Genomic DNA, 228,988 nt, shown 5'->3' with positions numbered 1-228,988 from the left:
ACCTCTTACCGCAGAAAAGGGTGCTGGCGAGGGGGTCCGAAATCCATCCTGATGACAAGAGTACCTTTTGCGGTGAACCCAGTCGAGCCTTATCAATCATCGCCTCCGTCACGGGCTCGGCGAGTTCGGCAACGGCCACGACCACGACACTGTGCCCCATATTAGAGAGCAATTCCCGCGTCGCCGCAGCGGACTCGGGGTCCGTGGCGCCGCCCAGGTGCCCCACTACGCGACCCAAACGGGTCGCGGGGAGTTCGGGCACGCGAACCTGCCCTGTCTCCTCGTCCAGAACCACCGAGACGGGCACGTGCCCTACCTTCGAACCAAAGGCGGACCCGACTTCGGACGCGGTCACTCTCACCGTCAGGCCACTGTCGGTTCTCTCGACGTCGGTACCCGGACCGAAAATATAATCGGGATAGGCGACGGACAAGGCTGCGAGGACGAAGTCCGCGAAGGCCCGATCGTCCTCATAGCGCGGCGCCTTCGACGACGTGCACCCGGTGAGCAGCAGTACCATCGCGGCCGAGAACACCGTTCTGCAGGTCCGTCGTAACCATCTCATTTCCGCTCGCCTTCGCCTTTCTGACCCAAGCGCACCGTTACTTTTGACAAGTATGGTGTCGATTCCCGTCCATGGGCTGTCGAACTGATTGATTCGACCGGCGTGCGTAGCGGGGAGCGGATTATTCGCCGGAACGCGAAGTCGTCAGGTGAGGCCGAGGATCGCGAGTATGGTGCGGGCGGTTCGGCCGCCTTCCTGTTCGGCGATGTCGAGGGCGGTGACGACGTCGAGGTCGTCGAGGAGGGCGCGGGTGGCGGCGGTCTCGGCGGATGGGGAGGAGGAGGGGCGGCCGGTGGCGGTGTGGAGGCGGTCGAGGCGGGTGGCGGCGGCGTCGAGGTCGGTGGGGGAGTAGTCCCAGTCCTGTGACCAGGGGCGGCCGATGAGGAGGAGGCGGAGGGCCGCGGCGGGGTGGTCGCGCAGGAGGTCGGCGGTGAAGACGAGGTTGCCGGTGGACTTGGACATCTTGGTGCCGTTCACGCGGACGATGCCGATGTGCAGCCAGGTGCGGGCGAAGGGGCGGACGCCGGTGACGGCCTCGGCCATCGCGGACTCGTAGGCGTGGTGCGGGAAGCGCAGGTCGGCGCCGCCGGTGTGCAGGTCGAGGGAGGGGCCGAAGGTGGTCATGGCCATCGCGGCGCATTCGACGTGCCAGCCGGGGCGGCCCGAGCTCCACGGGCTGGGCCAGGCGGGCTCGCCGGCGTTCGACGGGGACCAGAGCACGACGTCCCAGGGGGTGCGCTTGGCCGGGTCGTCGGGGTCGTCGCCGTATTCGGCGAGCAGGGCGCGGGCGGCGTCCGGGGCGAGGCCGGCCTGGGCGGGGATCCGCTCGCCGTCGAAGTAGACGGCGCCGTCGTGCTCGTAGGCGCGGTCGGCGTCGAGCAGCGCCTGGGTGAGGGCGATCACCTCGTCGATGTGGTTGTGGGCCCGCGGCTCGTGGTCGACGCGCTGGACGCCGAGGGCGGCCATGTCGTGGTCGAAGTAGAACTGCTGCACGGCGGCGAAGCTGTCGTACGGGCTGCCCGCCCGCCGGGCCGCGCTGGTCAGCACGTCGTCCACGTCGGTGACGTTGCGGCACACCTCGACCGTCACCCCGGCGTGGCGCAGCACCCGCGCCGCCACGTCCGCCCACACGAACGTGCTCGCGTGGCCCAGATGGGTGGTGTCGTACGGCGTGATGCCGCATACGTACATCCGGGCACGGCCGACCAGGGGCAGCCGCCGGCCGCCCAGGATCACGGGCGGGCTGATCGGGTTGGCCGCGTGGTACACGGTGATCTCCTCCGATGCTGTGCGGGGGGCCGGGTACGGTCAGGCGCAAGCGTACGTGCTGCCCTGGGCGGCCCGGTCGGGGGGCGGGCCGAACCGGCGTCAGGGGGTGGCGCACTCCGGTCGGCTCGGGCCGTATCGCTCGGCGAGTTCCGCGCCGAAGTCCATGTGGATGCGTTGCAGGCAGATGCTGCGCCGCAGGCACTCGTGGATGGCCGTCGCGAACAGCGTGTCCTGCGCCCACAGGCAGTCCCAGTCGTCGCCGGGCGCGAGCGCCCACAGCGCGGACGTGGCGTCGATCGCCAGGGCCAGGTGCCGCACCTCGTCGCCGCAGGGCGCGTCGTGGGCGTCACCGGTGTGCGGCAGCAGGCGGCCGTGCGTCAGCTCGAACGGGGCGTCGCCGGCGTACAGGACCTCGAAACGCACGCCCCGGTCCGCCGCCTCGCGGACGGCGTCGGCGAGCAGCGCCAGATCCTCGGTGTGGCCGGACAGGTAGACGTGCCGCTGGGCCTCGCCGAGCAGGGCGATGGCGCGGGCGAGGACGCCGAGCCGGTTGCGCACCGCGTTGACCGGGCGCACCTGCTCGTCGCCCTCGGGGACGAGGCGGGCCAGGCCGTCGCGGGCGTCCGACAGCTTCCGCTTGAAGTCGGCGTCGAGGTGCTGGAGCAGCTGCTCGGGGGAGACGGCGGTGAAGCGGGCCGGGCTCTCGCCGGTCTGGATGACGGCGCCGCGTGCGGTCAGGCGGCGCAGCGTCTCGTACACCTTCGGCTGGGGGATGCCGGTGGCGTTGGACAGGGCGTACCCGGTCAGCGGGGGAGCGCCCAGCAGGCCGACGTAGGCGCGGGCCTCGTACTGCGAGAAACCGAGCTGGACAAGGCGATCGGCGGTGGCTTCCGCGCTGGTCATGCCCTCTCCTCCACCTGTCACGGCACTGTGCCCCGGTGGCGGCCGCACCGCACGGACGCCGCCAAATGCACCGACACGATACCTATGGAATGGGACGAGATGGCGGCGTAACGGACGAACCGGGCGCGGATGCGACGAATTCTGTTGTCATTGCCCGTTGACACGACTGTTTCGCTCGCCCAGCATCCATTTCATGATTGAACATGCGCGTCTGTCCGCTTTGCTCCAACGGGAGCGCGCCGCCTACGAAGCCCGCCTGCCGCGCAGCCGCGCCGCTTACCAGGCGTCCGGCTCGCTGCTCGGCCGGGTGCCCATGACCTGGATGAACAAGGTGGCCGGGCCGTTCCCCGCCTACCTCGACCGGGCCTTCGGGGCGCGGGTGCGCGACATCGACGGGCACGAGTACGTCGACTTCTGCCTCGGCGACACCGGCGCGATGGCCGGGCACGCGCCCGAGCCGGTGGCGCGAGCCGTACGCGAACGGGCCGGATACACCGCCATGCTGCCCACGGCCGACGCCGAGTGGGTGGGCGCGGAGCTGGCCCGGCGCTTCAAGGTGGACCTGTGGAGCTTCAGCCTCACGGCCACCGACGCCAACCGCTGGGCGATCAGGCTGGCCCGCCAGGTCACCGGACGGCCCCGGATCCTCGTGTTCAACTACTGCTACCACGGCAGCGTCGACGAGACCCTCATCACGCTCGGCCCCGACGGACCCCGGCCGCGCTCCGGCAACGTCGGCCCGCCCGTCGATCCGGCGGTCACCACGCGGGTGGTGGAGTTCAACGACGCCGACGCGCTGCGCGCCGAGCTCGCGCACGGGGACGTGGCGTGCGTGCTGATGGAGCCCGCGCTCACCAACATCGGCATCGTCCTGCCCGCGCCGGGCTTCCTCGACGAGGTGCGCAGGCTGACCCGCGAGCACGGCACGCTGCTGATCAACGACGAGACGCACACGTTCTCCGCCGGGCCGGGCGGCTGCACCCGCGCCTGGAACCTCGACCCCGACATCGTCACCATCGGCAAGGCCATCGCCGGCGGGGTCCCCATCGGCGCGTACGGCGTTACGCACGAGGTGGCCGAGCGGATCCTCGCGCAGAAGGACGCCGACCTCGTCGACGTCGGCGGCGTGGGCGGCACCCTCGCCGGCAACGCCCTGTCGATCGCGGCGGCACGGGCGACCCTGGAGGAGGTGCTCACCGACGAGGCCTTCAAACGCATGATCGAGCTGTCCGAACGGTTCACCAGTGGCGTGCGATCGGCCATCGAGCACCTGCCCTGGACGGTCACCCAGCTCGGGGCCCGCACCGAGTACCGCTTCGGCGCCCCGGCCAACGGCGGCGAGTCCGCCGCCGCCTCCGACGACGATCTCGACGACTACTTCCACCTCTACCTGCACAACCGCGGGGTGCTGATGACGCCCTTCCACAACATGGCGCTCATGTGCCCGGCCACCACCGCACAGGACGTGGACCTGCACACCGAGCTGTTCACCGCCGCCGTCCGGGAGCTCACGGGCTGACGCCGGGGACACGCCCCGGGCCGGCCGGGCAAGAGGCCAAAGTCCCTGACAGGGTGGCCCGAAAAACCCCTGGTCAGGGCCGTTCCGCCCTTTCGGGTCGCGGGGTCCGTGCCCACAGTGAGGGTATGCAGGCGCAGAAGGGGACACCGGGGGTCGTCGTCGGCTACGACGGCTCCGAATTCGCCGTCCGCGCCCTTGACTGGGCGTCGGACGAGGCGCACCTGCGCCACCGGCCGCTGACCCTCTGCCACGCCTGGGAGCGGTCGTACGGCACGGCCGCCCCGGCGGCCCACCGGGCCGCGGACGGCGGAACCGGGCCCGTGGACGAGGAGACGCCGCGGCGCGTCGCCGAGCAGGTGGTGGAGCACGGCGTGAACCGTGCCCGCGCGCACCTGCCCGAAGGGGCGGTGCTCGTCGATCTGTACGAAGGCCCGGCGGCCGACCGCCTGCTCGAGCTCTCGGCCGCCGCCGAACTCGTCGTGGTCGGCGCGTGCGGGCTGGGCGAGGCGGAACGCGCGGCCGCCGCCGCGCCCGGGTCACCCGCGCGGACGACGCCCGGACCCCTCGGCCGCGGACCGTCCGCGGCCACCGGCGCGGTCGCCTACGCGGACACGGTCACCCGCGCGGGCGGGCCGGTCGGCTCGGTCCGCCGGGCCGTCGCCGCCCGCGCCCGCTGCCCGGTGATCATCGTGCCCCGCGAGGGCACGCCGCCCCCGCACGGCCCCATCGCGGTCGGCGTGGACGGCGGCTGCGAACGCGTCCTGGAGTTCGCCTGCCGGGAGGCGGCGATGCGGCACGTCCCGCTGGTGGCCGTGCACTGCTGGCGGCACGACCCAGAGATCGTCGCGGCGTCCGGGGTGTACGAGCCGACGGTCGTGCGCGCCGCCGCCGAGGAACGGGTGGCCCGCGTCATCGAGCCGTGGCGGCTGCGCTACCCGGACGTGACGATCAGGGTCTCGGCGGCCGAGGGACCCTCCCGGCAGGAACTGCTGGAGGCGGCCCTCGACGCGGCGCTGCTGGTCGTCGGCGCGCCGCACTCCCGGTGCGGGTCGATGACGGCCTTCCTGCTCAACCACGCACCCTGCCCTGTGGCGATCGTCAGAACTCAGGAGGTGGACCCCTAGCATGCGTACCGCGGAGGAGATCAGGAGGGTGGTCCGTACGGCGGTGGAGGCCGCCGTGTGGGCGCCCTCGGTGCACAACACCCAGCCGTGGTCGTTCTCCATAACCGGCGACGAGGTCGGCATCCACGCCGACGTCGACCGAAGGCTGCAGTTCCAGGACCCCGCAGGCCGCGAGATGCTGATCAGCGTCGGCGCGGCCGTCTTCAACCTGACTCTGGCCCTCGCGACGCTCGGCTACGACCCGCTGGTGCACCTCCTGCCCGACCCCGACCGCCCCGCGCTGCTCGCCACCGTACGGCTGGGCGGCCCCGTCACCCCCGATGAGCACACCAAGATGCTGCACGGCCAGATCGAGCGCCGCCGTACCCACCGGGGAGCCTTCGTCGACGTGATGATCCCGCGCAACTTCGCCGACGCGCTGAGCGCCGAGGCACAGGCGGAAGGGGTACGGCTGACGCCCGTGCGCTCGGAGTCGGGCAAGCGGGTGCTCGCGGCGCTCACCCGGGCCGCGCAGGAGGTGCAGGCGTACGACCGCGCCTTCAGCCTGGAGGTGCTGCGCTGGGCCCGGCCGCCGGGCACCACGCGCGGCGACGGCGTCCCGGCGGACGCCTACCCGCTGCGCCCCGACCACACCGAGCCGGACTTCGCCCAGCGCGACTACTCCCGCGACCACCTGTGGGGATACGACCGGCTGCCGTCTGCCACGCGGCCGTCCGCGCCGGGCCTGGTGGCGGTGATGAGCACCGTCGGCGACACCCGCGAGGAATGGCTGCGCGCGGGCGAGGCGCTGCAGCGGGTGCTGCTGTTCGCCTCCGCGCACGGCGTGCGCGCCGCGTTCCACACCCAGGCGCTTGAGCTGTACCACCTGCGGGAGTTCATCCGCCAGGAAATGCTTGAGGGCGAATACCCACAGATGATCATGAGGCTCGGCGTCACCGCGGAGGACGCCGGCACCCTCCGCCGCCCATTGTCCGAGGTCATCGAAGAAGACGCCTGAACGGCCCGGAAGGCAAGGGGACGAAGGTCCTTTACGGAGCGGGACCTCGGTACGGCGAAGCGCGAGCCGTACGGCACTGCTGGCAAAGCGGCCGAAACGATGGAATAAAGCCGGAGCAAGAAATGAATTCGCTCCCCGCGAAGTCCGGTGAGAAAGGGGCCCGAAATGGCCATCGCAGAAGGTCGCAACAGGCCGGTTCAGGGCCGGCGCATCCCCGTTCGCCCCGTCCCCGAGGCGCCCGCTGGTGAGGCGGCGACCCCCAAGGGCCTGGCGTACGTCTGGGCCGCGGCTCGCATCGCGCTCGGCTGGACGTTCCTGTGGGCGTTCATCGACAAGCTGTTCGGCCTGGGGTTCTCCACCCCGGCGGCCAAGGCCTGGATCAACGGCGGCAGCCCGACCACCGGCTTTTTGAAGGGCGCCCAGGAGAACGCGCTGGGCGGGTTCTTCGGCGGTCTGGCCGGTCAGGCGTGGGTGGACTGGCTGTTCATGATCGGTCTGGCCGGGATCGGGATCGCGCTGGTGCTGGGCGCGGGGATGCGCATCGCGGCGGTGGCCGGCGGTCTGCTGCTGGTGCTGATGTGGGCGGCGGAGCTGCCGCTGGACACCAACCCGTTCATGGACGACCACATCGTGTACGCGATCGTGCTGGCCGGCCTGGCGCTGGCCAAGGCCGGCGACACCCTCGGCATCGGCCGCTGGTGGGGCGGCACCGAGCTGGTCCAGCGCTTCCCCTTCCTCCGGTAGCCCCGGAGTGGGAGACCATCTCGCAAGACGTTCGACCACCCGAAACGACCCCGATGCCCGCCTTCGAGGAAGGCGGGCATCGGGGTCTCCGGCTTTCTCGACCGTCGGCGTTCGCTTATTCGGGACGCTTATTTTCAAATGGCCGTGACGCGCCAAAGTCAAATGCCCTGGATTCTGCGTCCGGTGACCTGGTATGGGGTGATGCGGAGGTAGAGGTCGCGGGGGCCGCCGGCCCAGGGCTGCACGTCGGCCTCGGTTACCTTCGCGATTTCCTCCGGGTCGGTCACCAGGTGGGCCGGGCCCTGGACCAGTACGCTCCAGCCCTCGTGGTTGGTTTCGTCGATGCGGTCCACCTCGAAGCCCACCTTGATTTCCACGCCCTCGATGCCGGTGCGCAGGTCCTGGTCCATCAGGCCGCCCTCCTGGGTGCGGAAGACGATCGCGCCGTCGTGCAGTCGGTAGTTGACCGGGAGGACCACCGGGCCGGAGAGGCCGTACCAGGCGATGCGGCCGATGCCGCCGGGGGCGATGAGTCGCAGGCACTCGTCGCGGTCGATGTCGGTGAGCGTTCGCCTGCCGACCGGGGCGGACGCGCCCGGCGGCTCTTGCGTACGGCCGCCGAGCAACTCGTCGACGGTCGTCTCCAGGGCCGACGCGAGCCGGAGCAGGTCTCCGGTCGTGATCGACGTCGTGCTCTCCTCGACGTACTGGATGTATCCGGGCGCCATTCCGGCGCGCTCGCCCAACTCCTCGCGGGTGAGGCCGAGGTCGTGGCGTCGGTGCGCGATGCGGCGACCGGTGTCGCCGCCGGTGTGTTGGGACATAGCAGCGTTCCTGTCTGACGGGATCGTGGCGGCTCAGCGATGAGCGCCGATCATGCGGCCGGAGATGTGCTCGATGGGCATCACGATGAAGTGGTCCCTGCCGCCCGGTACCCAGAGGGTCAGCGGGAGCCGGGCCAGGCGCTCGACCTCGGTGGGTTCGGTGGCGGCGCGGGCGTGGCCGATCGCCGTCACCGACCAGCCGGTCCGCCCGGCCGCGTCGAAGTCGTCGGCCTCGAACGCCACCACCGTGTTGCGCGCGGCGGCGGCCAGTCTGCTCCCCAGGCCGGTACGGATCACTATGTTCTGCCCGTCGAGCACGAAATTAACCGGCTGGACCGCGGGCAGCGCCCGGTCGGTGAAGACGATGCGCCCGATCGGCGTGGAGGCCAGCAGATCGACGCACTCGGCGCGGGACAGCACCTGCAGGCCAACCGAGTCCATAGTCATGTGACAAGGGTGGCGGCAACCGATCGAGCGACGTCAGGGACAAAGGTCCTTGTTACTGGCGGCGTTCGGACTTGAGGCGGGCGGCGAGGGCCGCGGCCTGGGTGCGGCGCTGCATGTCCAGCTTGGTCAGCAGGTTGGAGACGTAGTTCTTTACGGTCTTTTCCGCCAGGAACAGCCGTTCGCCGATCTGCCGGTTGGTGAGGCCCTCCCCGATGAGCTCCAGGATGTGCTTCTCCTGCTCCGACAGGGCGGCCAGCGGGTCCTTCTTCGCCGCCTGGTCGCGCAGCCGGTGCAGCATGGCCGCGGTGGTCTGCGGGTCGAGCAGCGACTGCCCGGAGGCGACGGTGCGCACCGCGCCCACCAGGTCGGAGCCGTGGATCTGCTTGAGCACGTAGCCCGCCGCCCCGGCCATCACCGCGTCGAACAGCGCGTCGTCGTCGGCGTAGGAGGTGAGCATCAGGCAGGCGACCTCCGGCAGCTTGGAGCGCACCTCCCGGCACACGGTGACCCCGCTGCCGTCGGGCAGCCGTACGTCCAGGACGGCGACGTCCGGCTTGACGGCGGGGATGCGGGCGATCGCCTGCTCGGCCGTGCCCGCCTCGCCGATCACCTCGATGTCGTCCTCGGCGTCGAGCAGCGCCGCCACGCCCCGGCGGACCACCTCGTGGTCGTCGACAAGAAACACGCGAATCATGCTCTTCACGCTAGTACCCCCCGGGGCAAAGCGTTAGTGACCTAGGCCCCTGGTTAGGGGGCCTTCTGTGGAGGAAGCTCCCAGGCATGGACGTATTCGAGAGGATCAACGCATTCTGGCGCGCGGCCAACTACCTGTCGGTCGGGCAGATCTACCTTCTCGACAATCCGTTGCTGAAGGAGCCGCTGGAACCACGGCACATCAAGCCGCGGCTGCTCGGCCACTGGGGCACCACCCCCGGCCTGAACTTCTGTTTCGCCCACCTCAACCGGATCATCCTCGAACGCGACCAGGACATGATCTACATCGCCGGCCCCGGTCACGGCGGCCCCGCCGCGGTGGCGTTCTCCTGGCTGGAAGGCTCCTACAGCGAGCGCTACCCGGACGTCTCGCAGGACGCCCGGGGCATGGCCCGCCTGTTCCGCCAGTTCTCCTTCCCCGGCGGCGTGCCCAGCCACGTGGCACCCGAGACCCCCGGCTCCATCCACGAGGGCGGCGAGCTCGGCTACGCCCTCGCCCACGCGTACGGTGCGGCCTTCGACAACCCGAACCTGGTCGTCGCCTGCGTCATCGGCGACGGCGAGGCGGAGACCGGCCCCCTCGCGGCGAGCTGGCACTCCAACAAGTTTCTCAACCCGGCCCGCGACGGCATCGTCCTGCCGATCCTGCACCTCAACGGCTACAAGATCGCCAACCCGACGGTGCTCGCCCGCATCCCCGAGGACGAGCTGCTGATGCTGCTGCGCGGGTACGGCTACCGCCCGCACGTCGTCGCCGGCGACGACCCCGAGACGATGCACCAGCTCATGGCCCAGGCCCTGGACACGGTCTTCGACGAGATCGCCGAGATCAAGAACGGCTCCGGCGAGCCCCTCCCCATGATCGTGCTGCGTTCCCCGAAAGGCTGGACCGGCCCCAAGGAGCTCAACGGCCTCCCGGTCGAGGGCACCTGGCGCTCCCACCAGGTGCCGTTCGGCGACGTACGCGACCACCCCGAGCGCATCGCCATGCTGGAGGAGTGGCTGCGCTCCTACCGCCCCGAGGAGCTGTTCGACGCCGACGGCCGCCCGTCCGAGGAGATCCTCGCCATGGTGCCCCCGGGCACCCGGCGGATGAGCCGCAACCCGCACACCAACGGCGGCGAGATCCTGCGCCCGCTCCGCCTGCCCGACTTCCGCGACTACGCGGTGGAGGTGCCGAAGCCGGCGGCGGCGCACAGCGAGCCCACCCGCGTCCTCGGCACGTTCCTGCGCGACGTCATCGCCGCCAACCCGGACAACTTCCGCCTCATGGGGCCGGACGAGACCGCCTCCAACCGGCTGTCGGCGGTCTTCGAGACGACCGAGCGCGTCTGGGCGGCCGGCCTGCTGCCCACCGACGAGCACCTCGGCCCGGACGGCCGGGTGATGGAGGTGCTCAGCGAGCACCTGTGCCAGGGCTGGTTGGAGGGCTACCTGCTCACCGGCCGCCACGGCCTGTTCAACTGCTATGAGGCGTTCATCCACATCGTTGACGCGATGTTCAACCAGCACGCCAAGTGGCTCGACGCCTGCCAGGAGATCCCCTGGCGGCGGCCGGTCGCCTCGCTCAACTACCTGCTCAGCTCGCACGTGTGGCGGCAGGACCACAACGGCTTCAGCCACCAGGACCCCGGCTTCCTCGACGTGGTGGTGAACAAGAAGGCCTCGGTGGTGCGCGTCTACCTGCCGCCGGACGCCAACACGCTGCTGTCGGTCGCCGACCACTGCCTGCGCTCCCGCAGCTACGTCAACGTGGTGGTCGCCGGCAAGCAGCCGGTGCTCACCCTGATGTCGATGGACGACGCGGTCATCCACTGCACCCGCGGCCTCGGCATCCTGCCGTGGGCGTCCACCGACGGCGACGCCAAGCCCGACGTGGTGCTCGCCTGCGCCGGCGACGTACCGACCCAGGAGACCCTCGCCGCCGCCGCGCTGCTGCGCGAGCACCTGCCGGAGCTGAAGGTCCGCGTGATCAACGTGGTGGACCTGATGCGGCTGCAGCCGGAGTCCGAGCACCCGCACGGCATGAGCGACGCCGAGTTCGACTCCCTGTTCACCGTGGACCGGCCCGTCATCTTCAACTTCCACGGCTACCCGTGGCTCATCCACCGGCTCACCTACCGCCGGCACGGCCACCACAACCTGCACGTACGCGGCTACAAGGAGGAGGGCACCACCACCACGCCCTTCGACATGGCCATGCTCAACGACATCGACCGCTTCCACCTGGTCATGGACGTCATCGACCGGGTGCCGGGGCTCGGCGAGCGGGCCGCGCACCTGCGCCAGGAGATGTCCGACCGCCGCCTGCGCGCCCGCGCGTACACCCGCGAGCACGGCGACGACCCGGCCGAGATCAAGAACTGGACCTGGCCGTACTGACGCGGACCGACGACCGGCGGGGCGCGCCCGACCATCCGCCGCAAGGGGCCGAAGGTCCCTGTCCGTGCGGGTCTCGTGCCCCTGTGAGCGCCTCCGCGCACGTCCGACGCTGGTCATAGGGACATCGGCCGCCGGACGCGAGGAGGGGATCATGACCAGGACAGATGACGGCGCGCCGGTCGTGGTCGGTTACGACGGCTCCAAGCCGAGCGAGCGGGCGTTGCGCTGGGCCGTGCAGGAGGCGCGGCACCGCTGGACCTCGCTGATCGTCTGCCACGCCTGGCACTGGCCCTATCCGGTACGGCCGAGCGACCCCTCGGCCCTCGACACGATCAGGATGGTCGCCCAGGGCATCCTCGACCAGGGCGTCTACCAGGCCGCCAGGCTCGCCCCCAGCCTTCCGGTGCACGCACGGCTGATCGCCGGACCGGCCGCCGCCGCGCTGGTGAGCGAATCCCACGGCGCGGGGCTTCTCGTCCTGGGCACGCGCGGCTTCGGCGGCTTCACCGACCTGCGCGTCGGCTCCGCGGCCGTGCAGGTGCCCGCGCACGCCGCCTGCCCGGTGATCGTCGTCGGGCGGCCCGACCCGTCCCGCCGCCCCACCCCCGGCCTGGTCGTCGTGGGAGTGGACGGATCCCCCGCGGCGGAGGCGGCCGTCGGATTCGCGGCCGAGGAGGCCGTGCTCCGCGACGGCAGCCTGCACGCGGTGTGCAGTTGGTGGGACACGGGCGGATACGACGCCGCGCCGCCGCCGAACACGCCGCCGGGCACGCCGTTCCCCGACGCCGAGCGGCTCAAGCGCCGGGCCGCCGCGCACTTCCAGGAGACCGTCGCGCTGTGGAGCGAGAAGTTCCCCGACCTGCGCATCGAGGCCTCGTTCATGGAACGGTCCCCGCGCCAGGCGCTGCGTGAGGCGGCGGCGCACGCCGAGTTGCTCGTCGTGGGCGACCGCGGCATCGGCGCGTCGAACGGCCCGCCGCTCGGCCCGGTCACCCAGGCGATGCTTCACCACAGCCCGTGCCCCGTGGCGGTCGTCCACGGCGGACGCGCCCACTGAGACCCATCGAGTAAGGGAGGACGCCATGTCCCACACCGTGATCGTCGCCTACGACGGCAGCGCGGGCGCGAGCAGGGCTCTGGAGTGGGCGGCCGACGACGCCGCCCGCCAGGGCGTTGCGCTGCGCATCGTGCACGTGCTGGCGCCGTGGCCGTACGACATCTCCAAGTACGCCGTCCCCGGCGGCCCCGAGGCGTACGCGGAAGGCGCGGGCCGCATGCTGGCCGAGGCCGAGCAGACCGCCCGCGAGCTGCGGCCCGGCCTTGAGGTGAGCTCGGCCCTGCTCGACGGGCAGCCCGCCAAGGTGCTGCGCGAGCAGAGCGGCCCCGACACCACGCTCGTGCTCGGCAGCCGCGGCCTCGGCGGGTTCACCGGCGCGCTGGTCGGCTCGGTGAGCACGCACGTCGCCACGCACGCGCACGGCCCGGTCGTCGTCGTACGCCCGCACGAGGGCGTCACCCGCAACGAGATCGTCGTCGGCGTGGACGGATCCCCCGAATGCGAGCCGGCCCTCGGCTTCGCCCTGGAGCAGGCGCGGCTGCGCGGCGCCACGGTCCGGGCCATCCACGCCTGGCAGCTTCCGGTGCACGCCTACGCCCCCGAGGTCACCTTCGACATGGACGAGCTCGTGCGGTCGCGGCAGCGGCTCGTCGCCGAGAAGCTCGCGGCCTGGCGGGAGAAGTACCCCGAGGTGACGCTGATCGAGCAGACCCCCTGCGTGCACCCGGCGAACGCCCTGATCGACGCGTCCTCGACGGCCGAGCTGGTCGTGGTGGGCTCGCGCGGCATGGGCGCGCTGGGCTCGCTGGTCCTCGGCTCGGTGAGCCGCGCGGTCCTGCACCACGCGCACTGCCCGGTGGCGGTGGTGCGGTCATGACCACCCGCGTGGACGAACTGACCGCCGCCGACGTGATGAGCCGCGTGCTCGTCACCGTCGAGGCGGACGAGACGCCGCTGATGGCCTGGGAGCTGATGCGCCGCTCGCAGGTCCACCACCTGCCCGTCGTCGATCGGCGGGGCCACGTGGAGGGCATCCTCACCCGCGAGGCGATCGCCGCCCGCTGGGGCGGCGGGCCCGAGACGATGGAACGGCAGTCGGTGGGCGAGCTGCTCGGCTGCGAGCGCAGGCCGCGGGTCTGCCCGGACACGCCGCTGCCGCAGGTCGCCGCGACCATGCTGGACGCGGGGTGCGACGCCGTGCCGGTGGTGTCCGAGTCCGGCGCCCTGCTCGGCCTCATCACCAGCGTGGACCTGCTCGCCGTGCTCGCCGGGCGTCCGATCAGGGAGCGGGTGCGGCCCGACACCACCCCGGCGCTGTTCCGGATGGAGCCGGTGCTGCCCCCGCCCCAGGCGAGGCGATGACGATGCGGGTACGGGAGGTCATGGCGCCCGTGGTGGTCGCGGTCACGGCCGACTCCTCGTTCTCCGACATCGTGGCCACGCTGGAGCGCTTCCGGGTCGGCGCCGTCCCGGTGATCGACGCCGACCGCCGGGTGCTCGGCGTGGTGTCCGAGGACGACCTGCTGATGCGGGAGACCGGCGGCGGGCGGCGGCGTCCGTGGCCGCTGCCGGGTCTCCGCGGGCGGGCCGAACGCCGCAAGGCGGCCGGAACCACCGCCGGGGAGATCATGACCTCCCCGGCGATCACGGTGACGCCCGGTACGCCGGTGCGGGAGGCGGCGAGCCTCATGCACGACCACCGGGTCAAGCAGCTTCCGGTCGTCGATGCGCTCACCGGGCGGGTGCTCGGCATGGTGCGGCAGTCCGACCTGCTCAAGGTGTTCGAGCGCCCGGCGTCCGAGCTGCGCGCGGCGGTCCGGAACGTGATCGCCGAGCGGGTGGCGATCGACCCCGGCGCGCTGGCGATCCACGTCGCCGACGGCGTGGTCACGATCACGGGCACGGCCGGCAGCCGCACCCGGGCGGCCGAGCTCGCCGAGGCCGTGTGCTCGGTGGACGGGGTCGTGGCGCTCGAACTCGACGTGGAGTTCGCCGACGACGACACCGGTCCGGGGCCCGGCCGGGTGCCGCCCCTGCTGTAGGCGCCCTGTTGTAGCGACGGAACAAGGGGCCGGACCGCTCGCCCAGGGGTGCGGCCCATCGGTGTGATTCATCGCGAAGGGGCGGTGGAAGATGGCGCTGGACGCGATGGCCGCGGCGCGTGCGACCGGGCCGAACGGCACCGGCGACGAGCCGGACCTGCTGGGACGCTACCTGATGGAGATCGGCCGGACGCCGCTGCTCACCGGGGAGGAGGAGAGCGACCTGGCCCGGCGCATCGAGGCCGGCGTCTACGCCCAGCACCTGCTTGAGGAGGACGACGGGCTCACGCCGGAGCGGGCCGAGGACCTGCGCGCGGTGGCGCGCGACGGCGCGCTCGCCAAGGACCACATGATCCGCGCCAACCTGCGGCTGGTGGTGTCGGTGGCGCGCAGGTACCACCAGCGCGACATGGCGCTGCTCGACCTCATCCAGGAGGGCAACCTCGGGCTGATCCGCGCGGTGCAGAAGTTCGACTACACCAAGGGCTACAAGTTCTCCACGTACGCGATGTGGTGGATCCGCCAGGCGATCGAGCGCGGCGTGGCGCAGAAGGGGCGGCCCGTGCGCCTGCCCATGCACGTGGTGGAGGAACTGGCCCGCTTCAACCGGGTCGAGCGCGAGCTGACGCTGCGGCTGGGCCGGGAGCCGTCCCTCGCCGAGCTGGCCAGGGAGTCGGGCCGGTCGCCGGAGCGAGCGGCCGAGCTCAAGCGCCTGACGCTGCGCTCGGTCAGCCTCGACACCCCCGTCGGCGAGGGCGGCGACTCCTGCCTCGGCGACCTGCTCTGGGACGGCGAGGAGGCGCCCGCCGAAGGCGCGGTCGAGTTCGGCATGCAGGTCAGGCAGTTGCGTGCCCTGCTCGCCACGCTGCCCCCGCGCGAGGCGCAGATCCTTCGCTGGCGATTCGGGCTGGACTCCGGCTACCCCTGCACGCTGCAGCAGGTCGGCGACCGCCTCGGGCTCACCCGCGAGCGGGTGCGGCAGCTTGAATGCAAGGCGCTGAGCCGACTGCGCGCCCCCGAGCGGCTGGCCGCCCTGAGCCCCTGAGCCCCTGTCTTCGGCTGAACCCCTGGGCCCCTGTCTTCGGCCGGAACCCGCCCCTCCCCGTGAGGGTCTGAGTCCCTGAGTCCCTGAGCCCTTGGGCCTCGGTGTGCCGGGTCAGGTCTGCTCGGGCACCATCATGATCGCGCCTGCCGGGCACTCGGCCACGCACAGGCCGCACCCCTTGCAGTAGTCGTAGTCGATCACGAACCGTCGGCCCGGCCCGAGCTTGATGATCGCGTTGTCCGGGCAGACGCCGTAGCAGTTGTCGCACTCGAAGCAGTCGCCGCAGGACATGCAGCGGCGGGCCTCGAACAGCGCCGTGCCCTCGTCCAGGCCGCCCTCCACCTCGTCGAAGGTGGTCACGCGGCGGGCCGCGTCGAGGCGGGGCCGTACGCTCGCCGGGGCGTCGCTGTAGTACCAGGTGTTGAGCAGGTCGAACGTGGCGGGCGGGTTGGGCGGCGCGGGACGGTACTCGGTGCCTCGCAGCCAGGCGTCGATGTGCCGGGCGGCCGTCTTGCCGTGGCCGACCGCCACGGTCACGGTGCGCTCCGAGGGCACCATGTCGCCGCCCGCGAACACGCCGGGGCAGCCGGTCATCATGTTCGCGCCGACCTTGACCACGCCGTTCTCCAGCTCGACGCCGGGCAGGCCGTCCAGCAGCGACAAATCGGGCTCCTGGCCGAGGGCGAGCACCACCGAGTCGGCGGCGAGCTCCTCGAACTCGCCGGTCGGCTGCGGGAAGCCGGTCTCGTCCAGCTCCATCCGCTCGATGACGATCTTCTCGCCGTCCGCCCGCGCGATCGTGGACAGCCACTTCATCCGTACGCCCTCCTCGATGGCCTCCTCGACCTCGAAGTCGTGGGCGGGCATGCGCTCCCGGGTACGGCGGTAGACGACGACGGCGTCGGTCGCGCCGAGGCGGCGGGCGGTCCTGGCCGCGTCCATCGCCGTGTTGCCGCCGCCGTACACGACCACCCGGCGACCCAGTCGCGGTGGCTCATAGGGGGGCTCATAGGGGGGCTCATAGGGGGGCTCATGTGAGGGCTCATTGGGAGGCGCGACCTCGGTGTCGCGCAGCACCTTGATCGCGTCGAGGATGCGGGCGGAGTCGCCGGCCGGGATGTACGCGCGCCTGCCGACGTGCGCGCCGACGGCGAGGAAGACGGCGTCGTAGTCGCGCATCGCCTCGCGCGGATCCGTGATCGTACGGCCGAGCTCGAACGTCACGCCCATCTCGGCGACGCGCCGGATCTCGGCGTCGAGGATGTCGCGGGGCAGCCGGTAGCGGGGGATGCCGTAGCGCATCATGCCGCCGGGGGCCTCGGAGGAGTCCGCGACCGTCACCGCGTGGCCCAGGCGGGTCAGGTGGTAGGCCGCCGACAGCCCGGCCGGGCCCGCGCCGACGACGAGCACCCGTTTGCCGGACGGCTCGGCCTCGACGGGGACGGTCCAGCCGCGCCGGATCGCCTCGTCGCCGAGGAAGCGCTCGACGGCGTTGATGCCGACCGACTCGTCCAGTTGTCCCCGGTTGCAGGCGGTCTGGCAGGGGTGGTAGCAGACCCGGCCCATGATCGCGGGGAACGGGTTGTCCTCCATGAGGACGCGCCAGGCGGTCTCGTAGTCGCCGCTCTCGGCGTGGTAGAGCCAGCCGCGCACGTCCTCCCCGGCGGGGCAGTTCCGGCCGCACGGCGCCGTGCGCTCGACGTAGACGGGCCGCTCGGTGCGCCACGCGCCGGTCTTGTTCGCGAGGCTGGACCCGACCTCCAGGGTGATCGCGAACGGCTTGTCTTCTTCGGGTAGCGGAGCGGTCACGTCAATCCACCTCGGTCCAGAGCCGGAAGCGACGGATGTTGCGGTCGGCCATCGCCTGGATCGCGGCGATGACGTCGGTGCGGGGCGGGTCGCCGAACAGGTGGGCGTACCGTCCCTGCAGCCGGAGGTACTCCTCCACCGGAACCCGGCGGCGGATCGGCGACACGGCGGTGACCTCGCCGGACTCGGCCTCGAAGACCGGGAACAGGCCCGACCGCGTCGCCAGCCGCGCCACCTTGATCGTGTCGCAGGAGGCGGTGGCCCAGCCGAGCGGGCACGGCACCAGGACGTGCAGGTAGCGGGCGCCCCGGAACTCCATCGCGCGGCGCACCTTGTACTCCAGGTCGCGCAGGTCGGCGACGGTCGCCGTGGCCACGTACGGGATCTCGTGCGCCATCGCGATCAGCGGGACGTTCTTGCCCTGGCCGAACGGGTTGCCCGGCTCGTCGCCGACCGCCTGGGTGGTCATCGTGCGGGCCGCCGGCGGGGTGGCGCCGGAGCGCTGCACGCCGGTGTTCATGTACGCCTCGTTGTCGTAGCAGATGTAGAGCACGTCGTCGTTCCGCTCGAACATGCCCGACAGGCAGGCGAAGCCGATGTCGACCGTGCCGCCGTCGCCGCCCTGGCCGACCACGCGGACGTCCGCGCGGCCCTTGACCTTCATCGCGGCGGCGACGCCGGCCGCCACCGCCGGGGCGTTGCCGAACAGCGAGTGGATCCACGGCACCTGCCAGGACGTCTCCGGGTACGGCGTGGAGAACACCTCCAGGCAGCCGGTGGCGTTCACCACGACCATCCGCCCCTCGGTGGCGCGGATCGCGGCGTCCACGGCGTACCGGGCGCCGAGGGCCTCGCCGCAGCCCTGGCAGGCGCGGTGTCCGGAGGTGAGCGCGTTGGGGCGGTCCTGGGCGGCCTGCACCGTGCGCCGCTCGGGGTCGAGCAGCCGGTTGCCGACCACGAGGCTGCCGGTCTGGTAGAACTTGATCTGCTGTGCGGGCATGGCTACACCCCTCCGGCGGCGAGATCGCGGAGCAGGTTCTCGGCGCTCGCCCCCGAGCGCCTGGCGGCGCGTTCGCGGCGCAGTTCCCGCTCGATCAGGTCGTGCTTGAGGTCGAGGAAGGTCAGCGGCTCCAGCCGGTCGGCGGCGGCGCGGGCGAGCAGGTCGTGCAGCGACGCCTTGGTGATCGGCCGCCCGCCGAGGCCCGCGATCACGGTGGCCAGGTACGGCCTGGGGCCGTCCGGGGCGATCGCGTCCACGGCGGCGCGCACGTGGTCGGAGACGACGCCGCCGACGCCGACGGCGAGGGTGCGCTCCAGCACGACGACGCGCCGTGGCGCGCGCAGGGCCCGCCGTACCGCCGCGAACGGGAAGGGGCGGAACGTCTTGATCGCGAGCACGCCGACGCGTTCGCCGTGCTCGCGGCGCTCGTCCACGACGTCCTTGAGGGTGCCGAGGACCGAGCCCATCGCGACGACGACGGTCTCGGCGTCGTCGAGGCGGTGGGCGCCGACCAGCCCGCCGCAGTCGCGGCCGAACGCGGCGGCGAACTCGGCCGCCACCTCCGGGATCAGGTCGAGCGCCCGCAGGTGCCGCAGGTGGGCGAGGTAGCGCACCTCGGTGAACGCCTCCGGGCCGACCATCGCGCCGATCGACGCCGGTTCGGCGGGGTCGAGCACCTGACGCGGGACGTACGGCGGCAGGAAGGCGTCCACCTGGTCCTGGCCGGGCAGGTCCACCCGCTCGTACGCGTGGGTGAGCACGAAGCCGTCCATGCACACCATCACCGGCAGCGACAGCTCCTCGGCGACGCGGAACGCCTGGATGTGCAGGTCGAGCGCCTCCTGGTTGTCCTCGGCGTAGAGCTGCAGCCAGCCGGAGTCGCGCTGCGACATCGCGTCGCTGTGGTCGTTCCAGATGTTGATGGGCGCGCCGATCGCCCGGTTCGCCACCGTCATCACGATCGGCAGGCCGAGGCCGCCGGCGTTGTACAGCGCCTCGGCCATGTAGAGCAGCCCCTGGCTGGAGGTGGCGGTGTAGGTGCGCGCCCCCGCGGCGGAGGCGCCGATCGCGGCCGACAGCGCGGCGAACTCCGACTCCACGTTGAGGTACTCGCAGGGCGCGAGCCTGCCGGACTTCACCAGCCGGCTCAGCCCCTCGACGATGTGGGTCTGCGGGGAGATCGGATAGGCGCTGATCACCTCCGGGCGGCACATCGCCACGGACTCGGCGACCGCCTGCGACCCCTCCATCTGCCTAAGCATCGGCGGCCTCCCTCGTCATGAACGTTTCAGCGGCGAGCCCGTCCCGCACGTACGCGTACGCCTCGTCGGCGGCGGCGATGTTGCCCTCGGCCACCCGGCCGGAGAACTTCTCTCTGATCGCGGCCCGCACCGACGCGGGCGAGATCACCCCGCTGAGCGCGGCGAAGCCGCCGAGCAGCACGGCGTTCGGAAGCGGCCGGCCCAGATGCTTGCGGGCCAGCTCGGTCGCGGGCACCGCGCGCACCCGCTCCGGGCGCGGTCGGGCCAGGATCCCGGCGTGGTCGCCGCCGAGTTCCCCGCCGAGTTGATGCAGGTCACGGGTGGTGTTGATGAGCACGTACGCGTCCGGGCCGACGCCGTCGAACACGTTGATCTGGCGCAGCAGCGTGGCGTCCTGAATGATCAGGGCGTCGGGATGGGCGATCGGCTCGCGTACCCGGATCGGTTTGTCGTCGATGCGGCAGAACGCCACGACGGGGGCTCCGGTGCGCTCGGAGCCGAACGTGGGGAACGCCTGGGCGTGCCGGTTCTCAAGGAACGCGGCGATGGACAGCAGCTCGGCCGCGGTGACGACGCCTTGGCCGCCTCGACCGTGAATTCGCACCTGGAACACGGTTTTCTCCCTGAACGTCGTCCTGGCTTTGGTCTATACCGGTGGGGGGCCGGGGATCAGGGTCGAACGTCCCGGTTCAGCAGGGCTTCAAGGCCCGATATATGGACCTTCGGCCCTCCGCAAGGTACTGATCGAAGGCGAATGCTGAGATATGGGCCTTTGTGTCCAAATACCGCACAGAGCAGTCAAACGAGAGGGGCACCATGGTCGCGATCAGGGTCGGGGTCGGCAGAGAGACGGCACCGGGCGAGCAGCGCGTCGCGCTCGTTCCCGACGCCGTCGGCCGCCTGCGAGAGCTGGGCCTTGAGATAGTCGTCGAGTCGGGCGCGGGCACCGCCGCCTGGCATCCCGACAGCGCGTACGGCGAGGCCGGCGCGGAGGTCGTCTCCAAGGCCGAACTGTACGAACGAGCGGACGTCATCGTCACCGTGCGGCGGCCGGACACCGCCGCCCTGCGGGCCGGCCAGGCCGTCATCGGCATGCTGCGCCCTTTCGCCGACCCCGGCTACGTGCGTGAGCTCGCCGTCGCCGGGGTCACCGCCATCGCCTTCGAGGGCCTGCCGCGTACCCTCAGCGCCGCGCAGACCATGGACGCGATGAGCTCCCAGGACAACATCGCCGGCTACAAGGCGGCCGTGCTCGCCGCCGACACCTACGGCCGGTTCTTCCCCCTGCTCGTCACCGCGGCCGGAACCGCCCGTCCCGCGCAGGTGCTCGTGCTCGGCGCCGGCGTCGCCGGCCTGCAGGCCATCGGCACCGCGCGCCGCCTCGGCGCGGTCGTCACCGGCTACGACATCCGCCCCGAGGCCGAGGGCGAGATCACCTCCCTCGGCGCCCAGTTCCTGCGGCTGAGCGCCGGACCCGAGGGCTCCGGCCAGGGCGGATACGCCCGCGCGCTCACCGAGGAGGAGCAGCGGGCCCAGCAGGAGGAGCTGGTGCGGCACATCTCCCGGCAGGACGTCGTCATCACCACCGCGCGGGTCCCCGGCCGCCGCCCGCCGGTGCTCGTCACCGAGGCCGCCGTCAAGGGCATGCGGGCCGGATCGGTCGTCGTCGACATGGCCGCCAGCGACCTGGGCGGCAACGTCGAGGGCTCCCGACCCGGCGAGACGATCGTCACCGACGGCGGCGTCACCGTCGTCGGCGCGTCCGAGCTGGCCGCCGCGATGCCGGCCGCCGCCTCGACCGCGTACTCCAGCAACGTCCGGGCGCTCCTCGGCCACCTGGTGCGCGACGGCGCCCTCGTCATCGACACCGACGACCCCATCCAGGCCGGGGTCGTCCTCACCCACGCGGGCGAGATCGTCCACCCGGCGTTCGGAGGTGCGTCGTGAGCGCGGAGTTCCTCACCGACCTGACCGTTTTCACGCTGAGCCTCCTGGTCGGCTTCGAGGTGATCAGCAAGGTGCCGACCACCCTGCACACCCCGCTGATGTCGGCGGCCAACTCCATCCACGGCATCGTCCTGGCCGGCACCATCCTCATCGCGGCCAGCGCCAACGACCTCGCCGGCTACGTGATCGCCTTCGTCGCCTGCGCGTTCGCCGCGATGAACGTCGTCGGCGGCTACGTGGTCACCGACCGCATGCTGGAGATGTTCAAGCCCCCGGCCGCCCGCGCCGCCGTCACCTCCTCCTCGTCCTCCTCTAAGGAGGTGGCCCGGTGAGCACCTTCGACACCGTCATCCGGCTCGTCTACCTGGCCGCCGCGACCCTCTTCGTCATCGGCCTGCACCTGATGAACTCCCCGGTCACCGCCCGGCGCGGCAACCTGCTCTCCGGCGCGGGCATGACCGGCGCGATCCTCGCCACGGTCGCCGTGCTGATCGAGGCGGGCTCGGTCGGCGTGACCGCCTGGCTCGTGGTCGTCGCCGGCACCGCCGTCGGCAGCGTCGCCGGGCTCGTCGCCGCCCGCCGCGTCCGCATGACCGCGATGCCGCAGCTCGTCAGCCTCTTCAACGCGGCCGGAGGCGGCGCCGCCGCCCTCGTCGCCGTGCACGACTTCACGCACGCCGCCGGATCCCACGGCGTGCAGGTGTCGATCCCGCTCGCCCTCGACGTGCTGATCGGCGCGGTCACGTTCTCCGGCTCGCTGATCGCCTCCGGCAAGCTGCACGGCTGGGTGCCCGGCCAGCCCATCCTGTTCCCCGGCTCCCGCGCCGTCACCATCGTCGCCGCCGCCGTGATGGCGGTCGCCACGGTCATGGTCGCGGCCGACTCCGGCGGGCTCGCCGCCCTGGTCGTGCTCGGCGTCGCCGCGCTCGTCTTCGGCGTCACCATGGTCCTGCCGATCGGCGGGGCCGACATGCCGGTCGTGATCTCCCTGCTCAACGCCTTCACCGGCACCGCCGTCGCGATGGCCGGCTTCGTCATCGGCAACACCGTCCTCATCACCGCCGGCGCCCTGGTCGGCGCCTCCGGCGCGATCCTCACCAAGCTCATGGCCGACGCCATGAACCGGTCGATCGGCAACATCATGATCGGCGGCTTCGGCACCGGCGACGCCACCGCCGCGATCGCCGCCGACGGCGGCGGCCAGGTCCGCACGCTGTCCGCCGACGACGCCGCCATCCAGCTCGCGTACGCCTCCAAGGTCGTCATCGTCCCCGGGTACGGCCTCGCCGCCGCCCAGGCCCAGCACCAGGCGCAGGAGCTCGCCGCCCTGCTGGAGTCCCGCGGCGTCGACGTCTCCTACGCCATCCACCCGGTGGCGGGCCGCATGCCCGGCCACATGAACGTCCTGCTCGCCGAGGCGAACGTGCCCTACTCCCAGCTCAAGGAGATGGAGGAGATCAACCCCGAGTTCCCCCAGGTGGACGTGGCCCTCGTCATCGGCGCCAACGACGTCACCAACCCCGCCGCCCGCCGCCCCGGCTCGGCGATCTCCGGCATGCCCATCCTCGACGTCGATAAGGCCAAGAGCGTCATCGTCGTCAAGCGCTCCATGGGGCACGGGTACGCGGGCATCGACAACGAGCTGTACACCGACCCGAAGACCGGCATGTACTTCGCCGACGCGAAGAAGGCCCTGTCGGAGATGACCGCGGCCGTCAAGGTCCTTGTCGGTTAAGGAGTCGGTTGACCAAAAGGTGTCACGACGATCTCGCGGCGCCCGGCCGCGCCTCCCGCCACAGCCTTCCGGCGGGATCCGCGGCCGGGCGCCGGTGCACCGGCGCCTTGTAGCGGCGGGTCCCCCTCGGCGGTCGGCGGCGATCAGCGGAGCCGTCTGCGGTACGGCGACGGCGGCGCGGGCAGCGGCGCGAGGCGAAGGCGCACATCCACCGCGACCGCGCCGCGCGGGGTGACCATCACGGGGTTGAGATCGAGCTCGGCGGCCTCGGGGACCTCGTCGAGGAACCGGGCCACGCGGACGATCTGCTCCTCCAGCGCGGCCACGTTCACCTCCGGACGCCCCCGATACCCGCACAACAGCGGATAACAGCGCAGCTCACGAAGCATCTCCGCGGCGTCCCCACGAGTGACCGGGGGGACGCGGAACGCGCGGTCGGTGAGGAGCTCGGCGGTGAGGCCGCCCATGCCGACCATGATCAGAGGGCCGAACGAGGGATGCTCGACGCCGCCGATGATGATCTCGACGCCGTCCTCGGCCATGCGCTGGACGATCGCGCCGGTCATGGCGGGGCCGACGCGCTCGGCCATCTCCCGGTACGCGCGGGCGACATCGGACTGCGTCGCGAGGCCGAGGGCGACGCCGCCGACATCGCTCCTGTGCACCAGCTCCGGGCCGGTCGCCTTCACCGCGGCGGGCAGCCCGGTCAGGCCGGCGGCCTCGGCGGCGCTCTCCGGCCCGTCCACGCCGATCGACTCGGCCACGTGCACGCCGTAGCAGGCCAGCAGCCGCGACGCGGTGTGATGGTCCAGCCAGCGTCCGCCCGGGTGCTCGGCCAGCTCCTGCCGTACGATCGCGGACGCCCCCTGGTCCCGCCGCCACGAGCCGGCCTCGGCGACCCCGGCGACCCCGGCGGCGGCGGCCGGGCGCTCGCGGCGCCGCACGTAATCCACGACCCGGCTCAGCGCCAGCACCGCCTCCTCGGGAAAGGCGTAGGTCGGCGTGCCCCCGATCGGCGGCCCGTCGTGCCCGAGCACGCAGACGAGCACCGGCTTGGCCGCGCCCCGCGCCGCCTCGGCGATCGCCCGGCAGGTCGGCTCCCTGCCGGACCCGAACGGCGGCGTGTAGACGACCACGACGGCGTCCACCCCGGGATCGGCGAGCACGGTCTCCACCGCGGCGGCGATCCGCTCGGCGGGCGCGTCCCCGGTCAGATCCACCGGGTTCGCCACCGCCGCGGCCGGGCCCGCGTCCCGGCGCAGCCGCGCCCGGGTCGGCTCCGACAGCTCGGGCACGACGAGGCCGCCGCGCTCGCAGGCGTCGGCGGTGAGCGCCTCCGGGCCGCCGGAGTTGCCGACGATCGCGACCCGCGGCCCGGCGGGCAGCGGGGCGCCGGTGAGCAGCAGCGCCGTGTCCAGCAGCTCCCGCGCGGTCTCGACCCGGATCACCCCGGCGGCGGTCAGCAGCGCGTCCACGGCGGTGTCGGGCGTCGCGGCGGCGGCGGTGTGCGAGCGCACGGTCCGGTCGCCGGAGCCGCCGCGCCCGCTCTTCAACACGATCACCGGTTTGCGCGCCGCCAGCCGCCGCGCGATCCGGCCGAACCTGCGCGGGTTGCCGAAGGACTCCAGGTAGAGCGCGACCACGCCGGTCTCCGGGTCGTCCTCCCAGTATTCGAGCAGGTCGTTGCCGCTCACGTCGGCCTTGTTGCCGGTGGAGACGAACGAGGAGACGCCCATCCCCAGCTCGGCGGCCCGCCCGATCAGCGCCACCGCGAGCGTGCCCGACTGCGACATCAGCCCGAGCCGCCCGCGCGGCGGCACGCCGGGCAGCACGCCCGCGTTGAGCCGCGCCGCGGCGTTGGCCACGCCCAGGGAGTCGGGGCCGACCAGGCGCATGCCCGCGTCCCGGCAGATCCGCAGCAGCGCGGCCTCCCGCTCTGGCTCGCCCGCCTCGGCGAAGCCCCCGCTCATCACCACCAGGCCCTTGACGCCCGCCGCCGCGCACTCCCGCGCCACGCCGAGCACGGCCCGCGCGGGCGTCGCCACCACGGCCAGGTCGACCGGCCCGGGAACATCCCCGATCTTGGCATGGGCCTTCAGGCCGCACAGGACGTCCGCCCGCGGGTTGACCGGGTAGATCGGTCCGGGGAAGCCGCCGTCCACGAGATTGCGCAGCACCCGGTGGCCGATGCCGCCCGGGTCCCGCCCGGCCCCGACGACCGCGACCGAGGCGGGGGACAGCAGCGGGGTCAGCGACGCGACCGCGGCCTCGTGCTCGCGCGCCTCAAGGGCCGCGAGCAGCGTCGGCGTGGGTTCGAGGATGACGCGGATGCGCATCTGCCCGTCCGCGTACCGCTGCTCGACGCTCAGCCCGAGATCCCGCAGCACGCGGATCATCGTCCGGTTCTCGGCCAGCACGTCCGCGACCAGCTCGCGCACCCCGGACGCGGCGGCGCTCACCGCCAGATGCTCCAGCAGCAGCGTGCCAAGCCCGTGCCCGTGCACCGAGTCGTCGAGCAGGATCCCCACGTCGGCGTCGCCCCCGGAGGGGCCGGGAATGTACTCGGCGACCGCCACCAGCCGCCCCCGCATGAGCGCCACCAGCGCGCGTCCGGCGTAGCCGGGGCCGGTGATGCGGTCCACGTACGCGTGCGCGGTGGCCCGGCCCCCGCTGAAGAACCGCAGGAACGCGGACCGCTCGGAGGTCGATTCGACCAGCCGGTGCAGCGCCTCGCGGTCGTCGGCGCGCAGCGGCCGCAAGTGCGCGATGCCGCCGTCGCGCAACAGCACGTCGCACTCGTCGGGCACCGTTCGTCTCATGGTGCCACTGTGATCGATCCGCCCGCCGCGCCCAAGGGTCCTTGTGCCCGCCGCGCCGGGACCGTCGGCTCTACCTCCCCCGTACGGCCGCCGGAACGATGAGATCGTCGGACACTACCTTGGAGGATCAATGACAGTCCGCGTTGGGATCAACGGTTTCGGACGGATCGGCCGAGCGGTGCTCCGCCGCGCCCTGAACGCCGATGTCGAGATCGTCGCGATCAACGACATCACCGACGCCGCGACGCTGGCGCATCTGCTCAAGCACGACTCGACGTACGGCGTCCTCGGCGCGGAGGTCGCCGCCGGGCCCACGTACCTTGAGGTGAACGGGCGGCGCATCCCCGTCACGGCGCACCGCGACCCGGCGGAGATCGACTGGGCGGCGTACGGCGCCGACGTCGTCGTCGAGTCCACCGGCAGGTTCCGCACCCGCGACGCCGCCGCGCTGCACCTCAAGGGCGGCGCGAAGAAGGTCGTCATCTCCGCCCCCGGCAAGGGCGTGGACGTCACGATCGTCCCCGGCGTGAACGACGCCGCCTACGACACCACCCGGCACGAGGTCATCTCCCTGGCCTCCTGCACGACCAACTGCGTCGCCCCCATGATCAAGGTGCTGCACGAGAACTTCGGCATCGTCAAGGGCTACATGACCACCGTGCACGCCTACACCGGCGACCAGCGGCTGCTCGACGCCCCGCACAAGGACCCCCGCCGCGCCCGCTCCGCCGCCGTGAACATCGTGCCCACCACCACCGGCGCCGCCCGCGCCGTCGGCCTCGTGCTCCCCGAGCTGGCCGGAAAACTGGACGGCGTCGCGCTGCGCGTCCCCGTCGAGGACGGCTCCCTCACCGACCTGACCGTCGTCGTCACCCGCGAGACCACCGCCCAGGAGGTCAACCAGGCCTTCGCCGACGCCGCCGCCGGCCCGCTGAAGGGCGTGCTCAAGTACAGCGACGGCCCGCTGGTCTCCCGCGACATCGTCGGCGACGCCTCCTCCTGCGTGTTCGACTCCCCGCTCACCCAGGCGGACGGGACGCTGGTGAAGGTCTTCGGCTGGTACGACAACGAGTGGGGCTACGCCTGCCGGCTCACCGAGATGGCCGTGCGCGTCGGGCGCGAACTGTAGTCCCGCACCGGGCAGGACGAACGCCGGGAGGAGGCGAATCAGATGCGAGGCATGTGGTCACAGGTGATGCTGCGCGTGCGGCTATACCGGCCGGACCGCAACCCCCTGCGACGCCGCTCGGACCGGATCGAGGCGCTGTCCCTCGCCCTCTCCGTGCTGCTGTTCACCGTCGGCCTGGTGCTCGCCCCCGTGTTCGGCCACATGGTGTACGACGAGGGGGTCCGGGCGGAGCGCTCCGGGCACTGGGTGGCGGCGCGCCTGGAGCAGGACGCGCCGGCGTTCACCCTGGTCGCGTACGAGGGCACCGGAGGGCTGCCGCGCGTCAAGGCCACCTGGACCGGGGCCGACGGACGCCCGGTGACCCGCCAGGTGCCGGTGGCGTGGGGCGCGAAGGCCGGAACCGTCACCCGGGTGTGGATGAACGAGTCCGGCCAGGTGGCCGACCCTCCGCGCCGCGACGAGACCGTGGCCCGCGCGGTCGCGGTCGGCCTTGTCGCGGCCCTGCTGACCGGCGGCGTCGCGGCCGCCGCCCACGCGACCGTCCGCGGCCTGCTCAACCGCCACCGGTACGCCGACTGGGCCTCCGCCTGGCTCACCGCGGACCAGCGGTGGCGCCGCCGCCGCCAGACGTGAGCGCCGGACGTGAGCGCCGGACGTGAGCGCCGGATGTGAGGCCGGACGTGATCCGATGGGCGGATAGTCGACCGAATGCCCCGGATGGCAGACTTTCGAGTATGGCCGATGGCAAGGGGCACTCTTTCATGCCGCACATGCGCCTGGACGAGCTGCTCGCCGAGCTCCAGGTGCGGCTCGAGGCCGTCCTCGCCACCCGGGACCGGGTGCACGCACTGCTCGACGCCGTCGTATCGGTCGGCAGCGACCTGGACCTGGAAACGGTGCTGCGCCGCATCGTGGAGACGGCCACCACGCTCGTGGACGCCGGCTACGGCGCGCTCGGCGTCATCGGACAGGAGCGCACGCTCGTCCAGTTCATCCCGGTCGGTCTGACCGAGGAGGAGATCGCCCGCATCGAGCACTGGCCACACGGGCTCGGCCTGCTCGGCCTGCTGATCAAGGAGCCCGCGCCGCTGCGGCTCAACGACATCTCCGAGCACCCCGAGTCGTACGGCTTCCCGCCCGGCCACCCGACGATGCGGTCGTTCCTCGGCGTACCGCTGCGGGTGCGCGACGAGGTGTTCGGCAACCTGTACCTCACCGAGAAGCGCGGCGGCGGCGGCTTCGACGAGGACGACGAGGCGATCGTCGTCGCGCTCGCGACCGCCGCGGGCGTGGCCATCGAGAACGCCCGCCTGTACGAGGAGACCCGCCGCAGGGAGACCTGGCTGCGCGCCTCGACCGAGATCGTCACCAGCCTGCTGTCGGGCACCGAGTCCGAGGAGGTGCTCACGTTCATCGCGCGGCGGGCGCGGGAGATGGCCGACGCGGACGTGGTGGCCGTGCTCATGCCCGACGAGGAGGGCGAGCACCTGTGCGTGGCCGACGCCGAGGGGCCCGCCGCCGACCGCGTCGAGCGCGACAAGGTGCCGATCGTCGGCTCGCTCAGCGGCACCGCCTGGACCAGGGACGAGCCGGTGATGGTGACGAGCCTCGCCGACGGCGGAATCATCTCGGTGTTCGGCGCGCACATCGGCCCGGCCGCCTCGGTGCCGCTCGGCGCGGGCGGCTCGGCCGCGCGAGGCGTACTCGCGCTGGGCAAACGCTCCGGCCGCCTCCCGTTCAGCCAGGCCGAACTGACCATGCTGCACGCCTTCGCCGGCCAGGCGGCGATCGCCCTTGAACTCGCCGAGCGACGCAGGGACGCCGAGCGCCTCGGCCTGCTCGAGGACCGCGACCGCATCGCCAAGGACCTGCACGACGTGGTGATCCAGCGCCTGTTCGCGGTCGCGATGACGCTGATGAGCACGGTCCGCCTGGTGGAGCGGCCGGAGGCCTCGCAGCGGCTGCAGAGCGCAATCGACGAACTGGACGAGACGATCCGGCAGATCCGCTCCACCATCTTCGCCCTGCAGACGCCCCGCGACGCCGCCGCGCCGAGCCTGCGCTCCCAGGTCGTCGAACTGGTCGAGGACGCCCGCGGACACCTGGGCTTCATGCCCGGCCTCAAACTGGAGGGCCCGCTCGACAACCAGGTGCCACCGGAGATCGCCGAGCATCTGCTCGCCGTACTGCGAGAGGCCCTGTCCAACGCGGTACGCCACGCCAAGGCCTCGCACATCGACGTCTCGGTGCGCGCCGATGGCGGCACGCTGACGTTGCGGGTGGACGACAACGGGGTCGGCCCGTCCGGGGACGGCCGCCGCAGCGGCCTGCGCAACATGCAGGAACGCGCCGAAAACCTCGGCGGCAGCTTCGCGTTCGGCCCCGGCCGAGACCGCGGCGCGTCACTGCGGTGGAGCGTGCCACTGCGCTAGCGCCCGGCGAACCGGGCGGTCGGCCCAGGCGGTGGTCTCGCCGTCCGTTCATCCTCGTCGATCCAAAAGGCCACTGGAGAGGGGCCGAAGTGCCCTGGGTTCGCGTCCGGCCCGGGACGACCCTGTGGGGAGAAGGCCTCGGGGGCAGGGGACGCCCTGTGCGGGGGACCTGGGGCCGGCCGATCCAGCCGTGCCGTCGATCCGAGGTGACATGTGATCACTACGACGCGTGAGGAGGCCGACGCCGGTCAGGCACTGCGCACGCTGCGGCCTCACGAGGTCTTCGGCGCGCTCGGCTCGTCGCCCCGCGGGCTGACGGAGGCGGAGGCGGCGCGGCGGCTCGCCGTACAGGGGCGCAACGAGCTGCCGGTGTCGCGGCGGGCCTCGCTCGTGGTGCGGTTTCTCGCCCAGTTCACCGATCTGTTCGCCGTGGTGCTGCTGGTGGCGGCGTGCGTCACCGCGCTGGCGTACTCGCTGGGGGAACCGCCCGAGGTGGGATATCTGCAGCTCACCGTGGCGATTCTCGCCGTGGTGCTGCTGAACGCGGTGATCGGCGTCATTCAGGAGCACATGGCCGAGCGCACCGCCGAGGCGTTGGAGGCGATGGTGCCGCACCGGGCGCGGGTGCTGCGCGAGGGGCGGTGGACCGAGGTGCCGGCCGCCGAGCTCGTCACCGGGGACGTGGTGATCCTGGAGGCGGGGGATGCGGTGTCGGCCGACTGCCGGGTCGTCGAGGCGCACGAGCTGACGGTCAACAACATGGCGCTGACCGGGGAGAGCGAGCCGGTCGTGCGTACGGCCGAGCCGGTGCCGGCGGACTCGGCGCCGCTGGAGTCCCGCAACCTGGTGTGGATGGGGACCACGGTCGCCGGGGGCACGGGCAAGGCGGTCGTGACGGCCACCGGGGCGGCGACCGAGTTCGGGCGGATCTTTCGGCTGACGGCGGAGGGCGAGCCGGGGCGCAGCCCGCTGCAGCGCCAGGTGGCGGTGATGGCGCGGCGGATCGCCCTCATGGCGTTCGCGTTCGGCGCGCTCATGTTCGCCGTACGGCTCCCGCAGGGCGAGTCGCTGGTGGAGACGTTCATCTTCGCCCTCGGGGTGATGGTGGCGCTCGTGCCCGAGGGGCTGCCCGCCACGTTGTCGGTGGCGCTCGCGATCGGGGTGCGGCGGATGGCCCGCCGCGACGCGCTGGTCAAGAAGCTGGTCGCGGTGGAGTCGCTCGGGTCCACCACGGTCATCTGCACCGACAAGACCGGGACACTCACCAAGGCCGAGATGACCGTGCAGACGGTGTGGGCCGCCGGGCGTACGCATCGGGTGACCGGCGTCGGGTACGCGCCGACGGGGGAGGTGGCGGACCCCGGGCCGATCCGGGGGCTGCTGCTGGCCGCGGCGTTGTGCTGCGACGCCCGGCTGCTGCCGCCCGAAGGGCGGGAGGGGTGGCGGGTGCTCGGCGACACCACCGAGGGGGCGCTGCTGGTCGCCGCGGCGAAGGCCGGCCTCGACGTCGCCGCCGAGCAGGCCCGGCTGCCCCGGGTGGGCGAGTTCCCGTTCGACTCCTCGCGCAAGCTCATGAGCACGCTGCATCGGAGGGACGGCGGCATCCGGGTCTGCGTGAAGGGCGCGCCCCAGGAGCTGCTGGCCCGATGCACGCACATCCTCGGGCCGGACGGGGGCGTCGGCGAGCTGGACGACGCCGCGCGCCGTCGGGTGCTTGAGGCCAACGACGCGATGGCCCGCTCCGCGCTGCGCGTGCTCGGCGTCGCCGTACGGGATCTGGACGACCGGGACCGGTCGCCGGAGCGGGAGGAGGCGGAGCGCGGGCTCACGCTGCTCGGCCTGGTCGGCATGCTCGACCCGCCGCGGCCCGAGGTGATCGCGGCGGTGGCCGAGTGCCGCCGGGCCGGGATCCGGATCGTCATGGTCACCGGCGACCACGCGCTCACCGCCGAGGCGATCGCCCGCCGGGTCGGCATCGTGACCGGCGGGGCGCCCCGCACCGTGACCGGCGGCGAGCTGGACGGCATGAGCGACGCCGAGCTGCGCGACCTGCTGGCGCGGCCGGGCGAGGTGCTGTTCGCCAGGGTCGCGCCCGAGCACAAGATGCGCGTGGTGGCCGCGTTCAAGGACCTCGGCGAGGTGGTGGCGGTCACCGGGGACGGGGCCAACGACGCGCCCGCGCTGAAACGCGCCGACATCGGCGTCGCGATGGGGCGGTCCGGGACGGAGGTGGCCCGCCAGGCCGCGGTCATGGTGCTGCTCGACGACTCGTTCGCGTCGATCGCGGCGGCCGTGGAGCTGGGCCGGTCCGTCTACCAGAACATCCGCAAGTTCCTCATCTACGTGTTCTCCTCCAACATCGGGGAGCTGGCGCCGATCGTGGTCGCCACGCTCGCCGGATTCCCGCTGGTGCCGCTCAGCGCCGTACAGATCCTCGCCGTCGACCTGGGGTCGGACGTGATGCCCGCGCTGGCGCTGGGCGCGGAACCGCCCGAGCGCGGGGTCATGGACGCCCCGCCGCGCAGCCGCCGCAAGACGCTGTTCTCGCTCGCCACGCTGCGCCGGATCCTGTTCCTCGGCGGCATCCAGGCCGCCGGGGTGATCGCGCTGTTCTTCTGGAAGATCGGCGGCGCGGGGCTGCCGTTCGACGCGTTCACCCCGGACGATCCGGTGTACCGGGAGGCGATCACCCTGGTGCACGCCGGCATCGTGGTGAGCCAGTTCTTCAACTCGCTGACCATACGCAGCGAACGCGACAGCGTCTTCGCCGTCGGCCTGCTGACCAACCGGAACCTGCTCGCGGCGGGCGCGCTCGGGATCTCGTTCATGTGCGCCGTCAGCTACTGGCCGCCGCTGCAGACCCTGTTCAACACCGCGCCGCTGTCGCTCCAGGACTGGGCGCTGCTCCTGGCGACCGGCGCGCTCGTACTCGTGGGCGACGAGATCCGCAAGGCCGTGATCCGCCGTCGGAAGGGAGGGACGACATGAAAGCGATCATCATGGGATGCGGGCGCGTCGGCTCGAGCCTCGCCCGGCAGCTCGCCGTCGACGGACACGACGTCCGCGTGCTCGACCGCGACCCGGAGAGCCGGGAGCTGCTGCCCACCGGGTTGGCCGGGCGGCTGCTCATCGGCAACGGCTACAACCGGGCGCTTCTGGAGGAGGCGGGCATCGCTCGGGCCGACGCCTTCGTCGCGGTGACCTCGGGGGACAACACCAACATCGTCGGCGCCCGCATCGCCAAGGAGGACTACCGGGTGCCGCACGTCGTCGCCCGCATCTACGATCCCCGGCGCGCCGACATCTACAGCGACCTCGGCGTCGTCACCGTCGCGAGCGTACGCTGGACGGTCACCCGGATGCGGGAGATCCTGCTCCACCGCGACCTCGCGCCGCAGGCCGTCTTCGGTAACGGCGAGACCGTCCTGGTACGGGAGACCCTGCCCGCGTGGCTCGCCGACCGGCCGCTGGGCGAGCTGGAGGTCGACGGCGAGATCCGGGTGGTCGCGGTGACCCGGGTCGGGCACTCCTTCCTGCCCGGCCCCCACACCCTCGCGCGGGCCGGCGACGAGGTGAGCTTCGCCGTCGCGGCCGGCTCACTGGGACGGCTGAGCGCGTTTCTCGGCAAGGAGCTGGGCATATGAGGATTCTCATCGCGGGCGCCGGACGCCTCGGCGAGCAGGCCGCGTACCTGCTGTCCGGCGTCGGGCACCAGATCACCGTGATCGAGCGCACCCGGGGGCGGCTGGCTGAGCTCGGCGGGCACGACCTGTACCGGCTGGTGCACGGGGACGCCTGCGAGCCGCGGGTGCTGGAGGAGGCGGGCGCGCTCACCGCCGACCTCGTGCTCGCCGCCACCGGGGAGGACGAGGACAACCTCGTCATCGCGCTGCTCGCCAAGCGCACCTTCGCCGTGCCGCGGGTGCTGGCCCGGGTCAACGATCCGGACAACGCCTGGCTGTTCGACGACCGCTGGGGCGTGGACGTGGCCCTGCCCGCCGCCGCGCCGATGGTCTCGCTGGTCGAGGAGGCCGCCGGGGCGTCCGACACGATCGGGGTCGTACGGCTCGCCGCCGCCGGGGTCAACCTGATCGAGACGTGCATCGCCGACACCTCGGCCGCCGTCGGGCGGGCGCTCGCGGACCTGCCGCTGCCGCCGGACGCGCTGGTCGCGGCGGTGATCCACGAGGGGCGTCCCGCCGTACCCGACGCCGCGTACCGGCTCCGGCCCGGCGACACCGTCCTCGTGCTCACCACGACGACCGCGGAGAGCGTGATCCACGACGTGTTCCAGTCGGCCTCCCCGTCCCGATGATCCTGGTCCGGTCGCGGCACGCTCGCCGGGCGAGATCGCGTGGCAGGGTGACCACATGGACTCCGGTTACGAGATTTATGTGCCGCCGGGTTTCGACGACTCGGAGGCGGACGCCCAGGTGCATGCGATCGCCCGGCTGTTCTTCCCCGGAAAGACCCAGGCGGAGGCGTTCGGGAAGGCCGAGGAGTGGCTGAGCGCGAACCGCGTGCTGGTGACGGCGGTGTCGGGGGACTACCTGCTCGGCGAGGACGAGCCCTTCCACCTGGCCATCTACTTCCGGTTCCTGGAGGAGGACGAGCCCGATCCGCGGTAGCGGGCCGGGCTTCGCTCGCCAGGGCGGCGGCCTTGCGGGGGCCTGTTCGACGATGCGCTCGGCGTCCCGCTCCGCCTCGGCGCGGATGGCGTCGCACTCGTGGCGCGTCTCGGCGAGAGCGGCGAACACCGGCTCATGCTCGGCCGTTCCGGTGGCGGCGTAGTCGGCGGGAACCTCAGCCGGAGTGGCCACCCTGGGGACACCGGGGCGGCAGGAAGCGTTCGGGGAAGTCGCTCGACCGTGGCACGGTTCACCTCCGGGATGTCAGGTCATCCCAAGGCCCACGCCCATCAGGCGGGCGTTCGAAGGTCGTGAGGGCGAGTCGTGAGGTGCCGGGGCCACGGCATCCGCCGGGTGGGCGCATGGGCCGCGTCGGGTGGGTAGGGGAGAGGTGTCGCCGCCCCGAGCGGCGGTGAAAAGGCGGGAATCGAATCGAAACCAGTGATGTTTCACTGAATACCGGATACGCGGATAAGCCGAAGGTTTCACCCGGGGCGAAAATCCACGCGCCGGCGAGGACAACCGGGCCTTGGCGCGATTCCCCATCGTTCTCATGCTCCCGTCGGCCGTTTCTGGCCAAGGTCCCGGAAAATACGGCGGAACGCCTCTGCCGTACGGGAGCGGAAGGTCCGAGTGTGATGTTATGAAACAAAGTCTACGCCTCGGACGCGTGGCCGGTGTCCCCGTCGGGGTGCACTGGTCGGTGCTGGTGATCGGCGTGCTCATCGGGATGAGCCTGGGCGGCGTGATCATGCCGGAGGCGTTCCCGGGACAGCCCACGGCGCTCTACGTCCTGATGGCGACGCTGACGGTGGTGCTCTTCCTCGGCTCGCTGCTCGCGCACGAACTCGCGCATGCCGTGGTGGCGCAGCGGCGCGGCCTGCCGGTGAGGTCGATCACGCTGTGGCTGTTCGGCGGCATGGCCGAGCTGGAGGGCGAGGCCAGGACGCCGCGCCACGAGCTGGAGACGGCCGCCGCCGGTCCGCTCACCAGCCTCGCCTTCGCGGTCGCGTCCTTCCTGGTCGCGGTCGCGCTGCCTGGGCCCGAACTGCTCGTGGTCGGGCTGACGTGGCTGGCGTACATGAACGTGCTGCTCGCCGTCTTCAACATGCTGCCCGGCGCGCCGCTGGACGGCGGACGGGTGCTGCACGCGGTGGTGTGGTGGAAGACGAAGAGCCGGGCGCGGGCCGACCAGATCGCCTCGACCTCCGGGCAGGTGCTGGGCGTGGCCCTCATCGTCGCGGGCGTCGGGCAGATCTTCTTCTTCGGCTCGTCCGGCGGGTTCTGGACGATGATCATCGGCTGGTTCCTCGCCGGCGCCGCGCGGAGCGAGCGGGTGGCCTCGGCGGCCCGTGAGGGTCTCGGCGGCGTCCTGGTCCGGCACGTGATGACGAGTCCGCCCGAGGTGGCCCCCTCCTGGGCGACGGTCGAGGACTTCGTCGCGACGACGGCCCTGCACTCGCGCCAGGCCGTGTTCGTGGTCGTCGACTTCGAGGGCCGGCCCGTCGGCTACGTGTCCCTCGACTGGATGGCCGCGCTCCCGTACGGCGCCCGCGCCACCACCCGGGTGTCGACGCTCGCCCGCCCCGTCCCCCCGGAGAACGTGGTCGCCCCCGACGAGGAGGCCTCGGTCCTGTTCACCAAGCGGGCGCTGCCCGGCCAGGTCATCGCGCTCGTCTCCGACGAGGGCCGCGCCGTGGGCATCGTCACCACCGCCGACCTCACCCGCGCCATGCGGCAGGCGATGCTCCGCCAGCCCGTCTGATCGCCGCTCCGCGAGCCGATCGGCTCGGACCACCTGATCGTGGTCCGAGCCTTTTTCGTCTCGGCCGTCTCCTTCCGCGGAGCCGATCGGAGACGGCGCATCGGCTCGGCCGTAGCCGATGCTCCGCCTGAATTTTCCAGTCCGGGTGTTGTTGCTTCTCCGGTTTCGTCCCCGTACACGTCATTTGGCATGACTGAAGAAGGCCGCCCGAGTTGAATGCCCAGATTTGTGATGTTGATCCCGCCCAGGACGGCGCGTGACCCGGCATGCTGGGAAGCACGTGATCAACGACCGGTGGCGCCACGGGTGGCGTCGGAAGGGAATAGCGGGATGGCCATCACCAAGGAAGAGATACGGGTACGCGGAGCCGAACTCGGCGATCTGATCAGACGCGTCATCCACGAGGGCAACGTTCGCCGCGTCATCATCAGGGACGCCCGCGGCCGTACGGTCCTGGAGATCCCCGTCACCCTCGGCGTGGTCGCCTTCGTCACCGCCCCCATGCTCACCGCCGTCGGCACCCTGGCCGCCCTCGCCATCGAATGGACGATCGTCATCGAGCGCGACGAGCAGCGGGACGCCACCGGGGCGGCGCGCAAGGCATGAGCGACCGCCCCGGCCCCGTGTACGTCCACGGCCATGCCGTGATCAGGGCCTTGATCAGGGCCTTGATCAGGGCCTTGATCAGGGCCTTGATCAGGCGGCCTTCCTGCTCATCTCGGCAGGCACGTCGCGGGTGCGCTCGCGGTACTTGAGCCAGACATAGACGGGGATGCCGCCGATCAGCAGCAGGGTGCCCTTGTAGACGACCTCGTACCCCGAGCCTGCGATGGTCCACAGGGCGTAAACGAAGGCGACGAGGGCGATCGTGGCGTCCAGTGCGAGCCGCCGGCCGGAGAACCGCTCGCGGTCGGTGACCAGGAGCATGAGCTGGGCGGCGGCCGAGTAGGCGTAGGGGATGAGGGTGGTGAGGGTGGCGAGCAGGATCACGAAGTTGAACTGCTCGACGAGACCCGCGTTGTAGTTGAGCAGCAGCAGCCCGGTGACCAGCACGCTGGAGACCACGAGCCCGACGGCCGGGGTGCCCCGGCGGGTCAGCTTGGCGAACATCGCGGGGAACAGGCCGTCGCGGGCGGCGGCCAGCGGCACCTGGCCCTGCAACAGGATCCAGCCGTTGAGCGCCCCGAAGGCGCTGACGATGGCGCCGACCGCGACGGCCGTCCCGGCCCAATCGCCGAACATCGCGGCGGCGGCGTCGGCGAACGGAGCGGTGGAGTCGGCGAGGACATCCCTGGGGATCGCGGCGAACACCGCGACCGTGCCGAGGATGTAGATCACCGCGGTCGCCGCGGTGCCGATGATCGTGGCCCTCGGGATGGTGCGCTCGGGCTCCTCGACGTCCTCGGCGGGTACGGTGGCCGACTCGATGCCGATGAACGCCCACAGTGTCAGCGTCGCGGCGGCGGTCACCGCGCCGAAGGCGCTCTGCTCGGTCGGGTTGAAGGGGGTGAAGTCGGCGACGTCGGCGAAGAACGGCGCGGCCACGGCCAGCCCGACGAGCGGCACGAGCTTGGCGACCGTGGTCACCGCCTGCACCCACCCGCCGTGCCGTACACCCCGCACGTTGATCGCGGTCAGCAGCCAGATCGCGGCCAGGGCGGTCCCGGCCGCCAGCGGCGCGGTGCCGCCGAGGTCCGGCCAGAAGTACGCCAGGTATCCGACGAACGCCACCGCGATGGCGGCGTTGCCGACCCACACCGCGATCCAGTACCCCCAGGCGGTCTGGAAGCCCAGGAAGTCCCCGAAGGCCCTGCGGACATAGGCGTACGGCCCGCCGGTCCTCGGATACGCCCGCGCGAGCCGGGCGAACACCAGGGCGAGCAGCAGGGCCCCGGCCGAGGTCACCGCCCACGCCACCAGGCTGGTGCCGCCGAAGGCGGCCAGCGAGGCGGGCAGCAGGAACACCCCGGAGCCGATCATGTTGCCGACGACGAGCGCGGTCGCCATCCACGGACCCAGCTTCCGGGCGCGCGGCGGGCGATCGGGGCGCGGCAGACGCGTGACGGACATCGTCGTCCTCCTTTCCACGGCCACCACCCCCAGGCAACCCGGTGTCCGGCCGCTTGCCTGCTGGGAGAAGGACATCGCTTTTGCGGGCCTTTGTCCTTCATTGACGGGCGAAGGTTACGTTTCGAAGGGACGACGCGAACGACGCAATGCCGCCCGGCCGCCTGGCCAGCACCCGAATCGGGCCGACGGGATCGAAGCGGCGGGTGTGTCAGGCGTCCTCACGGACCCGTACGACGGCGACCGGGCAGGTGGCGTGCTGGAGGACGGCCTGGCTGACCGAGCCGAGCAGCATACCGGTGAGCCCGCCGTGCCCCCTGGAGCCGACGACCAGGAGGTCGGAGCCTTCGGCGGCGTGCCTGAGAACGTCGGCCGGGTGACCCCTGACGGTCTCCTCGATGACCTTGACGTCGGGGTAGCGCTCGCTCCAGCCGGTGATGGCCTCGCCGAGCAGACGCCTCTCCCCCTGCTCGCCCGCCAGGTCGTCGGAGGCCGGCGCGAACCCGCCCCCGACCTCGAAGGGACGCCAGGCGTGGATCGCGCGCAGACGGACGCCGCGCAGCGACGCCTCGGCGAAGGCGAACCTCAGCACCTGTTCGTTGGCGGCGGAGCCGTCGATGCCGACGACGACCTCCCCACGCGGCGGCACGGAGCTCCCACGGACCACCACGACATCGCAGGGGGCATGAGCGGCGACGCCGTGAGCCGTCGAACCGATCAGCAGCCCGACGAAGCCGCCCAAACCATGGTTCCCGACGACGAGAAGGTCGGCGTCGGCCGCGGCCTTGATCAACGCGGGACGGGGATCGCCGGGAAGCGGTGCGGATTCCACCTCCAGTCCGGGCGCCTCACGCAGAGCACGGTCCACGCCGCCGGTGAGCACCGTCTCGGCACTCTCCCGCATCCAGCGGGCCACCCCGGCGTACGGGCCTTCATCACCCGTCTCCAGCGCCCACCGCGGCATCGCATGCACCACCCGCAGCGGAACATGCCGCAGCGCCGCCTCCCTGGCCGCCCAGCCGGCGGCCTCCAGTCCAGCGCGAGAGCCGTCGACGCCAACCAGGATCATCACTGCCTCCTCGGTCCTCTCCCCCTATCGCATCCCTCACCCGCATCCTTTCCCACCCGCCGAAAGTCACCGCGCCGAAGGACCTCCGGCCTCGTGACCACCGAAGAGGACAAAAGGAATCGGGCGAATCGCCCGCAATCAGGCAGGAGTGGCCAGAAGAGCGGCGAGGTGCTCGCCCCACCGCCGTGCCCGGTCAAGTTCCCCATCGGCGAGCGGACCAAGGGTGCCGGTCACGAAGAAGCTCTCCGCCGGAGCGCTGACCCGCACCCCATGGCGACGCAGCCGACGCCGGGCGGCCCGCGCGGCCGAACCCGGGGCACGGCGGACACGGGTGTCGAACGCGGCCGCCGCAAGATGCGACGAGGCGAATCGGGCGTTGTCCAGCCATTCCCGCAGGCCGACACCACGAGACACCAGCGGCTCCCGGGCCTGCTGAGCGGCCGACTCCCGAGTGGACGGGCGCGTCATCGAGAAGGCGTGAGTGGGACCGCCGACCACGAGCAGATCGACGTCCTCCGGCACGGTGGAGGGGGCGGCCCCGATCTCCATCGTCTCCACGCGCATGACCGCCGCGAGCCCGTCCGCGATCGACCTGGCGACCTGCTGGGTGTTGCCGAACATGGATTCGTAGAGCACGAGTGCGTACATCCGCATCTCACTCCATTCGGATCGGGGGACGCCCGAATATCCGCCACGAGACTGCGTGTCGCCTCGATCGTGCGCCGTGCAAGAAGGCGGGGTAAGAGGGCGAAGGTCGGCTCCTGGCAGGGCCGAGGTCACTTGCCGACGACCGGGTACAGAGACCGCGAGTCATAGCATCGCCGGCAGGACGGGGCCGTCGGTCTGCTCAGTGACAAGGTCCGAGATGGGATGCTGTCGCGATCACGGCAGAACCCTGATCTTGGCATGTGGCGGACAGGCCGGACTTTGTCCGCCTGTGGCGGAGAACGGTCGCTATGGTCAGAGGGCGTGCCAGATACGTGTTCGGTCTTCTGTCATGAGAGAGCTCAGGCGGTTGTTCAGTTCGGCGTGGGCGGCGGGATTGTGTTGGGCGCCTCGGACGAAGGCGCTCAAGCTGCGGATTTCGCGGATCTGAGCCAGCAGTTGAAGGTGGTTTTCGTCAGCCGGGTCGATTCCATACGCGATGGCGAAACTGCGCCATGTGGTCTCGGGATACCCGAAACGGCGGGGACGTAGATAGGTGGGCATGAAGTCGTAGTGGGGCGGGCCGGTGCCTACTGAGTCCCAGTCGATTAGTGCCCAGCCTAGGGTGGGGTGGGGGATCACGTTGTTGGTGTGGCCGTCGCCGTGCACGATGACCGAAGGCAGGTTGGCGGTGAGGCGTGCAAAGGCTTCTTCCAGTTCCGAACATCGGTCGATCAACCAGTTTCGCTCGTGTTCCGACAGCACCGTCGAGATACGGGCCTCGTCGGCCGTGTATCCGAGTGGGCGGATGGGGGAAAGCGGGAAGGGAGGTAGGGGGTGCTGGTGGAGATCTCGCAGTAATTGGGCGAGGTCTTTGGTTTCGGGGCGTCTTCCGTCGCCGGGGGGTAGGTACTCCCAGAAGGTCGCGATGTTGGGTCCGACGACTATGGGTTGTGTCATTTTGAGCGGGCGGACTGCGGGATAGCCCTGGTCGGCCAGCCAGGCGGCGGTCTTGACGGCGATTCGCATGCGGTCGAGGGCTGCGGCGTTGCGGATACGGACTACGGCGTTCTCTGCGGGTAGGTGATAGATCGCATTGGCGTGGACGCGTAGCAGGCGGGCGCCGTCAGCCGTTAGTCCTGCCTGTCGGCAGGCCGGGACGAGTGAGGGTCTGTATGCGGCATCGGGTTGTGGGCTGCCGGTCATCAGGCATGTGCCTTCGGGGTGTCCGCTTACTGGCAGGTTGTCGCTTTCCGGGACGGTCAGGCGACTTCGGCGAATACATCATGCACGTGCTCATTGCAGGTGACAACGCGCGGCTCTTTGGAGGGGGAGTGATCGAGCCGTTCGCGGCCCTCGACGCACCCACTCGCAAACAACATTCGGCTCCGCGCCGTTCTGCTCGATTGGTCCGGGCTTGGCCGCGCCTAGTTGCAGAGCCGCTGCCCTTAGGGGGACGCGGGTGGGGCGGTCGGATCGTCGGGGTTTTGCGGTGTGGGTGGCGTGGGGGTCGGGTTGTGGTCGCGCCATTTTCGGTAGGCCGCGACGGAGGTGGGGAGGGTGGGGAAGATGCGGTCGGGGCCGACGGAGTCGGCGAGGCCGAAGGCGCGTAGGTCGTCGAGGAGGTCTTGTTTGACGCGGGCGAGGGCGAAGACGATGCCGCGGTTGGTCAGGTCGCGGCGGACGGACTCGACGGCTTCCAGGGCGGTGATGTCGACCTCGACGTTGGATTCGGCGTTGAGGACGAACCAGGAGACGGGCTCGGGTTGTTCGTCGACGGCGGCGAGGGCGCGGCGGCGGAAGTCCTCGGCGTTGGCGAAGAACAAGGGGGAGTCGTAGCGGTAGACGACCAGGCCGGGGATCGTTTTGGCCTGGGGGTAGTCGTCGATGTCGTGCATGCCGGCCAGGCCGGGGACGATGCCGAGGATCGCGTCGTGGGGGCGGGCCACGCGGGCCAGCATTTCGGCCACCGAGAGGCCCACGGCCAGGAGTACGCCGTACAGGATGCCGAAGGCCAGTACGCCGGCGAGGGAGGCGAAGGCCAACAGCAGCTCGCTGCGTCGGAAGGATGCGAGGCGGCGGAAGCCTGGGAGGTCGATGAGTTTGATCGCGGCGTAGACGACGATGGCGCCGAGGGCCGCGTCCGGGAAGCCGGAGAGCAGCGGTGCGGCGAACAGCAGGACCGCCAGTACGGCGGCCATCGCGACCAGGGAGTAGAGCTGGGTGCGTGCGCCTGCGGCGTCGCCCAGGACCGTGCGGCTTCCGCTGCTGCTGACGGGGAAGCCGTGCAGCGTCCCCGCGCCGATGTTCGCCACGCCGAGCGCGAGCAGTTCCTGGTTGGCGTCCACCGGGTAATTTCGGCGGGCGGCGAAGGAGCGGGCGGTGAGTACGTTGTCGGTGTAGCCGACCAGCAGTACGCCGACTCCCGGCAGCAGCAGTTGCCCGATGTCGCCGAGCGCGGGGAGCGACAGCGACGGCAGGCCGGAGGGGATCTCGCCGATCACGCCGATGCCGTGTTCCCGCAGGTCGAACACGCCCACGGCGAGGGTGGCGAGCAGCACCGCCAGCAACGGGCCGGGCGCGAGTGGCAGCCACCGCCCCACGGCGAACAGGAACGCCAGTACGGCGGCGGCGAGCAGCGTCGTGCCGAGACGAGCCTGGTCGAGGCCGGTCAGCAGGGACAGCAGCCGGGGGAAGACGCCGTCGCCGTGAACCGGGACGCCGGTGAGGTTGTCGAGCTGGCCGACGATCATGATGAGGGCGATGCCGGCCATGTAGCCGACGAGGATCGGCTTGGACAGCAGGTCCGCGACGAAACCCAGCCGGATCACCCAGCAGGCCAGCGCGAGCAGCCCCACCACGATCGCCAGCGCGGCGGCGAGGCGGGCGTACCGCTCCGGGTCCCCGGCGGCGAGCGGCCCCACCGTGGCGGCGGTCATCAGCGCGGCGGTGGACTCGGGGCCGACCGAGAGCTGCCGCGAGGAGCCGAAGATCGCGTAGATCGCCAGGGCGGGCAGGATCGCCCACAGGCCCGCCACCGGCGGCAGCCTGGCCACGGTCGCGTACGCCATCACCTGCGGCACCAGGTAGGCGGCGACGGTGAGCCCGCCCGCCAGGTCGCCACGCAGCCACTCGCAGCGGTAGCGGACGAGGAGGGCGGGTCCCGGGAACAACGTCCGCAGCAGCCCGGGGCTCACCAGGGGTTTCGCCATGATGGTGGTTGTATCACCCGCGATGCGTCGGCGGGGGATCACGCGATCGCCCCCTGGCGGACGGACCAAAGTCCCGAATCGGAAGGGCGCTCGGCCCTGCCGGGCCGCAGGAGGTCAAAGGAGTGTGGGGGTGAGACTCCTTTGACGCGAGGAGGTGCGTGATGTCCTCTCCCCTGGGCACCGACACCGGAGTCCGGCGGTTGCTCGTCGCGGCGGGGCAGGCCCCTTCGATCTTGAACACCCAGCCGTGGCGCTTCCGGGTGGTGCGCGGAGAGTTCGCGGAGTTGATCGCCGACTATGACCGCAGGCTGCGGGTCATCGACCCGCGCGGCCGGTCCCTGCACGTGAGCTGCGGTGCGGCGCTGTTCAATCTGCGGCTGGCCGCGCGGGTGGCGGGGTACCGTCCGGTGGTCTGGCTGCTGCCCGCCCCCGACGAGCAGCCCGCGGTGCTGGCGGCGGTGCGAGTCGCGGAGGCGGCCACCTCCTCGTCGCGGGTGCGGGCCATGTACGCCGACATCCCCGTGCGGCGCACCAACCGCGAGCCGTACAGCGGGAAGAAGGTGCCCCCGGCGGTGCTCGCCGAGCTGCGGTCCGCCGCCTCCCGGGAGGGCGCGAGCCTGATCCCGCTAGGGCACAAGAGCTCGGCCGAGCTTCTGGAGTACGTGGCGATGGCCGACGAGGAGCTCGCCAAGGACCACGACTACCTCGCCGAGGTCAACGCCTGGACGATGGGCGGCGGCCACTACGACGGCATGCCGAGCGCGGTGCTCGGGCCCAAACCGGAGAACGACCCCGCGCCCGTCCGCGACTTCGGCATCACCCGGCCCGGCCAGCCGCGCCCGACCGCCGAGTACGAGCAGTGGCCGCAACTGGCGGTGCTCACCACCCTCGGCGACGGGCCGCTCGACTGGCTGCGCGCCGGGCAGGCGCTGGAGCGGGTGCTGCTCACCGCGAGCGTGTACGGCGTCTCGGTGTCGTTCCTCAACCAGCCGCTGGACCTGCGCGACATGCGCGGCCGTACCGACCCGCACCACCGCCGCGGCCACGCGCAGATGATCCTCAGGCTCGGGTATGGCCCGGCGGTGCCGCGTGCCCCGCGCCGCCCTCCCACGGAATTGCTACGTGAGCCGGAGGACCGCCAGCCGGAGGACATGGCCGCCGCCATGTGACATCCGCCGGTCGCCTGCGGCGGGATCGTGCCTCAGGGTCGCTGCGGGCTCGGGGTACGGCCCGGCGGTGCCGCACCCCGAGCCGTCCTTCGCGGCGCTGCTGCGTGAGCCGGAGGACATGGCCGCCGCCATGTGACCGCTGCCGCCGGGCGCTCGCGGCGTATCCCTGTCTCTGGGCCGCCAGCGGACGATGCCGGGCGGGTCGTCCGGGCCTTCGCGTCGGGGCTGGGCGGGCCTGCGGCTCCCGCCGTCCCGGTGTGGTCGTTGCATGGTGCGTGGATGCAGGATGGGACGGTTGTGTGGGCGGGGAGGAGGCGTACGCGTGGGTGGGCACGATGGCGGAGAGCGTGACGGTGTGAGCGGCGACGGTGTGAAGAAGGGCGAGCGGAAGAAGAAGGGCGAGAAGGCCGGTTGGGATGGGCCGGAGCGGCTGCCGCGCAAGGTTTACGAGGCGGAGTTGTTTCGCCTGCAGGCCGAGTTGGTGAAGTTGCAGGAGTGGGTGCGGGCCGAGGGTGCGCGGGTGGTCGTGTTGTTCGAGGGGCGGGACGCGGCCGGCAAGGGGAGCACGATCAAGCGGGTCACCGAGTACCTCAATCCGCGCGTGGCCCGGATCGTCGCCCTGCCTCGGCCCACCGAGCGCGAGCGCACCCAGTGGTACTTCCAGCGCTACATCGAGCACCTGCCCGCCGCCGGCGAGATCGTGCTGTTCGACCGGAGCTGGTACAACCGGGCCGGTGTGGAGCGGGTCATGGGGTTCTGCACTCACCAGGAGTACGTCCGCTTCCTCCACCAGTGCCCGATCTTCGAGCGGCTACTGGTCGAGGACGGCATCCTGCTGCGCAAGTACTGGTTCTCGGTCAGCGACGCCGAGCAGGAGCGTCGCTTCAAGGCCCGGCTGAACGACCCGATGCGTCAGTGGAAGCTGTCCCCGATGGACCTGGAGTCGATCACCCGCTGGGAGGAGTACTCCCGGGCCAAGGACGAGATGCTCGTCCACACCGACATCCCCGAGGCCCCCTGGTACGAGGTCGAGAGCGAGGACAAGCGCCGCGCCCGCATCAACATGATCGCCCACCTGCTCTCCAGCATCCCCTACCACGAGGTCCAGCGCCCGCCGCTGCGCCTCCCTCCGCGCCCGCCCTCCAAGGGCTACGAGCGCCCGCCCCGCGACCACCGGTCCACCGTCCCCGACCACGCCGCCGCCCTCCTCGAACGCGAGTCCTGACCGGCGGCCGGAGACGGATCGTCCGCCTCCGGCCGCCGTGGAATGGACGGCGAGGGCGTCACGCGATGGTGACGGCGTCGTCGAGATAGACGTCCTGGACCGCGTGGATGAGCTCGACGCCCTGGTCCATCGGCCGCTGGAAGGCCTTGCGGCCGACGATCAGGCCCATGCCGCCCGCCCGCTTGTTGATGACGGCGGTCCGTACGGCCTGCGCCAGGTCGCCCTGCCCGGACGAGGAGCCGCCGGAGTTGATCAGGCCGACGCGGCCCATGTAGCAGTTGGCGACCTGCCAGCGGGTGAGGTCGATGGGGTGGTCGGTGGTCAGCTCGTCGTAGACGCGCGGGTGGGTCTTGCCGAACTTCAGCGCCTGGTAGCCGCCGTTGCCCTCCGGCTGCTTCTGCTTGACGATGTCGGCCTCGACGGTGGCGGCCAGGTGGTTGGCCTGGCCGGTCAGGTCGGCGCTGAGGTGGTGATCGACGCCGTCCACCTTGAAGGCCGGGTTGCGCAGGTACGCCCACAGGACCGTGAACATGCCCAGCTCGTGCGCGACCTGGAAGGCCTCGCGCACCTCCTGGAGTTGCCGCGTGCTCTCCGGCGACCCGAAGTAGACCGTGGCCCCGACGGCGACCGCGCCCAGGTCGAACGCCTGCTTCGTCGAGGCGAACATCACCTGGTCGTACCGGTTGGGGTAGGTCAGCAGCTCGTTGTGGTTGAGCTTGACGATGAAGGGGATGCGGTGCGCGTACCGGCGGGACACGGCCCCGAGCACACCCAGCGTGGAGGCGATGGCGTTGCAGCCGCCCTCGACCGCCAGCTCACACAGGTGCGCGGGGTCGAAGTAGGCCGGGTTCGGCGCGAACGAGGCCGCGGCGGAGTGCTCGACGCCCTGGTCGACGGGGAGGATCGACAGGTAGCCGGTGCCGCCGAGGCGTCCGTGGTCGAAGACCTGCTGGAGGTTGCGCAGCACCGCGGGCGTGCGATCGGTCGCGGCCACGACCCGGTCGACGAAGTCCGGGCCGGGCAGGATCAGCCGGTCGCGCGGGATCGTCGTGCACTCGTGGGCGAGCAGCGACGATGCCTCGCCGCCCAGCAGCTCTTTCAGTTCCATGATTTCTCCTGTCGGTGTTCGTTTGGCCAGGTGAGCGGATGCGCCTGGGCCGTTATGACGGTCTTCCCAGGTCACCTGTCCTGTTTCGGGGTTGTGAAGATCGGGGGCTCGGCCGTCTCGGCGTGCCCGACGGTCTCGGCGTCGTCGGAGGTGGCGCCAGGTGTGCCGTCGGCGGGCCTGGTGTCGGTAGGCGGGGTGTCGGTAGGCCCGGTGTCGGTGGGCGTGGTGTCACGCCCGGTGGGAGCGGCGGTGGCGGGCGACGGCTCGGTGGGGCCGGGGTCGAGGCGGAAGGGCGGGTAGTCGTCGGTCATCAGGGCCGCGTAGGCGGCGACGCGCAGGGCCCAGCGGTTCATGCCGAGCACGAAGTCGAAGATGTCGCGCGGGTAGCGGCCGGTGAACAGCAGCGCGAATCCGGCGATCAGGACCAGCACGCCGATGAGGCCGCCCCAGTCCAAGGTGTAGACGCCGCCGCTGGTGAACAGGGCCACGATCACGTAGTGCGGGATGGCCAGCAGCCACCACTTCACCAGGACCAGGCCGCGCGAGAGCCGTACCGGGTAGTCCACCTCAAGGGTGGCGGGGTAGTCGGGCGCGGGGCCGAGCGTGAACGGCGGGTAGCGGTCGGTGCCGAGCGCGCCGTAGCTGTAGTACGCCACCCGCCACGTCCAGCGCAGCACTCCGACGTTGAAGTCGAAGATGCCGCGTGGGTAGCGGCCGGTGAACAGGATCGCGAAGAACGCGATCACGGTGAGGACGAGGAAGGCGATCCACAGCAGGCACAACACGAGGTAGTGCGGGATCGCCAGGAGCCATTTCACCAGCCACAGGCCGGGGTTGAGCGGCTCGTCGAGCCGCGCCTCCAGGCGTAGGGGATAAGGCCGGGACGCGCTCATGATTACCTCCCAGCGGTAGAGCGATACAGGTCACGGCACCACCCGGAGCGGTGTCCGGGTAGGCGGCGAAAGTCCCGTAATCAGGGCCGATGGGCACCTCTCTTCTCCGCGCCTTCTCCGGGAGGGCCGGTACGGCGGTGCCCGAATGGCCACGTCAGCGGGGACCTAGGTCCCTGACGCGCGGATCCGGTCGCTGCGAAGGTGAAGCGTGAGGTTCTCGTAGACGTCCGACCGAGGGGAGGCCGAAGTGAACGCATCACGCGTTGACACGGCGGCGCCTGTTGGTCTCGGCACCCGGCTGCCGTTCGCCCGGCACGCGCTGGCCGTGATCTCGCATCCGGGGGACGAGTCCTGCTATCTGGGCGCGGTGCTGTCGCGGCTGCGGAAGGACGGGGCGCGGATCAGCGTGCTGTCGCTGACGCGCGGTGAGGCCGCGCCCTGCAACGCCTCGCTTGAGCGGGCCGGCGTGGTGCGGCCGTTCGAGCTGCAGATGGCCGGGTTCATGCTGGCGATGACGCACGTGACCATCGCCGATCTTCCCGACGGGATGCTCGGCGACCTGCCGATGCGCCGGGTCACCGAGCTGATCAGACGGGAGGCCGCCCAGATCGGGGCCGACCTGCTGCTCACCGTCGACCGGGGCACCGAGGGACCCGACAACGGGATCACCGTCGAGGCCACCCGGCTCGCCGCGCGCGCCCTCGGCGTGAACGCGCTCGCCTGGACGGAGGGGCCCGGGGACGTGGAGGTCCCCGCCGAGCGCGACCTGCAGCGCTGCGCCATCCGCGCCCACCACAGCCAGCGCGAACGCTACGACGCCCGGCTCGCCCGCCTCGCCGAGCAGGGCGACCGCGACTCGCTGCGCTGGTTGCACCGCGCCGCCTCCTGAGCCGCCTCCTGAGCGCCTCGTGAGCAGCCGCCTTCCGGGGCCGAGAAGTCGCCTCCGGAGAGCGGGCGCTCAGGAGCCCGCGTGCGCGCCGGGTTCCGTGTGTGCGTCGCCGGAGGTCATTTCCGGGGCGGCCGGAGAGCCGTCGGCGACGAGTTCGAAGCCGGTGATGATCTCGGGGCTGACGCGGATGACCTGGTCCATGTCGCCGCTGACCCAGGGGTGGATCAGCTCCATGAAGCGGGCGACGTCGGCGGGGTCTTCGACCTTGTACGCCCGGCCGGTGACGATGACGCTCCAGCCGACCTGCTCGATGGGGTCGATCATGTCCGCCTCGTAGGCGACGACGACGCCGCTACGGGTGGCCACCGCGGTGATCGCCGCGGCGCGGTGGCTGCGGATGACGATGTCGCCGGAGTCCACGATGTGGTTGACGGGGCGGATGGCCGGGAGCGCCTGGTGGGTGAAGACGATCCGGCCCATGGGCACGCTGCCGAGCAGACGCAGGCACTCCTGCCTGGACAGTTCCCTCAGCCTGCGGGCCATCATCGTGTCAGTCATCCTGCCGCGCCGTCTGTCCGTAGTGAAGCATCCCTCAAACCTTGGTGCCGTCCCGTTTGTAACACAAGGGACCAAAGTCCCCGATGGGTGGGGGCAAGAGGGCCCTACCGGGGGTCGTTACGCCCTGCCGTACGGCTCGCGCACGTGCCGACAGTGGGGGCATGAACAGTGCGAACGCGGGTGCCAAGAGCCATGACAGGGGCGTCGTCGTCGGCTACGACGGCTCCGACTTCGCGATGCAGGCCCTCGACTGGGCGATGGACGAGGCCGAACTCCGGGGACAGCCGCTGACGGTCTGCCACGCCTGGGAGTGGCCCTACGGCGAGGGCGACCAGGAGGCGCGGAACTCCCTCTACCACGCGGCCGAGCATGTGGTGTGGCACGGCGCCGAGTGCGCGCGGGCGTGCATGTCCGGCCCGCACGTCGGCACCGACCTGTGGGAGGGCCCGGCGGCCGAGCGGCTGGTCCGGTTGTCGGCCGGGGCCGATGTGGTGGTCGTCGGGTCGCGCGGGCTGGGCGGCGTGGCGAGGCTCATGCTCGGCTCGGTCGCCGGGGAGACCGCGGCGCGGGCCCACTGCCCGGTGATCGTGGTACGCGGCGCCGGGGCGCTGCCCCGCCGGGTCCATCCGGGGCCCGTCGTCGTGGGGCTGGCCGGATCCGGCGACCTGGACGAGTTGCTCGACTTCGCCTTCCGGGAGGCGGCCATGCGCATGCTGCCGCTGCTGGCCGTGCACGCCTGGATCCGGCCACAGCTCGCCTGGCGGGCCGAGACCACGCCGCTGGACGAGCTGAACGTGGTCCGCCGGGCCGCCGAGGAGTGGCTCGACGCGGCGGTGGCGGCGTGGCGGGACAAGTACCCCGATGTCGCCGCGGAGGCCCGCGTCGTCGAGGCGCCGACCAAGCAGGCGCTGCTGGACGCCGCCGGCGGGGCGACCCTGCTGGTCGTCGGGCAGGCGCGCGGGCAGTTCGGCTCCACCGTGCCCTACCTGCTGCATCACGCGCCGTGCCCGGTGGCGGTCGTGCGCGCGGACGGCGTGGACGCCGCGGACTGCGTGGACGGCATGGACGACATGGACGCTGCGGACAGGCCAGGTCGGGACAGTGCCGGATGACCGCTAAGGGCCGAAGGTCCCATAGAAGCAGGGACATCGGATCACGCGGCGCGAGCCGTACGGCACTGCAGGCAAAACGCCCCAAACGATGGAATAAAGCCGGAGCAAGAAATGAATTCGCTCCCGCGAAGTTCAGTGAGAAAGGGGCCCGAAATGGCCATCGCAGAAGGGCGTAGCACGTCGGCCAACGGCCGGCACACCCCCGTCCCGCCCGCTGGTGAGGCGGTGACCCCCGAGGGCCTGGCGTACGTCTGGGCCGCGGCTCGCATCGCGCTCGGCTGGACGTTCCTGTGGGCGTTCATCGACAAGCTGTTCGGCCTGGGGTTCGCCACCCCGGCGGCCAAGGCCTGGATCAACGGCGGCAGCCCGACCACCGGCTTTTTGAAGGGCACCCAGGAGAACGCGCTGGGCGGGTTCTTCGGCGGTCTGGCCGGTCAGGCGTGGGTGGACTGGCTGTTCATGATCGGTCTGGCCGGGATCGGGATCGCGCTGGTGCTGGGCGCGGGGATGCGCATCGCGGCGGTGAGCGGCGGTCTGCTGCTGGTGCTGATGTGGGCGGCGGAGCTGCCGCTGGACACCAACCCGTTCATGGACGACCACATCGTGTACGCGATCGTGCTGGCCGGGCTGGCGCTGGCCAAGGCCGGCGACACCCTCGGCATCGGCCGCTGGTGGGGCGGCACCGAGCTGGTCCAGCGCTTCCCCTTCCTCCGGTAGTCGATCGGGGCGCCACCCCAGCGGAGTCCGGGAAACGAACGTGACAGACGAAGACTCGAACAGGACCACTACCGCTCACCTCCATCCCCGAGGAGGTGGGCGGTAGTCATGTTCGGGGCCGATGCATCCCCCGCCGCCGGGCGGGGTCTCCCCGGAGGTTTCCGATGAGGCAGCACCTGCTCCTGTGGCGCGCCGACGGCGTGCGCGTGGGCCTGCACTGCTCGGCCATGGTGGTCGTTCCCCTGATCGCGGTGACGCTGAGCGATGTGGTCCTGCCCCACGCCGTCCCCGGCCGGAACCCGGCGCTGTACTGGACGGCGGGCGTCGCGATGACCGCCGCGTTCTGCGCCTCGCTGCTGGCGCACGGCGCCGCCCAGGCCGTGGCCGCCCGGCGCGGTGGCCTGCGGGTCCGGTCGATCACGCTGTGGTTCCTCGGCGCGATCGTCGAGTGCGAGGACGACCCGCCGAACCCCCGGGCCGAGCTGGCGATCGGCGTCGCGGGGCCGCTGGCGGGGCTGGCCGTAACCTCGGTGTTCCTCACGGCCACGTGGCTCGTCGCGACGTTCCTTCCGCCGCCGGGGCTCCGTGCCGCGGCCCTGGCCTGGGCGGCGGCGGTGAACGCGGTGCTGGTCGCGGCCAATCTGCTGCCGGGCGCGCCCTTGGACGGGGGACGGATCCTGCGCGCCGTGGTGTGGTGGCGCCGGCACGATCGTGCGCGGGCCGAGCGAGCGGCGATCAAGGCGGGCCGGGCGCTTGGCCTGGCGCTCATCGTGGCCGGTCTGGCCGGATTGCTCGCCTGGGCGCCGGCGGCCGGGCTGTGGCTGGTCGTGACCGGCTGGGTGCTGGCGAGCGCCGCGTACACGGAGGAGGTGGCGCGCACCCACCGCGAGGCACTCGGCGCGACAACGGTCCGGGACGTGATGACGCGCGTGTCCGCGCCGCACCACGTCGCGCCCGCCCACCTGAGCGTGCGCGACTTCGCCGCGATCCTGGCGGCGGGGTCGGACCGGACGGCGTTCCCGGTGGTCGACGCGACCTCGGCGATGCCGGTCGGCTATGTCACCCTCGGCATGCTCGCCTCGGTGCCATGCGCCCGCCGTACGCAGACCCTGATCGGAGAGGTACGGCGCGACCTGCCCGCCGAACGCGTCGTCCACCCGTCGGAGCCGGCGGCCCGCCTGCTGAGCCTGCGCGCCCTGCCCGGGGTGGGCAGGGCGGGGGACGAACTCGTCGCCGTCGTCGTCGAGGGCAGGGAGGTCGTGGGCATGGTCACCACGGCCGACGTCGATCGGGCACTGGGCCGAGGACCGGAACAGGGTGGGCCGGATCGGGGCGTACCGGAACGAAATGGGCCGGAACGAAGTGGGCCGGAACGAAGTGGGCCGGAACGAAATGGGCCGGAACGAAGTGGGCCGGAACGAAATGGGCCGGAACGAAGTGGGCCGGAACGAAGTGAGCCGGAGCGGGGTGGTTCGGCACAGGGCGCGGAGCGGGCGCTGGGCAGGACGCGGACGGGTGAAGCGTGGACGGGTGGCGCGCGGATGGGTGGGGGTCGGCGGGCAGGTTCGCGCACGGCGTGATCGCCCGGTGCGGGACGGCGGCTCGGCGCGTGCCGCTGCGACGCCGCAGGGACGCAGGTTACGGGTGGGTGCTGATGCGGCGGCCGGAGAGTTCCTGGATGGGCACCACGATGAACTGGCTCCCGAATCGGTCCTCGCCGTCCTGCGCCCAGGGGGCGCCCGGCAGGCGGGCCAGGCGTTCGGTTTCGGCCGGGTCGGTGACGGCGCGGGCGTAGCCGATCGCCGTGACGGACCAGCCGGTTCGCGCGGCAGGGTCGAACTCGTCGGTCTCGAAGGCCACTACGGCGTTGCGGGCGGCCACGGCCAGCTTGGAGCCAAGGGTGGTGCGGATCACCACGTTCCGCCCGTCGAGTACGAAGTTGACCGGCTGTACGGCCGGCAGGGCGTGATCGGTGAAGACCACGCGGCCGATCGGTGTGGAGGCCAGCAGGTCGGCGCACTCGGCCGGGGACAGTACCTGCAGACCTGCCGAGTCGAGTTTCATACCCCCAGATTCACCCGTGTCCGGCGATGCGGGCAGGGACCAAGGTCCTGCTGAGCAGGGCGTTCGGCCTTGAGAGTGGGATTAGATGCTAATGTTACGATTTGAAGAATTCTTCAATTTGCATCATCATGGACGCTGTTGTCATCGCGCTGGGAGAGAACTGAGCCGTGCCCGTTCCCCTTTACCAGGCCAAGGCGGAGTTCTTCCGCACGCTGGGGCACCCGGTCCGCATCCGGGTTCTGGAACTGCTCCAGGACGGCCCGCTTCCCGTGCGCGACCTGCTCGCCGAGATCGAGATCGAGGCGTCCAACCTGTCGCAGCAGCTCGCCGTGCTGCGCCGGGCCGGCATCGTCACCGCGACACGCGAGGGATCGACGGTGGTGTACGCGCTCAGCAGCGGAGACGTGGCCGAGCTGCTGCGCACCGCGCGGCGCATCCTGAGCGACATGATCGTCGGCCAGGAGGAGCTGCTGGCCGAGCTGCGCGCGGCCGGCATCGGCCAGGCGGCGGACGCCGGGCAGCCCGTCGAGGGCGGCCGGGCTCAGGGCCGGGACATCGGCCGGGAGCCGGGGCCGGACGCCGGGGAGCGGCCTGACAACGGGAAACCGAAACAGGGGTAATCCTGATGATCCATATTGGCTCGGGGGATGCGACACCGTGGTAAGCTTGTGGCAGAAGATCATAAAGACCGGCAGGGTGGCCGAACCGCCACCTCCACGTAACAAGGATTCAGGCGATCGGCCCCCGGCGGCCGCCGAACTCGGCGGATCGGTGCAGATCCGGCACGTGGACGCCGGCTCGTGCAACGGCTGTGAGCTGGAGATCGCCTCGGCGTTCGGCCCGGTGTACGACGGCGAGCGGTACGGCGCGCGCCTGGTCGCCTCACCTCGGCACGCCGACGCCCTGATGGTGACCGGCCCGGTGACCCGCAACATGGAGACGGCGCTGCGCCGCACCTACGAGGCCGTGCCGCGCCCTCGCCTGGTGATCGCGCTGGGCGACTGCGCACGGAACTGCGGCGTCTTCGCGGGCGCTTACGGCGTGACCGGGGCGGTGGGGGATGTCGTCCCGGTGGACGTCGAGGTGCCCGGCTGCCCGCCTCCGCCGGAGGCGATCGTGTCCGCTTTGCGTGGACTGACCGGGCGATGACCGGCACGATCACAGGGGCGATCGACGCGGTGGTGCGAATCGACGCCCCCGACCTCGCGTTGCCGGGTTCCGGCGCGGCGCGGCTCGGCCTGACCGGTTCCGCCGCACCGGCCCTCGCCACAACCGGCGTGACCGGCGCGGCCTTCGTGCTCGCGCTCGCCCTCTGCCTGGCCGCCGCACTCGCCGCCCTCGGCCTGCCCCGCCGCGCCCGCCCGGCCGCCGCCGGGGTCCTCACCGCCGTCGCGGGCGCGGCCGCCATCGTCTCGGGCGTGTCGGCGGTCACGGGTGAGCGCTGGTCGGCGTGGCTGCCCGACCTGCTCCCGCTGTTCGGCGTGCGCCTCGCCCTCGACCCGCTCGGCGGGGTGTTCCTCGCGGTCACCGGCGCGGTCGCGGTCTGCGCGGCGATCTACGGCATCGGCTACACCCGGCACGGCCTGTCCGGCCGGGGCGTGCAGGCCGCGCTGCCGCTGTTCGTCGCGGCGATGCTGCTCGTCCCGGCCGCCGCGAGCGTGAGCACGTTCCTGGTCGCCTGGGAGCTGATGGCGATCACCTCGCTGCTGCTCGTCGTCGCCGAGCACCACCGCCGCGCGGCCGTCGGCGAGGCCGGGGTCTGGTACGCGGTCATGACCCACCTCGGCTTCGCGGTGATCCTCGCCGGGCTCGCCGCCCTCGCCGCGATGGCCGGCGGCGACGCCTTCGACCACATCCGGGACGCGACGCCGCCCCCCGCCGCGACGCTGGTCTTCCTGGCGACGTTCGCCGGATTCGCCGCCAAGGCGGGCATCGTGCCGCTGCACGTGTGGCTGCCGCGGGCCCACCCGGAGGCCCCGAGCCAGGTGTCGGCGCTGATGAGCGCCGCCATGGTCAACATGGGCGTGTACGGCATCGTCCGGGTCGGCCTCGACCTGCTGGGCGGCGGCCCCGCCTGGTGGTGGCTGCTCGTGCTCGGCGCGGGCGCGCTGTCGGCCCTGTACGGCATCCTGCAGGCCGCGGTCGCCTCCGACGTCAAGCGGCTGCTCGGCCACTCCACCACCGAGAACATGGGCCTGGTGCTGATCGGCGTCGGCGCGGCCGGGTTCTTCGCCGCGTCCGGCTCGCGCGCCCTGGCCGCGCTCGCGCTCGTCGCCGCGCTGCTGCACGTGATCAACCACGCGGCGTTCAAGACCCTGCTGTTCCTCGCCGCCGGATCGGTGCTGCACGCCACCGGCACCCGCGACCTCGACGCCCTCGGCGGGCTGCGCGAGCGCATGCCGTACACGACGGGGCTGTTCGCGCTCGGCGCGCTCGCCGCCTCGGCGCTGCCGCCCGGCAACGGCTTCGTCAGCGAGTGGCTGTTGCTGCAGAGCCTGGTGAACTCGCTGCCCGAGGGCGGGGTGACCCGCGCGGTCACGATGCCGCTCGCCGTCGGCGTGATCGCGTTGTCGGCGGGGCTCGCGATCGCCACGTTCGTCAAGGCGTTCGGCGTCGGCTTCCTGGCCCGGCCGCGCGGCGACGGGGCCGCGAAGGCGCACGAGAGCCCGCCGACGATGCTCGGCGGCATGCTGCTCGCGGGCGCGGCGTGCGTGGCCCTGGCGCTCGGGCCGACCCTGCTGCTGCCGGGCCTGTCGCAGGCCGCCGGGGGCGTCTTCGGCGCGCCCGCGACGGTTGGCGGGGAGGTGACGGCCGCCGAGGAGGTGACGCTGCGCCTGAACGGCATCGCGAGCACGATCTCGCCGCTGCTGATCACGGCCTGGCTGGTGGCCGGAGTCGTCCTCGTCCTGGCCCTGCTGCGCGCGTTCGCGGCCCGCCGCGCCCGCCGGGCCGCCCGGCTGTGGGACTGCGGCGCCGGGCCGATGACGGCGCGCATGGAGTACACGGCGACCTCGTTCGCCGAACCGCTCGGCCGCGTCTTCGACGACGTGCTCGAACCCGAAAGCGACATCGACGTGACCCCGTTGAAGGAGTCGGCCTACCTGGTGGAGCGGGTGCGGTTCCACGCCCGCGTCCCCGACCGGGTGGAGCGGCGGCTGTACGAGCCCGTGCTCGCCGCCGTCGCCGCCGTGGGCCGGGCCGCGCCGCGGCTCGCGAACGGCAGCGTGCACCGCTACCTCGCCTACGGCTTCTACGCCCTCACCGGAACGCTCATCCTGCTGGCGGTGCTCACATGATCGGGGCGATCCTCCAGGTGGTCCTCGTCGTCGCCGGCGCGCCGCTGCTGGTCGGCGTGATGCGGCAGGTCCGCGCCCGGCTGGAGGGCCGGGCCGGGGCGGGCGTCCTGCAGCCCTGGCGCGACCTGCGCAAGCTGCTGCGCAAGGAGCCGATCGCGCCGCACGGCACCGGCTGGGTGTTCCGGCTCGCGCCGCTGCTGCTCGCCGGGACCGCGCTCGTCGTGACGGCCGTCGTCCCGCTGATCACCACGGCCTCGCCGCTCGACGGGGTGGCCGACCTGTTCGCGGTGACCGCGCTGCTCGCGCTCGGCTCGGTCGCCCTCGCGCTGGCCGGGCTCGACACCGGCACCGCGTTCGGCGGCATGGGGGCCAGCCGCGAGGTGACCGTGCTCGCGCTGGTCGAGCCGACGATCCTGCTGTCGGTGTTCGCGCTGTCGGTGCGGGTCGGGTCCACCAACCTGGGGGCGATCGTCACCTCCACGGTGGACGACCCGCTCGCGGTGATCTCGCCGGTGAGCGTGCTCGCCGCCGTCGCCCTCGCGGTGGTCACCATCGCCGAGACCGGCCGCGTCCCGGTGGACAACCCGTCCACGCACCTGGAACTCACCATGATCCACGAGGCGATGGTGCTGGAGTACGCCGGGCCCGACCTGGCGCTGATCGAGTGGGCGTCGGCGATCCGGCTGACCGTGCTGCTCGGCCTGCTCAGCAGCCTGTTCGCGCCCTGGGGCATCGCCGGGGCCGAGGCGGGGGCGCTCGCGCTGCTCGTCGCCGTGGTCGCGCTCGCGGTCAAGGTCGGCCTGCTCGGCGCGCTGCTCGCGGCCGGCGAGGTGTTCATGGCCAAGCTGCGCCTGTTCCGCATCCCGGAGTTGCTCGCCGGGTCCTTCCTGATGGCGCTGCTCGCCGTCGCGGCCTCCTTCTTCCTGGCATGAGGTGCCTTTCATGATCGTTTGCAAGCCGAGCGTGAGGCCGGCATGAGCGAACCGACCTATGTGCAGTTTCTCGACCTGGCCTGCGGGGCGTTCCTGCTCGCCGGGGTGCTGGTGTTGTGGCGGCGCGACCTGACCGCGATCGTGCGGCTGTTCGCGGCGCAGGGGCTGGCGCTCACCGCCATCGTCGTCGTGCTCGGGGTACGGCAGGGCTCCACCGAGCTGATCGTCGTCGGCGTGGCCCTGGCCGGGCTGCGGGCGGGGCTGCTGCCGTACCTGATCCTGCGGGCGCTGCCCGGGAAGAACGGGTCCGAGCCCGACGCGTGGGGCGTGCCCGGCGGCGGGGAGGCGCGGGAGACGCGGCCCGTGGTGAACGTGGCGACCTCGCTGGTGGCGGCGGCCGTTTTCGCGCTGATCGCCTACGCGGTGTCGCAGCCGCTGATCCGGCTCGCGCCCTCGCCCGCCGCGCAGGCCGTGCCGGTGGCGCTGACCGTGCTGCTGGCCGGCTTCTTCGTGCTGGTGACGCGGCGGCGGGCGCTGTCGCAGGTGGTCGGCTTCCTGCTGATCGACAACGCGATCACGGCGACGGCGTTCCTCACCACGAACGGGGTGCCGCTCGTGGTCGAGCTGGGCGTGTCGCTCGACGTCCTGCTCGCCGTGCTGGTGCTGCGGGTGCTCGCCACGCGCATGCGCGTCGCCTTCGGCGGAACCGACCTCGACGAGTTGCGGGAGCTGCACGACTGATGGACCACCAGATGCTGGTGCTGGCGCCCGTGGGGCTGCCGGCGGTCGCGGCGGTCGGGTACGCCGTGTTCGGATGGCGGCGGGTGATCGCCTGGCTGGGGGCGGTCGCGGCGGCCGGGCTGCTCGCGGCCGCGGTCGCGCTCGCCGTGACGACCACCCGCGAGGGGCGGGCGCTGACGGCGCTCGGCGGGCTGCTGCGGGCGGACGCGCTGAGCGCGTTCATGCTCATCGTGATCGGGGCGGTGGCGCTGGCGGCGATGCTCGCCAGCCCGTCGTACCTCGCCGCCGAGCTGGCGGCGCGGCACACCGGCCCGCGGGCCACCCGCAGGTACGGGGTGTTCACCCAGGGGTTCGTGGCCGCGATGGCGCTGGCGGTGCTCGCGGCGAACCTCGGCGTGCTGTGGGTGGCGGTGGAGGCCACGACGATCCTGACCGCGTTCCTCGTGGGGCATCGCCGTACGCGCAAGGCGACCGAGGCCGCCTGGAAGTACGTGGTGATCTGCTCGGTGGGGATCGCGCTCGCGCTGCTCGGGCTGGTGCTCGCGCACTACGCGGCGCTGCACGCGCGCGTGCCCGAGGCGGGGGCGCTGGACTGGGCGATCCTGTCCGCGCACGCCGCCGAGCTGGATCCGGGCGTGATGCGGATCGCGGTCGCGCTGCTCGTGCTCGGCTTCGGCACCAAGGCGGGGCTCGCGCCGATGCACGCCTGGCTGCCAGACGCGCACAGCCAGGCGCCCGCGCCGGTGTCGGCGCTCATGTCGGGGGTGCTGCTGTCGGTGGCGTTCTACGCCATCCTGCGCGTCAAGGTGATCGCGGACGTGGCGCTCGGCGTGGGCTTCACCCGGACGCTGCTGGTCGTGGTCGCGCTCGCCTCGCTCGCGGTGTCGGCGGCGCTGCTGCTGGCCCAGCGGGACTACAAGCGGTTGCTCGCCTACTCCAGCATCGAGCACATGGGGCTGGTCGCGCTCGGCGCGGCGATCGGCACCCGGCTCGCGATGGCCGCCGTCCTGCTGCACGTGCTCGGGCACGGCCTCGGCAAGTCGGCCTTGTTCCTCTCCTCCGGCTACATCCAGCAGGGCGTGGGAAGCAGCCGGATCGCGGCCGTGCGCGGGCTGGCACGCCGCGCGCCGCTGGTGGCCGGGGCGTTCGCGCTCGGGCTGCTCGCGCTGCTCGGGATGCCGCCGTTCAGCCTGTTCGCCAGCGAGGTCGGGATCGTCCGGGCCGGGTTCGACGCCGGGCTCGGCTGGGCGGTGGCGGCGGCGCTCGTGCTCATGCTGGTGATCGTGGCCGCGGTGCTCGGCCGGGCCCGGGGGATGCTGCTCGGGCCGCCCGCCGCCGACACGGGTGGCGGTTCCGGCGGCGGCGGGGACCGCGCTGCGGCGGCCGTGCGGTTCCCGGTCACCGCGGCCGCGCCGATCGTGGTCGGGCTGGCCGCCTGCGCGGCCATCGGCGTCGCGGCCGGGCCGCTGGTGACGCTGCTGGAGACCGCCGCCGAGCTGACGGGAGCCGTGCGATGACGACGTACCACACCCCTGCGGGCGATTCCGTGGGCGCCGATCGCCCCGAGGTCGGCGGCGGCCCCGCGCCCGCCTCGGCCCGCCCCGACCGCCCCGTACGGCAGGTGCGGGACGTCTCGCCCGGCGCGCTCGCCGGGGAGGTGGGCGCGCTGCTGGAGTCGGGACACCGGCTGGCGCTGGTCGCCGCCCACGAGGACCCCGGCGCGATGCGCGTGGTGTACCTGTTCACGGCGGGCGGGCCGGACCGGCGCACCGAGCTGCACGTGCGACTCGACCCGAACGAACCGGCGCTCCCCAGCCTGGCGGCGCTGTCGTTCCCGGCCGGGCGTTTCGAGCGCGAGATGCGTGACCTGTACGGTATCGTCCCCGAGAATCACCCGCTGCCCCGGCGGCTCGTGCGCCACCACCACTGGCCGCGCGGCTGGTACCCCATGCGCGCCGACGCGGGGCCGCCGCCGGAGTTCGGCGACCCGGAGGGGCCGTTCCCGTTCGTCACCGTGGAGGGGCCGGGCGTCTACGAGATCCCGGTCGGGCCGGTGCACGCCGGGCTGATCGAGCCGGGGCACTTCCGCTTCTCCGTGGTCGGGGAGACCATCCTGAAGCTGAAGGCGCGGCTGTGGTTCGTGCACAAGGGCATCGAGCGGCTGTTCGGCGGCCGCACCGTGCCGGAGGGGCTGGCGCTCGCCGAGCGGATCAGCGGCGACACCACGGTCGGGCACGCGATCGCGTACTGCCAGGCCGTCGAGGAGGCCCTCGGCTGCGAGGTGCCGGAGCGGGCGCTGCGCGAGCGGGCCGTGCTGCTGGAGCTGGAGCGGCTTTACAACCACGTCACCGACCTCGGGGCGCTGTGCAACGATGTCGCGCACGGCATCCTGCACGCGCACGCCGGGCGGGTGCGGGAGCGGCTCATGCGGATCAACGCCGAGGTGGCCGGGCACCGGCTGCTGCGCGGCGGGGTCGTGCCGGGCGGGTCCGAGCTGCGCGACCTGCCCGACCGGCGGGCACTGGAGGAGATCGCCGCCGACGTCGCCGAGATCGCCGAGCTGGCGCTCGGGCACACCGTCGTCGCCGACCGCTTCACCGGCACCGCGATCCTGAGCCCCGAGGCCGCCCGGGACCTGGGCGCGCTGGGGTACGTGGCGCGGGCGAGCGGCCTCGCCGCCGACGCGCGGGCCGACCACCCCTTCGTCAACCTGCGGGGGTTCACGCCGGTCACCGCCGAGGGCGGGGATGTGCTGGGCCGGTTCCAGGTGCGCGCCGGGGAGTTCGCCGCCTCCGTGCGTCTGATCGTCGCGCTGGTGGACGAGCTCGCCGCCGGGTCGTGGCGGCCGGGGCCGGTCACCAGGCCCCTGACCGCGGGGGCGCGGGACGCGGACGGCGCTCCCCGGTCGGGCGTCGGGCTCGTCGAGGGCTGGCGGGGGACGATCGCCCACCGCGCGGAGCTCGCCGCCGACGGCACGCTGTCGCGGGTCAAGGTCGTCGATCCGTCGTTCTTCAACTGGCCCGCGTTGCCGGTGGCCCTGGCCGGGGCGATCGTCCCGGACTTCCCCCTGGTCAACAAGAGCTTCAACCTCTCCTACGCCGGCAACGACCTGTGAGTCCGTACGGCGGGTCGGTCTCGGGAGCTGGAAGCGTGATTTATAGGCCTTTATCCCACTATGGGACTATAGTCCCATTGATTGATGACCTTCGCACCGCCGACCCGGCGTCCCCGCCCGTTACGGTGCCTAGCGGCGAGGGACGTGCGGGAACCGGCTCCGTCGCCTGCCGAAGGGGTGATCTCCTGATGGTCTTCGCCGCGCAATCGCCTGCCCGTGGAGCGCGGCCGTGACCTGGTGGGCGGTCGTCCGGTTCCTGCACGTCGTCTCGGCGGCCCTGTGGGTCGGCGGACAGCTCACCGTGTCGCTGGTGCTGATGCCGCTGGCCCGGCGACTGCTGGACACCGACCCCAGGGCCGCGCTGATGAAGGCGGTGGGAAAGCGCTTCGGCGTGTTCACCGCCGCGTTCTTCCTGCCCGTGCAGATCGCCACCGGCGTCGCCATCGCCTGGCACAAGGGCGTCACCCTCGCCTCGCTCGCCGAGCCCGGCTACGGCCGCCTGCTCGCCGCCAAGCTCGCGCTCTTCGTCCTGGTGATGATCGCCGCCGCCCTGCACGGCTGGGGCACCACCGCCGGCCGCCCCGGCTTCGCGCGCAGCATGGCCGTCGCCTCCCTCGTGGGCTCGGTCGGCGTCGTGCTGCTCGCCACCGGCCTCCCGGCGACCTGACCGAACCGCGCCGTATACGCCGTATACAAGGTCCAGCTTCACCCTGTCGTACGCGGGCAACGACCTGTGAGCGTGGTACGCCCGCGCCCGGCGGACTCAGAGCTCCACGCCGAACCCGTCGAACGCCGGGGTGAAGTTTTCTATCCGCACGGGCGCGGCGTACAGGTCCGCGGTCAGCTCACGCCAGCGCCGCAAGCCCTCCGATGCGCGGAAACGGACCAGGTGGTCGTCGAGGGTGCGCCAGCGGACCAGCATGATGTACTGGTCCGCCGACTCGACGGACTTGCGTAGCTGCATGCCGGCGCAGCCCCCCGCCTCCTCGAAGATCGTGCGGCCCTGGTCGGCGGCGAGCTTGAGAAACTCCTCGTCCCGGCCGGGTTTGAGGGTGATGCGGGCGATCTCCAGGATCATCTGTCGCTCCGATGGCGCGTCGGGTCAGGGGAATCGGGTCGTGCGCGATCAGTCGGCGGGCAGCACGCGGCACAGCAGCGCCTTCAGCGGACTGGAGCCGAGAATGGGATCGCACTGGTCGAGATCGTCGTCGATCAGCACGTTCGCGCACACGTGGAAAATGTCGTGATCGGGGCCGGGGGCTTCGGGCCGCCACCAGCCGTGCGGGATCGAGACCACCTGCGGGTGCGTCGTCGTGGTGCAGCGCACCCGCATCCGCAGCCGTCCGGCCGGGGTCTCCACCCACGCCCGCCCTTTGTGCACCAGCCCGTACCGCGCGGCCGTGTCCTCGTGGATCTCCAGGACGGGTTCGCGTTGCAGCCTGCGCAGCGTGGGCAGCGGATGCCCGTTGGAGTTCCAGTACATGGGCTGCCGGACGCCCGTGCTGAGGATCAGCGGGTAGTCCGCGTGCAGGTCCGGCGTCGACACCGGGCTCCGCGCCGGCTCGACGTGGCTCGGCAGCGGGTCGTACCCCCAGCGTTCGAGCGTGGTCGACCACAATTCGAACTTGCCGGTGGGCGTGCCGAAGCCGTCCTGCTCGTACTTGCGGTAGCGCAGCGGCTCGACGACGAGGTCGTCCCGCGCCTTCAACTCCTCCCAGGTCATGCCGGTGGGCGCGAGCGCCTCGTCGGCGAACGCGGTCAGCGAGGGGAAATGCTCCGCCATGCCCAGCTCGTGCGCGAGGTCGATCAAGAACTCCCAGTCGGAGCGCCGTTCGCCGATCCGGACGGCGGTCCGCGTCGCGGTGTCGATGAGCGTGCCGTCCGGCGCCTTGATGTGCATGTACAGGCGCGGGTCGTCCCGCTCCAGGTTGCTCGCCGCGGGCAGGACGACGTCGGCGAGTTCCGCCGTGGGCGTCATGAAGATCTCGCTCACGACGAGGAGATCCAGTTTCCGGAGCGCGGCCGTCACCGACGCGGTGTCCGGGTAGCAGACGGCGGGGTTGTTGCCGAGCACGAGCATGCCCTTCACCGGGTACGGCTCGCCGGTCAGGATGGCCCGGAACACCGACGGGGGGTGGGCGTACACGGTCGGCCGTTGGGTGAGCGCCTTGAACCGGTCCGCCCCCAGCCGCTTGGCGGCCTGCTCCGCCGGGAGCAGATCCCAGCGTTCGGTGTCGGCCAGCCGCGGCTGCGGCCAGTACACGTTGCCGCCGGGCACGTCGAGGTTCCCGGTCAGGCCCATGAGCGAATGGATGGCGCGGTTCGACTGGACGGCGTTGCGGCCGATGTGGTCGGCCCCCGTCCCCCAGGCGATCGCGGCGGGCTTGACCTGCGCGTATACGCGGGCCGCCGCCCTGATCGCCGCGGGATCGCACCAGGTGATCTCGGCGACGCGTTCGGGCGTGTACCAGGCGGCCCGTTCGGCGAGCCGGTCGAAGCCGTGGCACCAGTTCTCGACGAAGTCCCGGTCGTACAGCTCCTCGGAGATGATGACGTTCATCCAGCCGAGCGCCATCGCGGCGTCCGTGCCCGGCCGCAGCGGCAGCCAGATGTCGCCGTCGCCGGACGCGGACGGCTTGCGCGGGTCGACGATGATGTTGAACGGGTCGTCCCGCAGCGCGTCGGTCATCGGCGTGTGGCCGATCGAGCCGTGGTCGTTGCTGATCCGCTTCTGCGAGCCCCATTCGACGACGCACCCGGGCCTGCCGAAGAAGTCGGCGATCGCGACGGTGTCCCAGATGCGGCCGCTGTGGACGCCGCTGGAGGTGAGCGAGCAGGCGGCGACGCGCGGGCCGTAGCAGTAGTAGTTGATGGAGGCGATGTTCGGCGTGCCGAACGCGTTCGCGAAACGGGTGACGATCTGGTTGTTGTTCATCGACACGCCCCGCGCGAACACGATCGACTCCGCGCCGTGCTCGTCGCGCAGCCGCCGCAGCTGAGCCGCGATGAACGCGATCGCCTCGGCCCAGGAGACTCGCCGCCACCGGCCTTCACCCTTGGCTCCGGCGCGGATCATGGGGTGTTCGACGCGTTCCGGCCCGTAGATCTGCTCAACGGACGCCTTGCCCGCCTTGACGCAGAGCTTGCCCCGGTTGACCGGATGGTCCGGGTCGCCGACGACCTTCTCCACGACGCCATCGCGCACGGTGGCGATGGTGCCGCAGCCGCCGTGGCACATCCTGCACGTGGACCGTACCTCCACCGGCGGCGCGGCGGCGTCCACGGGGTTGACGGACGCGGGGTTGACGGACGCGGGGTTGACGGGCGCGGTCATTGCAGGCCGAGTCCTTGCCGGAACAGCCGCGTCTCCTCCTTGGCGGCCTCGGCGTGGCCGTCCGCGCCGGGCAGCCCGTCGAAGAACATGTCGATGGCCTGGTCGCCGAGCGGCACCCACTTCTCCGCCCACCCCCGCAGCGTGTCGAGGTTGGACGGCTCGCCGTCGACGAGGAACCGGATCAGGGCGCGGGTCCACCGCTTGGACCGCTCGCCGTCGATGCCCTGGGCGTCGGCGAGCAGGCCGGTGAGCGTGTCGCCGTGCCCGCGGCCGACGTCGCCGAACTGGCGCAGCATGGCGTCGGTGGCCGGTTTGGCGAAGACGTTGAGCACGACGAACTGCTCGCTGAAATCCCACGTCACCAGCATCCGCTCGACGAGCTCCACGAATCCCCGCCAGTGCGGGGAGGACTCCCAGTGCCGCCGCTCGGTTGCGCCGAACCCGGCGTCCGGATGGGTTTTGCGCAGTTCGGCGGTGCGGTAGGCGATGCGCGACACCCAGCGCAGCTGGTCGCCCGCCTGGAACATCAGGCAGTTGGCGACGGTGCTGCTCGGGGCGAGCGCCACCAGGTAGTTGGACGACATCTGCAACGCGTGGATCAGGTAGCGGCCCGGCGTGTGGCGGGCGGCGAGCTGTGCCACCCATTCGGCGGGCAGCCCGAAGTCGTGGTCGTTGCGGGAGTGCTCGTCCAGCAGGCCGTCCACGTACGACTCCTGGCCGTCCTGGATCGTGGTGTACGTCCGGTAGATGAGCTGGTCGGGGTCGCGGAAGGCGTTCCAGTCGGGGTGCGTGAGCCCGGTCTGCTCACGGTTGCGGATGAACCACTGGGAGACCGGGATGGAGGGGCTCATCGTGAAGGGGGCCGCGGGGTTCCGGCGGGTCCACAGCAGGTCGGTCGACACGACCTCGTACTCGGTCGGTCGGCGCCGGTTCTTCGCCAGGTGGCTCCACGTCCTCAGCGGCTTGAGGGAAGCGGCGTCCGTCGTCATCGGGTCTCACCCCCGTCGGGCGTACGCGCGTCTTTCTTGAAGTACCAGCGGGCGCTCTCCTCGGTGAGCGCGATCATGCCGGAGTATCCGGCCATGAGGAGCTCGATCTCCTGCATGCGGAAGGGCCGGCCGAGGGCGCGCTCGGCCGTCTCGCGCCGCAGCAGCAGCCCGTCCTCGCCCTCGATGCGGAGGTAGCCGCCGTGATCCTGGATGAGCAGTTCGCTGCCGGGGTTGTCCTCGCGGAGGGCCTCGATCACGGCGTCGGTGGTGTCCCCGCTGCGCAGCAGGGGCCCGGCGGTGCGCCGCCGTGCCGGGTTGGTCGGTGAAGGCACGAGTGCTCCTAAGATCTCGACGAGACCGGGACGATCCCGTCGACGGACACGAGGATCCGCCCGTCGATCACCTTCGTCGGGTAGACGGCGAGGGCGGCGTGCGACGGGTTGATGCCGCAGCCGGTCACGACGTTCATCTCCCACAGGTGCATGGGGCAGGTGAGTTTCTCGCCCGCCAGGTCGGCGTCGGCGAGCGACACCTTCTGGTGCGGGCACTTGTCCTGGACGGCGGTGACGACGCCGTCCTCGGTGTGGACGAGAAGGACCCGGGTTCCGGCGACCTCGACGAGCCGGGTCTCCCCGGCCCACAGGTCGTCGAGGTCGCACACGTCGTGGAAGCCGCTCAGATCGGTGCCCGTACCGATGCCCGTATCGATGCCCGTACCGATGCCCGTACCGATGCCCGTACCGATGTCCGTGCCGATGTCCGTGCCGATGTCCGTGTTCGTCATTTCCTCACCCCTCGCGGGTGGCGTACACGTCGACGCAGTCGAAGTGCCGCAGCCCCGCTTCGGCGACGGTGAGATCCGGCGGCAGCGGCGGCGCCGAATCGTCCGGAGTGGTACGGCGCAGCCGCAGGGTCATGCCCGGCTCCGGCCGCCGCACGTACCGGTCCACGGTCAGCTCGGCCGCGGCCTCGATCACCTGCGCGATCGTGTAGTCCGGGGCGACGTCGACCACCCGGACGCACAGGTCGGCCTCGAACCGTCCCAGCAGCGCGAGACGCGACGTCATCCGAGTGCCCCTTCCCGCGTACGCTCCCGGGCCCAGGCGTAGTCGTGCGCGTCCCCGCCGCCCTCGCTGATGACGCCGATCCCCATGTACGCCAGCAGGTTCTCCGGCGTCGGCGGGTCGATGACGCCGTTGTAGAGGCGGTCGACGATCGAGTCGAAGTCGGCGTACCGGGCCGGTTCCAGGCCGAAGATCCATTCGCACACGGGCGAGCAGAAGTTGTGCCTGCGCCCCTCCCGCTCGATCTGCCGCACCCGCGCGCCGGGACCGGCGATCGCCGTTTGGCAGGTCGTGCACAGCGCCGGCATGCCGATCGCCTGCGTCAGGTGCTCGTTCCCGCCGGCGACGTTCTCCGCCACCATGTCCCAGAACGGCCCGTAGGCGGCGTTCCACCCGGGATACTTCTCCTCCAGCCACGCGCGCTCCTCCGGGCCGACCCCGCCCGTCGGATTCCAGAAGACGCTGTCGCGCCACGACCAGAACACGGCCTGGGCGGTGTGGTGGGCCGTCTCGATCTCGCCGAGGAAGTGGTCCCAGTACCACGGCAGGTCGAGCCCGGCGTCCTGAAGCTGCTCGGCGAACTGCACGTTCACGAACTCGTGCATGTACTCCTTGAACGACTGGTCCCGTTTCTCCAGCGGGAACCAGTAGTCCATCGGCACCCCCGTCAGCAGCACGAACGTCCGCCACACCCGCCAGAAGGCCACGTCGACGATCTGCTGCACCTCCTGTTTGCGGCCGTTGCGCAGCAGGATCTCGATCAGCGGCGTGGCGATCTGGGCGTGCCGGGACTCGTCCGACTGGATGCTGGTGATGAGGTTGGAGAAGGTGTAGTCGCCCATGTTCGCCGCGTCGGCCGACAGGCCGATCATCTGCACGTTCGTCAGCCCGGTCTCGAATGCGAAGTTCAGCATGATCGATGTGGTGACGGCGTCGCGGGTGAGCATCACGTCCTCGTTGGCGTGGTTGGCCGCGACCACGGACCAGTTGTCCGTCTGATGGGCGCGATGCGTCCAGTCGAACTGCCGGTCCAGCGAGACGAGCTGGTGCGGGAAGCTGAGCTGGATCTGGCCGTGCCTGCACTCGTCGAGCACGCCGAACGTCGCCATGTTGCGCATCCCGGGGGCCTTCCCGAAGCGCGCCATGCGGGCCATGGCGAACGCCGTCTGATACTCGTTGACGGCCATCATCCCGTAGTGCATCTTCAGCAGGCTCAGGTACGCCGGGTCGGCGGTCTCGTAGTACTTCGACCGCTGAAGGGCGGCCTTGACCGAGTACGCCCCGGAGTCCTTCTCCCGCTGGATGCCGACGTACTCCCGGTAGGAGACCTTGTACGGCTCGTCGTAGGACTCCCACTCCTTCATCGGCAGCCCGAAGCCGCCGCTCATCTCCGGGGGAAACAGGTCGTCCTCGGTGACGAAGACGGGCGTCCAGTTGGTCTCGCGCGCGAGGTCGTACCATTCATGGCGTTCGAGCAGACCCACGGTCGATGTCCTTTCTCACGGTCATATCAACTGGAGGGCGACGCTGAAGGCGAGCAGCAGCGCCGAGGCGACCAGCACCCAGTTCAGGCGCCGGGTCCGGACGAACGAGGCGACGGCGATGATCGCGAACCCGGCGAGCATCGCCCGGTCGATCGTGAACGTCGCCACCGTGATCAGCGCCATGGCGATGACCGCCGCGCTCTCCGCCCGCGTGAAGCCGGCGAACTGCGCCCGCGTCGGCCACAGCCGCACCCCCACGTACGCCAGGACGCCGGCGGTCGCCGCCACCGGGACGTACTGGACGAGCGGGAACGCGACGAAGGTGACGGCCATCAGCAGCCCCGCGACCACGGCGGTGAGCCCGGTGCGCGCGCCCATGCCGATGCCGACGGCGCTTTCCACGAACGCCACCACGCTCGTCGTGCCGAGCCCGGCCGCGCCCGCGGTGCCCGTCCCGTCCACCAGCAGGGCCTGGCGGCGGCGGGTCAGCTTGCCGTTGTCGAGGACCGAGGTGTTGAGGGTGAGGCCGATCAGCTTGGCGATGCTGCCGTAGAAGTCGAGGATGAACAGCACGAGGATGACGCTGATCGCGCGCGGGTCGAACAGGACCGTCAGGTCGAACGCGAAGACGCCCTGGAACATCTCCGACGACAGGCTCGGCGCCGCGGCCTCCGTGGGGGTGACGCCAAGCCACCCGTTCGCTGCGCAGAGCTGGTACAGGCCCGAGGTCAGCAGGATGGTGAGCAGCAGCGCGCCCGGCACCTTGAGGCGGGTGAGCGCGAGCGCGAACGCCAGGCTCACATAGAGGGCGAGGGCCGATGGCGACACGAAGCTGCCGATGCCGGAGACGGTCACCTTGCCGTAGCTGACGATGCCGCTCACGACCAGGGCGACGAGCACGATGAACACGCCGACGGTGCAGGAAAGACCGACCTTCAGCGACTCGGGTATGCCGTCGATGATGCGTTCGCGCAGGTTCGTGAGCGTCGCGACGACCATGAGCACGCCCGACCAGAAGACCATGCCGAGCGCGGACTGCCAGGCGAAGCCGAGCGTGCCGACGGCGAAGAAGGCGACGTAGGAGTTCATCTCCAGGCCGGTGGACACCACGAACGGCAGGCGCGCCCACAGGCCCATCGCCAGCGTCGCCACCGCCGAGATGACGATCGTGGCGAACAGGGAGACGCTGGTGTTGATGCCGGCCTCGGCGAGGACGGCCGGGTTGACCACGAAGATGTAGGAGAGCGCCAGGTATGTGGAGGCGCCGGCGAGGATCTCGGTCCTGAAGTTCGACCCTTTCGCGGTGACCTGGAAGTACCGGTCGACCCAGTGGCCGAGCGGGGTCCGTTTGGGGGCGGACTCGACGCCGTCGAGCAGGCCGGACAGCGCGGAGGCGTCGTCGGGGACGGTGGGGGACGAGGTGGGGGACGAGGTGGCGGGATTCTCGGGTGGCGAACTCATTGCTACTCCTCGAGAACGAACTCGAAAGGGCCGGTGGAATTTCGTCGAAGGTCGCGACGTGACACGTCGCCTTCCGGTGGGCGATCTCGCTGCGGCCGCGTCGTCGCCCGGTTCCCTCGCCCGGCGTCCCTCGCCTCGCCGCGCGTGCCGCGTCCCCGGTCATTCGCCACCACGGGGAGCGGCCTTCTCGTGTTGTCTAGCCTTGCCTTTTCGGGTGTCTTCCCAGCTCATCGCCATGATTTCTGGGAGACGGTATACCAGATTTCGGGGTAGTTCCGGAGATTAGGCGGCGTGTGTTGCGCCGGTTCTCTCGGTCCGTAACCGGCAGATGACGGCGGACGGCGCGGGTTACCGGGCCGTTTCGGGCGTTTTTCGGGCCGTGCGAAAAGAGAGTGAGGGATCCGGGCTCAGGGCGCGGAGTCGGCGGCGGAGGGGTCCTCGCCGAACAGCACGCGCAGCGCCGTCGCCCGGCTGCTCGCGACGTGCTCGACGGCGACGGTCCCCGCCTTCACCGGGTCGCCGGAGGCGATCGCCTCGTAGAGCCGGTCGTGCTCGGCGCACAGCCGGTCCGGGTCGTCGACCTGGCGGAACAGCCAGTCCAGCCGGCCGCGCAGCGGTTCGAGGATCGTGCCGAGCAGGCTGTTGCGGGCGACCGCCGTGATCTCGTCGTGGAAGGCCACGTTGGCGTCGCCGAACTGGTCGAACCGGCCCGCGTCCGCGGCGCGGCGCGCCTTCTCCAGGTGCCGTTTCATCCGCCGCAGGTCGGCGGGGGTGACGTGCTGGGCGGCGCGGCGGGCCGTCAGCGCCTCAAGCGACTCCCGCACGTCGAACAGCTCCTGGACGTCCGTGCGGGACAGCTGCTTGACGATGACGCCGCGCCGGGGGACCACCTGGACGAAGCCCTCGGACTCCAGCATGCGCAGGGCCTCGCGCACCGGCACCCGGGACACCCCGAGCGAGGCGGCGAGCTCGCGTTCGATCATCCTGCTGCCCGGCGGCAGCTCGCCCCGGACGATGCGGTCACGGATCTTGTTGCGGATCTGGTCACGCAGCGGCAGGTGGGCGAGCCCCAGTGGAACCCCCGCCCCGTGCGCCAACTCGTACCCCTCGGACCAGTCGTGACCTGCCGCCCAAAGTCTAGTCGATGCGCTCGGGCCGGGGCGGGCGATGGCCCGTACAAGGAATGCCGTATACCACCGGCGATCGCTCCATCACGCCGGAGTTCGCGCCCTATACCAGGTCAAGAGGCCGTTAGGCAACCGTCAGGCAGGGACCAAAGACCTCAAAGGCCGGGTCTGCCGGCTCTACGCCTGACCTGCGGTTTTTCGCGAAACTCCGACTGGAACTCATGGTTGGGGCGGAGCACGCGCATGGACGTCTTGGATCTCTCTCGCTGGCAGTTCGGGATCACAACGGTCTACCACTTCCTCTTCGTCCCCCTGACGATCGGTCTGTCGATCATCGTCGCGGGGCTGCAGACGGCCTGGTATCGAACGGGTAAGCCCAAATACCTACGACTCACCAAGTTCTGGGGCAAGCTCTTCCTCATCAACTTCGCGATGGGCGTCGTCACCGGCATCGTGCAGGAGTTCCAGTTCGGCATGAACTGGAGTGAGTACTCCCGCTTCGTCGGCGACATCTTCGGCGCCCCGCTGGCCATGGAAGGTCTCATCGCCTTCTTCCTGGAGTCCACCTTCCTCGGACTGTGGATCTTCGGCTGGGACAAGCTCCCGAAGAAGGTCCACCTCGCCACGATCTGGCTGGCGGCGATCGGCACCAACATCTCGGCGTACTTCATCCTCGCCGCGAACTCCTGGATGCAGCACCCGGTCGGCTACCGGATCAACGAGGCCACCGGCCGCGCGGAGCTGACCGACATCGGGGCGGTGCTCACCAACTCGACCGCCCTGGTCACGTTCCCGCACGTCATCTTCGGCGCGTTCATCACCGCCGGGGCGTTCATCATCGGGGTGAGCGCCTGGTTCCTGTGGCGGCGCAGGGAGGTGGACCTCTTCCGCACCTCCGCGAAGCTCGCGATGATCGTCACGCTCGTCGCGTCCGTCGGCGTGATGCTCTCCGGGCACTGGCAGGGCCAGATCATGACCGAGCAGCAGCCGATGAAGATGGCCGCCGCCGAGGCGCTGTGGGAGGACGAGACCTCCGCCGGGTTCTCCATCTTCGCCGTCGGCGACGTGCAGAACGGGCGCAACCACATCAACCTGCAGATCCCGTACGGCCTGAGCTTCCTGGCCACCAACACCTTCGACGGCAAGGTGGAGGGCATCAACGACATCCAGGCCCGCTACGAGCAGGTGTACGGCCCCGGCGACTACCGGCCGTCGATCGGCCTGTCGTACTGGACCTTCCGGTTGATGATCGGGTTCGGCGCGATCTCCGGGCTGCTCGCGCTCGCCGCGCTGTGGTTCACGCGCAAGAACCGGCTGCCGGGCAGCCCCTGGTTCTACCGGCTCGCGATCGCGGGCGTGCTGCTGCCGCTCCTCGCCAACACGATGGGGTGGATCTTCACCGAGATGGGCCGCCAGCCCTGGACGGTCTTCGGGCTGATGAGCACCGCGTCGGCGGTCTCCCCGGGCGTGGACGTCACCGAGGTGGCGATCACCCTGATCGGCTTCACGCTCGTGTACGCCGCGCTCGCGATCGTCGAGGTCCGGCTGCTGCTGAAGTCCATCCGCCAGGGTCCCGAGACCGAGGGCGGCGAAACGGCGACCGGCACCGAGCCCGGCACGGCCCCGGCTCTGTCCTACTGAGGTGACCACGATGGAACTCACGACTGTTTGGTTCATCCTGATCGCGGTGCTGTGGGCCGGATACTTCCTGCTGGAGGGATTCGACTTCGGCGTCGGCGTCCTGTTCCCGGTGCTCGGCCGCGACGAGGCCGACCGGCGCGCGCTGCTCGGCACGATCGGGCCGGTCTGGGACGGCAACGAGGTGTGGCTGCTGGTGGCGGGCGGCGCGACGTTCGCCGCCTTCCCCGAGTGGTACGCCACCCTGTTCTCCGGCTTCTACCTGCCGCTGTTCCTGATCCTGCTGGCGCTGATCGTGCGGGGCGTGGCCTTCGAGTACCGGAACCGCACCGACGACCCGTCCCGCTGGGACAAGGCGATCTTCTGGGGGTCGCTGGTGCCGGCCTTCCTGTGGGGCGTGGCGTTCGCCAACATCCTGCGCGGCGTGCCGCTCGCCGCCGATCACGAGTACACCGGCACGCTGTTCACCCTGCTCAACCCGTACGCGCTGCTCGGCGGCGTGGTGACGCTCGCGCTGTTCACCCTGCACGGGGCGGTGTTCCTGGCGCTGAAGACCACCGGTGACCTGCGGGAACGCGCCGTGCGCGTGACCAGGGCGGTCGGCCCGGCGGTGCTGGTGGTCGGCGGGGCGTTCCTCGTCGTCACCCAGCTCATGACCGGCGCCCCGGCCACCTGGGCGGGCGTGGCGCTCGCCGCCGCCGGTCTCGCCGGGGCGCTGGTCGCGGCTCTGCGCGGCCGGGACGGCTGGGCGTTCGCCCTCAACGGGGCCGCCATCGTGGTGATCGTCTTCACCCTGTTCGGCAGCCTCTTCCCGGACGTGATGCCCGCCCTCGACCCGGCCAACAGCCTCACGGTGGACAACGCGGCGTCCACGCCGTACACGCTGACCGTGATGACCTGGGTCGCCGCGATCTTCACGCCGGTGGTGCTGGCCTACCAGGGCTGGACGTACTGGGTGTTCCGCCGCCGGCTGACCCGGCAGGACGTCCCGGTCACGCACTGATCGCGGCTTTGGGGGTTATCGCCCTATATGCGGAATGTGGGACCTTCGGCAGGTCTGACGAGTGACGTACGCCACTGAATCCGAGACCTGCCGTCGGCCCATGCTGAGTTTGGGAAGGAGAGCGGCCATGTCAGTCCACGGGTCCCCGCACCGGTCCACGCCCGGCCTGGGACGTTTCCGGGCGGGACACGGGCCCGCGCAGGTGAAGGACGTGATGGGTCACGTCGCGATCGCCGTCGTGGCGGACGCGTCCTTCGCCGACATCGTGGCCGCGCTCCGCAGGTTCAAGGTCGGCGCCGTCGCGGTCGTGGACGGGGAACGCCGGGTGCTCGGCGTGGTCTCCGAGGACGACCTGCTGCTGCGGGAGATCGACGGGGTCCGGCAGGACGGCGTCGCGCCCGACGGCGACCGGCGCGAGGAGGAGCGGCGCAAGATGATCGGGGCCACCGCCGGGGAGATCATGACGAGCCCGGCGATCGTGGTCACCCGGGAGACCCCGGTGCGCGAGGCCGCCCGGCTCATGCACGAGCACCGCATCAAGCAACTTCCCGTGATCAACCCGGACAACGGGCGCATCGTCGGCACCGTGCACCAATCCGACCTGCTGAAGGTGCTCGACGTACGGCAGGACGAGGGGACCCCGGCGGGTGAGGTCAAATGACCGGGACCGCCGCGCGCCGGCCCGCCGAGCGGCGCGTCGCGGTGCGGCACCACCACGCGCACGTCGCCGCCGTCGCCGCCGAGCACGGGCTCACCGGGCCGTTCATCGGCGTCGCCCACGACGGCCTCGGCCTCGGCGACGACGGCACGTTCTGGGGCGGGGAACCGCTCCTTGCGGACCACCGCGGGTACCGGCGGCTCGGCCGGTTCTCCCGCGCGCCGATGCCCGGCGGGGAGGCGGCCGTACGGCGGCCCGCCCGCATGGCGCTCGGCCACGTCTTCGGCGGCGAGTGCTTCGCCCTGCCCACTCCCGTGAGCCTCGCCGCCGAACTCCTCTCCCGCGTCCCGCGACGCGAGGCGGCCGTCGCCGCCGCGAGACCCGCGGCGGGGTGAGCGCCGATGTGCCTGGGCGTACCCGGCCGCATCGCGGAGATCGCGGACGGGCCGGTGCCGATGGGGACCGTCGACTTCGACGGGCTGCGGCGGCAGGTGTGCCTGGCCTACACGCCCGAGGCCCGGCCGGGCGACTACGTGATCGTGCACGTGGGCTTCGCGATCTCCACGGTGGACGAGGAGGAGGCCCGGCGGACCCTGGCGGTGCTGCGGGCGATCCCCGGGGGCTTCGATGAAGTATCTGGATGAGTACCGCGACCCGGTGCTCGCGCGGCGGCTCGTCGCCGAGATCCAAGCGGCGGCCACCCGGCCGTGGTCGATCATGGAGGTGTGCGGCGGGCAGACGCACACGATCGTGCGGCAGGGCATCGACGAGCTGCTGCCGGTCCGGATGATCCACGGGCCGGGGTGCCCGGTGTGCGTGACCCCCCTGGAGATGATCGACCGGGCGCTCGCCATCGCCGCCCGCCCGGAGGTGATCTTCACCTCGTACGGGGACATGCTGCGGGTGCCGGGCACGTCCGATGACCTGCTGTCGCTGAAGGCGCGCGGCGCCGACGTGCGCGTGGTGTACTCGCCGCTGGACGCGGTGGCGCTCGCGCGGGCGAACCCCGACCGGCAGGTGGTGTTCTTCGCCGTCGGCTTCGAGACGACCGCGCCGGCCAACGCCATGGCCGTGCTGCGCGCCGCCGACGAGGGCCTCGGCAACTTCAGCATGCTCGTCAGCCACGTGCTCGTGCCCCCCGCGATGACCGCGATCATGGAGTCGGCGGGGGTGGACGCGTTCCTCGCCGCCGGGCACGTGTGCGCGGTGATGGGCTGGCGGGAGTACGAGCCGCTGGCCGACAAGTTCCGCGTGCCGATCGTCGTCACCGGATTCGAGCCGCTCGACCTGCTCGAAGGCATCCTGATGGCCGTCCGCCAGCTTGAGGAGGGCCGATACGAGGTCGAGAACCAGTACGCCCGCGCGGTCCGCCGAGACGGCAACCTGCCCGCCCAGCAGGCCGTGGGCCGCGTCTTCCGGGTCAGCGACCGGGTCTGGCGCGGGATCGGGACGATCCCGCTGAGCGGCCTGGAACTGTCGGAGGAGTTCGCCGGGTTCGACGCCACCGCCCGCTTCGGCGTCGGCGGCGTGACCGCGCGGGAGGATCCCCGGTGCATCGCCGGGCGCATCCTGCGGGGCACCGCGGTGCCCACCGACTGCACCGCGTACGGCACGCTGTGCACGCCGCGCCACCCGCTCGGCGCGCCCATGGTGTCCGCCGAGGGCACCTGTGCCGCCTTCCACAATGCGGGGCGGACCCGATGAGACCCACGGCCGACCCGCCGCGTTCGTCTCCCGGCCGCGCGCCGGACCGCGACACGACCCGCGACCGGAACCGCGGCCGGATCCGCGACTGGACCTGCGACTGGACCTGCGACTGGACCCGCGACTGGACCCGCGGCCGGATCCGCGACACGACCCGCGATTGGACCCGCGACTGGAGGAGCCCTCGATGACCGCCCTGGACCCGACGAGCGTCACCTGCCCCGCCCCGCACGCCGAGACCGAGCGCGTCCTGCTCGGCCACGGCTCGGGTGGCCGCCTCATGGCCGAGCTGCTCGCCGACCTCGCCCCCCGGCTCGGGACCTCCGCCGCCGACGACGCCGCGGTCCTGCCGTTCGGCTCGGCCGAGCTCGTCGTCAGCACCGACTCCTTCGTCGTCACGCCGCGTTTCTTCCCTGGCGGGGACATCGGGTCGCTGGCCGTACACGGGACCGTCAACGACGTGGCCATGATGGGCGCCCGGCCCATGGCGATCAGCCTGGCGTACATCGTCGAGGAGGGCCTGCCGATCGAGGAGCTGCGGACCGTCACCGACTCGGTCGCCACCGCCGCCGCGGACTGCGGCGTCGCGATCGTCACCGGCGACACCAAGGTCGTCAACCGGGGCGCCGCCGACGGCCTCTACATCACCACCACCGGCTTCGGCCTGCGCATGCGCGGGGCCCGGCCCGAGGCGAAAGGCGGCCGCCCCGGCGACGTCGTGATCGTCTCCGGGCCCATCGGCCTGCACGGGGTCACCATCCTGAGCTGCCGCGAGGGCCTCGGCTTCGAGACCGAGATCGCCTCCGACACCCGCCCCCTGCACCGCCTCGTCACCGCCATGATCACCGCCGGCGGCGACGCCGTCCACACGCTGCGGGACCCCACCCGGGGCGGCCTCGCCGGGGCGCTCAACGAGCTCGCCGCCACCGCCAAGGTCGGCGTCGAACTCGACGAGCAGTCGATCCCCGTCCCCGCGCAGGTCGCCGCCGCCTGCGAGCTCCTCGGCCTCGACCCGCTGCACGTCGCCAACGAGGGCTGTCTCGTCGCGTTCGTCGCCCCCGGCCACGCGGACGCCGTCCTGGCCGCCATGCGCGCCTGCACGGAAGGGGCCCAGGCCCGCGTCATCGGCCGCGTCGTCGCCGATCACCCCGGCCGCGTCACGATGCGGACCCTGGTGGGCGCGACCCGCGTGGTCGACATGCTCGTCGGCGAGCAGCTCCCGCGCATCTGCTGAGTACGGCGGGCGGTCAGGCGGACAGGAGCCGCCGCAGCCAGACCGCTCCCATCGTCGCCGCTCCGGCGAGCGGCCGTCGCGCCGGTCGCCGGTTTCCGGCCGGTGGGGCGCCCCAACTGCGGATGAGTTTGGTCCCCAGGCTCCTGGTTAGGGGTCGAAGGGGCGACTGGATTCGACCGTCGCGTCCCATTTGGCGAATCAAGCGAGACGTCAAGCGAGACACAGGCGAAGGGAGTACATCATGTGTCTGAGCTGTGGTTGCGGAGAGGCCAACAACGATCACGGGAATTCCGCCAACATCACCGCACAGGATCTGCAGCGCGCCGCGCAGGCCGCCGACATCAGCCCGCAGCAGGCCGCCGAGAACGTCCGCTCCGGCATCCAGTCGGCCGAGAGCCGATGACCCGTCGGCAGGCCCGCGACCTCGGCCGCCTTCGGCGGAGCCTTCCGCCGGAGGCGGCTCCGTTGTCACGGACGCCTTTCCCCGCACAGCTTTGTCGGGAAGGTCACCGCCGGTCGGGCGCGGCGGAGAGGGCGCGGGCGACGGCGTCCGCCACCGCTTCGGCGGCGGTCATCGCGGCGGGGCTCACGGGAGCGCCGAGGGTGAGGTCGGCGGCTTCGATGCCGTAGAAGAGCAGAGCATCGGGGAGGCGGCCGAGCGCGCGGCCCAGGGCCGCGGCCTCGGCCAGGCCGAGGGAGTGGGAGCTGTGGCGCGAGGTGACCGGCGGGTCCAGGCCCTCGTGGCGGTGGACGGTTCCGGGGGGCGCGTGCGAGACGACCGCGTCGACGACGACGGCCAACGGCCTGCCGCGCCACGCGTCGATGATCTCGGCGGGGTCGCCGTCGCTCTCCACCAGGTCCACCCCCGGGGGCAGCAGGGGGCGCAGGCGGCGGGCGACCTCCAGGCCCGCGCCGTCGTCGCCGCGCAGGTCGTTGCCGAGACAGATGACGACCGCGCCGGTCATGGGGTCAGGGGCGCGTCGTCCCGCTCCAGACGGAAGTCGAGGAAGTGGGCCGAGCAGGAGATGCACGGGTCGTGGTTGCGGATGGCGCGTTCGGACAGGTGGGCGAGCTCGTCGCGGGGGAGGTCGAGGCGCGGGGCGAGCAGGTCGCGCAGGTCGAGTTCCATGCGGCGCTGGTTCTGCGCGGTCGGCGGGACGATGTCGGCCTCGGCGATGAGCCCCTGCTCGTCGATGCGGTAGCGGTGGTAGAGCGTGCCCCGGGGGGCCTCGGAGACGCCGTGGCCGACGGCCGGGCGCGGCTCCACCGGGACGTACGGGACGTCGGGCTCGGCGTAGTTCTCGATGAGGCGCAGGGACTCGTCGCAGGCGTGCAGGGTCTCCACGGCGCGTACGACGATGCTGCGGAAGGGGTTGCGGCAGGTGTCGCCGAGCCCGGCCGCGCGGGCGGCCTCCCGGGCGAGCGGCGAGAGCTGCGCGGAGTTAAGGGAGTAGCGGGCCAACGGACCGACCAGGTAGGCGGGGACGCCGTCGAGGCGGGCGTGCAGGGCGGTGGAGTGCGGGACCTGCTCCTCCACGACGTGCGCGGGCCACTCGGGCGGCTCGAAGGTCAGGCCGTCGCCGGTGACGATCGAGCCGGACAGGATGGCGTACTCGTCCGGGTGGCGCAGGGCCAGGAAGCGGTAGTCGTGCTCCACGTCGGGGAAGTCGAACCCGGCGACCAGGGACACGGTTGCCAGGGCGATGTCGCGGGCCCGGCGCAGGCGCTCGGCGACCTCGTCGAGCTCGCGGCGCGTCGGGACGCGGTAGAAGCCGCCGAGCCGTACGTTGACGGGGTGGATGGCCCGGCCGCCGACGGCGGCCAGCAGGTCGTTGCCGGTCTTCTTCAGGAACAGGCCCCGCTCGACGAGGTCGCGGTGGTCGGCGGCCATCGCCACGCCGCTGGGGTAGCCGAGGAAGTCGGGGGCGTGCAGCAGGAAGATGTGCAGCGCGTGCGACTCGATCCACTCGCCGTAGTACAGCAGCAGGCGCAGGTCGCGCAGCGGGCCGGTGACCTCGACGCCGCAGGCCGACTCGATCGCCTGGCAGGCGCTCATCTGGTACGCCACCGGGCAGATGCCGCAGATCCGGGCGGTGATGTCCGGCGGCTCGGCGAAGGAACGCCCGCGCAGCAGGCCCTCGAAGAAGCGGGGCGGCTCGTAGATGCGCAGCTTCAGATCGGTGATCCGGCCGTCGCGGACGCGCACCAGCAGCGCGCCCTCGCCCTCGACGCGGGACAGGCCGTCCACCTTGATCGTCTTATGCGTCACCTTCGGCCCCCTGTTCTCCGGCGTTCCGCGGGTCCCGCGGGTGCCCGGCGCGTTCCGAGGCGTGCCGGAACGGCTCGGCGGCGACGTTGAACGTGCGGTACACGCGGACCAGCTCCGCCTCGCTCATGCCGTGCGCACGCAGCAGCCCGTCGAGCGCGGCCGTGTTCGGCGTCTCCATCGGGCCGAAGCAGCCGAAGCAGCCGCGGTTGTACGCCGGGCAGAGCGCCCCGCACCCGGCCTGGGTGACCGGGCCGAGGCAGGGCGTGCCGTGCGCCACCATGACGCACGGGTTGCCGCGCGCCTTGCACTCCACGCAGACGCTGTGCGGCGGCACCACCGGGCGGCGGCCCGCGAGGAACGCGCCGATGACCTCAAGCAGCTGGCCCTTGTCGATCGGGCAGCCGCGCAGCTCGAAGTCGACCGGCACATGCGCCGAGATCGGCGTCGAGCGGTCGAGCGTGGCGATGTAGTCGGGCCTGGCGTACACGATCGAGGCGAACTCGCGCACGTCGGCGAGGTTGCGCAGCGCCTGCACGCCGCCCGAGGTGGCGCACGCGCCGATCGTCACCAGGAACCGGGAGACGCGGCGGATGTGCTTGATGCGCTCGACGTCGTGCGGCGTGGTGACCGAGCCCTCGACCAGGGACACGTCGTACGGCCCCGGCACCCGGGCGCTCGACGCCTCAAGGAAGTAGGCGATCTCCACGTTGGCCGCGACCGACAGCAGCTCGTCCTCGCAGTCGAGCAGGGTGAGCTGGCAGCCGTCGCAGGAAGCGAACTTCCACACCGCGAGCCTGGGCCGCCGCGCCGCCCTCGCCCGTACGGCCTGCTCGGTGTGGTTCGCGTGGATCGTCTCGGCGGTCACAGTTCTCGCACCCCCAGCAGCGGCGCCACCCGGTCATAGCCGAGCACCGGCCCATCGACGCAGGTGAACAGCGGGCCGAGCTGGCAGTGCCCGCAGCGGCCGATGCCGCACTTCATGTTGCGCTCCAGCGACAGCGCGATCCGCTCGGCCGGCACGTGACGGCGCACCAGCTCGGCCGCGACCGCGTGCATCATGATCTCGGGGCCGCACACGAACGCGTAGGTGCGGCGCGGCTCGAACACGACCCGGTCGATCAGCTTGGTGACCAGTCCGACCGGCCCCTTCCAGGAGCGGTCGGGATGGTCCACGGTGACCTGGACGTCGATGCCGTTCTCGTCCCGCCATCGGGCCAGCTCCCGCGGATAGATCAGCGTCGCGGGCGTACGGGTGCCGACGATCAGGCTGATCCGCCCATAGCGGGCGCCGTGCGCCGCGAGCTCGCGGATGACCGGCCGCAGCGGCGCGAGACCAAGCCCGCCCGCCGCGACGACCACGTCCATCCCGGCCGCCGCCGACGGCTCCCACGCCGTCCCGAACGGCCCGCGCACGCCCACGACCGCGCCGACGGGCATGCGGCACAACGCCCGGCTGACCGCGCCGACGGCCCGCACCGTCTGCACGTACCCGCCGGACCGGGCGCGCCCGCTGATCGAGATCGCGATCTCGCCGACTCCCGGGGCGTACAGCATCGTGAACTGGCCGGGCAGGAACGGCGGCGCCGAGCCCTCCAGCGGCTCCAGCGTGAGCGTGACCGTGTCGGCCCGGTCCGGGCGGCGCGAACGCACCCGGTACGGCACGGGCGTCATCGGATGCCGTGTGATCTCAGGGGCCATCCCCGGGGCCATCTCAGGGGCGATCTCGGGGGCGGTGAAGGTGACGGGCGCGGCGGGCGTCGTCATGGCAGCCTCCGCAGTTCCTCGGTGATGTCGATGCCGGCCGGGCACCAGGTGACGCACCGGCCGCAGCCGACGCAGCCGTAGCCGCCGAACTGGTCCACCCAGGTGGAGAACTTGTGCGTCAGCCACTGCCGGTAACGGGCGGCCCCGGAGCCGCGCACCGGCGCCCCGCCCAGCTCGGTGAACCCGAGCGTGAAGCAGGAGTCCCAGCGCTCGACCCGCTCGGCCGTGCCGTCGCCAAGATCGGTGGCGTCCTCGACCGTGGTGCAGAAGCAGGTCGGGCAGACCATGGTGCAGTTCGCGCAGGTCAGGCAGCGGGACGCGACCTCGGCCCAGCGCGGCGAGGAGTGCGCCGCCGCCACCCGCTCCTTGACGCCGTCGAGGTCCACGGCGCGGCCCATGCGCCCGGCGGCCTCGGCGGACACCCGCTCGGCCGCGGCGAGATCGTCGTCGGTCGCCGGGGGCGAATCCAGCGCCGCGAGGACCTCCGCCCCGCGCTCGCTCCCGACCTCGGCCACGAACCGGTGCGGCTCGGACAACTCGGTCAGCGCCAGGTCGTACCAGGCCGTCGCCTTCGGCCCGGTGCCCATCGACGCGCAGAAGCACGTCCCGCCGGGCACGGCGCAGTTCACCGCGACGAGGAACAGCGCGCGGCGGCGGGCGAGATAGGCGGGGTCGGGGTGCCGCCCGCCGAGGAACACCCGATCCTGTACGGCCAGCGCCGCCAGATCACAGGCCCGCACCCCGATCAGCGCCGTCTTCGGCGCCTCCCGCTCCGGCTCCTCCGGCACGCCGTCCCGGAAGCGGAACAACGTCTCACGCGGAGGGTGGGTGTACCGCTTGGCCGAATCCGGGCTCGCCGCGTACCCGAACACCAGCCCGTCGCCCCGCTCGGTGAGCCGGTACCGCCCGGCGTCCTGCTCGTCGCCCCGCCCCGCGGGCAGCTCGTCGGCCGAGGCGATCTCCTGGAACCGGATGACCCCGTTCCGCGCGACCGGCCCGACCACCGCGAACCCGCGCGCCCGCAGCTCGTCGACGAGCCGGTCGAGCGAGGGCAGCACGACCGCGGCGTACGGCCCGGCCGGTCGGCCGCCGGGCCGTACGGACGCCGGCGCGGCCGTCATGTCAGGCCCCGCCCCACACCGGCAGCGACTCGGCCACGGTGTCGTCCTCGACGTACCTGAGCTCGTTCACGACCGCCACCACGCCGTCCAGGTTCTCGGTGAGCCGTCCGGCCGCGATGGCCTCGCTGCGCCGGGGAACCTCGCCGACCAGCGTGACGACGCCCTCGGTCACCCCGATCTCGACGAGGTTCGTGGTGAGGCCGAGCGCCCGCTTGAGCACGTCCTCGCGGACCCGCGCCTGCAGGTCCTCGTCGCTGCGGACGAACACCCGGATCAGGTCGCGGCGGCTGACGATGCCCGCCAGGCGGCCCTCGGCGTCCACCACCGGCAGCCGCTTGACGCCGTGCCGGTCCATGATCCGGGCGGCGAGCACGACGGGGGAGTCGGGGGTGGTGACGTACGGCGGCGACGTCATCAGCTCGGCCGCCGTCGTCGCGGCCGCCTTGCGCCGGGTGTCGCCCTCGCTGCCGAGGTGGTGACGCAGGCGGGCGCTCAGCGCGGGACGGTAGCCCTCGCGGTAGTAGCGCTCCTTGAACTCCTCCTTGTGCAGCAGGTCGGCCTCGGAGACCACGCCGACCACCTTCCCGTCCTCGTCCAGGACGGGCATGCCGCTGACGCCCCTGTCGATGATCAGCCGGGCCACCTCGTGGAAGGTGGCGTTCCCCTGCACGGCCACGACCTGCGTGGTCATGACGTCTTTGACTGTGGTGCGCATCTGGAGCCTCCCTGGCTGGCGGGGGTCATAAGTCCTTCACGATCGTCACGGTACGGCGGGCCCACCGGTCCGATCAGGGCCGAAGGTCCCGCGCCCCGGGGGCGCTGGGCCTCATCCATAGGGCCTTTACGTGGGGTTTTTCACAGAGGGTTTTCACAGGGGGTTTCACAGGGATCTGCACAAGGGGTCTGCAGGAGGTCGGGCGGAGGCGATCTCCGCGAGGACTCATCCGGCCGGCTCGTCCACGTGGCGCACGCGCACGACGCCCGGCACGGTCCGGGCGAGGAGCTCGGCGATCCCGTCGCGATCGGGCCCGGCGTGGCCGGCCAGCTCGACGACGCCGTCGGCGACCGTCACCCGCCACGCCGTACCGCCCGGGAAATGCTCCTCTAGCAGGGCGAGCACGTCGGCCCGCAGCTCCTCGTCCGGCCGGGCGAGCATGCCGAGCAGATCGCGGCGGCTGACCACGCCGACGACGCGATCGCCGCGCAGCACCGGCACGCTCTTGATCCGCTTGTCCACCATCAGCTCGACGAGCACGGCCGCGTCGGTCGTCTCGGTGACCGTGACGACGTCCCGCGTCATCACGTCCGCCACCAGGCGCGGCGGGGAGGAGACGACCGGGCGCGGCGGCAGGGCGGTGGCCCGGGGGTCCGGCTCGAACTCGCCGCGCAGCAGGTCCATCTCGCTGACCACGCCGACCAGCGCCCCGGCGGCGTCCACGACCGGCGCCGCGGTGATGTCGTTCTCGTGCAGGATCCGGATGGCCCGGCGCACCGCGTCGTCGGGCGACACCGTGATCGCCGGGCTGGTCATCACCTCGCGGACGAGCATCGGCTACCGACCGCCCCAGGTCGGCGTGTCGTCCTCGTCCCAGGTCAGCTTGTCGATCACGTCGACGACGCCGTTGACCCGCTGGACCATGCGTACCGCGATCTCCCCCTCGCTGCGCCGCGCGATCCGCCCGCTGAGCGTGACGACGCCCTGCGCGACGTCGACCGCGACGCCGGAGGTCTCCACCCAGATCTGGCGGTCGAGGACGTCCTCGCGGATCTCCCTGGCGAGGTCGGCGTCGGTGCGCACGAACACCTTGAGCAGGTCGTGCCTGCTGACGATGCCCTGCAGCCGTCCCTGCTCGTCGACGACGGGCAGCCGCTTGACGCCGTGGCCCTCCATCATCCGCACCGCGGTCACCACCGAGGTGTCGGGCGTGACGGTGACGGCGGGGCAGGTCATCAGCTCGCCGGCGGTGTCGCCACGGGCCTTGCGCTCGGCGGTGGCGCCCTCCTCGCTGAAGCGGTGGCGCAGCCGCGCCCGCAGCGGCGGCTGGTAGCCCTCACGGTAGTACTGGTCCTTGAACTCCTCCTTGTGCAGGAGATCGAGCTCGGAGACCACGCCGACGACGTGGCCCGCGGCGTCGACGACGGGTACGGCGCTGACGCCACGGGCCATGAGCAGCTCGGCGACGTCCTTGAACGAGGTGTCCGCGTGCACCGACGCGACGTCGGCGGTCATGACGTCCTTCACCTTCACGCGCATGGCGTGCTCCTTTCACCACGCACGGGCCGGGTGTGCGTCGCGGCCCGCGCCTGCCTGCCTCCATCTCAGCGCGTCGCGGCGCGGTCGCTAATAGGCAGAAGTCCCGTGTGGCAAGGCCTTTCGGCCACTGCCGTACGGCGGCCCGAGACGATGCAATGGACGCGTCCATTCGCGTATCCACAGGGAGGACGGCCACATGAGCGGACACATCGTCGTGGGCGTGGACGGCTCGGAGCCGGCGACGGCGGCGGTGCGCTACGCCGCGACCGACGCCGCCCGCAGGGGATGCGCGCTGCGCATCGTGCACGTCGCCGAGCCGTGGGCGCACGACCAGCTCAGGCGCGAGGCGCGCAGGCGGCCGGAGATCTCCGAGCACGAGGAGCTGCCCGAGGCGTACTGCCAGGGCGTGCTCGACGCCGCGGCCGACGCGGCGCGTCACCGCGAGCCGGACATCGAGGTGACCACCGAGCTGCGCACCGGCCGGGTGGTGGAGACGTTCCTCTCGGAGTCGGCGCGGGCCGAGCAGATCGTGCTCGGCAGCCGCGGCCTCGGCGGATTCGCCGGGCTGGTGCTCGGCTCGGTGACCATGGGCGTGGCCGGTCACGCGGCGGCTCCGGTGGTGGTGGTGCGCGAGGAGCCCGGCACCGTGTACGGCGAGATCGTCGTCGGCTACACGGCCGACGCCACGTCGGAGGCGGCGCTGGAGTACGCATTCGAGGAGGCGTCCCGCCGAGGCTGCACGCTGCGTGCCCTGTACGCCTGGCAGCCGCCCGCGTTCTCCCCGCTGATCCTTGGCTACACCCCGGTCTTCGAGGACACCTTCGACGCCCGCCGCACCGCCGCGCGGCACCTGCTCGACCCGTGGCGGAGCAAGTATCCGCGGGTCGATCTCGCCGAGACGACCGTCTGCGGCCATCCGGTCCCCGCGCTGCGCGACGCCTCCGAGCGGGCCGACCTGGTCGTGGTGGGCTCGCGCGGCCTGGACATCCTGGGCTCGGCCGTACTGGGCTCGGTGAGCCACGGCGTGCTGCACCACGTGCACTGCCCGGTCGCCGTCGTCCGCCCCCGCCAGGGCGGCGTCTGACGCGGCCCCGGCACGATCTCCGGTCCAACCCGTCCCCGGCGGCCGACGCTGTGCCGAAGCCGTGCGGACGGCGTGCCGAAGCCGTACCGACGGCGGGCCGACGCTGTGGCGGCGCCGTGCCAACGCCGTGCCAACGGCGTACCGACGCCGATCCCGACGCCGTGCCGAAGCCGTACCGACGGCGGGCCGACGCTGGGCCGACGCCGTGCCGACGGCGGGCATCCCACGGGCACGGGACGGGCCGGCCCCGGCCGTGTGCCCAAGGTCCCATCGGCCGGTGGCCTTCGGCAGTGGTCGCCCCAGCGGCGGGAATGATCCCCTGAAATCGTGATTCCTGCGCAAGAAGGCCGCTTCTCGCCCTCCGCCGCCGACGCAGGCGACGGACAACCCCCACCCGTATCAAACGGAAAAGGTCCGTCAGGGAAGCGATCCTCCCGCCGGGAGACCCCGGCGGCCCCCTCGCCGGACCCGATGAAACCCGCCGTTCGCACCGTCCGCGACCTTACGGACGACGAGGCCGCGCGGCTGCTGCGCGAGCACGGGCCGAACGAGCTTCCCCGGCCCAAGCGCCCGAGCCTGGCCCTGCGCGCCGTGCGTCAACTCTCCGACCCGCTGTCGATCCTGCTGCTGATCGCCGGCGCGGTGACGCTCGTGGTGCTGCGTGAGGTGCCCGAGGGCGCCGCCATCATGACCATCCTCGCCGTCAACGTCGTGATCGGCGTGAGCCAGGAGGTCAAGGCGGACAACGCCGTGCGGGCGCTGCACTCGCTCACCGCCCCGACGGCCCGGGTACGCCGCTCGGGGACGCCCCGCCGGATCCCCGCCGCCGAGGTGGTGCCCGGCGACCTCGTCGAGGTGGCCGCCGGGGACCGGGTGCCCGCCGACGCCGAGATCGTCGAGGCGCACGGCCTGGCGGTGGACGAGTCGGTGCTCACCGGCGAGTCGGCGTCCGCCGGCAAGCGCGCCGGCGGCGCGACCGGGCTCGACGTGCCCGTGGGCGACCGGGACGGCGAGCTGTTCTCCGGCACGCTGGTGGTGCGCGGCTCCGGCGCCGCCGTGGTGACCCGCACCGGCGAGGGCACCGAGGTGGGGCGCATCGCGACCGCGTTGTCCACCGAGCGGGTGAAGGGGCCGCTTGAACTGGAGCTCGCCCAGGTGTCCAAGCGCATCGGCGCCCTGGCGATCGCGGCCGGCGGGCTCATGGTGCTGATCGGGCTCACCCGGGTGGCGCGCGGCGACGCCGCCCTGCTCGACATCGTGCTCGCCGGGGTGGCGCTCGCCATCGCCGCCGTACCCGAGAGCATGGCCGCCGCCGTCACCACCGCGATGGCGCTCGGCGCGCAGCGCATGGCCCGCCTGGGCGTGATCGTGCGCAAGCTGTCGGCGATCGAGGCGCTGGGCTCCACCACCGTCATCGCCAGCGACAAGACCGGCACGCTCACCACCGGCCGGCTCGCCGTCGTGGACCGGGTGAGCGTGCCCGGGGCCGACGTCTGGCGGGCCGCCCTGCGGTGCAACGACGCCGAGGGCGGCCTCGGCGACGCGGTGGACGTGGCCCTGGCCGCCGCCGCGGACGAGGCGGGCGTACGCCGCGACCCGGCGGAGACCCGGCTGAAGGCGCGGCCGTTCGACGCGACGACCCGCTCCATGGCGGTCGTCGACCAGACCGCGCGGGGACCGCTGCTCACCGTCAAGGGCGCCCCCGAGGTCGTACTGGACCGCTGCGTCCGGGACGAGCACACCGCCCGCCTCGCCCGCGCCGTCCCCGACCTGGCCGGGCGCGGCCTGCGGGTGATCGCCCTGGCCGAGAAGGAGACCGACGACCTGGACGCCGACGGCCTGCGGCCCATCGCCCTGCTCGCGCTGAGCGACGAGATCCGCCCCTCGGCCCGCCGGGCGGTCGCCGACTGCCAGGACGCCGGAATCCGGGTGGTCATGGTCACCGGCGACCACGCCGACACCGCGCGGGTCGTGGCCGACCGCGTCGGCATCGCGGCAGGCCCCGTCGTCACCCAGCAGACGCTCGACCGCGGCCGGGACCGCGACCGCGACGCCGAGCTGAGCCGCGCCGCCGTGCTCGCCCGCGTGGACCCCAGCACCAAGCTCGACCTGGTACGCGCGCTGCGGGCACGCGGCGAGGTGGTCGCCATGACCGGCGACGGCGTCAACGACGCCCCCGCCCTGCGGCAGGCCGACGTCGGCGTGGCGCTCGCCGGCGACGAGGGCACCGACGTGGCCCGCGAGGCCGCCGCCGTGGTCGTCACCAACGGCGAGCTCGGCACGATCGTCACCGGCGTACGCGAGGGGCGGCGGCTGCACCACAACGTCGGCTCGATGATCGGATACCTGCTCGCGGGCAACCTCGCGGAGATCTTCCTCGTGCTCGCGGGGCTGTTCCTGTGGCCGGACCTGGTCGTGCCGCTGCTGCCGGTGCAACTGCTGTGGATCAACCTGGTGCTCGACGGCATCCCGGCGATCGCCCTCGGCGCCGACCGGCCCGCGGGCGACCCGCTGAAGTTGCGGCCGCGCACCGACGGGCTGCTGTCGCTGCCGGTGCTGCTGCGCGTCGCCGTACGGGCGCTGCTGGTCGGCCTGCTCGCGCTCGCCGCGGTCGAGGTCGCCCGGCGCCTCGGCTGGACCGACGAGCAGGTCCGCACCGTCGCGGTGCTCACCCTGGTCTTCGCGCGGCTCACCCTCGCCTACGTGGCCAGGGCCCGCCGCCACACCTTCGAACGCGGCTGGTGGCAGGGCCGCACCGTGATGGTCGCGGTCCTCGGCGCCGCCGCCCTGCAGACCCTCGTCACCCTGGTGCCCGTGCTCGGCGCCCCGCTCGCGCTGGTGCCCGTGCCGCCCGCCGGGTGGGCGATGGCGCTGGCCGCCGCGCTTGTCACCCCGCCGCTGTGCGACCTGGTTCGCGGAAGGAGGGCCGCCGCGTCATGAGGGGCCGCTCGATCACCGTCCTGCTCGTGCTCACCGTGGGGGCGCTGCTCGCCGGCGGCGCCGCCCACCTGCTCGGCGCGGCGACCGCCGCGCAGGCGATCTGGGCGGGCGGCACCGCGGTCGCGCTGCTGCCCGCGATCTGGTGGGTCGTCGAGACCGTGCGCGAGGGCCGCCTCGGCGTGGACGCCATCGCCGTGCTCGCCCTCGGCGGATCGCTCGCCGTCGGGGAGTACTTCGCCGGCGCGGTGATCGGCGTCATGCTCGCCACCGGCCGCGCCCTGGACGAGTACGCCCTGCGCCGGGCCCGCCGCGACCTCACCGCCCTGTACGAGCGCGCGCCCCGCACCGCCCGCCGCTACCGGGGCGGCGCCGACGGCGCCTTCTCCGGCCCCGTCGAGACCGTGCCGGTCGACCGGGTGCGCCGCGGCGACCCCCTGCTCGTCCCCAGCGGCGAGATCGTCCCGGTGGACGGCGTCGTCCGCGAGGGCACGGCCCTGCTCGACGAGTCGGCCCTCAGCGGCGAGTCGGTGCCGGTCGAACGCGTCGCCGGAGAGGCCGTGCGCAGCGGCGTCATCAACGCCGGCGCGCCGTTCGACATCGTCGCCACCGGCACCGCCGAGGAGAGCACCTACGCCGCCGTGGTGCGGCTCGCCGAGCAGACCGAGACCGACAGCGCCCCGGTGGTCCGGATCGCCGACCGCTACGCCGCCGCGTTCCTGCCCGCCACGCTGCTGCTCGCCGGAGCCGCCTGGCTGCTGTCCGGCGACCCGGTGCGGGCCGTGGCCGTGCTCGTCGTCGCCACCCCCTGCCCGCTGCTGCTCGCAGCCCCGGCCGCGATCGCCGCCGGCCTGTCGCGGGCGGCCAGGTACGGCGTGGTCGCCAAGGGCGGGGGCGCGCTTGAGACCCTCGGCCACGCCCGCACGCTCGTGCTGGACAAGACGGGCACGCTCACCTCGGGCCGTCCCCAGGTGGTGGACGTGGTGCCGGTGCCCGGCCGGGATCCCGACGAGGTGCTGGCCCTGGCCGCCGCCGTCGACCAGGTCTCCTCGCACGTGCTCGCGCACGCGATCGTGCACGCCGCCGCCGAGCGCGGGCTCACCCTCGGCCGGCCGTACGGGGTGCACGAGGAGCCCGGAACCGGCACCGAGGGCATGGTCGGCGAGCACGCCGTGCGCGTGGGCAAGGCCCGAGGCGTGCGGGAGGGCTGGGAACGCGCCCAGCGGGCCCGCGCCGCCCTTGACGGCGCGATGACGGTCTTCGTCACGGTGGACGGCGACACCGCCGGAGTGATCCTGCTGCGCGACGCCGTCCGCGCCGACGCGCCCCGCACCCTGCGCCGCCTGCGCCGGGCCGGGATCGAGCGGGTGGTCATGCTCACCGGCGACCGCGCCGACGTCGCCGAGAGCGTCGCCACCGTGCTCAACGTGGACCGGGTGCTGGCCGAGCGGCCGCCCGCGGCGAAGGTCGCCGCCGTCCGCGAGGAGGCCGCGCAGGCCGTCACGGTCATGGTCGGCGACGGCATCAACGACGCGCCCGCGCTCGCCGCCGCCCAGGTCGGGGTGGCGATGGGCGCACGCGGCTCGGCCGCCGCCGCGGGCGCCGCCGAGGTCGTGCTCACCGGCGACCGCATCGACCGGCTCGCCGACGCGATGGACGTGGCCCGCCGCTCGCGCCGCATCGCCGTACAGAGCGCCGCCGCCGGCATGGCGCTGTCCATCGCCGCCATGGCCGCGGCGGCGGCCGGGCTGCTGCCCCCGGCGGCCGGCGCGCTGCTGCAGGAGGCCATCGACGTCGCCGTGATCCTCAACGCGCTGCGCGCGCTGCATCCGGCCAAGGGCACCGGCACCAAGGTGGACGAGCCCACCGAGGAGATGCTGCGCGCCTTCGAGCACGAGCACCTCACCCTGCGCCCGCCCCTCGAACTGCTGCGCGAGGTCGCCGACCGCCTCGGCGCCGACCCGCCCGACGCGGTGCTGCCGCAACTGCGGCAGGTCCGCCGCTTCCTCGTCGACGACCTGCTCCCGCACGAGCGCGCCGAGGAGCAGCGGCTCTACCCGGCGGTCGGCCGCCTGCTCGGCGGCGCCGAGGTCACCGCCACCATGAGCAGGGCGCACGCGGAGATCGAGCGCCTGGTCGGCCGCCTGGGACGCCACCTGGAGGCGGCCGAGGACACGGGCCTGCGACCCGAGCGCCTCGACGACCTGCGCGCCTGCCTGTACGGCCTGCACGCCGTGCTGCTCCTGCACTTCGCCCAAGAGGAGGAGGCCTACTTCTCCCTGGCCGGCCAGCCGGGTCAGGACGCATCCCACGCCTGACCGCCGCGCCTGACCCCGTGCCTGACCCTGTGCCTGACCCCGCGCCTGACCCCGCGCCTGACCACTGCGGCGACACGCCCGAAGGCGGGAGGCCGCGGCGGCGAGGCGGCGCGCGGCCGCCGCGCCCACCGGCGGCCCGGCGGCCGTGCGCGGTGGCGCTTCGGCCCGCCCGCCGTCCGCCCGCCGTTCCGCATGATGGGTAAAGGGCGCAGGGTGACAGTGAAACGGCAGGTACGCGCCCTGATACGATGCGCGTCCCACATGTCTCCAAGGAGAACCATTGAGCGCTTCAGGTACCAGAGAGAACCTCGATCTGGCCGCGAGTGCGCGGGAGATCGCGGACAACGCGCCGGCCGGCTCGCTCCAGCAGGCCGCGGCGGGATCCGTCGCCGTCACCTGTGCGACCACGCGCACCGTGGCGGAGGCCCGGACCGTCCTCGAAGGCGTCACCCCCGAGGAGGTACGGCTCGCCGCGCTCGAACTGCTCGATCGCCTTGAGGCGGAGGAACCCGGCTCGCAGGACAGCTGATCTCGGGCCGGTCCGGACGCCGCCGTACCCGAGCGCCGGACGCCCCGGCCCCACCCGAAGTCAGCGCGACGAATTCAGCTGGACATTCAGCGGGACAGCTTCAGCGGGACGGATTCAGCGGGACGGGGTGACTCACGGGTGACTCACCCCGATCGGGGCCGCGCGGATCAGGCCTCGGGATCCTGGGCGAGAACCGAGCGTCCGCCGTCGACGGGCACGGTCGCGCCGTTGACGAAGCTCATCTCGTCCGACAACAGCCGGGCGATGACCGCCGCGACCTCGTCCGGACGCGCCACCCTGCCCAGGGGATGCAGCCTGCCCATCTCCCGCTCCACGCGGGCCGCCTCGGCGGGCCCCTGCCGCCGCAGGAACTCCCGATAGCGCTCGGTGTCCACCGAGCCGGGCGCGACCGCGTTCACGCGGACGCCGTGCCTGCCGTACTCCACCGCGAGCGCCCGCGTCAGCCCCTCGATCGCCGCCTTCGCCGTCACATACGGCGCGCACCCCGGCACGGCCATCCGCGCCTGATGCGAGGTGACGTTCACGATCGCCCCGGCGGTCCCGGCGTCGAGGAACCGCCGGATCGCCACCGCGCACCCGGTGACGGCCGGGTTCAGATTCACCGCGATCAGGTCGAGGACGTGCCGGGTCGGGCTGCTGTGCAGCGACGCGTCACGGAACAGGGCGGCGTTGTTCACCCAGCCCGTCAGCTCGCCCGCCGCCTGCGCCAGATCCGCCGCACGGTCCATGACGTCCTCGTCGGCGGCGTCGCCGATCACCGGCGTGATCCGGTCGCTCGCCGGGTGGCCGTCGGCCCAGGCGAGCGCCGCCTGCTCCAGCTCGACCACGATCACGGCGCCGCCGTCGCCGAGCAGCCGCTCGACGACCGCCCTGCCGATGCCACGCCCGCCTCCGGTCACCACATAGGAACGGCCCATGCCGTCACTATGCCCGCGCGCCGCGAACCCGACCAGGGAATGCCGCCAGGATTACACCCGTTCGCCGATTAATTTGGCGCAACCGCGTAACCAGGATTGATGCAAATGTGAGATGTAACACAGACCACTTTCTTCCCGTGAGAAGCAACACTCCCGGGCGCAACCCCGTCTCGGGAGTGTGAAGGCGGTCATCGGTGACCGTCATAGACGGGGAGAGGAAGATTCTCTGATGAAACGTATAGCCGCAGGAGTCCTGGCTGTCGCCGCGTGCGGTTCGGCGCTCCTGGTGCAGGGAACGGCTGGCGCCGCCGCCAGCCCCAGCACCGACCTTGAGGTCAGCGTCATCAACGTCGTCCCGTACCGGGTGCAGCTGCCGGCGGACGGTCGGCCCACCAAGGTCATCGTCAACGTCGCCATCAAGAACGCCAGCCGGGTGGAGGTGAGCCTCAAGCCGCTCGGCTTCGGGGCCCGCGGCACCGAGCCGAAGCAGGCCCGGACCTTCGACCGCGGCGACAGGCTGCGCTTCGCCGCCTTCTTCAACAAGAACGACAAGCCGGGCAAGTGGCTCGCCACGGCCGTGGCGTTCGACAAGTTCGGTCACAAGACGGCTGACAGCTACAGCTTCTTCGTCGATCCGGTCAAGCAGCAGGAGAAGGTCGACACCGAGATCCGCGACTTCGAGGTCACCCCCGGCCTCGTCCGCAGGGGCCGGTCGGTCCTCTTCGAGGGCGTCCTGGCCGCCACGGAGAGCCGCTTCAAGGGCATCCGCGACCAGGAGGTCGGCATCTACTTCCGCAGCAGTCGGCGGCAGGAGTGGAAGCTCGTGACGGAGACCGAGACCAACCGCTTCGGCCGGTTCTCCGCCAAGGCCCGCGCCTTCAAGAGCGGCGAGTACCGCGCCGTCTTCGAGGGCAACGAGGAGGCCAACGGCTCCGAGAGCGACGTCATCCGCGTGCGCGTCCGCGGCTTCGGACACGGCTTCTAAACCACGTCCCGACCAGCGCCAATCGGGAGCCCGGCCGGATCCCGGCCGCCGCCGCACCCGGCCCCACAAGGGCGCAGCGGACGGACGGTCGGCTAAAGATGCTCCCCGGCCGGTAAGACGGGCCTTCACACCGGCGTCGTGACACGCCGACCGGCACCCGGGTGGGCAGCCCGAAGGGCGGCGCGGACCACCTGATGACCGGCCGGGCACGGCGTCGGCCGTCGGCCCGAAGTGCGCGCCGGGCGCTCGCACCCGTGTCCCTGGCGAGCGTCCGGCGTCGTCTCCGGATCGTGAGAACGCCGCCCACCCCACGGGGGCTGGGCGGCTTTCCCGTTCTTGAGAGTTCTTTCTGGTAGTTCCCGAGTGGTTCTGAGCCGGGCAGGAACGCGGACCACCGGCTCATCCGGGCGCATATCGTGCGCCCCGGGCGCGCGGGGGCGGCGCGGGAGGCTCGCCGCGCGTCGTCATCCGAAGATCTGGGCGGCCCGGCGCTCGTACGCGCGGCGCCAGGACAGCCGGTAGAGCACCCGCATGATCATCGGTGCGGTGTCCAGGATGTGCTGCCGCTCGGCGGGACCGGCCACGTCCATGAGCCACGCCGCGATCATCGGCAGATCGCGCCCCTGACTCTTGCTCACCCGCTCGCCGACCTCCTCCCACCACTCGGCGCTGACACGCTCGCGGATCACCGGTACCGCGTGGGCCTCCTCCAGATCGAGGTGACCGCTCAGCAGTTCGTGCAGCCGACGCAGGTCGTCGGCCTTCTCCCGGGTCGTCAGGCGGCCGGAGGTGAGCCGCTCGATGACCGCGTCCATGTCCTGATGGTCCGCCTCCAGCCGGTCCAGCACCTCCCCGGCCTCTGGGGCGAGCGTCCGCAGCATCGGCCAGATCTCCTCGTCCTCGGAGGTGTGGTGGTGATGCAGGGCGCGCAGCAGCAACGCGGTGTGCTCGTCGATCGGGGCCAGTCGCCGGGCGTCGCCCGGATCGCAGCGGTCGTACGCGTCGGCGAGGCGCTTGAAGTCGCGTCGCAGCCCCGCGTGGAACACGAGAAAGAGAACGAGGTCGGGTGCGGGCTGTCCGGGCCGCCGGGCGGTCCCTTGGTTTGTCGTCGTCATGCCCCCACGATGCGCGCCCCCTCTATTGACGGACTGATGGCGCTCTTGTGGGCCACTGTCCCCGCCCCCGGCCTGCTCACAAGCGGACCCGAGGTCCCGCGTGACGGTTCCCGCGACCGCGTTCCCGCGACCGCGTTCCCATGGCCGCGTTCCCACGGCCACGTTGTCGCGCCACCGGCCGCTCGGCGTGCCCGCCGGAACGTCACGAACGTCACCCGCCGCCCGCCAGGCTTCGCCGTTCGGCGGCGATGACGCCGGCCCACCAGGTCAATCCGGCGCGCTCGCAGCGTTCGGCGGCGGCGTCCAGGTGGGCGCGGGCGGCGCCGGGATCGGGAGCCATCCGGCCAAGGTAGTAGCCGACCGGGCCGACGGGAAACGTGCTCGAACCGAACGACAACCTGCCCGCGTACGGCAGAAGCCGTTCATACGTCGCCGCGGCGGCGGCCGTGTCCCCGGCGGCGAGCTGGGCCCAGCCCAGGCAGCAGAGCGAGGACAGGCCGCTGAAGTCCCACGGAATCTCCCGCCAGCCGTCCTTCACGGCCTCCCGCAGGGCGGGCGCATCGTCGCGAGCGTGGGCGAACAGAACCCGCATGATCTGCCGGTGGGCCGGAATCGGGGAGAACTGGAGGATCAGGTCCTCGATCTCGGGGCTCGCCACATCGAACTCCCGGGCATGCGGCCCGCCGAGCGCCGGTGCATCCGACCCGGGATGCCCCACGCCCTCCTCCTGCCACGCCGCGAAGTCACTGTCGGCCAAGGCCGTGAAATCACCCTCGGCCGAGGCCGCGACGGGCCCCGACCGCCCGGCCCTCGGGGCGATCAGCCCGAGGAGCACGGTACGGATGACGACCGCGGAGGCGAGAACCGCCTGGGTATGCCAGAGATTCAACCGTTCCCCCGCCTCCGCCGCGGCGGCGAAGGCCGCGTCCGCTGCGGCGAAATCGCCGTCGATGAGCCGCCGCGCGCCCGTCCAGAGCAGGTGCTGGAAGCGCGGCCACGGCAGATCGAGCCGCTCGACGAGCACGGCCGCGCGTTCCGCGGCGCGATCGGCCCCCTCGATGTCGAACACCTCAAGCCGGGTACGCGCCAGGATCATGTGGCCGAGCAACTCGGACCCCGGCAGCCCGAGCTCGGTCAGCTCACGGCCGATGGCGTCCACCTCGGCGAGCCGTTCGGGAGTCAGGATGCTCAGATAGCGGGCGTTGAGCGTGACCGCGAGCAGCCGCGCGTCGGCCTCCCCCCGCGCCACGAGCCGCCGGGCCATCGCGAGAGCCTCGGCCGAGGCGGTGTCGCAGCGCGGATCGACCTTGACGTCCAGCAGTTCCATGCCGAGGCAGCCGAGCAGCCTGCACCGCAGCTCGGAGTCGCCCGGCGGAAGCGCCGCCAGCGCGTCCTCGATGCGCCGCACCGTGTGCAGTTCCAGGTCGCCGTAGGTGTTGAACAGCCGCCACAGGCCGGGTGCCTCAAGACTGGTGAGGGCGCGGGCGGTGAGCACCGGATCGCCCGAGCCGTCGGCCGCGCGTACGGCCTCCGCCCGCGTCCGCCTGGCCGCGACACCGTCGCCCGCGTCAAGCTGGGCGCGTACCAGGCCGAGCAGCAGCTCCACGTGCTCGGCCGGGTCGGCGTCGGCGAGCGCGGCGTGCGTGTCGACGGCGCGCCGCCACCATAGCGCCGCGTCCTCGTAGGCGTGCCGCGCCGAGGACTGCCGGGCGGTGGCGCTCGCCCAGCGCACCGCCCGCTCCGCCGCGGGAGGACCGGCCGCGATCGCATGCCGGGCGAGCATGGCGAGGTCGGGGCCGGGCCGGCGCTCCAGCACGCTCAGCGCCTTCAGATGCAGTTCGGACCTGCGCGCGGAGGAGATGTCCCCATAGATCGTCTCGCGTACCAGATCGTGCGCGAAACGCAGGTCATCGGCGAGCAGCCGCATCCGGACCGCCGTGTCGAGCGCACCGTCCACGTCCCGGCCGCACATCTCCGCCAGGGCCTGCCGGTCGGCGGCGGCGCCGAGCACGGTGGCGGCCTCAAGCACGGCCCGATGCTCGGCGGACAGCCTCAGCAGCCTGCGGCGGAGCACGTCGGCGAGCCCTTCGGGCACGGTGGTGAGCGCACGCGCCATGCCCTGGTCCTCGGCGAGCCGGACGATCTCCCGCACGAACAACGGGTTGCCCCGGGTGCGCTCGGTCAGCGCCGCCGCCTGCTCCGGCCCCGCGAGCCCGGCGACATCGCCCCCACCCCCCGCCTCGCCACCCGTCCCGTCACCCGTCCCGCTCGCCAGCATCTCGGCGACCAGGGCCCCTACGGTGGCGGCGTCGAGGCCCGCGAGCGGCAGTCGCAGCGCGTCGGCACGGCCCAGCATGCCGAGCGCGTCGTACACGGCCGGGCCGCCCTCCCCGGACCGCACGGTCACCGCGACGACCACCCGGCCGCGCAGCAGCGCCGCCAGATCGGCAAGCAAATCCAAGGAGGCGACGTCGGCCCATTGCAGATCGTCCACCACGATCAGCAACGGCCGATCGGCCGCCACCCGCCCGAGATACCCCGCGACGCCCCGGTGCAGCCGGAATCGCGCCTCACCCGCCTCGGCGGGCGGCCCGGCGGCGGGCTCATCCTCCAAAAGCACGTCCAACGCCGTCGCGAGCCCATCCGGCGGAACCTCGACGCTCAGCTCCCGGGCGATCTGCTGCCACGGCCACAGCGCGGGCGCCCCAGAGGTCTCATGGCAGTGCCCCCACGCCACCCGCCACCCCCGCGGAGCCAGACGCTCGGCGAACGCCGTGGCCAGCCACGTCTTGCCGATACCCGGCTCACCCGAGATCACCGCGAAGCGCGGCCGCCCCCCACGGGCCTCGTCCGCCAGCTTGTCGAGCCGCTCCAACTGCGGAGCCCGCCCGCTCGCCGCACGAGCGGAGATTTCGCCCTCCTCCTGGCCACCCCCGCCCTCTCCGGCGACTCCCCGGCCCGTGACGTCGCCGCCGCCCGGCGTCTCCTCACCGCCCGTGGCGTCGTCAACAAGCCCGGCCGCCCCCGCGCCGTCCCTCCTGCCCTCCGCGCCCCCGGCCCCTCCGGCGATCACGCCGACGGGAGACGCCGCCGGAGGATCGAGCGACGGATCCTGCGCGAGGATCGCCGCCTCCAGCCGACGCAGTTCGGGCCCGGGATCGAGCCCCAGCTCGGCGGCGAGGCGAACGCGGGCCGTACGCAGCGCCTCCAAAGCGTCGGCCTGCCGCCCGAGCCGGTACAGCGCACGGGCGAGCAGCCCCCACAGCCCTTCCCGCAGCGGATGGGCATGGGCCAGCGCCTCGATCTCGGCCGTCGCGTTCGGATCGCCGCCATCGAACAACTCGGCCAGGTGCTTCTCACGAACGGTCAGATGCGCCTCGTTAAGCCGCTCGATCTCCGCCCGCAACCAGGGCACGTCGGCGAACTCCTCATACGGCGTACCCCGCCACAACCGCAGCGCCTCGCCGTACGCGCCGGACCGGGCCAACCTGGTGAACTCGTCCGCGTCCACGCCCCCGGTGACCAGGGCGTACCCGGGAGGCCGGTTGACCAGCACCGACGACGGCGTACGCGGAGCCCGCCCGGGCTCCAGCAGCCGACGCAGATTGGAGACGTAGCTGTGCAACGCTCCAACGGCCCGCGGCGGCGGCTCCCCGTTATAAAGATCGTCCACAAGCGCGTCCACCGACACCGTCGCGCCCCGCGCGATGATCAGCCGCGCGAGCAGCAACCGGGGCCGAGGCCCGCCAAGGTCCACCGGCGTTTCACCGACGTATGCCTCAAACGGACCCAGCACCCGAAATGTCACCGACATGCGGGAATTGTGCCATGCTGCCCGCCGTACCGAGCGCCCCGGACCACCGCCGATCCCGGTTCCCCCCAGTGACCGGCACCACCCCACCCGCCAAAACGAAACCCGATCACCGCCGCAGTCCGACCAAGCCCCGACCCGGTCACCGCCTCCCCTGCGGACCGCCACACGCAGCAGAACCCGTGAGTCACGATCGGTGACGCCAAGCGTTGTCACGCCTACTCAGGGATACAAAAGTGTCCTCTGGTTCGCCGTCAGGTCAGGAGCCCGATTTTGTCGGCGAGTTGCCGCCTGGGTACGTGTCGCGGGCAACTCGGCTTCCAGCGTCATCCGACGCGCATAGCCGTTGTACCGGATCGTCTCCGGCGCGGTCTGCTCGGCCAGTTTTAGCGTGCCGAGCACGGCCTCATGGTCCCGCTGCAGATGGTGGGGGCGGGCTACCTCGATCAGGTGCCGTCCCCGGCGGGGGCGAATGTCTGCCTCGATGGCCGTTGCCTGCGATGGCACTGAACAGGCTTCTTCGCACAAAGGGCCCTAGAAAGGGCCCTAAATGGCGCGCACCCGGAAATCGCCGTTTATTGATTGGCCGTGACGGATCCGGCGTCGGGTGTCAGGTTGCGGGCTCCGCGGTTTCGGGAGGGGTGGGTGTGTCGGCCAGGACGGTGCCTGCCAGGTGTTCGGCGTAGCGGGCCAGTTCGGTGTGGTCGCGGCCGGGGCCCAGTTCGTGTCGGGCGGCCTGGCAGTATTCGACGGTGGCCTCGGTGATCGGGGCCGTGGTGCCGGTGGCGTGGGCAAGGCCGAGGGCGATGTCGAGGTCCTTGACGAGCAGGTCGAGGCTGAAGGCGGAGTCGAATGAGCGGGAGAGGACGTACTGGCGGAACTTGCGCTTGGTCGAGTTGTTCATGCCGGTGGAGGCGTTGAGGACGTCGACCATCATCTCGGGGGAGAGGCCGAAGCGCTTGCCGATGAGCAGGACCTCGATGCCGATCAGGAAGCCGCCCGCGGAGCACAGGTTGTTCAGCGCCTTCATGGCGTGGGCGGAGCCGACCTCGCCGGTGCGGGTGACGCTCGATCCCATCACCGAGAGCACGTCGGTGACGTACGCGACGTCCTCGTCGTCGCCGCCGGCCATGATGGCGAGGTCGCCGGTGACGGCGCGGGGGACGCCGCCCGAGACCGGGGCGTCCACGAAACGGCCGCCGCGCTCGCGGACCGTCTCGGCGAGGGCGCGGGTGCGCACGGGGTCGCCGGAGCTCATCTCCACGACGGCGGCGCCGGCGCGGAGGTCGGTCAGCGCGCCGTCGGGGCCGAGGAGCACCTGTTCGACGATGGCGCTGTTCGGCAGCATCGTGATGATCACGTCGGCTTGGCCGCCGATCTCGCGGGGGGACGCGGGCCTGCCGCCCGCCTCCTTGGCCAGCGTCTCGGCCCGGCCCGGTTCCGCGTCGCACAGCAGGACCTCGTAGCCGGCGCCGAGCAGGCGGCGGGCCATGGGGGCGCCCATCGCGCCCAGGCCGATGAAACCGATGACAGGCTTGCGGTCACCGCTCGTCATCGCCGAGCGCCCCCTCCTCCACGAGAACCTGGTGGGCGGCCTTGAAGGCGTCGAGGCCGGCGGGGATGCCGCAGTAGACGGTCGCGTGCAGCAGGGTCTCGCGGATCTCCTCGACGGTCACGCCGTTGCGCAGCGCGCCCCGGACGTGGAGCTTGATCTCGGGGCTGCGGTTGAGCGCGGTGAGCATGGCCAGGTTGAGCAGGCTCCGGGTCTTGCGGTCCAGGCCCTCGCGGGACCAGGTGTATCCCCAGCACCACTCGGTGGTGACGTTCTGGAAGGACCGCATGAAGTCGTCGGCGTTCGCCAGCGACGCATCGACGTACTCCGGGCCCAGAACCTCTCGCCGGATCTCCAGCCCGCGTGCGAAGAGCTGCTCGGCCTCGGGTGTGGCATCAGCCATGTCGGATCCCCTCGTTCTCGGTCCCGGCGCGTCGCCCGGAATGCGTCCAGAGGCTAACATCATGTCACCTATCAGACAAGCAGACCGCTGACCGGTGCCGCTGTAGGAACGTTCCAATGCGGACCGGAGGCTGTTTGGTAGGAGATGTCGGCTCAGCCGCTGCTTTCCAGCCGTTCCAGGGCGGCCCGGCGGGCGGCGGCGACGTGCTCGCGGCACAGGCGTTCCACCAGGTCGGCGTCGCCGGTGTCCATCGCCGCCAGGATGGCGCGCAGTTCGCGCAGGGTCTCCGGCGGGCGGCCCTCGGCGGACAGCGAGGTGGAGCGGAGCATGCTGGTACGGCGCTGCAGCCCCGTGGCGACCTGGTGCGCGATCTTGTTGCCCGAGCCGGTGAACAGGACGTCGTAGAACTCGTCCTTGATCGCGATAAGGCTGCGGGGGTTGTCCATCTCGGCCTCGAACCGGTCCACGGCCGCGCGCAGCGCCGCGCGCTGCTCCGGGGTCGCCGAGTGGGTGAACAGGCGGCCCGCGAGTCCTTCGAGGACGGCCCGTACGTCGTACAACTGGCGCGCCTCGTCGGGGGTCACCGTCGTCACGATGGTCCCCTTGCCGGGGACGGACGTGACGAGGCCCTCGCTCTCAAGCTGCCGCAGCGCCTCGCGGACGGAGGGACGGCTGGCGCCGGTGAGCTCGCACAGCTCGCGCTCGATCAGCAACTCGCCCGGCTTGAAGCGCAGGTCGGTGATCGCGGCCCGGACCAGCCGCGCGACCTGGTTGCGGATGGGCTCGGCTCGCTGCACCTGCATGCTCTTGTCCAACGCTGTGAACGCCTCTCCGCTACGAGCCGCCCGGTTACGGATCTGTTACCTATCATACAGACGGATGACTGTCAGGTGACGGCGACGAGTTCGCCCGGTCCGCCCCCCGCAGGCATGACCACGGCTTTCGTTGGACACATCATCGAGCACGGCCAGGTGCCCGGGGGAGGGGACAGCATGATCGCACAAGGGGGCGTCGGGGGCGGGGGCGGACCAGAGGTCGTGCCATGACCAGCAGGCTGCTGCACCCCGGCCTGGGCGCGCTCGGGTACGACGGCGTCAGGAACACGCTGCGGCGGGACTCGTCGGCGCCGGTCGTCGCGGTACGCGGGCTGGAGGTGCGGGCGAGCGTGCCGCCGCTGATCCGGCACGACGGCCGTCAGGTGGTGCGGTTCGACACGGTCCATCCCGACGCGGGCTCGGCAGCGGGTTCGGGGGCGGGTTCGGGGGCGGGTTCGGCAGCAGGTCCGGGGGCGGGTCTTGGCGTGCATCTCGGTCTCGCCGGTCCTGTCGGTCTTGCGGGGCAGGCCGCCGCCGCGTCGCCCCTCGGCGGCGATCTGGAGTACGTGCTGCGCGACGACGCGGGCGCGGTCGTGGATCGGGGGGCCGGGCCGATGCTGTTCGTGCCGGAGGCCGGCGGGCCGCGGCGGCTGACGGTGGAGGTCCGGGACTCGCGCGGCGAGGTCGGCGTGGGGGAGGTGACGGTGACGCCGCAGCGCCGGTGGGAGGTGTTCGTGGTGCATCACTCGCACCTGGACCTCGGCTACACCGACACCCGTGGCGATGTGCTCCGCCACCACCTCGACCATCTTGACGCGGCGCTGCGCCTCGCCGAGCGGACCGCGCACTGGCCGGACGACGCCCGGTTCCGCTGGACGGTCGAGTCGTCGCTGCCCGCGCTGCGGTGGCTGCGCTCGCGTCCGCGCGAAATGGTCGAGCGGTTCGCCGAGCGGGTGCGGGCGGGTGGCATCGAGATCACGGCGTTTCCCATGCAGTCGCATCTGGAGGCGTGCTCGGAGGAGGAGCTGCGGCGTCAGCTCCGCTTCGTCGCCGAACTGCGCGGCCGGTACGGCTTCGCGATCCGCTCGGCGATGCACACCGACGTGCCGGGGGCGGTCGTCGGAGTCGTGGACGCGCTGGCGGAGGCGGGCGTGCGCTACCTGTCGGCGGCGCACAACTGGGCCGGGAGGTCGGTGCCGTACCTGGTGGGCGGGGAGCGGCTCACCCGGCCGTTCCGGTGGCGTGCGCCGAGCGGCAACGAGCTGCTGGTCTGGTTCACCGACACGCCGCACGGGCTGGCGTACATGGAGGGCAACACCGTCGGGCTCGCCGACGGGTACGACCTGGCCGTGGACCTGCTGCCGCGCTACCTGTCGGCGCTGGCGCGGCGGCCGTATCCGTACCGGCCGGGGGCCTTCGGGTGGACGGGGCCCGACGTGGCGCGGGAGCCGTACGGGCTGGACGTGGTGCACCTGCGGGTGCAGGGCGCGGACGCCGACAACGCCGGGCCGTCGCTCACCCCGGCCGCGATCGTGCGGCGGTGGAACCGTGAGTGGGCGTATCCGCGCCTGCGCAGCGCCGTCAACGCCGACTTCTTCGTCCGCGTCGAAGAGCGGTACGGCGACCGGCTCGACGTGCACGAGGGTGACTGGACCGACTGGTGGGCCGATGGGCTCGGGTCGGGGGCACGCCCGCTCGGCTACGTGCGCCGGGCGCAGAGCGCGCTGCGCACCGCCGAGACGCTGGACGCGCTGGCCCTGGCGCGGAATGGCGGCACCGGGCAGGGCACCGGCGGCTCTGGTCAGGGCGTCGGCGCCGCCGATGACGGCGGCACGGCGGGCTATGACGGCACCGCAGGCGTCGGCGGCGCCGCGGGTGAGGTCGGCGGTGATGTCGACGCCGGTGGTGGTGCGGGTGCCGACGCCGATGACGGCGGCACTGGGGGCGTCGGCGGCACGTCGGGCTATGACGGCACCGGAGGCGTCGGCGGCGCCGCGGGTGAGGTCGGCGGTGATGTCGACGCCGGTGGTGGTGCGGGTGCCGACGCCGATGTCAGCGCCGGTGACGACGTTTATGACCGTGCCTACGACAAGGTGGCGCTGTTCAACGAGCACACCTGGGGCGCGGCCACCCCCTGGGGGGACGCCGAGGAGGGGCACGAGTCGGGGGCCGTGCAGTGGGTGCGGAAGGCGGCGGTGGCGTACGAGGCGTACGACGACGCGCTGGACGCCCTGCATGGCGCGGCGCGGCGCTTCGGGGCGACCTTTCCCGCCGAGGGGGTCGCCTGCTTCATCGTGTTCAACCCGTACGTGGCGGTTCGCACCGACCTGGTGGAGGCGTTCCTGCCGCACGACGTGGTCGCGCTCGACGAGCCGATCGCGCTCCAGGACGCCCGCACCGGCGTGCCGATCCCGCACCACGAGCGGATCGTCCGCCCCCGCGACTGGCCGCCGCGCCCCCCGGGCCGCCGCCTGCGCGCGGTCGTCCCCGACGTGCCGGGCGTGGGCTATGTGCGGGTGAACGTGGTGCCCGCCGCCGCGCCGCCGCCCGCGCCGGCCCGCATCGGCGACGTGATCGAGAACGAGTTCTACCGGGTGTCATACCTCATCGAACGCGGGCACATCGGGTCGGTCTTCGACAAGGTCGCCGGGCGGGAGCTGGTGAATCCGCTGGCGGTGGCGGGGTTCGGGCAGTACGTCTACGACCGGTACGCCAGCGCCCCGCATTTCAGCCACATGTCCGGAAACGTGCTGGCGTACGACGGGAGGCTGCTGGGCGACCGCAGCATCGGCCGCCACGCCACGTTCGTGCGCGCCGAGCGCACCGCGGTCGGCGAGCGGCTCGTCGTCGAGCTGCACGGCAAGGGCGTCGACTGGCTGCGCACCACGGTCGAACTGGCCGCCGGGGTGCCCCGGGTCGACATCCGGCACCGCATCGCCAAGCAGGGCACGCCCGCCAAGGAGGCGGCCTTCTTCGCCTTCCCGTTCGCCTGTGCCGACCCGTCGATCGTCTGGGAGCTGACCGGCGGCGTCGGCGGGACGCACCTGCCCCGGGTGCCCGGCGCGGCGCGGCACCTGATCCCCGTCCGGCACTGGATCGCCCTGTCCGACCCCGAGCTGTCCATCGCCTGGGCCACCTTGGAGGCCCCGCTCGTCCAGCTCGGCTCCATCCACATGCCGTACGCGCCGTTCCCGCCGACCGTCGAGGAGGAACCGGCCACCGTCTACTCCTGGGTCCTGAACAACATCTGGGACACCAACTTCCCGTCACAGCAGCAGGGCGAGACGACCTTCCATTACGCCGTCGGCTCGGCGGCCGGTGCGCCCCCGCGTCGGCTCGGCGCCGACGTCGCCGCCGGTCTCACCGACCGCTTCGCCGCCGTCCTCGCGACAGGCCCCGCCCACCGCGCCGCGCGCCCCGCCCGCCCCTGTTGCCGCGGCGATCAACCCGGGGTCGTTCCCGCCGAGGGTCTTGTCGGCGTGGACCGCCCCGACGTGCTCGTCACCTCGCTGGGCCGTACCGGAGGGAGGCTGGTCGCGCGTCTTCGATCACTGTCGGAACGGCCGGCGACCGTGACGGTCCGGGCCACCGGTCGGCCCTCCGCACGGGTGCGGGTGCCCGCCTGCGGCGTCGCGGTCGCCGAGCTCGGCACGCTGTAGGGGCGGGCGCGCGGCGGGATCACTCGGAGGGGATGGTGATGGGGTGGCTCAGCCCCCAGTTGAACCAGTTGACCCTGAAGGAGTCGCCGGCGTGACCGCTGACGGGGAAGACGGCCGTGCCGATCCAGGTCTTGCCGCCCTCGACATCCCAGTCGCTGTGGAGTCGGCTGGAGCAGGGGGTGCGGGTGGGGATGACGCGCTCGCCGTCGGAGAACCGCAGGTACGTGCCGCCGATGGCGTCGTAGCACACCAGGGACTGCGGTCCGGACCCGAGGTTCCGGTACCGCACGGTCAGGATCAGGTTGTCGGCCGTCACCTGCAGGCGGGTGACGCGCACGTCCCAGGAGGCGGTCCTGGCGATGATCGTGTCGAGGTCGTGGGAGCCGACCGCCGGTCGCGGCTCCGACCGCTCCTGCTCGGTCTCCCGCAGGGCCAGCAGGACGAAGGGCGTCAGGACCAGCACCGCGAGGAATCCGATCACCGCGAACAGCACCGCCCGGGACCAGCCTGAGCGTGGCCGTTGGGCGGGTACGGTCCCCGCCGTCGGCCGCCATCCCGTCGGCGCGGCGGCCGGCTGGGCCACGCCGGGAGGGACGGGACCTGCGGGCGGGCGGGGCGCGGGACCCGGCGCGGGCACCGGGCCGCGGGGAGGTCCGGGCGGCGGGAAGGGCGGATGCCGGTGCGCCGCCGGCGGCGGGCCGGGTGGCGGCGTGGGCCCGGGGCGGAACGCGGGACCCGCCGGGCCCGGCGCGGGACCGGGGGGCGGAACACGGCCGGGTACCGGCCCGGGACCGGGCGAGCCGACCGGACCGGCCGGCCCGGGAGGACCGGGAGGACCGGGAGGACCGGGAGGACGTGGCGTGACGTCAGGGGCCGTTCCCGGATGCGGCAACTGCGTCGGCGGCGTCACGCCGGTATGCAGGATCTTGGTGGGCGCGGGCCGCGCGGCCGGCGCCCGTCCCGACGGGTCGCGGGGCAGTACGGGGATCTCGCCGGTCAGCGCGCTGAGCACGTTCTTGGCCGTGGGACGCCGGCGCGGGTTCTTCGACAGGCAGTCGCCGACGAAGATGCTGAGCGGCTCCGGAACCCCGCTGATGTCGGGCTCGGCCGTGATGACGTTGTGCAGGATCGCCGGGATCGTGTTGCCGTGGAAAACCAGCCGCCCCGTCGCCGCGTACACCATCGTCGCCGCCCAGCTGAACAGGTCCGACGGCGGCCCGATGCCCTTGCCCTCCACCTGCTCGGGCGACATGAACGACGGCGTGCCGACGACCTGGGAGACGGTGCCGGTCGTGTCGAGCACCCGGGCGATGCCGAAGTCGATGACGACCGGCCCCTCCGGGCCCATGAGCACGTTGCTCGGCTTGAAGTCCTGGTGCACGATCCCGGCCCGGTGGATCGCCGACAACGCGGTCAGCGTGGCGACCGCCAGCCGCGACAGCCCGCTGCCCGAGCGCGGGCCGTCACGGCGGACCAGCTCCTCCAGCGACTCGCCCTCGACGTACTCGCTGATGATGAACGGCGAGCGGTCGGTCACCCCGGCGTCCAGCACCCGGATGGTGCAGAACGGCGCCACCCGCTGCATGAGCTCCGCCTCGCGCAGGAACCGCTTGCGCGCGTCGTCGTTGTGGCTGAACTCGGCCCGCAGCAGCTTGATCGCCACACGCGCCCCGGCCGGGCTGCGCCCGAGCAGGACGGTGCCCTGCCCGCCCTCGCCGATGAACCCGAGGACCTCGTAGTCGCCCACTCGCTTCGGATCCCCCGGCCGCAGCGGCTGGGCGCCTCGCATTCGTTTCCTCCCGTACCCGGCGTTCTCTGCGTCATTGTGTCAGCAAGCGAATGAAGGCCGCGAGAATTCCGCACACTTGTCCACTTACCGCTGGGCCGGGGCCGGGAGGCCGCTCCTCTCGTCACCGCCCTCGGCGTGCGCCCTGAGGTTTCTCGGCGTGCGTGAGCCGCCGCCGAGGGGCTACCGTCACAGTGTGCGAGCACGGGACCTTGTCGTGGACTATCCGGCGGTGCGGGCGGACGACGACGCGCTGACCGCGACGCGGCTGCTGAGCGAGCGGCACCTGCCGGGCCTGGTCGTGGTGGACGAGGACGGGCGCCCTGCGACGGTGCTGCCGGCCTCTCAGGTGCTCCGGTTCGTCATCCCGCGGTACGTGCAGGACGACCCGGCGCTGGCGCACGTCGTCGACGAGTCGTACGCCGACCGGATGTGCGCCACCCTGGCCGGCAAGCGGGTGGCGGATCTGCTGCCGCGGGAACGGCCCGTGCTGCCCGTGGTCGGGGAGGACGACACCGCGCTGGAGATCGCGGCGGTGATGGCGGAGAACCACAGCCCGCTGGTGGCCGTGCTATCCGGCGCGGCCGAGGACGGCGGGCGCATGGTCGGCGTGGTCACGGCGAGCGGCCTGCTGGAGCGGCTGCTGGCCCGCTGAGGCCCTTTGTCTTTTGCCGCTTTTATGGCTTATTGCGGCATCAGAGAATGAAGACGTCGAGTGTCCAATATTGACGGCTATCACCTATCGTGAGAGACGGTGTGCCGGGAAGTCTGGTCGGCGGGCATTAATGACGTTGCATGACCGACCGGGAGGCGTGCTTGACCGCGACCCTTGCCGTGCTGATCTTCGTCGGCGCCTACGTTCTCATCGCGACCGAACGCATCCATCGCACGGCGGCGGCCCTCGGCGGCGCCGCCCTGATGCTGCTCATCCACGCCAGCGACGCCGAGACCGCGTTCTTCGCCGAGGAATCGGCGATCGACTGGAACGTCATCTTCCTGCTGCTCGGCATGATGGTGATCGTCGGCGTGCTGAAGCTGACCGGCGTGTTCGAGTACCTGGCGATCTGGGCCGCCAAACGGGCCAGGGGCAAACCGTTCCGGCTCATGGTCATGCTCGTGGTGATCACCGCGATGGCCTCGGCGCTGCTGGACAACGTCACCACCGTGCTGCTGATCGCCCCGGTCACGTTCCTGGTGTGCGAGCGGCTGGCGCTGCCGGTCGCGCCGTACCTGATCGCCGAGGTGATGGCGTCCAACATCGGCGGCACGGCGACGCTCATCGGCGACCCGCCCAACATCATCATCGCCAGCCGGGCCGGCCTGACCTTCAACGACTTCCTGATCCACCTGGCGCCGCTGGTCGTACTGCTGATGGTCGTCTTCGTGGTCATGTGCCGGTTCCTGTTCCGCGACGCCTTCCGCTACGACCCCGAGCGCGCCGCCGACATCATGCGGCTGAACGAGCGGGAGGCCATCCACGACCCGAGGCTGCTCGCGCAGAGCCTCGTCGTGCTGGCCATCGTGATCGCCGCCTTCGTGTTGCACCCGGTGCTGCACTATGAGCCGTCGATCGTCGCGCTGCTGGGCGCGGGCCTGCTGGTCGCCGCGACCCGGGTCACGGTCGAGGAGTCGATCCGCGAGGTCGAGTGGCCGACCCTGGTGTTCTTCATGGGCCTGTTCGTCATGGTCGGCGCGCTGGTGAACACCGGCGTCATCGGCGCGGTCTCGCGGGCCGCCGCCGACGCGACCGAGGGCCGTCTCGGCCTGGCCGCCATGGTGCTGCTGGGCGCGTCGGGGGTGCTGTCCGCGATCGTGGACAACATCCCGTACGTCGCGACGATGGCCCCGATCGTCGCGGACCTGGCACAGGCGCACGGCGAGTCCGGCCAGGTGCTGTGGTGGGCGCTGGCGCTCGGGGCGGACCTCGGCGGCAACGCGACCGCGATCGGGGCCTCGGCGAACGTCGTCATCCTCGGCATCGCCGAGCGCAACAACACGCCGATCGGCTTCTGGCAGTTCACCAAGTACGGCCTCGTGGTGGCCACGGTGACGATCGCGTTGTGCGTGCCGTACCTGTGGCTGCGCTACCTCTGATCGCCTCCCCGCGAACGGCTCCCCGCGAACGGCCTTTCAATGCAGACGGCGCGGTGGCGGCGCGCCCGTGCCCCGGTCGCGCCGTCCACCGCGCCGTCCGCCGATGAAATACCCGTTTCGGACACCTGCGATGCGCCGATCAATCGGTTCCCGGCACACGCGCGGGCTCGCCGGATCCGGGCTGTTCGTATGACTACTTGTGAGATGGCTACTTACGGGATGACTACTTGTGTGAGCGGAAGCGCTCGAAGATACGGCGCGCCTTGGCCTGGTTCTCCGGGTCCCTGGCCATACGCTTGGCCTGATCCGTGGCCTGGCGGCCCTGAGGGCTCGTCATGAAGCGCTTGACGCGATCCATCAGCTTGGTCATTTTGTCCCTCCTTATCCAAGTCCATTAACGGGTACCCGTTTCGCCCGGGTTCATCCCGAAGGGCGGACGGTAAGTGGCGACCATGTCACGAGCGGGCCCGGCAGGGTGCAGAATCTAATGCCGAACCAAGGGGGAAGGCGGGTCAGGAACGTGACGACGTCCACTCAGGCCACTCAGTCCGGCGAGTCCGCTCAGGGCATCGCGGCGACACGGTCCGCCCAGGCGGCGGACGTGCAGGCGTCGATCCACCGGCGCATCGCCGACGAGCTCGGCGTGCGCGACGGTCAGGTGCGGGCGGCGGTGGAGCTGCTCGACGGCGGGGCGACCGTGCCGTTCATCGCCCGCTACCGCAAGGAGGCGACCGGGGCGCTGGACGACGCGCAGTTGCGCACCCTGGAGGAGCGGCTGCGCTACCTGCGCGAGATGGAGGAACGGCGCGCCGCCATCCTGGAGTCGATCCGCTCCCAGGGCAAGCTCGACGAGGCCCTGGAGGCCCAGATCCTGGCGGCCGACTCCAAGGCCCGCCTGGAGGACATCTACCTGCCCTACAAGCCCAAGCGGCGCACCAAGGCACAGATCGCCCGGGAGGCCGGGCTCGAACCGCTCGCCGACGCGCTGCTCGGCGACCCGACCCTGGAGCCGCTCGCCGCCGCCGAGCCGTACGCGGACCCGGACAAGGGCGTCGCCGACGCCGCGGCGGCGCTGGAGGGGGCGCGGGCGATCCTGGTGGAGCGCTTCGGCGAGAACGCCGACCTCATCGGCGAGCTGCGCGAGCGCATGTGGACGCGCGGGCGCCTGGTGTCGGCGGTGCGCGAGGACAAGCGCGAGGCCGGGGCGAAGTTCGCCGACTACTTCGAGTTCGCCGAGGCGTTCACCACGCTGCCGTCGCACCGCATCCTGGCCCTGTTCCGCGGCGAGAAGGAGGAGGTGCTCAGCCTCACCCTGGAGCCGGAGAGCGAGCCCGAGCCGGAGGGGCCGAGCGGCTACGAGGTGCGCATCGCGCAGACCTTCGGCATCGCCGACCAGGGGCGGCCCGCCGACCGTTGGCTGCTCGACACCGTGCGCTGGGCCTGGCGCACCCGCATCCTCGTCCACCTCGGCATCGACCTGCGCGCCCGGCTGTGGCAGGCCGCCGAGGACGAGGCGGTGCGCGTGTTCGCCGCCAACCTGCGCGACCTGCTGCTCGCCGCGCCCGCCGGATCCCGCCCGACGATGGGCCTCGACCCGGGCCTGCGCACCGGCGTGAAGGTGGCCGTCGTGGACGCCACCGGCAAGGTCGTCGCGACCGCCACGATCTACCCGCACGAGCCGCGCCGGCAGTGGGACGAGTCGCTCGCCATCCTCGCCAAGCTGGCGAAGGAGCACAACGTCGAGCTGATCGCCATCGGCAACGGCACCGCCTCCCGGGAGACCGACAAGCTCGCCGGCGACCTGGTCAAGCTGATGCCCAACCTGACCAAGGTGATGGTCTCCGAGGCCGGCGCGTCGGTCTACTCCGCCTCGGCGTACGCCTCGCAGGAACTGCCCGACCTGGACGTCTCGCTGCGCGGCGCGGTCTCGATCGCCCGCCGGCTGCAGGACCCGCTCGCCGAACTCGTCAAGATCGACCCCAAGTCGATCGGCGTCGGCCAGTACCAGCACGACGTGTCCGAGACCAAGCTGTCGCGCTCGCTCGACGCCGTGGTGGAGGACTGCGTGAACGGCGTCGGCGTGGACGTCAACACCGCCTCCGCGCCGCTGCTCACCCGCGTGTCCGGCATCGGGGCGAGCCTCGCCGAGAGCATCGTGCAGCACCGCGACGCCAACGGGCCGTTCCGCTCCCGCAGCGCGCTCAAGCAGGTCCCCAGGCTCGGCCCCAAGGCGTTCGAGCAGTGCGCGGGCTTCCTGCGCATCCGCGGCGGCGACGACCCGCTCGACGCCTCCGCCGTGCACCCCGAGGCCTATCCCGTCGTACGGCGCATCCTGACGACGACCGGCGGCGACATCGCCGACCTGATCGGCAACACGGCCACCCTGCGCACACTGCGTCCCGAGGACTTCGTGGACGACACCTTCGGCCTGCCCACCGTCACCGACATCCTCGCCGAGCTCGACAAGCCCGGCCGCGACCCGCGCCCGGCGTTCAAGACCGCGACCTTCAAGGAGGGCGTGGACACGATCACCGACCTGGAGCCGGGCATGATCCTCGAAGGCGTCGTCACGAACGTGGCCGCCTTCGGGGCCTTCGTCGACGTGGGCGTCCACCAGGACGGCCTGGTCCACGTCTCGGCGATGTCGCGCACCTTCGTCAAAGACCCGCGCGACGTCGTCAAGCCCGGCGACATCGTCCGCGTCAAGGTGCTGGACGTGGACGTCCCGCGCAAGCGCATCTCGCTCACCCTGCGCCTGGAGGACGAGTCCGGCCCGCGCGGCGACCAGCGCCAGGGCCGCTCCGACCGCGACGGCGGCGGGCGGCAGGGACAGCGCGGCGGCCGCCCCCGCCAGGACCGCGACCGCGGACGCCCCGCCCCGCCCGCGAACGGCGCCCTCGCCGAGGCGCTGCGCCGCGCCGGCCTCGACAAGGGCCTCGACGGCGGTGACCGTGACAAGGGCCGCGACAAGGGCCGCGGCGAGGGCGGCAAGGGAAGGGGCGGCTCCCGCCGTTAGCGCGGCGTACGGCACCGGGGCTTCGGGGACGACGCCCCGGTGTTTGCGTCTGTGCTGCGCGGCCTGGTACGTTGAGGAGGTTGCAGTCGCAGTTTCCTCGAACGTTTGCACTATGGGCGCCCGCAGGAAGTTTCTGACAGCGGGCATTCCTGCCTTTTCTGGGAGACAACGCTTCCCCTGGTCGCAGGCCTGAAGGTCCGTACGCAGCATCGGACCGTCGAGAGGGCGGTTCGGGTGAAGTCCCCTTTCACAAGGAGAAGCAGTTGTCTGAAGGTACCGTGAAGTGGTTCAACGCCGAAAAGGGCTACGGATTCATCGCGCCCGACGACGGTAGCGCCGACGTCTTCGTGCACTACTCGGCGATCGCCACGTCTGGCTACCGCAGCCTTGAGGAGAACCAGCGCGTGCGGTTCGAGACCACGCGTGGCCCGAAGGGTCCGCAGGCTGAGCAGGTCAGCGCCATCTGAGGCGCTCCACGTCGTCACGGAAGGGCTCGCCCCCGGCAAGGGGCGGGCCCTTCCGCCGTTTCCGGCGGTCAGCGGAAAGCGGAGACGCCGGTGACGGTGCGGGCGAGGGTGAGGGCGTGGATGTCCTCGGTGCCCTCGTAGGTGGAGACGGTCTCCAGGTTCACCATGTGGCGCATCACCGGGTACTCCAGCGTGATGCCGTTGGCGCCGTGGATCGCGCGGGCCGTGGCGGCGACGCGCTGGGCGGCGCGGACGTTGGCGAACTTGCCGAAGCTGATGTGGCTGTGGTGGGCGAGACCGGCGTCCTTGAGGCGGCCGATCTGGTGCGCGGTCAGCAGGGCGTGGTTCACGTCCACCAGCATGTCGGCGATCTTGCGCTGGGTGAGCTGGAAGGACGCGATGGGGCGCTCGAACTGGACGCGGGTGCCCGCGTAGTCCACCGCCGCCTCGAAGCACGCGCGGGCCGCGCCCGCCACGCCCCACACGATGCCGTACCGGGCCTCCGACAGGCACGACAGCGGGGCCTTGAGACCCTCGGCGCCGGGCAGGATCGCGTCGGCGGGCAGGCGCACGCCGTCCAGGACCAGTTCGGAGGTGATCGACGCGCGCAGGGAGATCTTCTTGTGGATGACCGGGGCGGAGAACCCCGGCGTGTCGGTCGGCACCAGGAAGCCGCGGATGCCCTCCTCGGTGCGTGCCCACACCACGGCGACGTCCGCGATCGAGCCGTTGGTGATCCACATCTTGGCGCCGTCGAGCACCCAGTCGGAGCCGTCGCGGCGAGCGCGGGTGCGCATCGAGCCGGGGTCGCTGCCCGCGTCGGGCTCGGTCAGGCCGAAGCAGCCGAGCGCCTCGCCGGTGGCCATGCGGGGGAGCCACTCCTGCTTCTGCCTCTCGTCGCCGAAGCGGTGGATCGCCGTCATCGCCAGCGAGCCCTGCACCGACATGAAGCTGCGCAGGCCGCTGTCGACGGCCTCCAGCTCACGGCAGGCCAGGCCGTACGAGACGGCGTTGGTGCCCGCGCAGCCGTAGCCGGTCAAGTGCATGCCGAACAGGCCAAGCTTGCCGAAGGCCCTGGCGAGTTCGCGCGGCTCGGGGATCGTGCCGGCCTCGAACCAGTCCGCGACGTGCGGCAGCAGTTCGGCGCGGCCGAAGTCGCGGACGGCGTCGCGGATCGCCCGCTCCTCCTCCGACAGGTCCCGGTCCACCTCAAGGAAGTCGGCGGGGTTCGGCGTGGCGGGACGGGCTCCGGTCGGTCGCGGGGTGTCCCTGTCGGCATCGCTCATCGTCGTGCACCTCCTGATGCGACATTGCCTGTCGGATGTGGGTCCGTGGGCGGATCCGCGAGTACGCCCCTACCCTCTCAGACCGCGGCCTTTACGCTCGTGGCGGGGGCCGGTGCGGCCATTATGTTCAGCTCACGCCACCGAAGGCGGCACCGGGGTACGCCGCCTGCCGCCGGGCATCGTCAGCGCCGCCCGTGCTCGTGGCCGTCGCCGGGCGATGCGCCGATGGTCCCGAGGGCGGGCACGGGCTGTGAGCTGCCTTTCTGAATTAATCCTGGGAATGACGCGGGAAAAGCGATCAAAACGTCATTTTGGCCGAAGGAACGCGACAGGGGTTGTGAGTAAGCTAGATCCAGCATGATCGTAGGTGGCCGTGAGGTGTCCCGCCTCGCAGGGTCACGCTCTGTACGTGGGGCGATCGAATCTGAGTGATCGGCCCAGGTTCCTACCCCTGGAGACGATTGTGAAGGTAGGGCTGAGGTCGGCGACCCTGGCATGCGCCGGAGCCGTCGCACTCGCCGGTGCCGGAACCGCGCTCTTCGGCGTACAGGCGTCAATTCGTACGAATGCAGCGGTTCGGGCGACGGTGGGCGTGCCATACGAATGCCGTGTGGATCCGTCTGGGACGTCGAATACCGATACATCGCCGAGTCCGGTTACCCGTACTTTCCAGGTGATTTTGGAGGGGCCGGATGACGGGGTGACCCCCGGGCAGACCGTCCCCGTGACGTGGCGCGTGGACCCGACCGTCGTGCCGTTGCAACTCGACCAAGCGATCGATTTCGGCGTGCTGAGCATGCACGGCCGTTTGATCGTGGTGGAGGAACGCGGGCCGGATGAGTCGACCTCCTCCCCGTCGGGCGGGACGGACGACGACGAAGACGACGAAGACGACGAAGACGACACCGCCTCGCCCACGGAGACGTCCAGCAACGAGGAAACCTCGACCGCGTCGCAGTCCACCACCACGTCCGCGTCGCCGTCGGTCACGACCACGGTCACAGTGGACGCGATCGGCGAGACCCTCTCCTCGCTGCCGGCCTCGACGGCGCTCGACCTGCCGCCGATGGCGGCCACGGTGACTCCCACGGCCGTCGCGGTGCTGGAGCTCCGGGCCGACGGTTTCACATTGCAGGCGTCGCGCACGCCCACCCCTACGACCGGCACTCCGACCAATTCTTCGTCGACCAGTTCTTCGACGTCCCCCGCAGCCGCGCCGTCCACGACGGGAGCGTCCACTTCTTCACCGGCCCCCACGCCTACCACGACGTCACCCACCCCCCAGTCCCCCATCGTGATTCCCGTACGGGGAGACCTCGCCCAGCTGAGCTGCGCGCTCGTCACCGACGCCACGCCCGCCGCGATCCGCATCACCGTCGAGGCGAGTTCGCCGTCCGACCCGGATTCCTCGAATCCCTCGGATCCCTCGGATTCCGATTCGTCCACCCCGCCGTCCACCTCGACGGACGACACCACGACGCCCGAGCCGTCGGAAACCATCACCCGCACCTCCACCGCGACGGTCACGGTGCCCGCGTCGCCCAGGCCCACGCGTACCGAGATCGTGACCGAGACCGCGCAGGTGCGTACGACGCCCAAGGGATGGGCGAGGACGGGGGCCGCGACCGACGAGGACCCGGCCGCCGGGATGCTGATACTCGGCGGGGCGGCCCTGGTGGTCGGGGCCGTGCTCGGCGGGGTGCAGTTGCGTCGCCGGGCCGCCGGTCACTCCTCCGCGGGGCGTACGCCGTGAGCGGCGCGGGCGGCGGTTCCGGCCGCGTTCTCGCCGTGGGCCTCGTGCTGGCCGCCCTCACCGGAATCGGGGCGATCACGGGCGGATTGGTGCTGCTGCTGGACCCGGGGGCGCCCGAGGTGATCGGCCCGTCCGGGGAGGCCGGAGCCGCCGGGCCGGCAGAGTCGCGGGCTGCGCCGTACCAAATGCCGGGCCAGATGCCGGGCCAGGCGTCGGACCGGATGTCGGACGCGGCGGTTCCGCCGCCGCTGGTGATGCCGATGTCCGTGCCGGAGCGGGTACGCATCCCGACAATCAAGGTGAACGCGCCGGTGGAGTCGCTCGGGCTGGACAAGAACGGCTGGCTGGAGGTGCCCTCGCTCAAACGGCCGAACCTCACCGGCTGGTATCGGCTCGGACCGTCTCCCGGGCAACTCGGGCCCGCCGTGATCGTCGGGCATGTCAACAACAAGGCCGGGCCCGCCGTGTTCGCCCGGCTTGGCACGCTCCGCAAGGGCGACACGGTCGAGGTGAAGCGCAAGGACGGCAGCGTGGCCGTATTCACCGTGAACGAGGTGGAGCGCGTGCACAAGCGGACGTTCCCGACCGCCCGCGTCTACGGGAACCTGTCCCACGCCGGACTCCGGCTGATCACCTGCGGCGGCGCGTTCGATCCCAAAACGGGCAGTTACGCCGACAACATCATCGTCTACGCGTCCCTGTCGGCCACGCGTTGACCGCGGCCGTCGCCGGGTGCCGGGGCGGCCGACGTACGGTGGGGGAATGCAGCGGATTCTGGTCAGCGCCTGCCTGATGGGCCGGCCGGTGCGCTTCGACGGCCGGGCGAAGACCAGCGACGACGAACTGCTGGCCACCTGGCGGGCGGAGGGGCGGCTGGTCCCGTTCTGTCCCGAGGTGGAGGGCGGGTTGCCGGTGCCCCGGCCCCCGGCCGAGATCGAGGGCGGGGCCGGCGGCTACGCCGTGCTCTCCGGCGCCGCCCGCGTGCTCACGCCCACCGGGCTCGACGTCACCAACGCGTTCCTCGCCGGGGCCCACGCCGCGCTCGACGTCGCCCGCGCGATGGACATTCGCGTCGCGATCCTCAAGGAGGGCAGCCCCTCCTGCGGCAGCCTGCGCATTCACGACGGGCTCTTCCGAGGCAACGCCGTGCCGGGCCACGGCGTCACGACGGCCCTGCTGCAGGCGCACGGCATCGCCGTCTTCGGCGAGGACCGCATCCCCGACGCCGCCGCGCACCTGCGCGAGCTGGAACGGCCCGCCGTCCCCTGACGATCGTCACAAATCGTGGAAGCGGAGCCACAGTTCCAGGGTGAGAACGAGCCAGAGCTTGCCGCCCTGGCGGGGAAGCAGCCCCCGCGCCGCACATCCACGTATGCGACGAAGCGCCTCGCCTCTATCGACATGTCCTGGCCCTCGCCGACCGAGCTCATCGATCACTCGAGCGATCGGGCGAGTCGTAGCCGAAGTCGTCGCCGCCCCAGTCGGTGTCGCCGTCGCTCCAGTCTGCGGTGTGGTCCTCCGCCGCGCCATTCCGGGCCGCACCCCCTCCTGCGGCTCCGCGCACCGAGCAGCGCGGTTACACGATCGCGGCCGATCGCAGACTCTCGTCCAGGTCTCGTACGTACGTGTTGCCCGACCAGGGCTCCAGCCGCTTGCGCGCCTGAGTGATCAGAAGACCGAGCCGCGCCGAGCTGTGCTCGCGCATGAGTGTGATCGCTTCCGAGAACTTGGCCGTCGCCTCCGGGATCTCCTTGCTCTGGGTGAGGGCCATTCCGTGCTGGATCAGCCCGAATGCCTTCTCCCGTTTGAAGGCGGGACTGAGGGCGGCAAGCCGAGTGGTGACCGCCTCGATGACATCAGCGGAACGGCCAAGGTCGTTGAAAATGAACCAAAAGGACGTCCCCACCCCCTGGTACGCGTTCACCCAGTACAGGTACGAAGGCTCTGACGATGTCGGACTGTCGGCCCAACTCCTCGCGGCCTCCACCTTGCGCAGAGACTCCTTCGCGTTGCCGGTGAGAGCATGGGCCAGCGCCTCGACGGTGTCGGCGCGCGATCGCATCAGATTGCTTCCGCCGCGCCGCGCCCATCCCTGAGCCGCGAAGGCATGGTCGAGCGTCTTGGCCGGCTGACGGGCGAAGTACGCCATCTCGCTGTACCAGTGGTGGATGTACGCGGTCAACACCGGATCCCCGCTCTCTTGCGCGGCCTCAAGGCCGCGATCGAGTGAGCGTGCCGCCGCGTGGTAGTCCATCCGATCGAAGTGCAGGAACCCGGCCAGCTGGGCGAGCTCGGCATAGGTGTGGACGAGCCGGGTGCGGAGCCCGGGAAGGAGGGACTGCGTGCCGAGCAGACGGGCAACCAGGTCACGCTGGGCTTCGACGACGGGCAGGACCTTGGCGGGGCCGTAGGTGTCGTCCAGGCGGCGGCACTGGGCGGTGAGCTTCTCGAGCGTGGCCACGCTCTTGGCATCCACATGGCCCTGGGCCTGAATCATGCGGGCGAGGCGTTCCTCTTCGTCCGGGTCGAGGTGGCGCAGCAGGGTCATTGCGGGGGCTCCGCCCAGGGCGAAGGACAGCTCCAGCAGCAGTTCCCGTCGTTTCATGTCCGCCTCCTCGGCGTTAACGGCGCGAAGCAGTTCCTTGCAGCTCCCCACGCTCAGGGTGGCGGCCTCGGCGGTGTTGCGAGCGGTGTCGCAGGCGATGTCCTGGCGCGGTCGTTCCGGGTGTGCCTTCTCGTCCATGCTGACACGCTGCTGCGGAACGGAGCAGACCGTAACCGGCTGAAACGGGTCCAGGTGACGGAAATCTGCCTGATCAATCACATCCCGGTCATAGACGCTGTAGGTCGAAAACTCCTCATCCGAGATCAGGTTGTGCGCCCGCGTCTGGTAGACCCGTGCGAGTGCGGCCAGCACCCGCGCAGTGGGCCGCCGGCCCGCCGCAGGCCATCCTTCGAAGTCGTACAACCTGCACTCGCGCATCGACGCCGTACCCGCCGGGTCCAGATCGTTGATCGCGTCCACCACATCGACGGCGGTCCGGCCGTGCGCCAGCCGGTAGCACCGCAGCGGGCCGACCCGCTGCACCAGGGCGATGACGTAGGCGATCTGGTCCCAGGTGAACCGCTTGGCGCGCAGCGCCTCGCCCCAGGACCGGCAGCGCAACAGGATCGAATAGCCCTCACCGGACATCGGCGGCCCCTTCCGTGACCTCGCCCCCACCAGCGGGAACGCACGGATCGTATATCCAAAGTCACGTTCCGTGTGGCCAATGCTAAATTCCGGTGGGCGGCCCGCAGGAGGTGCGCTCGGCATCGCGGACATTTCCGCAACCTCATGCCGCCGTCCCGTGCACGATCTCGGCCGCCTACGACCCCTTGCTCGACGGTGAACCCGAGCGCGCGCCCGACGCGCCGCGAGTGCGCGTAGGCCGCCCGTTCGGCGTTACAGGAGGTCGGCCTCGTCGGTCTCCGTGGAAATGATGGCTTGCTCGTCCGGTTTGTGAACGAGGACCTTCTCCAGGTAGGACTCAAGCGCCCGCCGCAGGCCGACGTCCTTGCCCGCCTTCTCGGACTCGAACCAGCGGTGGTCGAGCACCTCGTGGAAGAGCTGGGCCGGTTCCAGCTTGCCGCGCAGTTCGGGCGGTACGGCGTTGACGGTGGGCTGGAAGGCCTCGGCGAGCCAGCGGTGGGCGACGATCGCCTCGTCCTCGTGGCGCAGGCCCTTGGCCACGCGGAAGGAGTCCAGGTCGTTGAGGAGCCGGCGGGCCTGGTTCTCCTCGACGTCCAGGCCGGTGAGGCGGAGCAGGCGGCGCTGGTGGTGCCCGGCGTCCACGACCTTGGGGCGTACGATCAGCCGGGCGGTGCCGGCCTTGCGGCGGATCATCATCTCGGCGACGTCGAAGCCGAGCGAGTTGAGCCGCCGGATGCGCTGGTCGATGCGGTGCCACTCGGGCTCTTCGATGATCTCGTCCTGGGTCAGCTCAGTCCATAACCGCTCGTACCGGTCGACGATCTGCTGGGCGAAGGTCTCAGGGTCGATGCTGGGGTGGAGCAGGCCGCCCGCCTCCAGGTCGAGCATCTCGCCGAAGATGTTGATGTGCGCGGTCTCGATGTCGTGGGCGCGCTGGCCCTCGCTGATCGCCGGGTGCAACTCGCCGGTCTCGGCGTCCACCAGGTACGCGGCGAACGCCCCGGCGTCGCGGCGGAACAGGGTGTTGCTCAGCGAGCAGTCGCCCCAGTAGAACCCGTTCAGGTGCAGCCGGACCAGCAGCACGGCGAGCGCGTCGAGCAGCCGGGTCAGCGTGTCCGGGCGCAGCGAGCCCGACAGCACCGCCCGGTACGGCAGGGCGAACTGCAGATGCCGGGTGATCAGCGCCGAGTCGATGGGATCCTCGTCGGCGGTGGTCCGGCCGGTGACGTAGGCCACCGCCTCCACGGCCGGGGCGTCGAGCCGGGCCAGGTCGCGCAGGAGTCGGTACTCGCGCCGGGCGTACCGTTCGCTGATCTCCTTGATGGCGTAGACGTGCCCGGCGAGCCGGACGAAGCGCACCACGTGCCGGGAGATGCCGCGGGGGAGGGAGACCAGGTGGTGATCGGGCCACTCCTCCAGCGGGAGGTCCCACGGTAAGCGGATCAGGTCCGGGTCGCTGGGGGCGCCGGTCAACTGCAGCGGCAACCGACAACTCCTGAAATAGGGGGATATTCGGTTGAATACGCTAGCCTGCCGACGATCGCGGCGCACGCCCGGGGACGTCCGGACGGCGGGGAAACGTCGGCGGATTGAACGCGCGCTCGATCACCGCCGTCAACTCGGCCTCGCTCAGCACGCGGGGCTCGCCGAGCGCCCTGGCGCGCACGTACACCTCGCACAGCCACTCCAGCAGCCGGGTGGCCTCGAATGCCTGCTCCAGGTCCACGCCGATCGTGACCCCGCCGTGGTTCGCCATGAGCGCGGCCCGCCTGCCCGCCATCGCCGCGCGCACGTTCTCCGCCAGCTCGGGAGTGCCGTACGTGGCGTACTCGGCGACCTTCACCGTGCCGCCGAGTAGCAGGCAGTTGTAGTGGATCGGCGGCAACTCGGTCATCGTGCTCGCCACCACCGTGCCGAACACCGAGTGCGTGTGCACGACCGCGCGGGCGTCGGTCGTGGCGTACACGGCCAGGTGCATCGGCGTCTCCGAGGACGGCTGCGTCTCGCCCTCCACCAGGTAACCGTCGACGTCGACGACCGGGCACTGCTCCGGGGTGAGGCGGTCCAGTGCCACCCCCGACGGCGTGACCGCGACCAGGTCGCCCTCGCGCACGCTCAGGTTGCCCGACGTGCCGATGACCAGGCCCAGCTCCGCGGCGCGCCGGCCGAATTCGCACAACCGCTCGCGCGGCTCCTTCATCATCACGTCACGAAACCGTAGACGGACCCCGCAGTCGGGACAATCCGATCAAGTGCCGTCACCGATCAAGAAAAGAGATACGCAGGGCGCCCGATGGCTCCCCGGCGGTGTGCGCGGGGTTTGCCTGACTTGAGGGCGTGAAAAGGACGGAGGGCGGATCGAGGGCCCGGTGGTGCGCCACGGCGGCCATCGGAATCGTGCTGGCGACGCTGCCGGTGGCCGCGCAGCCTGCGGGTTCGGCGGTGTCGGCGGTGTCAGGGATCTCGGAAGGGGTCTCGGGAGGGGGCTCGACGTCGGCGGTCGCGGCGGGGGCTCCGGTGACGGGGTTCGAGCGGCAGCGGGCGTTCGAGGACGCCGCGGCCGAGTTCGGGGTGCCCGTCGAGGTGCTGCTCGCGGTCGCCTACCACGAGTCGCGCTGGGAGCACCACCGAGGTCTGCCGTCCGTGGCGGGCGGTTACGGCCCGATGCACCTCGTCGACGCGGACCTGTCCGCCACCAGGGGCGAGGGCTTCGCGCACGCGCAGACCGCCCACACGGCGGCCCGCCTCGCGGGGCTTTCCGCCAAGCAGGTGGTCGCCGACGACCGGGCCAACATCCGGGCGGGCGCGGCGCTGCTCGCCTCCTACGCCAGGGCCCTGCACGGCGGGACCGCGCCCGCCGACCCCGCGGCCTGGTACGGCGCGGTCGCCAGGTGGGCGGCCACGCCGTACGAGACGGACGCCCTGCGTTTCGCCGACGATGTCTACCGGACCATCAGGAACGGCGCGAGGAGGACCACCGATGACGGCCAGCGCATCCACCTGCCCGCCCACCCGGCCGTGACCCCCGACACCGGACGGCTCCGCGCCCTGCGGCTGCGCCCGCCCGCCCGCAGACGCGCCGCGCAGTGCCCGCCCGGGATGAACTGCGGCGTCATCGACACCGCCTACCACCGCTTCGACGCCGACGACCCGGCGAACTTCTGCAACTACGCCTCGGCGCGGCGGCCCGAGGACTCCTACATCCGCTTCATCGTCCTGCACGACACCGAAACCCCCTATCGGCGCACCCGCGCCCTGCCCCGCAGCCCCCGGTACTGCGCGAGCTGGCACTACCTGGTGCGTTCCCGCGACGGCCACGTCGATCAGGCCCTCGACGTCCGTCACGTGGCCTGGCACGCGGGCAACTGGTGGGTCAACTCGCACTCGATCGGCATCGAGCAGGAGGGCTGGGCGAGCCGCGGCGGACGCTGGTTCACCGAGCGCATGTACCGTTCGACCGCGCGCCTGGTCCGCTATCTCGCCGACCGCTACGACATCCCGCTCGACCGGGGCCACATCCTCGGCCACGACAACGTCCCGGCCGACTCGGGACGCGGCGTCAAGGGCATGCACCACGACCCCGGCCCGTACTGGAACTGGGCCCACTTCATGGAGCTGGTCGGCGCCCCGCTGCGCGCCACCGCCCCGCCGGACTCCGACCTCGTCACCATCCGCCCGAGCTTCCGGCGCAACCGCCTCGTCTTCTCCGGCTGCGTGCCGAAGAACGAGCCGATCGACGGCGGCAAGTGCGGCGACGCGCCGCCCCGGCCGTCCAGCGCCGTCCTGCTCCGCACCGCCCCGCGCGACGACGCGCCGCTCGTCGGCGACCCCTACCTCCACCCCGACGGCGGCCCCGGCAGCCTCGGTTACGGCGACTGGGGCGCCCGCGCGTCCACCGGCCAGCGGTTCGTCGTCGCCGACCGGGAGGGCGACTGGGTGGCGATCTGGTACGGCGGACGCCCGGCCTGGCTGAAGAACCCGGCCGACAACCCGGTGCTGCTCCCCGCCAGGGGCGCGTACGTCACCCCACGGCCCGGCCTCGACGCCGCGGCGGTCTACGGCCGCCCCTTCCCGGAGCCCGACGAGCTGCCCGCCGACGTCGCCCACTGGACCTGGGGCCGCGGCAGGCAGCCCGGCCCCTACGACCGGTACGCGATCCCGGCTGGCCAGGCGTACGCCCTGATCGACACCTTCGAGGCCGACGTCTACTACGCCGCCCACCACGACGCCTCGGCCCCGGGCGACCGCGAGCTCTACACCGGCTCCCGGACCTTCCACCTCATCCACTTCAACCACCGCTACGCCTTCGTCGACGCCGATGACGTGGAGGTCTACGAGATCGGATGAGCGCGACGGCCCGGCCGCCGTACGGCCGGGCCGCTCGCCGCTACTTGAGCGCGCCGGAGGTGAGACCGGACTGGATCTGCCGCTGGAAGATGATGTAGACGATCATCACGGGCACGACGGTGATGCTCAGGCCCGCGAACAGGCCCGGCCAGTCCGCCTCGTACCCGGCGTTCACCGAGATGTTCGCGATGCCCTGCGTGAGCAGCCACTTGTCCTCGACGTTGCCGGGCAGCAGCACGATCGGCAGCAGGTACTGGTTCCACTGGCCCAGCACGTTGAAGATCGTGATGCTGATCAGGCCGGGCTTCGCCATCGGCATCATGATCTGGAAGAACGTCCGGGTGTGCGAGCAGCCGTCGATCAACGCCGCCTCGGCCACCGAGGTCGGCAGCGTCTTGAAGAACGCGGTGAGGAAGAACACCGTGAACGGCAGCGAGTAGGCGATGTACACCAGGATCACGCCGACGTGCGTGCCGAGCAGACCCAGGTTGCGCACCACGAAGAACAGCGGCACCAGGGCCAGGAACACCGGGAACGACAGCCCGGACACGAAGATGAAGTAGATCAGCCGGTTGCCGGGGAACTCGTAGCGGGCCAGCACGTACGCCGCCATCGAGCCGAGCAGCATCGTGCCCGCCGTGGAGAACGCCACCACGAAGACGGTGTTCCACATGTACAGGCCGATGTGCGCCTTGTCCCAGGCGCGGGCCCAGGAGTCGAAGCCGAAGCTCGTCGGCAGCGTCAGCGGGTCGCCGAAGATCTGGGCGTTGGTCTTGAAGGACGCCAGGAACGTCCACAGCACCGGCCCGATGATCAGGATGGTCCACACGATCAGCGCGATGTGCGACAGCGCGCCGAACACGCCCGGCCCGTTGCCGCCCCGCCGGGCCGCCGCGGGCCGCGCGGGGGCGGCCGCGCGGCCCGCCGGAGCGGTCGCCGGGCTCGTCGTCGACGATGGGGACGCCATCAGAACTCGATCCTCTCGCGCCGGGTCACCCGCAGGGTCAGCACCGCGAAGGTGATCGTCATGAAGAACAGCGCCACGCCCATCGCGGAGGCGTAGCCGTACTTGGAGAAGTTGAAGGCGTTGCGCCAGATCTCCAGCGGCAGCACCGTGGTCGCGTTGTCCGGGCCGCCCCGGTCCACCGAGAGGACCTGGACCAGGGCGAACCCGTCGAACGCGGCGATGCCGAGGTAGACCCAGCCGACCTGCAGCGTGTCCCACAGCAGGGGCAGGGTGATGCTGAAGAAGAGCCGGAAGCGGCCGGCCCCGTCGAGCGCGGCCGCTTCGAATACATCCTTCGGAATCGCGGACATGCCGGCCGAGAACAGCACCACGTAGAACCCGACGGCCTGCCAGACCATCACCGCGATGATCGACCACAGCGCCAGGTCGGGGTTGGTCAGCCAGCCGATCGGCTCGATGCCGACCTTGGCCAGCAGGCCGTTGATGACGCCGCTCTCGTCCGGGCGGTAGATGGCCTGGAACAGCACGCCGACGATGGCCACCGCGAGGACCTGCGGGAAGAAGAACACCACGCGGTAGAACGTCGAGCCGAACACGCCGGTCATCTGGCCGCCCTTGCTGCCTCCGCCGAGGTTCAGCAGGAAGGAGAAGAACAGCGCGATCGCGATGGTGAGCAGCGGCATGGCGACCAGTAACACGATGTGGTGGCGCACCGCGTGCCAGAACACCTCGTCATCAAGCAGCCGGGCGAAGTTCTCGAACCCGGCGTACTCCGGCGTCGCGGTGATGCCCCTCCAGTTGGTCAACGCGATGTAGAACGCCTGTACGTACGGGCTGATCACGAAGACCACGTAGAGGATCAACGGCGCGACGAGGAAGCCGATGATGAACGGATACCTGCCATGCCGCATGGCTCAGGCGCTCCGCTGCTGCTTGGTGATCGAGGAGTCGTTCTTCGTCTTGTCGGCCGCGGCCTGCATCTTCTCGACGAACTCGTCCGCCTTGATGCGGCCGAACATCAGCGCGTTGGTCTGCTTGCGCAGCTCGGTCTCCAGCTCCTTGTACCAGGTCTCGAAGAGCGAGAGGGTGACGATGTTCTGCCCGGCCGCCTTCTGCGCGTCGGCGACGCTCTGGTTGCCGGGGGAGAGGGTGAGGCCCTCGGTCGCGCCCACCACCACGGTGAAGCTGCCGGACTTCTCGGTGAAGCCCCGCGCGCCCTCCTTGGAGAGCATGATGCGCAGGTACTCCAGGCCGCCCTGGGGGTTCTTCGCCTTCGACGGCACGATGTAGTTCTCGCCGGGGGCGACGCGGATCGCCTCGTAGGGCATCTTGTCGGCGCTCGTCACGCTCGGGGTGGGGGCGACGGCGTAGGCGAAGGTGTCGGGGGTGTTGCTCTTCTGCTCGTTCTCCAGCCAGGAGCCCGACGGGTAGAGGGCGATCTTGCCCTGGTTCTGGCGGGTCTGCACCTCGGTGTGGATGAGGCCCTCGAAGGACTTGCCCATGTACGGGCCGATCTCCGCCCAGGCCGCGGCGGCCTGCCGTACGGGCTCGGCGGTCCAGGCGCCGTCAACGAGGTTGTCGATGTTGATGAGGACCTCGTTGCCGCCGATCTTCGCGGCCGAGATGAGGATCATCCAGTACTGGTAGTACGAGGCGTTCTTGCCGGCGTACGCGTAGGGGACGATCCCGGCGCTCTTGGCGGTCTCGCAGAAGGTCTTGAACTCGTCGAAGGTCTTCGGCGGCGTCCAGCCCTTCTCCTTGAACAGGTTCGCGTCGTACCACAGGCCGTAGGTGGAGGTGACGTACTTGAGCACGTACGGCTTGCCCGCGATGTAGCCGGCCTCGACGACGCCGGGCAGCAGCGTGTCGCGCACCTTCTTGCTCGGGTCGTCGATCGAGGGGGCGTCGAACAGCGGGGTGAGATCAAGGAGCTGGCCCTCGGCCTGCAGCGCGCCCTCGTCCATCAGGTCCGAGCCCGCGTTGGCGATCATGTCGGGGACGTCGCCGCTGGCGAACCGCGGCTGCAGCGTCTGCGCGATCTGCTGGGTGGCGACGTGCTTGATCTGAGCCTGCGGGTACATCTTCTTGTACATCGGCTCGTGGACCTCGGTCGCGTACGCGTCACCGAGGCCGCCCTTGAAGATGACGACCTCAAGCGGCGCGGTGGCCTTGACGCCGAGGGGGTTCGCCGCGGAGGTGGCGGCGGCGCTTCCGGCGGCCGTCGGGGCCGCCGACCCGCCGCCACTGGTGGCGCAGGCGTTGAGCAACCCGGCGCCGGGCACGGCGACCAGCGCGGAGAGACCGATGCGGCGGAGCATCTGCCGCCGGGAGATGGCGCCCGGCGTGCCGTCGGTGTGGGTCATGCAACCCTCCCAGGGGGCGGATCAATTAGTAAAGTTTCCTATTCGTTTTCGGCAAAGTACGTCCGCCGCAGTGAGGGCGTCAAGAGGCAGGCGGAAAGCCGTGATCGAGCTGTGGCCGTCCCGCAGGCGTGCCGCGATCTCCCGCCCACGTCGGAGGCGATTTCCCGTCCGTCGGCCGCCCCGAATCCGCACCCGGCACGGGCTCGCGGTGAGCCCGGTGCCGCCGGGACGTGCCGTACCGGGCAGGGACAGAGGGGGCTGAAGGCGTACGACGTCGCCGGGCACGCCGAATCGGCCGGCGTGGATCAACGCCGGCCGGACGGGCGAAGACGGCGTCGTTCTCAGGCCCAGATGGTCTCTCCTCCGGCTCGGTGGCGGCTCGATGTGGCCCAGGCGTGGCCCAGGTGTGGCCCCAGGCGTGGCCTGGGGGTGGCCCGGGTGTGGCCCGGGTGTGGCTTGGTTGTTGCTCAGGCGTCGCCGAAGTGCGCCCGGGTCTCCGCGAAGGCCCGGTCGGTGCCCTCCAGCGCCGCCGCGATGTCGGCCTCGGTGTGCGCCGCCGACAGGAACCAGTTGTGCCACGGATGCAGGTAGACCCCGTGACGCAAACAGGCGCTGCTGAAGTACATGCCCTTCTCCAGCGTCGCGTCACCCTCGAAACTCATCCACGGGATCGCCACCGGCCCGGTCTGGTTGACCACCAGGCCGTGGGACTTCGCCTGCTCGTAGAGCCCGTCGCGCAACTGCCGCCCGGCGCGCTCCATCGCCGCGATGCCGTCCTCGTCGCGCAACGTCTCGATCGTGGCCTTCGCGGCGGCCATCGCCACGGCCGAGAACCAGAACGAGCCCGTCGTGTAGAGCTGGGTGGCGGCCTGGCGCAGCGCGTCCGTGCCCGTCACCGCGGCGATCGCGTACCCGTTGCCCATCGCCTTGCTCCACGCCGTCAGGTCGGGGCGCACGCCGTACCGCTCCCAGGAGCCGCGCAGATCGAGCCGGAACCCGGCCCGCACGTCGTCGATCACCAGCGCGGCGCCGATCCGGTCGGCGAGCGCCCGCACCCCCCGCGCGAACTCCGGGTCGGCGAGCGCCTGGTCCTCGAACGCGTCGTGCTTGAACGGCGTCACGATGATCGCCGCCACGTCGCCGTCCGCCCGCGCCGCGGCCTCCTCGGCGCTCGCCAGATCGTTGTAGGTGAACTCGATCAGGTCGGCCCGCTCGTTCGGCGTGGTCCCCGCGGTGCTCGGCGTGCACCAGGGGTCCGAGCCGTGATACGCGCCGTGCGCCATCAGCACCTTGGTACGCCCGGTGGCGGCGCGGGCCACCATCAGCGCTTGGGTGGTGGCGTCGGTGCCGTTCTTGGAGAACATCGCCCAGTCGGCGCTGGGAATGAGGTCCACCAGCAGCTCGGCCAGCTCCACCATGATCGGCCCCGGCCCGTTGAGGCAGTCGCCCTCGGCGAGCTGCCGGGCCGCCGCCTCCTCCACCCGGGGATGGCGGTGGCCGAGCACGATCGGCCCCCAACTGCACATGAGGTCGATGTACTGTCGCCCGTCGGCGTCCCACTGGCGGCAGCCCTCGCCCCGGACGAAGAACTGCGGATATCCCGGCGCGAAGATCGCCGCGTTGAGGTGGCCGTACATTCCTCCGGGCACCACCCGGAGCGCGCGCCGCCGAAGCTCGGCGTCCGTTGAGGTCATGCTCACCGTTCCTTGGTCGAATCGGCCGCGCTCCCCGCCGAGCCGCGGCCCGTCTGTGTGTGGGGGGCTCCCCGGCTACCCCCGGCCCTGCGCCGCCGTCTCCTCCAGCAGGGCGAGCGTCGAGTCGAGATCGGTGATCCCGGCGTCCGAGCCGAGACCGGTGGCCACCTTCGCGGCGGCGGCGGTGCCCCAGCGGGCGGCCGTGACCACATCGTTGCCGTGCAGGATCCCGACGATGAACCCGGCGCAGTACGCGTCGCCGCACCCGGTGGTGTCGGCCACCGGCACCGGCAGTGCAGGCAGGCGCGTCACGCCGTCCGCCGTGGCGACGAGGCTGCCGTCGCCGCCCAGCGTGATCAGCGCCCCGGCGGGCCCCTCGGCGAGCAGCCGCCGGGCGGCCTCCTCGGCGTCCTGCGCCCCGGTCATCGCCAGCGCCTGCTCCAGGTTGGGCAGCACGTGGTCCACGTGCGGCAGGAACGCCTTCGCCGCGACGAGCAGGTCGGGCATGTTCGACAGCAGGTCCATCGTGACCACCGTGCCCGCGGCCCGCGCCCGGTCGAGCAGCGCGAAGAAGTCCGGATCGTTCAGCCCGAACGTCACGTCCATCCCGCCCAGATGCACGGCCCGCGCCCGCTCGACCGCCGCGGCGTCGACGTCGGCGAAGGCCACGCCGAGGTTCGCCCCCGGCACGTGGAAGCTCGGCCGCCCGCCGTCGGGCCGGATCGGCAGGATCGACGCCGCCGTCTGCTCGCCGGGCCGCCGCGCGAGACCGGACACGTCCACCCCGTGCCGTCCCAGCACGGCCAGCAGGAAGTCGCCGAGCTCATCGTCGCCGATCGCGCCGTACGTGCTCACCTGGGCGCCGAGCTTGACCAGGTCGACGGCGGTTCCGGCGGCCGACCCGGCGGCGGTGAGCCGGATCTGCTCCACCAGCACGGTGTCCTGGCCTTCGGGGATGTACTCGATTGGCCGGGCCAGGATGTCGGCGATGTGCACGCCGATCGTGACGACCGGGCCGTGAGTCGGTGGGGACATGGGTCGTCTCCGTAGGGGAATGCGAGCAGGACTCATGACTTGTGTCACGTAGTAGACAGACGCCCGCGCGGAAAGTCAATAGACTCGTAACCTGGAGGCTTCGATGTCCAAAAACGTTGACCACCAACAACGACGCCTTGAGGTTCTCGCGGCGGCGCGGCGCGTCATCGTGCGCGACGGCATCGAGGCGGCCACGACCCGCGCGATCGCCCGGGAGGCCGGTTACTCCAGCGGCATCCTCACCCACTACTTCGACGACAAGGATGACATCCTGTCGTCGCTGCTGCGCCACTCCCACGAACGTTCCCGCCAGCGCAGGGTCCGCCGCACCGCGGGCGTCACCGGCCTCGCCGCCCTCCGCGAACTGCTCCTCGACAGCCTCCCCCTCGACGCCGAGCGCACCCGCGAGACCCGCCTGGAGATCGACTTCTGGAGCCGGGGCCTCTCCGCCCGCCGCCTCGCCGAGGTCCAGCGCCGCGAACACGCCAAACTCCGCGCCGCCACCCGCCGCCGCCTCGCCGAGGCCCACGACGCCGGCGAGATCATCCTGGCCGCACCGCCCGAGCGCCCGGACGCCCGGCAGACGGACGCCAAGAGCGACGCCGGGGGCCATGTCGGGGGCGATGTCGAGGGCCACGCCCGGGATGACGTTGCGGGAGTGGACGACCTGGACGCCGTCACCAAACGCCTGCTCGCCCTGGTGGACGGCCTCAGCCTGCACCTGCTGCTCTACCCCGACCGCGTGACCCGCGCCGAGGCCGAACGCCTGGTCCTCGCCGAACTGGACCGCCTCACACCGCCGTCGTGATCCCCGGCCGCGCCTCCGCCCCTGCGATCGCCCGAGCCCTGATCGCGAGGCCGAGCGCCTGGTTCATCGAACTGGACCGCCTCACACCGCCGTCGCGACCCCCGGCCGCGCCCCCGGCCCCGCGATCGCCCGAGCCCTGATCGCCCACGGCCCGCCTTCCCATCCGTCCGCGCGGTTCACACCGAGCCTTTCTCGGCCCCGGTACGGCGAGACGCGTCACGGCGGTGACCGGCGTATGATCGCCCGCCCTCCCCGCTAACCGAACCGCTAACCGAACACCGCTAACCAAACACGGCCGGGGGCGGCACCGGGGCGACCACGGGGTCGCCGTCGTGGAGGGGCGCGGCCCCGGCGATGAAGTCGGTGAGGGCCTCGTCGTAAACGCAGCGGGCCTTCGGCAGACCGGCGGCGGCCTTGCGGGTGAGGCGGTCGGTGGCGAGCGGCCGGTTGGAGGCGGCCAGGATGAGGTTGCCGAAGCGGCGACCGCGCATGATGCCGGGCTCGGCCAGCAGCAGCGCGTGCCGGAACGAGCCCTTGACGGTGGCGGCGATCCGGCGGGCGAACGCCAGGCCCTTGCCGTCGGCGGTGTTGACGAGCAGGGTGCCGGACGGGCGCAGCACCCGGGCGAGGTCGGCCATGTACTCGGCGGTGGCCAGATCCAGGGGCATGGTGGCGCCGCTGAACGCGTCCAGGACGACCAGATCGGCCGACTCGTCCCGCAGCCCCTGCGCGCCCGAGCGGCCGTCGGTGACCCTGACCTTCAGATTCGGCACCGAGCGCAGCGCCAGCCGTTCCCTGACCAGGTCTACCAGAGCCTGGTCGGGCTCGATGACGATCTGCCGGGAGCCCGGCCGGGTGGCGGCGACCCACCGGGGCAGGGTGCACGCGCCGCCGCCGACGTGCACCGCGTCCAACGGCCCCTCCGGCAGCGTGTCGATCACGTCGGCCATCAGCCGGACGTACTCGAAATCGAGATAGGTGGGATCGTCGAGATCCACGAACGACTGCGGCACGCCGCCCATGGTGAGCACCCAGCCGGCGGGCCGATCGGCGTCGCGGAGCAGTTCGACCTCCCCGAAGGACACCGGGTAGACCCCGGGAAGGGGTGTTTGATCCGCTTTGTGCTTGCGCCCCACGGCATCCTCCTGGTTCTGGTATACCCATGCGGTAAAGCTGCTTCGGCGCGGCCTCGGGAGACACCGTATGCGCAGGCGCGCACTGATCGTTCTCCTTACCGTGGTGGTGCTCCTCGCCGCGGCCGGAGTCACCACCGTGGTCCTGGAGATCACCCGCGTCGGCGGCACCCCCGAGGACGTCGCCCGCCGCTACCTGGAGGCCTGGGAGAACGGCCGCACGACCGTCATGCGGGACCTGGTGGCCGCCCCGCCGTCCGACTTCATCGCCCGCCACGAGCGGTTCGACGCCGCGCTCCGGATCGAGTCGATCGACCTGACCGCCGGGAAGCTGACCCGCAAGGGGGAGACGGCGGAGCTGGCCTTCACCGGCGTCCGCACCGTGGGCGGGCTGGGGGAGTGGCGGTTCGCGTCCACGCTGCACCTGGCCGTCAGGGACCGGGAGTGGAAGGTGCTCTGGAAGCCCGCGACGCTCCACCCCGGGCTCGGCGCCGGGGGCGAGCCGCGGCTCGCCGAGATCACCGTGCCCACCGTGACGCTCACCACCCGCGACCGCAAGGACTTCCCGAAGAACAGCGGAGCCGAGAAGTACGTCGAGGAGCTCAACCGGCGCATCGCCGAGGCGGCGGACGACCCGCCCACCGGCTGGGCGATCGAGGTGACCGATCCGGGCGGCGGCGTCAGGCGCCTGGCGGAGTTCCGCCCGCCGCCGCCCAAGCGCCGGGCGCGTACCACGATCGACTGGTTCACCCAGGCCGCCGCCGCGCGGGCGCTCGACGGCATGAACACACCCGCGGCGATCGTCGCGGTGCGGCCCTCCACCGGCGAGGTGCTCGCCGTCGCCGACCGCCTCGGCGACGCCCGGAACGCCTTCCTCGGCCTCTACCCGCCGGGGTCGGCGTTCGAGGTCGTGACCGCGGCGGCGCTGCTGTCCGCCGGGAAGGTGACCGCCGGGGCGAGCGCCGCCTGCCCGGCGCGGTACATCCCGCGGGCCCGCACGTTCACCAACGCCGACCGGCGCGACCGGGGCACGGTCACCTTCCGGCAGGCGTTCGCCCACTCCTGCGACACCACCTTCGCCCGGCTCGCCGTGGACAACCTGGGCGAGGGCGAACTGTGGACGCAGGCGAGCCGGATGGGCTTCGGCGCCCGCCTCGCCCCGGGGACCGAGGCCACCACGTGCACCCTGCGGCGGGTCAGGAACGATCGGGACCAACTCGGCGCGGACGCCACCGGTCAGGGCAGCGTGCGCGCCAGTCCGCTGTGCATGGCGCTGGTGGCGGCGGCCGTGCAGAACGGCACCTGGCGTCCGCCCCGGCTGATGTCCGCGCGGGTGACCCGGCGGATCCAGGGCTCGCCCCGGCCGGCGATGCGCCTGCCGGAGCCGACGGTCGCGGCGCTGCGGGAGATGATGTCCGCCGTCGTGACCGAGGGAACGGCGGCGTCCGCGGGCCTGCCCTCGGGCACGGCGGGCAAGACCGGCACCGCCAGGGTCGGCGGGCGGACCCACGCGTGGTTCGTCGGCTACCGCGGCGATCTGGCGTTCTGCGCCCTCGTCGAGAGCGGTACGGGCGGCACCGCGGGTGCCGGGGGCACCGGAGGCGCGGCCGACGCGACCTCCGTCGTGGCCCGTTTCCTCAAGGCCCTCTGACCGCCCGTAGGGCAGGGCCACCGCTACACAACGTCGCGCACGGGGGACCCTCGTGACCATCGTGCGTGAATAATCTTCGTTGGAACCGAGATATGACAGAAACTTATCCTGCTACGTACCATGAAGACAGAAGAATGGTCATTGCTACGGCAGGAGGAGGGGGAATGGCTCGGATCGCTCCCGGCGACGTCCACGAGGTACTGGCCCGGCATCTGCTCATCGACGGTTTCCACCTGGTGCTCGATCTGGAACGCAGCAGGGGGTCGTGGCTCGTCGACGCCCGTGACGGCCGCCGGTACCTGGACTTCTACACCTTCTTCGCCTCGGCCCCGCTGGGCGTGAACCCCTTCCACGACGACCCCGGCTTCCTGGCCGAGCTGGGCCGCGTCGCCGCGAACAAACCGGCCAACCCCGACCTGTACACCACCCACCTCGCCGAGTTCGTCGACACCTTCACCCGCGTCCTCGGCGACCCGGAACTACCGCACCTGTTCTTCGTCGAAGGCGGCGCGCTCGCCGTCGAGAACGCCCTGAAGTGCGCGTTCGACTGGAAGAGCCGCCGCAACCAGGCGCAGGGCCGCTCGCCGGAGCTCGGCACCCGCGTCCTGCACCTGACCCGCGCCTTTCACGGCCGCAGCGGCTACACGCTCTCGCTCACCAACACCGACCCGGTGAAGACCGAGCGCTTCCCCACGTTCGACTGGCCGCGCATCGAGGTCCCCGCGACCCACCTGGGCGACGTCGAGGCCGCCGAGGCCCGCGCCCTCGCCCAGGCGCGCGAGGCCTTCGAGCGTCACCCGCACGACATCGCCTGCTTCATCGCCGAGCCCATCCAGGGCGAGGGCGGCGACAACCACATGCGCCCGGAGTTCCTCCAGGCGATGCAGCGCCTGTGCCACGAGTACGACGCCCTGTTCGTGCTTGACGAGGTGCAGACCGGCGTCGGCCTGACCGGCACGCCCTGGGCCTACCAGCAGCTCGGCCTCGCCCCCGACATCGTCGCCTTCGCCAAGAAGACGCAGGTCGGCGGCATCATGGCGGGCCGCCGCGTGGACGAGGTGCCCGACAACGTCTTCCGGGTCAGCGGCCGCATCAACTCCACCTGGGGCGGCGGCCTGGTCGACATGGTCCGCTCCCGCCGCATGCTGGAGATCATCGAGCGCGACGGCCTGATCCCCCGCGCCGCGATCCTCGGCGAGAAGCTCCTGGCGGGCCTGCACGCCCTGCAGGCCGAATTCCCCGAGGCCGCCATCCGCGCCGTACGCGGCCGGGGCCTGATGTGCGCCTTCGACGTCGCCTCGGGCCGGCCCCAGGACCGCGACCGCCTCATCGCCCGCCTGCGCGAGGAGGAGGGCGTCCTGTTCCTCCCCTGCGGCGAGACCTCGATACGGCTCCGCCCCGCCCTCTCGGTCACCCCGGAGGAACTGGAGTACGGCCTGGCCGCCCTGCGCCGCGTCCTGACGAATCAGCCGGACAGCCCGGAGGGCCCCGACTCCCGCCACAACCCGATCGCCGCCATTCGCGAGTCCGCCCCGAGCTTGGCGTAGATCCGGTTCACATGGTTCTTGACCGTCTTCTCGCTGAGGAACAGCCGCTGCGCTATCTCACCATTGGAGTGACCGGTGGCGATCAGCTCCATGACCTCGGCCTCACGCTTGCTCAGGCCCATTCCGGCGCGGTCGTCGACTCTCATCCAGCCTCCGTGGACAGGAACGCAGTTGAGATCGCCGAGCCCCCCGCGCTTGGCGGTGTTGCGGATGAAAGCGAGCATAACGCGCACCATCCGCTTTTTGGGATGAGTTTGATCCCGCCCTTCGGACGCCCGGCCCGCCAGACCACCTGACGGCACAGCGAGCAGAACACGCGGAAGGCCCGGTCAGATCACTGACCGGGCCTTCCCCACAGGGTGAGTGATGGGACTTGAACCCACGACATCCAGGACCACAACCTGGCGCTCTGCCAACTGAGCTACACCCACCATCGGCCGTCGCAACGGCACGTAGAAAGTGTAGCGGGCTTTGCGAGTGTTTGCTTCGTCGGCGGGGCCGTACCGCGAAAGTGGTTCGGCGGACAGGGGGAGCGGGTCAGGGGGTGGAGGCGGCGATGACGTGCTCGGCGACGTCGCGGGCGGTGGCGGAGTCGGGGCCGGGCTGGGGGACGAAGACGGTCGCGCGGTAGTAGCGCAGTTCGCGGATGCTCTCGACGATGTCGGCGAGGGCGCGGTGGCCGCCCTGTTTCTCCGGGGCGGCGAAGTAGACGCGGGGGTACCAGCGCCGGGCCAGTTCCTTGATGGAGGAGACGTCGATCATGCGGTAGTGCAGGTAGGCGTCGAGGGCCGGCATGTCCCGGGCGATGAACGACCGGTCGGTGGCGATGGAGTTGCCGCACAGCGGGGCGCGCTTGGGCTCGGGGATGTGGCGGCTCACGTACTCCAGGACCTTCGCCTCGGCCTCGGCGAGAGGGACGCCGGAGGCCAGGGCGGGGAGCAGGCCGGAGGCGGTGTGCATCTGGCGTACCACGTCGGACATCTGCTCGACCGCCTCCGGCGGGGGCTTGATCACGATGTCCACGCCCTCGTCGAGCTGGTTCAGCTCGCCGTCGGTGACCACGCACGCCACCTCGACGAGTGCGTCCCGGCCGAGGTCGAGCCCGGTCATCTCACAGTCGATCCAAACCAGCAGGTCGTTCATAGCATCAGGTTAGAGCACATCACGGACCAGGCTGCGGTTGGCATATGTCAGCACTTATGCCGGGACTCGTGCCTGGGATTCATGCCGGGACTCATGCCGGGACTCATGCGGGGTGCTCGTCGGCTATTCGACCCGGAGGGAGGAGATCACCTGGTCGATGACGCCCGTGTCCAGGTTGTCGGGCACGGTCGCGAAGAGCAGCGCCGGGGGGTTGGCCTCACCGCGGTCCACCAGCACCACCGCGCCGAGCTCCTTCTGCCACTTCCAGCCGTTGGCCTTGGACTGCTTGCTGAAGTCCATCTCGAACCGCAGCAGCCAGCCCGGCCTGCCGCTGACGGTGATCGCCTTGTCCGCCACGATGCGGCGCTCGTGCGGCGGCTCGTACAGGCTGCCCTCGTTGTTGAGCAGGAAGGTGGCGGCGATATCGCGCATGCTCTGCGGCCCGCTGTACGGCGCGTCATCCGCCAGCGGCCCGGCCAGCACGCTGCCGAACCAGTCCTTGCCCGGCTCGTAGTCGTCCTGCGAGAGGGTCTGGAAGCCGCTGCTCCACTGCTGGCCGCCGGGGTCGGAGGAGTCGATCTGGCCCGCCTCGATGAGCTGCCAGGGGGCGCCGGGGTAGCTGTAGGACAGGCCGCTCACCCGGTCGGTGATGCGCCCGGCCGACGGCGGCTGCGGGGGCTCCGTCGTGCCCTGCGTCGGTTCGGGAGCCGGCGGCGACGACTCGGTGTTCGCGGTGGGCGAGGACGCGAGGTCCCTCTGATCGCCCGGCCCGCCTCGGCTGGCGGTGAGGTAGATCGTGCCGACGACGAGCAGGACGATGACGACGGCCGCGGCCACGCCGCCCGCGATCCACGGCAGCATCGGCCTGCCCTGGCGCGGCGGCGGGAAGTCGGGCACCGGCAGTTGCGCGGTGTCGCCCCGCTGCGACGGTCCGCCGGGGCCCGCCCAGGCAGCTGCGGCGGGAACGCCGGGGACGGCGCCGCCGGGGGAGCTCCACTGGGCGGTGACGGCCGTCGGGCTCGCGTCCGCCGTCGCGGCGGGGGCGAAGTCCGGCCTGGCAGGGGCCGGAGAGGCGGTGGCGTCGGCGGCCTCCGTCGCGCCGGTGCCGGGGCCTGTGGTGCCGGAGGCGGCGCCGTCCGGTGTGCCCGAGGCGTCGGGATGGGTGGTGTCCTTGGAGCCGGGCGCGGCGGAGGACTCGTCGGCCGACTCGGGCGCTTTGGGCGGGTCTTCCACCGCCGTTCCCGTCTGGGGGCGGCTGTGGGGGCCGCTATTGGGACCGCTGCTGGGGCCGCTGCTGAGACCAAGGGACTCGCCGAGCGAGTCGCCGCCCGTCGCGCCAGGGGACGCGCCGCCGTGAATGCCCGACCCCGCCTGCGTGCCCACCTGCGCGTTCTGCGCGGCGACGACCTCCAGGGGGTGGGTGGCGTCCGTCCACTGGGAACCGTCCCACCAGCGGAGCTGGGGGGTTCCGTAGGGGTCGGGATACCAACCGGCAGGGGATTGCGTCATGTTAGCCAGACTAATGAAACTTCGCGTGGTTTTAGCACCTGTAGGAGAACGTTGCCTTGCCCTCGACGCGCTTGCCGTCGGGCACCGGCGACAGTACGCGTAACGTCGCGGTGAACCTGCGGTTGCCGGGGCCTGACACGTTCCACAGCAACGGTACGCGGGTGGAGGTCTGCCCGCTCGCCACCGTCTGCACTTGCTCCTTGTTGACGCGGCCGTCGCTCTGCCGCCACTGGTACCGGACCGAGCCGGCTTCGCCGTTGGTGGTGATGACGGCGATGATTCTGGCGGTCTTGTCGCAGGTGAGCGTCTTGGGTCCGCGTACGTCCACCTTGGTGACGGCCAGCGGCGTCAGGCCGCCGCGCGGGATCAGCAGCCAGGCGAGCACGGCGCCGGTGAGGATCAACGCGAGCACGGCGGCCGAGACCGCGGCGCGCCGCCCCTGGTTGCGGCGGCGCGGGCCGCGCACCGACGCCAGCCGTTCCTGCGCCGAGAGCGTGGCCTGCTGGTCACGGCCCGCGCGCCAGATCTGGGCGGCGGTCGTGTCGGCCGGGACGCCGGGGCCGAAGCGCATCATCACGTCGCCGGACTGCGCCTGCTGCGGGGGCTGACCCGCCTGCGCGGTGACGGGGGTCGCCTGGGCGGAGCGATCGCCGGGCACCTTCAGCAGGGTGACCGCCTCGCCGTCGTTCAACCCGGGCGGCGCGGTGGCGGGGGACGGGGGCGGCGCGTACGTCGGGACCTGGGCCGCCGCCCACCAGTGGATGGTCTCGACGAGGCGGTCCTTGGTGCCGAAACCGGCCGGCAGCCGGTCGCGGTGGGTCAGCAGGGCGTCGCGGGCCGCCGCGAGCCCGTGCGTGGCGGCGACGCGGGAGACGTGGTCGAACAGTTCGGCCGCGGCGGGCTGGGCCGCGGCCCAGCCGGCGGACAGGCCGAGGGCGAGCGAGGACCAGGCCGCGACGTCGCGCTCGACCGCCGGGGGCTGCCCGCCCAGCGCGGCGGCGAGCCCGCGTTCGGCGAGCAGCGCGGTGCCGTCCGGGGCCAGCAGCACGGTGCCGGGGTGCAGCGAGCCGTGGGCCATCCCGGCCGCGTGCAGCGACAGCAGCGTCTGCGCCGTCTCCACCAGCACGGTGGCCGCGCTGCCCGCGTCGGGCCCCGCGCCCCCGGTCCGGCCGAGCAGGTCGGACACGCTCGGCATGCCCGGGGCCGCGGCGATCAGCCACACCTCGCCCCGCGCGGTGACCAGGTCGGCGACCGGCAGCAGCCCCGCCACCCCGGCCTGCGCCAGCCGCCGGTCCGCGAGCACCGCGCCGACCAGGCGTTCCCTGGCTCCGGGGTCGGCGACCAGGCCCGGCTCGAACCGGAGCAGGCCGACCGTCGCCCCGCCGGGCGACACGGCCTCGTACCAGGTGCCCAACTCACCCACCCTGGCCCGGCCGGTGAGCCGGTGACCAGCGATCATTCCCCCGTCGGGCATTTCCTCCCCTTCCGGCGCCGTCACCCCCGCATCCCGCGCCCGCCTCCCCGGCCGTACGGCATCTGCCGCCGACCGGCCTCGCCGTTCCGTACCAAGTGTGACGGGTGGGGCTCGCCACGTCACCCGGCGGGAGCCTGAAGGTTTCGCGTCGGGGCGGGAACGATTCGCCGCCGGACAAGCGGTGCGCGCCCGCACGCGGACCGGAGACCGGGAACGGTCCCGGACCGAGGCCTGGGACGGGGCCGGGGACGGGGCCGGACGCTCATTTCTTCTCGGGCAGCCTGATGGGGCGGGCGGTGTGCGGCTCCTCGGTCGGCGTCGGCCTGGCGGTGTGCGGCTCGTCGGCGGGGCAGATCGCGATGCAGGCGCCGCCTCCGCCGCCCGCGGTGGTCGGGCCGTTGGACTGCGGCGGGCGGGTGACCCTCGGGATCGGCGAGCGGACCGTCCGCGGCGGCGTGGGGGGAGGGGTCGCCGACGGCCGGGCCGTCCTCGTGCCGCCGCGCGACTTGGAGCCTGTTGCCGGTCAGGTCCTCCTGCGGCTCGTCGCTGGGCCGGCGGCCGGCCTTCGTCGGCGCCGATCTGCTCGCCGGCTCGTCCCCGTCCGGCGCGGCCACCGGGCGGCGGCCGTTGGTGCGGGTCGGCGCGGTCACGGGCCTGATGGTGGGCCTGATGGTGGGCCTGACCGTGGGACTGACGGTGGGACTGGTGGTCGGGTCGGGGGTAGGCGGCGGGGAGGTGTCCTCCGGCGCGGGCTCCTCGGAGGGGAGCGGCTCAGGCGACTCGCTGGGCCCGGCGGTCAGCGTCGGCACCGGCGTGTCGACCGCGCTCTGCGCGCTCAGGTTGGGCTTCTCGTAGTTGACCGAGGCGAACAGCACGGCCACCCCGGCGAACACCGCGACGGCGACCCCGCGCCGACGGCCACCTTGCCCAAGGGCTTCTTGGCCGCCCTGACCCGGTGCAGGCGGGTCTCGGCCAGCGAGGTGGTCGCGTCGGCCGCCTCGGCGACGGGCGCGGACGCCCCGAACAGCCCGGCCAGGCTCGCCAGGCGGCGTCGTCCGCGTTCCTCCCAGTCGGGTCCGTACGCTCCGGCGGCGGCCTCGAGCTCGGCGAGGAAGGCGTCGGCGGAGTGCGGGCGGTCGGCCGGGTGCTTGGCCATGCCTCGCTCCACCAGCCCCCGCAGCGGCTCGGGCACCTGCTCCACCGGCGGCGGCGCGGTCTGGTGCTGCCGGGCGAGCGCCGCGAGGTGCGTCCCCTGGAAGGGCTGGGCCCCGGTCAGGCACTCGAAGAAGACCACGGTCGCCGCGTAGACGTCCGTGGACGGGCTGGCGGGAGCACCCGCCCACTGCTCGGGGGCCATGTAGGCCGGGGTGCCGGCGCCGCCGACCTCGTCCCCCACCCGTACGGCCACGCCGAAGTCGACGAGCTTGCTCTCGCCCGCCAGGTCCACGATGACGTTCTCGGGCTTGAAGTCCCGGTGGACCAGGCCGTTGACGTGCGCGGCGGCGAGTCCCAGCAGCGCGCCCTTGAGCACGACCAGCGCCGCCTCCGGCCCGGTCGGCCCCTCCGCGCGCAGCAGCCGCCGCAGCGACACGCCCTCGACCAGTTCCATGACGATCCCGGCGCCGCCCTCGCCCTCCACGTACTCGTACAGGCGCGCGGCATGCGAGCTCCGCATGATCGCCAGAAGCCGGGCCTCGTGCCGGAACCCGGCGAGGAACTCCGGGTCGCGTAAGAGCTGCTCCGACAGATACTTGATGGCGACCGGGAAATCGTCACCTATCCGCCTGGCGAGAACCACGCGCCCCGAGGCACCCTTTCCCAGTTCCCGGACCTCGGTGTAACCAGGAACCCGCCAGGTCCCCCCGTGGCCGTTCATACCCATTTCTCCTATCGCTTGGCCCCCCGACCGTCAGATCGGTTCAAAGCGTATAGGCGCCCTTTTGCAGTTGTCCCGCGCATTATTGATCGGCGGCACCGTGCGGAATCGCTTTCCCGTACGGCGAAAGCCGTGTGGGAGTCGATCGCCCCGGTTATCGCACGCCCGCATCCACCGAGCGGTGCCTCCGCGCCGCCGTACCGACGTGTCCGCATATTGCCTGGTGAGCGGCTGGAGAGGACGGCCTGTTCCGGGTGTTCGGCCCGCCGGAGGCGCGGGCGGCCTCCGGTCGCCACCCGAAACGCGCGGCGAATACCGGAGCGGTTGGACCGTGCCAAAATCGGCCGGCAAGGGGTTATGCTCAAAAATTCAAGGAGTATGAGGGCGGGCCCTTCCTGAAACTTTCAGAAAGGGCCCGCGAACAGCTTGTTTCATTGATTCGACCGATTGTCGCCCGTTTATCTGGGAGAACGGGCCGCAGAATCTGAAAACACTTATCCGGGCGTGGGTCCCTCGCTGGTGGTCGGATCAGCGGCGCTTATGTTGAGCGTCGGCTCTTCGGTGGGGGTCGGGCCGTCGCCGGGCGTGGACGTGGCGGTCGCCGTGGCCGTGGGGGCGGTGCGCGTGGGGATGGGCCGGCGCGTGGTCGGCGGGGCCGCGGTCGCGGTCGGCCGCGCGGACGTCGGCGCGGCGGTGATCGTGGTGCGGTTCGGCCCGGGCAGCTTGGTGGAGGTGAGCTCGGGCTCCGGCGTGGCGGTCGAGCGGGTCGGGGTGGCCGACGGCCGTGTCGAGGGCCGGGTCGAGGGCGGGGTGCGGGACTTGGTCGCGGTGGGCGACGGCTTGGGGGAGGACGATTTGGTGGCGGTCGGCAGCGGTGCGGTGGTGTCGCCGGGTACGGTCGCGGTGGGGGTGGGGTCGCCCGGCTCCGGCGTCGGCGTCTCCTCCGGGAGATCCTCCTCCGTGGGCAACGGGTCGGGCTCGGCCGATTCCGTGGGCGCCATCGTCAGCGTGACGCCGGGGGTGGCGGACGAGGAGCTCGCGGTGAGCCGGGCGCCGTTCACGGTGCCCACGACGATCGCGGTCGCACCCGCCACCGCGGCCACCACGCCCGCGCCGATGGCGACCTTGAACGCGAGCTTCTTGCCCGCCGCCGCGGTGTGCGCCGCGCCCCCGTCGCCGCGCAGGCGGGTCTGGGCGAGGGCGGTGTTGGCGTCGGGCGCCGGCTCGCCGAGCGGGAACAGCATCCCGAGCAGCCCGGCCAGCCGCGCCAGGCGGCGTCGTCCGCGTTCCTCCCAGTCGGGTCCGTACGCTCCGGCGACGGCCTCGAGTTCGGCGAGGAAGGCGTCGGCGGAGTGCGGGCGGTCGGCCGGATGCTTGGCCATGCCGTGCTCCACCAGCCCCCGCAACGGCTCGGGCACCTGCTCCACCGGCGGCGGCGTGACCTGGTGGTGCCGGGCGATGGCGGCCACCGTGTCGGCCCGGAACGGCCGCGTGCCGGTGAGGCACTCGAAGAAGACGATCGTGGCCGCGTAGACGTCGGTCGCCGGGGTGGCGGGAGCGCCGGACCACTGCTCGGGCGCCATGTAGGAGGGCGTCCCGGCCCCGCCGACGTCGTCCCCCACCCGTACGGCCACGCCGAAGTCGACGAGCTTGCTGTTGCCCTCGGCGTCCACGATGACGTTCTCGGGCTTGAAGTCCCGGTGCACGAGCCCGCTGACGTGGGCGGCGGACAGCCCCAGCAGCGCGCCCTTGAGCACGACCAGCGCCGCCTCCGGCCCGGTCGGTCCCTGCGAGGCGAGCAGCCTGCGCAGCGACACGCCGTCGACCAGCTCCATGATGATCGCCGCGCCGCCGGCGCCTTCGACGTACTCGTACAACCGGGCGGCGTGCGGGCTGCGCAGGATCGCCAGCAGCCGCGCCTCGTGCCGGAACCTGGCCACGAAGCCCAGGTCCGCGCGCAGTTCGTCGGACAGGTACTTGATCGCGACCGGGAAGTCGTCACCGGCGCGCCGTGCCAGTACCACCCGCCCCGAGCCCCCCGTGCCCAGTTCGCGGACCTCGGTATAACCGGGCACGCGCCAGGCGCCCTCGTGGCCGTTCATTACGGTCTCCTTTTTGTGCTTGGGCCCCCCGCCCTTATACAGACCGTGACGAAGCATAGTGATGACCGCGTCGATGTGCCGACAAATCACAAATTCGGCACGATGTACGCATGGGGAAAATGATCCTGGTTCGCCCGAAGTATCCAATGGATCTAGAAGGCCGTGAGATGCCGTTGTGACGGCTTCGGGCGCGCGAGACCGCGGGAGTGTCCCCGCGCGATCCCGTACGGCAGGCCGCTCCTAGCGCTCGCTGATGTGCCGGGGCACCGGGATGCCCGGCGTGAGCAGCGGGTCGGGGACGGGGTCGCCCCAGGCGGTGACCAGCGGCAGCACGCCCGCCCAGATCGGCCGCGCGAGGTCCTCCTCGTCGTCGTTCGGCGGCCCCTGCCGCATCTTCACCGAGGCCTCGCGCAGGGACAGGGCCAGCACGGCGGTCGCGGCCAGCTCCTTGGCCGACGGTCGCCGGGCCGCCGCCCACTGGCCCGGCGCGAGCTGCTCGGTCAGCACCCGCAGCCCGGTCAGCTTCTCCTCCGGGTCCGCCACCAGGCGCGGCACGCCGTAGATCATGGCCGAGCGGTAGTTCACCGAGTGGTGGAAGACGGACCTGGCCAGCACGATCCCGTCCACGTGGGTGACGGTGACGCACACCTCCCCGCCCGCGCGCAGCGAGGTCGCGCCCGTCGAGCCGTGCAGGTAGAGCGTGTCCCCCAGCCGCCCGTACCCGGTCGGGATCACCCTCGGCGTCCCGTCGACCACGACGCCGAGGTGGCAGATGAGACCGGCGTCGAGCACGGCGTACAGCTCGGCCCGGTCGAAGCGGGCGCGCTCCTTCGAGCGGTTGAGGCGGGTACGCGACGACGGCGACAGCGGCGCGGCGGCCGGATCCGAAGTCCGGACATCTGCCGATGAAGATGATGAAACCGGGGCGATCTGCTCAGCGGACATGGCCGTAATGTAAGCGAGCAGTGGACACCCTGCCATGTCCACTGAACGGCACTTCGAGGAGACCACTTTGCGGAGTCACGTCGATCTCCCGCTGACGGTGAACCGCGCCGGCGACGTCCCCATGGCCGCCCAGCTCGCCGGTCAGCTGCGCGACGCCATGCTCACCGGAATGCTCAAGGCGGGCGAACGGGTGCCGTCCACCCGGTGGCTCGCCGCGTCGCTGGGGGTCAGCCGCACCGTCGTGACCGAGGCCTACCAGCAGCTCTACGCCGAGGGCTGGCTCGACGGGCGGCACGGCTCCGGCACCTACGTCGCCGATGTGACCGCGATCGCGCCGGGCGGCGACGACCGGCCCCGCGGGCGTCCGGCGGGCTCCGCCAGATCGCGGAGCACCCGCGAGGATCCGCTCGACGGGGAGTGGATCGATCTGCGGCCCGGCCGGGCCTGGGTGCTCGACATCGACCGGGCGGCGTGGCGGCGTGCCTGGCGGCGGGCGGGAGCGGCCCCGCTCGCCGACGACCCCGACCCGTTCGGCCTGCCCGAGCTGCGCGAGCAGCTCGCCCGCCACCTGCGCCGGGCGCGGGCCGTCCCGGCCGGTCCCGAGGGCATCATGGTCACCCGGGGGACCGGTAACGGGCTCGACCTCGTCGCCGCCACGCTGCTGCGCCCCGGCGACCGGGTGGGAGTGGAGGAGCCCGGCTACAGGGGAGCCCGTGCCGTCTTCGCCGCGCGCGGGGCCGAGGTGGTGCCCTGCCCGGTGGACGACCACGGGGTCGTCACCGACAACCTCCCCGGCGACCTGCGCCTGATCTACACCACGCCAGCCCACCAGTTCCCGCTCGGCGGGCGGCTGCCGATCACGCGGAGAGAGCGGCTGGTCGCATGGGCGCGCCGTACCGGGGCGATGATCGTGGAGGATGACTACGACGCCGAGTTCCGGTACGACGTCGCGCCGCTGCCCGCGCTCCACGGGCTCGACCCGGCCCGGGTGATCCTGCTCGGCACCCTGTCGAAGTCCCTCGCCGCCGACGTCGGCGTCGGCTGGCTGGTGGCCGAGCCCGGCCTGCTCGAACGGATCGCCCGCCGCCGCGAGGACTTCGGCGACCGCACCTCCGGCCCGGTCCAGACCGCCGTGGCCGCCCTGCTCGACAGCGGCGACCTCGACCGCCACCTGCGGCGCATGCGCCTGGAGTACGCCCGCCGCCGGGCCGTCGTCGTCGAGATCCTCGGCGAGGTCTGCCCGCCGAGCCGCGCCAGCGCCGGTGCCAGCGCCGCCGGCGAGGGCGCGCCGGGCGGGGACCCGGAGGGGACGTGGCGGCTCCGCGGCGACACCGCGGGCCTCCACGTCGCCGTCGAACTGCCCGCCCCGGTGGTGGCCCCCCTCGTGGCGGCGGCGCGGCGGCGCGGCGTGCTGCTCGACGTGATTGAGCGCAACTACGGCTCCGCCGCGGGACCCCGTGTCCACGGCCTGGTCGTCGGGTACGGCTCCGCGACCCAGGCCCAGATCGCGAAGGGTTGCCGCATCGTGGCGGACCTGCTCGCCGAGGCACGCCGAGACGCCCGGCGCGTCGAGCACGTCGGGCGGGTCGAGCACGTCGGGGGCGGGGCCGCCCGTGCGTCAGAAGCGCCCGGGCCGCCCGGCCCCGCTCACGAGGCCAGCGAGGTGCGCAGCTTGCCGTAGGTCTTCAGCGCCCGGTCGGCCGTCCTGCGCAGGTGGGGGTTGGCCAGGACCGTGGCGCGCGCCTTGCGGACGGGCACGCGGGCCAGCCAGTGCACGCCGGCGCCGAGGGCCGCGCGGGCGACGCGTCCCTCGCACACGGTGTACTCGCCGTTCTTGAGCTTGTCCTTGTACTCCTTCTGGCCTCGGCCCAGGTCGATCACCTGGATGCCGCTCTTGGCGGCGCGCTCGGCCATCGCCAGATGGTGGATCAGGCCGGGGGAGTACTTGGAGAACGCGGTGTCGTAGGCGGGGAACCAGCCGACGAGCGTCGTCTTGGTGCGCAGCCCGAAGTGCCCGGCGACCGGGCGGTCGTCGACGTACACCATGTCGAGGACCCCGGCGAAGTGCTCGTTGTCCACCGTGAGCAGGTTCTCCACCAGGCGGACGATCCACGGCCGCGCGAACCGGTCGGTCCTGCCGGTGCGCCGGTACTGGTCGGTCTTCCAGCTGAGCAGCGTGTGCAGCGGCGCCTTGTCCCGCACCTCGTAGTCGTGTCGGAGCGTGCCAAAATCGCGCTGCAGCTTACGGCTCTTATATACGGTGGATTTGTACGTCTTGCCGGAATTCTTCTTGATTGTCTCGATGTACGCGTCGAACCCGTCGGTCATGTCGATGATCGGCGAGGGGTGACGCGAGTACGCTGCCGGCAGCAGGGGCTGGCCCGCGATCAGGTGGTCGAACTCGAAGACCGAGAGCCCGCACTCCTTGATCAGCCGGTATGGGTCGATCTCGATGTCCTTGGCGTGGATGAGCCCCTGCGCGTCCGTCAGCCCCGCCGCTATCGGCATGCCGATCCCGAACGGATGTCTCTCGAAGGGGAAGAAGCCGACGATCGACGGGCCGTCGCTGAGTATCGCGACCCGTGCCTGGTCACGCAGGCGTCCGACCTCGAGGGTGAACTCCGGAGACAGGAACGGATTGTCGAGCGCGGGATGCGACGCCTGAAGCTCCCGCCACGCGTTTATCTCGATGTCTCCCAGTTCGCGTGGATGTACGACTGAGATACGCATGAGCTCCCTATCAGGGGTAGGTGGTGCGGCCAAGCGGCCCGACACGCTACTACCCAGGATGAAGGGCCGCGTGTAAGCGAGGAGTAAAAGCTCACCGTAGCCTGAAGAGATCCTGAACGTTGCCCGGATGTTTCGGCGGTCGCCCTGCCGCACCGCAGGTCACCGGCTGATTCCCGGCTCAATTCAGGCTCGGCGGCCATCCTCGTGGCAAATCTTACCCCCTGTCGAGTGACCGTGTGGGCACGGGGGTCAACTCCTGCCGCGGCCAGGGCACCTGGACGGGGGACAGGCCGTCCCCGATGATCCGTTCGATGTCGATGGGCCCGGGACCGCCGTCGGAGGTGTCCGGTACCTGAGAGTGACCGAAGTGCCCGCCCGCCGCCCAGGCGCGCCTGCTGCGCGGCGCGGCGATGGAGTGCGGATGGGGCAGCGGGGGACCCGCAGGCCAGTGCCGGGGGATGTTCCAGGAGTCCAGCCAGGCGAGGATCTCGTCCAGACCGTCCATCTTGGTGTCGGTGAAGGGCTCGTGCACCGAGCCGAGCACCCGGATCTGTACGCAGACGCGTCCGTGCCGGTTGAGCTCGCCCGGCAGGCCGAGTGCCGCGCGGGTCGCCGGCAGGGACTGGATGATCTGCCCGCTCACGGGGTTCCAGACCAGGTGGGCCGGTTGGCCGACCTGGACGAGGCGCTGGGCCGCGGATTTCGCGCTGACGCCGTGGGGATCGGCCGGCCACAGGAGCCAGACCACGCGTGGAGCCCCTCCGTTCATGGGGCCGCCGTCGTCGGAAGCGGGAACTACACTGGCGGTTCGTAGCCATGCTTGGGCCACTGTGCCCCCTAAAATCCTCGGTGGCCTAGTTTTTACCCATTCCATGCTGACCGTACGCGTCAAGGTTCCGTAGGGCTTCGCGGCATGTGCACCTGTATAGTGCCTCACGCGTCCTAACAACCGTTACCGCAGGATGCGGGGGTCTCAAGTGTTCTGCAAGCTGCTGTGGATACGGTGACGGAGTGTTCGATAACGGAGGCCGGCATGCGCGGCGGCGTGGGCTCCCCCGCGGCCCCGTGGCGCTGGTGGCGGGCATCGTCGCCCTCGCGCTCGTGACCGTCATCCTGACGCTGGCCGCCAAGCGCGTACGGAACGAAGGGGTCGAGGCGACCATTCCGCCCACCCCGCAGCCACCGCCCTCGCTGGCCGCACCCCCCACGATGACCGACTGGCCGCGCTGGGGCGTGACGCACACGCAGTACAGCGTGGACAACGAGGACGAGGCGGCCCTGGCCGCGGGCAGCAGCCTGCTCGCCCGGGAGCCGATGCTGCAGAACCAGCACATCATGGGCTGGGGCGCGGGCAACCCCGAGCCCGCGCCGGACAAGTACGACTTCCGGGACCTGGACCGCCGCGTCAAGCTGATGGCCGACACCCGGTCGATCCCGGTGCTCACGCTGTGCTGTGCCCCCGACTGGATGAAGGGCGGCGCGGAGGGCCGGACCAACTGGAGCAAGATCGAGGTCGCCCCGCAGCGCGAGCACTTCGACGACTACGCCGCGCTGGCCGCCACCGTGGCCAAGCGGTACCCGAACGTCAAGTACTTCATGGTGTGGAACGAGTTCAAGGGCTTCTGGAACAACAGCCACAACATGTGGGACGCCGAGGCGTACACCGACCTCTACAACCGGGTGTACGACGCGCTGAAGAAGGTGAACCCGAACATCAAGGTGGGCGGGCCGTACGTCCCGGTCGACAGCGACGTCCGATCTCAGAACCCCTCGAACCTGAAGGGCGCCTGGGGAGTGGTGGACCAGCGCTCGCTCGACGCGATCGAATACTGGCTCGACCACAAGAAGGGCGCGGACTTCATCATCGTGGACGGGTCGTCGGTCACCGGCGACCGTGGCCTGGTGCCCGACGAGTTCGCCGCCCTCGGCAAGTTCAGCGCGATCACCAAGTGGCTGCGGGACCGCAGCGGCAACCTGCCGGTGTGGTGGGCCGAGTGGTACGTGGCGCCCGACAACGTCGACTGGGACGAGCAGCATCTCACGGCCGTCCAGGCCGCCGCCATGATGGAGTTCGTCACGAGCGGCGCGCAGACCGCCCTGTATTGGAACCCGCAGCGCCGCTCCGGCGACGACTGCCCCGGCTGCCTCTGGCAGCCCGGCACGGGCCAGGAGATGCCGATGGCGGGCCTGCTCAGCGGCTTCACCCACTGGTTCCACACCGGCGCCCAACTGGAGTCCGTCGTCGCGAGCGACCAGCGGGTACGCACCCTCGCCACGGCCAACCAGATGGTCATGGTGAACACCACCAACGCCCCCATCAACGTGAACGTGGACGGCAGGAACTTCGAGTTCGCCCCCTACGAGGTCAAGTGGAGCGAACGCGGCGAAGGCGGCGAGTAGCGGCCGGTCAGCAGGCCGGTGGCGATCGCTCGCGCTCTCCGCGAGGCCCTCTGAGCGGCGAACTCCCCGTTCAGAGGGGTTCCAGAGGGGTTCAAAAAGGGCCCTTGCCGTCGGTGACCCGCTCGCCCGCCGGTCATCGGCCTTGAGCACGCGTCCGTTACCGACCCGACCACCGCCCGCGCCGCGACCGGCCCGTCCCGACGACGCCGACGACCGGGAAAGCGGTCTGTCTCTGGAAACCGCCGACGATCGCGCCCGCCGAAACGGCCGACCGAGGCCCGACCGGACGTCGATGCCCGGTCGGGCCTACTGCTGCAGCGGGTCGAAGCCGAGCTCGACGAAGCGTTCGACGACGACGGCGATGGCGACGAACGCGGCCGGGATCGCGATCGCCAGGAAGCTGCGGCGGGCCTTGCGCCAGCGGTCGTCCACCCCGTTGAGGCGCAGGGCCTCGTAACCGAACAGGGTGATCCAGGTGATGCCCAGGCCGGCCAGGCCGTACGGAGTCCAGGGCGTGGAGCGGTCGCCGACGAGCTGGAACGAGGCGGGCGCGGGAACCTCCGTGCCCTTCGGATAGGACTTGAGCACGTACACCGCGGCGTCCGGCCGTTTGAAGACGGCCTTGAGCTGTTTGGACTTGTCCAGGGTCTCCCGGAACCGCGTGCCCCAATCGGCCGGATAGCCGTGGTTGAGCTCCAGATAGGCGTCCTGCCCCCGAGTGGCGAGCAGGTACGTCTGCGGCCCCAGCGTGCGCAGTTGCGTGATCAGGTGGGAGATCTGCGTGGGATCCTGCGGCGCGAGCGCCTCGCGGTACTCGACCACGTCGATGTCCCGCTCCCGCCAGGGGATCGTCGGCGTGATCTCCTGGTTGAGCTCCGGCACCAGGTACAGCGCGCGGGCGCTCGGCTTGTCGTGGTCGTAGATGTAGCGCATCGCCGCCGCCTCGTCGGTGGTGATGCGCTCGAACTTCTCGTTGCCGTACCGGGCGATCAGGAACGCCCCGGCCAGCGCCACCGCGGTCACCGCCGCGAGCGTGATCGACGCGTTCCGCGCGAAGGTCGGGTTGAGCTTCGGCAGGAAGTCCAGCCTCGGCACCCGCTGCGGCCGGATCTCCGGCGCGTCCACGCTGAGCTGCGGATTCGGGAAGAACGCGTACGCGGCCAGGATGCACGTCCCGGGGATGGCGAACAGGTACACCCGCAGGCCGATCTCACCGCCGTAGCTCTGCAGACCGAGGGCGAGGACCGGAATGCACAGCAGCACCACCGCCACCCGGTCCACCACGCCCCGGTGCAGCCGCCGCAGCAGCCCGATCGCGGCGAGCAGCAGCACGACGGCGAGAATGCCCAGCCGAACCTGCAGCACGATCGCGTGCTGCGGGTCGGTGCCGACCAGTCGGTCCCCGGTGTTCTCCTGCAGGTTGTCGAAGATCCGCCCGATGCCGCCGAACAACTGGTCGAAGTGCCCGCTCCAGTACGGCGTGGCCTGATAACTCAGCCAGGCCACCACGATCAGCCCGAGGAACACCGGCAGCGCCAGCGTGAACGTGGTGCGGCGCAGCAGGATGAACCCGGTCAGCGCCCCCAGCATCATGAACGGCGTGACCTGGTGCGTCGCCGCCGTCGCCGTGAACAGGCCGATCAGCAGGAGCAGGGTGATCAGCCGGTCGCGCCCGTCGGCCCCCTGCGGGGGCAGCTCGCCCGGCGTCAGCCGGTCCAGCCGCGCCAGCGTACGGCGGATGAACCCCTTGGGCGGCAGCGGCCCGGTCCGATGCTCGACCTTGCCGAACCAGCGCAGCACGATCGCGACGAACATCAGGTACCACAGGTAGGTGAAGCCCTGCGGCGAGAAGTAGTCCTGCCCGATCCACTGCACCACCACGAACAGCAGCGCGGCGAACCACCGGGCCCGCGTCGTGGCCACGATCTGGCGCAGGATCAGCACGAACGGCACCAGATACAGCAGGTTCATCAGCAGCGGCCACCACTTGAGGATGAGCGCGTAGTCCGCGATGTCCGCCGATCTGGTCAGGAACCCGAACACCGAGAAGAAGCCCGGCCAGCTGAACCGGGCGTCGAGTCCGGGGATCGCCTCGCCGACCCGCCCGATGTACTCGGCGAACCCGGCGTGCACCCACGCGGTGTGAAACCGCGGCTCGTCCTCCACCAGCGCGGCGGCCCCGTGCAGCGCGAACGTGATCGCGGCGAGCTGGAACAGCAGCACGCCCTTGCGGTCGAGGTTCTGCACCAGCGTGATGAAGAAGGCCACGATCAGCAGCACGATCGACGCCAGCGCCGCGCCCGGCAGCACCGAGATGAGGCCGAGCCCGTTGATCTGGTTCAAATCGACGCCGCGAAGGAAGCCCGGGGGCACCTTCAGCGACAGCACGTACATGATCAGGCCCTCGAGCGTCAGCAGCGGCGGCAGCCACGTGGCCACCCGCCCCAGCCGAGGGGCCTGCGCCGGTTTGGCCTCGGGCTTCGGATGCGCGGCGGGCGCGGCCTTCGCGGGGGCCTCGACGGACACCACGGCCGTCGTATTCGGGTCCGGCAGCGTTTCCGGCTCCGGCCTACTCTCCGGTTTGCTCTCCGGCCTACTGTCCGGCCTGCTCTCAGGCCTACTCTCAGGCTCGGTCTCCGGGGTTCGCTGCCGTCTCCACCACGATGTCTTGGACGGTCCCGGGGCGGCGGGAGCGGGCGCCTCCGGGCTCGGTGCCACCGCTTCGGGTGCCGCCTCAGGCGTCGCCGATTCGATCGCCGGCTTCGCCTCGGCTCCGGACCGCGGCTCCTCCACGGGCGCGGGCGTCCCCGAACGCGATACCTCGGGCCGCTCGGCGGGCGCGGGCTTCGCGGACGGATCGGCCGCCGGTGGAGTCGCGGCGGCCGAGTCCTTCCTGAACTGTCGTGGGATCGGGCGCGGTCTGGCCGGCGTCCGATTCAGCTCTTCGTCGTCGAGTTCTTCGGAGTCATCCCGGGAAGGAGCCGAAGGGCTCTTCTGCACCGGAAAGCTCTCCACCCGCGACGACGCCGAGCCCGAGGACTTGCCCCGGCCCTTCTCCTTGCCGTCCTTGGGCAGCACGATCTTCGGTATCGCCGCCGTGCTGTCCGGATCGAATTCCGCCGCCTCATCCGCCGACGCGTCGGCACCGCCGCGCCCCCCGCCCTCGGCGGTTCCCTTCGGACGATCGCCTGTACGCTCTCCGGCCCAGGCGGCGGAAGTCGGCCCGACGGGCTGCTTGCCCGCCTTCTTGTCAGCCTTATCGGCCTTATCGGCGCGCTCGGCCGCCGCGATGGCGGCCTGAATGTCGGCCTTCGAGATGGCCGCCGTGCTGTCCGGGTCGAGATCGGCATCCGTGCCGGCGCTGGCCGCGTCCGTCTGGCCGGATCCACTTTTGGCCGGGCGCTCCTTCGCGGTGCCGGTCTTTGTGGCGCCGGTCTTTGTGGCGCCGGGTTTCGCGGTGCCGGGTTTTGTGGTGTCGCTCTTCGCCGAGCCCGCACCGCCCGCGTCCTTGATCGCGGAGATGTCGATCTTCGGGAAGGTCATGGTGCTGTCCGGGTCGACGTCGGCGTCCTCGCCGGACCCGGCGTCCTCATCGGCCGCGGCCGAGCCAGGGGTGGCCTTCGCGCCGTTCGCCACGCCGGACTCGTCGTCGATGCGGATCGGGGCGAACCCCTGGATGAGAGTGGTCTCCTCCAGGGCGTCCTCGTCGGGCTCGGCCTCCCGGTCGTCGCCGTCCTCGCCTCGCGCGTTCCAGACGGCCTCGACGTCCTGAGTGTCCTGACCATCGGAGGCGTCCTCGGCGGCGGGCGCGTCCTTCCGCCCCGAGGACGCGCGGGCACCGGCGGACGAGGACGGATCGACGGTGACCGTCTTCTCGGCGTCCTCGTCCGTGTCTCGGGGGGCCGACCGGGACGTTTCCGCCGCGGCTTCGGTCGCCTCCCCGGTTTCCGTCTCCGGCACGGCGTTCCCCACCTTGGCTGTCACACCCTTGTCCGCCCGTTGCCTCACATGCACCATCATGCGGTCTCAGCCGTCTGGCGGGAAATCACCGCTTCCGGCGCGCCCCCCGCGCTAAGGATCTTACGTAGCCGGTTGAAGATCAGCGCGGCGACGAGCAGCTCGCTGGACAGCAAGGCGCATCCGACCGCCGTGATGCCCATGACCGGCAGCAACGCGATCGCCCCCGACAGCACCAGGACGGCGAGCCCGACCTGGACCAGCGCGAGCCGGCGAGCCTCGCCGAGCGCCCGCAGCGCGCTCAAATAAATCTCGATCAGCACTCGGGGCAGCACGGCCAGCGCCATCAGCCGCAGCAGCGGCACCCCGTGCTCGGCGTACCCGGGCCCGAACACCGCGAGGATCAGCGGCGCGCCGACGAAGGTCGCCACCGCGATCGGACCAATGATCATGAAGGCCCGCCGCAGGGCCCGTTGGCAATTCGCGGCGAGCTGCGACCGGTTGAACGAGCCCTCCACGGTCAGCGAGACCGCCATGTTCATCGCCAGTGTCTCGATCATGCTCCCCAGCGTGTGCGCCATCGAGAAGTACCCGAACGTCACGTCGTCGATTTGCGAGGCCACGTACACCGGGACGAAGTAGACGATCGCCAGGATGGAGAACGAGCCGGGGTAGTCGCCGGCGAGGAACCGCCCGATCTCCCGCAGCCGCGGCGGCTTGGTCACGCTCCCGGTCTGCTTCACGTGCCGGGGAACCAGCACGTAGAAGATCAAGTAGTTGACCGGGATCAGCGCGATCGCGGTCGGCACGATCCACGAGACGAAGATGCCCTGCTGCGGCAGGCTGGCCGACAGGGCCACCAGCATGCCCATCTTGACCAGGCCGAAGCAGATGCTGTTGATCGGCACCCAGGTCGCCTTGCGCAGCCCGGCGAGCGCGACGTCCTGCAGCGTGAACACCGACCAGATCGCCACCGAGGCGAGGAAGAACAGCCCCGGGCCGAACCCGGCGAGCGAGGAGTAGTTCGGCCCCCAGATCGGCAGCGTGAGCAGGAATCCCAGGGCCGCGGTGACGGCCGTCGCCCCCGCGATGAGGTAGCTGCGCCCGATCAGCCCGCCGGTACGCCGTCCGGCCATCGGGATGTAGCGGGCCAGCGCCCCGGTGAGCCCGAGCGCGGTCAGGGAGGCGAACAACCGCATCGCGGTGATCACGGCCTGGTTCCGGCCGAAGTCGGCGGCCGTGTAGAAGTGGGTCGCGAGCAGCCAGTAGCCCATGCCGAGCACGGCCGTGATCCCGGTGTTGAACATCAGCGCGTACCCGTTGAGGAACAACGGGTCGCGCAGGTCCTTGGGCAGCCGGGCGCGCAACGCCGCCAACCGCCCCCGAGGCGCCTGCGAGGGCCCCCCGGTAAGGGTCGCGGTACCGCCCGTCGCCGCGACGGCCGCCTCGGGGACATCGGGCTCGGGGACATCGGCCAGGCGGGACCCGACTCGCGTGTTTTCGTCACCGGCCAGCGTCCTCATGCCGCCTTCACCCCCCACATCGATGGACGGCAGCGCCCGGTGGTCGACCGCGCCGCCCCGGTCATCGGCTCGTCCGGCGTCGCGAACGCGCCCGCGGCGAAGGCCCGGTGCGTTCGGATCCTCGCCGCGTCGTCGCCGATCGGATGGATCGTGTTCCGGCCCCATGATGGCGCGAGTCACTTGCGGGCCACTTGCCGCAGGCCGTACCGGGCCCTGCGGACGATCGCGTAGCCCTTGGTAAGGGCGCGTTCCTTGAGGTAGACCAGGGGCACCCCGCGGTCCTCGACGGCCCGGCGGAACTTGCTCATGGTCGTGCCCCATCCCACCGTCAGCCGCGGCAGAGCCAGGATGTCGTGCCGGTCGGCGACGGCGTTGTTCACCGCCGCCGCGGCCTGGTATCCCGTCTCGCGGACCTGCCGCCGCACCCGGGCGCTGGAGTACCCGTAGGGGTAGGCCATCGTGGTGATCGGGCACCCCGCCTTCTCCTCCAGCAGGGCCTTGTTGACCCGCAGCTCCTCGCGCAGCTCCGCGTCGGGTAACTGGTCGAGCTGTGGGTGGCTGTGGCTGTGCCCGCCGATCTCGATTCCGGCCGAGGCGGCCTCGCGTACCTGGGACCAGCTCAGCGTCGCGTCGAGCGGACGTCCGGCGGCGTCGGCCCCGGCGTCGGTCAGCCACCCGGTGGTGACGAAGACCGTCGCCGGGACGCCGTGGCGCTCCAGCAGCGGCAGCGCGATGGAGTGGAAGTCGGCGTACCCGTCGTCGAAGGTCAGCACGATCGGCCGCCGGGGCAGAGCGGCGCCGGTGCCGTTCACCGACGCCACCAGGTCGGCGAAGGTGAGCGGCGTGAAGCCGTTGTCCTTCAGGTAGCCGAGCTGCTGCTCGAACTCGCCGGGATGCACCGCGTGCGGGCGGGTCTCGTCGTTGGGCCGCTCGGTGATCGAGTGGTACATCAGGATGGGGACACGCATCGTGCTCACCTCTTGGTCGCGCGCAGCCGCAGCCGCGCCGTGCCCACCACGTAGCCCCAGGTCGTCCACGCCAGCCCGATCACGATCGCGGCGGCCCTGGCCAGGCCGGCGGGGTCGCCCCGCAACGCCTCCCCGACGTTGCGGAGCGCTCCGAGCGGCAGCGCCTTGAGCGCGTGGGCCCGCTCGCTCGCCAGTCCGTCTCCGGCGCCGACGCTGCTGGTGACCAGCGCCTTCGACAGCCCCTCGGCGTAGCAGCGGGAACGGAAGTAGGCGAACCGCATGCGCGGCGCCGGCACCTTGTGGCCGATCTTCGCACGCGGCTCGTACATCATGATCGAACCGGGCCTGCGCTGGGCCAGCCGAATGCAGAACTCGGTCTCCTCGCAGCCGAGCGGACGGCTCTTACGGCCCTGGACGCTGCGCCCGATGCCGCTGTGGAACCCCCCGACCTCCGCGATGAGAGGCCGGCGGAACGCGGCGTTTCCCCCCATGACGTTGCGGATGGGCGCGCGCCGGGTGGGCATGCCGCGGTAGCTGCACCCCACCGTCCAGTCGAACTCCTCCGGGAACCAGCGAGGCCGCCGTCCGGTCGCCCACAGCGGCTCGGTGAGGCCGCCGACGCCCACCACCGAGCCGGAGGAGTCGTTCATCGCCTCCTCCAGCGCCTCCAGCCAGCCGGGATCGGCCACCGCGTCGTCGTCCAGGTAGGCGACGATGTCGCCGGTGGCGATCTCCGCCCCGGTGTTCTTGCCGCCCGAGAGCCCGCGCTCGTGGGTGTTCTCCACCACGAGCGCGTCGGTGTACTCCTTCTTGAGCTTCAGGTGCAGCTCAGGGTTGTAGTCCACCACCAGGATCAACTCGTGCGGCTTGCGTCGCTGGTCGCGCACGGACTGCACCGCGGCGCGGATGTCCTCCCATCGGTCCTCGGTGTAGACACAAATGACTACGGAAATGCTCATGCCGCGCCTTGATCGGCTGCAGGTGTCGCCGTCGCGGGCTCCGGCCGGACCGTCGCCGGCGGGCGACGCCACTCACGCATGATCGTCTTGAGCACGCGCCAGCCGTCTCGGACGGCACGCAGGTTGCTCTCGCCGTGGATGCGGGAGCGCTCGCGGCTCGGTACCTCCTGAACCTTCAGCCCCGCCTTGGCGGCCCGGATGTTCATGACGGTCTCCACCTCGAAGCCGTCGCAGTCGAGGTCGAGCACGTCCAGGTGCCGGGCCCAGAAGGCGTTGTAGCCGTAGCACAGGTCGGTGTACTGGGTGCCGTAGATCTTGTTGACCAGGCCGCGCAGGATCGTGTTGCCCATGCGGCGGCTGAAGGTCAGATCGTCGCTGCCGCCACCGCTGGCGTACCGCGACCCCTTGACGAAGTCGGCGCCGGTGACCAGGGCGCCCACGAACTGGATGATCTCACGGCCGTCGGTGGAGCCGTCGGCGTCGATCATCACGATGATGTCGCCGGTGCAGGCCGCGAAACCGGAGGCCAGGGCGTCTCCCTTTCCCTTGCCGCGCTGCTGCACAATGCGGATGCCCGGGCGCAGGCGCCGGGCGACGGCCACGGTGTCGTCGGTCGAATGGCCGTCGACCAAGACGATCTCGTGGATCCAGTGCGGGAGCGTCGCGAACACGTGCGGAAGGTTCTCCGCCTCGTTCATGGCCGGAATCACGACACTGACGGTGGGTGAAATCGCCAAATTAGGGGTAATAGGAGTGTATCGGTCAAAGGTCGGCATGTGCCTCAGGGTGCTGATCTGAGGCTTCATGGTGTGCTTGGTGATCTCGGGACTCATGTGTTGGTGGGTCCTTCCGGGCGGTCGTCATCAGCGGGAGACTGCCAACGGACCGGCGCGACTGGACGGAGGGAACTCCATCCCGGTCAGAGACAGCAAGGGTGCACTGTTTTCAGATGTATCGGGAGCGCGTCTGGCTACCGCGCTCCCGAGGGTTCCTCGTAGGTGTCCGACTGGAGCAACGAGGTCCTGACCCGGCCGAACCGTTTGAGGAGACGATCGGCCAGCCGGTAGAGCTGTGGTCGCTCCACCACGATGTTGCGAGCCTTGTTCACCGGCGCCCGCCCCATCCAATGCACCGCGGCCGCCGCCGACGGCCGGGAGACCCGGCCCTCCGCGACGAGCACGGCGTTGTTCTTGAGCCAGCTCTTGTACTCCCGGCCACCCTTGCCCATGTCCACGTACAGCAGGCCGCTGCCCGCCGCGTGCTCGGCCATGTGCAGGTGGTGCATGATGCCCGGGGAGTACCGAGCGAACTCCACGTCGTAGGCCGGGAACCAGCCGACCAGCGCCGTCTCGGTTCGAAGCCCGAAATGTCCGGCGACGGGGGTGTCCCCAGCGTAGATCATGGTCAACACACCGCCGAACCCAGGGGTGTCGAGGGCGTGCATCTCATCGATCAGTCGCACGATCCAGGGCTGGGCGAACCGGTCCACCCGCCCCGTGCGGCGGTACTGGTCCGACTTCCAGCCCAGCAGGGTCTTCATCACCGCCGGGTCGTGGCTGGCCCACTCGAAGCGGATCTCACCCTGCTCGCGGCCGAGCTTGCGCTCCTTGTACCGCACGGTCTTGTAGTTCTTGGGCGAGTTGATCTTCACCTGGTTGATGTAGGGCTCGAACCCCTCGGTGAAGTCCATGATCGGGGCCTCGCGGACGGCGGACTCGAAGGGCTGCCAGGTCGGCTGGCCGGCGACCATGTGGTCGAAGTCGAAGACGTTCAGGCCGCACGCGCGCAGCAGGTGGCGGGCGTCGAGCCGCAGGTCGGGCTCGGCGATCAGCCCGTGACAGGTGGTCAGCCAGGTGCCCAGCGGCTTGCCGATGCCGAAGGAGTGGCGCTCGAACGGCAGGAACCCCACGATGCGGCCGCCGTCCTCGATGACGGCGAGCCGTACATAGGTGCGCAGCCGGTCCATGGCCAGGGCGAACTCCACCGACAGGAACGGGTTGTCCAGCGTCGGTGATGATCGCTGCAGCTCACGCCATCGCGCGAGCTCGGTCTCCCCGAGCTCGCCGGGGCGCGTGATCGTGATCTTCACCTCAGCTCGGCCTTCTGTTCGGTGCGCACACTGCCGCCGTTCCCCTGGTAGAGCGAACGAAGTACGTACATGAATCCTGCCAACACCGCCACGGTTGCCACGCCAGCTCGAGGTGACCACGCGTCAAACGCAAGCATGGCTTGGGCAAGTAAGACGTTTACAACCAGACTTGCCGCAACACCCACCGTTAGCACGGCGAGAGGGTCACGATCACGCAACAGTCCGACGACTGCGGCGGCAGGAACCACCAACAGGAACAGAGTCGTCAAAACCGGGCGCAGGGGCGTGTCGATATCCGCGAGCGCGATCACAGCCCCCGCGACACACGCGACCGCGAGTGTCCACTTGATCACGTTACGGTACTTGGTCATGTCTCCTGGCTCCGGCTGGTAAAGCCCACTTTAGGCGGGGTTGATCGACCTATTCATAGCATCAACCCCGTTAACTACGCGTCAATGGCGACGCTTTGTGCCGCCTGTCGGTTTACCCGGAGCGCCAAAAGAACGTGGTGTGTCCTGCACCACTGCTGTCGTCGCGCCCCATGAACATCCCCCGACTCGGCTCGATCGAACCACCCGCAGATGTTCTCGCATGTGCCGCTTGGCTGGTCCAAAGACTACGGCTTTAGTCGCAGTCTGTCACGGAGCGTGTTGGGGTGTTGACGTATGCGGTATCAAGCATTGCAGGCGGATGTCGGATCACGAGCAATAGATGATAGTTCGTGCGGGTTTGGGCGTTGCCGGTGATCTGCCGAGGAGGGGGTGTGGGTCATCCCGTGGTCATGGGGCGGCGACGTCTCTTCTTGCGTTGATCCGCCATGCCTAGTCCGGATTAGTGGATTTATGATCACAAGGCGGAAGGTGGGGACTAGTTATATATGGCCGGGATGCCGGGACTAGTTCATCGGCGTGGGGCCGGTAAATAGGGCGGGCTCAGCCGCCGGCGGCGTCGCTCGCCGAGGCGCCGCCGGCTTGGCCGTCGGGGACCCGGGACGCCTGGGGGTCGGTGGGCTCGGAGGAGGGATCCTCGTCCGGCTGCGGCTCGGACTCCGGCGGCGTGTCCTCGCCGTTCCAGGAGATCCGGCAGGTGCGGGTGCCGCCGCTCCACTCGAACCGGATGACGCCGCTGCCGGACGCGATCTCGTCGGTGCCGACCGCGAGGCGGGCGCTCGCGCCGGCCTTGAGACGGCCGCGTGCCGGGGTGAGGACCAGGCCGTCGCCGGTGGTGGCGCTCCACGCGATCGGCGCGTTGACCGCGGAGACGCGGATCACGCCGGTGCGGTTCTCGCTCAGGGTCGCGGGGCAGCTCACCGCGAGCCGTGCGACCGCCGGGCCGCGCGTGGCGACCGGCCGGGACGAGGGGCGGGACGCCGGGCGGGTGGCCGACGGCGAAGTGGCCGCGGCGGTCGGCGAGGAGGAGGGACGGGCGGTGCGGGTGGCCTTGGGAGCGTCGGTGCCGGGGCCGCCGTTCAGGTCCTTGTCCTGGTCGCCGTTCTCGTCCGCGCCACCGTCCGTGCCCTCGTCCGTTCCCTCGTCGGTGGTCTCATCAGTGGTCTCATCTGTGGTCTCGTGCTGGGTGTCGGTCGTCGGGTCGCTCGCGGGCGGCACGAGCGCCTGGGCGCGCTGGCCGGCGGTCGAGTCCAGTCCGGCCGCCGCGGCCATGACTCCGGCGACGACGCCGACGCAGGCGAGGGTGGAGATCAGCGTGACGAGCCGCCGGGGCCGCCGCCGTACCACGGGCAGCCGGGTCGTTCTCCGCTCGGCGTCGCCCACGCGGCCGGCCCCGCCGCCTCTGCCGCCGCGCCGCCGGTCCGGCATGATCGGGAAGCCGTCGCGGTCGAAGTGCTCCTCGCCCGGGGCGATCGCCGCCCTCGAAGCCGCGCGCTCGGGGTCGGCGCAGGTGTCGAGGACCCTGCGGCGCAGCGACAGCGGGGCGTACGCCACGGGGACCATCTCCAGCAGGCGCTCGGCGGACACCCGCTTGCGGCGGCCCTCGGTGCACACCTCGCAGGCGGAGATGTGCCGGGCCAGCCGCTTGCGCAGCGGCTCGGTGAGCGGGCCCTCCCACGAGTCGAGCATGGCGGACAGGTCGGGGCAGTGCGCGCGGCCGGTCCGGGCGAGCACCACGGCGGCGGCGGCGTTCTCCAGGTGGTCGCGGGCCTGGGCGACGCGGGAGGCCGCCTGCCGGGAGGCGGCCCCGGCGACGGCGCCGACCTCGGCCGTGCTCAGCCCGTGCCGGGCCGTCAGAATCAGCGCCTCACGCTCGGGGCGGCCCAGCTCGCCGAGCGCCTGGTGCACCAGCGCCTCCAGTTCGGGATCACCGCCGTCGTCGGCCGTCTCGCCCGGGACGGCGACGGCGAGCCGGTCCGTCGTGAGCCCGGTCGTCGTGAGCCCGGTCGTCGTGAGCCCGGTGGTAGTAAGCCCGGTCGTGGTGAGGCCGCGCGACGCTCCGGATGCCGGCCCGGAGGTCTGCCACGCGGCGGCGCCCCGCCAGGTCCTGGACTGCGGAGTCCCGCCGTACGGGTCGGTGTGCGGGCCGAAATCCGTATCGGCGGCCGTCTCCGAGGCGGACCAGGCGGCGGTCGGCATCTCGGATGTGTCGCCGGTCGGCGGCGTGGCGGGGGCGCGGTGGTCGCGAGAGGACGTTCGGGGGGCGCGGGGCCGTACGAGGCAGTGGAAACGGGCCAGGGCGTAGAGCCAGGCGCGCAGGCGGCCGGGCTCCTTGAGCCGGTTGGCCCGGGTGAGCGCGGTGACGATGGTGTCGTGCACGACCTCGGCGGCCGCGTCCTGGTCGCGCAGCAGCGTGGCGGCGTAGTCGCTGAGACGGTCCGCGTAGGCGTCGTAGAGCAGCGACGCCGCGTCGGCGTCGGCACGCCGTAACGATTCGCTCAGCCGGTGCTCGTCGGCGCGGCCGACGCTGGGCCATCCGGGCAACTTTTTTCCTCCCCCGTACGACGGGACATCGCGGCCTCGCGTCGCCGCGAAGCCCTCGCCCCACACGGGTTAGGACGCCGCCCTCCGCATATTGGTTGACACCCTAAAAATCCATACTTAGCCCTTATGACCTGCGAAGACAGTGGTTCGAGTGAGCTATGTGACGGATGGGATCTCAGTGAAATCCGGCGCAGCGAAATGTCGTCCGGGTATTTCCGGCAAAGCGCCAGATGAGAGCGGGAATCGCGTCGGATGAGGACGGAAAACACGTCGAAGGGGGCGCCGCCCGCTTATCGGGTGGCGCCCCCTGCCGCATCTTCCGTCCGTCGTCCGCCTACTGGGTGGTGTCCCCGTCCTTGCTCGCGCTGTCCGTGCTCGCCCCGGTGTCGCAGTTGGGGGCGCACAGACGGCGGGAGATGCCCTCAAGGAAGACCTTGCGGATCTCCAGGGGGCTGCGCGGGAAGTACGCCGCGCCCTCGGTGGCGGCAGCGATCGCGCGCATCTGCTTGCGTCCGGCCGCGTCGTCCGCGCCGAGCGCCACGATGATGATGCTCACCGGCTGCGACCTGTCGTACTCCTGACGCAGCCGTTGCAGGATCTCCGCGTTGGAGATGCCCCCGTCGGGGTCGTCGTTGCCGATGCCGTCGGTGAAGATGATGATCGTGTTGACCTTGTCGGGCTCGTACTCGGCCTTCATCTTCGAGTAGGCCTCGGCGAGGGTGTCGTTGAGGCCGGTGTCGCCGTTGGGCAGGGCCTTGATGTTGCTCAGGTCCCGGATGAGGGCCTCGCGGCGGGTGATGTCGCCGACCTTGCCGCCCAGCGGCCCGATGGGCATGGTCTCCTTGTAGTCGACGCCGCGGCCGTTCAAATGGGTGGAGAAGACCCAGGTGCCGATCTCCGACTTGTCGGGGAAGAGCTTGAGCCCCTCGATGGAGGTCTGCGCGACGAGCTGCATCCGGGTGAGGTCGGTGCCGACGGACTTGGCCGCCATCGTGCCGGAGATGTCGATCAATGACAGGATGCGGGCGCCGAGCTTCAGCCGCGACCAGGCCTGGGAGATCTGCGTCACCGTGGCCGCGCCGGGCGCCTTCAGCGTGCGTACCGCTTTGACGGACACGCCGTTCTCCGCCGTCAGCGTGGCGGCGTCGCCCTTGCCGGACGGGGTGCGAAAGCCGTTCTGCTGAAGGACCTTCTCCGCGGCGGGGGAGCCGAGCTCGTCCTGGAACAGCTTGGCCGCCTTGCCGACCTGGTCGTCCTTGGTGGCGATCACGATGGGGTAGTCGAGGACGAGCGTGCCCTCCTTGGGGTACAGCGCAACGAACGGGGTGTCGGGGTGGTTCTTGGCGTTGTACGCCCAGATCGCCTGCTCGGTCGCGACGCCGACCGGCACCCGCGTTGACCGCTTGGACATGCTCGCGAACAGCCCGGAGGGGGTGCTCACGGTGGACTCGGAAAGCTGCCGCAGCACGCCCACGAGCTGCTCGTTGTCGGATCCGGCGGCCCGCAGCACGCCCGCGCCGGCCAGCAGCGCGCTCAGCCCGGCGGCGTTGCGGGTCGGGTCGAGCGCGAGCACGCGGACCTTCTTGCCGGGGCCGTCGGGGTTGGCGACGTTGGCGGCGACCATGAGACCGCCCCAGCTCGCCCCGCCGAAGGCCTTCTCCAGGTTGGGCACGGCCGTCTTGGGCGCGGTGAGGACCACCGGCGAGTGCGCGACCGAGCCGGACACGTTTCCGGGGATCTTCGCGGTGGCGCTCGCCTTGAGCTTGGTGACCCACAGGCTGGAGTCGGGGATCCAGACGTCGGCGTCGATGTTCTTGCCGTCGGTGGGGCCGGTGCCGGCCAGGCCGTTGGTCACGCTGGCCGAGTCGGCCTCCTTGACGGTGACGGAGACGCACCGATCGTTGACCTTCGCGCGTGAGCGGCTGAACCGCTCGGCGATCGTGGCGATGGCGGGCCGGATGTCCGGGGAGGTGACCACCTGCAGGGCGATCTTCTGGTCGGAGCAGTCCTGGTCCCGGTTCACGATCACGTACGCGCCGACGGCGGCGAGCAGGGCGAGGGCGACCGCGCCGGCGAGCGGGACGATGACCCGTCCCTTGCTTGCACGGCGGCGCGGGGGCGGCGGCTGGTAGTAGGGGTTGTAGCCGCCCTCCGGTTCGTCTGTGCGGTGGCGTCCGCCCACGGTGACCTCTCGTCTCGTGGAGTCGATTCTGTTCTTCCCGACGGTACGCGCCCTGGTTGCGCCGTTGCGGGGGAATCCGCGTAATGCTTACGGAACCATACTCGCTGCATCTAGCGGGGCAAAACCGGCCTTCTCCTGCATATATCACGGAACGTCGCCAAACAGATCCGGATGGTCAGCAATCACGCGATACATCTTGACTGCGGACGATGGCGATGTATCGTAAGTCCTGTAATCGCGATACATCGCGTTGACCGATGTCCGCCCGCAGGAAGTTGCCGCGCATGTCCATGGCCGTCGAGACAGTTGAGAAGACGGCGGCGGCGGTGCCGGGGCCGCCGCGATCCGCCCGGCCGGGCACCCCCGGCGACCTGGTGTTCGCGGACGTCGTCGATCCGTCGGACGCCCGGAGCGCGCTGCGGGACCTCGACTGCGTCAGGGCGGTCGTGCTGCGCGGCGGCAGGTGTCAGGTGTGGGCCGAGCCCGGCACGGCCCGCCTGGTCGTCGACGCGCTGCGCCGGCAGGGGTTGACCATCGCGCTGGTCATCCTTCAGTGGCAGCAGGCCTCGCCGCGCCACGCCCTGCGGCCCTCGTGCACCGCCGTCGCGGCCAAGGCCAGCGCCGCCAGCGCGTCCACCCACCACCAGCCCAGGGCGTTGAACGCCAGCCCGGCCAGCACCGCCCCGGCCATCGCCGCGCACAGCAGGTTCTGGGTGCCCTCGCCCCTCGTCGCCGGGGAGCCGAGCCGGGCGCCGAGGCGGCGCTTGGCCACGCCGAGCAGGGGCATGCTTACCAGGCTGATCGTGGTCACCGCGATGCCGAGCGCGGTCGGCTCGGGACGGTAGCCCAACGACACGTCATAGGCGACATGGCCGATCAGGTACGGCGCCAGCACCCAGAAGCTCACCGCGACCAGACGGCGCGCCACCCGCTCGGCGGCCGGGGAACGCAGCCGCGAGCCGGTGAACCGCCACACCACGATCAGCCCGGCCATGCCCTCCACCAACGCGGAGACGCCCCACCCGATCAGCGCGACCGAGTGGGCCTCGAACCCCGCGGCCAGTCCGAGGCCACTCTCCGCGACGAGCCAGCCCAGTGTCACCAGCGAGAGCGTGCGGGCCAGGCGCGCGTCTCTCATCCACATGTCGGCTGCTACGGCCGGGCGCGCCTCCGTACGCTGGTCAGGCACCGTGACCCTCCGCTCATCGACACTCCGGCCCCGCGACCTAGAGTGATCTACCCATCACGCTAAGTTTCACACGCCCGGAGGATGCGTGGGGGGTGTTCGCCCGGACCGGTGCGCCTTTCCGCCTGGCCGGACGCGCGGGCCCGAATGGCGGCGTCGCCGGGACCCGCCGGCGCGTCGGTCATGGCCCGTGAGCGCGCCCGGGCGTGGCCGCGGGACGGGCTCGGGCGTCGCCGGGCCGCCGCCGCGCAGGCCATAGGCTTGGCCAATGGCCGACATCGTCCCGGTGAGCGACCCCGCCGATCCGCGCATCGCCGACTACACGCGGCTGCGCGACGTGGAACTGCGCAAGAGCATGGAGGCCGAGCGCGGCCTGTTCATCGCCGAGGGTGAGAAGGTGATCCGCCGCGCCGCGGCCACCGGGTACCCGGTCCGCTCCCTGCTCCTGACGGCCAAATGGCTCGACTCGATCCGCGACGTCCTCGACGGCGTGGCGGCCCCGGCGTACGTCGTCGCCGACGAGGTCATGGAGGGGATCACCGGGTTCCGCGTCCACCGGGGCGCGCTCGCCTCGATGGGGCGCAAGCCGCTCCCGGCCGTGGAGGAGCTGCTGGCGGGCCCTCGGCCGCCGCGCCGGGTCGTGGTGCTCGAAGACCTCGTGGACCACGGCAACGTGGGCGCGATCTTCCGATGCGCCGCCGCCCTCGGCGTGGACGCGATCGTGTTGTCGCCCCGCTGCGCCGATCCGCTGTACCGCAGGTCGATCAAGGTGTCCATGGGCGCGGTCTTCGCCATCCCCTACGCCCGCATGACCGGCTGGTACGACGGTCTGGACCGGCTGCGCGAGGCCGGGTTCCGGATGCTCGCCCTCACCCCCGACCAGACCGTCACCCCCATCGACAAGGCCGTGCTGGGGGATCGCGTCGCCCTGCTGCTCGGCTCGGAGGGCGACGGCCTGTCCTCCCGCTGGCTGCGGGAGGCCGACGAGCGGGTCTGCATCCCGATGAGCCCGGCGGCGATGAGCCTGGGCGTGGACTCCCTCAACGTCGTGGCCGCCGCCGCCATCGCCTGCCACGGCCTCATGCGGTGATCGGATCGTCGGCGGGCCTTTAGACCTGGACGATGTCGAGCAGGCGGGTGGCGGAACGGAACCGGCGGGCGTCGGTGGTGTCGCCGAGCACGGTGCCGAACAGCGTGTGGCCGCCCTTGACGGCGGCGAAGGACAGGCAGAAGCCCGCCGCCCGGGTGAAGCCGGTCTTCAGCCCGAACGTGCCGGGCACCCGGGTCAGCAGTTTGTTGGAGTTCTTCCAGACGTGCGCGCGGTGGTCGGCGGTTGTGGGCAGCCGGTGGCGGGCGGTCGCGGCGATCTCGGCGATGACCGGGTCGGCGAGCGCGACCATGGCCAGGCGGGTCTGATCGCGGGCCGTCGAGTGGCCGCCGAGCGCCGGCCGGGGCAGCCCGTCGACGTTGGTGTAGTGGGTGCGGTCGAGTCCGAGGTCGCGGGCGGCGTCGTTCATCTTGGCGACGAACCGGGCGGTGCCCGGGCCGTAGCGGCGGGCCAGGGCGTTGGCGGCGTCGGCCGCCGAGGGCAGCATCAGGGCGTAGAGCAGGTCCCTGGTGGTGAGGCGCTCGCCCGCGCGCAGGCCCGCGTGGCTCGCGCCGTTGTTCGCCGCGTGCAGTACGTCCTGGCGGGTGATGGTGATCAGGTCGTCGAGCGAGCCCTCCTGGCGCACCACGTACGCGGTCATCACCTTGGCCAGGCTCGCGACGGGCACCTGGCGGTCGGCGTTCTTGGCGTACAGCTCGGTGCCGGTCGTCAGGTCCACCAGGTACGCCGCCTTGGCCGTGATCTTCGGCGTGGCCGGCGCGAGGACGGGCGCCCGTACGGCGGGCGCGAATGTCCCGGATGACCCCTGTGACGCATCATGCTGTGACGCATCATGCTGGGACGCGCCCGCGGGGTGGGCGAGGCCGAGCGGCAGGATGATCGCGGAGAGCGACGTGGTCAGGATCGCGGTCAGGAATGCCCGGATACGCATTCGGTCATGATGACACCGTGATCCGGATCAGGAGGGGAGACCTGCCGAGGTGGTCTCGGACTGGACCGGTTCCGGGGCGGCCCGACGGCGGCGGCGACGCCAGGCGAACAGCGCCACCACGGCGGGCACCGCGACGGCCAGCGCGATCACGGCGAGCACCGGGGACCGCGCGGCCACCTGCAGCCAGGCCCAGATGACCGCGTATCCGCCCACCACCCAGGGCGGCGTCCACAGCAGCGCGCCGAGCGCGCTGGCCACCACATACCACGGGTAGGAGATCCGGATCACGCCCGCGCAGGAGGGCAGGGTGTGGCGCAGCACCGGCACCCAGAAGCAGCCGAAGACGGCGACCGCGCCCCGCCGCCGCACCAGGTTCTCCACCTTCAGAATGCGGTGGCGGCCGATCTTGCGGCCCAGGCGGGACTCGTAGAGCCGCTCGCCCAGTTTGCGGCCCAGCCAGTAGTAGAACTGGAACAGCACGAACATGATCAGCACGCAGACGAGGGCCCACAGCCAAAGCGGCATGCCGAGCACCGAGGAGGCCGTGGGGTCGGGGATGCTCATCGCGCGCCTCACCACTTTCACGCCTACGAGAGGATTAGGGCAGGCTTACCTAATTATTACGTATCGCCCCGGCCTTCGGGGAGCCGGGGCCGCGATCGGCGTGTCACGACCGGAGGCCGGACGGACGTCCGCCATCAGGTCACCGGGTTCGCCGGGCGCGCCGACCGCCGGTTGTGCCGTCGCTGCGGATATGTGTGACCTCACGATAGCCCGTGCGCACACGTCGCCGGTGGAGGGGACCGCTGGGTTCGTCTGCGGGCGAACACTGGTGATCACACGCACGTCGATGGCCTCGGCGACGCTTCGGCCCGTCGAGCACGCCCCGACCATCGCCGCCGACGCCGGGTTCGACGGGCCGGCCTCCGTCCGCAGCATGCGCGTACTACGCGTACTAATCGCGTACGCGCTGGGTACCATCCTGCGTGAGAACGGTTTGGGCGAAATGACGACGATTTGACCACTCCTCCGGGCGACGTGGCCGACGAGTTCCCGAGGGCCGCCGCGCTCCTGGACCGGCTCACCGACGACGATGACGACGCCGACTTCGAATTCGGCCTTCACCTGCTCATATCAGCCATCAGTTCGCTGCAAGCCGACGGCAAGTAGGGCGTAACCCCCCACACGTACACCTTGAGGTGAACGAAGGGGAGTTGGGTCATGAGCATGCGAGACGGCCTGATGTCGGCGGTGGCGAGTGGCGGTGCCACGGCGGCGAGGTTGTTCATCGCCACCCTCGCGTTCACGGCCGTGTACGTCGGCGCCGAGGCGGCCTCCACGGCGCACACCACCGCCGAGCGGCCCGCCACCGTCCACCTGATCTCGTCGGACGCCCGCCCCCTGCCGGTCACGCTGGAGGCACGGCCGAAGCCGGGCCTGGTCACGATCAGCGCCGTGTCGGCCGAGACCGGGGCGTCCGAGGCGTCCTGCCGCCGCGCCTACCAGGCGCAGACCCTGGTCACCGCCGAGAACGGCGTCGCGGTCTACCAGTGGCGGCTGCAGCGCTGGAGCGACACGTCGCACTCGTGGCGTCCGTACATGTCCGCGTCCGCCGGCTTCGCCGACACCACCCGGCCGGTGCGGTGGCGCCCCCAGATCGTCGCCAACCCCGGCTGGTACCGGGTCGAAATCAAGGTCCAGCCCGGCGGCACCTACCGCAGCGAGGGCTTCGAGGTGACCTGCTGACCCCTGCTTGTGGCCCCCCGGGGCTCACAGGTGGTCCAGCGCCTCCTGCGCGGCCGTGACCCAGCGGGGCACGCCGACCCGTTCGGCGACCGCGAGCGCCTTCTCGTAGTGACCGCGCGCCGCGTCCGTGCGGCCCAGGTGCCGGGCGAGGTCGCCCAGGGTCTGCGCGACCGGCCACAGCGCGACCACGCCGGTGCCCGCCCCCGCGATCCGGTCGGAGAACGGGGTGAGGGTGTCGTACGCCTCCTGCATGCGCCCGTTGTCGTTGATCAGCATGCCCGCCAGGGCCCGCCAGGTCATCGCCAGCTCGTACAGGAAGTCCGGCCGTACGGGGGTGCGGACGGCGGCGATCGCCCGGGCGTCCTTGACGTGCCCGGCCGCGGCGAGCGCCAGCGCGTAGGCGTCCAGCGTCCACTTGGCCTTGCGCTGGTGCGCCTCGCCGAGCGGCTCCACCATGTCGGCGGCCCGGCCCTCCACCAGGGCCAGGCAGAACGAGGTGATCAGCGGCAGGTCCTGGCGGCCCTCCAGCATGCCGGCCCGCGCGGTGAGCCGGGCGGCGTTGCGGTAGGCGGCCTCCGCGCCCGGGTAGTCCCCGGCGATCATCAGGCGCTGCCCGGCGTACCAGGCGGCGACGGCGGCCGGTGCGGGCAGGTCGTACTGCCGGGCGAGCGCCTCGGCGGCGGCGATCTGCTTGTCGGCCTCGGCGAAGTCGCCGCGCGCCGCCGCGCACTCCATCAGCACCAGGTGCGCGAGCGCCTGCACCGCGGGCTGCCCGCTCGCCTGCCCGACCTCGACCAGTTCGCGGCCGATCGCCTCGCGCTCGCCCACCGCCGGGATCCCGTACGACTGCCGCAGCCGCCCGCTCAGCGCGGTGGCGAGCAGGGCGGGGTCGCCGCTCCGCCGGGCCAGCTCCTCGGCCTCAAGCGAGGCCTGCTGGCCGCGGTTGGTGCCGGTGTCGGAGCCCTCAAGCTCCAGCGCGAGCGTCGCCAGCAGGCTCGCCCGCAGCGACTGCTCGCCCGGCGGCAGCTCGACCAGCGCCTTCTCGGTGACGTCGACGATCTCCCAGGCCGTACGGGTGAAGTCGCGCGCCATGCCCTTGTGCGGCACGGCGAGCGAGGCGGCGAGCCGCGCGGTCAGTTCCAGATCCCCCAGTGGCAGCGCCGCGTCCATGGCCTTGCGGCGCAGCGAGCGCGCCGCCGCCATGTCCCCGGCCAGGGCGAGGGCCTTGATCTGGCGTAACTGCAGCCGTAACCGCTCCTTGGGGGCCGCGCCGTCCGGATGCGCCCGGTCGAAGGCGTTGATCGCCTGCTGCCAGAGCTGGGCCGCCTCGCGGTGGGCGAAGCGGCGCTCGGCCTGCTCGGCGGCGAGCCCGGCGTAGTTGACCGCCTTCGCCGCGGTCTCGGCGGTGCCGGCCGCGTAGTAGTGGTGGGCCAGGGCCGCCACGTCGGACGGCGAACGTTGCTCGATCACCGAGGCGACGGCGGCGTGCAGCCGCGAGCGGCGCAGCCGGGAGGCGTCGGAGTACAGGGTGTCGCGCACCAGGGCGTGGTCGAAGCTCAGTATGCCCGGGCCCGGCTCGGTGATCAGCCCGGCGAGCAGCCCGGCCTCGACCGCGTCCACGACGGCGTCCTCGTCGCCGGACACGTCGATCAGCACGTCCACGTCCACGACCCGGCCGATGACGGCCGCCTGCAGCAGGACCTGCTGCGCGGTGGCCGGCAGCCGGGTGATGCGCCGCCGCAGTACCTCGCGCACCCCGCTCGGCACCACCGACATCAGCTCGGCGGCGCTGGCGCGGCCGTCGACCTGCTCGGCGTCGAGCAGCCGGGCGGTCTCCCGGACGAAGAAGGGGTTGCCGCCGGTGCGCTCGACGATCGTGTGCACGGCCTCCTCGTCCACGTCGCGGACGCAGGTCGCCCGGACCAGCTCGGCCACCGCCTCGCTGTCCAGGCCCTCAAGCGCGACGCGTACCGGCCCGAGGCGCGCCAGTGCGGCGAGCACCTCCGACTGCTGGTCGTTCAGCTCGTTGTCGCGGCAGGTCACCACGAGCAGCACGCGGCTGGCGGCGACCAGGCTGGGCAGCGCCCGCAGCAGGGCGAGCGTCTGGTCGTCGGCCCAGTGCAGGTCCTCCAGCGTGATCAGCAGCGGGGCCTCGCGGGCCACGGCCGACAGGTAGCCGCCGACCGCCCGATGCAGCCGGAAGCCGCCGCCGACCTCGTCGTCCTCGTCGGCGGGGGCCGCGTCGTCGAGCAGCGGCGCGAGCAGCGGGCCGTACTCGCCGGCGCCGATCCGGCCGACGAGCGAGCGCAGGATCTCCACCCAGGCCCAGCCGGGCGGGGTGGCGGTGCTGTCGGGACAGCCGCCGGAGGCGGTCAGCCAGCCGTCGGTGGCGAGCCGCAGGCCGAGCTGCCGGATCAGCGTGCTCTTGCCGGCGCCGGCGTCGCCGTCGACCACGGCGAGGCTGAACCGGCCGGCCAGCGCCTTCGGCGCCGCGCCGAGCAGCGTGGTCAGCTCGTCGTCGCGGCCGACGAACGGCTCGGGCTCAAGCGGCGGCAGGTCCTGGGTGACGCCCGAGCCGAACGGGACCTCGGCGGGGCGCGGCGGCCAGGTCGAGGACAGGTCCGGCACGCGCCGGGCCGGGGCGACCAGGTCGAGGCCCGGATCCTGGGCGAGGATGTCGGACTCCATCTTGCGCAGCGCCGGGCCGGGGTCGATGCCCAACTCGTCGGCGAGCGTGTTGCGGGCGCGGCGCAGCGCCGCCAGCGCGTCGCCCTGCCGTCCGCACCGGTAGAGGCCGAGGGCGAGCAGCCGCCAGCCCTCCTCGCGCAGCGGGTGCTCGGTGGTGAGGGCCTCCAGGTCGGGCACGGTCTCGGCGTGCAGGCCCATACGCAGCCCGGCGTCGGCGTGCCGCTCGCGGGCCACCAGGCGCAGTTCCGACAGGCGGGTCACCTCGGCCTCCGCCCACGACTGCTCGGCGAAGTCGGAGTACGGCGTGCCCCGCCACAGGCCGAGGGCGGTCTCCAGACCGGCGCGGGCGGCCTGCGGGTTGTCGGCGTCGAGCCGCTCTCCGGAGCCGCGGACCAGGGACTCGAACTGCAGCGCGTCCACCTGCTCGGGGGCGGTGCGCAGGGCGTATCCGGAGGCGACCGTCACCAGCAGCCGGTTGGGTCCGCCGCGCGGGCGGCCCGGTTCCAGCACGCGCCGCAGCCGCGAGATGTAGACCTGCAGGCCGGACTGAGCGCCCTTGACCGCGTCGTCGGACCACAGGTCGAAGATGAGCGTGTCGACGGGCACCACCTGCCCGCGTGCGACGAGCAACCGCGCGAGCACGGCACGTTGCCGCAGCCCGCCGAGGTCGAGCTCGTTGTCTCCCTCGTAGGCCTCGACCGGCCCGAGAACCCGGAACGCCACCATGTCAGCCGCCACGCTATGCGTGCCCGTGAAGCGCGCACAAGGTATTTGACAAGGCCGACCTGCCTATCGTTGCTCGTCTGCCCGCGTGTTTCCTGCCGTTCCGGCGGGGCCGGACGGCGGCGAGTGCCCACAGGTTATCAATAGCGGGATCTCCGCTTGGTTGGAGTTCGGTTGACGCCGCGTTGTCGGCGATTCGAGCCGCGTAAACGAGCCAGGTGAACATCGGGCGATCGCGGACGAAGGGCACCACGTCCGTCGGCATCGGCGTGCGGTCATCCGCCTGCTTCGGCTGGCCCGCTTTCGCCGGTCGCCGCCGGGGGGTGGGTGTGGCGTCGTCAGCGCTGGGGGGAGCTTTGCGGGGCGGGTTCGGCGGGGTCCGGCACGGGGGCGTTGCGGCGGCGCAGCAGCGCCCAGGCGCCCAGGGCGAGACCGCCCGCCGGGATCTCGATGGTGTACGTCCAGAAGCCGAACAGCAGCGCGGCGGCGGCGCCCTCGGCCGCGGACTCGCCGAAGTAGACCAGCAGGGTGGCGACCCCGCCCTCCATGATTCCGGCACCGCTCGGGGTGATCACCGCCGTGGTGAGCACCCGGCTGAGCGCGAAGACCGCGATGGTCTCCGCGGGGCCTGGGTAGGCGCCGGTCGCGACCAGGCAGGCCGCCATGATCAGGCACTGGAAGGCGAGGAACGCGATCATTCCGCCGGACAGGCCGGGCCAGCGGCGGTGCACGATCTCGGCCGTGTCGCCGCGCAGGCGCTCGATCGCCGCCGAGGCCCAGCGGTCGGGCGGGCGGATCGCCGGCGGCGCGAGCCGTACGGCGGCGTCGAGGGCGCGGCCCAGGAGGCGGGCGGCGCGGTCCCAGTACAGGGCGGCGGCGACCACGGCGACGAGGGCGAGGATCGACACCGCGCCCACCCAGCCGGCGTTGGCCACGGTGGGGTTGGGCGCCTTGCCCGCGGAGAGCAGGGCGACGATGCCGACGGCGGGCAGGATGAATCGGAACAGGGTGTTCCAGATGCCCGAGACGAGGGTGGAGACCACCACCGGGCGGACGGGGAAGCCCCAGCCCTTGGTCATCGCGAAGGTCATCGCGATGCCGGCCGCGCCGCCGAACGGCAGCAGGTTGCTCACCGCGCTGCCGCCCGCGTTGAGCGTCAGCGCCTGCAGGTGGGTGAGGCCGGGGAGCGAGGAGGTGAGCACGAAGGTGTACGCCAGGAGGCTGGCGATCCACAGCAGCGTCATCAGGCCGATCATGGGCAGGCTCAACCCGGCGAACTGGGCGCCGATCTCGGCCCAGCTCACCTTGGTCTTGGTGAGGGCCTGCACGATCTGCGGCAGGAAGACGACCAGGGCGACGGCGAGGGCCAGCGAGGCCACGGACAGCACGATCTGCACCCACGTGTTCCTCATCGCCGGTCCCCCATAAGGTCGTCGTTCCCCTGGCCCGTTCCCCCGGAGCCGTTCCCCGGTTCGTCGCGATCCGCTCGCCGCGGCCCGTCCGCACCACGCGAGCGGGCCGGTTGCCGCGCTTCACCCGAGCGGTCGGTTCCGCCCGGTCGTTCCTGTTCCAGCGGTCACCACCTGGATGCCCGCGCGGGCCGTCCACCCCACGTGGACGGCCCGTCGAGCTCCCAGTTCAGTCTGCCGGACCCGCACGTCATGCTTATCGTGCTTCCGGCCCCGGCTCATCCTTCTTTTGGAGGACCCAACCCTTACGGGACGCCTCGTAGGAGGGTAGGGGTCACTTCGGCCAGGAGTCGAAGGGATGGCGCAGGCGCGTGCCCGCGGGCAGATCGCGGCGCACGTACCACTCGGTGCCGAAGACCAGGCGGTACAGCGGGCCGGGGAGCTTGAGCATCAGGGCGAGGGTGCGGTCGCCGTCGCCGCCCTTGGTCTGGGTGGCGTGCGCGGCCATGCTGGCCCGCTTGGCCTTGGCGAACCGGCGTACGTTGATCCGGTGGGTGATCGCCGAGCCGGGGGAGTAGGCGCTCTCGAACGCCCGGATGTCGAAGTCGGGGGGAAACCGGTAGAAGCGCCCGGCGAGGCGCAGCAGCCGCAGCAGCGGGTCGCGGTTGACGGTCGCCTCCAGCACGATCGGCGTGCCCGCGATCTCGGCCGCGCGCCTGCCGACCCGGTGCACCTGCACGTGGTCGGGGTGGCCGTAGCCGCCCGCCGGGTCGTAGATCGTCACGAGGTCGGCCTTCTCCTCGATGAGGACGTCGGCCAGCTTCCGCGCGGCCTGTTCGGTGTCGGCGTCCATGAAGGCGTCCGCCGGGCGGTCCTCGGGCGCGCCGCCGCCGGTGGCCAGGCCCGAGTCGCTGTAGCCGAGCCGTACGACCCGGGCCACGCCGAGGCCCGCGGCCGACTTGTACAGCTCGGCCATGCGCGCTTCGCCGAGCCGGTCGCCGTGCGGCAGCTCGGCCAGGCCGCGTTCGCCCGCCGTGGCCACCACGAGGACGACCCGGTGTCCCTCCGCCGCCAGCATGGCCATGGTCCCGGCCGTCAGCAGCGCTTCGTCGTCAGGATGAGCGTGGAAGAAGACCGCTGTGCGTGACACCTCAGCAATGATTCCATGCGCCGGTTCATGATCGTCCCCTGCCCGTCCCGGACGCTGCGGCGTTAGGGTGTGCCCGGTGAGGATCCTTCACGTCAGTGACTGTTACCTGCCCCGGCTGGGAGGCATCGAGGTACAGGTCGCCGACCTGGTGCGGGCGCAGCGGGAGGCCGGGCACGAGGTGCGGGTGGCGACGGCGACCGCCGGGCCGCCCATCGACGGGGTCGTCCGCGTCGTCGCCGCCCTGCCGTACGATCTGCCGGTGCATCCGCGCGGCACGAGCAGGCTGCTGCGGGTGATGACCGCGTACCGTCCCCAGGTCGTGCACGTGCACACCGGGGCGGTCTCGCCGTTCGCGTGGATGGGCGTGCGGGCCGCGGCGCGGGCCGGGCTGCCGGTGGTGGTCACCGTGCACAGCATGTGGGATCCCGTCACCCGGGGCGTCTACCGGGCGCTGAACGCGATGTTCCACTGGAACCGCTGGGGGCTGGTGGGCACGGCGGTCAGCGAGGCCGCCGCGCGGCCGATCCGGCGGGTGGCGGGGCCGCGGGTGCCGGTGCGGGTGGTGTCCAATGGTCTTGACCTGTCGGCCTGGCGGCCCACCGGTCCGGTGCGGCGTCCCGATCGCGACGGGGCCGTGCACGTGGTGGCGGTGGGGCGGCTCGCGCCGCGCAAGCAGCCGTTGCGGCTGCTGAAGCTGTTTGAGGAGGCGCGGCGGCGGGTGTCCCCGGGCGTCGAGATGCGGGCGACGGTCGTCGGGGACGGGCCCGCGCGGGCCTCGATGGAGCGCTACCTGCGCTCGCGGGGCATGCGGTGGGTGTCGATGCCCGGGCGGTACACCCGGGAGCAGATCCGTGAGCTGCTCGACTCGGCCGACGTGTTCGTCGCTCCGGCGCCTCGCGAGTCGTTCGGGCTGGCGGCGCTTGAGGCGCGGGCGGCGGGGGTGCCGGTGGTCGCGCGGGCGCAGAGCGGGGTCGCCGACTTCGTACGGCCCGGCAAGGAGGGTTTGCTGGGGCGCAGCTTCCAGGAGCTGGCGGTGTCGGTGGCGAGGCTCGCCGGGGACGCCGGGTTGCGGAGGGCGATCGCCGAGCACAACCGGGCGACGGAGCCGGTCAGATGCTCCTGGCCGGCGGTGCTGGCGGGGTTCGACCGGTGCTATGAGCTGGCGGTGGAGCGCGGAGGCGGGGCGTCGGGCCGCGCCGCCCGGTGAGAACGGGGTGGGATCGGGGCGGCGGACGGGCCGCTCCGGTCGGCGGGCTATCGGCGGGGCTAGAAGGGGAGGCGGCGGCCGGACGGGGTGCGCAGGTCGAGGGGCTCGGGGCGCTTCGGGGGCCGGGGCCGTTGCACGATCTGGATCCTTCTCATGGCTCCATCTCCTCTCGTTGATCTTAGACTTCCCATGCGGACGGTTGATGAACACGTACTTGTGCGCATTGAGGAAAAGTGACTGCTCGCAGCGGCCGAGGAAGTCCGTCGGCACCTCCCCCTCATCGGCGGCGGTGACGGGTCAGGCATGTCAGGTCAGCCATGTCGGGTCAGGCATGTCGGGTCAGGCATGTCGGGTCAGGTATGGCGTGGCCGGAGGAACCATGGAGAGTGGGGTGACGTGCTCGACGTTGCGGCCGATCGGATTGAATCTCCCATCACGTCCAAGAGCGTAGGAAACGCATGTTTCGGACAAAGCGTGTAAATGTTTCCTTTGTGCTTCACCGTCGTGGAACGCCGCGGTGAGGCCGCGACGCTCCGCCGTGAGCCCCGGGCGGGTCGGCGGCGCGCGGCGCGACCGGACCGGGGCCGCCGGCGGAGGCGGAATAGGAGGGCGCGCGGGACGGTTTGCGGCGGCATGGAGCAGAACCGACGAGGCCGGGTGCGGGTCGAGCCGACGGCCAAACGTGTACGCGTCTACCTGGACGGGCGGGCGATCGCGGACAGCACGCGGGTGCTGATGGTGTGGGAGGTGCCGTACTATCCCACCTATTATTTCCCCCTCGATGACGTCGATCGCGGCCTGCTGCAGGCGACCGGGGAGACCCGGCACTCCCCGAGCAGGGGCGAGGCGCACGTTCACTCGGTGGGCGACCGCCAGGACGCCGCGCTGGTCTACCTCGACTCGCCGATGGAGGAGATCAAAGGGCACGTACGGTTCGATTGGGGCGCGATGGATGCCTGGTTCGAGGAGGACGAGGAAATCTTCACGCACCCTCGCGACCCGTACAGCCGGGTCGACATCCTGGCGAGCAGTCGGCACGTCCGGGTCGAGATCGACGGGGTCACGGTCGCCGACTCGCACAGCCCGCGGATCCTGTTCGAGACCGGGTTGCCGCCGCGCTACTACCTGCCCAAGACGGACGTGCGGCTCGACCTGCTCGAACACACCGACACGGTCACCCACTGCCCCTACAAGGGGGAGGCGGAATACTGGTCGGTGGTCCTCCCGGACGCCGACGCGGGTGTCGATAAGGGTGCCGACAAGGGCGCCGATAAGGACGCCCACAAGGACATCGTGTGGTCGTACCGGATGCCTCTGCCGGAGAGTCAGAAGATCGCCGGGCTGATGTCGTTCTACAACGAGAAGGTCGACATCTACCTCGACGGGGTCCTCCAGGAACGCCCGAAGGCGAAATTCTGAGATACGGCACGCGCGTTCGGCGCGGTTATCAGGGGTGGGTTTTTCCCGCCCCTGATTTGGCGTGCCCGCACGGACTTTTGATCCCGATTGCTCCGGTTAAGGCGGCGTAAGAGGCGAAATGTCTGATCTTGCGTTAGATTTAACATGCGATCGTATCGACAGATCATCCGCTCCCCCCTACGCTCGAAATCATGTCGCTGCGACTCTACGACACGTACAGCCGTGCGGTCCAGGAATTCACGCCGCGTCGTGGCGGTGAAGTGTCCATTTATATCTGTGGCCCGACCGTGGTGGTCCCGCCGCACGTCGGACAGCTTCGATGCCAGGTTGGCTTCGACGTCCTCGCCCGCTGGATGGAATATCTCGGGTGCCGGGTGACGCTGTGCAGAAATGTCACCGACATGGAGGACATGATTCTGCGCCGCGCATTCACGGAAAACGTGCCGTGGTGGCTGATCGCGGAGGACAATTACCGTTCTTTTTTCTACGCGTACGACCTGCTCAACTGTCTCCCGCCCACCGTGGAACCACGCGCCACCGGCCATGTCCTGGAGATGATCGAACTCATCGAGGAACTGATTAAGGCGCGGCACGCCTACGTGTCCGACGGCGACGTCTATTTCTCGGTGAGCTCGTTCCCCGAGTACGGCCGGCTCTCCCGGCAGCGGCGCGAGCACATCCGGCTGCCCGGCGAGCCGGGCGCGGGCAAGCGCGACCCCTCCGACTTCGCGCTGTGGAAGCGGGCCAAGCCGGGCGAGCCGTTCTGGCAGACCCCGTGGGGCGAGGGCAGGCCGGGCTGGCACCTGCAGTGCTCGGTGATGGCCCGCAAGTACCTGGGCCGGGAGTTCGACATCCACGCCGGCGGGGCCCACCTGATCTTCCCGCACCACGAGAACGAGATCGCCCAGTCCCGGGCGGCGGGCGACCGGTTCGCCCGGTTCTGGCTGCACGGCGGCACGGTGACCCGCGGCGGGGAGAAGATTCACAAGTCGGCCGACAGCCCGTTCTCGCTGGCGCGCGTCCTCGCCGACGTCCGGCCGATCGAGCTGCGGTACTACCTGGCGACGCCGCACTACCGCTCGGACCTGGAGTTCTCCCGTACGGCCCTGCGCGACGCGGCGGCGGCCTTCCGCCGCATCGAGGGCTTCGCCCTGCGCGCCTCCCACCGGCTGCCGCACGCCGCGCCCGCCGCCGAGGTCCCCGCGGAGTTCGCGGCGGCGATGAACAACGACCTGAACGTGCCCCGCGGCCTCACCGTCGTCTGGGCGGCGGTGAACGACGGCAACCGCGCGCTCGCCGCGGGCGACGAGGAGGGGCTCGCGGACGCCTACACGCGGCTGCGCGCCATGCTCGGGGTGCTCGGCCTCGACCCCCTCGACGAGCGGTGGGCCAGGCGGCGCGCCCGCGACGCGCGGCTGGAGGGCACCGCCCTCGCCCTGGCCGATCTGGTCACGGGCCTGGCGGACACGGCCAGGGCCCGCGGCGACGACGCGCTCGCCGACCGGCTGCTGGCGCAGGTGGGCGTCGCGATGAGCGGCGTGCGCCCGCACCGCGACGAGACCGGCTGCCCTCCCGCGTCCGTCGCCGGATGACCTCCTCTCTCCGGACGCCCCTGACGCTCCTGACGCCCCGGCGTCGCGTGCCGGACCCGGTGCCGATCCCGGCGCCGACCCCTCCGGCGGCCCCGGTGGTCCCGGTGGCTCTGATGGTCCCGGCGGCGGCCCCGGCGCCGGCCGCGCGGACCGTCGCCGTGCGACGCGTCCGCGCCGGCCGTCGTACCGGCCGCCCCGCCGGTGCCGGATGCCCAGTCAGCGTCGGATGCCCCGCTAGCGCCGGATGACGTGGAGTACGCTGGCGATCCGCTCGGCGGCGGTCACGATGTCCGACGCGTGACCGATACGACCCGCCCAGGAGAGCCAGAAATACCACTCGCCGTCGGCGGAGTCGGCCGCCAGCACGTCCTCGGTGACCGAGGGCGCGAGCGGGTTGATCACCCGCAGCCGGGGATACAGACCGGAGGGCGCCGACAGACGCACCTGGAAGGCGTGGGCCTCCAGTTGAGCGGCGAGCCGCTCCAGATGTTCGCGGGCCTCGTGCGCCGTGCCCTTGAGATCTGTTGTGGTCATTGTTGGTCTCCCGGTCGAGATGGTGGGACGGCCGCCTGGGGACGACCGTCATGGGACAGAGTGAACCGGCGGCGACGGTCCATCAATCGGTGGATATTTCGTGATCAGTGGAATACACGCGGATTCGGCGTACTTTGCGTGGAGTGGGCACGGAGTTACGGCCTCGTTCCCGTAACAGTCGGCGCGTTATCGTGGTTCCAGGTTTACATCGGGGAAACATTCGTACGACCCAACACTCCGACGCGGAGGGTGTGGATGGCCCGTGGAGAGCACTCGCCGGCGTGCGCGCGCCGCTGGCGGCAGCAGGCCGAGGCGCGGCAATGGACCATGTGGCAGACCGTCCAAGCGATCCATGGATGCTGTGGCGTCGGTCTGCTCAAGGCACATCGGCTCGCCCGAGGCTGGTCCGCCCGCCAGGCGATCCAGGAGCTTGAGTACCTCTGTGACGACAACGACCTCGGCTCCCCCCGCGCCAGCATCGACCTGCTGAACGCCTGGGAGAACGGCCGCGCCCGCCCCCGCCCGCAGACCATCGACCTGCTGGCCCGGCTGTATAAGGCGAACGCCGTGCGCCTCGGCCTCGCCGCCGACTACTGCGAGGACGGCGACACGCAGAAGGTCGTCGTCGTCCAGGCGGGCGGCCAGGACGGTCCGGTCGGCCAGTCGATCATCGAGGAGGCCGACGACGACGCCGACCGTCGCGCGCTCTTCCACGACATGCTGCTCAGCACGGCCCTGCCCGGCGGGCGCTTCTTCGCCGAGGTGGAGCGCACCCGCCAGGACATCGACCTCGCCCTCGCCGCGGGCAACGCCACCGAGGACCAGCTCGACCGGCTCGACGAGCAGGTCCTGCGGTTCCGCCGCGAGTACATGGACACCGCGTCGGTGACGATGCTGTGCCGGCTCATGCTGGAGCTGTCCGGGGTGCGCCGCCTGCTCGCGCTGCGCCAGCCCGCCGCCGTACAGCGCCGCCTGCTGCACGCCACCACGATGCTCGCCCTGCTCGCCGCCGACGCGCTGATGCGGCTCGGCGACACCCGGCAGGCCGCCGCCTGGTACGGCACCGCCCGCACCGCCTCCGACGACATCGGCGACCTGCGTCTGCGCGCCCTGGTCCGGGCCCAGGAGACGATGCTCTCCTACTACTACGGCGACCTCACCGACACCGTACGGCTCGCCCGCGAGGCTCGCATGCTCGCCGGAAACGCCCCCAGCTCCCCGGCGGCGCTGGCGGCGGCGGCCGAGGCGCGGGCGCTGGCCCGCCTCGGCGACCGCAAGGCGGCCAAGGCGGCGCTCGCCGAGGCCGAGCAGATCTTCGCCCGGATGCGCGGCAGCAGCCAGGACGACCTCGCCTTCGCCTTCTCCGAGCGGCGCCTGCACTTCTACCGCACCGGCACGCTGATCGAGCTCGGTGCCTTCCAGGTGGAGGAGTCCGCGCTGCGCTCGGGCGAGAGCTTCCACAGCCTCGACCTGGGTCTGGTGCTGCTGGAGCAGGCCGAGCACCTGGCCCGCGACGGCGACATGGAGGGCGCCTGCGGCCTCGCGGTGGAGGCGCTGCTCCAGGTGCCGATCGAGCAGCGCACCTCGATCGTGGTGAACCGGGCGCACGCGCTGCTCACCTCGGTGCCGCCGGAGCAGCGGGACGCGCAGGCCGTACGGCACCTGCACGAGCTGCTCATGGACACCCTGCCGCAGACGCCGCTGGCCCAGGCGCTCGCCGTGCAGACGCTGGCGACCCAGTTCCCGCAGCGCTCCGCCGAGCAGGAGGGCCACGAGTCCGCCGCGTCCCGCACGGCCGCACGGGACGATCTCGCCCGCGACCTCGGGCATGATCTCCAACGCGATCTCGGGCACGACGTCCAACGCGACCTGGGGCGGGTCCCCTCCGAGCACGCGCGGCCCGGGCGGCCCACGATGGACTTCGCGTGATCGCCGGGGCCCTCGCCGAGGAGGTTTTCGGCGTCCTGCACTCGGTCGGCGGGCGGCTCGGGGTGAACACTCGGGGCGCGCAACTGCTGCGGCTGCGCAGCAACGCCGTGTTCAAGCTGCGCACCGGCGTGATCGTCCGGATCACCGCCACGCCCGACCTGATCCCCCAGTTCCAGGCCGCGCTCGCGGTGGCGCGCTGGCTCGCCCGGCGCGGCTTCCCCTCCGTACGGCCCGCCGACGACATCTCCGACGAGCCGATCGAGCACGACGGACGCATCGTCACCTTCTGGCAGTACGTCCCGGTCAGCGGCCGTCCCACCACCCGGGAGCTGGGCCGCATCCTGCGCCACCTGCACCGCCAGCCGGTGCCCCCGTTTCCGGTCAAGCGCCTGGCCGACCCCCTCGCCGAGGTGCGCGGCGCGGTGGAGTCGCGCTCGGAGGTGCTCACCTCCGACCAGCGGGCGTGGCTGCGCGACCGCATCGACGAGCTGACCGAGCGCTGGAACGATCTGGAGAGTTGCGGCCCGCCGGTGCTGCTGCACGGCGACGCGTGGATCGACAACCTGCTGCGCCGCCGCGACGGCCACGCGCTGCTGTGCGACTGGGACGGTGTGGCGGTCGGGCCCCGTGAATGGGATCTGGTGCACACCTACCACGGGCAGCGCCGCTTCGGCCTGTCGGAGTGGGAGGTGGACGCGTTCGCCCGCTCCTACGGCTTCGACCTGCGGGAGTGGCCCGGGTACGGCACCCTGATGGAGATCAGGGACATGTACGCCATCGGCATCCACATCCGTAACGCGGCCGGGGATCCGTTCTCCCGGCGTGAGCTGCCGCGCCGCCTCGACTCGCTGACCAGCGGCGATGGGCAGGCACGGTGGTACATGGCCGAGCCCGCGGTCGGCGTAAGGTGACGACCCGGCGTACGCTGCGTTCATGCCGACCCCTCTGCCCCTGTCCACGTCCCCGGCCGGGCCTGTGCCCAAGCCCACGTCCAGACCCATGTCCGGGCCTATGTCCGGGCCCATGTCTGGGCCTACGACCGGGCCTGCTGCGGGGCCCACGTCCGGCGGGACGCCTCCCACGGTCGCGGGCAAGGTCATGCGCATCCTGGCGGCGTTCGTCCCGGGCGACGTACGGCTGACGCTGACCGAGATCTGCCGCCGTGCCGACCTGCCGCTGGCGACCGGGCACCGCCTCATCGCCGAGCTGGTCACGGGCGGCTTCCTGGAGCGGCTGCCGGACGCGTCCTACCGGGTGGGCACCCGGCTGTGGCAGATCGGCACGCAGGCGGCCGGGCCGCGCGGGCTGCGGGAGCTGGCGTTGCCGTACATGCTGGACCTGTACGCCGAGACCCGGGAGAACATCCAGCTCGCGGTGCTGCACGAGGGCCGGGCGATGTACATCGAGCGGCTGCGCGGGCCCAAGTCGGTGCCGGTGCTGACGCGGGTCGCCTCCGAGCTGCCGCTGCACGCCACCGGTGTCGGCAAGGTGCTGCTCGCCTTCAGCCCGCCCGAGCTCGCCGAGCGGCTGCTGGCCCGCAAGCTCACCTCGCACGCGCCCAACACGATCACCGACCCGGGGCGGCTGCGCGCCGACCTGGCCGAGATACGCCGGACCGGTCTGGCCTACACCTGTGAGGAGATGTCGATCGGGACCTGCTCGGTCGCGGCGCCGGTGTACGGGCCGGGGGAGGAGGTGGTCGCCGCGCTGTCGGTGGTGGCGTGGCGGCACAGCTCGGACGTCAAGCGCTTCGGCGCGGTGGTGCGCACGGCGGCCCGTCTGCTCTCCCGGGACCTGGAGATTCGCTGACCTCCGCGCCTCCGGGTTCCGGTGGGTGGAAGCGCGGGCCGTTCGCCCTGGCCACGTGATTGGAGGATCGGTGGTATGCGAACTCAGGTCGGAATCGTAGGGGCCGGACCGGCGGGCCTCCTGTTGTCTCATCTGCTCCATCTGCGCGGCATCGACTCGGTCATCCTGGAGCTGCGGAGCAGGGCCTACTGCGAGAGCCGGGTACGCGCCGGAGTGCTCGAACAGGGCACCGTGGACATCCTCAACGCCGCCGGGGTGGGCGACCGCATGCGCCGCGAGGGCCTGCCGCACCTCGGCATCGAGCTGCGGTACGGCGGCGCGGGCCACCGCATCCCCTTCGAGCGGCTCGTGCCCGGCCGGGCGATCACCGTGTACGGCCAGCAGGAGGTGGTCAAGGACTTGATCGCGGCGCGGCTGGAGGCGGGCGGCGCGATCCACTTCGAGGTGCCCGACGTCGAGCTGCACGACCTCGACACCGCCACGCCGTCCATCACCTTCCAGGGACAGCGGCTGGAGTGCGACTTCATCGCCGGCTGCGACGGCTTCCACGGCGTCTCCCGCCCGTCGATCCCCGAGGGCGTGCTCACCGTCTACGACCGCGTGTACCCCTTCGCCTGGCTCGGCATCCTGGCCCGGGTGAAGCCCTCCTCCGAGGAGCTGATCTACGCCGCCACCGACGACGGCTTCGCGCTGCACAGCATGCGCTCGCCCGAGGTCAGCCGCTTCTACCTCCAGGTGCCGCTCGACGCCTCCCTCGACGACTGGCCGGACGAGCGCATCTGGGCCGAACTGCGCAACCGCCTGGAGACCGTGCCCGGCTTCACCCTGGCCAGCGGCCCGATCATGGAGAAGGGCATCACGCCGATGCGCAGCTTCGTGGCCGAGCCCATGCGGTACGGCCGCCTGTTCCTGGCCGGCGACGCCGCCCACATCGTGCCGCCCACCGGCGCCAAGGGCCTCAACCTGGCGGCGGCGGACGTGCGCCTGCTCGCCGAGGCGATCGGCCACTGGTACGCCACCGGCTCGGCCGACCTGCTGGACGGCTACTCGGAGGCGTGTCTCAAGCGCGTGTGGCGCGCCCAGCACTTCTCCTGGTGGATGACGACCCTGCTGCACACGTTCGAGTCCGACGACGCCTACGGCCGCCGTCTCCAGCGCTCCTACCTGGACTACGTGACCTCCTCGGAGGCCGCCGCCACCACCCTCGCCGAGAACTACGTGGGCCTGCCGTTCGAACCGTTCGGTACCCTCGACGCCTGAGCCCTCGTCCGGCAAACCGGACCGCCGGATACACCATCGTGAACACTGTGTTAAGTCCGGCGTGTCCGGTTTCCTCCGGATTCCCGAAGGGGCAAAAGTACGGTCGTCCCCGCCCCAAGGAGGATGCAATGCTCAGGCGTACCCCGCTGTTCGGAAACAAGACCCGCGTGACCTTCTCCCTTCCCGCCGACCAGCCCGAGGGCGTGGTCAGCGTCGTCGGCGACTTCAACGACTGGCGCCCGGGCAGCCACGAACTGACCCGCCGCCGCAACGGCACCCGCACCGTCTCGGTGATCCTTCCCCGGGGAACCCATCGCTTCCGCTACCTCGCCACCGGCGGCCATTGGTTCGACGACGAGAACGCCGACCACATCGACCACGAGGGCAGCCTCATCCACCTCTGACCGGGCATCTCCCGCCCGCCGCTCTCCCTATCCGTCGGCCATGGCACCGACGACCAGGTAGGGCTCGGTGCCGGAGGCGACGGCCGGTGGGAGCGGAGCGTCGGGGGACTCGTGGGAGAGGTCCCGCTCGCAGGCGAAGAAGCGGACGAAGGCGCGGCGGCGCTGCGTGGCGTGGTCGCGGATGGTGCCGCGCAGCGCCGGGTAGCGGGCTTCCAGGGCGTCGAGGACGGAGCGTTGGGTGGGGTGGCCCCGCACAGGCAGTTCCACCTCGCCGTCCACCTGGGCGAGCACGCGCAGGTGCGCCGGGAGGACCACGCGGACGATCGACGTGTCCCGGCCCGTCGGCGGTCCCGTCGGCGAACTCATAGGATCAGCTCCTTTCTGGCGGACTTCTCGTGGGCCTCTTCGGGGACCTCTCCGTGGGCCTCTTCGGGGACCCTTTGCAGGATGAGGTTCGGGCCCGAGGTCAGGGCAGGGTCTGGACTGGACCTCGACGGACAGGACGGGCGGCAGGTCGCGGACGATGGGTGTCCACTCGTGGGCCTCTTCGGGGACCTTCCGAGGACCCTTTCGGGGACCCTTTGGAGGATGAGGTCCGGGTCCGGCGTCAGGGCAGGGTCTGGGCCTCGACGGACAGGACGGGCGGCAGGTCGTGGACGATGGGCGTCCAACTGTCGCCGGAGTCGGGCGAGACGTACACCTGGCCGCCGGTGGTGCCGAAGTAGACGCCGCACTCGTCGAGCGAGTCGACCGCCATGGCGTCGCGCAGCACGTTGACGTAGCAGTCCCGCTGCGGCAGGCCCTTGGTGAGCGGCTCCCATTCGCCGCCGCCGGTGCGGCTGCGGTAGACGCGCAACCGGCCGTCGAGCGGGAAGTGCTCGGAGTCGCTCTTGATCGGCACGACGTAGACGGTCTCCGGCTCGTGGGCGTGCACGTCGATCACGAAGCCGAAGTCGGTCGGCAGGTCGCCGCTGATCTCCCGCCAGGAGTCGCCGCCGTCGTCGCTGCGCATGACGTCCCAGTGCTTCTGCATGAACAGCACGTCGGGGCGCGAGGGGTGCAGGGCGATGTGGTGCACGCAGTGGCCCACCTCCGCGTCCTCGTCGGGGATGCCCCCCGACCGCAGGCCCCGGTTGATGGGCTGCCAGGTCTTGCCGTGGTCGTCGCTGCGGAACGTGCCCGCCGCCGAGATCGCCACGGTGATGCGCCCGGAGTCCCGCGGATCGAGGATGATCGTGTGCAGGCACATGCCGCCCGCGCCCGGCTGCCACTGCGACCCCGAGCCGTGCCCCCGCAGGCCGGCCAGCTCCTGCCAGGTCTGCCCGCCGTCCGCCGAGCGGAACAGGGCGGCGTCCTCCACGCCCGCGTACACGGTGTCGGGGTCGGTGAGCGAGGGCTCCAGGTGCCACACCCGGGCGAACTCCCACGGGTGCGGAGTGCCGTCGTACCACTGGTGGGTGCCCGGCACGCCCTCGTAGGCGAACTCGTTGCCCACCGGCCGCCAGCTCAGCCCGCCGTCGTCCGACCGCTGAATGACCTGCCCGAACCAGCCGCCGGACTGGGAGGCGTAGATCCGGTCGGGATCGGCCGGCGACCCTTTGAGGTGGTAGACCTCCCACCCGGCGAAGTGCGGCCCGCTGACCTCCCAGCGCTCGCGCCCGCCGTCCGAGGTCAGGATGAACGCGCCCTTGCGTGTGCCCACCAGCACCCGTACTCGACTCATGTCGACGTCCTCTCGCATGTGGCCGTCCCGTTGGCGCGGACGGCCCTTCCGGCCATGGCCTGACCTGCGGCGTGCCCCAACGGATCCCCTCCCGGGACGCCGTTGAAACGGCCTGGTCATGACCCATGAGGTTACGACCCGACACCGACAGAAAACTCATCGCGCATCCGACAAGATTTTCGAGCTTTATCGGAGTGAGTACTCACTTCGCTATTGACGGAGTGAGTACTCACTCCGTATGGTGGACGCATGACACAGACCCCACCCCGGCGCAGGGCGCCGGGCATGAGCCCCGAGCGGCGCAAGGCGATGATCGTCTCCGCCGCGCTTCCCCTCCTGGCCGAGTACGGCACCGCCGTCACCACCAGCCAGATCGCCAGGGCCGCCGGCATCGGCGAGGCCACGATCTTCCGCGTCTTCGCCGACAAGGAGGAGCTGCTCGGCGCCTGCATGAAGGAGGCGGTCCGGCCCGACCACGCGGTCAAGGAGATCGCCTCCATCCCGCTCGACCAGCCGCTGTCCGCCCGGCTCGTCGAGGCCCTCGAAGCGCTCGACGCCCACCTGACCCGCATCGGCACAATCGCGGGGGCGCTGATGGCCGGAGGCCACCGAGGTCGCGGCGCCTCCGGCGATCCCACCGCGCCCAGGGATCGCGGCAGGCCGGGCTCGCGCGGCGTGGACGCCAGGGCCGCGTCGATGGCGATGATCCGTGACGCGGTCGCCGACCTCTTCGAGCCGGAGCGGGACTCGCTGCGCCTCTCCGCCGAGCAGACCGCCGCCATCTTCGTCGGCCTGATGTTCGCCCGTCCCCGTCTGACCGCCGCCCGATCCTCCCAGGCCGCCCGCGCGGACTCACCGGGCGGGACGAACGCAACGGCTCCGCAGGACCCAGTGGACCAGGTGGACCCAGTGGACCAGGCGGGCCAGGCGGATCGCGCCGACCAGGCGGAGGGGGATCGGACGCCCTCGTCGAGCGCCCTGCTTGAGATCAGCCCGGCCGAGCTGGTCGAGGTGTTCCTGCACGGTGCCCTCGCTCCCGGACACGAGCCTCACGAGCGCCAAAATCCCCACGAGCCAAAGGAGGAAGGGTGACCATCGCCCTCAACCACACGATCGTCCCCGCCCTCGACCATCAGGAGGCGGCGAGCTTCCTCGCCGTCGTCCTGGGCCTGGAGTGCCTGCCCCCCTCCGGCGCGAAGGGCCACTTCATCCCGGTCAAGGTCAACGACGAGCTCACGCTGGAGTTCATGACCGTCGATTGCCCGGTGGGCGTGCACCTCGCCTTCGACGTGGACCCCGACGCCTTCGACGGCGTCCTGGCCCGCCTGCACGATCTCGGCGTCCCGTACGGAAACCGCCCCTGGAGCCCGGACAACGGCCGCACCGACCACCCGCTGTGCCCGCGCGGGCTGTTCTTCACCGACCGCACCGGCAACCTCTACGAGGTCATGTCCCCCCGCTGACGGCGCGGCGCTCCGCACGCGTTCACCCACCCGGCTCCGATCGGCGCCGTGCTCGACTGTCGGCGATCGGCCGTAGAGTGGCTTCGTCCACGCGGTCGTCCACAGGGAGGAAGTACATGGCCGAGCACGCCGAGGAGCCGGTGGGCGAGCGGCTGACGCTGATGGCCGTGCACGCCCATCCCGACGACGAGGTGCTCAGCACGGGCGGCGTGTTCGCGCAGGCCGCCGAACGGGGCATCCGCACCGTTCTGGTCACCTGCACCAACGGAGAGCAGGGGGACGGCGAGGGCGGCGCGAAGCCCGACGAGGACGGGCACGACGAGGCGGAGGTCAAGGCGAGCCGCCTGGCCGAGCTCCAGCGGTCGGCCGCCCACCTCGGCATCGAGCACGTCGAACTGCTGGGGTACCGGGACTCCGGCATGCCCGGCTGGGCCGCGAACGAGCACCCCGAGGCGTTCTGCAACATCCCGGTCGAACGCGCGGCGGAGCCGCTGATCGCGCTCATGGAGCGCTACCGCCCGGACGTGGTGGTGACCTACGACGAGAACGGCGGATACGGCCACCCCGACCACATCCAGGCCCACCGCATCGCCGTGTACGCGACCGAGACCAGCGGAATCCCGGCCAAGCTCTACTACACGACCGTGCCACGGCGGCGATCCAGGGAGCTCTTCGAACGCCTGCGCGCCACCCAGCCTGATTTCGACTTCGAGTTGCCGCCGGACTTCGGCACGCCCGATGAGGAGATCACCACGTTCGTGGACGTGTCCCCTTACGTCGAGCAGAAGCGCAAAGCGCTGGAGGCGCACGTCAGCCAGGCCGACAGCATCTTCTTCCTCCGCCTGCCCGTCGAGGCCCAGCACGAGATCTTCGGCGGCGAGGCGTTCATCCGCCGCCTCAATCGCGTCAACGCCCCGGATCGGGAGGACGACCTGTTCTCCGGGTTCTCGACAGGTGTGTGATCATCGCAGCCCGGGGTTTCGTCACCGTAGTCGCGTGGACGCCCCTGGATCGCGAGGACGACCTGTTCGCCGGGTTCCCTGCGCACGCATGATCACCGCAATCCGAGGTTATGTCCGCCGAGCAATGGATTCGCCGCGTTAGGACGTCATCGGTCGGTCCAGGTCCGGCTCAGGTCCGCCCTCTCGCGCGGGTCAGCGCACCCCGCTTGGACGGAACTGCACGCTGATCCGGGGGCCGAGGACCTTGGCGCACTTGGGGACGGCGTGCTCCCAGGTGCGCTGGCAGGTCCCGCCCATGACCAGCAGGTCGCCGTGGCCGAGTTCGTGCCGCCGGGCGTGCCCGCCGCCGCGCGGGCGCAGCAGCAGCGCGCGCGGAGCGCCGAGCGAGAGGATCGCCACCATCGTGTCCTCGGTGCTGCCGCGGCCGATCGTGTCGCCGTGCCAGGCGACGCTGTCGCGGCCGTCGCGGTACAGGCACAGCCCGGCCGTGCGGAACGGCTCGCCCAGCTCACGGGAGTAGTACGCGTTCAACGCGTCGATGGCCTCCTCCAGCAGGGGATCCGGCAGCGCCTCGTCCTCGCCGTAGAACTTGACCAGACGAGGCACGTCGACCACCCGGTCGTACATCCACCGTCGTTCGGCACGCCACGGCACGTTTCGCATCAGTCGCCCGAACAGCTCGTCGGCCCCGCCGAGCCATCCGGGTCGCACGTCGACCCAGGCCCCGTGGGCCAGCTCGGCGCGGTGGACCGTGCCTTCGAGGGGCCCCGGCCCGGTCTCCTCACACCAGTCCAGCAATGACCCTTGGAATACGCCTGTCATAGCGACAGTGTACGTCCCGATTTCAAACACATATTCGATCAAGCCTCGATTGATGGCCGCCTGGCTTCCCCAGATAGGCGATGGCCTCGCCGATCGCCCAAGCACGGCACGCCCACGGACGGCGCTTCCGCCTGCTCACCTCCCGTGCGGGGAGGGGTGGACGATGGTCGGCCTTCGCGGCGGGCCTCCTTATGGGCTTGTTTTCGCGTGGCTTGGACCTGCGTGGCGTGGACGGCGATCCCGCCGGTGCGCCTGCGATGCGGGGAGAGGTGGCGGGGAGAGGTGGCGGGGAGAGGCGGCGGAGAGAGGGGGACGACGGTCAGCCTTCTCGGCGGGCGCGGGCGCGGCGCTTGCCCTCGTGCATCGCCTGGACTCGTGCGGTGGGGATGGTGCGCCCTTCCTCGATGAGGTCGGCGGGCACGCGGCAGGGCACGGGCATGTGCTCGGCCCAGGGGTCGTGGTCGGCGAGCAACGTGGGCACGGTGCGGACGGTGAAGTCGGAGGGGTGGACGCGGCCGAGGTCCTCCCAGGCCACGGGGAACGAGACCGGCAGGCCGGGACGGAGGCGGGGGCTGTAGGCCGCCACCACGGTCGCTCCGCCGGCGCGGGAGGAGTCGAGCAGGACCCGGCCGCCGCGGTCTTCGCGGATGTAGGCGGTGGTCGCCAGTTCGGGGTCGAGGCGCTCGGCGCGGGCGGCCAGGGCGCGGGTGGCCGCGGCCACCTCCTCGTGCGTCGCGTCCGGCTCGACCGGGACGAACACGTGCAGCCCCTTCGCCCCGCTGGTTTTGACGACGCCGGTCATACCGGCTTCGGCGAGAGTTTGCCGTACCAGGTGGGCGGCGCGTACCGCCAGGTCGAACGCGTCCGGGGACGGTGGGTCGAGGTCGAGCACCAGATGAGTGGGGTGGTCCCAGCGCTCGGCCCGGAACAGCGCCGGGTGATACTCCACCGCGCGCTGGTTGCCAAACCACAGCAAGGTGCGCCGGTCGTCGCACAGCGCATAGGTGACCTCGCGCCCGGAGCTCTCGGCCCACATCGCGACCCTCGGCACCCACACCGGGGTGTATTTGGGCAGGTTCTTCTGCATGAACGCGTCCTGGCCGCGCAGGATGCGCATCACCGACAACGGTCTCCCCGCCAGATGAGGGATGATCCGCTCGGCGACGGCGTCCAGATAGTCGATGAGGTCACGTTTGGCGGCGTCCGCCCCTTCGAACAGCGGCTGGTCGAGATTGGTCAGCGCCACCCCGTCCCGCGTCTCGCCGCCGGAGTCGTCCTTCCTGCTCAACGGGCACCGCCTGTGAGCGCCGCGATCATGTGCCCGCCATCTGCCGAGCCGGTCGGTCCCCGCGATCCAGTGTCATCCATGTCCTCAGCCTGCCCTCCGGTCGCGGAATGACTCGATGATCTCGGATGATTCCGCTCTCACCCTTCCCATGCGACCACACGCCTCCGACAAACACACAAGACCGAGACCGGGGGTGCGGGTGGAGTCTCCGGGGCACGGCGGGCGCGGTAGGAGGCGGCCTTGATGTGGTTTCGGCGGGTGGTGGGGTGAAGCGGCGGTGCCGGGGAGGGGTTGCTGACGTCCGCACTGCCTCGCCCGATCCTGGTGGAGGGCCACCTGAGCCGCTCTCGCTGCCGGATCACCGGCGGCCTCCGCCTTCCCTGAGGGCGCGTTGGCGTCGGCCTCATCATGGACGGCGCGGCGCTGTCCCACCTGGGCGGAACGGTGATCGCCGCTGATCACCTGGAGATCGGCGGGGGCCTGCGGGCCGAGAAGGGGTTCGACTGCGAGGGCGCCTGGGGCCTGATCGCCGTCGGCTGGATCCTGGCGACCGCCATCGCCGCCGGTCCCACCCCTCTCTCCGCCGCGCCTGAAGCGGGATGGTCGGCGGGTGGGTCAGACGTAGGTGTCGTAGCCGAGCTTCACCGCCACGAGAAGGCCGCACAGGGCCGCGAGGACGCGCAGGGACTGCCCGGGAAGGCGGCGGGCGATCGCCGGGCCGATCCAGCCGCCGACCAGGAAGCCTGCGGCGAGTGGGAGGACGGCGGACCACTGGACCGGGCCGAACAGGGCGAAACCGATGGCGGCCACGGTGTTCGCCAGCATGGCCAGAACGTTCTTGATCGCGTTGATCGTGGCGGGCGTGCGATCGAGTACGGCGGTGAGGATTGCCATCATCAGCACGCCGCCCGCCGCGCCGAAGTAGCCGATGTAGATCGCGACCGCGAACAGGGCGGCACGGAACAGGATGCCGTGGTCCCCGCGTTGCCGGTCGCCTCGGCCCAGGCGGGGCGGGCGCAGCAGCAGAAGCGAGGCCCCTGCGATCAGTAGCGGCGCGATCAGCTCGAACGTCGCCGACGGCGTCACCAGCAGCAGCGCCGCGCCGGTGGCGCCGCCAAGCACGCCGAGCAGGCCCAGCCGCAGCAGGCGCGGCCACTCGTCGGCGAGCTCCGCCCGCGATCCGGCGGCGGCGCCGATCCCGGTGAACATCAGGGCCACCGTATTGGTGACATTCGCCGACAACGGGGACAGGCCAAACGCCAGCAACGCCGGGTACGACACGACCGAGGCCAGGCTCACGACCGTGCTCACCACACCCGCCACCAGGCCGACCCCGATCAGGCCCAGGAAGTCGATCACCGGTCCACTCAACCACGCGGTTTAAACGATCAACCAGCGGGTGGGCTCATAGGAACGGATGTGGGTGGGTCGGGTGATGTGTGGCCGGGGGTGTGCGGTGTGGGAGTGCGGGGTGGGCTATGGCCGTGCGGGTGGTCATTGGGCTCGTGGGAGCGGGGTTAAGGCGAGGTGCGGCGTGTGTGGGTGGTGTGCTGTGGGATTCGGTGCGGCGTGGTTAGCGGGGGGTCAGGGGGAGGGCGGCCTGGACCGTGTAGCCGCCGCCGGGGCGGGGGCCGGTGGTGAGGGTGCCCTTGAAGAGGGCGGCGCGTTCGCGCATGCCGATCAGGCCGTGGCCGCCGGGGCGGGCGGGCAGGCCCAGTGGGGCCGGGCCGCGCGGGCCGGCGTCGGTGATGGTCAGGCGGAGCTCGGTGGGGCGATATGAGATCTTGATGGTGGCGTCGGTGCTGCCGGCGTGTTTGAGCGTGTTGGTGAGCGCCTCCTGGATGATGCGGTACGCCGACAGGTCGAGTCCGGCGGGCAGCGGGGCCGGGTCGCCCTCGATGTCCACCTTGACGGTGAGGCCGGCGCCGCGTACCTGCTCCACGAGGTCGTCGAGCCGGGCGAGGCCGGGCTGCGGGGTGAGGCCGTCCACCTCGGGGCCGCGCAGCAGGCCCAGCATGCGGCGCAGCTCCTCCACGGCTCCGCGCCCGGTCTCCTCGATGACCGCCAGGGTCTCGCGTTCCTTGACCTGGTCGGGCCGGAGCATCAGGCGTACGCCGCCGGCCTGCATGACCATGACGCTGACGCTGTGCGCGACGATGTCGTGCAGCTCGCGGGCGAGCCGTGTCCGCTCCTCGGCGACCGCCTCCCGGGCCAGCAGCTCGCTGCGGGCGGCGAGCAGCTCGCTGCGCTCGTCGGCGGCGTTCGCGAACTGCTGGTAGCGGCGTACGGCCAGGCCGGCGCCGCCGGCGATCGCCGCCATCACGATCCCGATCGCGTACTCCGCGTTGCTCGTGACCGGCACGCTGATCGCCATGCCGTGCAGGAACAGGGCGGTCAGGGCCACCCCGAGGACGCCGCGCGGGCTGCGCAGCGGCACCTCGGCGCAGACGGTGAAGAAGAAGATCAGTTGCACGTACCACTGCCAGGCGGCCGGATAGCCGTCGTAAAGGAAGATCACCAGAGAGGCGCACCAGTAGATCGTCATCGTGGTCAGCGGCCACCGCCGCCGCACGAGCACCAGCACGGCGGCGGCGACGCCGCCCGCCACCCAGAGCGCGAGGATGGGCCGTTCCGGCAGGTCCGATCCGCCGGTGAGTTCCTCCGTGACGGCGAACGTCCCGACCACCATCGCGATGAGCCAGTCGAGCGGGCGGGGAAAGCGGTTCCGCGACGCGGCCGAGGAGAGGAGGTGACGCCACTTCATGACCCGAGCGTAGGCGCGCCGACCCGGTTGTCACGTCCCTCCGCTGTCGGATTCCCCATCATCCGGGCGGCTGACGCCCGGCGGGTGACGCCCGGCGGGTGACCCTGGACGGCCTGGACGATTCGGTGATCCCTCACCGACCTGCTGGTGGACGGGACGGTCGAGGTGTCCGCGCCCGGCCGGGCCCGCATCGGCCTCGATCCGTACGGCCGCCGCCGGTTCCGGGCGTCCGCACCGGGGGCGGCCCCGGCCGACGCCGCCTCGGCGGAGCGCGACCGGCTCGGCTGAAATCGCAGGTGAGCCGCGTACGCCCGGCGGCGTGGGGCCTGCGGCCGCGCGAGCACCCTGAGACCGCACCCCGACGCGTCCCTGAGCCGTGCCCCAGGGCCGCAGCGGGACGCCGTAGGGGGTGGATCAGGGAGCGGTCCGGCCCATCTCCGATACTTTCGCAGCGCCCCGCGCCCGACAGTGTGAATCATGGGAAGTCACACGGATCCGGGGCTGAAGACGCAGGTCGCGGCGGGGTTGACGGCGATCGCCGCGGGCGCCGCCGGCATGATCGCACTACACGTCGCCGCAGGGCGGAACCCGCTGCGGACCGTGATCAGTGACTATTTCTACGCGCCGCAGGGGTGGCTGCTCCCGGCCTCGCTGACCGCGCTGACGCTCGGCGCGGCCCTGCTCGCGCTGGTGCTGGCCCGCGCCGGCGGCGACCGCCGGGTGGCGCTGCTGGTCGCGGTCTGGGCCGGTTGCATCCTGCTGGTGGCGGCGTTCCCGACCGATCGGCCGGGCGTTCCGCTGTCGCTGTCGGGGGGAATTCACCGCTACGCCGCTTTTGTGGCTTTCATGGTGATGCCGCTGGCCGGGTTGCTGCTGGCGGATAGGACCCGGCACGCCCTGCTGATCCGCGCGCTGAGCGTGACCGCCTTCGCCGCGTTGTCCGCCGTGGTGGTGCCGTACGCGGCGGTGATGCTGGGCCAGAATCCCGTGGGGCTGCCCGCCGGGCTGACCCAGCGCGTCGTGGTGGCGGCCGAGATCGGCCTGCTGCTGGCGATCGGGCGGTACGCGCTCGCGATGCTAGGCCCCGCGGGCGGCGTAGGTGAACGCGTCTGCGCGGATCGTGTAGGAGTCGCGGGTGCTGACGCCGCCGGTCTCGGTGTCGATCTGCAGCACGCGCATGTCCGTACGGCCGCCTTCGGCGATGCGCGAGACGTGCGCCGTGACCTGGTTCTCGCCGGTCCACGTCACGACCTCGGGCAGGTCCGCGCCGTCGAGCCGCACCGGGATGCCCCGCGTGATCGCGCCGGTCTCCAGGTCGTACAGGCGCAGCGCCGCCGTGCCGCCCGAGCCGCTGAAGAACGCGACGGTCGTGCCGTCGGGGGCCAGCCCGTACGGCGCGTTGTCGGCGACGACCCGCGGCGGCCTGACGGCGACCTTGGGCTCGTCGTCGGCGGGGAAGGTGACGAGCCGCGTGATGTCGTCGCCGGAGAGCTCGGCCGCGAGCGCGGACTCGTCGCCGAACCCCTGGAAGGCGAGCGTGCGCGGGATCTCGCCGGGGCCGGCGTCCGGCTCTGACAGGTCGTAGACGAGGGTGGGCCGCTTCCTCGGCCCGCCGGCGACCTCGACCGCGAGCCGGTCGCCCGTCCGGGACAGATAGAGGGCGAGGTCGTCCATGCCGACCCCCTTGGCGGGCGCGTTCGGCACCACGACCGCCTCGCCGCCGAGGCGGCGCACCACGAGGCGGTCGTCGCTCTTGCGGAAGTAGGCCACCGTGGTGCCGTCGCCGCTCACCGCGATGGGGGCCGCCTGCTCCTTGCGGACCTTGCCCCGGGCGTCGCGCGGGGTGGTGCGGGCGTCGGGGAGCCTGACGGTGCCGCCTCCGCGCATCGCCAGCCGCCACCCCCCGCAGGGTCCCCGGGAGCCGCCCTTGAGCTTGCAGGTCTGGACGGCCGCGTACCTGATCGTGTCCGCCGCCGATCGCCCGGCGGCGGACACGGGCGTGGCGAGGGTGCTCAGGATCAGGGCGGCGATGGAGGCGAGGACGGCCGTGCGGGAGAGGGCGCTGTGGGTGGGCTGCATGCTGGTCTCCTGAAGCGTGTCGGCGGATCGCCAATCCTGCGGACGCGGTGCCCGGCCGCCGTCGGCGGGTGAGCGCGCCGTGACCGTCGGCCGTGAGAGATCATCCCGGCTTTTCCGTGCTTTTGGGTACGCCATCGGGCACCTTGTGGATCACGAGCGGGTCACGGATGATCGGCGGCGGTCCGGCGTGCCACGATGGGGGCATGAGACGTGACCTGCTCTCCCCGGAGGACCTGGCCGCCGCGCTGCCCGAGATCCCGGAGTGGCGGGTGGAGGACGGGCGGCTGCGCCGTACCGTCACATGCCCGACGTTCCCCGAGGCGATCGAGCTGGTACGGCGGATCGCCGAGGTCGCCGAGGAACTCGACCACCATCCCGACATCGACATCCGCTGGCGCACCGTGCACCTGACGTTGTGGACGCACGACCGGGGCGGGCTGACCGAGTTCGACCTTGAGGAGGCCCGGCGCATCGACCGCCTGCTGGCCGCCTGACGCGCGGGCGGCCTAGGGATCGCGCGCGGGGAGATCGCGCGTTGAGATCGCGCGTCCGGGAGATCGGGCGCCGGGGGATCAGGTGTCGGCGGCGACCAGGTCCACGGCGAAGCGGGCCGCGCCGACCAAACCGGCGTCGCCGCCCAGCACGGCCCGGTCCACCCGTACGGCCTTGACGAAGTCCATGTGGGCGTGCTCCGCCACCTTGCGGCGTACCGGGGCGAACAGCACCTCGCCGGACTCGGCCACGCCTCCGGCGATGACGACCCGGTCGAGGTCGCAGATCGCCGCGACCGTGACGATCCCGGCGGCGAGCGCGTCCGCGCCGCGCTCGAAGGCGGCCAGCGCGATCGGGTCCCCGGCGCGGGCCGACTCGGCGAGCTCGCGGGCGTCGGAGCCCTGCCAGCCCTGCTCACGGGCCCATCGGGACATCGCCGGGCCCGCCGCGAGCACCTCGACACAGCCGCGGGCCCCGCAGGGGCAGGGCGGTCCAGCGGGATCGACCACCACGTGCCCGAAATGACCGGCATTTCCGGTCGATCCCGGGTACGGCTCGCCCCGCAGCACCAGCCCGCCGCCGATGCCGGTGGACACGACGATGCCGAGCAGCGCGGTGCTGCCGGTCCCGGCGCCCCGCCAGTGCTCCCCGGCGGCCATCGCCACCGCGTCCCCCACCAGCACGGCGGGCACGCCGGGGACGGCCCGCCGGATGCGCGCCATGAGTGGGAACCCCCGCCAGGCGGGGATGTTGACCGGGCTGACCGTGCCCGCGACCGTATCGATCGGCCCGGCCGAGGCCACCCCGACGGCGGCCGGGGGGCGCTCGTTGACCAGCGGCGTGATCAGTTCGATCAGCGCCCGGGCCACGTCGTCGGCGTCGGTGGAGCGGGGCGTGGCCGTACGGCCCCGGCCGAGTACGGCCCCGTCCCGGCTCACCAGCGCCGCCGCCATCTTGGTGCCGCCGATGTCGATCGCGAGCACCGGCGCCGCGTCCGGCGGCGGAGGCGGCGCTGGCGGATCGGAGGCCGGCGGATCGGACGTGGGCGGATCGGACGCCGGCGGCATGGACGAGGGCAGGGGAGAAGCCGTCACGACGCGGTCCCGGGGGGTGTCGTCGCCGGATTCGGCGGTTCGCGGCGTTCGCGCATCAGGGTTCCCTCCCGGAGCAGGCTGGTGAGGTGGGGAGCGTAGGCGGCGTGGAAGACCAGTGAGGCGGCGCCGATCGCGGCGGCGTCGGCGGCGATGGGGGAGATCTCCACCGCGACGTTGCGCAGGCTGCGGGCGATGGTCAGGGAGCCGATCGCGCGGGCGATGGTCCGCCGGTAGACCTCCCCGGCCTCGCGCAGCGCGGGCCCGCCGAGGATCAGCAAATCGACGTCGAGGATGTTGATGATGCCGACGGCCGCGACGGCGAGGTGCCCGGCGACCTCGCCGATCACCTCGCTCGCGAGGGGGTCGCCGGCGGCCGCCGCGGCGCAGATCTGGGGGTGGCCGACGCGGCGGGGGTCGCGTTTCCAGGCGGCGGCCAGCCTGCCGGTCCCTCCGGCGGCGAGACGGGCGTGCGCGGCGGCGACGATCGCCTCGGGGCAGCACAGCGCCTCCACGCAGCCGCGGTTGCCGCAGTGGCAGCGGGGGCCGTCGGGCGCGACGGTGAGGTGCCCGAACTCGGCCGCGTTGAGCGTACGGCCTCGGTAGATCTGGCCGTCGAGCAGGAGCCCGCCGCCGACGCCCGAGCCCAGGTACAGGTAGGCGAAGCTCGGCGCGGACCGCCCCAGGCCGCTCCATCGTTCGCCGATGGCCGCGGCGGTCGCGTCGTTGTCGATGGTCACCTGGAACCCGGTGGCCCGTTCCAGCATGAGCCGTACCGGAACCCGGCTCCAGCCCTCCAGCCGGGGCGGGCTGAGCAGGACGCCGTCGCGCGGGTCGATCGGCCCGGGGCAGGCGAGCCCGACGCCGAGCACCTTCTTCGCCGGTACGCCCGCGTCGGCGAGCACGCGCCGGACCGCGGCGGCCATCCGCCTGATCACGGCCTCCGGTTCGGGCACGGCGCGCAGGGTGGTGACGGCCGAGGACACGGGACGGCCCGCCAGGTCGGCGAGCACGCAGTGCAGCCGTCCGGGGTCGAAGTGCACGCCGACCGCGTATCCGGCGGCGGGGTCCACTCGCAGGATCGTGCGCGGCTTGCCGCCGCGGGACGGCGCGGAGCCGTCCTCCACCACGAGGCCGTCGTCGAGCAGTCTGCGCACGATGACGGACACCGCCTGCGCCGTCAGCCCCGTGCGCTCGGCGATCTGTACGCGGCTGATGCCGTCGGAGACCTGGATGGCGCCGAGCACGACCGCCCGGTTGTAGCTGCCGAGCCTCGGCAGATTGGTCCCCTGCTGCACACGCGCCATGGTGCCGCAGCTAGGCGACTTTGTAAATCAAAAAGATTTACTTTCTACCCCGGGGTGAGGGGTCCGGGGGGAGTGGTCGTGACACGGACACGCGGGCCGGCAGCGCCTCGTCCTGGGCGGGGATGGTAGGGAAGTCGACGCTGCGGGTGTCCACGCCCCGGCGGGGATCCTCGGCGCCTCGCCGTCGTGCCTCGCGGCGTCGCGTACGCGTCGGGCGTGGCTTTTTCAGGCGGTGGGTCCGGTACAGGGTCCCGTTTAGGGTCCGGTATCGGGTTGGGTACGGCGTGTGATGCCGCCGGGGATCCGGGCGAGCGGCGGGGGCGGCCGGAAGTGTGAGGCGCACTTTGTGTCCTTAATGCAGGACCTTTCCCTTTCGCTCGCGAAGATGCGGCGAATATGGCATGCCAGAAATCAATCCATCGCGGAGCGATCGGTTCCATATGGTGATTCGACCCAGGTTGATGCAGGTTGGCCGGAGGGTGGGCGGACGGCGTGAATCATAGGAGGAATACGTGTTTTCGGCAGGTACATAAGGCCGATAACGACCGTCCCCTAAATGGCGTGAAATGGCGATGACCACGTGTTTGTGTTTGACCATCCGGTGTCTTGTTATATGAGAAAGTCTCTTGATTCCTGGTGAATTGTGATAGTAGTGATGATCTACCCGGAAACGCATGAAAGGTGAGGACATGAAGAGGGTCATCGTCCACAAACCAGGCACCGTACGGCTGAGCGGCGCCGCCAGCGCCAAGCACGAAGCCTGACCGGATAGCAGTGGCGAGGGGGAGCAGGAATGGACCACTTGTGGATCGAGGGCGCGCGGGTACCGCTTGAGGTGCATGCACCCCGCCTGCTCCTCCCCCCGGTGGACGCCGACCGTGGGGCGGGCGGGCCGTACACGCTGGGTGCGGCCATCGCCCGAGCCCTCGTGCCCGCCGCGCTCCGCCACCGGCCCGACCTGGTGATCGCCCACGACATCGAGCTGCGTACGGTCGCCCCCGACCTGCGGGACGCGATCCCCGCCGCCCGCCGCACGGTCGCCGACGAACTGCCGCCCGCCGAACGCATCCTCGTCCACGCCTCCGGCCGCACCAGGCGCATCGCCAACGGCCTGGCCGAATTCGTCCGCGACTACGCGACGTACCTGCGCGACACGCGAATCCCCCACGACGAGGCGATCCGCGACCACGCGTCCTCGGCGCGGCCCGCCGCCCGTCCCTCACCCCCAAGGCCACCGGCGGAGAACGAGGCCGTCGGCGCGGCGGGCCCGTGGACGATCGTCGTGCGCAACGTCCACGAGGCCGACTTCACCGACCGCGAGCTGATCGAGGTCCTGCTGCGCAGGCTGGACCCCGCGCTCGTCACCGTCATCGTCTGCGCCCCCACCGCGCGGGAGCTCCTTGAGCCCCTCGCCACGGCGCTCACCACCCGGGCCCGCCGTCTCCCCGGCGCCGCCGACGGCGACGGCCCCGCCGCGTCGCGTACCGGCTCGGCCGGACACCGGTGGCAGGGCGGTCCGGCGCTGCCGTACCCGGGCGACCGCCGCCTGGACGAACTGACCGGCGAGGAACTGCGGGAGGCGGTGGAGCGGTGCTTCGAAGCCGGCTGCCATCACGCCGTCGCCGAGCTGGGACGCCGTGCGCTCGCCGCCTGCGAGCCGGGCGCGGAGGGCTGGTGGCGGCTGGTCCACCGCACCGCCACCGCGCTGGCCTCCACCGAGCGGGAGGAGCAGGCCAGGGAGCTGCTCGACCAGGTACGGCGCGTAAGCCTCGACCCGGCCGAGCACGCGGCGGCGGCGTACTCCACGGGCATGCTGCTGATGCGGCACCACGATCCGGCGCGCCGGGACCCGCAGGAGGCGCTGGCCTGGGTCAACCAGGCGATCGCCATCTCCACGCTGCTTCCCGACCCGGCGCTGCGGGCCTTCAAACTCGGCTTCGACCTCAACGGCCGCGCCCTGATAGAGATGCGGCTCGGCCGGGTGGAGGACGCCCTCGCCCTGGTCGAGCGGGCGATCGCGCTCGCCGACGAGGGGCTCGCCCCCGGGCGGCACCCCATCCACCGGCTCGTGCTGCGCGCCAACCGCGCACAACTCAAGATCATGCTTGGCCGGTTCGACGAGGCGCTCGGCGATCTGGACGCGGCGATCGCCGCCGACCCCTGCTACCCCGACTACTACATCGACCGGGGCAACCTGCTGTACCGGATGGGGCGCGCCGCCGACGCGCGGGCCGACTATGAGACCGCGATGCGTGTGGGGCCGCCGTTTCCCGAGCCGTACTACAACAGGGCCGAGATCCGCTTCGCCGAGGGCGATCACGAGGGCGCCCTCGCCGACCTGGGCCACGCGCTCGAACTCGACCCCGGCTTCGCCGACGCCTACATCAACCGGGCCGGGCTGCTGGTGGCGCTCGGCGAGCACGAGCGGGCCAGGGCCGACGCCGAGCGCGGGCTGCAACTGGCCCCGGCCAACCCCTATTTGCTGTGCGTCCTCGGCCAGATCGAGATGGCGGGCGGCGGGGACGCCGCCGAGCGGGCTGAGCGGGCACGGCACGCCTTCGACCACGCCCTGCGCCGCGACCCGCTGCTGGCGTCCGCGTGGGCCAACCGCGGCATCCTCGCCTTCGAGACGGGGGACGTCGACGGCGCCGTACGCGACCTGACCCGCGCCCTGGAACTCACGGGCACGGACGAATCGGGCGATACGGCTCCGCTGCTGTTCAACCGGGCGGTGGCGCTGCGCGCCGCCGGACGCGAACGGGAGGCGGTGGCCGATTTGACCCGCGCCCTCGAACTCGCGCCCGACGACGAGGACGTACGGCGCGCCCTGGCGGTCGGTTGACCCCGCTCGGGCGGCGTAGCCGGTCAGGAGGGGCCGGTCGGGAAGGAGAGCCCGTCAGGAGGGGGAGCCGGACTTCCGGCGGGTGAGCAGCGGCTGGACGAACCAGGCCCAGCCGCCGAACAGCGCCAGGCCCGCACCCAGCACGGCCGCCAGCGTACCGACGTACAGGTAGTCGACGACCAGCACCCAGGCGGACGTCATCGAGATCACCAGCGCGACGCCGCCGAGGATGCCGTACACGTTGGAACGCCGGACCAGCGGCTCCTTCACGCCCTGGCGGAACAGGATGCGATGCTGCGCGGCCGGGGCGATGTAGCAGATCGAGGCGATGGCCGCGGCGGTCAGCGCCACGATGTACCACATGCGGTCCACTTCGCTGAGGCTCGCGAAGTTCGGCGAGAACGGCACCGTGAGCAGGAACGCGAACAGCACCTGGACGCCCGTGACCGCCACGCGGAGGCCCTGCAGCAACTCTACGAAGTTGCGGTCGGCGCGCTCCTCGGGGCTCTCCTTGCGGCCCGGCGCACCGGTGCCGGGCTCGATAGACATGACCATACTCATCTCCCGGCATCACGCGTTCCCCGGCTGAACCGGGGACGGACGATCGGCTGAGACGGCGGCGCGATGTCCGCAGCAAACCGTGGCGCCTCAGCTCGCTTGGGAGACTCCTCTGCCCAGGAACGATCAGGGTAAACGTCGTAAAAAGGGGCCGTATCAGGCACTGTGGACGGCGGCGGCCGAGACGATGCCGACGAGGCGTCCGTCGGCCATCGTCACCACCACCACCTCGGCCAGGCCGCCGCGGTCCATCTTGTGGCGCAGGGCGCCGACCTCCTCGCTGGGCCGTACGGTGGAGACCTCGACCCGCATGACCTCCTCGGCGCGGGCGTCGGCCGAGACGCCCTTGAGCTCCTGGTCGCCGATGACGCCGAGCACGACGTCCTGCTCGCCGACGACCACCGCGACGCCCGCCGGGTCGGCGGCGACGCGCGGCTCGACGCCCGAGACGGCGTCGCCGGCCGAGGCGATCACCGGGTCGTGCCGGACGATCCGCGACACCAGGTCCGCCTCGCCGACATAGGGGAGGTCCGCCGACAGCCAGTCCATCTTCCCGGCGGCGTAATCGAACACGTCCTGGAAGCCGAGCCGTTCCAGCAGCCGCGCCGCCCGCGGGCTGCGATCGCACAGCCAGTCGTGGCAGTAGACGATGATCGGCCGCGCCTGGGTCAGCCGGTCCGCCGCCGACGCGCCGAACTCCTCCAGCGGCAGGTGGGCCGCCTGGGGCAGATGCGCCCACGCGTACTGCGGAAGCGGCAGCACCTCCACGAGCTGGGCCTCATGGCTTTCCAACAGCCCCTGTACGGCCCAGCGGTCGATGACCTCCACCATGCGGTAGCCGTACCCGCCCGGTCCGGCCTCATGCGGGACGGCGCGGTATCCCGCGGCGCGGACCGGAAGCGCGGGGTCAGTACGGGTTGTGCGACCGTGACTCGCCCGAGCGGGTGAGCTTGAGCACACCGGCGACGGCGACGGCGATCAGGCCGAGGATCAGCACCCACTTGAGCACGTTGAACAGAAAGCCGAGGACGGCTCCGAGAATGAAGAAGCCCACCACGGCGGCGACAGCGATCAGAAGTATTCGTCCCATGGCTCCACGGTACGGCCGCTGCCTGCGGAAATCGCCTGTCCGGCGGCAACCTCAGGGACAAGTCAGGGACGTACCTGAGCCGTCTCGGGGTGCTCTCGGATGCTCTCGGATGTTTCGGCGGGACTGCGGCGGGGGTCGGGCATAGGTGATTCGGGCAACTTTCGGATCAGTCCGATCCGGAGGCGGGCCGCCCGCGTAGTAGAGAGGGGAGGGCGGTGGTTTCCAGGCCAGGAAAGGTTGGTCCGGGTGGATTTAGGGGTACGGCTCGCCGACAGGTACAGCCTGGAGGAGCGAGTGGCGAGCGGCGGAATGGCCGAGGTCTGGCGTGCCTGGGACGAAGTGCTGGCCCGTACCGTCGCGATCAAACTGGTGGGCGCGAGCGGGCGCCGGGGCATGGCCTTTCGCCGCCGGTTCCGGGATGAGGCGAGATCGGCCGCGGGTCTCACCCATCCCCGGGTGGTGACGATCCACGACTACGGCGAGACCGAGGACGGGTTCGGGGCGCGGACGCCGTACATCGTCATGGAGTTCCTCACCGGGGAGACGCTCGCCGAGCGGCTCACCCGCGGGCCGCTGCCCGTGGCCGAGGCGGCGCGGGTGTGCGGGCAGGTCGCCGAGGCGCTCGCCGCCGCCCACCGGGCCGGAATCGTGCATCGGGACGTCAAACCGGCCAACGTGTTCCTCACCCCGGACGGGGTCAAGGTGCTGGATTTCGGGATCGCGCGGGCGATGCGCGGAGAGCCGGTGTTCTCGGCGCCGTTCGTCTGGCCGGGGCCGTGGGAGGCGGAGGAATTCACCACGCCGCTGGATATGGCGCCTTATCTCGCGCCGGAGGAGGACGGCGACCACGCGGTCGAGCCGTCGGCGGACGTTTACGCGCTCGGGGTGGTGCTGGCCGAGTCGCTCACCGGGAGGCGGGAGCCGGGCGCGGCGATGCCGCCAGGGGTGCCGGCCTGTGTGGCCGACATCTGCGCTCGCTGCCGTTCGGCGGACCCCAGGCTTCGGCCGTCGGCGGCGGAGGTGGCCCGGACACTCGCGAACAGTGTGGCCGGGGCGTCGGGCGTGTTGGACGCCGGGCCGAGTGTGTGGGCCGGTTCTGGTGGGTCCGGCGTGCCGGGGGGCTGCGAGGGCGCGGTGGCTGGATCGGTGCAGAGGGCGGCTTCGGGGGAGAGCCCTGCCTCGGTCGCGCAGACGAATTCGCCCGGGGATTCGGCCTCGCCGTCCGGGTGCGTGGCGGAAGGTGCCTTGGACTCGCTTTGGCCCGCCGCCGAGGCGGACCGGGCTTCGACGGGGCGTGCGGCCTTGGCGGACGAGCATCCGGCTGCGGTTGGGCGTGCGGTGTCGGCTGCTGAGAGGCCGGTTGTGACCGCTCGCTCCGCCTCGGCTGAGCGAGCGGCTTCGGCTGCTGAACGAGCCGCTTCGGGTCGGGACACGAGCCTGACCGATGGTCCGGGCTCCGCCGGGGAGTCGCCTTACCGACAGTCGCCTCCGTCCGGTCGGTTGTCCGTGGCCGGGCCGGGTTCTGGGCGACCGTTCGCGGCCGAGGAGGTGGACGACGGTACGGGCGCGCGGACATCGCCGTACTCGGTTCCGATCATCGAGGTCCACGGCCCCTCCGAGTCGGTCGAACAGGAGGTGGCGGGGGACGCGCGCGGTGGACGGAGGCCGGTGGGCGGCCTGCTCGCGGTCGGCGGTCTGGTGCTCGCGGTGACCGCCCTGCTGGTCGAGGTCTTCGTTCTGATGGATCCGCCGCAGGAGCGCCGTGACCTCGGGGCCCGGTCCGTTTCAGCGGCGGCGGGACAGAGCGGGTCCGGGGCCTCTTCGGGGGGCGAGATCGCGTCCGGCGGGGCGGGCGCTGGGATGGACGTGGAGAGCGGCGCCGGTGGCCGTCCCGGCGTACCGGACGAAACCGGGTCGTCGGACTCGGCCGCGAGCCCTTACCCCGCGGGTACGGCCGCCGACGAGGCCGGAAGCACAGGCCCGGGTTCCGCCGCCGGGACGAGCCCCGAGGCGGAACCCGCCGCGACCGACCGCCCCCGCGCCGCCGCCGAGACGATCAGATCCCTCGGCCAGATGGCGTCGGTCGTCGATCAGGGGTTCGCGGCGGGGGAGATTCGGTCCGACGTCGCCGTCGACTTCAACAACCTCGTCACCAACCTGCGCAACGACCTCATGACAGGCTCGCGCGTCGAACTGGGTGTGCGCGTGGCCGACCTCCGCAGCAAGATCTACACCCGGCTGCGGGAGGGCGCGCTCAGCCATCGGTACGCCGAGGTCCTGAACGACAGCCTGCCCTCTCAGGTCGGGGAGTGACCAAGGTTTGATGGCGCTTGGCGGGTCTCGACGCCGTGGGCCACGGCGACACCGCGTACGTGGTGACCGAGTGGTGATCGGCGAGTCGCTGGTCGGCCTGCTTGCGGGCGGGCCCCTTGAGCCCGAGCGGGCGGCCGGGCTCGTCGCCGAGGCGCTGGCGAACGCCCACGAGGCGGATTTCCCCACCTGCCGCCGACGCCCGAGCGCCTGGGGTGGACCTGGGAGCGGCACCGTGAAGGTGCTCGGCCTCGCCCTCGACGCCTGGTGGCCGGTGCCCGGATCCGGCCCCCTGAGTTCGTTCGTCAGAGGACCTAATGCCGAAGCCGCCAGTGCTTCGCCGATCTGGTGCTTCTGGATACTGCCAGGGCACGCCGGTGTAGGGCGCTGGCCGGCGCCACGCGAACCTTACCCGCCTCGTGAACGTTGCCTGGTGGCCGGTGCCCGGATCCGGCCCCCTGAGTTCGTTCGTCAGAGGACCTAATGCCGAAGCCGCCAGTGCTTCGCCGATGCGGTCATTCTGGGTGCTGCCAGGGGCTGACCGACGCCACGCGTATCTTGCCCGCCTCGTGAACGTTTGTGGTCGCCGCACCCTAGGCGAAGAAGATCGTGGCGTGATCGGCGATCGGGTGGTAGCCGAGGGCCTGGTAAATCGAATTCGAGGTGGGGTTGGCCAGGCCTGTGAAGAGCAGTACCTCCGTCGCGCCCGCTTGGAGGGCTGCCTGGGAGGCGGCATGGGTCACGGCCGCGCCGTACCCGCGTCGTCTGTGCTCCGGAGGCGTGTAGACCATTCCGACCCGTGACATCTCGGCGATCGGGATGGAGAACCCGGCGACGGACACGGGCCCGTCGTCCTCCCACACCATTAGTTCGCCTTGCTCGATGCGGTATCTCACATGCTCACGCGGATTCGCGTCCCGTCCGGGGGCGTCGGCCTCGTCGACGAAGGCGATGAACCATTCCGTCAACATGTCCAGGTCTTCCGGCCGGGCGCGGCGGGCACGTCCGGAGGCGGTGGGGTCGGACAGCGTCCCGAGGCGATAGAGGCGCTCATCCATCCGCCTGACGGGTGCCTGCTCCCACACGTCGGCGAACGCGGTGACCTGATCGGCGGGACCGGAAACGCTGGGGAGCTTTCGGGTACGCAGCGCTTCGGCCAGGGGCCGTACGTATTCAACGGGGAAGTCGAGGAGCACGAGCGGGTTCAGCCCGGTGTGCAGGACGAAACCCCGCACATCGCTGTCGTCTGAATCCTCATCGGGGGTAAGCCAGCCGAACATCGCTCCATCGGTCCACAGGCCACCGCGGCACCGATTGAGCGTGGTCAGGGCGATGGTGTTATTCACCGGGTCGCGCAGCAGCCACTCTTCGGCGGCCTTCGGAATTTCCGCCGTGTCGCTCGTGAAAGACCATCCCATGAGTTGAGTCTGTCGAAGATGCCTGCGGGCTTCCACGTATTAATCTCGCGACCCCCACCACATGATCCCTGCCGTGCCGTGCCGTGCGTTCGTACGGCCGATCTTGTCGGCGTGGTCTTCTTCGTGCGATCACCGAATGCGCTCTTCCACCGGGCTCTTTCGACGGGCGCCTTCGCCGATGAAGCGACGCGATGGGAACGGCGCGCCGCCGCAAGGCGACCCAGGATGCCCTGCGGCGGCGCTGATGTCCTCCTTTCTAATTGCTAACGGCGTCCGGCGTTACTGGTTCAAGGTGCAGGGCGCGAGGACCTCCAACCCGATGGGGCGCGCGGCGCTGCGTCCGATGGCGGTGGCGATGCGGTTGATGGTGGCGACGCGCTTGTCCTCCAAAGGGCCGAGGATGGCGTTCTGCACCAAGTTGGGGCCGCCTTGGCCGACGGTGTTGACGATGCGCTGATTGGCTTCGGCGATCTGGGTGTCGAGAAGTCGGAGACTGCGGTCGACTTCGGCCTGCGCGGAGGCGGGGATGTCGGGGAGTTTGTCCGCCACGGTGGGACACTTCACCGTCGAAGTCGTGGCGGCCGCCGCCCCGCCGCTATTGGGGTTGCTGAACTGCACGCTGCCCGTCTTCTCCGGCGCGCCGACGGTCAGGGTGGCGAAGGCGATGCCGGCTCCTGCCGCGCCCACGGCGAGCACGCTCAGAACGGGGATGAACGCCCGACTCCGGCGGCCTTGCTGCATTCCACACTCCTTTCGGAGTCAAGATCGACTGCCACGTCACGTGGGCCCGGTGCCGGAAGCGTCTCGGGCGCCGCATCGTCAGGAGGTACGCCACTCATCCGGAAATCGTTCGAAGGCGACCGAAGTTAATCCCGGCGAAGTTGTGAACCGAATGCCCTTTCGCTCCCCGGCGATGGGTTTTCCTGGTTGGTCGCCCCTTTCCGCTGGTCGCGCTGAGAGGCGAAGGCCCGGGAACGCGTTATCCACAGAACCTGGTTCGGCCCGGGTCGGGGAGGAGGGTGGGGCTAGTGTCGCGGGCATGGCTTCGACCGAGACACCCGAGCGCATTCTCATCCGGATCCGCAAACTGCTTGCGGTGGCCGAGCACCCCAACACCTCCGAGACGGAGGCGGAGACCTATATGGCCCAGGCCATGGCACTCATGGCCAAGTACGGGGTCGAGCGTGCGCTGCTGGCCGATGAGGGGCGGGCGGCCGACGTGGTCGATGTGTCGGAAATCGAACTGCGCGCGCCGTACAAGGTGGAGAAGAGCATGCTGCTCAACGTGATCGCGATGGCGTTACGGTGCCGGGTGGTGACCAGTCGCCGCTTCTGTGAGGCCGACGGCCGCTACTACCAGATCGCACGCGTGCTCGGCTTCGGCGCCGACCGGGAGCGGGTCACGATGCTGTTCGCGTCCCTGGTGGTGCAGATGTTCGCCGCCCTGGCGCGTACGCCGGTGCCCTATGGCGTCGCCGCGGTCACCTTCCGCAAGGCGTTCTGCCACGGTTACACGGTACGGATCCGGGAGCGACTGACGGCCGCCGAGCGGCACGCGGCGAAGGAAGCCGGTGTGACCTCCCCTGGCCGCAGCGCGGAACTGATCCTCCGAGATAGGGAGCACCAGGTGGATGCCGAATTCGCCAGGAGATTCCCCACCGCCAGACGCGGCCGTTCCTACCGCCGCTCCTTACAGGGAGCCGCCGACGGCGCGGCAGCGGCGAACCTGGCCGACCTCGGCGGCACCAGGCTGTCCGGCGACGACAGACGTGTTCTCACCAGAGGGGGTTGATGGTGAGTGCGGGGGCCACTGAACGCCACGAGCAGAACAGTGCGGCGGCCGAGGTGGGTGGTGCTGGGCGGAGACGGTGGGGCCGGCCGGGGAAGTGGGGGGTTGAGAGGCGCTTCCCCGGCCGGCCGGTCGTTGGAGGCGTGGATCAGCCCAGACCGGACCTCATGGCGGAGATGAGTTCACCGTTGGTCGTGTCGCCGCTGAGTTCCCAGAAGAACGCGCCGCCCAGACCTTGGTCCTTGGCGTAGTTCATCTTGCCGTTGATGGTGCTGGGGGTGTCGTAGCTCCACCACTGGTTGCCGCAGTAGGCATAGGCCGTGCCGGCGACGGTCCCGGTGGCCGGGCAGCGGGTCTTGATGACCTTGTAGTCCTCGACGCCCGCCTCGTAGGTGCCGGGGGCCGCGCCCGTGGCCGAACCGCCGGGGGTGCTTTGGGTGACTCCGGTCCAGCCGCGGCCGTAGAAGCCGATGCCGAGCAGGAGCTTGCTGGCCGGAACGCCCTTGCTCTTCAGTTTCTGGATCGCCGCGTCCGCGTAGAAGCCCGGCTGCGGGATGCCGTTGTAGGAGGTGAGCGGGGAGTGCGGAGCCGTCGGGCCGGTCGGGTTGAACGCGCCGAAGTAGTCGTAGGTCATGACGTTGTACCAGTCGACGTACTGGGACGCGCCGCCGTAGTCGGCCGCGTCGATCTTGCCTCCGTTCGTGCCGTCGGCCGTGATCGCGGCGGTGACCAGGTTGTTCTGCCCGAAGCGGGCGCGCAGCGCCGCCATCAGGTTCCGGAACGCCGCCGGTCCGCTGCTGTCGCAGCTCTGGCCGCAGGCGTTGGGGTACTCCCAGTCGATGTCGATGCCGTCGAACACGTCCGCCCAGCGCGGGTCCTCGACAAGGTTGTAGCAGGAGTTGGCGAAGGCGGTCGGGTTCGCGGCGGCCTGCGTGAAGCCACCGGAGTAGGTCCAGCCGCCGAACGACCAGAGGATCTTGATGTTCGGGTACTTCTGCTTCAGCTTGCGCAACTGGTTGAAGCTGCCGCGCAGCGCCCCGGTGTCCCAGGTGTCGGCCACGCCGTCCACGCTCTCGGCCGCGCTGTAGAAGCGGTCGTAGTCGGCGTAGGAGTCGGCGATGGCGCACTGCCCGTTCGTCACGTTGCCGAACGCGAAGTTGATGTAGTTCAGCTTGGCGGCCGAGCCGCTGGTGTCGATGTTCTTGACGTGGTAGTTGCGCCCGTAGACGCCCCACTCGACGAAGTAGCCGAGGATCTTCTTGCCGCCTCCGCCGTTCGCGCTGCTCGTGGTGGCGCTGATCTGGTTGCTTTCGCCGGAGAGGTTGTTGGCGGCGTCGCGTGCGCGTACCCGGTAGGTGTAGGTGGTGGAGGCGTTGAGGCCGGTGTCGGTGTAGGTGGTTCCGGTGACGGTGGTGATGAGGGTGCCGTTGCGGTAGACGTTGTAGCCGGTCACGCCGACGTTGTCGGTGGAGGCGTTCCAAGCCAGCGAGACGCTGGAGGAGGTGACGCCGGTCGAGCGCAGGTTCCCCGGAACGCTCGGCGCCGTGGTGTCATCGCCGCCTCCGCCGCTGGTGGTCGCGCTGATCTGGTTGCTTTCGCCGGAGAGGTTGTTGGCGGCGTCGCGTGCGCGTACCCGGTAGGTGTAGGTGGTCGAGGGGTTGAGGCCGGTGTCGGTGTAGGTGGTTCCGGTGACGGTGGTGATGAGGGTGCCGTTGCGGTAGACGTTGTAGCCGGTCACGCCGACGTTGTCGGTGGAGGCGTTCCAGGCCAGCGAGACGCTGGAGGAGGTGACGCCGGTCGAGCGCAGGTTCTCCGGAACGCTCGGCGCCGTGGAGTCGCCGCCGCCGTTGCCGCCGGTGACCGCGATCGCGGCGACGGCCGCGTAGTTCGCGCCGCCGTTCATGTTGAACTGCACGTTGAGCTGCCCGTCGCTCACCGTCGTGTTGAAGGTGCGGTCGCAGGCGGTCATCCGGCCGCAGGTGGCGAAGATGTCGAAGCCGGTGAGGACCGTCGTGCCCTCGATCCGCACGTCGAACTTGCGGTGCCCGGCGGCGGTGGCCCAGTCCTCGACCATCTTCAGCGTCACCTGGTAGGCGCCGTTCGCCACGTCGAACTTGTAGCCGGACCAGCCGTTGAAGAGGTTGTAGCTGTGATAGAGCGTGTCATCGCTCGTGCCCGCGATGTCGCCGCTCGGATTGCCCGAGCCGTACAGCGTGTCGTACCCCCAGTTGCCGTCGCTGTAGGCCTTGTCGGCGGACCACGCCTTGCCCGCGCCGTCGGTAAACGCTGCCCCGCCCGCGTTCACCAGCACGGGAGCCGCCACCGCCGCTTGGGCGGTCGGCGCGAACACGACGGCGGGTGTGAGAGGAAGTAGCAGCGCCCCCGCTGCCGCTAGAAGTCTGGAGACGACCTTTGATCTCAATGTGCTGCTCCACGTCCCGTGAAGAGAGAGGCGAAAAGGAAGAGATGTGAGGGGAGGGGGGTGTCCCTTTCCGGGGCCGGGGAACGCGCCGGAGATGTCCTCGACGGCGTGCGTCATACGGCCTGAGCGGGATCCCGGAAGCTGGGGGATCGTTCGTCGGGGTGGGTCGAAGGGGGGCGCTCGCGGCATTGCGGCTTCCTACCTGCTTGTTGCTGCAAAACTATTAGGAAGCTTTCTTGTTAATTGTGCTGTGAAACTTACTCCCTGTCCGGCCCTCCGTCAACATCACGAGCGAAACTCGATCACGCCCGCCCCGCCGCCACCGGCCCGCCGCGAGGAGCCGACGTGACGACCGGTACGGCACGCCGGAAGGCCGCGAGGAGGCCGCGAGAAGGTTCGGAAAGGAAACGCCCCGGGTGGGGAGCCCGGGGCGTTCGGATGTCCAGAAGGTCAGTCGTTGGCGTGGAGGGCGGCGTTGAGGGTGATGCCCTTGCCCTCGCGCTGAATGGCCTCGACAGCGCCGGTGACCGAGTCGCGGCGGAACAGCAGGCCGCTGGAGCCGGACAGTTCGCGGGCCTTCACCACCCGGCCGTCCGGAAGACGCACCTTGGTGCCCGCGGTGACGTACAGGCCCGCCTCGACGATGCAGTCGTCGCCCAGCGAGATGCCGATGCCCGAGTTGGCGCCGAGCAGGCAGCGCTCGCCGATGGAGATGACCTCCTTGCCGCCGCCGGACAGAGTGCCCATGATCGAGGCTCCGCCGCCCACGTCGGAGCCGTCGCCGACGACCACGCCCGCCGAGATGCGACCCTCGACCATCGAGGCACCGAGCGTCCCTGCGTTGAAGTTGACGAAGCCCTCGTGCATCACGGTGGTGCCGCTCGCCAGGTGGGCGCCGAGCCGTACGCGGTCGGCGTCGGCGATCCGTACGCCGCTCGGCACCACGTAGTCGACCATGCGCGGGAACTTGTCCACCCCGTAGACGGCGACCTGACCGCGGCGGCGCAGGCGCAGGCGGGTGGCCTCGAAGCCCTCGACCGCACAGGGGCCGTGGCTGGTCCACACGACGTTGGCCAGCTTGCCGAAGATGCCGTCGAGGTTCAGCCCGTGCGGCCGGACCAGACGCGCCGACAGCAGGTGAAGACGCAGGTAGACGTCGTGCGTGTCGGCGGGCGCCTCCGACAGCTTGGCGATGCCCGTGTGGACCGCCACGACCTCCACGCCCCGGTCGGGGTCCGGCCCGACCAGCCCGGCCAGGTCGCCGGCCTCGTCGGCGGAGAGTATGCGCGTGCCCGTGGACGGCGGCTCGCCCAGTGTGGGAGACGGGAACCAGGTGTCCAGAACCGTGCCGTCGGCCGCGATCGTCGCCAGGCCGACGCCGTACGCCCCAGTGATGGATGGATCGATGGCTGTCACGAAGGACAACGGTACCCGCCGTGACGTGCCGACGAATTCAGGGGCGGGCGGAGAAGGAGCACGAACCGGAACCCGACACGGGCGTACGGTCCGGTCGCCGCGGAGGCGACCGGTAGACGGCCCTTCACGGTGTACGGCCGCCGGAGTCCTCTGGGTGCGGCAGGTCGTGAGATGCGGCGGGAGCGGGGGCCGAAGCCGGATCGGGAGCCATATCTCCGATTGCCCGGCATTGAGACTGGTGCCGACGCCGCTGCCTTTTGTGCCGGTGACGCGTTGGGATGGGTCGGTTCCTCTGATTTCCGGCCCCATAGAGTGACAGATCGGGCTAGTGGAGGGAGAGAGCGTGGTCACGGCGGTGGTGTTCGACGTCGGCGAGACGTTGATCGATGAAACGCGGATCTGGATGCGGTGGGCGAAGCGGCTGAACGTGCCGGGGGGCACCCTGCTGGGGCTGATCGGGGCGATGGTCGCGACGGACCGGCCGCTCGCCGACGCGTTTCGACTGGTCCGGCCGGGCCTGGTGCTGGAGGACGAGATCTCGGCCTGGGAGCTGGAGGACCCCGACGGCCTGCGGGTGAACTTCAACGCCGACGACCTCTACCCGGATGTGCGGGACGGCCTGTCCGCCCTGCGATCCGCCGGATACCGGCTGATCATCGCGGGCAACCAGCCGGTGCAGGCCCGTGACGCGCTCGCCGCCATGGACCTCCCCGTCGAATCCATCCACACCTCCGAGGGCTGGGGCGTCGCCAAGCCCGACCCCGCCTTCTTCGACAAGGTCACCGCCGTCACCGGCTGCCCGCCGGCCGACATCCTCTACGTCGGCGACCGCCTCGATAACGACGTCCTCCCGGCCGGACGCGCCGGTATGCGTACGGCCCTGCTGCGCCGTGGCCCCTGGGGCTACCTCCATGCCGCGCGCCCCGAGGCCGCCCAGGCCGACCTGCTCGTCGACGACCTTCGCGACTTGGCCGCGGCCCTCGCCGACCGCTCCTGACCGTCGGGCCCGCCGGAACGCCAGGCTCCTTCACGCCGGGAAACTGGGAAAACCGGGAAAATGTGGCATCGGGCGTTCCACCGGCCGATGGCGCCGATTCCCGGCGAAGGCGGCGCCCGGCGCGGGCCGTACCCTGCGACGGCGTCGCATCCCACCTGCGGGCATCTCTCGCTACCGACCGTGACCGTGCCGGGGAATCATGGGAGCGGTGGAGAGGACGGCGGGAGGCAAGGAGGCCGACGTGACCTTGGTCGGTCCGGAGGCGGTCAAGATCGTCTGGCGGCTGTACGACAACCCACGTGCCGCCGCACAGGCCAGAAGGCTGGTACGGGACGTCCTGCGCACCCTGCCGCTGCCCGACGCCGTGGTGGACGACGCGGTGCTCATGGTCAGCGAACTGGTGGGCAACGCCGTACTGCACGGATCGCCGCCCTTCGAACTCGACCTGCGCGTGGGTGACGGCGAACTGCACGCCGAGGTCCTGGACGCGGGATCCGGCGGCCCGCGCCCACGCGACGCCGGCTCCGAGGCCGAGCACGGTCGCGGCCTCGGCATCGTCGCGCAACTGTCCGGCGGCCGGTACGGCTGCCGCCCCGCCGCCTACGCCACCGAACGGGACCGGTACGGAAAGGCTGTCTGGTGCGCCATGCGAATCGAGTCCTTCTCCACCGCCGACCCGTCTCCCGCGGTCTCCCGTTAGCGGGCGGTGACCCGGAAACCCCGTGCGCACGACGGCCGCCGTCTGCGAAGGTTGCTCCATGGCTGAGGCGACCACCGTGCGGGACGTGGCAAGCCTGGTCGCCGTGGCGCGGCGAGGCGAGCGGATCAAGTACCTGATGTTCTGGGGCCACCGGCCGCCGCGTTCCGGCGGGCTCGGCCCGGGCTGCCTGTCCCAGTGGTGGCCGTCGGAGTTCACGGTGGACGGCGTACGCTACCGAACCGCCGAGCACTTCATGATGGCCGGCAAGGCGCGCCTGTTCGGCGACGAGGAGATGGAGCGGGCGATCATCGAGGCCGGGCACCCCGAACAGGCCAAGGACCTGGGCCGGCGGGTACGCGGTTTTGACGAGGCGACGTGGAGCGCCGCCCGGTTCGACCTCGTGATCCAGGGCAACCTCGCCAAGTTCGGCCAGGATCCCGGGCTGCGGGACTTCCTGCTCGGCACCCGCGACCGGGTGCTGGTCGAGGCGAGCCCTGTGGACCGCGTCTGGGGCATAGGACTGGCCGCCGACGACGAACGGGCCGAAAACCCCGAGCAGTGGCGGGGTCTCAACCTGCTCGGCTTCGCCCTGATGGAGGTACGGGAGACGCTGCGGCGCGCGAGCCTGGCGTGAACCCTTCGCTCGGCTCGCCGGACCGACCGATCATTCCCGTCGGCGGGGTCGGCGACTCCGGAGCCGAGGCACAGGGCTCGTGACATGCGCAGATGAGAGTCTTCTCATCGTGGTCTCATAATCGTCTCCTTGCGAAGGGCCAAAGTGGGCGGCATGAGACGTCACGGGCCCCTGATCGTGATAGCCGCCGGAGTGGCGCTGGCCGCGTTCATGATGGTCGGTTTGGTGTGGGCGGCCTCCGGCGGCGAGCCGGAACTGGGCGGCCCCATCGTGGTGTCGCCGCCGTCGACCGCCGGATCGGGGAAGACGGCCTCGGCCTCGCCGGAGCCGTCGCCTGTGGAACCGTCCCCCGAGCCGACCATCGAGGAGTCGGCCACCGGAAAACCGACAGCGGGGCCGCGGACGCCCGGGGGCGCGACGCCAGGGGCGTCCGAAACCACCCGCCCGGAGGGCGGCTCGCCGGAGCCCCAACCGTCGGCCACCCCCAAGGCGACCAAATCCCAGGCACAGCCGGTCAAACCGCCGCCGCCCCGGCAGGGCGGCGATGACGACGACGGCGACGACCGGGACGACTGGGACGACGGCGGCGATGATGACACCGGCGACGACGACGGTTAGAACGACGACGGTTAGGACGACGGCGATGACGGCTGATCGGCGACGCACATGCGGGTGAGCGCCCGTGCGCGCATCGTGGGATGGATGCTGCTCGTCGCCGGTCTCGCCCTGTCGGTATCGATCTTCGCCACCTGGACCCTGCTATGGGTGCGGCTGAACGACCGGGTGAACGCCGAGCTGGCCAACGAGGCGGAGAAGCTGCGCAAATACACGGCCGAGGTGCAGTCGCGCGGCGGACGGGAACACGACGACGTGAGCCGCTTCCTCGCCGACTACCTCGCGCTCAACGCGCCCGACCGATGGGAGACGTTCTTCACCATCGTCGACGGCGCGGCCGACAAGATCACCGCGGTCGCGCCGCCGACCCGGCTCGACACCGACGAGGACCTGGTACGGCGGCTGGCGGCCGCGGACCGCCCCAGGACCGACTGGGGCGAGAGCGCCGAGGGGACGGTCAGGTACGCGGTCATCCCGGTAACCGTGGCCGGGGATCCGCGCCGGGGCCACCTGGTGGTGGCGGTCTTCTACGACCGGGAGCGCGAGGAGATCGTGGACGCCATCCGCGCGCTCGCCCTCACCGGCGCGGCGGCGCTCCTGCTGGCCGGAACGGCCGGGTGGCTGGTCGCGGGGCGCGTGCTCGCGCCGGTCCGGCTCGTACGGCAGGCCGCCGAACGCATCAGCGACTCCTCAGACCTCACCCGGCGACTGGACGTCGTCGGCGGCGACGACGTGGCCGCGCTCGCCAAGACGTTCAACCACATGCTCGACCGGCTGGAACGGGCCTTCGCCGTGCAGCGGCACTTCGTCGACGACGCCGGGCACGAGCTGCGCACCCCCATCACCGTGATCCGCGGCCACCTGGAGCTGATGGGGGACGACCCGGACGATCGCGCGCAGACCCTGGCACTCGTCACCGACGAGCTGGACCGGATGAACCGCATCGTCGACGACCTACTGACGCTGGCCAAGTCCGAGCAGCCCGGGTTCCTGTCGATCGAGGAGGTCGAGCTCGCCGACCTGACGGTCAGCGTCGTGGCGAAGGCGCGGGCCCTCGGCACGCGGCGATGGCGGGTCGAGGAGGTGGCGGAGGCGCGTGTGGCGGCCGACCGCCAGCGGCTCACCCAGGCGCTGATGCAACTCGTGGCGAACGCCGTACGCCACACCGGGGAGGACGACGTGATCGCGGTGGGCTCGGCCGTACGAGGGCGGGACGTCGAGCTGTGGGTGAGCGACAGCGGGCCGGGCGTGCGGCCCGCCGACCGGGAGCGCATTTTCGACCGGTTCGTGCGGGGCGGGCCGAGGTCCGGGTCGCAGGAGGGGGCCGGGCTGGGGCTGGCCATCGTCCGGTCGATCGCGCGGGCGCACGGCGGGGACGTGCGGGTGGGGGACGCCGCGACCGGCGGGGCGCGGTTCGTCATCACGATTCCGATGCTGGAGGTTGGGTGAATCGCATTCTCATCGCCGAGGACGAGGCACGGATCGCGTCGTTCGTCGAGAAGGGGTTGCGCGGCAACGGCTTCGTGACGGCCGTCGTCGGGGACGGGATCACGGCCTACGACTACGCCCGCAGCGGCGAGTTCGACCTGATGATCCTCGACATCGGGCTGCCACGCAGCGACGGGTTCACCGTGCTGCGGCGGCTCCGCGAGGCACGGGTGACCATTCCCGTCATCATTCTCACCGCGCGGGACGGCGTCGCCGACACCGTGGCCGGGCTGGAGGGCGGCGCCGACGACTATCTCGCCAAGCCGTTCGCCTTCGAGGAACTGCTCGCCCGGGTACGGCTGCGCATGCGCGGGGCGCACCTCCCCGAGGTGACCGTGCTGCGAGTGGCCGACCTGGCGCTGGATCTGCGCACCCGGCGGGCGTACGTGGGGGACCGGTCGGTCGACCTGTCCACGCGGGAGTTCGCCCTGGCCGAGGTCTTCTGCCGCCACCCCGACCAGGTGCTCACCCGCGAGCAACTGCTCAGCCTCGTCTGGGGCTTCGACTTCGACCCCGGGTCCAACGTGGTGGACGTATACGTCCGCTACCTGCGCCGCAAGATCGGCTCCGAGCGCATCGAAACCGTGCGGGGCGCCGGATACCGCCTGCGCGCCAAGTGAGAGACCTCTCATCTCGGGCTCACGCTCGCCCAACCGTACGCCGAAAACCTGAAGGCATCCGCGCGAAGGACGCGCGACGGCCTCCAGGAGAAGCACATGAGTCTGGCCCTGCGACGAATCCTGCTCACCCTCACGACCACCCTCGGCCTCAGCACCACGATCGCGGTCACCACCGCCCACAGCGCGAACGCCGCCTCCGCCCCCATCGCCACCTACATCACCGCCGATGACGACGACGATGACGATCGGGACGACGACGGGCGTATGCCGCATGGCGGGATCGACACCGGGGCCGGCGGAGCCGCCGGCCAGAGCGATGACGACGACGATGACCGGGACGACGACAGGCGCATGCCGCGCGGTGGCGTGCACACGGGGTCCGGCGGGGCCGCCGGTGGATTGGGCGACGGCGACGACGGCCGTGACGATGACCGCGATGACGACGGCCAGGACGACGACGGCCGGGATGACGGCGGCGACGACGATGGCCGCGACGATGACGGACGTCAGCCGCGTGGCGGCGTGGACACCGGGTCCGGCGGGGCCGCCGACGAATCAGGCGACGACGGCCGGGGCGACGACGGCCGGGGCGACGACGATGGCGGCGTTCCGCGCGGTGGTGTGGACGCCGGGCTGGGCGGAACCGCCGAAAACGGTGACGACGCTAAGTCGGACGGCGGTCTCGCGCCGGCCGCCGCGCTCGGCCTGAGCGGCGCCGCGGCGGCCGCGGTCGCCGGTGGCGGGCTCTGGCTGCGTCGTCGGCTCATGGCGGAAGACTGACATGGCGCCGCGCTTCACACGCCTCAGCGGGCGCGGGGGCCGTACCCTCGCGCTCGCCGCCGCCGCTGTCATGATGGGCGGCTGCGTCGGCGAGGTCGCCGCGTCCACCGGGAACATCCGAACGGGCGCGGAGACATCCGCCGCCGGAGCGTCCACGCGCGCCACCGCCGTAGCCGATGCCGCCAACCCGGTACGGCTTCGCGTCCCCGCCATAGGCGTCTCGGCACGGGTGATCCCGCTGAAGCTGGACCGGAACGGCCGCCTGATCCCGCCGAAGAGCTTCGCACGAGTCGGCTGGAACAAGGCCGGTCCGGAACCCGGCGAACGCGGAACGGCCGTCATCGCCGGACACGTCGACTCCACATCAGGACCGGCGGTCTTCTTCCGCCTCCGAAACCTGCGGAAAGGCGATCGAATCCACGTCGACCGCGCCGACGGCAGCACGGTGTCGTTCACCGTCTACCGCGTGGCCCGCTACCCGAAAAACAAGATCCCGGACAAGGAGGTCTACAAACCGGCGGCAGGAGCACAACTTCGCCTGATCACCTGCGGCGGCGACTTCGACCGCGCACACCGCAGCTACCGAGACAACATCGTGGTCTTCGCCCGCTGACCGTGCGCTGCCTGACCACACGGACCCGCCGGGCACCGCCGCTGTGAGCGCAGGCCGCCACCACGCACCTACGCGGTCGCCACCCGCAACCACAGAGGCGTCCAGCCCCGAGAGAAACCGCCAGAACCCAACTGAGAACGGATACCCGTGCCGCCGAGTCACCATAGACCGGCGGCACGGCCGACAGTTGACGAGCAGCCCCCTCGGCGCGCGAAGGGCCTGCGGGCGACCGCCGAGCGCGGCAGCCGACTCCGACTGGTCACCGCCCCCGACGGCCGGGTGCGTCACAGCAACATCGTTTCGCCGCCGACCCCCGTCACGCACAGAAGCGGTACGGCCTCACCGGTGGTACCCGCGCATCGACGATTCGGCCCGTCGAGTTTTAACCGATCGGCACCTGGTTGACAAGTTCCTCGCCGACCGCAGCACCCTCGCCGCCACATCGAGCCCGACCCCGGTCCAGTCGGGGTGAGTCCGTTGGGCTAGAACCGGTGCCGCAGCCTGGGGCCCGTGACTCATCCTCCCCGTCCGCCGATCTGGGCGGGATCGCCCGGAAGCCAGGTCCAGACCTCAACCGGGGTCTCGGAGACCGTTCCGGTCACACTGAACTCCCCGCCCTGGAGATCAGGCCATTCTCTCCACCGAGGGACGGATCGCAACACGTCGGCCCACGCGCTGATGAGCCGGAACCGATCGGTGTGATCACCGTCCCGCTTGCGGATGTGCCCCTCCAATTCGGCGTCTTCCCAGGCGGGTACGTACCACCAGGCCGCAGGCATGGCGGCCGAATCGGTCGACAGCAGTTCGGTCAGCGCCAGCGCCGTCAGCCGCTGCGAGCGGCGGATTTTCGTCGCGGCCGAATCTGGCTCAGAACCGACGACCGTCCGCCGCTCATCGCTCGTCTGGTCGGGCACGACGGCGAACGGTGCCCACACCTGTGCTTCGACCCCATTGAGCACCGCGTCCACAACCAGTCGCCCGCGAACGCCATCGCGGTAGGGCTCCCACCGCTCGATCGTGTCCAGCCTGGCGGCCCAGTCCCGCACCAGGTTCGCGCGTCGCGTGTCGTCACCCGCGCCACCGATTCGACCGCTCAGCGCGCCGGGCGCAGGGTCGCCGATGGTCCAGGACGCCACTGGCCCGCCGAGGGTCAGCAAGTTGATCAGTGCCGTCGCCGCCCGCGACTGCGCCAGGCGGACCGTTCCAGGCTTTGTTCTCTGCTCATGCGCTGCCGCGGTGACGCGATCAGTCATCATGGATGTGCTCCTTTGAGATAGGGAGTAGGGGCGGTCCCATGTCTTGGCGGGCGAGGGCCGCCCCGCCCTCCTTCCTTCTTGCGGCTTGAACCCGGGGGCTCGTTCAGCTCCTGGGCGTAATCCGTGCTTGCCGACAGTCGCCTCCTGTCGAAATCAAGAAGTGGCCCGGTCTCGGACGGCTTCGGTGTCCCGGTTGAGCCGGTTCAACGCGGCACAAGCGGGGGGAAACCGCTCAGTGCGGTGTGCGCCTACCAGGACACCTCGTACCGAGGCGATAGTCTTGGGACAATCCTTAGAGATGACAAGATGAGCTGTCAAGCATTGTCCCAAGACAATCGCTGGCGGAAGGGGCGTGCGATGGCTGTGCACTCGCGCTACTTGGACATCGCCCATCAAATCCGGGCACGCATTGAGGGCGGCGAGTGGGCGCCGGGATCCAAGCTTCCGCGCTTGGACGACTTTGCCAAGCAGTACGGGGCGAACCGGGACACAATCGGCCGGGCGATCGCAGTTCTGGAGTCTGAGGGGTTTGTCTGGGCGGTGCAGGGACGGGGAATCATCGTCCGCCACGGCCTGATGCGACTGCGCAGACCACGGGGAAACCTGGTGAAGCGGAACCTGGCGACAGGCAGCCCCGGATACTCCTTTCCCTCGGCAACCGGCCAGGAGGTGTGGAAACACCACATCCCTCCCGTCGCAGGCCCCGAACCGCTTACCGACCCTCGAATCGCTAAGTTGCTGGGTGTCCCGGTAGGCAGCGAAGTCATGCGCCGTTTCCGGGTGACCGGCCCGGAATCCGAGCCTCCGTTCCAGATCAACATCTCGTGGATCCACCCCCGGGCCGTAGCCGATGCCCCTGAAGTGGTTTCGCAGGCTCCGGGGCCAGGTGACTGGTTGTATCGAATTGAGAAGGCCGGGCATTGGCCCATCAGTTGGATGGAGATCCATCGGGCACGGATGCCCACGAAACGCGAGGCCGGTCTGCTGGAGATCCCCACCAGCCTGCCGGTACTGGAAATTGTGCGAGTCGGGACATCGGGGCGTGACGGCCAGCCGATCGAGGTGACCGAGTACATCGTGGCCGGCGACAGGGTCGAAACGGTGCATGTGCTCCACCGGGATGAGTCCGCACAAGACCCGTGGCCCGAGGACGTTGAAGGGCCCTCTGACAACTCGACCGGCAGGATTTAGGTGACGCCGTTATGAGTACCCTCGCCATTGACGTCGCTGCCCGAACAGATATCGGGCTGGTACGTAGGCGCAACGAGGATGCCTGCTACGCGGGTCGGCATCTTTTCGCGGTCGCCGACGGACTCGGAGGTCATGTGGCCGGTGACATCGCCAGCGCCACAGTGATCGAGGTCCTGCGATCTTTTGATCGCCCGACCGCCTCAACGGACATCACCTCCGTCCTGGGCCAGGCGGTATACGCTGCCAACGAGGCCTTGCGCCGCAGGATCGAAACCGAGCCCAAGCTGGCCGGCATGGGTACCACGTTGGTGGCGATGCTGTGGTCCGGTTCGGCCGTGGGTCTCGCCAACGTGGGCGACTGCCGTGCCTATCTGGTGCGCGGCAAGACCTCCCCGATGATTCAAATCACGGAGGATCATACCTACGGCAACCTCGTGGCCGACGCCGCCGACGTCCCCAACCTGCCCGGGCGTATCTCCCGGTTCCTTGACGGGAGAGCCGATGGCCGATCCCCCGACCTCACCATCCGGAGTATCCAAGCAGGGGATCGCTTCTTGTTGTGTTCGGATGGCCTGAGCGGTGTTGTTCCACACGAGGCCATCCAAAACGCCCTGATTCAAATCGAAGCGCCAGAAGAAGCCTGTAAGAGCATCGTTGACATGGCCGTCGGCCACGGAGGGCCCGATAACATCACCGTGGTCATCGTCGACGTACGGGAGCATCAGCCGAACTGACGAGGATGATGATTTCCTGAACGACGCAGACGGAGAAGAACGTGGTACGGCAGGCGGCACTGTCGGCACAGGTCACCCACGCCCATGCCGAGTCGGTGGCCGGCGCGATCGCCGTGGCCGTGGCGGCGGCCATGTGGACCACGGCGGCCGGCGGCGGCGTCGACACCACCTGCGCGATCGTCGTCGGCATCGTCGCCGCCTCGCCGACGACCGCCCGCCCGCCTGCGGACTGGGCGCGCGGCTGCGAACCTCTGCCCGTCTGGGCGGGCGCCCCGCCGCTGCACGACGGGGCGGTTGACTCTCACACCGTGTGAGGTCATAGACCGGAGAGGTCATGTTCAGTATTGGAGATTTCGCCCGTCTTGGTCGCGTGTCGGTGCGGATGTTGCGGCACTACGACACGCTTGGCCTGCTTCGGCCCGCCCGAGTTGATCCGTACACCGGCTACAGGTACTACGACGCGGGGCAACTGGCCCGGCTCAACCGGCTGATCGCGCTCAAGAACCTTGGTCTCAGCCTCGAACAGGTGGGGAGGGTGCTTGAGGAGAAGGTCGGCACGGAGGAGTTGTACGGCATGTTGCGGCTGCGGCGCGCGGAGCTGGAGGCCCAGGTTGCCGCCGACATGGCGCGACTGGCCGAGGTGGAGGCGAGACTCCGGATGATTGAGACGGAGGGCGTCATGTCGATCGACGTCGTGGTCAAGAGCGTGCCCGCGGTCCGGCTGGCCGAGGTGAGCGGGCTGGCGGAGAGCTACGAGACCGAGAAGATCAGTCGGGTGATTCAGCCGCTGTACGCGGAACTCACCCGGCGACTCCAGGACGCCGGGCTCTCGTTCACCGGCCCGGCCATCGCCTACTACGAGCAGGTCCCCGAGGGCGTACGCGTTCACGCTGGGGCGCAGGTGAACCTCGAACCCGGCGTCACCTACGACTTCGACGTGGTCGACCTGCCGGCGATCGAGCAGGCCGCCACCACCATTCACCGGGGCAGTATGGACAACGTGGGCGCCACGTACCAGAACCTCGCGAAGTGGATCCAGGAGAACGGGTATCGCGGCACCGAGTCCTCCCGCGAGGTCTATCTCGTCTACGGCGAGGGCGACCCGTCGGGCTGGGTGACCGAGATCCAAGAGGCCGTCACCCGGGACGCGTGACCGGTCACCCGCGCCTCCACAATGAGCCGCCAGAGCACATCCACGTCCCCTGGCCCGAACCGCGCGCCGACAACCTCGCGATGATCATTACATTGCCCGCTTTCGTCGCGGAACTGACCGCCCGCGGTTGAGGACGGGCGGAACCAGGCGGTCCTGGCAGCGCGCTCGGGCCACCGGGCTCGCATGACCGCCTGGCTCCGCCCGGTGCTCACTCACCAGCGGCTGCCAGGCACCGACTCCCTCCGACCGGTGGCTCCCGTCAACGGAGCTGGTCGCGCAGCCGTACGCACTCCCGGACGAATTGGCTGCGACGGCCGCTGCTCGCGAAGGCGGTCACGGCCGGGATCTCGCCGCGGGCCTGCACCCAGGTCGCCACGTCGGCGGCGAATGCCACCGCCTCGGTGTGGGTGGTGTTCGGCCGCTCGCCCTCGCCGGGGAGCAGGACCGGGAGCATGGTGCGCAGAACCTCCCAGACGTGTTCGTGTGCTCCCGCGTGGGCGGCCTCAGTGAGGGAGGCGAGCACCGGACGGATCTTGATCCAGGTCCGGCGGACCAGGAACGCGAGCTGGCGGCCGAGCGCCGCGACGGGCAGGTCGCCTCGGGCGGCCATCCGCAGCAGCAGCGGCACCCCGTCCGTGGGCCGATCGGCGAGGAAATAGGCGAGGATCAGCGCGGTCGCATCCACGACCGGCCCGTCGGCGTCGGCGAGGGCGGCGAGGTACGCCGGATAGACGCCCGGATGATGCCACGTGTAGAGCAGGTGGGGCAGGTAGTTGACGGCGATGACCTCGCGGTGCGACGGCAGGATCGCCGGCCACCAGTACATGACGTATCCGTGGTCGTCCAGGCGGTACGCCGGCGGCTCCCGCAGCAGCTCGTCGATGAGGTCGTGCCCGGTCGGCTCCGCGCGCAGCACCGGCCGCAGCCGGATCTGTTCGCCGTACTCCGGCTCGCGTTCTTCGAAGAGATACTCGGTCGCGCCCTCGATGTACGCCCACTTCACGCCCGTCTCCGGGTCGGCCATGCCGCCGCCGGCCAGCCAGGCGGCGGCCGATGCGGCGGCTCGCGAGCCTATCCGCGAGGCACGCTCGGCGGCTTCGGGATGGGTTCCGCGGGGGAGCCTCAGCAGCGCCTGCTGGAAGTCGGCGGGCAGCGGTTCGACGCCCGCGTTCGCGCACGTCTCCAACCGGTCGACCAGCACATCGGGGTCGAGATGGCCGGTCAGCAGCGTGGGCGTCGCCAGCAGGACGGGCGGCAGCGCGTCCTGTCGCAGCGCCACGTAGATCTCGCAGAGCCGGTGGAGCAGGAACATGTGCGGGGGAGAGACCTGCCGGGGCTGCGGCAACCGGTGTCGCCGCCGGAACTCCACGGCGGGGTCCGGCTCCTGCCGTTCACCGAAAAGCGGCGAGTTACCGCAGTAGGCGATGAAAACGCTGAAGCGTGGCTCGTCGGGGTCGGGCGGCGGCCCGGGCAGTCCGTCCCGCATCGCCGCCACCCGCTCGGCGGACACGCCGATCTCCGCGATCTGCCGGAAGATCTCCTCCCGGACAGGCTCCGGCAGATCGCCGAACGCCCGCGCGGGCTCCTTCTCCGCTTCCTCGCCGTCTCCCGCATCCGTGGAGGCCTGGCCGGGTTCGAGTGTGTCGTCCGGATCTTCGGCGGGCTCGTCGTCGGGTAGGGCCGCGACGTGGACCTGGAAGCTCGATCCCTCCCAGGGGTCCACCGGCTCGGGGTCGGGTACGCCGGGGTCGGTTCCGGGCGAGATGACCTCTTTGGCGAGCGCGGCGATCCAGTAGTGGGTGTCGAGCCAGCGCTCGGAACCGTAAAGGTGGGGATGAGACGTTTCGAAGACCGGAATCAGGCTCTGCCGCAGGGCCGCACGGTCGCGTCCCGCCTGCTCGACGAAGGCGGCCAGCCACTGCTCGGACTGCACCCAGCCGTGCAGGTACCGGTCGTTCATCTGCACCGTGGGCGGGGGAAACGGGCCGGGCGCGGAGCGGGCGGGCAGCGCGGAGGGCACGAACGGCTCCGGCGCGACCTGCGGCGACGCATCGCCGCCGAACACCGCGGCCACCTGCGCGCCGAGCTCCGGGCGTAGCTGGGGGACGGCCTCGGCGATCGGGTCCGCGGCCGGCGCGAAGGCGGCGGCGTGCTTGACCGCGAGCCGTACCGCGTGCTCCTGCACGTCGGCGGAGTCGTGCGCGAACGCCGTGACGAGCGCGGGCACGAGGTCGGCGGCGTGCTCGGGTGAACGCCGCACCCGCTCGTCCAGCAGGCTCAGGCCCGCGCGTACCAGCTTGGCCTCGGCGCGGAAGGTCAGCGCGTCGATCGCCTCCGCCGCGTCGGCGGGGTCGGGGAAGCCGGTACGGCGCACCTGGGCGAGCGCGAGTTCGGCGACCTTGCCGGGGGAGGAGGCCAGCAGCCGCAGATAGTCGCGTGTCCGCTTCGCCGCCTCCTGCGGCGTGGGGTCGATCAGGGTGTGCAACCGTACGAAGAAGCGCAGGTCGGTGGCGTCGCCTCCGCGCAGGAACCGGCGCACGCACCCGTCGAGCACCTCCTCGCGTGACATCCGTCCGTCGGCGATCCATCGCCCGATGAGGGCGAGCCGCCGGGAGGGGGAGGGCGTCAGCCGTTCCTCCCGCAGCGCCCGGCCCGCCCCCTCAGCCTCGAAGATCCGCGGCAGCAGGGCGTCCGCCAGCGGGTCGTCGTTCACCGGGTCGGCGGACAGCCAGGCGACCACGAGGGGGTCATGCTCCGGCGGCTCCGCGCCGGTGGCCCGCAGCATCGCCAGCGCCAAGGGGACGACGCGGTCCTCGGCACGCCGGATCCTGCCGCAGAGCCGTCTCGCCACGTCGGCCTGCCAGTCGGCCGGGCGGGCGGTCAGCACGCGGACCAGTTCGTGCAGATGCCGCCACCACGTCCCCCGTGGATTGAACTCGCGGCGGGTCAGCCAGGCGGCGGCCTGCGCCGGGCCGGAGGTCGTGCCTCCGCCCGCGATCTGCAGCAACTCCGCGTACCTTTCGATCGCGTCGCGCACCGACCAGCGGACATTCGCCCGGACCAGCCAGTCGTCCGCACCTGCGGCGTCGCCGCCCGGCATCTCCTTGCGGGCCTTTTGCGTAGCGGTCTCTCGTATCTCGTTGAGGAGGTCCGGCATCCGCCTGCCCACCTCGGCCCGCTCGTCGTCGCTCAACCCGATCACTCGATCGGCGAGCGCCTCGACGTTGCGCTTGGTGATGAGGTCACGCACCTCCTGCCACGCCTTCACGCCCGCACCTCCGCGACCGCGCCGCCCACCGAGCCGCCCACCGAGCCGTCCGCATTCGCGCCGACACGCATCGCCGGGGTTGCGCCTGACCCGTGGCCCGTCCTGCCGTTGGAGGGCGGGGGTCCCGGATGGCCGTTCACATGGGGGGAAAGGGGGGCGTAGCCGTACGCCCGCATCTCGTGAGTCATGCCGGGGAGAGTAGAGATCATCACCGACAGAATCATCCTTTCCGAACCGGCCGCGAGGGGGCCGACCGCTCAGTTCCGCGGGATCCGCAGGCCCCTTTCCTTGGCCGGTCGTGTCCGCGGTGCTCGGGACCTGCCGTAGACGTCGGATCGTGGCGCAGTCGCCGCCGGTCTACACTCGCGGAATGTCTTTGATGCGAGGAAGGTTGAAGGGCGCATGAAGAAGATTGGGTTCCTGAGCTTCGGGCACTGGTCGGACTCGCCGTACTCGAAGGCACGCAGCGCGTCCGACACCTTGCTGCAGTCGATCGAGCTGGCGGTGGCCGCCGAGGAACTCGGCGCCGACGGCGCCTACTTCCGCGTCCATCACTTCGCCCGTCAGCTCGCCAGCCCGTTCCCGTTGCTCGCGGCCGTTGGCGCGCGGACGAGCCGGATCGAGATCGGCACGGGCGTCATCGACATGCGGTACGAGAACCCGTTCTGCACTTCATGCAATAGGTAGGCTGCCTACTAGTCCGCCGCCCTCCCGCCATCGACAGGCCCCTGACCTGTCAGTTCACTCCGCGCCCACCTGTTGCCGAATGCACCCGCCTTTCCCGATCTTGACTATCAGGCGATTCGGCGATGATTTTCTCTACAGGGTCAAGGGCTCGCTGCGCTCGCCACGGGCGGGGCCGCCGCGCCTCCGCTCCCGGGCCAGGCGGGCTTGCGCGCGGCCCTGGGGGGCCGTGCTCGCCCGCCGCCCGCCGCTCCCAAGCGGCCCCGCCCGCGTATGCGACGAAACTTGAATAGATCATTGGGGCCGAGCCTTCCATCACCTCACCGCCGATCACCACGGGCGCGACGGTTGGACACGCGGCGATCTCAGGGAGAGCCAAGGGGGGCACCGACACGTCAGTCGTCGCCCGCCCTCCCTGCCGGAGAAACTGCAGAGGCGGCAGCTTCTAGATGATTTCCTTCGCCTCATAAATGGGGTGCGCCCCGGCTTCCTGCCCGGAACTCAGCGTATATGGAAAGTACACGTAGGCGTGAGCGCCGTTGTAGAAAACTACATCTATTCCGTACCTGTGCGCTTTCCCCTGGAAGTTCCTCACGCCCTGAATCTCTGAATTTCCGCTGTTGTTGATCCTTGCCGTCAGCCACACCTCGAACTTCTTCACGTTCACACGGTTGTTTTCGACGCCGAACGCGGGCTCTGGGACCAGAGCGAGAGCCTCCCCGCTCTTTATGATCTCCGGATTATCGAGGCTGTCACCCCCGGGCGGCGAGGTGCGTACGACCTGCAAATAAATGCGTGCTCCTGTCAGGAACGACACCTGAAGGCCATTCGGAAGGGAATCGTAGCCAACTTCGCCAAAGGTCATGACATCCTTGATCGCAAGGTTACCGCTACCCGCCAGAAGATCGCGTAGGTAGCGCTCAAAGCGTGCCGCTCGCATCGTTCCCCATCGTGCTCTGATAGACGCCAGGTACCGGGGAGAGTCTAGGTGCTTCCCAGGTGGCAGTGTGCACACTCCGCGGAGACGGGCGATCGGGCATCACACCCGACCGCCCGTTACCTCACCCTAGTCCGGGTTCGCACTCTTGCCCGAGCCGTCGCACGTGCCGGCCGCGCCCGGCGCGCGATGACTCGGCACGGTGTCACCCGCATTGATCTGGATGAACCGAGTGTTGCACTCGGGACATTTACCAGCCATCGAATTCCACTCCTTTCTATTGTCTAGTAGGCGGTCGCGCAGAGAATAGGACAGGATAGCCCGCCCGACAAGTACTTCTCGCCATGAATCCGCAAGTGAATGCAGAGGTCAGAAATATCCGACTTCGTGGCGTGTCAAACTCTATACCTGATGTGTGGGGACCTTTTTATTCTCCGCCTTGCGATTCCCGCATGACACAAGACCCCCGTCCGGACCGCAGGTCGAGGGTCTTGTAATCACTTTGCTCCCATGTCGCCGATCAGATCATCGATCTCCTCTCGCTGGGCATCAGGGATGGAACGGACGCGGTCGGCGGGCCTCCGCCCCACGGCGCTCATATCCCGCCGTGAGTACCTCACCGGCCGCGCCCGCGTCTTGAAAGTGTCCGGCCCCACAACGCCGGGAGTACGGGAGTGTGGGGCGCAATGCAGGGCCGGACACCGGACGCGACGACACGGGAATCCCCGCCAGTTCACCGCACTCTCCTTCCTGTCGGAGGAACCACGCGCCGCCGCGCCCAGCTCTTAGGGAATAGCCCCAAGGCCGATGCCGCCGCTCCAACTTGGCGAGCCAGGCGTCCAGTCAGTCAGCCCGTTCTCACTCCCCGGCAGGGGCGAGCAGATGCCGGAGGATCGGCAAGCAGGGGATCACTTTCCTCCCGTCGCCGCCCAGGGCATCTCCGCCTCCTGCATCGCCGCCCACAGCCTCTCAGGGGTGGGTGCATCGACAACGAGCGCCCGCTCCACCGGCCACGCCGCGAACGCGAAGTACAGACGGCTCCACACCCCGTAGATGATCGACCAGTTCGGCGCGCTGTGGTCCAGATGGGTCGCCCACGCGCGCTCACGCTCATCCCACAAGCGCGGCCGTACCGACTGGTACGGACTTCCGGCGCGGTGCCGCCCTTGACCTGCCACGATCACCGCCTCCAGGCCAGGCGGGCGAGAATCGCCAGCAGCGTGACCGGCCATCCCGCCGACCACATCACCACCGTGACCCCCAGCACCACGCGGCGATCGAACCGGTTCTCGGCCGACACCGCATCCAGCACCGCCGAGAACACACGCGGACGCGTGATCGCGATGGCCGACAGGACCGCCAGCATGCCCAGCGCGCCGCCCACGTACACGCTGGTCCCCGGGTATTCGCCCGCCACGTCGGCCACGGCGACGGCCGCCCGATACAGGAGCCCGGAGGCACCCGGGCCGATGGCTTCGGCGCTCATGCACCGCACCGGCCCCACCTACTTCCCCGCAAGGACGCGACCCGCGCCACACGGCGACGGGGCGGGCGGCAACCCCTCGTCCCGCCACCGCCGGGGCAGGATGGCCCGCTGAATCCGGTGCCAGATGTCCTCGATCTCCTCCGACGAACCGCGCACCACGATCACCGCGTTGCCCTTACCGTCGGTACGCCGGATGCCCCACGCCTCCTGATGGAGGTGCCGCACCAGCTCACGCACGACCCCGCCGGAGCAGAAACCCGCCAGATGCCGCCAACACCCGTCATCGGGCACCGGCTCCCACACGAACGCGCCCAGTGCCGCTCCGGCACCGAGAGGTCTACCATCTGCTGTCATGGGTCGGGAACCTCGCTTCCTGATCCAAGGGACCCGTACGGCGCTGAGATCGCCTGCGGGTCCCGCTTTTTTCCCGGGGTGTTTTCCCGTGATGCCATGATGGGGATAAGCCAAAGAACAGGGAACGCTTTCCTTTGGCCAATGGTCGTCCAATTGTCCAAAAGGCGGGGAGAAAATGCGCAGGCCGTCCAAATCGTCCAAGCCCGTCACTCCTGACGACTTCCCAGCTCACATGACCGGTTCCGCGCTCAGATGGTGGCGGCAGTTCCGAGGCATGACCCTTGAAGCCGCCGCACAGGCCCTACATCGCGATCTATCCCAACTGGCCAGATGGGAGCGCGCCGAACGCCCGATACCCGAAGACGTTATTGGCGAACTTGATCACTTATATGACGCG

Annotated in this window: 200 protein-coding genes, 1 tRNA gene and 4 pseudogenes (2 of these 205 cut by a window edge); 100 read left to right on the top strand and 105 right to left on the bottom strand. The window is 71.4% G+C overall.

Going from position 1 to position 228,988, the window contains the following annotated elements; genetic code table 11:
• The 3 genes from AB0K60_RS08325 to AB0K60_RS08315 form a co-directional block, all read right to left on the bottom strand.
• Nucleotides 1-520, bottom strand: partial view of a hypothetical protein gene (locus tag AB0K60_RS08325; protein ID WP_364049984.1) — the 5' portion only. Its footprint begins 146 nt before the window's first position; the window shows 520 of its 666 coding nt (coding positions 1-520); its start codon is at nt 518-520; its stop codon lies beyond the left edge, outside the window.
• 189 nt (nt 521-709) lie between these two features.
• The gene (locus tag AB0K60_RS08320) at nt 710-1,834 is read right to left on the bottom strand and encodes a class I tRNA ligase family protein (protein WP_364049982.1); all 1,125 of its coding nucleotides are present in this window, start codon (nt 1,832-1,834) and stop codon (nt 710-712) included.
• Nucleotides 1,835-1,933: 99 nt separating this feature from the next.
• Entirely contained in the window at nt 1,934-2,737 is an 804-nt protein-coding gene (locus tag AB0K60_RS08315) for a helix-turn-helix domain-containing protein (protein ID WP_364049980.1), read from the bottom strand.
• Between the two features lie 193 nt (nt 2,738-2,930).
• On the opposite strand from AB0K60_RS08315, the gene AB0K60_RS08310 reads away from it, so the two are divergent.
• From AB0K60_RS08310 to AB0K60_RS08295, 4 genes are all read left to right on the top strand, one after another.
• Complete coding sequence (locus AB0K60_RS08310; protein WP_364049978.1) at nt 2,931-4,256, top strand: transaminase; 1,326 nt, start codon at nt 2,931-2,933, stop codon at nt 4,254-4,256.
• 125 nt (nt 4,257-4,381) lie between these two features.
• Nucleotides 4,382-5,380: a universal stress protein gene (locus AB0K60_RS08305; RefSeq protein ID WP_364049976.1), complete on the top strand. Its 999-nt coding sequence runs from the start codon at nt 4,382-4,384 to the stop codon at nt 5,378-5,380.
• 1 nt (nt 5,381) lies between these two features.
• Nucleotides 5,382-6,377: a hypothetical protein gene (locus AB0K60_RS08300; RefSeq protein WP_364049975.1), complete on the top strand. Its 996-nt coding sequence runs from the start codon at nt 5,382-5,384 to the stop codon at nt 6,375-6,377.
• A 165-nt stretch (nt 6,378-6,542) separates the two neighbouring features.
• On the top strand, nt 6,543-7,121 hold the full coding sequence (locus AB0K60_RS08295) for a hypothetical protein (protein WP_364049974.1): 579 nt from the start codon (nt 6,543-6,545) through the stop codon (nt 7,119-7,121).
• Between the two features lie 158 nt (nt 7,122-7,279).
• Here the strand turns inward: AB0K60_RS08295 and AB0K60_RS08290 are convergent, their stop codons facing one another.
• Genes AB0K60_RS08290 through AB0K60_RS08280 form a run of 3 tightly spaced genes read right to left on the bottom strand, consistent with a single transcriptional unit; the run spans nt 7,280 to nt 9,086 of the window.
• Nucleotides 7,280-7,945, bottom strand: coding sequence for a pyridoxamine 5'-phosphate oxidase family protein (locus tag AB0K60_RS08290; RefSeq protein ID WP_364049973.1), 666 nt, complete (start codon nt 7,943-7,945; stop codon nt 7,280-7,282).
• A gap of 33 nt (nt 7,946-7,978) precedes the next feature.
• Nucleotides 7,979-8,392 (bottom strand): pyridoxamine 5'-phosphate oxidase family protein, encoded by a 414-nt coding sequence (locus AB0K60_RS08285; protein ID WP_364049972.1) that lies wholly within the window; start codon nt 8,390-8,392, stop codon nt 7,979-7,981.
• Nucleotides 8,393-8,444: 52 nt separating this feature from the next.
• Nucleotides 8,445-9,086, bottom strand: a complete 642-nt coding sequence (locus tag AB0K60_RS08280; protein WP_364049970.1) for a response regulator transcription factor — start codon at nt 9,084-9,086, stop codon at nt 8,445-8,447.
• 86 nt (nt 9,087-9,172) lie between these two features.
• Between AB0K60_RS08280 and AB0K60_RS08275 the strand changes: the two genes are divergently transcribed.
• From AB0K60_RS08275 to AB0K60_RS08250, 6 genes are all read left to right on the top strand, one after another.
• The gene (locus AB0K60_RS08275) at nt 9,173-11,488 is read left to right on the top strand and encodes a phosphoketolase family protein (RefSeq protein ID WP_364049968.1); all 2,316 of its coding nucleotides are present in this window, start codon (nt 9,173-9,175) and stop codon (nt 11,486-11,488) included.
• Between the two features lie 151 nt (nt 11,489-11,639).
• Complete coding sequence (locus AB0K60_RS08270) at nt 11,640-12,545, top strand: universal stress protein (protein WP_364049966.1); 906 nt, start codon at nt 11,640-11,642, stop codon at nt 12,543-12,545.
• Nucleotides 12,546-12,570: 25 nt separating this feature from the next.
• On the top strand, nt 12,571-13,422 hold the full coding sequence (locus AB0K60_RS08265; RefSeq protein WP_364049964.1) for a universal stress protein: 852 nt from the start codon (nt 12,571-12,573) through the stop codon (nt 13,420-13,422).
• Nucleotides 13,419-13,907 carry a CBS domain-containing protein gene (locus AB0K60_RS08260; protein ID WP_364049962.1) on the top strand — a complete coding sequence of 163 codons (489 nt, stop codon included), beginning with the start codon at nt 13,419-13,421 and terminating at the stop codon, nt 13,905-13,907. The genes AB0K60_RS08265 and AB0K60_RS08260 overlap by 4 nt, the downstream gene beginning before the upstream one ends.
• Nucleotides 13,904-14,587: a CBS domain-containing protein gene (locus AB0K60_RS08255; protein ID WP_364049960.1), complete on the top strand. Its 684-nt coding sequence runs from the start codon at nt 13,904-13,906 to the stop codon at nt 14,585-14,587. Before AB0K60_RS08260 ends, AB0K60_RS08255 begins: the two co-directional genes overlap by 4 nt.
• A gap of 91 nt (nt 14,588-14,678) precedes the next feature.
• On the top strand, nt 14,679-15,632 hold the full coding sequence (locus tag AB0K60_RS08250; protein WP_364049958.1) for a sigma-70 family RNA polymerase sigma factor: 954 nt from the start codon (nt 14,679-14,681) through the stop codon (nt 15,630-15,632).
• A 111-nt stretch (nt 15,633-15,743) separates the two neighbouring features.
• On the opposite strand, the gene AB0K60_RS08245 is transcribed toward AB0K60_RS08250, so the two are convergent.
• Genes AB0K60_RS08245 through AB0K60_RS08230 form a run of 4 tightly spaced genes read right to left on the bottom strand, consistent with a single transcriptional unit; the run spans nt 15,744 to nt 20,316 of the window.
• Nucleotides 15,744-17,441 (bottom strand): NAD(P)-binding protein, encoded by a 1,698-nt coding sequence (locus AB0K60_RS08245; RefSeq protein ID WP_364049956.1) that lies wholly within the window; start codon nt 17,439-17,441, stop codon nt 15,744-15,746.
• Nucleotide 17,442: 1 nt separating this feature from the next.
• Nucleotides 17,443-18,441: a thiamine pyrophosphate-dependent enzyme gene (locus AB0K60_RS08240; RefSeq protein ID WP_364049954.1), complete on the bottom strand. Its 999-nt coding sequence runs from the start codon at nt 18,439-18,441 to the stop codon at nt 17,443-17,445.
• A 2-nt stretch (nt 18,442-18,443) separates the two neighbouring features.
• The gene (locus AB0K60_RS08235) at nt 18,444-19,703 is read right to left on the bottom strand and encodes a transketolase C-terminal domain-containing protein (RefSeq protein WP_364049953.1); all 1,260 of its coding nucleotides are present in this window, start codon (nt 19,701-19,703) and stop codon (nt 18,444-18,446) included.
• Complete coding sequence (locus AB0K60_RS08230) at nt 19,696-20,316, bottom strand: 2-oxoacid:acceptor oxidoreductase family protein (protein ID WP_364049951.1); 621 nt, start codon at nt 20,314-20,316, stop codon at nt 19,696-19,698. The genes AB0K60_RS08235 and AB0K60_RS08230 overlap by 8 nt, the downstream gene beginning before the upstream one ends.
• 203 nt (nt 20,317-20,519) lie before the next feature.
• On the opposite strand from AB0K60_RS08230, the gene AB0K60_RS08225 reads away from it, so the two are divergent.
• From AB0K60_RS08225 to AB0K60_RS08215, 3 genes are read left to right on the top strand one after another with little or no spacing between them, the layout of a single operon-like run.
• On the top strand, nt 20,520-21,650 hold the full coding sequence (locus tag AB0K60_RS08225; RefSeq protein WP_364049949.1) for an NAD(P) transhydrogenase subunit alpha: 1,131 nt from the start codon (nt 20,520-20,522) through the stop codon (nt 21,648-21,650).
• Entirely contained in the window at nt 21,647-21,982 is a 336-nt protein-coding gene (locus AB0K60_RS08220; RefSeq protein ID WP_364049947.1) for an NAD(P) transhydrogenase subunit alpha, read from the top strand. The genes AB0K60_RS08225 and AB0K60_RS08220 overlap by 4 nt, the downstream gene beginning before the upstream one ends.
• Nucleotides 21,979-23,385: an NAD(P)(+) transhydrogenase (Re/Si-specific) subunit beta gene (locus tag AB0K60_RS08215; RefSeq protein WP_364049945.1), complete on the top strand. Its 1,407-nt coding sequence runs from the start codon at nt 21,979-21,981 to the stop codon at nt 23,383-23,385. The genes AB0K60_RS08220 and AB0K60_RS08215 overlap by 4 nt, the downstream gene beginning before the upstream one ends.
• Nucleotides 23,386-23,528: 143 nt before the next feature.
• Here the strand turns inward: AB0K60_RS08215 and AB0K60_RS08210 are convergent, their stop codons facing one another.
• Nucleotides 23,529-26,204: a GNAT family N-acetyltransferase gene (locus tag AB0K60_RS08210; protein ID WP_364049943.1), complete on the bottom strand. Its 2,676-nt coding sequence runs from the start codon at nt 26,202-26,204 to the stop codon at nt 23,529-23,531.
• A gap of 130 nt (nt 26,205-26,334) precedes the next feature.
• On the opposite strand from AB0K60_RS08210, the gene gap reads away from it, so the two are divergent.
• The 9 genes from gap to AB0K60_RS08165 all read left to right on the top strand — a co-directional run bounded on the left by gap (nt 26,335) and on the right by AB0K60_RS08165 (nt 36,764).
• Complete coding sequence (gap, locus tag AB0K60_RS08205; RefSeq protein WP_364049941.1) at nt 26,335-27,333, top strand: type I glyceraldehyde-3-phosphate dehydrogenase; 999 nt, start codon at nt 26,335-26,337, stop codon at nt 27,331-27,333.
• Nucleotides 27,334-27,375: 42 nt separating this feature from the next.
• Nucleotides 27,376-27,966, top strand: a complete 591-nt coding sequence (locus tag AB0K60_RS08200) for a hypothetical protein (protein ID WP_364049939.1) — start codon at nt 27,376-27,378, stop codon at nt 27,964-27,966.
• Between the two features lie 101 nt (nt 27,967-28,067).
• The gene (locus tag AB0K60_RS08195; protein ID WP_364049937.1) at nt 28,068-29,765 is read left to right on the top strand and encodes a GAF domain-containing protein; all 1,698 of its coding nucleotides are present in this window, start codon (nt 28,068-28,070) and stop codon (nt 29,763-29,765) included.
• 213 nt (nt 29,766-29,978) lie between these two features.
• Complete coding sequence (locus AB0K60_RS08190; protein ID WP_364049935.1) at nt 29,979-32,753, top strand: cation-transporting P-type ATPase; 2,775 nt, start codon at nt 29,979-29,981, stop codon at nt 32,751-32,753.
• Entirely contained in the window at nt 32,750-33,409 is a 660-nt protein-coding gene (locus tag AB0K60_RS08185) for a TrkA family potassium uptake protein (protein WP_364049933.1), read from the top strand. Before AB0K60_RS08190 ends, AB0K60_RS08185 begins: the two co-directional genes overlap by 4 nt.
• Nucleotides 33,406-34,080 carry a TrkA family potassium uptake protein gene (locus tag AB0K60_RS08180; RefSeq protein WP_364049931.1) on the top strand — a complete coding sequence of 225 codons (675 nt, stop codon included), beginning with the start codon at nt 33,406-33,408 and terminating at the stop codon, nt 34,078-34,080. Before AB0K60_RS08185 ends, AB0K60_RS08180 begins: the two co-directional genes overlap by 4 nt.
• A 55-nt stretch (nt 34,081-34,135) precedes the next feature.
• Complete coding sequence (locus AB0K60_RS08175; RefSeq protein WP_364049929.1) at nt 34,136-34,393, top strand: hypothetical protein; 258 nt, start codon at nt 34,136-34,138, stop codon at nt 34,391-34,393.
• A 670-nt stretch (nt 34,394-35,063) separates the two neighbouring features.
• The gene (locus AB0K60_RS08170; protein WP_364049927.1) at nt 35,064-36,158 is read left to right on the top strand and encodes a site-2 protease family protein; all 1,095 of its coding nucleotides are present in this window, start codon (nt 35,064-35,066) and stop codon (nt 36,156-36,158) included.
• A 330-nt stretch (nt 36,159-36,488) separates the two neighbouring features.
• Nucleotides 36,489-36,764, top strand: a complete 276-nt coding sequence (locus AB0K60_RS08165) for a DUF4342 domain-containing protein (RefSeq protein ID WP_364049925.1) — start codon at nt 36,489-36,491, stop codon at nt 36,762-36,764.
• A 90-nt stretch (nt 36,765-36,854) separates the two neighbouring features.
• Here the strand turns inward: AB0K60_RS08165 and AB0K60_RS08160 are convergent, their stop codons facing one another.
• The 5 genes from AB0K60_RS08160 to sulP all read right to left on the bottom strand — a co-directional run bounded on the left by AB0K60_RS08160 (nt 36,855) and on the right by sulP (nt 43,151).
• Nucleotides 36,855-38,228 carry an amino acid permease gene (locus AB0K60_RS08160; RefSeq protein ID WP_364049923.1) on the bottom strand — a complete coding sequence of 458 codons (1,374 nt, stop codon included), beginning with the start codon at nt 38,226-38,228 and terminating at the stop codon, nt 36,855-36,857.
• A gap of 208 nt (nt 38,229-38,436) precedes the next feature.
• Nucleotides 38,437-39,294, bottom strand: coding sequence for a universal stress protein (locus AB0K60_RS08155; protein ID WP_364049921.1), 858 nt, complete (start codon nt 39,292-39,294; stop codon nt 38,437-38,439).
• Nucleotides 39,295-39,432: 138 nt separating this feature from the next.
• Nucleotides 39,433-39,948, bottom strand: a complete 516-nt coding sequence (locus AB0K60_RS08150; RefSeq protein ID WP_364049919.1) for a flavodoxin domain-containing protein — start codon at nt 39,946-39,948, stop codon at nt 39,433-39,435.
• Between the two features lie 306 nt (nt 39,949-40,254).
• Nucleotides 40,255-41,145, bottom strand: coding sequence for an aminoglycoside phosphotransferase family protein (locus tag AB0K60_RS08145; RefSeq protein ID WP_364049917.1), 891 nt, complete (start codon nt 41,143-41,145; stop codon nt 40,255-40,257).
• A gap of 242 nt (nt 41,146-41,387) precedes the next feature.
• Nucleotides 41,388-43,151, bottom strand: a complete 1,764-nt coding sequence (gene sulP, locus AB0K60_RS08140) for a sulfate permease (protein ID WP_364049915.1) — start codon at nt 43,149-43,151, stop codon at nt 41,388-41,390.
• Between the two features lie 161 nt (nt 43,152-43,312).
• On the opposite strand from sulP, the gene AB0K60_RS08135 reads away from it, so the two are divergent.
• Nucleotides 43,313-44,320, top strand: a complete 1,008-nt coding sequence (locus tag AB0K60_RS08135) for a hypothetical protein (protein ID WP_364049913.1) — start codon at nt 43,313-43,315, stop codon at nt 44,318-44,320.
• Nucleotides 44,321-44,675: 355 nt separating this feature from the next.
• A complete protein-coding gene (gene ppk2 / locus AB0K60_RS08130; protein WP_364049911.1) occupies nt 44,676-45,545 on the top strand; it encodes a polyphosphate kinase 2 in 870 nt (289 codons plus the stop codon).
• Between the two features lie 58 nt (nt 45,546-45,603).
• On the opposite strand, the gene AB0K60_RS08125 is transcribed toward ppk2, so the two are convergent.
• Entirely contained in the window at nt 45,604-46,653 is a 1,050-nt protein-coding gene (locus AB0K60_RS08125; protein WP_364049909.1) for a class I fructose-bisphosphate aldolase, read from the bottom strand.
• Between the two features lie 71 nt (nt 46,654-46,724).
• Nucleotides 46,725-47,546, bottom strand: a complete 822-nt coding sequence (locus tag AB0K60_RS08120; RefSeq protein WP_364049907.1) for a DUF4389 domain-containing protein — start codon at nt 47,544-47,546, stop codon at nt 46,725-46,727.
• A 247-nt stretch (nt 47,547-47,793) separates the two neighbouring features.
• Here AB0K60_RS08120 and AB0K60_RS08115 point away from each other — a divergent pair, with 247 nt between their 5' ends.
• The gene (locus tag AB0K60_RS08115; protein WP_364049905.1) at nt 47,794-48,435 is read left to right on the top strand and encodes a PIG-L family deacetylase; all 642 of its coding nucleotides are present in this window, start codon (nt 47,794-47,796) and stop codon (nt 48,433-48,435) included.
• 69 nt (nt 48,436-48,504) lie between these two features.
• On the opposite strand, the gene AB0K60_RS08110 is transcribed toward AB0K60_RS08115, so the two are convergent.
• Complete coding sequence (locus tag AB0K60_RS08110; RefSeq protein WP_364049903.1) at nt 48,505-48,993, bottom strand: pyridoxamine 5'-phosphate oxidase family protein; 489 nt, start codon at nt 48,991-48,993, stop codon at nt 48,505-48,507.
• 161 nt (nt 48,994-49,154) lie between these two features.
• Here AB0K60_RS08110 and AB0K60_RS08105 point away from each other — a divergent pair, with 161 nt between their 5' ends.
• The 3 genes from AB0K60_RS08105 to AB0K60_RS08095 all read left to right on the top strand — a co-directional run bounded on the left by AB0K60_RS08105 (nt 49,155) and on the right by AB0K60_RS08095 (nt 52,402).
• On the top strand, nt 49,155-50,105 hold the full coding sequence (locus AB0K60_RS08105; protein WP_364049901.1) for a universal stress protein: 951 nt from the start codon (nt 49,155-49,157) through the stop codon (nt 50,103-50,105).
• Between the two features lie 153 nt (nt 50,106-50,258).
• Nucleotides 50,259-50,822, top strand: a complete 564-nt coding sequence (locus tag AB0K60_RS08100) for a hypothetical protein (protein ID WP_364049899.1) — start codon at nt 50,259-50,261, stop codon at nt 50,820-50,822.
• A gap of 164 nt (nt 50,823-50,986) precedes the next feature.
• Nucleotides 50,987-52,402: a site-2 protease family protein gene (locus AB0K60_RS08095; protein WP_364049897.1), complete on the top strand. Its 1,416-nt coding sequence runs from the start codon at nt 50,987-50,989 to the stop codon at nt 52,400-52,402.
• 58 nt (nt 52,403-52,460) lie between these two features.
• Here AB0K60_RS08095 and AB0K60_RS08090 read toward each other — a convergent pair whose 3' ends face one another.
• On the bottom strand, nt 52,461-52,886 hold the full coding sequence (locus tag AB0K60_RS08090) for a pyridoxamine 5'-phosphate oxidase family protein (protein ID WP_364049895.1): 426 nt from the start codon (nt 52,884-52,886) through the stop codon (nt 52,461-52,463).
• Between the two features lie 167 nt (nt 52,887-53,053).
• On the opposite strand from AB0K60_RS08090, the pseudogene AB0K60_RS08085 reads away from it, so the two are divergent.
• The 8 genes and pseudogenes from AB0K60_RS08085 to AB0K60_RS08050 form a co-directional block, all read left to right on the top strand.
• Nucleotides 53,054-53,374 (top strand): annotated as a pseudogene (locus AB0K60_RS08085) (metalloregulator ArsR/SmtB family transcription factor); the annotation flags it as partial.
• Nucleotides 53,375-53,543: 169 nt separating this feature from the next.
• Nucleotides 53,544-54,035: an NADH-quinone oxidoreductase subunit NuoB gene (nuoB, locus tag AB0K60_RS08080; RefSeq protein WP_364049893.1), complete on the top strand. Its 492-nt coding sequence runs from the start codon at nt 53,544-53,546 to the stop codon at nt 54,033-54,035.
• Nucleotides 54,032-56,182 carry a proton-conducting transporter membrane subunit gene (locus tag AB0K60_RS08075; RefSeq protein ID WP_364049891.1) on the top strand — a complete coding sequence of 717 codons (2,151 nt, stop codon included), beginning with the start codon at nt 54,032-54,034 and terminating at the stop codon, nt 56,180-56,182. Before nuoB ends, AB0K60_RS08075 begins: the two co-directional genes overlap by 4 nt.
• The gene (locus AB0K60_RS08070; RefSeq protein WP_364049889.1) at nt 56,179-57,114 is read left to right on the top strand and encodes an NADH-quinone oxidoreductase subunit H; all 936 of its coding nucleotides are present in this window, start codon (nt 56,179-56,181) and stop codon (nt 57,112-57,114) included. Before AB0K60_RS08075 ends, AB0K60_RS08070 begins: the two co-directional genes overlap by 4 nt.
• A 42-nt stretch (nt 57,115-57,156) precedes the next feature.
• Nucleotides 57,157-57,855: a hypothetical protein gene (locus AB0K60_RS08065; protein ID WP_364049887.1), complete on the top strand. Its 699-nt coding sequence runs from the start codon at nt 57,157-57,159 to the stop codon at nt 57,853-57,855.
• Nucleotides 57,855-59,372 carry a proton-conducting transporter membrane subunit gene (locus tag AB0K60_RS08060; RefSeq protein ID WP_364049885.1) on the top strand — a complete coding sequence of 506 codons (1,518 nt, stop codon included), beginning with the start codon at nt 57,855-57,857 and terminating at the stop codon, nt 59,370-59,372. The genes AB0K60_RS08065 and AB0K60_RS08060 overlap by 1 nt, the downstream gene beginning before the upstream one ends.
• Nucleotides 59,369-60,970: an NADH-quinone oxidoreductase subunit C gene (locus AB0K60_RS08055; protein ID WP_364049883.1), complete on the top strand. Its 1,602-nt coding sequence runs from the start codon at nt 59,369-59,371 to the stop codon at nt 60,968-60,970. Before AB0K60_RS08060 ends, AB0K60_RS08055 begins: the two co-directional genes overlap by 4 nt.
• Nucleotides 60,971-61,199: 229 nt before the next feature.
• The gene (locus AB0K60_RS08050) at nt 61,200-61,637 is read left to right on the top strand and encodes a hypothetical protein (RefSeq protein WP_364049881.1); all 438 of its coding nucleotides are present in this window, start codon (nt 61,200-61,202) and stop codon (nt 61,635-61,637) included.
• 96 nt (nt 61,638-61,733) lie between these two features.
• Here AB0K60_RS08050 and AB0K60_RS08045 read toward each other — a convergent pair whose 3' ends face one another.
• The 9 genes from AB0K60_RS08045 to AB0K60_RS08005 form a co-directional block, all read right to left on the bottom strand.
• Nucleotides 61,734-62,048, bottom strand: coding sequence for an antibiotic biosynthesis monooxygenase family protein (locus AB0K60_RS08045; protein WP_364049879.1), 315 nt, complete (start codon nt 62,046-62,048; stop codon nt 61,734-61,736).
• Between the two features lie 48 nt (nt 62,049-62,096).
• Nucleotides 62,097-64,304: a molybdopterin-dependent oxidoreductase gene (locus AB0K60_RS08040; protein WP_364049877.1), complete on the bottom strand. Its 2,208-nt coding sequence runs from the start codon at nt 64,302-64,304 to the stop codon at nt 62,097-62,099.
• A complete protein-coding gene (locus AB0K60_RS08035) occupies nt 64,301-65,293 on the bottom strand; it encodes a toluene monooxygenase (RefSeq protein WP_364049875.1) in 993 nt (330 codons plus the stop codon). Before AB0K60_RS08035 ends, AB0K60_RS08040 begins: the two co-directional genes overlap by 4 nt.
• The gene (locus tag AB0K60_RS08030) at nt 65,290-65,625 is read right to left on the bottom strand and encodes an MmoB/DmpM family protein (protein WP_364049873.1); all 336 of its coding nucleotides are present in this window, start codon (nt 65,623-65,625) and stop codon (nt 65,290-65,292) included. Before AB0K60_RS08030 ends, AB0K60_RS08035 begins: the two co-directional genes overlap by 4 nt.
• Before the next feature lie 8 nt (nt 65,626-65,633).
• On the bottom strand, nt 65,634-66,077 hold the full coding sequence (locus AB0K60_RS08025) for a Rieske 2Fe-2S domain-containing protein (RefSeq protein ID WP_364049871.1): 444 nt from the start codon (nt 66,075-66,077) through the stop codon (nt 65,634-65,636).
• 4 nt (nt 66,078-66,081) lie between these two features.
• Nucleotides 66,082-66,360 (bottom strand): toluene-4-monooxygenase system B family protein, encoded by a 279-nt coding sequence (locus AB0K60_RS08020; RefSeq protein WP_364049869.1) that lies wholly within the window; start codon nt 66,358-66,360, stop codon nt 66,082-66,084.
• Complete coding sequence (locus AB0K60_RS08015) at nt 66,357-67,841, bottom strand: toluene monooxygenase (protein WP_364049867.1); 1,485 nt, start codon at nt 67,839-67,841, stop codon at nt 66,357-66,359. Before AB0K60_RS08015 ends, AB0K60_RS08020 begins: the two co-directional genes overlap by 4 nt.
• A 21-nt stretch (nt 67,842-67,862) precedes the next feature.
• A complete protein-coding gene (locus tag AB0K60_RS08010; protein WP_364049865.1) occupies nt 67,863-69,302 on the bottom strand; it encodes an NCS2 family permease in 1,440 nt (479 codons plus the stop codon).
• A gap of 407 nt (nt 69,303-69,709) precedes the next feature.
• On the bottom strand, nt 69,710-70,399 hold the full coding sequence (locus AB0K60_RS08005) for a GntR family transcriptional regulator (protein ID WP_364049863.1): 690 nt from the start codon (nt 70,397-70,399) through the stop codon (nt 69,710-69,712).
• A 273-nt stretch (nt 70,400-70,672) separates the two neighbouring features.
• Between AB0K60_RS08005 and AB0K60_RS08000 the strand changes: the two genes are divergently transcribed.
• From AB0K60_RS08000 to AB0K60_RS07960, 9 genes are all read left to right on the top strand, one after another.
• Entirely contained in the window at nt 70,673-72,070 is a 1,398-nt protein-coding gene (locus AB0K60_RS08000) for a cytochrome ubiquinol oxidase subunit I (RefSeq protein ID WP_364049861.1), read from the top strand.
• A 10-nt stretch (nt 72,071-72,080) separates the two neighbouring features.
• Nucleotides 72,081-73,070, top strand: coding sequence for a cytochrome d ubiquinol oxidase subunit II (cydB, locus tag AB0K60_RS07995; RefSeq protein WP_364049859.1), 990 nt, complete (start codon nt 72,081-72,083; stop codon nt 73,068-73,070).
• A gap of 127 nt (nt 73,071-73,197) precedes the next feature.
• On the top strand, nt 73,198-73,731 hold the full coding sequence (locus tag AB0K60_RS07990; RefSeq protein ID WP_364049857.1) for a CBS domain-containing protein: 534 nt from the start codon (nt 73,198-73,200) through the stop codon (nt 73,729-73,731).
• Nucleotides 73,728-74,123 carry a hypothetical protein gene (locus tag AB0K60_RS07985; protein ID WP_364049855.1) on the top strand — a complete coding sequence of 132 codons (396 nt, stop codon included), beginning with the start codon at nt 73,728-73,730 and terminating at the stop codon, nt 74,121-74,123. Before AB0K60_RS07990 ends, AB0K60_RS07985 begins: the two co-directional genes overlap by 4 nt.
• A gap of 6 nt (nt 74,124-74,129) precedes the next feature.
• Nucleotides 74,130-74,372, top strand: a complete 243-nt coding sequence (locus AB0K60_RS07980; RefSeq protein WP_364049853.1) for a HypC/HybG/HupF family hydrogenase formation chaperone — start codon at nt 74,130-74,132, stop codon at nt 74,370-74,372.
• Nucleotides 74,356-75,432, top strand: coding sequence for a hydrogenase formation protein HypD (gene hypD / locus AB0K60_RS07975; RefSeq protein ID WP_364049851.1), 1,077 nt, complete (start codon nt 74,356-74,358; stop codon nt 75,430-75,432). The genes AB0K60_RS07980 and hypD overlap by 17 nt, the downstream gene beginning before the upstream one ends.
• On the top strand, nt 75,429-75,623 hold the full coding sequence (locus tag AB0K60_RS07970; protein ID WP_364049849.1) for a hypothetical protein: 195 nt from the start codon (nt 75,429-75,431) through the stop codon (nt 75,621-75,623). Before hypD ends, AB0K60_RS07970 begins: the two co-directional genes overlap by 4 nt.
• Nucleotides 75,620-76,666, top strand: coding sequence for a hydrogenase expression/formation protein HypE (hypE, locus tag AB0K60_RS07965; protein ID WP_364049848.1), 1,047 nt, complete (start codon nt 75,620-75,622; stop codon nt 76,664-76,666). The genes AB0K60_RS07970 and hypE overlap by 4 nt, the downstream gene beginning before the upstream one ends.
• A gap of 241 nt (nt 76,667-76,907) precedes the next feature.
• Entirely contained in the window at nt 76,908-77,069 is a 162-nt protein-coding gene (locus tag AB0K60_RS07960) for a hypothetical protein (RefSeq protein ID WP_364049846.1), read from the top strand.
• A gap of 103 nt (nt 77,070-77,172) precedes the next feature.
• Here the strand turns inward: AB0K60_RS07960 and AB0K60_RS07955 are convergent, their stop codons facing one another.
• The 8 genes from AB0K60_RS07955 to AB0K60_RS07920 form a co-directional block, all read right to left on the bottom strand.
• A complete protein-coding gene (locus AB0K60_RS07955) occupies nt 77,173-77,631 on the bottom strand; it encodes a hydrogenase maturation protease (RefSeq protein ID WP_364049844.1) in 459 nt (152 codons plus the stop codon).
• The gene (locus AB0K60_RS07950; protein ID WP_364049842.1) at nt 77,628-78,935 is read right to left on the bottom strand and encodes a Ni/Fe hydrogenase subunit alpha; all 1,308 of its coding nucleotides are present in this window, start codon (nt 78,933-78,935) and stop codon (nt 77,628-77,630) included. Before AB0K60_RS07950 ends, AB0K60_RS07955 begins: the two co-directional genes overlap by 4 nt.
• Entirely contained in the window at nt 78,925-79,800 is an 876-nt protein-coding gene (locus tag AB0K60_RS07945; RefSeq protein ID WP_364049840.1) for an oxidoreductase, read from the bottom strand. Before AB0K60_RS07945 ends, AB0K60_RS07950 begins: the two co-directional genes overlap by 11 nt.
• Entirely contained in the window at nt 79,797-80,699 is a 903-nt protein-coding gene (locus tag AB0K60_RS07940; protein WP_364049838.1) for an FAD/NAD(P)-binding protein, read from the bottom strand. Before AB0K60_RS07940 ends, AB0K60_RS07945 begins: the two co-directional genes overlap by 4 nt.
• On the bottom strand, nt 80,696-81,820 hold the full coding sequence (locus AB0K60_RS07935; RefSeq protein WP_364049836.1) for a 4Fe-4S dicluster domain-containing protein: 1,125 nt from the start codon (nt 81,818-81,820) through the stop codon (nt 80,696-80,698). Before AB0K60_RS07935 ends, AB0K60_RS07940 begins: the two co-directional genes overlap by 4 nt.
• Before the next feature lies 1 nt (nt 81,821).
• On the bottom strand, nt 81,822-82,535 hold the full coding sequence (locus tag AB0K60_RS07930; protein WP_364049834.1) for a CBS domain-containing protein: 714 nt from the start codon (nt 82,533-82,535) through the stop codon (nt 81,822-81,824).
• A gap of 225 nt (nt 82,536-82,760) precedes the next feature.
• Nucleotides 82,761-83,369 (bottom strand): CBS domain-containing protein, encoded by a 609-nt coding sequence (locus AB0K60_RS07925; RefSeq protein ID WP_364049832.1) that lies wholly within the window; start codon nt 83,367-83,369, stop codon nt 82,761-82,763.
• A 3-nt stretch (nt 83,370-83,372) separates the two neighbouring features.
• A complete protein-coding gene (locus tag AB0K60_RS07920; RefSeq protein WP_364049830.1) occupies nt 83,373-84,074 on the bottom strand; it encodes a CBS domain-containing protein in 702 nt (233 codons plus the stop codon).
• Between the two features lie 196 nt (nt 84,075-84,270).
• On the opposite strand from AB0K60_RS07920, the gene AB0K60_RS07915 reads away from it, so the two are divergent.
• From AB0K60_RS07915 to AB0K60_RS07900, 4 genes are all read left to right on the top strand, one after another.
• Nucleotides 84,271-85,158 carry a universal stress protein gene (locus tag AB0K60_RS07915; protein ID WP_364049828.1) on the top strand — a complete coding sequence of 296 codons (888 nt, stop codon included), beginning with the start codon at nt 84,271-84,273 and terminating at the stop codon, nt 85,156-85,158.
• 471 nt (nt 85,159-85,629) lie between these two features.
• Nucleotides 85,630-88,098 (top strand): cation-transporting P-type ATPase, encoded by a 2,469-nt coding sequence (locus tag AB0K60_RS07910; RefSeq protein ID WP_364049826.1) that lies wholly within the window; start codon nt 85,630-85,632, stop codon nt 88,096-88,098.
• Nucleotides 88,095-90,413 carry a heavy metal translocating P-type ATPase gene (locus tag AB0K60_RS07905; RefSeq protein ID WP_364049824.1) on the top strand — a complete coding sequence of 773 codons (2,319 nt, stop codon included), beginning with the start codon at nt 88,095-88,097 and terminating at the stop codon, nt 90,411-90,413. Before AB0K60_RS07910 ends, AB0K60_RS07905 begins: the two co-directional genes overlap by 4 nt.
• A gap of 280 nt (nt 90,414-90,693) precedes the next feature.
• Nucleotides 90,694-90,942, top strand: coding sequence for a hypothetical protein (locus AB0K60_RS07900; RefSeq protein ID WP_364049822.1), 249 nt, complete (start codon nt 90,694-90,696; stop codon nt 90,940-90,942).
• A gap of 167 nt (nt 90,943-91,109) precedes the next feature.
• Here AB0K60_RS07900 and AB0K60_RS07895 read toward each other — a convergent pair whose 3' ends face one another.
• On the bottom strand, nt 91,110-91,880 hold the full coding sequence (locus tag AB0K60_RS07895) for an SDR family oxidoreductase (protein WP_364049820.1): 771 nt from the start codon (nt 91,878-91,880) through the stop codon (nt 91,110-91,112).
• A gap of 229 nt (nt 91,881-92,109) precedes the next feature.
• Between AB0K60_RS07895 and AB0K60_RS07890 the strand changes: the two genes are divergently transcribed.
• Nucleotides 92,110-92,865, top strand: coding sequence for a hypothetical protein (locus AB0K60_RS07890; protein WP_364049818.1), 756 nt, complete (start codon nt 92,110-92,112; stop codon nt 92,863-92,865).
• A 464-nt stretch (nt 92,866-93,329) separates the two neighbouring features.
• Here the strand turns inward: AB0K60_RS07890 and AB0K60_RS07885 are convergent, their stop codons facing one another.
• The 6 genes from AB0K60_RS07885 to AB0K60_RS07860 form a co-directional block, all read right to left on the bottom strand.
• Nucleotides 93,330-93,980 (bottom strand): hemerythrin domain-containing protein, encoded by a 651-nt coding sequence (locus AB0K60_RS07885; protein ID WP_364049816.1) that lies wholly within the window; start codon nt 93,978-93,980, stop codon nt 93,330-93,332.
• Between the two features lie 211 nt (nt 93,981-94,191).
• Nucleotides 94,192-97,794: a BTAD domain-containing putative transcriptional regulator gene (locus AB0K60_RS07880; RefSeq protein WP_364049814.1), complete on the bottom strand. Its 3,603-nt coding sequence runs from the start codon at nt 97,792-97,794 to the stop codon at nt 94,192-94,194.
• Nucleotides 97,795-98,013: 219 nt separating this feature from the next.
• A complete protein-coding gene (locus tag AB0K60_RS07875; RefSeq protein WP_364049812.1) occupies nt 98,014-98,298 on the bottom strand; it encodes a hypothetical protein in 285 nt (94 codons plus the stop codon).
• 103 nt (nt 98,299-98,401) lie between these two features.
• On the bottom strand, nt 98,402-99,346 hold the full coding sequence (locus tag AB0K60_RS07870; protein ID WP_364049810.1) for an NAD(P)-dependent oxidoreductase: 945 nt from the start codon (nt 99,344-99,346) through the stop codon (nt 98,402-98,404).
• Nucleotides 99,333-99,746, bottom strand: a complete 414-nt coding sequence (locus AB0K60_RS07865; RefSeq protein ID WP_364049808.1) for a carboxymuconolactone decarboxylase family protein — start codon at nt 99,744-99,746, stop codon at nt 99,333-99,335. The genes AB0K60_RS07870 and AB0K60_RS07865 overlap by 14 nt, the downstream gene beginning before the upstream one ends.
• A 152-nt stretch (nt 99,747-99,898) precedes the next feature.
• Nucleotides 99,899-100,549: a GntR family transcriptional regulator gene (locus AB0K60_RS07860; protein ID WP_364049806.1), complete on the bottom strand. Its 651-nt coding sequence runs from the start codon at nt 100,547-100,549 to the stop codon at nt 99,899-99,901.
• A 239-nt stretch (nt 100,550-100,788) separates the two neighbouring features.
• Here AB0K60_RS07860 and AB0K60_RS07855 point away from each other — a divergent pair, with 239 nt between their 5' ends.
• Entirely contained in the window at nt 100,789-104,220 is a 3,432-nt protein-coding gene (locus tag AB0K60_RS07855; protein ID WP_364049804.1) for a hypothetical protein, read from the top strand.
• 19 nt (nt 104,221-104,239) lie between these two features.
• Here AB0K60_RS07855 and AB0K60_RS07850 read toward each other — a convergent pair whose 3' ends face one another.
• Entirely contained in the window at nt 104,240-106,009 is a 1,770-nt protein-coding gene (locus AB0K60_RS07850; protein WP_364049802.1) for a serine/threonine-protein kinase, read from the bottom strand.
• A 193-nt stretch (nt 106,010-106,202) separates the two neighbouring features.
• Between AB0K60_RS07850 and AB0K60_RS07845 the strand changes: the two genes are divergently transcribed.
• Nucleotides 106,203-106,661, top strand: a complete 459-nt coding sequence (locus tag AB0K60_RS07845; RefSeq protein ID WP_364049800.1) for a CBS domain-containing protein — start codon at nt 106,203-106,205, stop codon at nt 106,659-106,661.
• Nucleotides 106,662-106,822: 161 nt separating this feature from the next.
• Nucleotides 106,823-108,100: an ArsB/NhaD family transporter gene (locus tag AB0K60_RS07840; protein WP_364049798.1), complete on the top strand. Its 1,278-nt coding sequence runs from the start codon at nt 106,823-106,825 to the stop codon at nt 108,098-108,100.
• A 223-nt stretch (nt 108,101-108,323) separates the two neighbouring features.
• Here AB0K60_RS07840 and AB0K60_RS07835 read toward each other — a convergent pair whose 3' ends face one another.
• Nucleotides 108,324-108,470 (bottom strand): hypothetical protein, encoded by a 147-nt coding sequence (locus AB0K60_RS07835; RefSeq protein ID WP_364049796.1) that lies wholly within the window; start codon nt 108,468-108,470, stop codon nt 108,324-108,326.
• A gap of 231 nt (nt 108,471-108,701) precedes the next feature.
• On the opposite strand from AB0K60_RS07835, the gene AB0K60_RS07830 reads away from it, so the two are divergent.
• Both AB0K60_RS07830 and AB0K60_RS07825 read left to right on the top strand, forming a co-directional pair.
• Nucleotides 108,702-111,116, top strand: a complete 2,415-nt coding sequence (locus tag AB0K60_RS07830; protein ID WP_364050606.1) for a Tex family protein — start codon at nt 108,702-108,704, stop codon at nt 111,114-111,116.
• 263 nt (nt 111,117-111,379) lie between these two features.
• Nucleotides 111,380-111,583 carry a cold-shock protein gene (locus AB0K60_RS07825; RefSeq protein WP_364049794.1) on the top strand — a complete coding sequence of 68 codons (204 nt, stop codon included), beginning with the start codon at nt 111,380-111,382 and terminating at the stop codon, nt 111,581-111,583.
• A 68-nt stretch (nt 111,584-111,651) separates the two neighbouring features.
• On the opposite strand, the gene AB0K60_RS07820 is transcribed toward AB0K60_RS07825, so the two are convergent.
• Nucleotides 111,652-112,869, bottom strand: coding sequence for an acyl-CoA dehydrogenase family protein (locus tag AB0K60_RS07820; protein WP_364049792.1), 1,218 nt, complete (start codon nt 112,867-112,869; stop codon nt 111,652-111,654).
• 673 nt (nt 112,870-113,542) lie between these two features.
• Here AB0K60_RS07820 and AB0K60_RS07815 point away from each other — a divergent pair.
• The 3 genes from AB0K60_RS07815 to AB0K60_RS07805 are packed head-to-tail and all read left to right on the top strand — an operon-like array spanning nt 113,543 to nt 115,891.
• Nucleotides 113,543-114,622: a hypothetical protein gene (locus AB0K60_RS07815; RefSeq protein ID WP_364049790.1), complete on the top strand. Its 1,080-nt coding sequence runs from the start codon at nt 113,543-113,545 to the stop codon at nt 114,620-114,622.
• Entirely contained in the window at nt 114,619-115,338 is a 720-nt protein-coding gene (locus tag AB0K60_RS07810; protein WP_364049788.1) for a class F sortase, read from the top strand. Before AB0K60_RS07815 ends, AB0K60_RS07810 begins: the two co-directional genes overlap by 4 nt.
• A gap of 46 nt (nt 115,339-115,384) precedes the next feature.
• On the top strand, nt 115,385-115,891 hold the full coding sequence (locus AB0K60_RS07805; protein WP_364049786.1) for a DUF523 domain-containing protein: 507 nt from the start codon (nt 115,385-115,387) through the stop codon (nt 115,889-115,891).
• Between the two features lie 307 nt (nt 115,892-116,198).
• Here AB0K60_RS07805 and AB0K60_RS07800 read toward each other — a convergent pair whose 3' ends face one another.
• The 3 genes from AB0K60_RS07800 to AB0K60_RS07790 form a co-directional block, all read right to left on the bottom strand.
• Nucleotides 116,199-117,815, bottom strand: a complete 1,617-nt coding sequence (locus tag AB0K60_RS07800) for a hypothetical protein (protein ID WP_364049784.1) — start codon at nt 117,813-117,815, stop codon at nt 116,199-116,201.
• A gap of 252 nt (nt 117,816-118,067) precedes the next feature.
• Nucleotides 118,068-119,300 (bottom strand): DUF4032 domain-containing protein, encoded by a 1,233-nt coding sequence (locus AB0K60_RS07795; RefSeq protein WP_364049782.1) that lies wholly within the window; start codon nt 119,298-119,300, stop codon nt 118,068-118,070.
• Nucleotides 119,301-119,340: 40 nt separating this feature from the next.
• Complete coding sequence (locus AB0K60_RS07790; RefSeq protein WP_364049780.1) at nt 119,341-120,018, bottom strand: class II aldolase/adducin family protein; 678 nt, start codon at nt 120,016-120,018, stop codon at nt 119,341-119,343.
• 134 nt (nt 120,019-120,152) lie between these two features.
• On the opposite strand from AB0K60_RS07790, the gene AB0K60_RS07785 reads away from it, so the two are divergent.
• On the top strand, nt 120,153-122,162 hold the full coding sequence (locus tag AB0K60_RS07785) for an N-acetylmuramoyl-L-alanine amidase (protein WP_364049778.1): 2,010 nt from the start codon (nt 120,153-120,155) through the stop codon (nt 122,160-122,162).
• A gap of 40 nt (nt 122,163-122,202) precedes the next feature.
• On the opposite strand, the gene AB0K60_RS07780 is transcribed toward AB0K60_RS07785, so the two are convergent.
• From AB0K60_RS07780 to AB0K60_RS07760, 5 genes are all read right to left on the bottom strand, one after another.
• Nucleotides 122,203-123,129, bottom strand: coding sequence for a carbohydrate ABC transporter permease (locus AB0K60_RS07780; protein WP_364049776.1), 927 nt, complete (start codon nt 123,127-123,129; stop codon nt 122,203-122,205).
• Nucleotides 123,129-124,040: a sugar ABC transporter permease gene (locus tag AB0K60_RS07775; RefSeq protein WP_364049774.1), complete on the bottom strand. Its 912-nt coding sequence runs from the start codon at nt 124,038-124,040 to the stop codon at nt 123,129-123,131. Before AB0K60_RS07775 ends, AB0K60_RS07780 begins: the two co-directional genes overlap by 1 nt.
• A gap of 3 nt (nt 124,041-124,043) precedes the next feature.
• On the bottom strand, nt 124,044-125,492 hold the full coding sequence (gene ngcE, locus AB0K60_RS07770) for an N-acetylglucosamine/diacetylchitobiose ABC transporter substrate-binding protein (protein WP_364049772.1): 1,449 nt from the start codon (nt 125,490-125,492) through the stop codon (nt 124,044-124,046).
• 467 nt (nt 125,493-125,959) lie between these two features.
• Nucleotides 125,960-127,186 carry an aminotransferase class III-fold pyridoxal phosphate-dependent enzyme gene (locus AB0K60_RS07765; RefSeq protein ID WP_364049770.1) on the bottom strand — a complete coding sequence of 409 codons (1,227 nt, stop codon included), beginning with the start codon at nt 127,184-127,186 and terminating at the stop codon, nt 125,960-125,962.
• Nucleotides 127,187-127,261: 75 nt separating this feature from the next.
• Nucleotides 127,262-128,221, bottom strand: a complete 960-nt coding sequence (locus tag AB0K60_RS07760) for a carbohydrate kinase family protein (RefSeq protein WP_364049768.1) — start codon at nt 128,219-128,221, stop codon at nt 127,262-127,264.
• A 103-nt stretch (nt 128,222-128,324) separates the two neighbouring features.
• Between AB0K60_RS07760 and AB0K60_RS07755 the strand changes: the two genes are divergently transcribed.
• Nucleotides 128,325-129,029 (top strand): TetR/AcrR family transcriptional regulator, encoded by a 705-nt coding sequence (locus AB0K60_RS07755; RefSeq protein WP_364049766.1) that lies wholly within the window; start codon nt 128,325-128,327, stop codon nt 129,027-129,029.
• A gap of 281 nt (nt 129,030-129,310) precedes the next feature.
• Here the strand turns inward: AB0K60_RS07755 and AB0K60_RS07750 are convergent, their stop codons facing one another.
• Nucleotides 129,311-130,165 (bottom strand): fused MFS/spermidine synthase, encoded by an 855-nt coding sequence (locus tag AB0K60_RS07750; protein ID WP_364049764.1) that lies wholly within the window; start codon nt 130,163-130,165, stop codon nt 129,311-129,313.
• A 67-nt stretch (nt 130,166-130,232) separates the two neighbouring features.
• Here AB0K60_RS07750 and AB0K60_RS07745 point away from each other — a divergent pair, with 67 nt between their 5' ends.
• Together AB0K60_RS07745 and lat are read left to right on the top strand one after the other, a co-directional pair.
• Nucleotides 130,233-131,813, top strand: coding sequence for a penicillin-binding transpeptidase domain-containing protein (locus AB0K60_RS07745; RefSeq protein WP_364049762.1), 1,581 nt, complete (start codon nt 130,233-130,235; stop codon nt 131,811-131,813).
• 164 nt (nt 131,814-131,977) lie between these two features.
• Nucleotides 131,978-133,360 (top strand): L-lysine 6-transaminase, encoded by a 1,383-nt coding sequence (gene lat / locus AB0K60_RS07740; protein WP_364049760.1) that lies wholly within the window; start codon nt 131,978-131,980, stop codon nt 133,358-133,360.
• Here lat and AB0K60_RS07735 read toward each other — a convergent pair.
• The 5 genes and pseudogenes from AB0K60_RS07735 to AB0K60_RS07715 form a co-directional block, all read right to left on the bottom strand.
• Nucleotides 133,279-133,482, bottom strand: a pseudogene (locus AB0K60_RS07735) (response regulator transcription factor); the annotation flags it as partial. The gene lat and the pseudogene AB0K60_RS07735 sit on opposite strands and share 82 nt — an antisense overlap.
• A 236-nt stretch (nt 133,483-133,718) precedes the next feature.
• Nucleotides 133,719-133,791 (bottom strand) — tRNA-His (locus AB0K60_RS07730).
• A gap of 106 nt (nt 133,792-133,897) precedes the next feature.
• Nucleotides 133,898-134,503 carry an oligoribonuclease gene (gene orn / locus AB0K60_RS07725; protein WP_364049758.1) on the bottom strand — a complete coding sequence of 202 codons (606 nt, stop codon included), beginning with the start codon at nt 134,501-134,503 and terminating at the stop codon, nt 133,898-133,900.
• Between the two features lie 123 nt (nt 134,504-134,626).
• The gene (locus tag AB0K60_RS07720) at nt 134,627-136,012 is read right to left on the bottom strand and encodes a DUF2510 domain-containing protein (protein ID WP_364049756.1); all 1,386 of its coding nucleotides are present in this window, start codon (nt 136,010-136,012) and stop codon (nt 134,627-134,629) included.
• A 31-nt stretch (nt 136,013-136,043) separates the two neighbouring features.
• Nucleotides 136,044-137,486 (bottom strand): hypothetical protein, encoded by a 1,443-nt coding sequence (locus AB0K60_RS07715; RefSeq protein WP_364049754.1) that lies wholly within the window; start codon nt 137,484-137,486, stop codon nt 136,044-136,046.
• Between the two features lie 516 nt (nt 137,487-138,002).
• On the opposite strand from AB0K60_RS07715, the gene AB0K60_RS07710 reads away from it, so the two are divergent.
• Nucleotides 138,003-138,341, top strand: coding sequence for a hypothetical protein (locus tag AB0K60_RS07710; RefSeq protein WP_364049752.1), 339 nt, complete (start codon nt 138,003-138,005; stop codon nt 138,339-138,341).
• On the opposite strand, the gene AB0K60_RS07705 is transcribed toward AB0K60_RS07710, so the two are convergent.
• The 3 genes from AB0K60_RS07705 to AB0K60_RS07695 all read right to left on the bottom strand — a co-directional run bounded on the left by AB0K60_RS07705 (nt 138,322) and on the right by AB0K60_RS07695 (nt 142,409).
• Nucleotides 138,322-139,362 carry a serine/threonine-protein kinase gene (locus AB0K60_RS07705; RefSeq protein ID WP_364049750.1) on the bottom strand — a complete coding sequence of 347 codons (1,041 nt, stop codon included), beginning with the start codon at nt 139,360-139,362 and terminating at the stop codon, nt 138,322-138,324. The two genes, AB0K60_RS07710 and AB0K60_RS07705, sit on opposite strands and share 20 nt — an antisense overlap.
• Nucleotides 139,363-139,856: 494 nt before the next feature.
• The gene (locus tag AB0K60_RS07700) at nt 139,857-141,464 is read right to left on the bottom strand and encodes a protein kinase (RefSeq protein WP_364049748.1); all 1,608 of its coding nucleotides are present in this window, start codon (nt 141,462-141,464) and stop codon (nt 139,857-139,859) included.
• Nucleotides 141,465-141,704: 240 nt separating this feature from the next.
• Nucleotides 141,705-142,409 carry a pyridoxamine 5'-phosphate oxidase family protein gene (locus AB0K60_RS07695; RefSeq protein ID WP_364049746.1) on the bottom strand — a complete coding sequence of 235 codons (705 nt, stop codon included), beginning with the start codon at nt 142,407-142,409 and terminating at the stop codon, nt 141,705-141,707.
• Nucleotides 142,410-142,443: 34 nt separating this feature from the next.
• On the opposite strand from AB0K60_RS07695, the gene AB0K60_RS07690 reads away from it, so the two are divergent.
• Nucleotides 142,444-144,090 (top strand): PLP-dependent aminotransferase family protein, encoded by a 1,647-nt coding sequence (locus tag AB0K60_RS07690; protein ID WP_364049744.1) that lies wholly within the window; start codon nt 142,444-142,446, stop codon nt 144,088-144,090.
• Here AB0K60_RS07690 and AB0K60_RS07685 read toward each other — a convergent pair.
• Together AB0K60_RS07685 and AB0K60_RS07680 are read right to left on the bottom strand one after the other, a co-directional pair.
• Entirely contained in the window at nt 144,057-145,139 is a 1,083-nt protein-coding gene (locus AB0K60_RS07685; RefSeq protein ID WP_364049742.1) for a GNAT family N-acetyltransferase, read from the bottom strand. The genes AB0K60_RS07690 and AB0K60_RS07685 overlap by 34 nt on opposite strands.
• 214 nt (nt 145,140-145,353) lie before the next feature.
• Nucleotides 145,354-145,887, bottom strand: a complete 534-nt coding sequence (locus AB0K60_RS07680) for a hypothetical protein (protein ID WP_364049741.1) — start codon at nt 145,885-145,887, stop codon at nt 145,354-145,356.
• A gap of 263 nt (nt 145,888-146,150) precedes the next feature.
• Here AB0K60_RS07680 and AB0K60_RS07675 point away from each other — a divergent pair, with 263 nt between their 5' ends.
• Nucleotides 146,151-147,539: a xylan 1,4-beta-xylosidase gene (locus tag AB0K60_RS07675; protein ID WP_364049739.1), complete on the top strand. Its 1,389-nt coding sequence runs from the start codon at nt 146,151-146,153 to the stop codon at nt 147,537-147,539.
• 306 nt (nt 147,540-147,845) lie between these two features.
• Here the strand turns inward: AB0K60_RS07675 and AB0K60_RS07670 are convergent, their stop codons facing one another.
• The 10 genes from AB0K60_RS07670 to AB0K60_RS07625 form a co-directional block, all read right to left on the bottom strand.
• Entirely contained in the window at nt 147,846-151,499 is a 3,654-nt protein-coding gene (locus AB0K60_RS07670; protein WP_364049737.1) for a hypothetical protein, read from the bottom strand.
• A gap of 56 nt (nt 151,500-151,555) precedes the next feature.
• The gene (locus AB0K60_RS07665) at nt 151,556-153,019 is read right to left on the bottom strand and encodes a hypothetical protein (protein ID WP_364049735.1); all 1,464 of its coding nucleotides are present in this window, start codon (nt 153,017-153,019) and stop codon (nt 151,556-151,558) included.
• Between the two features lie 176 nt (nt 153,020-153,195).
• Nucleotides 153,196-153,987, bottom strand: coding sequence for a polysaccharide deacetylase family protein (locus AB0K60_RS07660; RefSeq protein ID WP_364049733.1), 792 nt, complete (start codon nt 153,985-153,987; stop codon nt 153,196-153,198).
• 5 nt (nt 153,988-153,992) lie between these two features.
• The gene (locus AB0K60_RS07655) at nt 153,993-154,946 is read right to left on the bottom strand and encodes a glycosyltransferase family 2 protein (RefSeq protein ID WP_364049731.1); all 954 of its coding nucleotides are present in this window, start codon (nt 154,944-154,946) and stop codon (nt 153,993-153,995) included.
• Complete coding sequence (locus AB0K60_RS07650) at nt 154,943-155,779, bottom strand: glycosyltransferase family 2 protein (RefSeq protein WP_364049729.1); 837 nt, start codon at nt 155,777-155,779, stop codon at nt 154,943-154,945. Before AB0K60_RS07650 ends, AB0K60_RS07655 begins: the two co-directional genes overlap by 4 nt.
• Nucleotides 155,780-155,916: 137 nt before the next feature.
• On the bottom strand, nt 155,917-157,035 hold the full coding sequence (locus AB0K60_RS07645) for a GNAT family N-acetyltransferase (RefSeq protein WP_364049727.1): 1,119 nt from the start codon (nt 157,033-157,035) through the stop codon (nt 155,917-155,919).
• Complete coding sequence (locus AB0K60_RS07640; RefSeq protein ID WP_364049725.1) at nt 157,032-157,406, bottom strand: hypothetical protein; 375 nt, start codon at nt 157,404-157,406, stop codon at nt 157,032-157,034. The genes AB0K60_RS07645 and AB0K60_RS07640 overlap by 4 nt, the downstream gene beginning before the upstream one ends.
• A 561-nt stretch (nt 157,407-157,967) precedes the next feature.
• The gene (locus AB0K60_RS07635; RefSeq protein ID WP_364049723.1) at nt 157,968-159,968 is read right to left on the bottom strand and encodes a sigma factor; all 2,001 of its coding nucleotides are present in this window, start codon (nt 159,966-159,968) and stop codon (nt 157,968-157,970) included.
• Nucleotides 159,969-160,302: 334 nt separating this feature from the next.
• A complete protein-coding gene (locus tag AB0K60_RS07630) occupies nt 160,303-162,150 on the bottom strand; it encodes a substrate-binding and VWA domain-containing protein (RefSeq protein ID WP_364049722.1) in 1,848 nt (615 codons plus the stop codon).
• A gap of 550 nt (nt 162,151-162,700) precedes the next feature.
• Nucleotides 162,701-163,294: a cation transporter gene (locus AB0K60_RS07625; protein WP_364049720.1), complete on the bottom strand. Its 594-nt coding sequence runs from the start codon at nt 163,292-163,294 to the stop codon at nt 162,701-162,703.
• Between the two features lie 310 nt (nt 163,295-163,604).
• On the opposite strand from AB0K60_RS07625, the gene AB0K60_RS07620 reads away from it, so the two are divergent.
• The gene (locus AB0K60_RS07620; RefSeq protein ID WP_364049718.1) at nt 163,605-164,426 is read left to right on the top strand and encodes an RNA methyltransferase; all 822 of its coding nucleotides are present in this window, start codon (nt 163,605-163,607) and stop codon (nt 164,424-164,426) included.
• Between the two features lie 19 nt (nt 164,427-164,445).
• Here AB0K60_RS07620 and AB0K60_RS07615 read toward each other — a convergent pair whose 3' ends face one another.
• Nucleotides 164,446-165,375 (bottom strand): serine hydrolase, encoded by a 930-nt coding sequence (locus AB0K60_RS07615; protein WP_364049716.1) that lies wholly within the window; start codon nt 165,373-165,375, stop codon nt 164,446-164,448.
• 27 nt (nt 165,376-165,402) lie between these two features.
• Complete coding sequence (locus AB0K60_RS07610; RefSeq protein ID WP_364049714.1) at nt 165,403-165,939, bottom strand: VTT domain-containing protein; 537 nt, start codon at nt 165,937-165,939, stop codon at nt 165,403-165,405.
• A gap of 268 nt (nt 165,940-166,207) precedes the next feature.
• Between AB0K60_RS07610 and AB0K60_RS07605 the strand changes: the two genes are divergently transcribed.
• The 3 genes from AB0K60_RS07605 to AB0K60_RS07595 are packed head-to-tail and all read left to right on the top strand — an operon-like array spanning nt 166,208 to nt 167,121.
• On the top strand, nt 166,208-166,396 hold the full coding sequence (locus tag AB0K60_RS07605; RefSeq protein WP_364049712.1) for a hypothetical protein: 189 nt from the start codon (nt 166,208-166,210) through the stop codon (nt 166,394-166,396).
• On the top strand, nt 166,393-166,545 hold the full coding sequence (locus tag AB0K60_RS07600) for a hypothetical protein (RefSeq protein WP_364049710.1): 153 nt from the start codon (nt 166,393-166,395) through the stop codon (nt 166,543-166,545). The genes AB0K60_RS07605 and AB0K60_RS07600 overlap by 4 nt, the downstream gene beginning before the upstream one ends.
• Nucleotides 166,546-166,596: 51 nt before the next feature.
• Nucleotides 166,597-167,121, top strand: a complete 525-nt coding sequence (locus AB0K60_RS07595) for a hypothetical protein (RefSeq protein WP_364049708.1) — start codon at nt 166,597-166,599, stop codon at nt 167,119-167,121.
• 24 nt (nt 167,122-167,145) lie between these two features.
• Here AB0K60_RS07595 and AB0K60_RS07590 read toward each other — a convergent pair whose 3' ends face one another.
• The 3 genes from AB0K60_RS07590 to AB0K60_RS07580 form a co-directional block, all read right to left on the bottom strand.
• A complete protein-coding gene (locus tag AB0K60_RS07590) occupies nt 167,146-170,535 on the bottom strand; it encodes a BTAD domain-containing putative transcriptional regulator (RefSeq protein WP_364049706.1) in 3,390 nt (1,129 codons plus the stop codon).
• Nucleotides 170,536-170,870: 335 nt separating this feature from the next.
• On the bottom strand, nt 170,871-171,944 hold the full coding sequence (locus AB0K60_RS07585) for a lysylphosphatidylglycerol synthase domain-containing protein (RefSeq protein WP_364049704.1): 1,074 nt from the start codon (nt 171,942-171,944) through the stop codon (nt 170,871-170,873).
• Nucleotides 171,945-172,275: 331 nt separating this feature from the next.
• A complete protein-coding gene (locus AB0K60_RS07580; protein WP_364049702.1) occupies nt 172,276-173,091 on the bottom strand; it encodes a PIG-L family deacetylase in 816 nt (271 codons plus the stop codon).
• A gap of 76 nt (nt 173,092-173,167) precedes the next feature.
• Between AB0K60_RS07580 and AB0K60_RS07575 the strand changes: the two genes are divergently transcribed.
• From AB0K60_RS07575 to cysS, 3 genes are all read left to right on the top strand, one after another.
• Complete coding sequence (locus tag AB0K60_RS07575; RefSeq protein WP_364049700.1) at nt 173,168-174,298, top strand: glycosyltransferase family 4 protein; 1,131 nt, start codon at nt 173,168-173,170, stop codon at nt 174,296-174,298.
• A gap of 633 nt (nt 174,299-174,931) precedes the next feature.
• Nucleotides 174,932-175,717 (top strand): DUF427 domain-containing protein, encoded by a 786-nt coding sequence (locus AB0K60_RS07570; protein WP_364049698.1) that lies wholly within the window; start codon nt 174,932-174,934, stop codon nt 175,715-175,717.
• 191 nt (nt 175,718-175,908) lie between these two features.
• The gene (cysS, locus tag AB0K60_RS07565; protein WP_364049696.1) at nt 175,909-177,309 is read left to right on the top strand and encodes a cysteine--tRNA ligase; all 1,401 of its coding nucleotides are present in this window, start codon (nt 175,909-175,911) and stop codon (nt 177,307-177,309) included.
• A 234-nt stretch (nt 177,310-177,543) separates the two neighbouring features.
• Here the strand turns inward: cysS and AB0K60_RS07560 are convergent, their stop codons facing one another.
• Nucleotides 177,544-177,843, bottom strand: a complete 300-nt coding sequence (locus AB0K60_RS07560) for a hypothetical protein (RefSeq protein ID WP_364049694.1) — start codon at nt 177,841-177,843, stop codon at nt 177,544-177,546.
• 255 nt (nt 177,844-178,098) lie between these two features.
• On the opposite strand from AB0K60_RS07560, the gene AB0K60_RS07555 reads away from it, so the two are divergent.
• From AB0K60_RS07555 to AB0K60_RS07535, 5 genes are all read left to right on the top strand, one after another.
• Nucleotides 178,099-179,772 (top strand): helix-turn-helix transcriptional regulator, encoded by a 1,674-nt coding sequence (locus AB0K60_RS07555; protein ID WP_364049692.1) that lies wholly within the window; start codon nt 178,099-178,101, stop codon nt 179,770-179,772.
• Nucleotides 179,769-180,683 carry an aminoglycoside phosphotransferase family protein gene (locus AB0K60_RS07550; protein WP_364049690.1) on the top strand — a complete coding sequence of 305 codons (915 nt, stop codon included), beginning with the start codon at nt 179,769-179,771 and terminating at the stop codon, nt 180,681-180,683. Before AB0K60_RS07555 ends, AB0K60_RS07550 begins: the two co-directional genes overlap by 4 nt.
• Before the next feature lie 112 nt (nt 180,684-180,795).
• Complete coding sequence (locus AB0K60_RS07545; RefSeq protein ID WP_364049688.1) at nt 180,796-181,581, top strand: IclR family transcriptional regulator; 786 nt, start codon at nt 180,796-180,798, stop codon at nt 181,579-181,581.
• A 75-nt stretch (nt 181,582-181,656) separates the two neighbouring features.
• Nucleotides 181,657-182,841, top strand: a complete 1,185-nt coding sequence (gene pobA, locus AB0K60_RS07540; RefSeq protein WP_364049686.1) for a 4-hydroxybenzoate 3-monooxygenase — start codon at nt 181,657-181,659, stop codon at nt 182,839-182,841.
• A 128-nt stretch (nt 182,842-182,969) separates the two neighbouring features.
• Nucleotides 182,970-183,245, top strand: coding sequence for an isoamylase early set domain-containing protein (locus tag AB0K60_RS07535; RefSeq protein WP_364049685.1), 276 nt, complete (start codon nt 182,970-182,972; stop codon nt 183,243-183,245).
• Nucleotides 183,246-183,272: 27 nt separating this feature from the next.
• On the opposite strand, the gene AB0K60_RS07530 is transcribed toward AB0K60_RS07535, so the two are convergent.
• Both AB0K60_RS07530 and AB0K60_RS07525 read right to left on the bottom strand, forming a co-directional pair.
• On the bottom strand, nt 183,273-183,611 hold the full coding sequence (locus AB0K60_RS07530; protein ID WP_364049683.1) for a MoaD/ThiS family protein: 339 nt from the start codon (nt 183,609-183,611) through the stop codon (nt 183,273-183,275).
• A 241-nt stretch (nt 183,612-183,852) separates the two neighbouring features.
• Complete coding sequence (locus AB0K60_RS07525) at nt 183,853-184,968, bottom strand: exo-alpha-sialidase (protein WP_364049681.1); 1,116 nt, start codon at nt 184,966-184,968, stop codon at nt 183,853-183,855.
• 249 nt (nt 184,969-185,217) lie between these two features.
• Between AB0K60_RS07525 and AB0K60_RS07520 the strand changes: the two genes are divergently transcribed.
• The 3 genes from AB0K60_RS07520 to AB0K60_RS07510 all read left to right on the top strand — a co-directional run bounded on the left by AB0K60_RS07520 (nt 185,218) and on the right by AB0K60_RS07510 (nt 187,393).
• Nucleotides 185,218-186,060 carry a helix-turn-helix domain-containing protein gene (locus AB0K60_RS07520; RefSeq protein WP_364049679.1) on the top strand — a complete coding sequence of 281 codons (843 nt, stop codon included), beginning with the start codon at nt 185,218-185,220 and terminating at the stop codon, nt 186,058-186,060.
• Nucleotides 186,057-186,431 carry a VOC family protein gene (locus tag AB0K60_RS07515; RefSeq protein ID WP_364049677.1) on the top strand — a complete coding sequence of 125 codons (375 nt, stop codon included), beginning with the start codon at nt 186,057-186,059 and terminating at the stop codon, nt 186,429-186,431. The genes AB0K60_RS07520 and AB0K60_RS07515 overlap by 4 nt, the downstream gene beginning before the upstream one ends.
• A gap of 116 nt (nt 186,432-186,547) precedes the next feature.
• Nucleotides 186,548-187,393, top strand: a complete 846-nt coding sequence (locus AB0K60_RS07510; protein WP_364049675.1) for a PIG-L family deacetylase — start codon at nt 186,548-186,550, stop codon at nt 187,391-187,393.
• A gap of 192 nt (nt 187,394-187,585) precedes the next feature.
• Here the strand turns inward: AB0K60_RS07510 and AB0K60_RS07505 are convergent, their stop codons facing one another.
• The 4 genes from AB0K60_RS07505 to AB0K60_RS07490 all read right to left on the bottom strand — a co-directional run bounded on the left by AB0K60_RS07505 (nt 187,586) and on the right by AB0K60_RS07490 (nt 192,267).
• Nucleotides 187,586-188,215, bottom strand: coding sequence for an alpha-ketoglutarate-dependent dioxygenase AlkB (locus AB0K60_RS07505; protein ID WP_364049673.1), 630 nt, complete (start codon nt 188,213-188,215; stop codon nt 187,586-187,588).
• Between the two features lie 319 nt (nt 188,216-188,534).
• Entirely contained in the window at nt 188,535-189,503 is a 969-nt protein-coding gene (gene ligD, locus AB0K60_RS07500) for a non-homologous end-joining DNA ligase (RefSeq protein WP_364049671.1), read from the bottom strand.
• Nucleotides 189,504-190,118: 615 nt separating this feature from the next.
• On the bottom strand, nt 190,119-190,862 hold the full coding sequence (locus AB0K60_RS07495; RefSeq protein WP_364049669.1) for a sulfite exporter TauE/SafE family protein: 744 nt from the start codon (nt 190,860-190,862) through the stop codon (nt 190,119-190,121).
• A gap of 214 nt (nt 190,863-191,076) precedes the next feature.
• Nucleotides 191,077-192,267, bottom strand: a complete 1,191-nt coding sequence (locus AB0K60_RS07490) for a sensor histidine kinase (RefSeq protein ID WP_364049667.1) — start codon at nt 192,265-192,267, stop codon at nt 191,077-191,079.
• Between the two features lie 147 nt (nt 192,268-192,414).
• Between AB0K60_RS07490 and AB0K60_RS07485 the strand changes: the two genes are divergently transcribed.
• Both AB0K60_RS07485 and AB0K60_RS07480 read left to right on the top strand, forming a co-directional pair.
• Nucleotides 192,415-192,555, top strand: coding sequence for a hypothetical protein (locus tag AB0K60_RS07485; RefSeq protein WP_364049665.1), 141 nt, complete (start codon nt 192,415-192,417; stop codon nt 192,553-192,555).
• A 189-nt stretch (nt 192,556-192,744) separates the two neighbouring features.
• Nucleotides 192,745-193,314: pseudogene (locus AB0K60_RS07480) on the top strand (DUF998 domain-containing protein); the annotation flags it as partial.
• 30 nt (nt 193,315-193,344) lie between these two features.
• Here the strand turns inward: AB0K60_RS07480 and AB0K60_RS07475 are convergent.
• Nucleotides 193,345-194,346 (bottom strand): hypothetical protein, encoded by a 1,002-nt coding sequence (locus tag AB0K60_RS07475; RefSeq protein ID WP_364050642.1) that lies wholly within the window; start codon nt 194,344-194,346, stop codon nt 193,345-193,347.
• Between the two features lie 203 nt (nt 194,347-194,549).
• Between AB0K60_RS07475 and AB0K60_RS07470 the strand changes: the two genes are divergently transcribed.
• Nucleotides 194,550-194,840 carry a 4a-hydroxytetrahydrobiopterin dehydratase gene (locus AB0K60_RS07470; protein WP_364049663.1) on the top strand — a complete coding sequence of 97 codons (291 nt, stop codon included), beginning with the start codon at nt 194,550-194,552 and terminating at the stop codon, nt 194,838-194,840.
• 78 nt (nt 194,841-194,918) lie between these two features.
• Here AB0K60_RS07470 and AB0K60_RS07465 read toward each other — a convergent pair whose 3' ends face one another.
• Both AB0K60_RS07465 and AB0K60_RS07460 read right to left on the bottom strand, forming a co-directional pair.
• On the bottom strand, nt 194,919-195,932 hold the full coding sequence (locus tag AB0K60_RS07465; protein ID WP_364049661.1) for an ROK family protein: 1,014 nt from the start codon (nt 195,930-195,932) through the stop codon (nt 194,919-194,921).
• A complete protein-coding gene (locus AB0K60_RS07460) occupies nt 195,929-197,227 on the bottom strand; it encodes an ROK family transcriptional regulator (RefSeq protein ID WP_364049659.1) in 1,299 nt (432 codons plus the stop codon). Before AB0K60_RS07460 ends, AB0K60_RS07465 begins: the two co-directional genes overlap by 4 nt.
• Before the next feature lie 802 nt (nt 197,228-198,029).
• Between AB0K60_RS07460 and AB0K60_RS07455 the strand changes: the two genes are divergently transcribed.
• Nucleotides 198,030-200,078 carry a tetratricopeptide repeat protein gene (locus AB0K60_RS07455; RefSeq protein ID WP_364049657.1) on the top strand — a complete coding sequence of 683 codons (2,049 nt, stop codon included), beginning with the start codon at nt 198,030-198,032 and terminating at the stop codon, nt 200,076-200,078.
• 54 nt (nt 200,079-200,132) lie between these two features.
• Here AB0K60_RS07455 and AB0K60_RS07450 read toward each other — a convergent pair whose 3' ends face one another.
• From AB0K60_RS07450 to AB0K60_RS07440, 3 genes are all read right to left on the bottom strand, one after another.
• A complete protein-coding gene (locus AB0K60_RS07450) occupies nt 200,133-200,627 on the bottom strand; it encodes a DUF6328 family protein (RefSeq protein ID WP_364049655.1) in 495 nt (164 codons plus the stop codon).
• 165 nt (nt 200,628-200,792) lie between these two features.
• A complete protein-coding gene (locus AB0K60_RS07445; protein WP_364049653.1) occupies nt 200,793-201,467 on the bottom strand; it encodes a rhodanese-like domain-containing protein in 675 nt (224 codons plus the stop codon).
• Nucleotides 201,468-201,543: 76 nt separating this feature from the next.
• On the bottom strand, nt 201,544-201,726 hold the full coding sequence (locus tag AB0K60_RS07440) for a hypothetical protein (RefSeq protein ID WP_364049651.1): 183 nt from the start codon (nt 201,724-201,726) through the stop codon (nt 201,544-201,546).
• A gap of 246 nt (nt 201,727-201,972) precedes the next feature.
• Between AB0K60_RS07440 and AB0K60_RS07435 the strand changes: the two genes are divergently transcribed.
• Nucleotides 201,973-204,039 (top strand): protein kinase, encoded by a 2,067-nt coding sequence (locus AB0K60_RS07435; protein ID WP_364049649.1) that lies wholly within the window; start codon nt 201,973-201,975, stop codon nt 204,037-204,039.
• Between the two features lie 590 nt (nt 204,040-204,629).
• Here the strand turns inward: AB0K60_RS07435 and AB0K60_RS07430 are convergent.
• Together AB0K60_RS07430 and AB0K60_RS07425 are read right to left on the bottom strand one after the other, a co-directional pair.
• Nucleotides 204,630-205,490: a GNAT family N-acetyltransferase gene (locus tag AB0K60_RS07430; protein ID WP_364049647.1), complete on the bottom strand. Its 861-nt coding sequence runs from the start codon at nt 205,488-205,490 to the stop codon at nt 204,630-204,632.
• A gap of 243 nt (nt 205,491-205,733) precedes the next feature.
• Nucleotides 205,734-206,195, bottom strand: coding sequence for a hypothetical protein (locus AB0K60_RS07425; protein ID WP_364049645.1), 462 nt, complete (start codon nt 206,193-206,195; stop codon nt 205,734-205,736).
• 298 nt (nt 206,196-206,493) lie between these two features.
• On the opposite strand from AB0K60_RS07425, the gene AB0K60_RS07420 reads away from it, so the two are divergent.
• Nucleotides 206,494-207,246 carry a DUF2786 domain-containing protein gene (locus AB0K60_RS07420; RefSeq protein ID WP_364049643.1) on the top strand — a complete coding sequence of 251 codons (753 nt, stop codon included), beginning with the start codon at nt 206,494-206,496 and terminating at the stop codon, nt 207,244-207,246.
• Nucleotides 207,247-207,391: 145 nt separating this feature from the next.
• Here the strand turns inward: AB0K60_RS07420 and AB0K60_RS07415 are convergent, their stop codons facing one another.
• Both AB0K60_RS07415 and dapD read right to left on the bottom strand, forming a co-directional pair.
• Nucleotides 207,392-209,593 carry a glycosyl hydrolase family 18 protein gene (locus tag AB0K60_RS07415; RefSeq protein ID WP_364049641.1) on the bottom strand — a complete coding sequence of 734 codons (2,202 nt, stop codon included), beginning with the start codon at nt 209,591-209,593 and terminating at the stop codon, nt 207,392-207,394.
• Nucleotides 209,594-210,115: 522 nt separating this feature from the next.
• Nucleotides 210,116-211,081: a 2,3,4,5-tetrahydropyridine-2,6-dicarboxylate N-succinyltransferase gene (dapD, locus tag AB0K60_RS07410; protein ID WP_364049639.1), complete on the bottom strand. Its 966-nt coding sequence runs from the start codon at nt 211,079-211,081 to the stop codon at nt 210,116-210,118.
• A 343-nt stretch (nt 211,082-211,424) separates the two neighbouring features.
• Here dapD and AB0K60_RS07405 point away from each other — a divergent pair, with 343 nt between their 5' ends.
• The 8 genes from AB0K60_RS07405 (at nt 211,425) to AB0K60_RS07370 (ending at nt 217,528) form a co-directional block, all read left to right on the top strand.
• Nucleotides 211,425-212,078 (top strand): HAD family hydrolase, encoded by a 654-nt coding sequence (locus tag AB0K60_RS07405; protein ID WP_364049637.1) that lies wholly within the window; start codon nt 211,425-211,427, stop codon nt 212,076-212,078.
• A gap of 241 nt (nt 212,079-212,319) precedes the next feature.
• On the top strand, nt 212,320-212,778 hold the full coding sequence (locus AB0K60_RS07400) for an ATP-binding protein (RefSeq protein WP_364049635.1): 459 nt from the start codon (nt 212,320-212,322) through the stop codon (nt 212,776-212,778).
• Between the two features lie 58 nt (nt 212,779-212,836).
• Nucleotides 212,837-213,412 carry an NADAR family protein gene (locus AB0K60_RS07395; RefSeq protein WP_364049633.1) on the top strand — a complete coding sequence of 192 codons (576 nt, stop codon included), beginning with the start codon at nt 212,837-212,839 and terminating at the stop codon, nt 213,410-213,412.
• Nucleotides 213,413-213,565: 153 nt separating this feature from the next.
• Nucleotides 213,566-214,030, top strand: coding sequence for a hypothetical protein (locus AB0K60_RS07390; RefSeq protein WP_364049631.1), 465 nt, complete (start codon nt 213,566-213,568; stop codon nt 214,028-214,030).
• 84 nt (nt 214,031-214,114) lie between these two features.
• The gene (locus AB0K60_RS07385) at nt 214,115-215,476 is read left to right on the top strand and encodes a HAMP domain-containing sensor histidine kinase (protein WP_364049629.1); all 1,362 of its coding nucleotides are present in this window, start codon (nt 214,115-214,117) and stop codon (nt 215,474-215,476) included.
• Complete coding sequence (locus AB0K60_RS07380) at nt 215,473-216,135, top strand: response regulator transcription factor (protein ID WP_364049627.1); 663 nt, start codon at nt 215,473-215,475, stop codon at nt 216,133-216,135. The genes AB0K60_RS07385 and AB0K60_RS07380 overlap by 4 nt, the downstream gene beginning before the upstream one ends.
• 96 nt (nt 216,136-216,231) lie before the next feature.
• Nucleotides 216,232-216,915, top strand: coding sequence for a hypothetical protein (locus AB0K60_RS07375; RefSeq protein WP_364049625.1), 684 nt, complete (start codon nt 216,232-216,234; stop codon nt 216,913-216,915).
• 1 nt (nt 216,916) lies between these two features.
• Nucleotides 216,917-217,528 (top strand): class F sortase, encoded by a 612-nt coding sequence (locus AB0K60_RS07370; protein ID WP_364049623.1) that lies wholly within the window; start codon nt 216,917-216,919, stop codon nt 217,526-217,528.
• 515 nt (nt 217,529-218,043) lie between these two features.
• Here the strand turns inward: AB0K60_RS07370 and AB0K60_RS07365 are convergent.
• On the bottom strand, nt 218,044-218,784 hold the full coding sequence (locus AB0K60_RS07365; protein ID WP_364049621.1) for a hypothetical protein: 741 nt from the start codon (nt 218,782-218,784) through the stop codon (nt 218,044-218,046).
• Nucleotides 218,785-219,141: 357 nt separating this feature from the next.
• On the opposite strand from AB0K60_RS07365, the gene AB0K60_RS07360 reads away from it, so the two are divergent.
• The 4 genes from AB0K60_RS07360 to AB0K60_RS07345 are packed head-to-tail and all read left to right on the top strand — an operon-like array spanning nt 219,142 to nt 221,862.
• Nucleotides 219,142-219,975 carry a GntR family transcriptional regulator gene (locus tag AB0K60_RS07360; protein WP_364049619.1) on the top strand — a complete coding sequence of 278 codons (834 nt, stop codon included), beginning with the start codon at nt 219,142-219,144 and terminating at the stop codon, nt 219,973-219,975.
• Nucleotides 219,976-219,986: 11 nt separating this feature from the next.
• Nucleotides 219,987-220,709, top strand: coding sequence for a protein phosphatase 2C domain-containing protein (locus tag AB0K60_RS07355; protein ID WP_364049617.1), 723 nt, complete (start codon nt 219,987-219,989; stop codon nt 220,707-220,709).
• A 41-nt stretch (nt 220,710-220,750) separates the two neighbouring features.
• Nucleotides 220,751-221,023: a hypothetical protein gene (locus tag AB0K60_RS07350; protein WP_364049615.1), complete on the top strand. Its 273-nt coding sequence runs from the start codon at nt 220,751-220,753 to the stop codon at nt 221,021-221,023.
• A 20-nt stretch (nt 221,024-221,043) separates the two neighbouring features.
• A complete protein-coding gene (locus tag AB0K60_RS07345) occupies nt 221,044-221,862 on the top strand; it encodes a MerR family transcriptional regulator (RefSeq protein ID WP_364049613.1) in 819 nt (272 codons plus the stop codon).
• Nucleotides 221,863-222,121: 259 nt separating this feature from the next.
• Here AB0K60_RS07345 and AB0K60_RS07340 read toward each other — a convergent pair whose 3' ends face one another.
• Together AB0K60_RS07340 and AB0K60_RS07335 are read right to left on the bottom strand one after the other, a co-directional pair.
• On the bottom strand, nt 222,122-225,130 hold the full coding sequence (locus tag AB0K60_RS07340) for a DUF6493 family protein (RefSeq protein ID WP_364049611.1): 3,009 nt from the start codon (nt 225,128-225,130) through the stop codon (nt 222,122-222,124).
• Nucleotides 225,127-225,318 carry a hypothetical protein gene (locus AB0K60_RS07335; protein WP_364049609.1) on the bottom strand — a complete coding sequence of 64 codons (192 nt, stop codon included), beginning with the start codon at nt 225,316-225,318 and terminating at the stop codon, nt 225,127-225,129. Before AB0K60_RS07335 ends, AB0K60_RS07340 begins: the two co-directional genes overlap by 4 nt.
• A gap of 214 nt (nt 225,319-225,532) precedes the next feature.
• Between AB0K60_RS07335 and AB0K60_RS07330 the strand changes: the two are divergent.
• Nucleotides 225,533-225,793, top strand: a pseudogene (locus AB0K60_RS07330) (LLM class flavin-dependent oxidoreductase); the annotation flags it as partial.
• Nucleotides 225,794-226,259: 466 nt separating this feature from the next.
• On the opposite strand, the gene AB0K60_RS07325 reads toward AB0K60_RS07330, so the two are convergent.
• The 4 genes from AB0K60_RS07325 to AB0K60_RS07310 all read right to left on the bottom strand — a co-directional run bounded on the left by AB0K60_RS07325 (nt 226,260) and on the right by AB0K60_RS07310 (nt 228,591).
• Entirely contained in the window at nt 226,260-226,754 is a 495-nt protein-coding gene (locus AB0K60_RS07325; protein WP_364049607.1) for a hypothetical protein, read from the bottom strand.
• Between the two features lie 905 nt (nt 226,755-227,659).
• Nucleotides 227,660-227,935, bottom strand: a complete 276-nt coding sequence (locus AB0K60_RS07320; RefSeq protein WP_364049605.1) for a hypothetical protein — start codon at nt 227,933-227,935, stop codon at nt 227,660-227,662.
• Nucleotides 227,932-228,237, bottom strand: a complete 306-nt coding sequence (locus tag AB0K60_RS07315) for a hypothetical protein (RefSeq protein ID WP_364049603.1) — start codon at nt 228,235-228,237, stop codon at nt 227,932-227,934. Before AB0K60_RS07315 ends, AB0K60_RS07320 begins: the two co-directional genes overlap by 4 nt.
• Before the next feature lie 18 nt (nt 228,238-228,255).
• Nucleotides 228,256-228,591, bottom strand: coding sequence for a hypothetical protein (locus AB0K60_RS07310; protein WP_364049601.1), 336 nt, complete (start codon nt 228,589-228,591; stop codon nt 228,256-228,258).
• 175 nt (nt 228,592-228,766) lie between these two features.
• On the opposite strand from AB0K60_RS07310, the gene AB0K60_RS07305 reads away from it, so the two are divergent.
• On the top strand, nt 228,767-228,988 hold the 5' portion of the coding sequence (locus AB0K60_RS07305) for a helix-turn-helix transcriptional regulator (protein WP_364049599.1). Its footprint extends 1,122 nt past the window's final position; the window shows 222 of its 1,344 coding nt (coding positions 1-222); the start codon lies at nt 228,767-228,769; the stop codon falls past the right edge of the window.

The organism is Thermopolyspora sp. NPDC052614, assembly GCF_040678635.1.
Classification (GTDB): Bacteria; Actinomycetota; Actinomycetes; order Streptosporangiales; family Streptosporangiaceae; genus Thermopolyspora.
This window is presented reverse-complemented; position numbering and strand designations above follow the sequence as displayed.

Coding starts and splice junctions, on each gene's coding strand:
- AB0K60_RS08265 (WP_364049964.1), top strand. CDS start 12,571: ATGTCCCACACCGTGATCGTCGCCTACGACGGCAGCGCGGGCGCGAGC.
- AB0K60_RS08075 (WP_364049891.1), top strand. CDS start 54,032: ATGACCGGCACGATCACAGGGGCGATCGACGCGGTGGTGCGAATCGAC.
- AB0K60_RS07475 (WP_364050642.1), bottom strand. CDS start 194,346: ATGCAGCCCACCCACAGCGCCCTCTCCCGCACGGCCGTCCTCGCCTCC.
- AB0K60_RS07720 (WP_364049756.1), bottom strand. CDS start 136,012: ATGACGCAATCCCCTGCCGGTTGGTATCCCGACCCCTACGGAACCCCC.
- AB0K60_RS07865 (WP_364049808.1), bottom strand. CDS start 99,746: ATGGCTGATGCCACACCCGAGGCCGAGCAGCTCTTCGCACGCGGGCTG.
- AB0K60_RS08165 (WP_364049925.1), top strand. CDS start 36,489: ATGGCCATCACCAAGGAAGAGATACGGGTACGCGGAGCCGAACTCGGC.
- AB0K60_RS07625 (WP_364049720.1), bottom strand. CDS start 163,294: ATGTGGATGAGAGACGCGCGCCTGGCCCGCACGCTCTCGCTGGTGACA.
- AB0K60_RS07790 (WP_364049780.1), bottom strand. CDS start 120,018: ATGATGAAGGAGCCGCGCGAGCGGTTGTGCGAATTCGGCCGGCGCGCC.
- AB0K60_RS07385 (WP_364049629.1), top strand. CDS start 214,115: ATGCTGCTCGTCGCCGGTCTCGCCCTGTCGGTATCGATCTTCGCCACC.
- AB0K60_RS07360 (WP_364049619.1), top strand. CDS start 219,142: ATGGCTGTGCACTCGCGCTACTTGGACATCGCCCATCAAATCCGGGCA.
- AB0K60_RS07455 (WP_364049657.1), top strand. CDS start 198,030: ATGGACCACTTGTGGATCGAGGGCGCGCGGGTACCGCTTGAGGTGCAT.
- AB0K60_RS07650 (WP_364049729.1), bottom strand. CDS start 155,779: ATGAGTCCCGAGATCACCAAGCACACCATGAAGCCTCAGATCAGCACC.
- AB0K60_RS07985 (WP_364049855.1), top strand. CDS start 73,728: ATGACCGGGACCGCCGCGCGCCGGCCCGCCGAGCGGCGCGTCGCGGTG.
- AB0K60_RS08300 (WP_364049975.1), top strand. CDS start 5,382: ATGCGTACCGCGGAGGAGATCAGGAGGGTGGTCCGTACGGCGGTGGAG.
- AB0K60_RS07970 (WP_364049849.1), top strand. CDS start 75,429: ATGAGACCCACGGCCGACCCGCCGCGTTCGTCTCCCGGCCGCGCGCCG.
- AB0K60_RS07390 (WP_364049631.1), top strand. CDS start 213,566: ATGAGACGTCACGGGCCCCTGATCGTGATAGCCGCCGGAGTGGCGCTG.
- AB0K60_RS07880 (WP_364049814.1), bottom strand. CDS start 97,794: ATGTCGGTGACATTTCGGGTGCTGGGTCCGTTTGAGGCATACGTCGGT.
- AB0K60_RS07940 (WP_364049838.1), bottom strand. CDS start 80,699: ATGACGACGCCCGCCGCGCCCGTCACCTTCACCGCCCCCGAGATCGCC.
- AB0K60_RS07930 (WP_364049834.1), bottom strand. CDS start 82,535: ATGCGCACCACAGTCAAAGACGTCATGACCACGCAGGTCGTGGCCGTG.
- AB0K60_RS08200 (WP_364049939.1), top strand. CDS start 27,376: ATGCGAGGCATGTGGTCACAGGTGATGCTGCGCGTGCGGCTATACCGG.
- AB0K60_RS07695 (WP_364049746.1), bottom strand. CDS start 142,409: ATGTCCGCTGAGCAGATCGCCCCGGTTTCATCATCTTCATCGGCAGAT.
- AB0K60_RS07370 (WP_364049623.1), top strand. CDS start 216,917: ATGGCGCCGCGCTTCACACGCCTCAGCGGGCGCGGGGGCCGTACCCTC.
- AB0K60_RS08105 (WP_364049901.1), top strand. CDS start 49,155: ATGAACAGTGCGAACGCGGGTGCCAAGAGCCATGACAGGGGCGTCGTC.
- AB0K60_RS07375 (WP_364049625.1), top strand. CDS start 216,232: ATGAGTCTGGCCCTGCGACGAATCCTGCTCACCCTCACGACCACCCTC.
- hypE (WP_364049848.1), top strand. CDS start 75,620: ATGACCGCCCTGGACCCGACGAGCGTCACCTGCCCCGCCCCGCACGCC.
- AB0K60_RS07885 (WP_364049816.1), bottom strand. CDS start 93,980: ATGACGACGACAAACCAAGGGACCGCCCGGCGGCCCGGACAGCCCGCA.
- AB0K60_RS08145 (WP_364049917.1), bottom strand. CDS start 41,145: ATGACCGGCAGCCCACAACCCGATGCCGCATACAGACCCTCACTCGTC.
- AB0K60_RS07820 (WP_364049792.1), bottom strand. CDS start 112,869: ATGAGCGATGCCGACAGGGACACCCCGCGACCGACCGGAGCCCGTCCC.
- AB0K60_RS08305 (WP_364049976.1), top strand. CDS start 4,382: ATGCAGGCGCAGAAGGGGACACCGGGGGTCGTCGTCGGCTACGACGGC.
- AB0K60_RS08185 (WP_364049933.1), top strand. CDS start 32,750: ATGAAAGCGATCATCATGGGATGCGGGCGCGTCGGCTCGAGCCTCGCC.
- AB0K60_RS08255 (WP_364049960.1), top strand. CDS start 13,904: ATGACGATGCGGGTACGGGAGGTCATGGCGCCCGTGGTGGTCGCGGTC.
- lat (WP_364049760.1), top strand. CDS start 131,978: ATGGCTCGGATCGCTCCCGGCGACGTCCACGAGGTACTGGCCCGGCAT.
- AB0K60_RS07705 (WP_364049750.1), bottom strand. CDS start 139,362: ATGAACGGCCACGGGGGGACCTGGCGGGTTCCTGGTTACACCGAGGTC.
- AB0K60_RS08135 (WP_364049913.1), top strand. CDS start 43,313: ATGTCCTCTCCCCTGGGCACCGACACCGGAGTCCGGCGGTTGCTCGTC.
- AB0K60_RS07595 (WP_364049708.1), top strand. CDS start 166,597: ATGAGCATGCGAGACGGCCTGATGTCGGCGGTGGCGAGTGGCGGTGCC.
- AB0K60_RS07895 (WP_364049820.1), bottom strand. CDS start 91,880: ATGGGCCGTTCCTATGTGGTGACCGGAGGCGGGCGTGGCATCGGCAGG.
- ngcE (WP_364049772.1), bottom strand. CDS start 125,492: ATGACCCACACCGACGGCACGCCGGGCGCCATCTCCCGGCGGCAGATG.
- AB0K60_RS07610 (WP_364049714.1), bottom strand. CDS start 165,939: ATGAGCATCCCCGACCCCACGGCCTCCTCGGTGCTCGGCATGCCGCTT.
- AB0K60_RS08250 (WP_364049958.1), top strand. CDS start 14,679: ATGGCGCTGGACGCGATGGCCGCGGCGCGTGCGACCGGGCCGAACGGC.
- AB0K60_RS07510 (WP_364049675.1), top strand. CDS start 186,548: ATGGCCGAGCACGCCGAGGAGCCGGTGGGCGAGCGGCTGACGCTGATG.
- AB0K60_RS08195 (WP_364049937.1), top strand. CDS start 28,068: ATGGCCGATGGCAAGGGGCACTCTTTCATGCCGCACATGCGCCTGGAC.
- AB0K60_RS07665 (WP_364049735.1), bottom strand. CDS start 153,019: ATGAGGACGCTGGCCGGTGACGAAAACACGCGAGTCGGGTCCCGCCTG.
- AB0K60_RS07520 (WP_364049679.1), top strand. CDS start 185,218: ATGACACAGACCCCACCCCGGCGCAGGGCGCCGGGCATGAGCCCCGAG.
- AB0K60_RS07800 (WP_364049784.1), bottom strand. CDS start 117,815: ATGTCCGGTGAGGGCTATTCGATCCTGTTGCGCTGCCGGTCCTGGGGC.
- AB0K60_RS08175 (WP_364049929.1), top strand. CDS start 34,136: ATGGACTCCGGTTACGAGATTTATGTGCCGCCGGGTTTCGACGACTCG.
- AB0K60_RS08020 (WP_364049869.1), bottom strand. CDS start 66,360: ATGACGTCGCGTCTCGCGCTGCTGGGACGGTTCGAGGCCGACCTGTGC.
- AB0K60_RS07935 (WP_364049836.1), bottom strand. CDS start 81,820: ATGACGGCCGCGCCGGCGTCCGTACGGCCCGGCGGCCGACCGGCCGGG.
- AB0K60_RS07905 (WP_364049824.1), top strand. CDS start 88,095: ATGAGGGGCCGCTCGATCACCGTCCTGCTCGTGCTCACCGTGGGGGCG.
- AB0K60_RS08070 (WP_364049889.1), top strand. CDS start 56,179: ATGATCGGGGCGATCCTCCAGGTGGTCCTCGTCGTCGCCGGCGCGCCG.
- AB0K60_RS08110 (WP_364049903.1), bottom strand. CDS start 48,993: ATGACTGACACGATGATGGCCCGCAGGCTGAGGGAACTGTCCAGGCAG.
- AB0K60_RS07445 (WP_364049653.1), bottom strand. CDS start 201,467: ATGGTGGAGGTCATCGACCGCTGGGCCGTACAGGGGCTGTTGGAAAGC.
- AB0K60_RS07745 (WP_364049762.1), top strand. CDS start 130,233: ATGCGCAGGCGCGCACTGATCGTTCTCCTTACCGTGGTGGTGCTCCTC.
- AB0K60_RS07805 (WP_364049786.1), top strand. CDS start 115,385: ATGCAGCGGATTCTGGTCAGCGCCTGCCTGATGGGCCGGCCGGTGCGC.
- AB0K60_RS08010 (WP_364049865.1), bottom strand. CDS start 69,302: ATGAGTTCGCCACCCGAGAATCCCGCCACCTCGTCCCCCACCTCGTCC.
- AB0K60_RS08095 (WP_364049897.1), top strand. CDS start 50,987: ATGAGGCAGCACCTGCTCCTGTGGCGCGCCGACGGCGTGCGCGTGGGC.
- AB0K60_RS07685 (WP_364049742.1), bottom strand. CDS start 145,139: ATGCGTATCTCAGTCGTACATCCACGCGAACTGGGAGACATCGAGATA.
- AB0K60_RS08025 (WP_364049871.1), bottom strand. CDS start 66,077: ATGACGAACACGGACATCGGCACGGACATCGGCACGGACATCGGTACG.
- AB0K60_RS08090 (WP_364049895.1), bottom strand. CDS start 52,886: ATGAAACTCGACTCGGCAGGTCTGCAGGTACTGTCCCCGGCCGAGTGC.
- AB0K60_RS07915 (WP_364049828.1), top strand. CDS start 84,271: ATGAGCGGACACATCGTCGTGGGCGTGGACGGCTCGGAGCCGGCGACG.
- AB0K60_RS07850 (WP_364049802.1), bottom strand. CDS start 106,009: ATGCGAGGCGCCCAGCCGCTGCGGCCGGGGGATCCGAAGCGAGTGGGC.
- AB0K60_RS08240 (WP_364049954.1), bottom strand. CDS start 18,441: ATGCCCGCACAGCAGATCAAGTTCTACCAGACCGGCAGCCTCGTGGTC.
- AB0K60_RS07335 (WP_364049609.1), bottom strand. CDS start 225,318: ATGACTCACGAGATGCGGGCGTACGGCTACGCCCCCCTTTCCCCCCAT.
- AB0K60_RS07585 (WP_364049704.1), bottom strand. CDS start 171,944: ATGAGGAACACGTGGGTGCAGATCGTGCTGTCCGTGGCCTCGCTGGCC.
- AB0K60_RS08295 (WP_364049974.1), top strand. CDS start 6,543: ATGGCCATCGCAGAAGGTCGCAACAGGCCGGTTCAGGGCCGGCGCATC.
- AB0K60_RS08120 (WP_364049907.1), bottom strand. CDS start 47,546: ATGAGCGCGTCCCGGCCTTATCCCCTACGCCTGGAGGCGCGGCTCGAC.
- AB0K60_RS07920 (WP_364049830.1), bottom strand. CDS start 84,074: ATGCGCGTGAAGGTGAAGGACGTCATGACCGCCGACGTCGCGTCGGTG.
- AB0K60_RS07545 (WP_364049688.1), top strand. CDS start 180,796: ATGTCTGGGCCTACGACCGGGCCTGCTGCGGGGCCCACGTCCGGCGGG.
- pobA (WP_364049686.1), top strand. CDS start 181,657: ATGCGAACTCAGGTCGGAATCGTAGGGGCCGGACCGGCGGGCCTCCTG.
- AB0K60_RS07990 (WP_364049857.1), top strand. CDS start 73,198: ATGTCAGTCCACGGGTCCCCGCACCGGTCCACGCCCGGCCTGGGACGT.
- AB0K60_RS07525 (WP_364049681.1), bottom strand. CDS start 184,968: ATGAGTCGAGTACGGGTGCTGGTGGGCACACGCAAGGGCGCGTTCATC.
- AB0K60_RS07765 (WP_364049770.1), bottom strand. CDS start 127,186: ATGACCTCAACGGACGCCGAGCTTCGGCGGCGCGCGCTCCGGGTGGTG.
- AB0K60_RS08055 (WP_364049883.1), top strand. CDS start 59,369: ATGACGACGTACCACACCCCTGCGGGCGATTCCGTGGGCGCCGATCGC.
- AB0K60_RS08045 (WP_364049879.1), bottom strand. CDS start 62,048: ATGATCCTGGAGATCGCCCGCATCACCCTCAAACCCGGCCGGGACGAG.
- AB0K60_RS07870 (WP_364049810.1), bottom strand. CDS start 99,346: ATGACGAGCGGTGACCGCAAGCCTGTCATCGGTTTCATCGGCCTGGGC.
- AB0K60_RS08315 (WP_364049980.1), bottom strand. CDS start 2,737: ATGACCAGCGCGGAAGCCACCGCCGATCGCCTTGTCCAGCTCGGTTTC.
- AB0K60_RS07310 (WP_364049601.1), bottom strand. CDS start 228,591: ATGACAGCAGATGGTAGACCTCTCGGTGCCGGAGCGGCACTGGGCGCG.
- AB0K60_RS07925 (WP_364049832.1), bottom strand. CDS start 83,369: ATGCTCGTCCGCGAGGTGATGACCAGCCCGGCGATCACGGTGTCGCCC.
- sulP (WP_364049915.1), bottom strand. CDS start 43,151: ATGGCGAAACCCCTGGTGAGCCCCGGGCTGCTGCGGACGTTGTTCCCG.
- AB0K60_RS07450 (WP_364049655.1), bottom strand. CDS start 200,627: ATGTCTATCGAGCCCGGCACCGGTGCGCCGGGCCGCAAGGAGAGCCCC.
- AB0K60_RS07555 (WP_364049692.1), top strand. CDS start 178,099: ATGGCCCGTGGAGAGCACTCGCCGGCGTGCGCGCGCCGCTGGCGGCAG.
- AB0K60_RS07365 (WP_364049621.1), bottom strand. CDS start 218,784: ATGATGACTGATCGCGTCACCGCGGCAGCGCATGAGCAGAGAACAAAG.
- AB0K60_RS08000 (WP_364049861.1), top strand. CDS start 70,673: ATGGACGTCTTGGATCTCTCTCGCTGGCAGTTCGGGATCACAACGGTC.
- AB0K60_RS07980 (WP_364049853.1), top strand. CDS start 74,130: ATGTGCCTGGGCGTACCCGGCCGCATCGCGGAGATCGCGGACGGGCCG.
- AB0K60_RS07440 (WP_364049651.1), bottom strand. CDS start 201,726: ATGGGACGAATACTTCTGATCGCTGTCGCCGCCGTGGTGGGCTTCTTC.
- AB0K60_RS07470 (WP_364049663.1), top strand. CDS start 194,550: ATGAGACGTGACCTGCTCTCCCCGGAGGACCTGGCCGCCGCGCTGCCC.
- AB0K60_RS07570 (WP_364049698.1), top strand. CDS start 174,932: ATGGAGCAGAACCGACGAGGCCGGGTGCGGGTCGAGCCGACGGCCAAA.
- AB0K60_RS07325 (WP_364049607.1), bottom strand. CDS start 226,754: ATGCGAGCGGCACGCTTTGAGCGCTACCTACGCGATCTTCTGGCGGGT.
- AB0K60_RS08125 (WP_364049909.1), bottom strand. CDS start 46,653: ATGGAACTGAAAGAGCTGCTGGGCGGCGAGGCATCGTCGCTGCTCGCC.
- AB0K60_RS08180 (WP_364049931.1), top strand. CDS start 33,406: ATGAGGATTCTCATCGCGGGCGCCGGACGCCTCGGCGAGCAGGCCGCG.
- AB0K60_RS07395 (WP_364049633.1), top strand. CDS start 212,837: ATGGCTGAGGCGACCACCGTGCGGGACGTGGCAAGCCTGGTCGCCGTG.
- AB0K60_RS08160 (WP_364049923.1), bottom strand. CDS start 38,228: ATGTCCGTCACGCGTCTGCCGCGCCCCGATCGCCCGCCGCGCGCCCGG.
- AB0K60_RS08100 (WP_364049899.1), top strand. CDS start 50,259: ATGGCCATCGCAGAAGGGCGTAGCACGTCGGCCAACGGCCGGCACACC.
- AB0K60_RS07890 (WP_364049818.1), top strand. CDS start 92,110: ATGAAACGTATAGCCGCAGGAGTCCTGGCTGTCGCCGCGTGCGGTTCG.
- AB0K60_RS08210 (WP_364049943.1), bottom strand. CDS start 26,204: ATGAGACGAACGGTGCCCGACGAGTGCGACGTGCTGTTGCGCGACGGC.
- AB0K60_RS08060 (WP_364049885.1), top strand. CDS start 57,855: ATGGACCACCAGATGCTGGTGCTGGCGCCCGTGGGGCTGCCGGCGGTC.
- AB0K60_RS07910 (WP_364049826.1), top strand. CDS start 85,630: ATGAAACCCGCCGTTCGCACCGTCCGCGACCTTACGGACGACGAGGCC.
- AB0K60_RS08260 (WP_364049962.1), top strand. CDS start 13,419: ATGACCACCCGCGTGGACGAACTGACCGCCGCCGACGTGATGAGCCGC.
- AB0K60_RS07700 (WP_364049748.1), bottom strand. CDS start 141,464: ATGAACGGCCACGAGGGCGCCTGGCGCGTGCCCGGTTATACCGAGGTC.
- AB0K60_RS07620 (WP_364049718.1), top strand. CDS start 163,605: ATGGCCGACATCGTCCCGGTGAGCGACCCCGCCGATCCGCGCATCGCC.
- AB0K60_RS07755 (WP_364049766.1), top strand. CDS start 128,325: ATGTCCAAAAACGTTGACCACCAACAACGACGCCTTGAGGTTCTCGCG.
- cydB (WP_364049859.1), top strand. CDS start 72,081: ATGGAACTCACGACTGTTTGGTTCATCCTGATCGCGGTGCTGTGGGCC.
- AB0K60_RS07760 (WP_364049768.1), bottom strand. CDS start 128,221: ATGTCCCCACCGACTCACGGCCCGGTCGTCACGATCGGCGTGCACATC.
- AB0K60_RS07590 (WP_364049706.1), bottom strand. CDS start 170,535: ATGGTGGCGTTCCGGGTTCTCGGGCCGGTCGAGGCCTACGAGGGAGAC.
- AB0K60_RS07535 (WP_364049685.1), top strand. CDS start 182,970: ATGCTCAGGCGTACCCCGCTGTTCGGAAACAAGACCCGCGTGACCTTC.
- AB0K60_RS07955 (WP_364049844.1), bottom strand. CDS start 77,631: ATGACCGGCGCGGTCGTCATCTGTCTCGGCAACGACCTGCGCGGCGAC.
- AB0K60_RS08280 (WP_364049970.1), bottom strand. CDS start 9,086: ATGATTCGCGTGTTTCTTGTCGACGACCACGAGGTGGTCCGCCGGGGC.
- AB0K60_RS08310 (WP_364049978.1), top strand. CDS start 2,931: ATGATTGAACATGCGCGTCTGTCCGCTTTGCTCCAACGGGAGCGCGCC.
- AB0K60_RS07640 (WP_364049725.1), bottom strand. CDS start 157,406: ATGACCAAGTACCGTAACGTGATCAAGTGGACACTCGCGGTCGCGTGT.
- cysS (WP_364049696.1), top strand. CDS start 175,909: ATGTCGCTGCGACTCTACGACACGTACAGCCGTGCGGTCCAGGAATTC.
- AB0K60_RS08225 (WP_364049949.1), top strand. CDS start 20,520: ATGGTCGCGATCAGGGTCGGGGTCGGCAGAGAGACGGCACCGGGCGAG.
- AB0K60_RS07960 (WP_364049846.1), top strand. CDS start 76,908: ATGTGTCTGAGCTGTGGTTGCGGAGAGGCCAACAACGATCACGGGAAT.
- AB0K60_RS08040 (WP_364049877.1), bottom strand. CDS start 64,304: ATGACCGCGCCCGTCAACCCCGCGTCCGTCAACCCCGCGTCCGTCAAC.
- AB0K60_RS07690 (WP_364049744.1), top strand. CDS start 142,444: ATGTCCACTGAACGGCACTTCGAGGAGACCACTTTGCGGAGTCACGTC.
- AB0K60_RS07530 (WP_364049683.1), bottom strand. CDS start 183,611: ATGAGTTCGCCGACGGGACCGCCGACGGGCCGGGACACGTCGATCGTC.
- AB0K60_RS07355 (WP_364049617.1), top strand. CDS start 219,987: ATGAGTACCCTCGCCATTGACGTCGCTGCCCGAACAGATATCGGGCTG.
- AB0K60_RS07780 (WP_364049776.1), bottom strand. CDS start 123,129: ATGGCGTCCCCATCGTCGACGACGAGCCCGGCGACCGCTCCGGCGGGC.
- AB0K60_RS07560 (WP_364049694.1), bottom strand. CDS start 177,843: ATGACCACAACAGATCTCAAGGGCACGGCGCACGAGGCCCGCGAACAT.
- AB0K60_RS07775 (WP_364049774.1), bottom strand. CDS start 124,040: ATGCGGCATGGCAGGTATCCGTTCATCATCGGCTTCCTCGTCGCGCCG.
- AB0K60_RS08275 (WP_364049968.1), top strand. CDS start 9,173: ATGGACGTATTCGAGAGGATCAACGCATTCTGGCGCGCGGCCAACTAC.
- AB0K60_RS07345 (WP_364049613.1), top strand. CDS start 221,044: ATGTTCAGTATTGGAGATTTCGCCCGTCTTGGTCGCGTGTCGGTGCGG.
- AB0K60_RS07615 (WP_364049716.1), bottom strand. CDS start 165,375: ATGCGTATCCGGGCATTCCTGACCGCGATCCTGACCACGTCGCTCTCC.
- AB0K60_RS08065 (WP_364049887.1), top strand. CDS start 57,157: ATGAGCGAACCGACCTATGTGCAGTTTCTCGACCTGGCCTGCGGGGCG.
- AB0K60_RS08035 (WP_364049875.1), bottom strand. CDS start 65,293: ATGACGACGGACGCCGCTTCCCTCAAGCCGCTGAGGACGTGGAGCCAC.
- AB0K60_RS08290 (WP_364049973.1), bottom strand. CDS start 7,945: ATGTCCCAACACACCGGCGGCGACACCGGTCGCCGCATCGCGCACCGA.
- AB0K60_RS07315 (WP_364049603.1), bottom strand. CDS start 228,237: ATGAGCGCCGAAGCCATCGGCCCGGGTGCCTCCGGGCTCCTGTATCGG.
- AB0K60_RS07715 (WP_364049754.1), bottom strand. CDS start 137,486: ATGCCCGACGGGGGAATGATCGCTGGTCACCGGCTCACCGGCCGGGCC.
- AB0K60_RS07505 (WP_364049673.1), bottom strand. CDS start 188,215: ATGACAGGCGTATTCCAAGGGTCATTGCTGGACTGGTGTGAGGAGACC.
- AB0K60_RS07420 (WP_364049643.1), top strand. CDS start 206,494: ATGGCTTCGACCGAGACACCCGAGCGCATTCTCATCCGGATCCGCAAA.
- orn (WP_364049758.1), bottom strand. CDS start 134,503: ATGAACGACCTGCTGGTTTGGATCGACTGTGAGATGACCGGGCTCGAC.
- AB0K60_RS07490 (WP_364049667.1), bottom strand. CDS start 192,267: ATGAAGTGGCGTCACCTCCTCTCCTCGGCCGCGTCGCGGAACCGCTTT.
- AB0K60_RS07425 (WP_364049645.1), bottom strand. CDS start 206,195: ATGCAGCAAGGCCGCCGGAGTCGGGCGTTCATCCCCGTTCTGAGCGTG.
- AB0K60_RS08285 (WP_364049972.1), bottom strand. CDS start 8,392: ATGACTATGGACTCGGTTGGCCTGCAGGTGCTGTCCCGCGCCGAGTGC.
- hypD (WP_364049851.1), top strand. CDS start 74,356: ATGAAGTATCTGGATGAGTACCGCGACCCGGTGCTCGCGCGGCGGCTC.
- AB0K60_RS07655 (WP_364049731.1), bottom strand. CDS start 154,946: ATGAGCATTTCCGTAGTCATTTGTGTCTACACCGAGGACCGATGGGAG.
- AB0K60_RS07860 (WP_364049806.1), bottom strand. CDS start 100,549: ATGCAGGTGCAGCGAGCCGAGCCCATCCGCAACCAGGTCGCGCGGCTG.
- AB0K60_RS08270 (WP_364049966.1), top strand. CDS start 11,640: ATGACCAGGACAGATGACGGCGCGCCGGTCGTGGTCGGTTACGACGGC.
- AB0K60_RS07660 (WP_364049733.1), bottom strand. CDS start 153,987: ATGCGTGTCCCCATCCTGATGTACCACTCGATCACCGAGCGGCCCAAC.
- AB0K60_RS08235 (WP_364049953.1), bottom strand. CDS start 19,703: ATGCTTAGGCAGATGGAGGGGTCGCAGGCGGTCGCCGAGTCCGTGGCG.
- AB0K60_RS08155 (WP_364049921.1), bottom strand. CDS start 39,294: ATGATCCTGGTTGGCGTCGACGGCTCTCGCGCTGGACTGGAGGCCGCC.
- AB0K60_RS07855 (WP_364049804.1), top strand. CDS start 100,789: ATGACCAGCAGGCTGCTGCACCCCGGCCTGGGCGCGCTCGGGTACGAC.
- gap (WP_364049941.1), top strand. CDS start 26,335: ATGACAGTCCGCGTTGGGATCAACGGTTTCGGACGGATCGGCCGAGCG.
- AB0K60_RS07835 (WP_364049796.1), bottom strand. CDS start 108,470: ATGACCAAGCTGATGGATCGCGTCAAGCGCTTCATGACGAGCCCTCAG.
- AB0K60_RS08150 (WP_364049919.1), bottom strand. CDS start 39,948: ATGCGGATGTACGCACTCGTGCTCTACGAATCCATGTTCGGCAACACC.